The sequence below is a fragment of the Methylocaldum sp. GT1BB genome (assembly GCF_051027545.1).
Classification (GTDB): domain Bacteria; phylum Pseudomonadota; class Gammaproteobacteria; order Methylococcales; family Methylococcaceae; genus Methylocaldum.
This window is the reverse complement of record NZ_CP194902.1, coordinates 1,779,530-2,010,215: the sequence shown is the minus strand read 5'-3', so window position 1 is coordinate 2,010,215 and position 230,686 is coordinate 1,779,530. Positions and strand designations below refer to the sequence as shown.

The 230,686-nt window shown below is 59.4% G+C and carries 169 protein-coding genes, 4 tRNA genes, 10 pseudogenes, 1 riboswitch and 1 other annotated feature (2 of these 185 cut by a window edge); of the genes and pseudogenes, 106 read left to right on the top strand and 77 right to left on the bottom strand.

Annotated elements, in window-relative coordinates; translation table 11 throughout:
* The 28 genes and pseudogenes from ACR2TX_RS10290 to ACR2TX_RS10155 all read left to right on the top strand — a co-directional run.
* A protein-coding gene (locus ACR2TX_RS10290) for a hypothetical protein (RefSeq protein WP_434132075.1) crosses the window boundary here: on the top strand, positions 1-809 show its 3' portion. The gene continues 223 nt to the left of window position 1, outside the view; the window shows 809 of its 1,032 coding nt (coding positions 224-1,032); its start codon lies beyond the left edge, outside the window; its stop codon occupies positions 807-809.
* 304 nt (positions 810-1,113) lie between these two features.
* Positions 1,114-1,506: a DUF3147 family protein gene (locus ACR2TX_RS10285; RefSeq protein ID WP_434132074.1), complete on the top strand. Its 393-nt coding sequence runs from the start codon at positions 1,114-1,116 to the stop codon at positions 1,504-1,506.
* Between the two features lie 74 nt (positions 1,507-1,580).
* Entirely contained in the window at positions 1,581-2,516 is a 936-nt protein-coding gene (locus ACR2TX_RS10280; protein WP_434132072.1) for a chromate resistance protein ChrB domain-containing protein, read from the top strand.
* Positions 2,513-3,905, top strand: a pseudogene (chrA, locus tag ACR2TX_RS10275) (chromate efflux transporter). Before ACR2TX_RS10280 ends, chrA begins: the two are co-directional and overlap by 4 nt.
* Positions 3,902-4,093, top strand: a complete 192-nt coding sequence (locus ACR2TX_RS10270) for a hypothetical protein (protein WP_077732426.1) — start codon at positions 3,902-3,904, stop codon at positions 4,091-4,093. The pseudogene chrA and the gene ACR2TX_RS10270 overlap by 4 nt, the downstream one beginning before the upstream one ends.
* Before the next feature lie 12 nt (positions 4,094-4,105).
* Positions 4,106-5,683, top strand: coding sequence for an ABC transporter permease (locus tag ACR2TX_RS10265; protein ID WP_077732425.1), 1,578 nt, complete (start codon positions 4,106-4,108; stop codon positions 5,681-5,683).
* A complete protein-coding gene (locus tag ACR2TX_RS10260) occupies positions 5,602-6,441 on the top strand; it encodes an ABC transporter ATP-binding protein (protein ID WP_240502648.1) in 840 nt (279 codons plus the stop codon). Before ACR2TX_RS10265 ends, ACR2TX_RS10260 begins: the two co-directional genes overlap by 82 nt.
* A 219-nt stretch (positions 6,442-6,660) precedes the next feature.
* The gene (locus ACR2TX_RS10255) at positions 6,661-7,098 is read left to right on the top strand and encodes a chromate resistance protein ChrB domain-containing protein (RefSeq protein ID WP_077732423.1); all 438 of its coding nucleotides are present in this window, start codon (positions 6,661-6,663) and stop codon (positions 7,096-7,098) included.
* A 20-nt stretch (positions 7,099-7,118) separates the two neighbouring features.
* Complete coding sequence (locus ACR2TX_RS10250) at positions 7,119-8,042, top strand: DUF1259 domain-containing protein (RefSeq protein WP_077732422.1); 924 nt, start codon at positions 7,119-7,121, stop codon at positions 8,040-8,042.
* 2 nt (positions 8,043-8,044) lie between these two features.
* Positions 8,045-8,731, top strand: a complete 687-nt coding sequence (locus tag ACR2TX_RS10245) for a family 16 glycoside hydrolase (RefSeq protein ID WP_205780883.1) — start codon at positions 8,045-8,047, stop codon at positions 8,729-8,731.
* A gap of 3 nt (positions 8,732-8,734) precedes the next feature.
* Entirely contained in the window at positions 8,735-9,493 is a 759-nt protein-coding gene (locus ACR2TX_RS10240; protein WP_434111497.1) for a transporter, read from the top strand.
* A gap of 10 nt (positions 9,494-9,503) precedes the next feature.
* A complete protein-coding gene (locus tag ACR2TX_RS10235; RefSeq protein ID WP_434111495.1) occupies positions 9,504-10,505 on the top strand; it encodes an extracellular solute-binding protein in 1,002 nt (333 codons plus the stop codon).
* Between the two features lie 713 nt (positions 10,506-11,218).
* Entirely contained in the window at positions 11,219-12,313 is a 1,095-nt protein-coding gene (locus ACR2TX_RS10230) for a type IV toxin-antitoxin system AbiEi family antitoxin (RefSeq protein ID WP_434111493.1), read from the top strand.
* Positions 12,291-12,980 (top strand): nucleotidyl transferase AbiEii/AbiGii toxin family protein, encoded by a 690-nt coding sequence (locus ACR2TX_RS10225; RefSeq protein WP_347259092.1) that lies wholly within the window; start codon positions 12,291-12,293, stop codon positions 12,978-12,980. The genes ACR2TX_RS10230 and ACR2TX_RS10225 overlap by 23 nt, the downstream gene beginning before the upstream one ends.
* A 208-nt stretch (positions 12,981-13,188) precedes the next feature.
* Positions 13,189-13,545, top strand: a pseudogene (locus ACR2TX_RS10220) (transposase); the annotation flags it as partial.
* Between the two features lie 681 nt (positions 13,546-14,226).
* Positions 14,227-15,453, top strand: coding sequence for a methyl-accepting chemotaxis protein (locus tag ACR2TX_RS10215; RefSeq protein ID WP_434132070.1), 1,227 nt, complete (start codon positions 14,227-14,229; stop codon positions 15,451-15,453).
* Positions 15,454-15,471: 18 nt separating this feature from the next.
* Positions 15,472-15,840: a response regulator gene (locus ACR2TX_RS10210; RefSeq protein WP_086134199.1), complete on the top strand. Its 369-nt coding sequence runs from the start codon at positions 15,472-15,474 to the stop codon at positions 15,838-15,840.
* Positions 15,841-15,853: 13 nt separating this feature from the next.
* On the top strand, positions 15,854-16,189 hold the full coding sequence (locus tag ACR2TX_RS10205) for an STAS domain-containing protein (RefSeq protein ID WP_086134198.1): 336 nt from the start codon (positions 15,854-15,856) through the stop codon (positions 16,187-16,189).
* Positions 16,186-18,348 carry a chemotaxis protein CheA gene (locus tag ACR2TX_RS10200; protein WP_434132066.1) on the top strand — a complete coding sequence of 721 codons (2,163 nt, stop codon included), beginning with the start codon at positions 16,186-16,188 and terminating at the stop codon, positions 18,346-18,348. Before ACR2TX_RS10205 ends, ACR2TX_RS10200 begins: the two co-directional genes overlap by 4 nt.
* A gap of 107 nt (positions 18,349-18,455) precedes the next feature.
* Positions 18,456-19,004: pseudogene (locus ACR2TX_RS10195) on the top strand (MCP four helix bundle domain-containing protein); the annotation flags it as partial.
* A 291-nt stretch (positions 19,005-19,295) separates the two neighbouring features.
* Positions 19,296-19,962 (top strand): annotated as a pseudogene (locus ACR2TX_RS10190) (methyl-accepting chemotaxis protein); the annotation flags it as partial.
* Between the two features lie 154 nt (positions 19,963-20,116).
* The gene (locus tag ACR2TX_RS10185; RefSeq protein ID WP_077732410.1) at positions 20,117-20,659 is read left to right on the top strand and encodes a chemotaxis protein CheW; all 543 of its coding nucleotides are present in this window, start codon (positions 20,117-20,119) and stop codon (positions 20,657-20,659) included.
* Positions 20,660-20,765: 106 nt separating this feature from the next.
* The gene (locus ACR2TX_RS10180) at positions 20,766-21,572 is read left to right on the top strand and encodes a CheR family methyltransferase (RefSeq protein ID WP_086134195.1); all 807 of its coding nucleotides are present in this window, start codon (positions 20,766-20,768) and stop codon (positions 21,570-21,572) included.
* Positions 21,569-22,105, top strand: a complete 537-nt coding sequence (locus ACR2TX_RS10175) for a chemotaxis protein CheD (protein WP_434132063.1) — start codon at positions 21,569-21,571, stop codon at positions 22,103-22,105. Before ACR2TX_RS10180 ends, ACR2TX_RS10175 begins: the two co-directional genes overlap by 4 nt.
* Positions 22,102-23,175 carry a protein-glutamate methylesterase/protein-glutamine glutaminase gene (locus ACR2TX_RS10170; protein ID WP_210023986.1) on the top strand — a complete coding sequence of 358 codons (1,074 nt, stop codon included), beginning with the start codon at positions 22,102-22,104 and terminating at the stop codon, positions 23,173-23,175. The genes ACR2TX_RS10175 and ACR2TX_RS10170 overlap by 4 nt, the downstream gene beginning before the upstream one ends.
* 105 nt (positions 23,176-23,280) lie before the next feature.
* Complete coding sequence (locus tag ACR2TX_RS10165) at positions 23,281-26,244, top strand: bifunctional diguanylate cyclase/phosphodiesterase (protein WP_434132060.1); 2,964 nt, start codon at positions 23,281-23,283, stop codon at positions 26,242-26,244.
* 187 nt (positions 26,245-26,431) lie between these two features.
* Positions 26,432-27,907: a PAS domain-containing sensor histidine kinase gene (locus ACR2TX_RS10160; protein WP_434132058.1), complete on the top strand. Its 1,476-nt coding sequence runs from the start codon at positions 26,432-26,434 to the stop codon at positions 27,905-27,907.
* A 15-nt stretch (positions 27,908-27,922) separates the two neighbouring features.
* Entirely contained in the window at positions 27,923-28,546 is a 624-nt protein-coding gene (locus ACR2TX_RS10155; RefSeq protein WP_077732404.1) for a response regulator, read from the top strand.
* Between the two features lie 393 nt (positions 28,547-28,939).
* Here the strand turns inward: ACR2TX_RS10155 and ACR2TX_RS10150 are convergent, their stop codons facing one another.
* Both ACR2TX_RS10150 and ACR2TX_RS10145 read right to left on the bottom strand, forming a co-directional pair.
* Positions 28,940-29,890 carry a cation transporter gene (locus tag ACR2TX_RS10150; protein ID WP_077732403.1) on the bottom strand — a complete coding sequence of 317 codons (951 nt, stop codon included), beginning with the start codon at positions 29,888-29,890 and terminating at the stop codon, positions 28,940-28,942.
* Complete coding sequence (locus tag ACR2TX_RS10145) at positions 29,887-30,399, bottom strand: transporter substrate-binding domain-containing protein (protein ID WP_077732402.1); 513 nt, start codon at positions 30,397-30,399, stop codon at positions 29,887-29,889. Before ACR2TX_RS10145 ends, ACR2TX_RS10150 begins: the two co-directional genes overlap by 4 nt.
* 184 nt (positions 30,400-30,583) lie before the next feature.
* On the opposite strand from ACR2TX_RS10145, the gene ACR2TX_RS10140 reads away from it, so the two are divergent.
* A complete protein-coding gene (locus ACR2TX_RS10140) occupies positions 30,584-30,751 on the top strand; it encodes a hypothetical protein (protein ID WP_168175534.1) in 168 nt (55 codons plus the stop codon).
* A 95-nt stretch (positions 30,752-30,846) separates the two neighbouring features.
* On the opposite strand, the gene mobH is transcribed toward ACR2TX_RS10140, so the two are convergent.
* From mobH to ACR2TX_RS10105, 7 genes are all read right to left on the bottom strand, one after another.
* The gene (gene mobH, locus ACR2TX_RS10135) at positions 30,847-32,592 is read right to left on the bottom strand and encodes a MobH family relaxase (protein ID WP_168175533.1); all 1,746 of its coding nucleotides are present in this window, start codon (positions 32,590-32,592) and stop codon (positions 30,847-30,849) included.
* Between the two features lie 272 nt (positions 32,593-32,864).
* Positions 32,865-33,674, bottom strand: coding sequence for an HNH endonuclease (locus tag ACR2TX_RS10130; RefSeq protein WP_434132054.1), 810 nt, complete (start codon positions 33,672-33,674; stop codon positions 32,865-32,867).
* Positions 33,675-33,694: 20 nt separating this feature from the next.
* Positions 33,695-34,177 carry a preprotein translocase subunit SecB gene (locus tag ACR2TX_RS10125; RefSeq protein ID WP_434132052.1) on the bottom strand — a complete coding sequence of 161 codons (483 nt, stop codon included), beginning with the start codon at positions 34,175-34,177 and terminating at the stop codon, positions 33,695-33,697.
* Positions 34,174-34,746, bottom strand: coding sequence for a type II toxin-antitoxin system MqsA family antitoxin (locus ACR2TX_RS10120; protein WP_077732399.1), 573 nt, complete (start codon positions 34,744-34,746; stop codon positions 34,174-34,176). Before ACR2TX_RS10120 ends, ACR2TX_RS10125 begins: the two co-directional genes overlap by 4 nt.
* 5 nt (positions 34,747-34,751) lie before the next feature.
* The gene (locus ACR2TX_RS10115; protein WP_434132050.1) at positions 34,752-35,216 is read right to left on the bottom strand and encodes a hypothetical protein; all 465 of its coding nucleotides are present in this window, start codon (positions 35,214-35,216) and stop codon (positions 34,752-34,754) included.
* Positions 35,217-35,243: 27 nt separating this feature from the next.
* The gene (locus ACR2TX_RS10110) at positions 35,244-37,751 is read right to left on the bottom strand and encodes an Eco57I restriction-modification methylase domain-containing protein (RefSeq protein WP_434132048.1); all 2,508 of its coding nucleotides are present in this window, start codon (positions 37,749-37,751) and stop codon (positions 35,244-35,246) included.
* Positions 37,752-37,867: 116 nt separating this feature from the next.
* A complete protein-coding gene (locus ACR2TX_RS10105; protein WP_077732442.1) occupies positions 37,868-38,248 on the bottom strand; it encodes a four helix bundle protein in 381 nt (126 codons plus the stop codon).
* 205 nt (positions 38,249-38,453) lie between these two features.
* On the opposite strand from ACR2TX_RS10105, the gene ACR2TX_RS10100 reads away from it, so the two are divergent.
* The 4 genes from ACR2TX_RS10100 (at position 38,454) to ACR2TX_RS10085 (ending at position 40,121) form a co-directional block, all read left to right on the top strand.
* A complete protein-coding gene (locus ACR2TX_RS10100) occupies positions 38,454-38,756 on the top strand; it encodes a hypothetical protein (RefSeq protein ID WP_434132045.1) in 303 nt (100 codons plus the stop codon).
* A 66-nt stretch (positions 38,757-38,822) separates the two neighbouring features.
* A complete protein-coding gene (locus ACR2TX_RS10095) occupies positions 38,823-39,083 on the top strand; it encodes a hypothetical protein (RefSeq protein ID WP_434132043.1) in 261 nt (86 codons plus the stop codon).
* A 177-nt stretch (positions 39,084-39,260) separates the two neighbouring features.
* A complete protein-coding gene (locus tag ACR2TX_RS10090) occupies positions 39,261-39,539 on the top strand; it encodes a hypothetical protein (protein ID WP_434132041.1) in 279 nt (92 codons plus the stop codon).
* Positions 39,540-39,596: 57 nt separating this feature from the next.
* A complete protein-coding gene (locus ACR2TX_RS10085) occupies positions 39,597-40,121 on the top strand; it encodes a hypothetical protein (protein WP_168175532.1) in 525 nt (174 codons plus the stop codon).
* Here ACR2TX_RS10085 and ACR2TX_RS10080 read toward each other — a convergent pair.
* From ACR2TX_RS10080 to ACR2TX_RS10055, 6 genes are all read right to left on the bottom strand, one after another.
* On the bottom strand, positions 40,099-40,515 hold the full coding sequence (locus ACR2TX_RS10080; RefSeq protein WP_077732397.1) for a type II toxin-antitoxin system VapC family toxin: 417 nt from the start codon (positions 40,513-40,515) through the stop codon (positions 40,099-40,101). The genes ACR2TX_RS10085 and ACR2TX_RS10080 overlap by 23 nt on opposite strands.
* Positions 40,512-40,760, bottom strand: coding sequence for a type II toxin-antitoxin system Phd/YefM family antitoxin (locus ACR2TX_RS10075; protein ID WP_077732396.1), 249 nt, complete (start codon positions 40,758-40,760; stop codon positions 40,512-40,514). Before ACR2TX_RS10075 ends, ACR2TX_RS10080 begins: the two co-directional genes overlap by 4 nt.
* Positions 40,761-40,823: 63 nt before the next feature.
* Positions 40,824-43,610, bottom strand: coding sequence for a helicase-related protein (locus ACR2TX_RS10070; protein ID WP_434132038.1), 2,787 nt, complete (start codon positions 43,608-43,610; stop codon positions 40,824-40,826).
* Positions 43,607-48,907: a DEAD/DEAH box helicase gene (locus ACR2TX_RS10065; RefSeq protein ID WP_434132036.1), complete on the bottom strand. Its 5,301-nt coding sequence runs from the start codon at positions 48,905-48,907 to the stop codon at positions 43,607-43,609. The genes ACR2TX_RS10070 and ACR2TX_RS10065 overlap by 4 nt, the downstream gene beginning before the upstream one ends.
* 120 nt (positions 48,908-49,027) lie before the next feature.
* A complete protein-coding gene (locus ACR2TX_RS10060) occupies positions 49,028-49,441 on the bottom strand; it encodes a type II toxin-antitoxin system VapC family toxin (protein ID WP_077731483.1) in 414 nt (137 codons plus the stop codon).
* On the bottom strand, positions 49,438-49,677 hold the full coding sequence (locus ACR2TX_RS10055) for a FitA-like ribbon-helix-helix domain-containing protein (RefSeq protein WP_139841067.1): 240 nt from the start codon (positions 49,675-49,677) through the stop codon (positions 49,438-49,440). The genes ACR2TX_RS10060 and ACR2TX_RS10055 overlap by 4 nt, the downstream gene beginning before the upstream one ends.
* Before the next feature lie 714 nt (positions 49,678-50,391).
* On the opposite strand from ACR2TX_RS10055, the gene ACR2TX_RS10050 reads away from it, so the two are divergent.
* Positions 50,392-51,609 (top strand): MFS transporter, encoded by a 1,218-nt coding sequence (locus ACR2TX_RS10050; RefSeq protein WP_077731481.1) that lies wholly within the window; start codon positions 50,392-50,394, stop codon positions 51,607-51,609.
* Between the two features lie 164 nt (positions 51,610-51,773).
* Here ACR2TX_RS10050 and ACR2TX_RS10045 read toward each other — a convergent pair whose 3' ends face one another.
* The 3 genes from ACR2TX_RS10045 to ACR2TX_RS10035 all read right to left on the bottom strand — a co-directional run bounded on the left by ACR2TX_RS10045 (position 51,774) and on the right by ACR2TX_RS10035 (position 60,332).
* A complete protein-coding gene (locus ACR2TX_RS10045; protein ID WP_434132032.1) occupies positions 51,774-53,783 on the bottom strand; it encodes a TonB-dependent receptor plug domain-containing protein in 2,010 nt (669 codons plus the stop codon).
* Between the two features lie 817 nt (positions 53,784-54,600).
* Positions 54,601-57,144 (bottom strand): bifunctional YncE family protein/alkaline phosphatase family protein, encoded by a 2,544-nt coding sequence (locus tag ACR2TX_RS10040; RefSeq protein WP_434132029.1) that lies wholly within the window; start codon positions 57,142-57,144, stop codon positions 54,601-54,603.
* 233 nt (positions 57,145-57,377) lie between these two features.
* A complete protein-coding gene (locus tag ACR2TX_RS10035) occupies positions 57,378-60,332 on the bottom strand; it encodes a bifunctional YncE family protein/alkaline phosphatase family protein (protein WP_434132027.1) in 2,955 nt (984 codons plus the stop codon).
* A 370-nt stretch (positions 60,333-60,702) separates the two neighbouring features.
* Between ACR2TX_RS10035 and ACR2TX_RS10030 the strand changes: the two are divergent.
* Positions 60,703-61,318: pseudogene (locus ACR2TX_RS10030) on the top strand (IS3 family transposase).
* Positions 60,830-60,944, top strand: a sequence feature (AL1L pseudoknot). (Overlaps the previous pseudogene by 115 nt.)
* A 157-nt stretch (positions 61,319-61,475) precedes the next feature.
* Here the strand turns inward: ACR2TX_RS10030 and ACR2TX_RS10025 are convergent.
* The 3 genes from ACR2TX_RS10025 to ACR2TX_RS10015 form a co-directional block, all read right to left on the bottom strand.
* The gene (locus ACR2TX_RS10025) at positions 61,476-62,174 is read right to left on the bottom strand and encodes a site-specific integrase (protein ID WP_434132452.1); all 699 of its coding nucleotides are present in this window, start codon (positions 62,172-62,174) and stop codon (positions 61,476-61,478) included.
* Between the two features lie 253 nt (positions 62,175-62,427).
* The gene (locus ACR2TX_RS10020) at positions 62,428-64,056 is read right to left on the bottom strand and encodes an FAD-binding oxidoreductase (RefSeq protein ID WP_434132025.1); all 1,629 of its coding nucleotides are present in this window, start codon (positions 64,054-64,056) and stop codon (positions 62,428-62,430) included.
* A gap of 8 nt (positions 64,057-64,064) precedes the next feature.
* Complete coding sequence (locus tag ACR2TX_RS10015) at positions 64,065-65,681, bottom strand: cytochrome P450 (protein WP_347257253.1); 1,617 nt, start codon at positions 65,679-65,681, stop codon at positions 64,065-64,067.
* A gap of 141 nt (positions 65,682-65,822) precedes the next feature.
* Between ACR2TX_RS10015 and ACR2TX_RS10010 the strand changes: the two genes are divergently transcribed.
* The 4 genes from ACR2TX_RS10010 (at position 65,823) to ACR2TX_RS09995 (ending at position 71,297) form a co-directional block, all read left to right on the top strand.
* Entirely contained in the window at positions 65,823-66,425 is a 603-nt protein-coding gene (locus ACR2TX_RS10010) for a nuclear transport factor 2 family protein (protein ID WP_156879729.1), read from the top strand.
* Positions 66,426-66,592: 167 nt separating this feature from the next.
* The gene (locus ACR2TX_RS10005) at positions 66,593-68,620 is read left to right on the top strand and encodes a 2,3-oxidosqualene cyclase (RefSeq protein ID WP_434132022.1); all 2,028 of its coding nucleotides are present in this window, start codon (positions 66,593-66,595) and stop codon (positions 68,618-68,620) included.
* Between the two features lie 218 nt (positions 68,621-68,838).
* On the top strand, positions 68,839-70,191 hold the full coding sequence (locus ACR2TX_RS10000) for an FAD-dependent oxidoreductase (RefSeq protein WP_077731474.1): 1,353 nt from the start codon (positions 68,839-68,841) through the stop codon (positions 70,189-70,191).
* A 212-nt stretch (positions 70,192-70,403) separates the two neighbouring features.
* Positions 70,404-71,297 (top strand): DUF72 domain-containing protein, encoded by an 894-nt coding sequence (locus ACR2TX_RS09995; protein ID WP_077731473.1) that lies wholly within the window; start codon positions 70,404-70,406, stop codon positions 71,295-71,297.
* Between the two features lie 62 nt (positions 71,298-71,359).
* Here the strand turns inward: ACR2TX_RS09995 and ACR2TX_RS09990 are convergent, their stop codons facing one another.
* On the bottom strand, positions 71,360-73,525 hold the full coding sequence (locus tag ACR2TX_RS09990) for an amylo-alpha-1,6-glucosidase (protein WP_077731472.1): 2,166 nt from the start codon (positions 73,523-73,525) through the stop codon (positions 71,360-71,362).
* A gap of 27 nt (positions 73,526-73,552) precedes the next feature.
* Positions 73,553-74,674, bottom strand: a complete 1,122-nt coding sequence (locus ACR2TX_RS09985) for a glycosyltransferase family 4 protein (RefSeq protein ID WP_077731471.1) — start codon at positions 74,672-74,674, stop codon at positions 73,553-73,555.
* Between the two features lie 331 nt (positions 74,675-75,005).
* On the opposite strand from ACR2TX_RS09985, the gene ACR2TX_RS09980 reads away from it, so the two are divergent.
* Positions 75,006-76,004 carry a TraB/GumN family protein gene (locus ACR2TX_RS09980; RefSeq protein ID WP_168175477.1) on the top strand — a complete coding sequence of 333 codons (999 nt, stop codon included), beginning with the start codon at positions 75,006-75,008 and terminating at the stop codon, positions 76,002-76,004.
* A gap of 16 nt (positions 76,005-76,020) precedes the next feature.
* On the opposite strand, the gene ACR2TX_RS09975 is transcribed toward ACR2TX_RS09980, so the two are convergent.
* From ACR2TX_RS09975 to ACR2TX_RS09935, 9 genes are all read right to left on the bottom strand, one after another.
* Entirely contained in the window at positions 76,021-77,901 is a 1,881-nt protein-coding gene (locus tag ACR2TX_RS09975) for a SurA N-terminal domain-containing protein (RefSeq protein ID WP_434132018.1), read from the bottom strand.
* Positions 77,902-78,009: 108 nt separating this feature from the next.
* Positions 78,010-78,086: transfer RNA gene (locus ACR2TX_RS09970), tRNA-Asp, on the bottom strand.
* A gap of 6 nt (positions 78,087-78,092) precedes the next feature.
* Positions 78,093-78,168 (bottom strand) — tRNA-Val (locus ACR2TX_RS09965).
* Positions 78,169-78,179: 11 nt separating this feature from the next.
* Positions 78,180-78,452, bottom strand: a complete 273-nt coding sequence (locus ACR2TX_RS09960; RefSeq protein WP_077731468.1) for an HU family DNA-binding protein — start codon at positions 78,450-78,452, stop codon at positions 78,180-78,182.
* A 219-nt stretch (positions 78,453-78,671) separates the two neighbouring features.
* Positions 78,672-81,098, bottom strand: a complete 2,427-nt coding sequence (gene lon, locus ACR2TX_RS09955; protein ID WP_077731467.1) for an endopeptidase La — start codon at positions 81,096-81,098, stop codon at positions 78,672-78,674.
* A gap of 512 nt (positions 81,099-81,610) precedes the next feature.
* Entirely contained in the window at positions 81,611-82,891 is a 1,281-nt protein-coding gene (gene clpX / locus ACR2TX_RS09950; protein WP_077731466.1) for an ATP-dependent Clp protease ATP-binding subunit ClpX, read from the bottom strand.
* A gap of 101 nt (positions 82,892-82,992) precedes the next feature.
* On the bottom strand, positions 82,993-83,637 hold the full coding sequence (gene clpP, locus ACR2TX_RS09945; RefSeq protein ID WP_077731465.1) for an ATP-dependent Clp endopeptidase proteolytic subunit ClpP: 645 nt from the start codon (positions 83,635-83,637) through the stop codon (positions 82,993-82,995).
* A gap of 19 nt (positions 83,638-83,656) precedes the next feature.
* Positions 83,657-84,979 carry a trigger factor gene (tig, locus tag ACR2TX_RS09940; protein WP_077731464.1) on the bottom strand — a complete coding sequence of 441 codons (1,323 nt, stop codon included), beginning with the start codon at positions 84,977-84,979 and terminating at the stop codon, positions 83,657-83,659.
* A gap of 151 nt (positions 84,980-85,130) precedes the next feature.
* A tRNA-Leu gene (locus ACR2TX_RS09935) sits at positions 85,131-85,215 on the bottom strand.
* Between the two features lie 239 nt (positions 85,216-85,454).
* Between ACR2TX_RS09935 and ACR2TX_RS09930 the strand changes: the two genes are divergently transcribed.
* Positions 85,455-86,075 (top strand): class II aldolase/adducin family protein, encoded by a 621-nt coding sequence (locus ACR2TX_RS09930; RefSeq protein ID WP_347257256.1) that lies wholly within the window; start codon positions 85,455-85,457, stop codon positions 86,073-86,075.
* Here ACR2TX_RS09930 and ACR2TX_RS09925 read toward each other — a convergent pair.
* Together ACR2TX_RS09925 and ACR2TX_RS09920 are read right to left on the bottom strand one after the other, a co-directional pair.
* Positions 86,067-89,912 carry a GH36-type glycosyl hydrolase domain-containing protein gene (locus ACR2TX_RS09925; protein WP_434132015.1) on the bottom strand — a complete coding sequence of 1,282 codons (3,846 nt, stop codon included), beginning with the start codon at positions 89,910-89,912 and terminating at the stop codon, positions 86,067-86,069. The genes ACR2TX_RS09930 and ACR2TX_RS09925 overlap by 9 nt on opposite strands.
* A 27-nt stretch (positions 89,913-89,939) precedes the next feature.
* The gene (locus ACR2TX_RS09920; protein ID WP_347257258.1) at positions 89,940-93,152 is read right to left on the bottom strand and encodes a discoidin domain-containing protein; all 3,213 of its coding nucleotides are present in this window, start codon (positions 93,150-93,152) and stop codon (positions 89,940-89,942) included.
* Between the two features lie 203 nt (positions 93,153-93,355).
* On the opposite strand from ACR2TX_RS09920, the gene ACR2TX_RS09915 reads away from it, so the two are divergent.
* The 3 genes from ACR2TX_RS09915 to ACR2TX_RS09905 all read left to right on the top strand — a co-directional run bounded on the left by ACR2TX_RS09915 (position 93,356) and on the right by ACR2TX_RS09905 (position 95,450).
* Positions 93,356-94,147, top strand: a complete 792-nt coding sequence (locus ACR2TX_RS09915; protein WP_086135094.1) for a polysaccharide deacetylase family protein — start codon at positions 93,356-93,358, stop codon at positions 94,145-94,147.
* A gap of 193 nt (positions 94,148-94,340) precedes the next feature.
* On the top strand, positions 94,341-94,736 hold the full coding sequence (locus ACR2TX_RS09910) for a hypothetical protein (RefSeq protein WP_077731460.1): 396 nt from the start codon (positions 94,341-94,343) through the stop codon (positions 94,734-94,736).
* Positions 94,737-94,745: 9 nt separating this feature from the next.
* On the top strand, positions 94,746-95,450 hold the full coding sequence (locus ACR2TX_RS09905; protein ID WP_077731459.1) for a methyltransferase domain-containing protein: 705 nt from the start codon (positions 94,746-94,748) through the stop codon (positions 95,448-95,450).
* Here ACR2TX_RS09905 and queF read toward each other — a convergent pair.
* Positions 95,437-95,826, bottom strand: coding sequence for a preQ(1) synthase (queF, locus tag ACR2TX_RS09900; protein ID WP_077731487.1), 390 nt, complete (start codon positions 95,824-95,826; stop codon positions 95,437-95,439). The two genes, ACR2TX_RS09905 and queF, sit on opposite strands and share 14 nt — an antisense overlap.
* A 213-nt stretch (positions 95,827-96,039) precedes the next feature.
* Here queF and smc point away from each other — a divergent pair, with 213 nt between their 5' ends.
* The 3 genes from smc (at position 96,040) to ligA (ending at position 102,400) form a co-directional block, all read left to right on the top strand.
* The gene (smc, locus tag ACR2TX_RS09895; protein ID WP_077731458.1) at positions 96,040-99,546 is read left to right on the top strand and encodes a chromosome segregation protein SMC; all 3,507 of its coding nucleotides are present in this window, start codon (positions 96,040-96,042) and stop codon (positions 99,544-99,546) included.
* Between the two features lie 101 nt (positions 99,547-99,647).
* Positions 99,648-100,385, top strand: a complete 738-nt coding sequence (locus ACR2TX_RS09890) for a cell division protein ZipA C-terminal FtsZ-binding domain-containing protein (RefSeq protein ID WP_434132012.1) — start codon at positions 99,648-99,650, stop codon at positions 100,383-100,385.
* A 2-nt stretch (positions 100,386-100,387) separates the two neighbouring features.
* Positions 100,388-102,400, top strand: a complete 2,013-nt coding sequence (gene ligA / locus ACR2TX_RS09885; protein WP_077731456.1) for an NAD-dependent DNA ligase LigA — start codon at positions 100,388-100,390, stop codon at positions 102,398-102,400.
* A 72-nt stretch (positions 102,401-102,472) separates the two neighbouring features.
* Here ligA and ACR2TX_RS09880 read toward each other — a convergent pair whose 3' ends face one another.
* On the bottom strand, positions 102,473-102,907 hold the full coding sequence (locus tag ACR2TX_RS09880; RefSeq protein ID WP_077731455.1) for a hypothetical protein: 435 nt from the start codon (positions 102,905-102,907) through the stop codon (positions 102,473-102,475).
* Positions 102,908-103,261: 354 nt separating this feature from the next.
* On the opposite strand from ACR2TX_RS09880, the gene ACR2TX_RS09875 reads away from it, so the two are divergent.
* A complete protein-coding gene (locus ACR2TX_RS09875) occupies positions 103,262-103,501 on the top strand; it encodes an MBL fold metallo-hydrolase (RefSeq protein WP_205780825.1) in 240 nt (79 codons plus the stop codon).
* 49 nt (positions 103,502-103,550) lie between these two features.
* Here the strand turns inward: ACR2TX_RS09875 and ACR2TX_RS09870 are convergent, their stop codons facing one another.
* The 4 genes from ACR2TX_RS09870 to ACR2TX_RS09855 form a co-directional block, all read right to left on the bottom strand.
* Positions 103,551-104,033 (bottom strand): type II toxin-antitoxin system RatA family toxin, encoded by a 483-nt coding sequence (locus ACR2TX_RS09870; RefSeq protein WP_077731454.1) that lies wholly within the window; start codon positions 104,031-104,033, stop codon positions 103,551-103,553.
* 151 nt (positions 104,034-104,184) lie between these two features.
* On the bottom strand, positions 104,185-104,646 hold the full coding sequence (locus ACR2TX_RS09865) for a PAS domain-containing protein (RefSeq protein ID WP_077731453.1): 462 nt from the start codon (positions 104,644-104,646) through the stop codon (positions 104,185-104,187).
* Positions 104,647-104,728: 82 nt separating this feature from the next.
* A complete protein-coding gene (locus ACR2TX_RS09860) occupies positions 104,729-105,199 on the bottom strand; it encodes an SRPBCC family protein (RefSeq protein ID WP_205780824.1) in 471 nt (156 codons plus the stop codon).
* Between the two features lie 126 nt (positions 105,200-105,325).
* Positions 105,326-106,480: an NAD(P)/FAD-dependent oxidoreductase gene (locus tag ACR2TX_RS09855; protein WP_434132009.1), complete on the bottom strand. Its 1,155-nt coding sequence runs from the start codon at positions 106,478-106,480 to the stop codon at positions 105,326-105,328.
* Positions 106,481-106,754: 274 nt separating this feature from the next.
* Here ACR2TX_RS09855 and ACR2TX_RS09850 point away from each other — a divergent pair, with 274 nt between their 5' ends.
* The 3 genes from ACR2TX_RS09850 to ACR2TX_RS09840 all read left to right on the top strand — a co-directional run bounded on the left by ACR2TX_RS09850 (position 106,755) and on the right by ACR2TX_RS09840 (position 109,559).
* On the top strand, positions 106,755-107,126 hold the full coding sequence (locus tag ACR2TX_RS09850) for a response regulator (protein WP_077731451.1): 372 nt from the start codon (positions 106,755-106,757) through the stop codon (positions 107,124-107,126).
* Positions 107,127-107,961: 835 nt separating this feature from the next.
* Positions 107,962-109,035, top strand: a complete 1,074-nt coding sequence (locus ACR2TX_RS09845; protein ID WP_156879736.1) for a sialidase family protein — start codon at positions 107,962-107,964, stop codon at positions 109,033-109,035.
* 41 nt (positions 109,036-109,076) lie between these two features.
* Entirely contained in the window at positions 109,077-109,559 is a 483-nt protein-coding gene (locus ACR2TX_RS09840) for a redoxin domain-containing protein (RefSeq protein ID WP_168175475.1), read from the top strand.
* A gap of 474 nt (positions 109,560-110,033) precedes the next feature.
* Here the strand turns inward: ACR2TX_RS09840 and ACR2TX_RS09835 are convergent, their stop codons facing one another.
* Entirely contained in the window at positions 110,034-110,852 is an 819-nt protein-coding gene (locus ACR2TX_RS09835; RefSeq protein WP_077731448.1) for a class I SAM-dependent methyltransferase, read from the bottom strand.
* 440 nt (positions 110,853-111,292) lie between these two features.
* Here ACR2TX_RS09835 and ACR2TX_RS09830 point away from each other — a divergent pair, with 440 nt between their 5' ends.
* The 5 genes from ACR2TX_RS09830 (at position 111,293) to ACR2TX_RS09810 (ending at position 116,450) form a co-directional block, all read left to right on the top strand.
* Complete coding sequence (locus tag ACR2TX_RS09830) at positions 111,293-111,703, top strand: gamma-glutamylcyclotransferase family protein (RefSeq protein ID WP_077731447.1); 411 nt, start codon at positions 111,293-111,295, stop codon at positions 111,701-111,703.
* Between the two features lie 265 nt (positions 111,704-111,968).
* Entirely contained in the window at positions 111,969-112,304 is a 336-nt protein-coding gene (locus ACR2TX_RS09825; RefSeq protein ID WP_077731446.1) for an STAS domain-containing protein, read from the top strand.
* A gap of 13 nt (positions 112,305-112,317) precedes the next feature.
* Positions 112,318-112,749, top strand: a complete 432-nt coding sequence (locus ACR2TX_RS09820; protein ID WP_077731445.1) for an ATP-binding protein — start codon at positions 112,318-112,320, stop codon at positions 112,747-112,749.
* A 94-nt stretch (positions 112,750-112,843) separates the two neighbouring features.
* Positions 112,844-116,203, top strand: a complete 3,360-nt coding sequence (locus ACR2TX_RS09815) for an NAD-glutamate dehydrogenase domain-containing protein (RefSeq protein WP_434132005.1) — start codon at positions 112,844-112,846, stop codon at positions 116,201-116,203.
* Positions 116,204-116,373: 170 nt separating this feature from the next.
* Positions 116,374-116,450: transfer RNA gene (locus ACR2TX_RS09810), tRNA-Arg, on the top strand.
* A gap of 102 nt (positions 116,451-116,552) precedes the next feature.
* Here ACR2TX_RS09810 and ACR2TX_RS09805 read toward each other — a convergent pair.
* Positions 116,553-116,701, bottom strand: a pseudogene (locus ACR2TX_RS09805) (transposase); the annotation flags it as partial.
* 101 nt (positions 116,702-116,802) lie between these two features.
* On the opposite strand from ACR2TX_RS09805, the gene ACR2TX_RS09800 reads away from it, so the two are divergent.
* The 6 genes from ACR2TX_RS09800 to ACR2TX_RS09775 all read left to right on the top strand — a co-directional run bounded on the left by ACR2TX_RS09800 (position 116,803) and on the right by ACR2TX_RS09775 (position 127,159).
* Positions 116,803-117,180, top strand: coding sequence for a hypothetical protein (locus ACR2TX_RS09800; protein ID WP_077731971.1), 378 nt, complete (start codon positions 116,803-116,805; stop codon positions 117,178-117,180).
* A 102-nt stretch (positions 117,181-117,282) separates the two neighbouring features.
* Positions 117,283-118,548: a TolC family protein gene (locus tag ACR2TX_RS09795; RefSeq protein WP_077731970.1), complete on the top strand. Its 1,266-nt coding sequence runs from the start codon at positions 117,283-117,285 to the stop codon at positions 118,546-118,548.
* Positions 118,545-119,657, top strand: a complete 1,113-nt coding sequence (locus tag ACR2TX_RS09790; protein ID WP_077731969.1) for an efflux RND transporter periplasmic adaptor subunit — start codon at positions 118,545-118,547, stop codon at positions 119,655-119,657. Before ACR2TX_RS09795 ends, ACR2TX_RS09790 begins: the two co-directional genes overlap by 4 nt.
* Positions 119,658-119,660: 3 nt before the next feature.
* Entirely contained in the window at positions 119,661-122,762 is a 3,102-nt protein-coding gene (locus ACR2TX_RS09785; protein WP_434132002.1) for an efflux RND transporter permease subunit, read from the top strand.
* Positions 122,763-122,775: 13 nt separating this feature from the next.
* Positions 122,776-123,102 (top strand): P-II family nitrogen regulator, encoded by a 327-nt coding sequence (locus ACR2TX_RS09780; RefSeq protein ID WP_077731967.1) that lies wholly within the window; start codon positions 122,776-122,778, stop codon positions 123,100-123,102.
* A 115-nt stretch (positions 123,103-123,217) separates the two neighbouring features.
* Positions 123,218-127,159 carry an HAD-IC family P-type ATPase gene (locus tag ACR2TX_RS09775; protein WP_434132000.1) on the top strand — a complete coding sequence of 1,314 codons (3,942 nt, stop codon included), beginning with the start codon at positions 123,218-123,220 and terminating at the stop codon, positions 127,157-127,159.
* Positions 127,160-127,206: 47 nt separating this feature from the next.
* Here ACR2TX_RS09775 and ACR2TX_RS09770 read toward each other — a convergent pair whose 3' ends face one another.
* The 4 genes from ACR2TX_RS09770 to ACR2TX_RS09755 form a co-directional block, all read right to left on the bottom strand.
* Positions 127,207-127,617, bottom strand: a complete 411-nt coding sequence (locus ACR2TX_RS09770; protein ID WP_434111423.1) for a hypothetical protein — start codon at positions 127,615-127,617, stop codon at positions 127,207-127,209.
* 347 nt (positions 127,618-127,964) lie between these two features.
* A complete protein-coding gene (locus tag ACR2TX_RS09765) occupies positions 127,965-129,266 on the bottom strand; it encodes a TolC family protein (protein WP_434111421.1) in 1,302 nt (433 codons plus the stop codon).
* Positions 129,263-132,355 carry an efflux RND transporter permease subunit gene (locus ACR2TX_RS09760; protein WP_077731963.1) on the bottom strand — a complete coding sequence of 1,031 codons (3,093 nt, stop codon included), beginning with the start codon at positions 132,353-132,355 and terminating at the stop codon, positions 129,263-129,265. The genes ACR2TX_RS09765 and ACR2TX_RS09760 overlap by 4 nt, the downstream gene beginning before the upstream one ends.
* A 10-nt stretch (positions 132,356-132,365) precedes the next feature.
* Complete coding sequence (locus ACR2TX_RS09755) at positions 132,366-133,514, bottom strand: efflux RND transporter periplasmic adaptor subunit (RefSeq protein WP_434131998.1); 1,149 nt, start codon at positions 133,512-133,514, stop codon at positions 132,366-132,368.
* A gap of 199 nt (positions 133,515-133,713) precedes the next feature.
* Here ACR2TX_RS09755 and ACR2TX_RS09750 point away from each other — a divergent pair, with 199 nt between their 5' ends.
* Entirely contained in the window at positions 133,714-135,207 is a 1,494-nt protein-coding gene (locus ACR2TX_RS09750) for a sensor histidine kinase (protein ID WP_434111417.1), read from the top strand.
* A complete protein-coding gene (locus ACR2TX_RS09745) occupies positions 135,204-136,556 on the top strand; it encodes a sigma-54-dependent transcriptional regulator (RefSeq protein WP_434131995.1) in 1,353 nt (450 codons plus the stop codon). The genes ACR2TX_RS09750 and ACR2TX_RS09745 overlap by 4 nt, the downstream gene beginning before the upstream one ends.
* A gap of 83 nt (positions 136,557-136,639) precedes the next feature.
* Here ACR2TX_RS09745 and ACR2TX_RS09740 read toward each other — a convergent pair whose 3' ends face one another.
* Both ACR2TX_RS09740 and ACR2TX_RS09735 read right to left on the bottom strand, forming a co-directional pair.
* Positions 136,640-136,978 carry a DUF3147 family protein gene (locus ACR2TX_RS09740; protein WP_156882028.1) on the bottom strand — a complete coding sequence of 113 codons (339 nt, stop codon included), beginning with the start codon at positions 136,976-136,978 and terminating at the stop codon, positions 136,640-136,642.
* Between the two features lie 84 nt (positions 136,979-137,062).
* The gene (locus ACR2TX_RS09735) at positions 137,063-138,382 is read right to left on the bottom strand and encodes a hemolysin family protein (protein WP_434131993.1); all 1,320 of its coding nucleotides are present in this window, start codon (positions 138,380-138,382) and stop codon (positions 137,063-137,065) included.
* A 642-nt stretch (positions 138,383-139,024) separates the two neighbouring features.
* On the opposite strand from ACR2TX_RS09735, the gene ACR2TX_RS09730 reads away from it, so the two are divergent.
* Positions 139,025-140,569 (top strand): PhoX family protein, encoded by a 1,545-nt coding sequence (locus tag ACR2TX_RS09730; protein ID WP_434131990.1) that lies wholly within the window; start codon positions 139,025-139,027, stop codon positions 140,567-140,569.
* A gap of 48 nt (positions 140,570-140,617) precedes the next feature.
* Here the strand turns inward: ACR2TX_RS09730 and ACR2TX_RS09725 are convergent, their stop codons facing one another.
* Positions 140,618-143,020, bottom strand: coding sequence for a tetratricopeptide repeat protein (locus tag ACR2TX_RS09725; RefSeq protein ID WP_434131989.1), 2,403 nt, complete (start codon positions 143,018-143,020; stop codon positions 140,618-140,620).
* Positions 143,021-143,516: 496 nt separating this feature from the next.
* Here ACR2TX_RS09725 and ACR2TX_RS09720 point away from each other — a divergent pair, with 496 nt between their 5' ends.
* From ACR2TX_RS09720 to ACR2TX_RS09705, 4 genes are all read left to right on the top strand, one after another.
* The gene (locus ACR2TX_RS09720; RefSeq protein WP_434131988.1) at positions 143,517-144,092 is read left to right on the top strand and encodes a polysaccharide biosynthesis/export family protein; all 576 of its coding nucleotides are present in this window, start codon (positions 143,517-143,519) and stop codon (positions 144,090-144,092) included.
* A 61-nt stretch (positions 144,093-144,153) separates the two neighbouring features.
* On the top strand, positions 144,154-145,413 hold the full coding sequence (locus ACR2TX_RS09715; RefSeq protein ID WP_086135646.1) for a hypothetical protein: 1,260 nt from the start codon (positions 144,154-144,156) through the stop codon (positions 145,411-145,413).
* A gap of 17 nt (positions 145,414-145,430) precedes the next feature.
* Positions 145,431-147,182, top strand: a complete 1,752-nt coding sequence (locus tag ACR2TX_RS09710) for a GumC family protein (protein ID WP_434130549.1) — start codon at positions 145,431-145,433, stop codon at positions 147,180-147,182.
* A gap of 32 nt (positions 147,183-147,214) precedes the next feature.
* On the top strand, positions 147,215-147,988 hold the full coding sequence (locus tag ACR2TX_RS09705; RefSeq protein ID WP_240502682.1) for a CpsD/CapB family tyrosine-protein kinase: 774 nt from the start codon (positions 147,215-147,217) through the stop codon (positions 147,986-147,988).
* Between the two features lie 745 nt (positions 147,989-148,733).
* On the opposite strand, the gene ACR2TX_RS09700 is transcribed toward ACR2TX_RS09705, so the two are convergent.
* The 9 genes from ACR2TX_RS09700 to ACR2TX_RS09660 form a co-directional block, all read right to left on the bottom strand.
* Positions 148,734-149,480 (bottom strand): hypothetical protein, encoded by a 747-nt coding sequence (locus tag ACR2TX_RS09700; protein ID WP_077730074.1) that lies wholly within the window; start codon positions 149,478-149,480, stop codon positions 148,734-148,736.
* A 223-nt stretch (positions 149,481-149,703) separates the two neighbouring features.
* On the bottom strand, positions 149,704-151,434 hold the full coding sequence (locus ACR2TX_RS09695) for a putative porin (protein WP_434131986.1): 1,731 nt from the start codon (positions 151,432-151,434) through the stop codon (positions 149,704-149,706).
* 35 nt (positions 151,435-151,469) lie between these two features.
* A complete protein-coding gene (locus tag ACR2TX_RS09690; RefSeq protein ID WP_156881686.1) occupies positions 151,470-152,132 on the bottom strand; it encodes a TonB family protein in 663 nt (220 codons plus the stop codon).
* A gap of 21 nt (positions 152,133-152,153) precedes the next feature.
* Positions 152,154-152,558: an ExbD/TolR family protein gene (locus ACR2TX_RS09685; protein ID WP_077730071.1), complete on the bottom strand. Its 405-nt coding sequence runs from the start codon at positions 152,556-152,558 to the stop codon at positions 152,154-152,156.
* A gap of 3 nt (positions 152,559-152,561) precedes the next feature.
* Positions 152,562-154,376, bottom strand: a complete 1,815-nt coding sequence (locus tag ACR2TX_RS09680) for a DUF2341 domain-containing protein (RefSeq protein WP_434131983.1) — start codon at positions 154,374-154,376, stop codon at positions 152,562-152,564.
* A gap of 143 nt (positions 154,377-154,519) precedes the next feature.
* On the bottom strand, positions 154,520-164,713 hold the full coding sequence (locus ACR2TX_RS09675; protein WP_434131981.1) for a filamentous haemagglutinin family protein: 10,194 nt from the start codon (positions 164,711-164,713) through the stop codon (positions 154,520-154,522).
* A 42-nt stretch (positions 164,714-164,755) separates the two neighbouring features.
* The gene (locus tag ACR2TX_RS09670) at positions 164,756-166,378 is read right to left on the bottom strand and encodes a ShlB/FhaC/HecB family hemolysin secretion/activation protein (protein WP_434131979.1); all 1,623 of its coding nucleotides are present in this window, start codon (positions 166,376-166,378) and stop codon (positions 164,756-164,758) included.
* A gap of 234 nt (positions 166,379-166,612) precedes the next feature.
* Positions 166,613-168,181, bottom strand: a complete 1,569-nt coding sequence (locus tag ACR2TX_RS09665; protein ID WP_434131977.1) for a hypothetical protein — start codon at positions 168,179-168,181, stop codon at positions 166,613-166,615.
* Between the two features lie 31 nt (positions 168,182-168,212).
* On the bottom strand, positions 168,213-168,983 hold the full coding sequence (locus ACR2TX_RS09660) for a VPLPA-CTERM sorting domain-containing protein (protein ID WP_434111400.1): 771 nt from the start codon (positions 168,981-168,983) through the stop codon (positions 168,213-168,215).
* Between the two features lie 160 nt (positions 168,984-169,143).
* Positions 169,144-169,221, bottom strand: a riboswitch (cyclic di-GMP riboswitch).
* Between the two features lie 1,103 nt (positions 169,222-170,324).
* On the opposite strand from ACR2TX_RS09660, the gene ACR2TX_RS09655 reads away from it, so the two are divergent.
* Both ACR2TX_RS09655 and ACR2TX_RS09650 read left to right on the top strand, forming a co-directional pair.
* A complete protein-coding gene (locus ACR2TX_RS09655) occupies positions 170,325-170,993 on the top strand; it encodes a transglutaminase-like cysteine peptidase (protein ID WP_434131974.1) in 669 nt (222 codons plus the stop codon).
* Complete coding sequence (locus ACR2TX_RS09650) at positions 170,990-172,897, top strand: bifunctional diguanylate cyclase/phosphodiesterase (RefSeq protein WP_434131972.1); 1,908 nt, start codon at positions 170,990-170,992, stop codon at positions 172,895-172,897. Before ACR2TX_RS09655 ends, ACR2TX_RS09650 begins: the two co-directional genes overlap by 4 nt.
* Before the next feature lie 377 nt (positions 172,898-173,274).
* Here the strand turns inward: ACR2TX_RS09650 and ACR2TX_RS09645 are convergent.
* Positions 173,275-174,587: pseudogene (locus tag ACR2TX_RS09645) on the bottom strand (IS1380 family transposase).
* Positions 174,588-175,986: 1,399 nt separating this feature from the next.
* On the opposite strand from ACR2TX_RS09645, the gene ACR2TX_RS09640 reads away from it, so the two are divergent.
* Complete coding sequence (locus ACR2TX_RS09640) at positions 175,987-176,670, top strand: VPLPA-CTERM sorting domain-containing protein (RefSeq protein ID WP_434131968.1); 684 nt, start codon at positions 175,987-175,989, stop codon at positions 176,668-176,670.
* Positions 176,671-176,918: 248 nt separating this feature from the next.
* On the opposite strand, the gene ACR2TX_RS09635 is transcribed toward ACR2TX_RS09640, so the two are convergent.
* A complete protein-coding gene (locus ACR2TX_RS09635) occupies positions 176,919-178,118 on the bottom strand; it encodes a PAS domain-containing sensor histidine kinase (protein ID WP_347258800.1) in 1,200 nt (399 codons plus the stop codon).
* A gap of 328 nt (positions 178,119-178,446) precedes the next feature.
* On the opposite strand from ACR2TX_RS09635, the gene pssA reads away from it, so the two are divergent.
* Complete coding sequence (pssA, locus tag ACR2TX_RS09630; RefSeq protein WP_077730081.1) at positions 178,447-178,959, top strand: CDP-diacylglycerol--serine O-phosphatidyltransferase; 513 nt, start codon at positions 178,447-178,449, stop codon at positions 178,957-178,959.
* A 561-nt stretch (positions 178,960-179,520) separates the two neighbouring features.
* Here the strand turns inward: pssA and ACR2TX_RS09625 are convergent.
* Positions 179,521-180,570 carry a DUF2278 family protein gene (locus ACR2TX_RS09625; protein ID WP_077730061.1) on the bottom strand — a complete coding sequence of 350 codons (1,050 nt, stop codon included), beginning with the start codon at positions 180,568-180,570 and terminating at the stop codon, positions 179,521-179,523.
* Positions 180,571-180,600: 30 nt separating this feature from the next.
* Entirely contained in the window at positions 180,601-182,364 is a 1,764-nt protein-coding gene (locus tag ACR2TX_RS09620) for a phospholipase D-like domain-containing protein (RefSeq protein ID WP_434131966.1), read from the bottom strand.
* 831 nt (positions 182,365-183,195) lie between these two features.
* Here ACR2TX_RS09620 and ACR2TX_RS09615 point away from each other — a divergent pair.
* Entirely contained in the window at positions 183,196-184,995 is a 1,800-nt protein-coding gene (locus ACR2TX_RS09615; protein WP_434131964.1) for a bifunctional metallophosphatase/5'-nucleotidase, read from the top strand.
* Positions 184,996-185,325: 330 nt separating this feature from the next.
* Here ACR2TX_RS09615 and ACR2TX_RS09610 read toward each other — a convergent pair whose 3' ends face one another.
* Complete coding sequence (locus ACR2TX_RS09610) at positions 185,326-186,936, bottom strand: choice-of-anchor I family protein (RefSeq protein WP_434131962.1); 1,611 nt, start codon at positions 186,934-186,936, stop codon at positions 185,326-185,328.
* 275 nt (positions 186,937-187,211) lie between these two features.
* Here ACR2TX_RS09610 and ACR2TX_RS09605 point away from each other — a divergent pair, with 275 nt between their 5' ends.
* The 4 genes and pseudogenes from ACR2TX_RS09605 to ACR2TX_RS09590 all read left to right on the top strand — a co-directional run bounded on the left by ACR2TX_RS09605 (position 187,212) and on the right by ACR2TX_RS09590 (position 190,241).
* Positions 187,212-187,928, top strand: coding sequence for a hypothetical protein (locus tag ACR2TX_RS09605; protein ID WP_434131959.1), 717 nt, complete (start codon positions 187,212-187,214; stop codon positions 187,926-187,928).
* Between the two features lie 493 nt (positions 187,929-188,421).
* On the top strand, positions 188,422-188,622 hold the full coding sequence (locus ACR2TX_RS09600) for a hypothetical protein (protein WP_077730057.1): 201 nt from the start codon (positions 188,422-188,424) through the stop codon (positions 188,620-188,622).
* Positions 188,623-188,758: 136 nt separating this feature from the next.
* Positions 188,759-189,019 (top strand): annotated as a pseudogene (locus ACR2TX_RS09595) (phosphate ABC transporter ATP-binding protein); the annotation flags it as partial.
* Between the two features lie 685 nt (positions 189,020-189,704).
* Positions 189,705-190,241 (top strand): methyltransferase, encoded by a 537-nt coding sequence (locus ACR2TX_RS09590; RefSeq protein ID WP_210024315.1) that lies wholly within the window; start codon positions 189,705-189,707, stop codon positions 190,239-190,241.
* 384 nt (positions 190,242-190,625) lie between these two features.
* On the opposite strand, the gene asd is transcribed toward ACR2TX_RS09590, so the two are convergent.
* Positions 190,626-191,504, bottom strand: coding sequence for an archaetidylserine decarboxylase (asd, locus tag ACR2TX_RS09585; protein WP_077730055.1), 879 nt, complete (start codon positions 191,502-191,504; stop codon positions 190,626-190,628).
* 442 nt (positions 191,505-191,946) lie between these two features.
* On the opposite strand from asd, the gene ACR2TX_RS09580 reads away from it, so the two are divergent.
* Positions 191,947-192,570 (top strand): hypothetical protein, encoded by a 624-nt coding sequence (locus tag ACR2TX_RS09580; protein WP_077730054.1) that lies wholly within the window; start codon positions 191,947-191,949, stop codon positions 192,568-192,570.
* Between the two features lie 170 nt (positions 192,571-192,740).
* Here the strand turns inward: ACR2TX_RS09580 and ACR2TX_RS09575 are convergent, their stop codons facing one another.
* Positions 192,741-194,429: an aminotransferase class III-fold pyridoxal phosphate-dependent enzyme gene (locus ACR2TX_RS09575; RefSeq protein WP_434131956.1), complete on the bottom strand. Its 1,689-nt coding sequence runs from the start codon at positions 194,427-194,429 to the stop codon at positions 192,741-192,743.
* A 577-nt stretch (positions 194,430-195,006) separates the two neighbouring features.
* Between ACR2TX_RS09575 and ACR2TX_RS09570 the strand changes: the two genes are divergently transcribed.
* Positions 195,007-195,771, top strand: coding sequence for a SapC family protein (locus ACR2TX_RS09570; RefSeq protein WP_434131953.1), 765 nt, complete (start codon positions 195,007-195,009; stop codon positions 195,769-195,771).
* A gap of 300 nt (positions 195,772-196,071) precedes the next feature.
* Here ACR2TX_RS09570 and ACR2TX_RS09565 read toward each other — a convergent pair whose 3' ends face one another.
* From ACR2TX_RS09565 to ACR2TX_RS09540, 6 genes are all read right to left on the bottom strand, one after another.
* Entirely contained in the window at positions 196,072-198,408 is a 2,337-nt protein-coding gene (locus ACR2TX_RS09565) for a PhoX family protein (protein WP_156881673.1), read from the bottom strand.
* A 550-nt stretch (positions 198,409-198,958) separates the two neighbouring features.
* Positions 198,959-199,726, bottom strand: coding sequence for a twin-arginine translocase subunit TatC (tatC, locus tag ACR2TX_RS09560; RefSeq protein ID WP_156881672.1), 768 nt, complete (start codon positions 199,724-199,726; stop codon positions 198,959-198,961).
* Between the two features lies 1 nt (position 199,727).
* The gene (gene tatB, locus ACR2TX_RS09555; RefSeq protein WP_156881671.1) at positions 199,728-200,051 is read right to left on the bottom strand and encodes a Sec-independent protein translocase protein TatB; all 324 of its coding nucleotides are present in this window, start codon (positions 200,049-200,051) and stop codon (positions 199,728-199,730) included.
* Positions 200,052-200,074: 23 nt separating this feature from the next.
* Positions 200,075-200,290, bottom strand: a complete 216-nt coding sequence (gene tatA, locus ACR2TX_RS09550) for a twin-arginine translocase TatA/TatE family subunit (RefSeq protein ID WP_077730047.1) — start codon at positions 200,288-200,290, stop codon at positions 200,075-200,077.
* 467 nt (positions 200,291-200,757) lie between these two features.
* Positions 200,758-202,263: an alkaline phosphatase PhoX gene (locus ACR2TX_RS09545; RefSeq protein ID WP_434132450.1), complete on the bottom strand. Its 1,506-nt coding sequence runs from the start codon at positions 202,261-202,263 to the stop codon at positions 200,758-200,760.
* A 553-nt stretch (positions 202,264-202,816) separates the two neighbouring features.
* The gene (locus ACR2TX_RS09540) at positions 202,817-203,833 is read right to left on the bottom strand and encodes a metallophosphoesterase (RefSeq protein WP_434132448.1); all 1,017 of its coding nucleotides are present in this window, start codon (positions 203,831-203,833) and stop codon (positions 202,817-202,819) included.
* A 680-nt stretch (positions 203,834-204,513) separates the two neighbouring features.
* Between ACR2TX_RS09540 and ACR2TX_RS09535 the strand changes: the two genes are divergently transcribed.
* A complete protein-coding gene (locus tag ACR2TX_RS09535) occupies positions 204,514-204,921 on the top strand; it encodes a hypothetical protein (protein ID WP_077730045.1) in 408 nt (135 codons plus the stop codon).
* Positions 204,922-205,013: 92 nt separating this feature from the next.
* The gene (locus ACR2TX_RS09530) at positions 205,014-205,616 is read left to right on the top strand and encodes an HdeD family acid-resistance protein (RefSeq protein ID WP_434131949.1); all 603 of its coding nucleotides are present in this window, start codon (positions 205,014-205,016) and stop codon (positions 205,614-205,616) included.
* Positions 205,617-205,976: 360 nt separating this feature from the next.
* Here ACR2TX_RS09530 and ACR2TX_RS09525 read toward each other — a convergent pair whose 3' ends face one another.
* Positions 205,977-206,195, bottom strand: coding sequence for a hypothetical protein (locus ACR2TX_RS09525; RefSeq protein ID WP_434131947.1), 219 nt, complete (start codon positions 206,193-206,195; stop codon positions 205,977-205,979).
* Positions 206,196-206,321: 126 nt separating this feature from the next.
* On the opposite strand from ACR2TX_RS09525, the gene ACR2TX_RS09520 reads away from it, so the two are divergent.
* The 5 genes from ACR2TX_RS09520 to ACR2TX_RS09500 all read left to right on the top strand — a co-directional run bounded on the left by ACR2TX_RS09520 (position 206,322) and on the right by ACR2TX_RS09500 (position 213,622).
* Positions 206,322-206,693 (top strand): cupin domain-containing protein, encoded by a 372-nt coding sequence (locus ACR2TX_RS09520; protein WP_077730042.1) that lies wholly within the window; start codon positions 206,322-206,324, stop codon positions 206,691-206,693.
* Between the two features lie 21 nt (positions 206,694-206,714).
* Positions 206,715-209,636: a glycosyl hydrolase family 65 protein gene (locus ACR2TX_RS09515; RefSeq protein ID WP_434131945.1), complete on the top strand. Its 2,922-nt coding sequence runs from the start codon at positions 206,715-206,717 to the stop codon at positions 209,634-209,636.
* A gap of 200 nt (positions 209,637-209,836) precedes the next feature.
* On the top strand, positions 209,837-211,864 hold the full coding sequence (ftsH, locus tag ACR2TX_RS09510) for an ATP-dependent zinc metalloprotease FtsH (RefSeq protein ID WP_434131942.1): 2,028 nt from the start codon (positions 209,837-209,839) through the stop codon (positions 211,862-211,864).
* Between the two features lie 29 nt (positions 211,865-211,893).
* Complete coding sequence (locus ACR2TX_RS09505; RefSeq protein WP_139841185.1) at positions 211,894-212,079, top strand: hypothetical protein; 186 nt, start codon at positions 211,894-211,896, stop codon at positions 212,077-212,079.
* Between the two features lie 64 nt (positions 212,080-212,143).
* A complete protein-coding gene (locus ACR2TX_RS09500; RefSeq protein WP_434131940.1) occupies positions 212,144-213,622 on the top strand; it encodes a phospholipase D family protein in 1,479 nt (492 codons plus the stop codon).
* A 20-nt stretch (positions 213,623-213,642) separates the two neighbouring features.
* Here ACR2TX_RS09500 and ACR2TX_RS09495 read toward each other — a convergent pair.
* Both ACR2TX_RS09495 and ACR2TX_RS09490 read right to left on the bottom strand, forming a co-directional pair.
* Positions 213,643-214,320: pseudogene (locus ACR2TX_RS09495) on the bottom strand (integron integrase); the annotation flags it as partial.
* A 235-nt stretch (positions 214,321-214,555) separates the two neighbouring features.
* Positions 214,556-214,867 (bottom strand): annotated as a pseudogene (locus ACR2TX_RS09490) (phage integrase N-terminal SAM-like domain-containing protein); the annotation flags it as partial.
* 128 nt (positions 214,868-214,995) lie between these two features.
* On the opposite strand from ACR2TX_RS09490, the gene ACR2TX_RS09485 reads away from it, so the two are divergent.
* The 4 genes from ACR2TX_RS09485 (at position 214,996) to ACR2TX_RS09470 (ending at position 217,558) form a co-directional block, all read left to right on the top strand.
* Positions 214,996-215,286 (top strand): hypothetical protein, encoded by a 291-nt coding sequence (locus ACR2TX_RS09485; protein WP_434131937.1) that lies wholly within the window; start codon positions 214,996-214,998, stop codon positions 215,284-215,286.
* A gap of 150 nt (positions 215,287-215,436) precedes the next feature.
* The gene (locus ACR2TX_RS09480; RefSeq protein WP_434131936.1) at positions 215,437-215,910 is read left to right on the top strand and encodes a hypothetical protein; all 474 of its coding nucleotides are present in this window, start codon (positions 215,437-215,439) and stop codon (positions 215,908-215,910) included.
* 480 nt (positions 215,911-216,390) lie between these two features.
* Positions 216,391-216,555 carry a helix-turn-helix domain-containing protein gene (locus ACR2TX_RS09475; protein ID WP_434131934.1) on the top strand — a complete coding sequence of 55 codons (165 nt, stop codon included), beginning with the start codon at positions 216,391-216,393 and terminating at the stop codon, positions 216,553-216,555.
* Positions 216,556-216,811: 256 nt separating this feature from the next.
* Entirely contained in the window at positions 216,812-217,558 is a 747-nt protein-coding gene (locus ACR2TX_RS09470; protein ID WP_434131931.1) for an SAM-dependent methyltransferase, read from the top strand.
* A 209-nt stretch (positions 217,559-217,767) separates the two neighbouring features.
* Here ACR2TX_RS09470 and ltrA read toward each other — a convergent pair whose 3' ends face one another.
* Positions 217,768-219,102, bottom strand: a complete 1,335-nt coding sequence (gene ltrA, locus ACR2TX_RS09465) for a group II intron reverse transcriptase/maturase (protein ID WP_434131930.1) — start codon at positions 219,100-219,102, stop codon at positions 217,768-217,770.
* Between the two features lie 1,506 nt (positions 219,103-220,608).
* Here ltrA and ACR2TX_RS09460 point away from each other — a divergent pair.
* The 9 genes from ACR2TX_RS09460 (at position 220,609) to ACR2TX_RS09420 (ending at position 226,071) form a co-directional block, all read left to right on the top strand.
* Positions 220,609-220,926, top strand: a complete 318-nt coding sequence (locus tag ACR2TX_RS09460) for a hypothetical protein (protein ID WP_166642655.1) — start codon at positions 220,609-220,611, stop codon at positions 220,924-220,926.
* Between the two features lie 143 nt (positions 220,927-221,069).
* Positions 221,070-221,717, top strand: a complete 648-nt coding sequence (locus ACR2TX_RS09455; RefSeq protein WP_077730030.1) for a LysE family translocator — start codon at positions 221,070-221,072, stop codon at positions 221,715-221,717.
* 92 nt (positions 221,718-221,809) lie between these two features.
* Positions 221,810-222,466 carry a DJ-1/PfpI family protein gene (locus ACR2TX_RS09450; RefSeq protein ID WP_434131928.1) on the top strand — a complete coding sequence of 219 codons (657 nt, stop codon included), beginning with the start codon at positions 221,810-221,812 and terminating at the stop codon, positions 222,464-222,466.
* Positions 222,467-222,480: 14 nt separating this feature from the next.
* Positions 222,481-222,906 (top strand): hypothetical protein, encoded by a 426-nt coding sequence (locus tag ACR2TX_RS09445; protein ID WP_133718433.1) that lies wholly within the window; start codon positions 222,481-222,483, stop codon positions 222,904-222,906.
* A gap of 16 nt (positions 222,907-222,922) precedes the next feature.
* Positions 222,923-223,567: a hypothetical protein gene (locus ACR2TX_RS09440; protein WP_133718434.1), complete on the top strand. Its 645-nt coding sequence runs from the start codon at positions 222,923-222,925 to the stop codon at positions 223,565-223,567.
* A 37-nt stretch (positions 223,568-223,604) separates the two neighbouring features.
* Positions 223,605-224,090 (top strand): VOC family protein, encoded by a 486-nt coding sequence (locus ACR2TX_RS09435; RefSeq protein ID WP_086135666.1) that lies wholly within the window; start codon positions 223,605-223,607, stop codon positions 224,088-224,090.
* A 173-nt stretch (positions 224,091-224,263) separates the two neighbouring features.
* On the top strand, positions 224,264-224,932 hold the full coding sequence (locus ACR2TX_RS09430) for a Type 1 glutamine amidotransferase-like domain-containing protein (RefSeq protein WP_133718436.1): 669 nt from the start codon (positions 224,264-224,266) through the stop codon (positions 224,930-224,932).
* 122 nt (positions 224,933-225,054) lie between these two features.
* The gene (locus tag ACR2TX_RS09425; protein WP_346425841.1) at positions 225,055-225,510 is read left to right on the top strand and encodes a DUF4260 domain-containing protein; all 456 of its coding nucleotides are present in this window, start codon (positions 225,055-225,057) and stop codon (positions 225,508-225,510) included.
* Between the two features lie 30 nt (positions 225,511-225,540).
* Complete coding sequence (locus ACR2TX_RS09420) at positions 225,541-226,071, top strand: hypothetical protein (protein ID WP_077730021.1); 531 nt, start codon at positions 225,541-225,543, stop codon at positions 226,069-226,071.
* Between the two features lie 85 nt (positions 226,072-226,156).
* Here the strand turns inward: ACR2TX_RS09420 and ACR2TX_RS09415 are convergent, their stop codons facing one another.
* On the bottom strand, positions 226,157-226,756 hold the full coding sequence (locus tag ACR2TX_RS09415; RefSeq protein ID WP_156882042.1) for a TetR/AcrR family transcriptional regulator: 600 nt from the start codon (positions 226,754-226,756) through the stop codon (positions 226,157-226,159).
* A gap of 141 nt (positions 226,757-226,897) precedes the next feature.
* On the opposite strand from ACR2TX_RS09415, the gene ACR2TX_RS09410 reads away from it, so the two are divergent.
* Both ACR2TX_RS09410 and ACR2TX_RS09405 read left to right on the top strand, forming a co-directional pair.
* Positions 226,898-227,449 (top strand): carboxymuconolactone decarboxylase family protein, encoded by a 552-nt coding sequence (locus tag ACR2TX_RS09410; protein ID WP_434131927.1) that lies wholly within the window; start codon positions 226,898-226,900, stop codon positions 227,447-227,449.
* Positions 227,450-227,913: 464 nt separating this feature from the next.
* Complete coding sequence (locus ACR2TX_RS09405; protein WP_434131925.1) at positions 227,914-228,657, top strand: DUF695 domain-containing protein; 744 nt, start codon at positions 227,914-227,916, stop codon at positions 228,655-228,657.
* A 96-nt stretch (positions 228,658-228,753) separates the two neighbouring features.
* Here ACR2TX_RS09405 and ACR2TX_RS09400 read toward each other — a convergent pair whose 3' ends face one another.
* Positions 228,754-229,146 carry a winged helix-turn-helix transcriptional regulator gene (locus ACR2TX_RS09400; protein WP_434131923.1) on the bottom strand — a complete coding sequence of 131 codons (393 nt, stop codon included), beginning with the start codon at positions 229,144-229,146 and terminating at the stop codon, positions 228,754-228,756.
* Positions 229,147-229,245: 99 nt separating this feature from the next.
* Between ACR2TX_RS09400 and ACR2TX_RS09395 the strand changes: the two genes are divergently transcribed.
* The 4 genes from ACR2TX_RS09395 to ACR2TX_RS09380 form a co-directional block, all read left to right on the top strand.
* Positions 229,246-229,689, top strand: coding sequence for a GFA family protein (locus ACR2TX_RS09395; protein ID WP_077730016.1), 444 nt, complete (start codon positions 229,246-229,248; stop codon positions 229,687-229,689).
* Between the two features lie 6 nt (positions 229,690-229,695).
* Positions 229,696-230,139 carry a TfoX/Sxy family protein gene (locus ACR2TX_RS09390; protein ID WP_434131922.1) on the top strand — a complete coding sequence of 148 codons (444 nt, stop codon included), beginning with the start codon at positions 229,696-229,698 and terminating at the stop codon, positions 230,137-230,139.
* Positions 230,094-230,363, top strand: coding sequence for a hypothetical protein (locus ACR2TX_RS09385; protein ID WP_434131921.1), 270 nt, complete (start codon positions 230,094-230,096; stop codon positions 230,361-230,363). Before ACR2TX_RS09390 ends, ACR2TX_RS09385 begins: the two co-directional genes overlap by 46 nt.
* A 123-nt stretch (positions 230,364-230,486) precedes the next feature.
* Positions 230,487-230,686, top strand: partial view of a VOC family protein gene (locus ACR2TX_RS09380; protein ID WP_086135731.1) — the beginning only. 226 nt of this gene lie beyond the right edge of the window; only the first 200 of its 426 coding nucleotides appear in the window; it begins with the start codon at positions 230,487-230,489; the stop codon falls past the right edge of the window.

The window sequence follows — 230,686 nt, the reverse complement described above, 5'->3', positions numbered from 1 at the left end:
ACGGACGTTGGCTCGCCAGCGGCGGACAGGACGGCAAGGCGCGGGTGTGGGATGCCGGTACCGGTGCAGAGGCCATGGTACTGGATGGCGGCAGCGGCTGGGTGGAACACGTGGCCTGGTCGCCGCGCGGCGATCTCCTCGCCTCGGCGGCCGGCAAGTTCGTGAAGCTGTGGAAGAATGACGGCGAATTGTGTCGAGTCTACGGCGATCATGCCAGCACGGTGACGGGCTTGGCCTGGCTGCGCGACGGACGCCGATTGGCCACCGCGTGTTACGGCGGGGTCAAGCTGTGGCGGATAGACGCCGTGCAAGCGAAAAAGCATTTCCAGTGGAAAGGCTCGTTTCTCTCCCTGAGCCTTTCGCCGAACGACGAACACCTCGCTGCCGGCTGCCAGGATGACAGCCTGTTGGTTTGGAATGTAAAGACCGCCAAGAACGTCGGCATGTCGGGCTATCCCGGCAAGATCAGCCTATTGAACTGGGATGCCTCATCCCGATATCTGGCCAGCGGCGCGGACCGTGAGGCGGTGCTGTGGAATTTCTCGGGACCGGGTCCGGCCAATCGGGAGCCCTTTGTGCTCAGCCGCCACATCGACCGCATCGCCGACCTCAGGTTTCATCCGAAGCGGGATGTTCTCGCCACGGTCGGGCAGGATGGAATGTTGATCCTGTGGAATATCCCCGAAGGCATAATGAAGGATCTTTGTATCCTGAAAAATCCGCTGACCCGGCTGGCCTGGAGTCCTCAGGGCAACATGCTGGGCGTCGGTTCGGCAGAGGGCGAGGTCTGCCTGTTAAGCGTACGGTAGATGGACTGAACTCCGAGCGGTCGATTACCACGGATAGCATGAGCAGACTCGCCCTGAAAGTCCGCTCAGTGTAAGCCCTCGTATGTTCGGAGAGAGCAGAGCCTATTCTCATGACATGCGTCCCCTTTCATATTCCCATGGTGATTGGGCCAACGACTTCGAATGCGCTACGGTCTATTGATAGGCATGAATAAAGCACGCCCGCTCCGAGACGTCTGATTTATTCTGAAAGATTCAGAAGGACTTGAATGCAGACGAGTCGGTATGAACACCTACGAGCGTAAGCGCAAACCATAACGAGAAAATGGGTACGATCTTGGCGTACCAACCTCCGCTGCAAGCCGGCAAGCAAATAACACAAACGGCCATGTACCTCAAAGTGTTGATATCCGCGCTGTTGATCGCAGTAATTTCCGAAACGGCGAAACGTAGCAGCCTGGTTGCCGCCCTCATCGCATCACTGCCGATCACATCGATTCTGGCCTTCATCTGGCTCTATGTCGACACCGGGGACACCGAACTGATAACTGAGCTTGCGCGGCAAATCGTCTGGCTGGTGATACCTTCACTGGCCTTCTTTTGGATCTTGCCCCTGCTGCTGGAACGGTCGCTGAATTTCTGGCTGGCACTCGGCCTCGCGGCGATAGCTACCAGCGTGTGCTATGGCTTGGTCTTATTGCTGAGAAACCTGTTTTAAAAGGCGTTTACGCAACTTGAAGCCCTTCAGCTTAATGAGTAGCATAATCTACATTACTGTAGAGAATGCTACACATGTCTTGGCTTTTGCTCATACTGACTCTGCCGACGGAGAACGCCACGGCCCGAATGCGGGCCTGGCGAGCGCTCAAAGCCTCGGGCGCCGCGGTGCTCCGGGATGGCGTCTATTTGCTGCCCGAACAGGACGGCTGTCGAGAGATTCTGGCCGAGGTCGCCGACGATCTCCGTGAGAACGGCGGCACGGCCTATTTGCTGACGGCTGAAGGAAAAGGTGAAGACGGTTTTTCGGGTCTGTTTGACCGTTCATCCGAATTCGGCGAATTGCTGGCGGAGATTGCCCAATGCCGCTCTCAGCTGACGAGCGAAACCGCGCCGGCGACACTGAAACAAGCCAGAAAGCTCCGCAAGACATTTGGACAACTGGCCGCCATCGACTTTTTCCCGGGGGAAGCCCAGAAACAAGCCGATGCCGCCTTGCAGGAGCTGGAAAGTTCGGTCAGCCGCAGCCTGTCCCCCGACGAACCGCATGCGGCGGCCGGTGCGATCCCACGCTTGGATATTGCCGACTATCGCGGCCGCGTGTGGGCGACTCGTGCCCGCCCCTGGGTGGATCGACTCGCGAGCGCCTGGCTGATTCGCCGCTTCATCGACCCGGACGCCCGCATTCTCTGGTTGGCTTCACCCGCCGACTGCCCGGAGGACGCGTTGGGGTTCGACTTCGACGGTGCCGCCTTTTCCCATGTGGGCGGCAAGGTGACCTTCGAGACCCTCCTGGCCGGATTCGGCCTGGAGTCGCCACCGCTCGCGCGACTCGCCGGCATCGTGCACTTCCTCGACGTCGGCGGCATCCAACCTCCGGAGGCCCAAGGCATTGAGCGCGTATTGGCGGGCCTGCGTGAAACCAGCGCCAATGACGATCAACTGTTCACGGCCGCCAGTGTTCTGTTTGACGGGCTACTGGCCGCATTTGAAAAGGATTCCGCGCCATGAGCGAAACTTCCCACGTCACCGCACCCACTAAGAACAATGTTCGCCCGGTCGCCGTAGGTTTTTGGGCCGCCTTCCTGTTCTGGCTCAAGCTCGGCTTCATCAGTTTCGGCGGCCCCGCCGGCCAGATCGCCATCATGCATTCGGAAATTGGTCGAACGGCGCCGCTGGATCAGCGAGAAACGCTTCCTGCACGCACTCAACTACTGCATGCTCCTGCCGGGGCCGGAGGCGCAGCAACTGGCGACCTATATCGGCTGGCTGATGCACCGCACCTGGGGCGGGATCATCGCGGGAGGGCTGTTCGTGTTGCCTTCGCTCTTGATCTTGATCGGACTGGGCTTGATTTACCTGGCGTTCGGCAAGGTGCCCGCCGTGGCCGGCGTGCTGTACGGCATCAAGCCGGCGGTGACCGCCATCGTTTTGTTCGCAGCCTGGCGCGTCGGCTCGGGGGCGCTGAAAAATTGGGTGCTGTGGGCCATGGCAGCCTCGGCGTTCGTGGCCATTTTTGCTTTCAAAGCGCCGTTTCCCTTGATCGTGCTGGTAGCGGCGATCCTGGGCGGCATCGGCGGCAAGTTTGCACCCGGCAAATTTGTGGTCGGAGGCCATGGTGCGGCCAAGCAAAGCTACGGTCCGGCGCTGATCGACGACGATACGCCGGTTCCCGCCCATGCCCGCTTCACCTGGGCCAGCTTGCTCAAGATCATTCTAGCGGGCCTGATCCTATGGAGTGGCGCGATCGGCTTCCTATACGCGCAGTATGGTTGGCACGGCGCGCTCACGCAGATGGGCTGGTTCTTCACCAAGGCGGCCCTGCTCACCTTCGGCGGTGCCTACGCGGTGCTGCCCTACGTCTATCAGGGCGCGGTCGAGCATTTCCACTGGCTCGCTCCGCATCAAATGATCGACGGCCTGGCCTTGGGCGAAACGACGCCGGGGCCGCTCATCATGGTGGTGACCTTCGTCGGTTTCGTCGCCGGCTGGGCCAAGCAACTGTTCGGACCGGATCAGCTTTTTCTGGCAGGCACCGCAGCCGCGGCCGTGGTGACCTGGTTCACCTTCCTGCCCAGTTTCCTGTTCATCCTGGCGGGCGGCCCCCTGGTCGAAACCACCCACGGCAATCTCAAGTTCACCGCGCCCCTGACCGGCATTACCGCCGCCGTGGTGGGTGTCATCCTCAACCTCGCTGTGTTTTTCGCCTACCACGTATTTTGGCCGCAGGGCTTCTCTGGGCGCTTCGATGGCGTTTCGGCTCTGGTAGGCCTGGGTGCGCTGCTGATCCTGTTCCGTTGCCGGGTCGGCGTCATCCCGGTCATCGGCGTCTGCGGCCTGGTCGGTTTCTTGTTCACCTTCCTCAAACCCTGGTTGGCCCAGGCGGGAGTGCTGTTATGAACCGCATCGTCTTTCCGAGGATTACGCTAGGAACTTTCCTTTTCCTGATGTGCGCCATGTTGCCGGCCCGCGCGGAAGCACCGCCGCCTTTCGACCCGGTTCAGGGGGTGATCGACGCCAAGCGGGACGAGGCGGTGAAGACCATTCCCTTCTCCAAAATGCCTGAAGGTATTGCCGTCAGGCATTAAACCACCGGTTCCATGGGTTCGAGACGCCTCACCCTGACCCTTGCGGCAACCTTGTTTCTGGGGCTGGGATTGGCGCCGCTCGTGGTCATGTTCGCATCGAGTCTCACCGTGGACGGAATGTTCGGCCTGGATCGCTATCGGGACCTGTGGGCATCGCCCCGCCTGCCTCGGCTCTTCGGTCGGAGCGTGCTGCTCGCGGGACTGGCCACCCTGGGCGCGCTGGGACTCGGCGTGCCGCTCGGCCTGCTGCTCGGCAAGACCGATCTGCCGGGGCGGCGCCTGTTCGCCGCGGGGTTCATCCTGCCCCTGCTGCTCCCGCCCTATTTCCTCGCGCTCGGCTGGTTCGCCCTGCTGGGGCGGGAGGGTTGGCTCGCCCGCCTGCTGCCCGCTTCAGTGGCCGGAACTCTCTCAGAATGGCTGTTCGGACTGCCGGGCTGTGCCGTAACGCTGGCCACGGTGTTTCTGCCCCTGATCGTGCTACTCACGGCGACCCTCCTCCATAGCGTCAATCCCCGCCTGGAGGAGGCTGCGAGGCTGTACGCCGCCTGGCCGAAAGTGCTTGGCCGCATCACCCTGCCGGCCGTTGGGCCGGGCGTTCTATTCGGCGCTGTCCTGGTGTTTCTGCTGGTCCTGGGCGAACTCACCGTGCCCATGTTCCTGCGCTATGACGTGTACCCGGTGGAAATCCTGACCCAGTTCGCGGCCTTCTACGATTTCGACGCGGCCATCGCGGCAGCGGCTCCGCTGGCGCTGGTCGTGGGCTTGCCGCTGGCGGCGGAATGGCGCTCGCGGCGCTTCGCGGCACCCGATCTTCGGCCGGCGGGAACCTCGCTTTCCATCCGCCTGGGCGCTTGCAAATGGCTATGGACGGTCGGCGTATCCAGTCTGCTTTTGATGCTCGTGGTGTTGCCGCTCGGCGCACTACTGCTTCAAGCCGCCCCGGCGGACTTCGGCGACGCGTGGCGTCGGGCGGGCGATGCCCTCGGGCGCAGCCTGTTGTACGCTGCGCTCGGGGCGAGCCTTTTGACGGCCTTCGGATTTTTTCTGGGGCTTTTGTGGCGCGAGCGGACGCGCGGCGCAGGCCTCACCGAATTCGCCGCCCTGCTGCTCCTGATCCTGCCCAGCTCAGTTGTAGGCATCGGCCTGATCGGACTGTGGAACCAACCTGCGACTGCCGGCTTCTACGCCTCGCCGGGTCTCCTGCTGTTGGGGTATCTCATCCAGTATGGAGCATTGTCCGGGGGCATCGCCCACAGCGCTCTGGCGCGCCTCCCGCCGTCCCTGGAGCAGGCGGCGGCCGTGGCCGGGGCTGGCTGGTGGCGGCGGATCCTGTTCATCGCGCTGCCCCTGAGCCGGCGAGGACTCCTGACCGCCTGGCTGGTCGCTTACCTCTTTTGCCTGCGCGATACCGGACTCGCCCTGCTGGTGTACCCGCCCGGCGGGGACACCCTGCCGGTGCGCATCTTCACCGTGATGGCCAACAGCCCGTTCGGGTTGGTGGCGGCGCTGTGCGCCTTGTTGGTGGCCGCGGCACTGCCGCCGCTCATCCTGACTGGACTTGGCCTTCGCAGAGAGGCGCACTCGCCATGAGCGCCGTCGAGTTCCGGCAGGTTTGGGCGTCCTATCGGGGCAAGCCGGCGGTGCGGGATTTTTCCCTGGACGTGGAAGCCGGCGAGCGGGTCGTGCTGCTCGGCCCTTCCGGCTGCGGCAAGACCACGGTGCTGCGCCTCGCCGCCGGTTTCCGCGTGCCCGAGCGGGGCGCCGTACTGCTGGACGGGGCGGTCGCGGCGGAAGCCGGCCGCCTTGACCTGGAACCCGAACAGCGGGGTCTCGGCATGGTGTTTCAGGACCTGGCCCTGTGGCCGCATCTCACGGTGCGCGGGAATCTGGAATTCGGCCTGAAGGCGCAGGGCGTTGCCAGGGCGGAGCGGGAACGGCGCATCCGGGAAACCCTGCGGTTGGTGCGCCTGGAATCGCGGCCGGACGCGCGCCCCGGCGAACTTTCGGGCGGCGAGCAGCAGCGTGTCGCCCTGGCCCGTGCCCTCGTCACCCAACCCCGCCTGCTGCTCATGGACGAACCCCTGTCCAGCCTGGACTTTGAACTGGCCCTCGAACTGCGCCGCGAGATTCTGGCGCTCCAGGAAGCACTCGGATTCACCCTGCTCTACGTCACCCACAATCTGGACGAGGCGTTCGCCATCGCCCAGCGGATCGTGGTGATGCGCGCGGGCGCCATCGTCCGCCAGGGGTCGGTGGAGGAAATCCGCGCCCACTTCGACCAGGTTCGCCGGGGACTCCTCGCCTCGGGTACTGACGGGACGGCGGAATCGGCCGGTGTAAAGGGATAAGACGGAATGGCATCGGTCAACGGGATAGCGCGCGTGGCGAAGTGGTTAGAACTCAAGAGGTGGACGAACCCGTCCGCAAGGTCCTCATCGTGGATCTCTTGGATGCCATGGGCGCGTGCTACCTGTTTACGCGGCCTTCGCCGCGGCAGGCGTGCTCACGCATACCGAGAAAGGCGCCGATAAAAAACTGCTTCCATAACTCACTGGAGGTCAAACATCATGAAGTGGATCACGCGCGAGAACGTTAAGGTGGACCGGGTGGCCTGCCCCTGGCTCATCAAAAAGTTCATTGACCCTGAGGCCGAGTTCTTGTTCGTTCCGGCCGACCAGGTCCTGGCGGTGGCCGAGCGACACGGCGCTATTCCTTTCGATGTCCCCGGCGTGGAACTCGGGCACCACGAGGGCCGGTGCAGTTTCGAGGCGGTCGTGGCCAAGTACCGGATCGACGATCCCGCCGTGGCCCTGCTCGCGAGAATCGTGCACGGCGCGGACGTGAAACAGGACCTCTACGGGCGGCCGGAAGCCGCGGGGCTCAAGGCCATCGCCGAGGGATTTCAGCACCTGGGACTGAAGGATGATGGGGAGATTCTGGAAAAGGAATTCATCGTCTACGAGGCCCTTTATGCCTATTGCCGGCAAACGGTGAACACACTGTGAGACCGATCGAGGTATTCTCCATGAACAGAGATACGATTTACCGCTTGACCGCCATCTTCATGATAACGCTCTTGAACCTCTTGCCCGGCCCGGCTGCGGCGGAGGCCCCCAGCGGCGGGCAAGGGCTCGATACGGCAAGAATCGAGCGGCTGACCGGCGTCAAAGGGAAACTGGACGAAAAGGAGGGCGTATTCAAAGTCAGCCAGCCACGCGCCGATCTCCGGGTGACCGCGGCGGGCGTCAAAATGACGCCGCCCCTGGGGCTGACCTCGTGGGCCGCGTTCATGAAGGCGGGGGGCCGAACCCTGGTCATGGGCGACATGGTCCTGCTCGAAGATCAGGTGAATCCGGTCATGAGCGTGGCCCTCGACAACGGCCTCGAAATCACCGCCCTGCACAACCATTTCTTCTGGGATTCCCCCAAGGTGATGTTCATGCACATCGGCGGCACGGGGGATGAAGAAAAGCTGGCGGCCGCCGTGGGCGAGGTATTCGCCAAAGTCGAGGAGACCCGCGGCGGCCGAGGCGAGGTACCCTTCGCTGCCATCGACCCCGCCCAAACCTCGCTCGATCCCAAGAAAATCGAGGCGGTCATCGGCGCCAAAGGCGAGTTGGCCGGAGGCGTCTTCAAGATCACCCTCGGGCGAACCACGACCATGGAAGGTAACACCCTCGGCAGCACGATGGGCGTCAACACCTGGGCCGCGTTCGCAGGCAGCGACGAGCAAGCGGTCGTCGACGGTGACTTCGTCATGTGCGAGGACGAACTGCAGCCGGTGCTCAAAGCGCTGCGCCGCGCCGGCATCCAGATCGTAGCGATCCACAGCCACATGACCATGGAATCGCCACGAACGGTCTTCCTGCACTACTGGGGCGTCGGCCCCACGGTCGATTTGGCGCGGGCGCTCCAATCCGCCTTGGAAACCCAGAGGAGAAACCCTTGATCATGGCGACAAAACAACTCATCCATTTGGCTGTGTGCCTCGGGCTGTGCACATTCACCGGTCTGGTCTCGGCCGAGGAGAAAGCGGCTACGAGTCCCGCGGTATCCCGGCTGAGCTTCGATGAACTGACGCCGGGCGGCATTCCGCCCGGCTGGACCATCGCGGCCACGAATCCCGGCGGTCCCCCGGCGGAGTGGCAAGTCAAGGCCGATCCCAAGGCGCCGAGCGCGCCCCATGTTCTGGCGATCACGAAGATTCACGACGATTCCGGGGATGTTTTTAACTTGTGCTGGACGAACGCGGTGAAATTCCGGGACGGCGCCATCGAAGTCAGCCTCCGCGCCGACGGCGGCAAGGAAGATCAGGGGGGTGGTCTCATCTGGCGGGTGCAGGACGCCAATAACTATTACGTCGCCCGCTATAACCCCCTGGAAGACAACATCCGCCTGTACTTCGTGAAGGACGGGCGGCGCAAGCAACTGGACAGCGCGAACATCTCCGGCGTGAAATCCGGCGAATGGTTCCGGTTGAAGATCGTTCAGCAGGGAGACAAGATCGAAGCCTATTTGAACGACCGGAAATATCTGGAGACTACCGATAGAACCTTTATGAAGGCGGGCGGGATCGGCTTTTGGAGCAAGGCGGATGCGGCCAGTTCGTTCGACGATCTGGTGGTGACCGCCCGATAATCGATGGGCCGTGGCACGCCGGCGTCCACTCGGTGGGTCTTCTCTTTGGTTTTGGCCGGATCGGCCTCCGCCTTCGGCGGCCCGCCCTTCTTCACCAACGATCCCGACCCGCCGGAACCGGGCCAGTGGGAGATCAACCTGCCCTGGTTCATGGAACGCAGCCGGGATGGTTCGGCGATCGGCGAATTCGTGCGCGTGGACGTCAATTACGGCTACGACCCTTACACCCAGCTCAGCATCGAGCTGCCCGCGCCCTACAGGCTCCCCGCCGAAGGCGGATTGCGCTCCGGCGTGGGCGATGTGCTGTTCGAGTACAAGCGGCGCTTCGGCCTCGACGCCGAAGCGGGGTATTTCGGCATCAACCCCCAGCTCACCCTGCCCACGGGAGACGAGGAAAGAGGCCTCGGCGCGGGACGGGCGAACCTGCAATTGCCGCTGCTCTATCAGAAGCAGTGGGGCGACACCGTGATCTACGGCGATGCGCGTTACAAGCTGTGGGCCGGGGGCGAGGGCAAGAGTTACTGGTTTTTCGGTTTGGCCTTGGAGCACGCCGTGGGCAAGCGGCTCAAGCTCGGCGGCGAGGTGTTCGCCATTACGTCCCCTTCCCCCGGCGGCGAGCCCAACGCCGGCTTCAACCTGGGCGGAAAGTGGGTCATGGCCCCCGGCCGGGTGTTGATGGTGTCCGCCGGCCGCTCGTTCCGGGACGAGCCGGAACTGACTTTGTTCATCGGCCTGAAACTGCTGTTTTCGCCAAACCCTTAAGGAGGCAACGATGACAATGCAACCCTACAGATGGCTATCGCTGCTGCTGAGCCTGGCGCTCGCCCGGACTGCCGTGGGCGCGGAAGCCACGGTCGTGGTCTATGCCAGCGAGGATCAGGTGTTCTCGGAACCGATCCTCAAGGATTTCGAGCGGGATACCGGCATCCGCGTCAAAGCGGTGTACGACACCGAGGAAACCAAGGGTACCGGCGTCATGAACCGGCTGCTCGCCGAGAAGAACAACCCGCAGGCGGACGTCTATTGGGCGAACGAACCGATCCGGGCGGAAGTCCTGAAGCAGCGGGGTGTTTCGGCGCCTTACCGGTCCCCCAATGGCGAAGGCATCCCTAAGGTCTTCAAGGACCCCGAAGGGTACTGGACCGGCTTTTCCGCAAGGGCGCGGGTGTTCATCATCCACCACAAGGCCCGCGTCAAGCCGCAAAGCCTCGCCGCCTATACCGATCCCAAGTGGGCGGGCAAAGGCGTTATTGCCAACCCCCTGTTCGGCACGACCGCCACCCATGTGGCGGCCCTGTTCACGCTGTGGGGCGATGAGCGCGCCAAAGGGTTTATGGACGCCCTCAAAAGGAACGGCACCAAGATTTCCACCAGCAATGGCGAAAGCGCGGACCTGGTGGCCGCCGGGGAATTCGAGTTCAGTCTGGTTGACAGCGATGACGCGGTCAACCGCATGCGCCAGGGTAAACCCGTGGAGATGATCTGCCCGGACCAGGGCGAGGGCGAACCGGGTTGCCTGATCCTGCCCAACGCCGTCGTGCCGATCCGGGGCGCGCAGCACCCGGAGGCCGCCCGCGAGCTCGTCGATTACCTCCTGTCTCCGGACACCGAGCGCAAGCTGGCTTTCGCCGACTGCGCCCAAATTCCACTGCACCCTGGCGTGGAAACCCCGCCCGACGTGCCGAAGCTCGACCAGCTCAGAACCATGCCCGTCGATTACGGGGTGGTGGCCCGAAAGCTACAAGCCATCCAGCCCTGGTTAAAGCGGTGGTGAAGACGCCTCCACAATCACTGGGTCACTATGCCTAGTGCCGCATTGCCAGAGTGAGGCGCACAACTGGCTGCCCGGACTGTAGGCGCCGTCCAATCTTCTCGCTAGATCCAGTAAGCCGCCCCCGCCACGCCCTATTTGTCCACCATAGAAAGGGAAAGCCTGCTGGGCGTGAGCAATGTAAGGTTGAGGCGCGTCGGTCGAGCGGAGGCCGGCCCGTGAAAAAGACTGAACGGCGAAAGTGACACCCCCTCGTGCAGCGCGTCATCATTGCGCTAGCTTTGGACGGTTTCCTGTCACAACCAAACATCCGCTTTGTCTCGGTTTGCTACTGTTCGGAGTCCCTGGCCGAGTGGCTCATTCGGGCACGTGCTGCTCGCTCGACGTTGAGGAAAGCAGTCGTTCGTGACCGACAGGTATTGGACAGACTGAATGGCCGCAAATGGCCGAATTTCAGACAATGAGAGCAGCCTCTATTTCTGGCCATATAGGGCTCTTCCGTGGCTATCGGAAATCTATCTGAACTCATGCTTGGCTCTATCGAGGCGGGCGCCGACGCGATTTTCAGTTCATAGATACTCCGTCTTCTGATTGCCCGCGACGTTCACGTAATGATCATGTTCATGCATCGTGAACATGATCATTACGTGAACATTTCGCTTGATCTTGTGTTCGCTGTCTTATAATGTTCACGTTACGTGAACAAATGATGAAATATGAACATGCCGCTTCGCTATCGAGAAGAATCCCTGCATCACCAAGAGCAAGCCCTCCTGGAGCGTGCCTTAGCCGCACTGCAGGAAACCACTGGCTTGACCGGGAAAATTATCGCCGCGGAGCCCTTATTGGAACAGGGAGTCAGAGTCGATGCAGCCGTGGAAATCGACGTAGCCGGTCAGCCCCATCGTTATAGGGCTGAAATCAAACGAATCGATCGCTTTACCGCGATCGGCCAAGTCAGGAACCGATTCGATTCATTTCAGCAGCCCGGCTTACTCGTGGCCCCGCGGATCACCGCTGAAATGGCCGACAAATGCCGTGAACTGGACGTGCAGTTCATCGATGCCAACGGCAACGCCTATCTTCATGACCTAGGCCTGTTTATCTTCGTGAAAGGACTGCGCCCTCGAGCCAAGGAGGGGATGGATATCACGACTGCGGAACCACCTCGTGCAGGTACTGCAACTGCCCTTAGAGTGATATTCGTCCTGCTATGCCGTCCCGAGTTGGTCAATGCACCTTATCGCGAGATCAATCGAGCGGCCGGCGTTGCGCTGGGGGCGGTGGGAGAGGTTTTTTTAGATCTGAATAACAGGGGTTACGCCATAATTGGCAAGGGAATGGGCGAGCGACGCATTCTGGAGCGCAAGCGATTGATTGACGAATGGGTGACCAACTACCCCATCAAGCTCCGTCCGAAGTTAAACCCAAGACGGTTTCAGGCTTCGACTCCGGACTGGTGGCGGCAAGTCGATGTCACCCGGTACAAAGCCCAATGGGGCGGCGAAGTCGCGGCCGACAAGCTGACCGGCTATTTGAGGCCCAACACCTTCACTCTATATTTCCGACCCGAAAACGTTCGTCAAAATCTCACGAAGCTAGTGGTCGAAAACAAGCTGCGTGCCGATCCCAAAGGTGAAATCGAGGTATTGGATGCCTTCTGGAATTTTCCAGCCGATGGCGCCCTGTCCGAAACCGTGCCACCGATCCTCGTCTATGCGGACCTTCTCGCCACCCTCGATCCGCGGAATCTTGAAACGGCGCGCATGATTTATGAGCAGAGCATCAATGGTTCTGGCACCCAGGGCTGAGCGCCCGATCGACCCCATTACCCTCGCGGTCCTGAGAGAAATTCAGAATGCATCAGTTGCTCTGGGTCTGGAAGCCTTCCTGGTAGGAGCAACCGCCAGAATCATCTTGCTTGAGCACGTATTCGGGCTGCAGGCTGAACGTGCTACCCGCGATATCGATTTTGCTTTTGCGGTTGAAAACTGGGACCAGTTTAAGGCAATCAAGAGGTATCTTGTCACCGGCTCCGGTTTTCAAGAAATGGAACGGGTAATGCAGCGGCTGCTTTACCAACCAGAAGGCTGTAGGCGTAAATTCGTCGTGGATTTAATCCCGTTTGGTGGGCTCGAAGTCGAAAAAAATACCATCGCTTGGCCGCCGGACATGAGTATCCTAATGAATGTCGCCGGCTACCGAGATGCCTTGGTATCCGCGGTGCCAGTTGAAGTTGAACCTAGACTTATCGTATCGGTAGCTTCCGTCGCTGGGATTGCCATCCTCAAACTCTTTGCTTGGGTTGACCGTGGCCGAGAAGATCCCAAGGACGCCATCGATCTGCTCACACTACTCCGTCGGTATCACGAGGCGGGTAACCAGGACCGAATCTACGAAGACGCATCGACCGTGCTGGAATCAGCCTACCCCAGTTATTCTCACGTCCATTCGCCCAGACTTCGCACAACCATTTGACATAAAAAAGTGAGGAAGGCAAGAGCCTCGGAATGCATCCGTTTATCCACAGTTCGGGTGGAAAAGTCCGTGGATAAGATTGTGAAAGAAACGTTACAGCCCGCGGCTTTCCTGATTTGCGTGCTTATTGTCGAATAATGTGTCAGTTTCCTGTCTGACACTCCAGAGCGTGTTATGAACTTTTTGCTGTGGGCAAGGTACTGCAGGGATGCTTACTCGAAAACCTTACCCCAGCGATGTTTCAGACGACGAATGGACGTTCGCGGTCCCTTATTTAACCTTGATGAAGGCGGCCGCGCCCCAACGCCAGCACGATCTGCGCGAAATCGTCAATTGCTTGCGTTGGTTGGTGCGGACTGGTGAGCCCTGGCGGATGTTGCCGCATGACTTGCCGCCGTGGGGAGCCGTCTATCGGCAGACCCGGCGTTGGCTCGCGGCGGGCTGCTTCGACGCGATCGTGCACGATCTCCGCGAAGGTTTGCGCCTGGCTCAGGGGCGAAAACCGCAGCCGAAGGCTGCGATTTTGGATGGACGCACGCTGCAATCCAGTTGTGAGAGTGAACCGGAGTTCACCCCCGGAATTTACACCACCTTGACGGACTCACCCCCTCTCTCCCTCCCTTAGCCTGCACGCTTTGGCGAACCATACCTTCGAGACGGCAAGCATCCGACACCCCTACATCTAATTCCGTTTTTCCTACAAAAAAATCAGAATTTTCTTACTTTCATTCTGTGATATCCGTACCAGACTTACATTCGCTGGAAAAATGCTCGGGAAAGTTTCAATTGCTAATGGCTACGACCGCCTGGTCTGATTAGTTTGAATATAGCCCCGGAATCGTCACGGAAATCAAGGCTGCGGCCGCAAGTCGATGTACCGGGAAAATTTTCGAACAGCAGCCCCAGCACGGGCCATCTTGGACTCTTCCCGCCGACACAAACGGCTGTGCTCAGCGTCATAGACAATCGTGTCATATGCACGCATGGCCACATATCCGACTCGATAAGGAGTGCCGATAGTGTCGACCTTTAGGGATACATAGTGGCAGTTTGCCGCGAATCCTCTTATCCCCAGCACTGAAATAACAACCTTACCCAAATAACGCCCTCTTTAACCGCTATGCAGTTACCGAGGGTGCGAGCTTTATTTTGACTAATGAAAACGGTTCTAGGACGTGACAAGAGCCGGCATGTAACACGGACACGGTAATTCGGAAATCGAAAACCACCAGGAGTGAAAACACAGATGCACAGTGAAAAGGAGTTATACGCCACCCGCGAATTCTCCACCTCCGACCATTTACCGAACAAAGCCTTATGGTGTTATGCGGGTTGCCTTGGGATGGGCGGTTTTCTCATAACGACGCTGATAGGAAATTGGAGCGCCGGCAGCCTGATCGGAGGCGGCATCTTGCTACTCATGGCGCTGCTGCCGGTTCGTCTGCTCGCCGCGCGGTCCGAGCGAGGGTTAGCGGCGGCGATAAGCGAAAGCAATGCCATTCTGTTGGCCGAACGGAAAGAGCAGCGCGAACACATCCACAGTCTGGACAAATTATGTACGGCCGTATTGCCCGTGTGGTCCGGCCAGATCGAGATGGGGCGGTCGCAGATGGAAGAGGCCATAGTCATACTCAGCGACCGCTTTGCCGATATTGCGCACGACCTACAAACCACGGTGATCGCTTCGCAAGAAGCGGCCTTGGATATCGGTGGACAAGCGGGCGACAGCGGCATGGTTTCGCTTCTAACGCAGAGCCAAAACGAATTGAACTCAGTTCTCGCCTCTTTAAAGACCGCTCTCGACATGAGGCGGATGGCGATGCACGAAATCCTGCAACTGTCCCACTTCACGGAAGAGTTGAAACAGATGGCATCGGAAGTCGCCAATGTCGCCGGGCAGACCAACTTGCTGGCCCTTAACGCGGCCATCGAAGCCGCACGCGCGGGGGAGGCCGGAAGAGGATTTGCGGTCGTCGCGGATGAAGTACGGAAATTGTCGACGTTTTCCGGAGAAACCGGAAAACGGATCAGCGAACGGGTGAATGTCATCAACGAGGCCATCACCTCGGCATTGGAGCTTTCCGAAAAAACTGCCAATCAAGACGTGAAATTGCTGACCGATTCCGAGACCGCGATCAACCGTGTTCTCGACCAATTCAGCAAGGCGGGCGGCGCTTTGTGCCAATCCGCCGAGATCCTTCAAGGAAAAAGCGTAGAGATCAAGAACGAGCTATCGGACATTCTGGTTTCGCTGCAATTCCAAGACCGGGTTAGCCAAATTCTGGGGCACGTGCGCGACGATTTGGAAAAGCTCCATGCATGTATTTCCGAAGCATCCGGAAAAGAAACGATCGATGCCAAGCTTTGGCTCAAGGAATTGGCGCAAACCTATACCACCGAAGAGCAACGCCGGCACCACCCCGGCGTACAGCCTGTCAGTTCCGATCGATCCGCAAACATTACCTTCTTTTAATCCATAAGGAGTAGCTCCGTGGCCAAAACCATTCTCATCGTCGACGATTCGGCTTCGCTTCGCCAGGTCGTGAGCATCGCCCTGAAAGGAGCGGGCTATGACGTCATCGAAGCCCGCGACGGCCAAGACGCCCTGACCAAGCTGAACGGGCAACGAATCCACCTGATCATCAGCGATGTCAACATGCCCAATATGGACGGAATAAGCTTCGTCAGAGAAGCGAAACAGCTTCCCGCTTACAAGTTCACTCCGGTGATCATGCTCACCACCGAGTCTCAAGAAAGCAAGATGGCCGAAGGCAAGGCGGCCGGCGCCAAGGCTTGGGTCGTCAAGCCATTCCAGCCTGCCCAAATGCTGGATGCCGTATCGAAATTGATCGCCCCCTAAGAGAGCGTTAGCCATGGCCATCGAATTCACAGAAGACGGCGGGGCATTGCGTCTCTCTGGCGAACTGACCATCTATCATGCCGCGGAGATCAAACAGCCACTCCTGACGATGCTGCAAGCCGGAAACGAACTGGAAATCGACTTATCCGGCATCAGCGAAATCGACACAGCGGGATTTCAACTCCTCATGCTGGCCAAGAGGGAAACCGATCGTACCGGCGGCAATCTTCGCCTGACCTCGCACAGCCCGGCTGTTCTGGAATTGATCGAGCTGTATAACCTGGCGGGGTTCTTCGGCGATCCGCTGGTCATCACCGCCGCGCACGGTACGGGAGGACGGTCGTCATGAACCTGGATCAAGCACTACCGGTCTTCATCGAAGAAGGTCGCGCCCTACTCCAAGAAATGGAAGAAGGGCTTCTGGGGCTGGAACAGACGCCGGACGATCCGGACATCCTGAACGCGATTTTTCGCGCTGCCCATACCATCAAAGGTTCGGCAGGCTTGTTCGGTCTTGACGGCATCGTCTCCTTCACCCATGTCGTGGAAAACGTGCTGGATCGGATGCGCGCCGGCGAAATCCTGACTCAGCCGGATTTGACCAACCTCTTACTTCAATCGTGCGACGAAATCTCGGTGCTCATCGATGCTGCAGCGGCGGGCTCCGAATCAGACGTCGACCCAACGTCCAACGGCGTCGGGCTGCTCCATCGATTACGCGCCTATCTTGAGACATCCGATGCTAGTAGCGATGCCGGTCGCCTCCCGGCCAAAGCGCCCGCACCGGTAGAGGTTTGCGGCGAAGCTGCCGTGTCCGGCGACTGCTGGCGCATCGTCGTGGATTTCGGCGAAAACGTCCTGCGCAACGGCTTCGACCCGGCATCGTTTATACGCTACCTCTGCAATCTCGGGGAAATCGTTCATCTCGCAACCAAAACGGAACGGCTTCCGCCCGCCGAGCTCATGGATCCAGAGAGCTGTTACCTCGGTTTCGAAATCGACTTCAGAAGCGCTGCGGACAAACAAACCATCGAAAACGTCTTCGAGTTCGTACGGGAGGATTGCCATATCCGCATTACCCCGCCACCCGCTTTCGCCGAAGTCGCCATTGAACGCATCGAAGCTCTCAAAGCAGAAGCGGACAAGGTGGGCGAGATCCTGATCGAAGCCGATGCCGTCACCCCTCGGGAAATCGAAGAAGCGCTGGCCCTGCAAAACGAGATTGACGCCAGAACCCGAAGACATCCGCCCATGGGCGAAATACTGGTGCAGGAAGGCATGCTGCAACAACCGGTCGTCGAAGCGGCTCTTGAAAAACAAAAGAAAATCCGCGACGCAAAAATCGGCGAATCCCGATTCATCCGTGTCGATTCCGGAAAGCTGGACCAACTCATCAATCAGGTGGGCGAATTGGTCATTGCCGGCGCGACGGCATCCCTGCTGGCGCAGAGAACGAACGACAGCGAACTGCAAGAAGCGCTTTCCACCATTCTGCGCCTGGTCGAGGAAGTCCGCGGCGGCACCCTTCAGTTGCGCATGGTGCAGATTGGCGAAACCTTCAACCGCTTCAATCGCATTGTCCGGGATGTTTCCAAAGAACTCGGCAAAGACATCGAACTCCAGATTAGCGGCGCTGAAACCGAACTGGACAAAACCGTGGTGGAAAAGATCGGCGATCCCCTCACTCATCTGGTGCGCAACGCGATCGACCACGGAATCGAGTCTACCGATAGGCGTGTCGCTGCCGGCAAGCCGGCAAAGGGTACGGTTCGGCTCAACGCCTATCACGAGTCCAGCAGCATCGTCATCGAAGTGACCGATGACGGCGGAGGATTGAATCGCGACAAAATATTGAGCAAGGCAATAGAGCGGGGACTGGTGAACGCCGGCCAAAACCTGAGCGAGCAAGAGATTTACAACTTGATCTTCGAGCCCGGTTTTTCCACCGCCGACACGATCAGCAACCTGTCCGGACGCGGCGTCGGCATGGACGTCGTGCGGCGCAATATCGAAGCGCTCCGCGGCATGGTGGAAATCAACAGTCGTCAGGGCCAAGGCTCGACCGTACGCATTCGCCTGCCTTTGACCCTGGCGATTATCGACGGCTTCCTGGTGAGCGTCGCCGGCTGCTCCTATGTGATTCCCCTGGAAGTGGTATCGGAATGCGTAGAGCTTGATGAACGGGAACAGCGCCACGGCTGCTATGTGAATCTTAGGGGTGAGGTATTGCCCATCCTCAACCTGCGCGAACACTTCAAGATACACGGCCAAACCTCCCGCCGTCAGAACATCGTCGTGACGCACTTCGGCGGGCAAAAGGCGGGGCTTTTGGTAGACGAACTAATGGGCGAGTTCCAGACCGTGATCAAGCCGCTCGGCAAGCTATTCGGCAAGGTGCGCGGCGTCAGCGGCTTCACCATCCTGGGCTCCGGCGAAGTGGCGCTGATTCTGGATGTGCTTTCGCTGATCCAGTATGCCGCCGGTCTGGAAGCTCAAAAAGCAGCCTGAAAGCGAACCCTTCTCTAGCCAACGGCAAACGACAGCTCGGAAGCACGAGAAGGCAATACGCAAACACACAACGATCACTTCCCACACGACAAAAAGGAAGAACAAAAATGACTGCATTCCATCGATTCACCGTCAGAACCCGGTTACTCGGACTGGTTTTCCTGCTCTGCGCCTTTCAGATCATGATCGGCTGGAACGGTTTGTCCGGCATGAAGCAAAGCAACGCCGGGCTCCATACCGTCTATAACGACCGCGTCGTGCCTCTCAGAAAGCTGAAGAGGATTTCCGACGCTTATGCCGTCCACATCATAGATGCGGTCAACAAGGCCAATGCCGGATTGATTACCGCAGAAGACGCCCGGCAGCGGATACGCAGTGCCAACGAACGCATCCGGACGGAATGGAACGCCTACGCCGCTACCCGCATGACCGAAGAGGAGAGCAGACTGGTCAGCGCGGTCAAGTCGATGTTTAGCGAGTCCGACCGAAAGATCGATCGTCTGCTCGAGGTACTGGATGCCAAGACCGGAAATATCGTGGGACAACTCGGCGAATTCGATGGCCCGCTCTACGCTGTGATCGATCCGGTCACCGATAAGATCGCCGATCTGTCCAATCTGCAATTGACCGTCGCCGAACAGGAGTTCGACAAAGCGCAAGAAAGCTATCGCGTCGTCTTCAGTTTTGCCATCGGTACGATCGTCGCGAGCATTCTCATCGGCTCCCTGGTCGGCTTGTGGCTCGTCAACAACCTCGCCAAGCAACTTGGCGGCGAGCCCGGCTATGTCGCGGAGGTGGCGCGCCGGGTGGCGGGTGGTGATCTTACCGCCACCGTCGAGACCCGGCACGGCGATACCACCAGCGTGGTTGCCGCCATGAAGTTCATGGTGGATAAGCTCTCGGCCATCATCACCGATGTGCGCGGCGCGGCGGGCCAGTTGTCGAGCGCCTCGGAAGAAGTCTCGGCAACCGCCCAGAGCCTGTCCCAAGCCTCCAGCGAACAAGCGGCCAGCGTCGAGGAAACCAGCGCCGCCGTCGAAGAGATGTCCGCCTCCATCAACCAGAACGCCGAGAACGCTCGGGTCACCGACGGCATGGCCGGCAAAGCCTCCACCGAGGCCAAGGAAGGCGGCGAGGCGGTTCAGTCCACGGTCGAAGCGATGCGCCAGATCGCCCAGAGGATCGGCATCATCGACGACATCGCCTATCAAACCAATCTCCTAGCCCTGAACGCCGCTATCGAAGCCGCCCGCGCCGGCGATCACGGCAAGGGCTTCGCCGTGGTGGCGGCGGAAGTGCGGAAATTGGCCGAACGCTCCCAAGTCGCCGCCCAGGAGATCGGGGAATTGGCCGACAGCAGCGTGAAACTGGCAGAGAAAGCCGGCAAGCTCTTGGATGATATCGTGCCCTCCATCGCCAAGACCTCCGATCTGGTGCAGGAGATCACCGCGGCTTCCAACGAACAATCCGCCGGCGTGAACCAGATCGCCACGGCGATGATGCAGCTCAACCAGATCACGCAGCAGAACGCCTCGTCCTCGGAAGAGCTTGCCGCCACCGCCGAGGAAATGAGCAGCCAAGCCGAGCAATTGCAACAGCTCATGGAATTCTTCAGGCTGGCACAAGGCGAGAACCGGGACGCGCCGGCCAAGCCCTCCGTTCGTCAACCCAAACCCGCCCAAGCGCCACGTCTCTTGGAAACCTACGCCATGAGCCAGCACGAATTCGAAAAATTTTAAGACAAGCATCCGAATAACGAGGAGCCGCTATGGCGAATATCATTGCGCACCAAAAGTCGTCGCCGCAGATCGACCACGAATCGGACAGCGCACAGCAATACCTGACTTTTCAACTGGGCGGAGAACTGTTCGCCCTAGATATTCTTCACGTCAAGGAAATCCTCGAGTACGGCCATGTCACGCCGGTACCCATGACGCCGACCTTTATCCGCGGCGTCATCAATCTGCGCGGCGCGGTGGTGCCGGTCATCGATCTCCATGCGCGCTTCGGCCGCGGCCTGGCCGAGGTGACCCGGCGAAGCTGTATCGTCATCGTGGAGGTGCAACACGAGGAAGAACGCCACGACATCGGGGTGACCGTCGATGCCGTGAACGAGGTCGTTGAGCTTCCGCCGGCCGAAATCGAGCCGGCACCGGCCTTCGGCGCCAAGATCCGCACCGATTTCATCGCCGGTATGGGCAAACTCGACGGCCGCTTCGTCATCTTGCTGGATCTCGCCAAGGTGCTGTCCGTGGACGAGATGGCTCTGCTCGCCGAGATGGGGCAAGGAGACCATGGAAACGGGGAATAGGCGGCAAGACGGCCCGGTCGGTCCGGATCGGCCATCGAACTTCCCGGCGGCAGGAGCGAGCCGCAAAACCAAAATCGTCTATCCGAAAAACGACCGTTCTTGAACCATGGACGCTTTGACCCTCAGCGATCATGAATTCCGCCAATACCAAAAGCTCCTCTACGACATCGCCGGCATCCATCTGTCGCCGGCGAAAAAAGCCCTAGTATGCGGACGATTGGCCCGGCGTCTCGCCCAGCACGGATTGACCAGTTACGGGGACTATTTTCGCCTCTTGACCGACCGACGGGAGGCGGAGGAGCTCCAGCACGCGCTCGACCTACTGACCACCAATGAGACCTATTTCTTTCGCGAACCGGGGCATTTCGATTTTTTGCAGAACCACATCCTCGGCTCCCACCGCCGGGCTCAAACCTTCCGGGTCTGGAGTGCGGCCTGTTCCAGCGGCGAAGAGCCTTACAGCATCGCCATGGTGCTGGCCGATCGATTGGGTAGCGGTTCCTGGGAAGTATTGGGCTCCGACATCAGTCGGCGCGTCCTCGAAAAAGCCCGGCTCGGCCATTATCCCATGGAGCGGGCCAGACACATCCCCAAGGATCATTTGACCCGCTATTGCCTCAAGGGAGTCGGCTCTCAGAAAGGCACTTTTCTCATCGACACCCCGCTGAAGAGCCGCATGCGATTCATTCAGATCAATCTGAACGGACCGCTCCCCAAGATCGGCGAGTTTGACGCCATCTTTCTGCGCAATGTCATGATCTATTTCGACCTGGCGGCAAAACGACGGATAGTGGCCCGTCTGATCCAGACGTTGAAACCCGGCGGCCATTTTATCGTCGGCCATGCGGAAACCCTGAACGGTGTCGATGAAACTCTGAAACCCGTCGCCCCCACCATTTACCGCAAACCATGAGATGCATCGCCGTTTCGCCCCCCGGATTTCAGGAAATCCATTTGCGTCCGGGCGACTTCTACTTCGGGCAAGGAGCAGTGCGCCTGGTTACCCTGCTCGGTTCCTGCGTGGCCGTGATTCTATGGCATCCGCGCCTCTGCCTCGGCGGCATGTGCCATTACATGTTGCCGGCCCGCGGCCACGGGCGGGCGTCGGAACCGGACGGACGCTATGCCGACGAGGCTATGGAACTCTTTCGCCGGGAAATCTTGCGCGCCGGAGCGCCGTCGTCCGAATACCGCGCTCGATTGTTCGGCGGCGGAAACATGTTTGCGAACCGTTCCGTACCCGCCGTCCTGAACGTGAGCGCACGCAACGTGGAAGCCGCAAGAAACCTGGCAAATCGCCTCGGCTCCCGGATCGACGAGGCACACTTGGGTGGCGTTGGGTATAGGAAGCTGGCATTCGAACTTTGGAGCGGCGAGACCCGCCTCGAACATCGCCAGGAGCTCATCGAATTTTCCACGGCGAGAAGAAAGAACGAATCTAAATGAAAAAAATAGGCGTCATGCTCGTGGACGACTCGGCCGTAGTGCGCCAGGTCATCAGTGATATCTTGAGCCAGGATCCCGCCCTGGAAGTCATCGGCGCGGCTTCCGATCCCCTCTTCGCCATGGAGCGAATGAAACGGCGGTGGCCGGACGTCATCGTCCTGGATGTGGAAATGCCCCGCATGGACGGAATCACCTTTTTGAAGAAGCTCATGATGGAACACCCGACCCCGGTCGTGATTTGTTCCTCGCTCACGGAGAAAGGCGCAGAAACCTCCTTGCAAGCCTTGTCCGCTGGCGCGGTGGGTGTCGTCGCCAAAGCCAAGCTGGGAATCAAGCAACATCTGCAGAGCGTCGCCGCAGAACTGATCCACGCCGTCAAGTCCGCGGCCCTGGCCGATCTCAAGCGGCTGACGCTCGCGGGCCTGCCGCACAAGGCCGAACCCAAGCATACAGCCGATGCCGTGCTGTCCTATTCTCATCGCCCTCTCACGCAGACAACCGACAAAGTGGTCGCCCTGGGCGCCTCCACCGGCGGCACGCAGGCTCTGGAAGCGGTGCTCACGGCTCTGCCTCGGGTCTGTCCCGGCATCGTCGTCGTTCAGCACATGCCGGAAAAATTCACCACCGCTTTTGCCAACCGCCTGGACAAGCTCAGCGCGGTCGAAGTCAAAGAAGCCGCCAACGGCGACCGGGTCTTGCCCGGCCGGGTACTGATAGCACCCGGCGGCCGCCATATGCTGCTCAAACGTAGTGGCGCTCTTTATTACGTGGACGTGATTGACGGCCCGCTGGTCAATCGGCACCGCCCGTCGGTGGACGTGTTGTTCCGCTCCGTGGCCAATACCGCCGGAAAAAATGCTTTCGGGGTGATCATGACCGGCATGGGCGACGACGGCGCCCGCGGCCTGAAGGAGATGCGCGAGGCCGGGAGCCGAACCTTGGCTCAGGACGAAGAAACCTGTGTCGTGTACGGCATGCCGAAAGAGGCCGTGAGACTCGGAGCGGTGGAACGCAGCATCGCGCTTTCGGATATCCCGTCAGCGATCCTGGATTATGGTGCGAGCCGGTAAGTTACTCGCTCCATACACGAACATCGCCATCACCGCGGTGTTTTCTGAACGATTGGTCTTTAGAACCCTACATCGTGATTAGCATCATTCTCGGAAACGGAAGTTATGACAGACATAGACTTTGATCGGTCCGGGCACTCGGTATTCGTATTCGGTACCGATACGGAGAAGACGGTAAGGCAGATTACGTTGCTGCTCCTTCCTCTCGGCCTGTTTTCCTTCGGACTCTGGCTGTGCGTACAGGAACACGGCGTCCATTTCGCCGATTATTCCGCTCTTCACACGCTTGTGGAGATTCCCGCCATCGTGATCGCCGCAATGGTATTCGGCATCGGCTGGAACGCCTACGAGGAGAATCGTCCATTGACTTTGCCGTTTCTCGCCTGCGGCTTTCTGACCATCGGTTCGCTCGACCTGATGCACATACTGTCGTTTCCGGGAATGCCGGATTTCATTACGCCGAGCAACCCGGAAAAAGCTATCAATTTCTGGCTGGCCGCACGCTACTTGGCTGCCGTTACGTTCCTGGCCGCCGGCTTGCTGCCTTGGCGCCCGATGAAACGGCTTTCATTTCGATGCGCCATATTGGCAGGATGCTTGGCGTTCGCTTCGCTCATCGTCTGGCTTGGCCTTTTCCGGGAAGATTTTTGGCCGCGGACGTTTCTGTCAGGACAAGGCTTAACGCCTTTCAAAGTGAAGGCGGAATATGCGCTGACGTTCATCTATCTCACTGTCACTCTCTTGCTGCTCTATCGCTTGCGCCGACCGCAGCCCCGGGTTCTGGCGTATTTGATGGGCGCATCGGTGGTTACGGCCTTGAGCGAGCTCTGTTTCTCGCAATATCGGGCCGTCGACGATCTGTGCAATTTTGTCGGGCATGTTTACAAAGCGATCGCCTATTTTCTCGTTTACCGGGGAATCTTCGTCGAAGGCGTGCGCGAACCTTATCTGCGGCTCCAAGCCTCCCGTGAGGCGCTTCGGAAAAGCGAGGCGCGTTTTCAGGATCTGCTGGAATTCGAGCCGGACGGGGTTTTGCTGACCGACAGCGCATGTCGCATCGTCATGGCCAACGCCAAAGCGGAGTCCATTTTCGCCTGTCCGCGAGCGGAACTCATCGGCCGGTCGATAGAAACATTGATTCCTGAGATTTGCCGGGTTAAGCACTCTGCTCGATCGCACGCTGATCGCGAGGAACAGCAAACCTTATCAGCAGGACGGGAAGTATGCGGACGCCGCAACGACGGATCCGATTTTCCCGCCGAAGTAACGCTCGGTCCATTGCATACCGAACAAGGATTGATGACCATCGTCGCCGTACGCGACATCACCGAACGAAAACAACGCGAGGAGGAGCGAGACCGACTCGTGGCGATTCTGGAAGGGACCTCCGATCTTATCGGTATCGTCAACGCCGAACTCAAACCGATCTACATCAATCAGGCCGGACGCGCGATGCTGGGGCTCGGCCGGACCGAAGACATCTCCGCCCTGCATATTGAACAGTTTCATCCGCCTCAGTTATTCAACACCCTGCTGAGGGAAGGGCTTGCCGAGGCGGAAAATAGCGGCGTCTGGCGGGGCGAGACGGAACTGGTCAACCGGTTCGGCAACAAAGTCCCGCTCTCCCAGGTCATCATAGCCCACAAGGGGAACGACGGCCGGGTCGCTTACTGGTCGACGGTGGCGCGCGACATCGCCGACCAGAAGCAGTACGAGACAATGCTGAAATTTCAGGCAACCCACGATCCTCTAACCGCATTGCCCAATCGTTTCCTGTTTCGCGAGCGGCTGGAGCAGGCGATGCTGAGAGCACGCCGCAGTGGCAGCCTGGTCGCAGTGCTTTTGGTCGATCTTGACAATTTCAAGGACGTGAACGATACCTTGGGACACGATTTCGGCGACGAGTTGGTAAAGCTGATCGGAGGCCGTCTTAGAGAAACTCTGCGCGAGGAAGATACCGTCGCGCGGCTGGGTGGCGACGAATTCGCGGTACTCCTGCCCTACATCACCGATTCCTCGTGCGCGGCGCAAAAGGCGCAATTACTGCTGGACGCCATTGCGCAGCCCTGCAGGATCGAGCACCACCATATTCTTATCAGCGCCAGCATCGGTATTACCGTTTATCCCGGCGACGGCGACGATGTTCACGGACTGTTGCGCAATGCCGACATGTCCATGTATAAGGCTAAGGACGAAGGACGGAGCAAGTTCCGGTTCTACACTGCCGAAATGGGCGCTTGTCTTCGGGAAAGACTGGACATCGTCAACGACCTGCGCACGGCTTTGGACCAAAGCGAATTCACCTTGCATTATCAGCCCAGAGTCAGTCTTGTCACCGGTCGAATCTGCGGTGTCGAAGCGCTGATACGTTGGCAGCATCCCCAAAAAGGCTTCATTGCACCGGCCAAATTCATCCCGATCGCGGAGGAAACCGGTCTGATCGCTCAGATCGGCGAATGGGTTTTCCGCACTGCCTGCGCGCAAGCAAAAGTATGGCGCGATAAAGGGCTAGCCTTCAACCGAATGGCCGTCAATCTATCGGCACGCCAATTCGCACAGCCGGATCTGGTCGAGGTCGTTACCGCCGTCGTCGAACAAACGGATCTTCCGCCGCAGACCCTAGAACTGGAAATCACTGAAAGCATGCTGATGCGCGACCGGTCCATAGCGGCCGATGTGCTGGGCCGGTTGAAGCAACTCGGTATCTCGTTGGCGGTCGACGACTTCGGAACGGGCTACTCCTCCTTGAGCTATCTGAAACAGTTTCCGCTGGACTATCTCAAGATAGACCGGTCTTTCGTACGCGATCTAGCCAAGGATCCCGATGATGCACGCATCGTCGAAGCCATCATCGTTCTGGCCCATAGCCTCAATCTCGGGGTGATCGGAGAAGGTGTCGAAACGCCGGAACAAGCCGAGTTTCTGAAGACCCGCCATTGCGACGAAATACAGGGGTATTACTTCAGTAAACCGACGCCCGCCGATGAAGTCGAAGCGATGCTGCGGACCGGCAAAACGCTCGAGTTTACGGTTCCGAAATCGCTGTCGCCGCTGACCGCGTCGGCCTGACGGCCGATATTCGACCGTATGGCAATCCATCAACGTCCACAGGCGTTTCTCCATCGCCTATCGCAAGCAAGCAAACGCGAGCTATAACTCCGAACATGCCTGAAACTCGCTTTCTCCAGTCAATCCTCAAGTGAATCTCACTCTCGTCATAGCCACTTTAGGGCTCTTCGCTCTATTCGGACATCGGATGCGGCTACTGTCGAAACGCTTGCTGCGAGCCGAGCTCTATTTACACGAAATTCTGGACCGCGTGCCATCAGGAGTGATCATCACCGACCGGTACGGACGAATCGAGATCCTCAATCCGGCTGCAACCCGGATGTTCGGTTACGGATTGAACGAAGTGCTGCCGCTCAGCACCGATCAACTGATGTCGGAAACACAGGCCGAAAAACACTACGCTCCTATCCAAAATCATCGGAATTCCGAGATGCGCAAAGTTCACGGCTCCGGATTCCGCTCTTGGCAAGGCAAGCGTAAGGACGGCACCTTCTTTCCGGTTGAAATGGCCATCGACGAACTCGAATCGAAGGACGAGCGGCATTTCCTGATCATTGCACGGGACATTACCGAGAGAGCGTACCTAAAAAGCGAATTGGATAGGCGCGAGCGAGAATTCCGGGCACTCGTGGAAAATTCGCCGGATATCATCGCTCGCTTCGATCGAGCTCTGCGCTTTATTTATGTCAACCCGGCCATAGAACGCGTTCTGGGCCGACCGGCGTCGAGCTTTCCGGGCAAGACGTATCAAGACCTCGAATTACCTGACGATCTGGTGAGATGCCTACAGTCGCCGCTAAAAAGCGTTTTCGCCAGCGGTAAGGAACAAATCGCCGAGTTCGTCCTGCCATCCCCTGACGGCGAACAGCACTTTCAGTCCCGCCATGTACCTGAGCTCTCGCCAGATGGCACAGTGCACAGCGTGCTGTTGAACTGCCGAGACATCACGGTCCTCAAGAAAACAGAATTCAGGCTGCGGGAACGGGAGCAAGAAATCCGCGACTCCCGGCGACTTTTGCAACGCCTGGCCGCTCACAGGGAAAATTTGAGGGAAGAAGAGAAAAAACGGATCGCTCGGGAAATCCATGACGAACTGGGCCAGATCCTGACGGCCATGAAGATGGATATTTCCTTCATACGAATGAACTTTCTTCAAAACCACTCCGAATTGGCAAAAAAGATCCAGGCCTTGGGCGTCCTGGTAAATAGAGCGGTTCAGGTCGTACGCAACATATCGACCGATTTGCGCCCCAGCGCACTCGACTTCGGCATTGCAGCCGCATTGGAATGGCTGGTCAAAGAGTTTGAGACCCGCACCGGTATCCCATGTGTCTTAACCACAATGAGCGATATCGTCCTTGATGAACAACTGGCTATCGCGATATTCCGTATCGCCCAGGAATCGCTGAACAATGTGGCAAAGCATGCCAATGCCCGCCACGCTTCCGTACTCCTGGTTTCCCGGAATGATCATATTCGCGTCGAAATACAGGATGACGGCTGCGGCTTCGATGTGACGGCCGAGCACAAACCCAAGTCCTTTGGCCTTTTGGGAATACGGGAACGGGTGTCGGCATTGGGCGGCAAGTTCGACATCCATAGTACACCCGGGAAAGGCACCCGGCTTGCGATTCGGCTTCCTCCTAGAAGTTCTCCTTTTTGAAAATCGGAATGATTGATGATCAAGATCCTGGTAGCCGACGACCACCCTATCATTCGCCATGGAATAACTCATATTTTGTCTTCAACCGTCAATTTCTCGGTCGTGGATGAAGCCGCGGATGCGTCCGAAGTCTTGGACAAGTGCCGCTGTACCGATATCGACGTTCTGGTTTTGGACTTGTCCATGCCGGGCACTCAAGGCGTCGACTTGATTAGACGCGTCCAGCAGATCAGACCATCGCTTCCCATACTGATCCTGACCATGCATACCTCGGAACAGATCGCCGCAGAAGCGATCAAAGCCGGCGCCGCGGGTTACATCACCAAGGACTGCGAACCGGGCATCTTGGTTGCCGGCATAAGAAGAGTAGCGAGCGGTCAACGCTTCATAGAGTCTTCGCTGGCGGAAAAAATCGTTTTCACTATGGTGCCGGACCAATTTCCTCACGCGGCACTTTCGCAGCGAGAGCGGCAGATTCTCCGTCTTTTCGCTTCGGGCAAGCGAGTTCAGGACATCGCCGACGCGTTATCCCTCAGCGAAAAAACCGTCAGCACCCACAAAACGCGCCTGATGCGGAAACTCAGCGTCAAAAATAACGCCGACCTGATCCGGTATGCCGTCGAGCATGACTTGATTTGATCTGATCATCTCGGAAAAACAACAGCAGACAGACAAAAGCTGGCTGGCCGCACCTAAGTACATTCCGCAAATACTTGCGGAATCTCGACTGTTTGGCTTGATTGGCGGGGTTGTCCTGCAGGTTGCCTATGCCGCAAGACTTCCCTGAATGTACTTAGAGCGTTTTCCATCCCGGTGTACGGATTCGTGCCAGGAGGGGAGAACGTAGGTCGGCAATCCCTTGCCGACGTATCGGCTCGGCGAAGGGCTTTGTCGGCAAGGGATTGCCGACCTACGTATCTGGCTGGCCGCATCCTAGATTTCTAGGATGGGCGAAAATTGCGCGAGGGCGCCGAAATTCCGAAAGTGGCGCTGCCCTCGACATGCAATCTCCTCCTCCGGCAAGCGTCAGGCTCACTCAGGCGGCCGGTCCAGCACCGTGATTGTCACGTCGTGGAGCCGCCAGTTGATCGACTTCGCATCCGCCACAGCGTGACGAATCTTCGCGGGCAAGTCCTCGGGCGAACCGCGCGGCGTCACGAACACTTCGCCGAAGAATACGTGCCCGACTTCGCGCAGCCTGACCGTGGCGCCGGCGACCCAGTCGAGCCTTTCGATGCATGCGCGCAACTCATCGGGGAGCGGTTCGGGACCCGAGCGATCGGTTTTCATCGGGCGGCGCTCCATGAGGTCGTGTACGGCCACGTACACGTTGACCACGCCGTCCTTGAGAATATCGGCGGAAACCAGCGCGGCTGCCACCGGATCGAGCCACCACAGACCGAGGCCGACACCGAGCACGCCGACGGCCGTCGCCGTCTCCGCCATCCAGTCGGCCTTCATCATCTTCGCGTCGGCGTAAAGGATTTTGTCATGGATTTGGGGTGCGAGCTTGAGTTTCGCGCGACCGAAAAAGACGCTCGGTATCGCCGTGTAAGCGATTGCCGCGAGCATAGGCCAGCCGGCCCAGAGCGTATGGCCGAAAAGCGTCATCCCGCCGATCGTCGTGCGTTCGACAGCTATCAGCTTGGTCACGGCTTCAACCAGCAAAAACCCGCCCAGACCGACGAGCGAGAGCGAGGCGGTGAGATAGCCGATCGAGACGACGCCATGGTAACCGTAAGGGAAATCCTCGTTCGCTCTGCGGCGCGCGATGCGCGTGCAGACGAGAAAGGCGATCGCCGGCACCGATGAAAACGCGTCTTCAAAGAAGCTCGTCCGCATGGCTTGCGAGGTGCCCATGGTGAGACCGAGAAAGGTCGTGGACGAGGCGATATAGATCAATGTCCACGTTTCCAACCGCCGCGCCTTTTTTAGGTCGCGTTCCTTTTCGGGCGGCAGGTCAAAAGCATCGAGGGGCCTCATGGCTGCGCGTTCTCCTGCTGCGCCTGCTGAGCACGGCGTCGCAACATGGCTTTGTCCTGGGCGGCAAGGAATCGGTCCAGCGAAAAAAGCAGCGCGCTCTCGCCCGGCGTCACGGCGAGCACGTGTTTCTTCTCGGTTCCGTATCGATCCTCGATCTCAATGTAAGGCTGCGTAAGACCGAGCTTGGATTTGTAAGGCGTCTCGCTGTCGAGCCCCGCCGCCAGTACATCGATCTCTCGGCGATGCAGCGCTTCAATGAGTTCCGCTTCTGCGCCGCTCCGCCAGGTCACGGGGGCACCGAGGCCTTTCGCCCAAGCCTCGATCAGCTCGGGTTCGAGTCCCGTGACGCGGCCGCCCTCGAAGCGTACCCAGGGTGGGTTGTCCGCCACGCCGACACGCAATTCGCCACCGCGCACGCGGTTTAGCGCCCCGGCACTGTCGCGCGGAAGGGAATCGCAGCCGGCCAAGAAGAACACGGTGAGCGCCACCAGAACCAGAGTAGGCATCATCGTTGCGTTCGAGATAGGCCGAATTCGGTCGGTACAATATTAGACCGGCTTGAAGCGGTACGATTTCGTTTGCGGACCTACTAGCAACACCGGCCCTATCATCCGGCCCAATGAGTTGCGATATATCAAATTCCGGAGGGGCTTATGACAGGGGTGCAAGTCGACCGTACTCGACGAGGGCAACGTGTACTTCCTGCTCCGCCCCCGCGTGCAGGAGGAAGAGCCGGAGAAGATCGGTGATATGACGTTCCTCCAGGCGGAAAAACTCGGCGAGGATGTCCGGCGAACTGATCAGCGCAAATCGACCGCACAACATTCAATCCAAACAGTAGATTCGTTAAGGAAGCTCTGAATAAGTGGATTCCGCTCATGCCCTTCGACAGGCCTGTCCTGAGCCCAGTCGAAGGGCTCAGGACAGGCCTGTCGAAGGACTTAATCAGACCTTCATTAAGACGCTCGCCGTAAATGCGGGTTCGGCTGGGGATTGGTGGTCCTGAAGATTCGTCCCACGTCCCTCACCAGAATCCCGTTGATCGCCGTCGAACGGTTCTGTCCGGTCACGATATAGCGGTGGACGTTCATGCCGTTCGCGGTCCGTTCGTGCAAGCCCAGCTTCAGGAAACGCTTCTGCACTTTGTCCCAGGAGCCATCGGATGCATCGGGCTCTTTGGCGAAATCCTGAAATAAACCCGGGCTGACCAGTAACACGCCTTCCGGTATGACATGAATCCGGGTGCCCGGATTGTTGTAATCCAGTTTTTTGCTGGCAATTCCCGCAACCAGCCAGGCTAGGAAGGCTTCACCGAGATCATCGGGAGAAGCGAAAGACAGAGGCGACTTTAGCTCGTAGTGCTGATGCTCGGCTGAATGGCCGGGTGGGTTGGGGCTGGCATTCACCGGGGCAGTCACGGATTCCGGGATCTCTGGGATTGGAGTGGGTCGAGGCTCGCCGGAAACCGTGCCTTCCGGAGTTTTATCCACCTGCACCGGCGGCTGGCATTGAGGCGGGGAATCCGGCGTGACGGTACCCTGGAATTCGTCGGGCCAGCGATCCCGATTCGGCCAAAGCCGGGGGACCGGAATTCGAATCAGCGTCAACTCATGCCCCCAACCTTCGCCATTGACCATCGCACGCCAGATCGCGCGATCGTTGCAGGCCACCAGAACGCCGTGTTCCTGCAAGACATCGAAGATGCGGTCGTTCTGGGTCGGAATGCCGGTGTGTCCTGATTGCACGAGATGCAAACGTATGGCATCGACGGTGCGCTTGCTGACCATCCAGAGATCGTCACCGACTCGCCATCCGGCTGCGCCGTTTCGGTTGAGCGGCAGTTCCTTTTCGTCGATCAGAAACCGCAAGGCGGCGATCAGCTTTTCATGCAACGGAACGACGGCGCTGGATGCTGCGCGCTGCCCCGGCTCCGCTCCCAGATTCCGCGCCACCGATTCGGAATCGGCCTTATTGACGATCTCGCCCATTACTCCGGCCTCCGCCGTATCTCCACCAAGGCAGGAAAGCCAGGCCGAAAACGCCTCGCGGTCGCCGGCGAGCCAAGTCAAGCCTTCGGCGGGGATGATTCGATTCACCAATAGCAGCGAAGCTTTTTCATGCAATCGATACTGCCGCTTCGGCACGAATGCCGTGCGATACCACCGAGCATGGGGATCGTCCGTCAGACTGCCTATCCAGGGGTCCCACTGCCCGGAGTCTTTGCCGCGTTCGTCGAACACTGTAACAACCTGGTCGACGGCCGGTTTCGCCAGGTCGTGCAGCAAGGCCGCCGTAAAAACGGCATAGGTCCAAAGATCGCGCTTATGGTTTATGTCCTCCGGCACAGCGCCGGGCGGCAACAGGTAGGCGTGTCGCAGTTTCAGCGCGATCGTAGCGACCTCCAATCCATGATCGAGCAGGCCGCCGGCATAGGCATGATGGTGAGCTTCCGAGGCGGGGAGCTGCTGCACGAATTCGGCAAATCGGTTGATGGCCGCGACGTAATAGACTTGAAAATGATGCCGAGTTGCTCCCGCCAACTCCTCGATAAGGTTGACATGCTGTCGGCGACTGAGCAGCAGTTCCTGGGGAGACAAAACCGGCAAAGCGCCGGCTGGCCGGCAATCAGTTGGTTCAGGCGACAGCGCAGCCGGGGCTGCTGGCGACCGGTGCATGAACCATCCAAAGATCGGAAGCTTCATGGTGAAAACTCCAAGGGCTACCATGCCGTTAGCAGGCATAGAGCCTCTCGCAAAAATACTCTTCAGATCAGATTTGTGCGACCTAAAACCATTTAACTATCCGATCTCTATCCGTGACTCATGAATTCAACGCTTCTGAATTCTTCGAACCCTCAAATTTCTCCGAACAAGCCCGGAAACATGATCTTGACCACGTTGCTCGGAGCGGTGGCCAAGGACTTTTTGCCGCCCCGTCAACTTTCGAGCATAACTCACCTCAACCCCGCCCTGCATTATTGCGTCGCAGAAGCGAGCGCTTGGCAATCAGCTGTTTGGTTGACAGAAAGCAAGAATCGGGCGCGGTGAAAGCTTAGATAGCTTTGATGCTCGGGAGCCACCCAGCGCAGTTCCAAGCCCGGCACGATTCCGAGTCGCTTTAAATCGGTCTCCGCAAGAGAAGGCGATGGCACTAACCGACCTCCTTCATCGAAACTGATCAGGAATCGGTCAAACAAGGCATCGAGGTTGGCGGTCAGCAGAAAGCCGTTGAACACATCCAGACGCTCGGCATCGGACTCGCATTCCGCCCAAGGTTTGGCGTGGCTGGCGCGCAGAACTTCAGGGACAGCCACTCCTGTTACCGCGCAGGCCCCTCCCCAATATTCCAGCATTGCTTCGCGGAACTTCTGTTGCCCCACACGCTGGCGAACCATGCGTTCGATTTCCGTCCCGGCCAATCCCGGGGGCAAAGCCGACAACTCCTCATCCAGCGCCTTCTGATAGCTGGTTGCGGCCTGAGTGGGCAATGCGCGTGACAAACTTGCCGCTCGGCGCAACAGCGCGGCGAGCGCAGCCTCATTGCCCACTACGAAGTCGCCCCGATCCCGGACAGCTTGGGGGAAGCCACGCGATAACTCCGGTAACAACGCGGCGGCACCGGACGTGAAACGGACTCCGAAGCCGGCGTCCAGCACAGAGATGGTGGAACGGGTGGGATGCCGCGCTGATGCAAGTGTGACGTCATGCTCGTCGGCTACCTGGGTGTGTTCGAAGCCGTTGTCAACGCCGACTTTTTCGATTAGGGCGCGTTGCAGCGGATTCACGGCCAATACATCAAGGCGGCTTACTCTGCCGCGGGATCATCATGGCGGTGATGGGGCAGTTGAACCGCGGGCATAATCAATCTTGGCAGGCGCATGCGCTCGCATTGCGAGGCGAGGTATTCGCGCCAATAGGGCCAGACATGATAGCTGGCATTTTTCAGCGCAAACTCATCGATGCAGTTCTGGGCGAGTTCGGTTTGCAGGCGATACTCGGCTACGAACTCGGCTTCGATGACCGCGAGAACCTTGGGGTCCTCGGCCTCTCGTAATGGCTCGACCCAACGCGTGCCTAGCACCATAAACACGCGCAGCAACCGCCCTTCTCCCTCCACCTCGACGAGGGTGGACTGCTTGACCGCATGCATCTGCTGTACCGTCAATGCCGCAAGGTCGGGAGCGTATTTCGGGTCGAAATCGTCGCTGCAATGGGCAAAAGCACCGCGCAGATAGACGTCCTCAATCTTCAGGCCATCGATAGCTTTTTGCAGGTCGGCGCTGATCATGCGGCGTTTTCGTAGTGTGCGGCGGGTTCGGGTTTCGAGCTGTGAACCACGCGCAGGCGGGGCGTTTTTCGCGGCGTCGCCAGGCTGGACTGATCCGGCTGCCAATCCACGGCTTGCCAGTCGGCCGAACGCGCGGCGACCGCAGGTATCTCCACGCCCGCATCACGCGCCAGCTTGGCGAATGCCTCGGGCACCTCAGACGCCAGCCGCAGCAACTTGTCCATGGCTTCGGATTGCATCACATCGTCGCCTTCGTATTTGGAAAACGCCACCGGCCCGCCGCCGAAAATCTGCGAGGCCTGCGCCTGGGTAATACCCAAGCGCTCCCGGATCGCACGCACCTCTGCACCAGGCAGCAGACCGTCCACCTGCTTTTTGAAGGCAATCATGGCGCGTTTGTTACGGCGGATGTGCTCGGCGCTACCCTGCTCCGATCCGCAAGCATCACACTCGGCAAAGTACAGAGGCAACGATGCGTGTTGTCCTTTGTATTCAACCTCGCTGAAGTCCATGCGCTCATGCAGTTGTCCTTCTTCGCATAGCGGGCAAAGTTGGGTTTGAGGGTTCATACTGGCTACCTCTCCTCGGGCGGGTGGCAAGAGATGATCAACATCATGTTGCCGGAGCGCCCAATCGCAAATTTCACATAATATTCAACATCCATGTGCTTGTTGGCGGTTTCTATCCATTGCCGAAAGAACAGTTGGTAACTGTCGCAAGCCGCCCAGGCGCCGCCCGGTTTATTGGTACACCACTGGCTCCCTTTGAACTTTCCACCATTCAAAGCGATTTTCACCAGATCGACGACATCGGCGGGCTCCATATCGTATTTTTGGACATCACGCATGCACTTTTGCGTCCAAAGCTTAATTGCCGCCTCGCCTGTAGCCAGTATGGCCAGCACTTCCTCCCCTGTGTACAGCGGGCCGTCGGGGATGCGGCGGTCGGCCTGATCGTCCGACGGCGGCGTACCGGCATAAGCGCTCAGGTTTTTCCTAGTATTTACCATGATGGTAAGTATGTCTATAGGTTTCGCCACGGCTATCCGAAGGAGGTGACAAAGCCTTCATGACAATTCGCCCTTCTCCAATCGATCCCACGCCGCCAGCACCAGGCGCCGGGTGCGGTATTCGCCGAATTGGCGCATCTCGTTGTTCTTGAGCACGCGGAAGGTTTCGGAGGGGTAATCCTCGCCCATCACGTCGGCGGGGTCGAGGATGTAGCGCAGTTCGTCGCGGGTCAGGCCGTAGAGGCGGGCGTACCAGGCGTCCAGTTCGGCGCGGAGGTGAGCGCGGCGTTCGGGGTCGAAGGGGAACGGCTCGCCGTCGTAACCGAGATCGGCCGCCCAGGCTTGGAGATCGTGGGCGGTGTAGGTCAGTTCGAGGACACGAGGGACGATGAAGGCGAGGTCGGTTTCGGTGTAGCGGTCGGGGGACAGATTGGGCAGTTGTTTTTTTACGTGATATTTCAAGTGTGTGCCTCCAACCTTTTGGCGCGCAACGTAATCGTGAACCAGCGAGCATTGATCGGCCAGCAAGCACGCGACCTTCGGGCCGAATTTCGGGTCGGGAAACATAAGCAGGAGCGTATCCCCTGTGGCTACCCTCGGCACCACCGACGCAATCACCGTGCGTTCGTCCGTCGCCCGGCAAATATCCCGCCAGCCCATCAGCCAGCCGCGTGACCAGTTCTTATCGCTCAGACGTTGTTCGACTTCCGCCTCGCTGACCCAGTAACGCGGGGTGACGGTGAAACTCGGATCATTTTTGTCGTCGAGCGTGACATCGCCGCTGTTTCCGTCGGAACCGTAGCTCGCCCAGCGGTGGTCGAACTGGTGGATCATCTTGGCCTCGTACAGCGGCAGCAGGCCGGGGCTGGGGGCATCGGCAAACAGGTGGCTGTCGTTGGACATGTGCATCATCGCCATGAAGGAAATACCCCACGGATTGCCATTCGGCTTGCCCTCCTCGATCAGCACCGGTGTGGCGCGGTAGAGCTTCTTGGTGAGTTCGGCATCGCGTTCGCTGCGGAACACCGGGCAGGTGAGCGTATTGGGGTTGATGAGGCGGAATTCGTCCGGAGTGAGACGGAAGCGGCGGCGAGAATCCTTCAACTGATCGACTTGCGTGGCAAAGCAGACGAACTCCGCCTGCTCGGCAGCCCCTAGCGTAAGGAGGCAAAATTTGTAACTGCGATGCACGTCTTCGAACACTGCTTCACGATTTTCAATGTCGTACAGGCTCACCAAGCGTCCAGCTTGGGTGATATTGGCAAAATAAGCTTTGGTGCTGTCGTCTGTGGCGATGCCTGTTGGCACGATAAAACCTGCACGGCCCCGAGGCGCCGTTATCTGATTGATGGTTTCGGCAAACAAGGCATAGGTGTTCACATCCCCCACTCCGGTCAACGGATAGCGACCACCGTCTTCCCCCTTCACATGGGCGAACAGGCTGGCGGCTTCGGCGGTGCGGCGGGCGCCAATGAATTCGGCGTACAGGCGCTGTTCCGCCTCGCACTCGTGGGGCGGATGATCCATTTGCGGATAGAGATGGCGGGCCAGCATGCCCTCCGAGAGCCATTGGATGCGCTGGGCGCGCTCGGCCTTGTTTTTCGCCTCGGCCACGTGGCGGTGGCGGGTGGCGAAGAATTCCTCCTCTTGCAGCTTGATCCGTTCCCAGGGCGGATTGCCCAACACACAGTCAAAGCCCCCCGTCGCGAACACCTGCGGAAAGGCCAGCGGCCAGTGCAGCACGCGGGCTTCGCGGCAAACGGCCTGCGCCGCGGCCAATTGCCGCCGGTGGCCGGCGTCGAGGGTATCGGTCAACAGGGCCAGATACAGCGTGGCGCTGGTAGGGACGGGCGAGTGGTGAATGGTGAATGGCGAGTGGTGAATGCCATTCGCTTCTTCCCCACCATTCGCCATTCGCCACTCACTGTTCGCCTCATCTTCGCCATTCGCCGTTTTCGGCAGCAGGTAGGCGCCCAGCAGGAGGTCGGCGGCGTGGGCGAGACGGCTCTCCTTCGCCTGCTGCAAGAAATCGCGGTAGGCAGTTTCCTTGGCGGCGATGTCCTGCGTGCTGTTCTCCGGCAGGGCTTCGAGGATTTGCAAGGCGGCCAGGCTATCCGCGTCGTCGAAGCGCAGCCGGGTTTGCTTGCCTTTGAGGTCGCGTTCCAGTTGCTTGAGGCCGACGGCGTTGGCCTTGGCCAGCCGCTTGCACACGTCCTTGTCATCGCCCGAAAGCGGCTTGTAGGCGTCCTTGGCGATGCCCTGTTCCAGCGCCTTCAGATCGGTCAGGCCCAGCAGCGCATCGCCGCATTGCAAATGGTGGTCGAGGAAGGACAGCGGCCGGCCTTCCTCGTAGCCTTCCAGCCACAGGGCGGTGCGGGCCAGTTCCAGCGCCATCGGGTTGCGGTCCACCCCGAAGATGCAGCGTGCCACGACTTCGCGCAAGGCATGACGGTAGTCCTGAGGTGTAACTGCACCCTCCGGGCTTTGTAACTGGGCAAGCTTTTCCGCCAAGCGGCGGGCGGCGGCGAGCAAAAAGTGACCGCTGCCGCAGGCAGGGTCGATCACGCGGAGACTCAGTAGTGCGTGAGTGGCGAATAGCGAATGGCGAATGGAGGAAGGCGTTTCTTCCCATAATCGCGAATAGCGAGTGGTGAGTGGCGAATGGTCACTGTTCTCTCCATTTACCGTTCGCCATTCTCCATTCGCCCCTTCAAGCGGCGTTCCAGTGACAGTAGCTGTTTGCCGAGAATCGTGGTTTGTTCCAACAGCGGCGTTAGGTCGGTCTCCGTGCTGAACCCCAGATCGGTCGATAAAATCAGTTGTGTCTCCAATTCGACCCTGCTCCCGTTGGCGGTTCTGAGGAACTGAGTGAACTCCGCCGGATAATGCCGCCCCCATCCTTCCGCAATGTTGCTCGGAATCGACACCGCCGCCCGCCTCATCTGGGCGATCAGCCCAAACCGCTCGCTCGTCGGGAAGGCTTCGGTCAACCGATAAATTTCCGTGACCAGTTTGCGCGCGCGCTGCCAAACCTCCAGATTCCGGTAACTTTGGATTTGCATAGTGGATAAACACCTCACGGTATTGGGGAGAAACCATTGACCATTCGCTGTTCGCCATTCGCCCCGCCTCACTGAGGCGCTGTTCGATCACGGGATCAAGCGCGGATTGGATCAGCTCTTGCACCAGGCTGTCGGGGGTGTAGTAGCTGCCGGTTAGTTTGCGGGCGTTGCCCTTCGTGGCTGAATGGCGAGTGGCGAGTGGCGAATGGTCTTCCTCCTTACCATTTACCACTCGCCATTCGCTATTCGCCACTCCTCGCCACTCGCTATTCGCCACCCCGACGAACCCGAAGGTTCGGGCCGGCAGATCGATGTCCGGGACCAATTCCAGCAGGCTTTCGTAGACGCTGCCCAGTTCCTCCGGCCCCATGTTGCGGTAGTCCACCGGCGCCAGCGCGCCGTTGTGATTCGCCCAGCGCAGGTGTTGCACGGCAGCCAGCAGGTGGGCGTTATCGAGGCTCGCGGCGTCGAGATGGGGACATTGGCTCACGGCGAACAGCCCGCCTAGGGCCGGCAGCGCTAAGCGCCGTTCGCCATCCGCCAGGCCGCGAAAGACGATGCGTACGGCCTGCCAGTGGTCGTCGAAGCGATTGCGGGCGCGTCGCTTGAGGCAGAGATCGCGCAACCGGGCCAGCGCATAGCCTTCGGCATAGGCGCGGCGGGCGGCAAGCGCCTCCTGGCTGTCGTCGTTGCCATGCAGCAGGCCCCGTTCTTCCACGCTGAACAAAAAGATCAGCCGATAGACGAGACGCAAGAGTTGCTGGAAATAGGCGTCCTTGCTGAGTTCGCCGGTGTGGAGAGCGGCGCGCAGCGCCTCATTGCCGGGGTGCTGTAAAAAGCCTTCGCCCAAGGCGAGCAAAGCCTGGGTGACGCCCAGGCGCAGACCGGAGCGGACACGGGCGCCTTCTTCCTGGCCGGCGACACGCCATTGTTCCCAGATGCAGGAGAGCGGTAAATGGCGAGTAGCGAGTGGCGAATGGGAAGTCGGCGAGTGGCGAGTGGCGAGTGGCGAATGATCCTCCTTCTTACCATTTACCACTCGCCATTCGCTATTCGCCGCTTGGGGTGCCCGGCTGACATGCAGCAGACGCCAGACGTTGGCGAATTCGGCGAAGCGCTGGCCGCCGAGCAGGTCTTGCAGGTCCACTTCCAGAAAGCTGGGGCGGGTGAGCGTGGCGGCGTCGCGCAACAGGCGCAGTTGCTTGCCGTTGCAGACCATGCCCCAGCAGTGTTCGGCGCTGGCGTTGAGCAACTCCTGCAGGGCCTGGAAGGCGGATTTCTTTCTCGGTGAATGGCGAGTAGCGAGTGGCGAATGGGAAGTCGGCGAGTGGCGAATGGCGAGTGGCGAATGGTCTTCCTTCTTACCATTCGCTACTCGCCATTCACCATTCGCCATCACGGCGAAGCGCGGGTCGGCCTCATCCAGCCCCAACGGGTGCGGGGCGACGACGATGGGCACCTGGCCCGCGAGCAGCGACACCGGGTAGCGGCGATCTGCCACGGCGATATCGGATACAGGCTGGATTTGGGTGTAGCCGAAGGCATCGCGCAGCAGTTCGCGCACAAAGTTCTGGGTGATAGCGGCCGTGTCCAGATCGGCTCGCTCCATCTGGACGGCGAAGTGCTTCCACTCGGCACAGGCGATCTGAAAGGCGCGGCCGTATTCATCCTTGAGCTTGAGCCCTTTCGGGATGGCGTAATCGGCCTCGGTCTGGTGCTGGGCGACGCCGAGCGCGGCTTTTTCCAACTGGTCGGGGAGGAACAGGCCGCCTTCGAGGGTGAGCGTCGGCAGGCTGAGGGCGCCGGCGGTCTTGCGGGTGCGCTTCATGTTGGAGGGCGGTGGGTAAAGATCAGGGACTATCCCAGGGATTGAACAGTTCGACGGGGATCTGTTCAAAATCGCGGATGTTACGTGTGACCAGCGTCAGGTCATGTTCAAGGGCCGTCGCGGCGATCAGGCTGTCGATGGCCGGCAAGGGCCGGCCTGCCCGGGCGAGCACGCGCCCCCAGCGATCGGCAATCGCCGCGTCGATGGGTAAAACGCGGCCGAAGAAAAATGCAGGAAGCTCGGTTTCCAGCCAGTCGAGCAGAATTTGACGACGGAAGGCATCGGGACATGCCTCGATGCCCTTGCGTATTTCGCCCAGTGTCAACACGCTGAGGTATAACTGGCTGGCGGGTTTGGCGGCCAGCCAGTCGACCAGTCGCGGGTTGGGATTCTTGCGCCGCAGTTCGGAGAGCACATTGGTATCGATCAAATAGCTCAAAACGAGACCTCTCGCGTGAGACTGCGGTCCCGCTCCAGAGCAAGATCTTCATCGCCCCAAAGGGGGGATTGACGCATGAACTCGACGAGGGATTTTTGTCGTTGGGCCAGTTGGTCGAATTGCTCGCGCGAGAGCACGACAGCAACGGATTTGCCGTGCGAGGTGATTTCCTGCGGGCTGTGCTGGGCTTCCCGGAGCAGCGCCGACATTTTGGCTTTGGCTTCATTGAGCGGCCAGGTATGCATGATAGCCTCCCGTGCATGACTAGAATGGTCACATTTATAGCGCATTCGACCACCACTCGCCATTCACAGCGCGTCCGGTAACAATACATAAACGCCCATCACATCCACCGGCAGGCAGGACTGGACGCTGTATTGGCCGATATCGCGGGCGGCTTCGCGCACGCGCTGGTGATCTTCCAGCAGGGCCTTGGCGCGCTGCTCGGCCAGCGCTTGGAGTTGCCGCGGGTGGCCGGCGAGAAAATCCAGCGCGGTACGGATTTCGCGCCGCAGGGTTTCCGCCGGCAGGTTGCCGCTGGGGGTGCATTCGAGCAGCCGGGCCACGCTGTCGTCGCTGAGCCATTGCGGCTGGCTACGGCCTCGCACGGCCAGCGCCACGGTTTCCTCGGCCATCATCTGGAAGGGTTCGCGGCGGCGCACGTAGCCGAGTTGGTGGCGCAGGCGCAGCAGGTACACCGTGGTGACCACGTCCACGGCCTCGGTCAGGGTGGCGGCACAGCGGGCGGCGACCGGGCGTTCGCCGGTCAGGCTGTCTTCCAGCAAATGTTCGGCCAGTATTGAGACCAGCAGATGGCTGCGGTGCAGTTCGTGAAAATCGATGAGCAGCGGCTTGGTAATGCCTTCGTCGGCCAGGCGCTGCTTCAGCGCTTCAGGCAGATGCTGGGGCAATAGCCGGAATTGCTGCCTGGGCGCCGGCTCCAGCGGGGCATTCAAGCGGGCGCAGGCGCTCTGCACAAAGCGCCGAACATCCGCTTGGGTGCCGAGGGCTTCTTGTTGCTTTTGCCATTCCGGCAACACTTCGTCAGGGCGAATGCGGCGCTGGGCAAACACCGTGCGATTGGCCTTGGCTTTTTCCAGCGCGTCCTTCCACTGGGCTTCCAGCGGCGCGAGGATCCGCTCGGGCTCGCCGAAGTCGAAACTCATCTGCTGCGGCCCCTGGCGTTGAGTTTCACTACGTTTCATCAGCGCGGCCTTGACTAAGGCCTGGTTGATGCGCACTTCGTCTTCGGGCAGCGGCACCAACACGCCAAGCTCTCGCTGGATAGCCTCGCCCTTGCGCAGAATCACGTTGAGCACGAAGCCATCCACCGGATTGTCCTGGCCCCAGAACAGCGTGCAGCGTACTTCGCCGGCGCGCTGGCCGAAACGGTCGACACGGCCTTCGCGTTGTTCATGGCGGGTGGGATTCCAGGCGAGATCGTAATGGATGACGGCGGTGAACAGGTGTTGGAGATTGATCCCTTCGGAGAGGCAGTCGGTGGCGACCAGGATGCGCGATTCGTTTTCCTCCATCGCCTCGACCCGCTCGCGGCGTTCCTCCGGGGTATATTCGCCGGTCACGGCTTCCACGCCGGTTTTCGGGAAGGCTTTGCGCAAGTGCTCGGCCACATAGTGGGCGGTAGCGACGTAGCGGCAGAACACCACCGGCTGGTAGCCGTCTTCCAGCAGGGCTTCGAGATGCCGGATCAGCGCGGCGAGCTTGGGATCGCCCGCTTTGCCGGAGAGGCGCTGCGCCTCGGCAATCAGGGCTTGCAGGCGGCTGGCGTCCTGCAATTGGGCCGGGGGTTCGAGGTCGCTGCTACCGAGATCGTCCGCTTGGCCATCGTGCAGGCGCTCATCGGTGAGCAGTTCGTCGGTTTCCACACCGCCTTCCAGGCGGGTGGTCAGGGCTTTGACCGCAGCCGCCGGCGAGGAAGCGACACAGCGCAACAGGGCGAGCGTGGCATACCAGATCAGGCGGGCGCTGCCGCCGCCGGACTGCTCGATGCTTTCGGCCAGCTCGCGGCAGTAGCTCTGTACATTATCGAAGAATGCCCCCCAGTCACCGCTGAGCGGGTAGGTGACCTCGGTTTTCATGCGGCGTGGGAAGCCTCGGCCGTCGCCGGTTTCCGCTTGCCATTCGGCGATGTCCTTGCGGCGACGCTGCACGAAATGACGGGCCAGTTCCTGGCGCAGTGGATCGCCGGAGGATAGGCGGCCTTGCAGCGCGGCAAAGCGCGCATCGAGCAGCGATAACAGGTTGTAGAACGCGCTTTCGTCGCCGGAGTGCGGGGTGGCCGTCAGTAGCAGCAGGTGGCGGTGCGGATCTTGCGCCAGCCGTTGCAGTAATTCAAACCGCAATTGTTTGCCCTGCCCACTGGCGGCGCAGGTGTGGGCCTCGTCGACGATGATGCATTCCGGCGCAATGGCGAGGAAATGTTCCCGGTGACGCTCGCTCTTGATGTAGTCCAGACTGACCACTACCACGGGGTAATGATCGAAGAGGCTGATGCCATGAGGCAGGTTGCGCTCGATGCGCGAAGCCGAACTGGCCGTCAACGCTACCGCATGCAGATTGAAGCGGGTTTCCAGCTCGCTTTGCCATTGCTCGACCAGATGCGGCGGGCAGAGCACGGCCAGACGGGCGATTTCGCCACGATCGATCAATTCGCGGGCGATCAGGCCGGCTTCTATGGTTTTGCCGATGCCCACGTCGTCGGCAATCAACAGACGCACAGTTGTCAGGCGCAAGGCCATCAACAACGGCACCAATTGGTAGCCGCGCGGCTCGACGGCGATATTGCCGAATGAGCGGAACGGCCCGCCGCCGGCGCGCAGTTTGAGGCGCAGGGCATCGCGGAGCAGCAAGGCGGCGGCGTGATTGCCGGCTTGATCGGGCTCCGGCCAGGGAAATGTGGCGGGCTCGACCGGTTGCAATTCCAGTTCGGGAATCAGGGCAACGATGTCGTCGTCGGCACCGCCCAAGGGACGCAGGCGCAGCCAGTCGCGACGCGATTCGCTTTGCACCACCCATTCGCGGCCCCGGGCGCGAACGAGATTACCGGGCATGAAGTCGTGTTCGAGAGTGGTCATTGTTGTTTTTCGTGCGGGCCGAACACGTCGGCATGGGTGGAAAATTGAGCGGGCCATTGGCCCGGATCGGAAAAGTCGAGCACTTGCCAGCCTTTATCGGTCAGCAGGCTCTGTAGCTCGGGCGATATTGGTTCAAGAAAAACCAGTGCTCGGGTAGCTTTGTACTGGCCGGCGGCAGTGGCGGCGCCCTGATTGACGGTAACCTGGGTCGCGTCCGGCGGGTTCAAGCCGCCATCCGCAAGTGCCTGCAGCCACTGGTCGAGTCGGCCATTGTCTCCAATTCGGGCCGTGACGGCCGGTTCGGCGCTTTGCGCCGGCTTGGGCGGTTGCACCTCGGCATTGGCAAGCGCCACCAACAGCTTGAGCGCATCGGTATCGCGGCGGTTGATGTGCTCGTGGTCCGGCTGGTTGAAATAAGAGAGCAGACACTGATAGCACCCGGCCTCGCAGATGCGGTTGCCCAGGGTGTCGGTCTGCTCCAAGCTCGATAACTCGTCCAGCTGCCACAGCCCTTGCGGCGCTCTGTGGTGCATGAGCTGCAAGGCATTGCTAGCGACTTGCGCCAGGCTGGCGGGCTCGCTGGCCAGCCGGGTGAGAACACCTGCGCCACCCTCCGCCGCTTCATAGAACAAAAGTGCCTGACGCTGGTCGGCCTTGGGCAACGGTTCCGCCACCAGTTCTGATTCCTCGATCTGAAACGTCATCTCGATGCCGCGCTTGAGCGCCGCCTGCAAGGTGGCCATGGTCTCAATTGGTAATGGATGCAGCGGCGCCAGGATCAGCAGGTTACGGTGATCCTCGACGAATGGAACGATGCGCTGATTAGGCACTTTGTCGAGCAGGGCTTCATCGTTACCGCCCTCGTCACTGTCGTCGGGAGCATCCTGCTTGCTCCAAGTGCCGGTGATCGGATTGATGTAAAAACCGAGTTGTTCCTTGTCCTTGCGGCGGCGCCAGCCGCGATTGATCCGCCACAGGCGTGCAGCCGGCGCATAAGTCAGCTCGGCTAATATCTCGTCACCGCTTGTGACGATTGCCTTGCGCTTTTGGACGACCCCATCCGGCCCCGGTAGGAAACGATAGGTGGTCTGGAGCTCGAAGCCTTGGCGCTGCCGCTCTTCGTCGTTGATGGAAATACGTTCGACGGGCACGGTTTCGACGGTCTCGATGCGGTAAAGCTCGCGTACCCAGTCGTGCTCGGTCAGCAGAGCATCACAGTTTTCACAGGTGTTGACCACGGGGTGAGCGCCGCCAGGTTCGCCCAGATGGCCGTAGCCACATTGGCTGCAAATCAATGATGAGATGGTGGCCAACTGGCTGTTGCCGGAGATGTGGTCGGCCGACCCCACGTTGAGCTTGGCTCGTACCACGCGGTACGTCCGACCCTGGTGGTAGATGAGGCTGCGCGGGCCAAACTCGGAAAGCGCCAAAAAACGCGGGCGACTGACCATGCTGCCTTCGTCATCCTGGCCCGTACCACCCTTGCTGCCAGTGGCGGGAATCCAGGCCATCAGCGGCAGGCGGGGGAAATTGTACCCAGGCAGGAATCCTTGGCTGGCCAGGTAGCGATAGGTGTAAAAATCAGAATTCTGGGTATTACCGCTCTTGAGCAACACGGCGTATTGACGTGCTGCGTCACTATAACGACGTTGGGCGTTTTGCCTCTCGCTGTGAGAAGCCGTGTGACTCTTGACGATCTGATCGGCCATGCTCATTTGCGTGCGGGTGGCATCGAATAACACACGCCAACGTTCCAGGGCTTTGGAGAAACGTTGCGGTGCTTGTTCGATCACCTGCCGAACATAGGCCGGCGAGAACCAGTCGCTGCCATCGAGTTCATTTCGAAGCTGATCGATAACGCGGGCCGCAGCTTCTTGCGCCCGCTCCTGCACCGCTGGGTCATTGAGGCAGTCGTAGTAATGCTTGATCAGCGGCTTGTCCGGCTGATCGAGGTCGAGCATGGGCGCGATGCTGGAATCCAGTTCGACTTGCGCGCATGCCAGCCAGACCGCGTGAAGATGACTTTCAACCAGATCGCGGTTGACCAAATCCAGTGTAGGCGCCCGTACTACACCATGCACCATCTCGTCGGCATGGTGGAAGAACCATTGATCGTGCGGACTCAACGAGGCACAGTAGGTAATGACCAGGGCTTGCTGGCCGGAACGCCCGGCCCGGCCGCTGCGTTGTGCATAATTGGCCGGTGTGGGCGGCACATTGCGAAGATAGACCGTGTTGAGCGCGGAAATGTCGACGCCCAGTTCCATGGTGGGCGAGCAGAACATGACGGGAAGCCGTTCCAGCGGGGCTTCGTGCGCCGGATTACTGGCCCAGTCCTGGCGATCCTTTTCGGTGTAGCGGAAACGCTGCTCCAGCCATTGGCGGCGGGACGCATCGACCTGCGCGGTGTGCTCCTGCGCTTCGAAATCAAACAGAGGGTGGCCGGGCCGGCGCAGCAAATCAGCGACATTCAGGTAGAGTTCGCGAAAGAATAAATTGACGCGGCTGTCTTCGACCGGCATCTCATCGGCGGTCAGGCGCCAGTCCAGCGCCGCCGCATTCAGACGCCAACCGACCAATTGTTGCTCGATCGGGTGTTTTTGCACATAGCCATATAGGTTGGCAGCCTGAAGCAAGGCTTCAACCAGTTCAGTCCACTCCGGATCTTTCCATAGCGGAATCTGGCCGGCGAAGGCGGTTTGTTTCCAAAAGCCGGCCGATTTTATTCGGCGCAACAGGCGCGAGCGTGGCCCTCCGGTAACGAGGTCGGTCCGTGGCTTACCCCTGTACTCCGGGCGTTTACCGAGAATCAGATACTTCGCGGTTTCCAGTTGTTCGTCCGGCGCAAAAGCCCAACGGTCGTTCAGGTAGGAATAGGCGCTGGTGCGGGCCTTATCCTGCTCGACGGCATCCAGATAGCGGCTTTCCAGACAGAGACTGCCGCGCATGGCATCGAAGATGAGTTGACACAAAGCCGCACGATGGCCAGCACTCAGCTTGGCGAGCGTGGCGCTCTTGGTGAATGCCGAATCGTCGGCGCAAAACTCGTCCAGGCTACGGTAGCGAATGGCGAGCAGGCCGAGTTGATCGAGATTCGGGTTGTTGAATCGCCAACCGCGGCGGAGATCGCGCAGCAGCCGATAGCCGATGATGAAGCGCAGCGTCCGTTGTGCTTCCTGCCGCGCTAGACCCATGAGCTTTGGCGTGCGCAGGTACTCGACGAGGGTCGCTTCATCGAGTTGGTCAAAGCCCAGCGCCTTGAAGACCGCATCCGCCAGTTGCTCCTCATTCAACTCGCCGTTGCTGACCTGTAAAGCGCCGATCAGTCCGGAGCGCAAAGTCAGCAGGAAAACGAAGTCATTGAAGTGCCCGGCTTGCAGGGCAGCATCCTGGCGGTTGTCGGTAAAGCCGAGCAACTTGCGTGGATCGGGTTGTCCCGGGAGTGCGGACTCGGTCTCGGTAAAGAGCTGACGTAGTGCGCTGAGTGTGAGGATGGTGGTTGCAGACGAGCGGCCTTCACCCGAGAGGCTGGATAGGCGGTTGATGTCTTTGCCGTGGGCTTCGTGAACTTGACCGCAGCTCAGGCAGAAGCGGAATTTGCCGGGGATGTACCAGTACTGTTCGCCGCCGCCTTCGCTGCCTTGCGTATCGACCGTTACCCGATATGGCACGGCTTTCTTGTAATTCTGTTTGACTTTGGGTTCGGCTCGACTGAGATCCAGCCAGGTTTCCGGCAAGTCCTCCAATTGCCCCCGGTACTGTTGGCTTGCCCGAACGGGACATAGGAATCCATACGCCATGTCGTCCCGGTCCTCCGAGGCGATGTCGTCGATCTCTCGCGGCCGATAGCGGGCAGGGTCTTGCCTTGACCTCCAGACAGGGTGGTATTCCTGACCGCAGTCACGGCAGAAATGCACAGGGTACAGCTGAACGCCTTCGTCTTGGCGGCCCGGCGCAAAGCGTTGGGCATCCAGCGTAATGTGGCGCTTGCCTTGCGCTTCGAGCGTGGCGAGCACTTTACCGGGGCCGCTGATGAACTGATGGAGCTTGAAGGCAAAAGGTGGCCGGCCTTGCGGGGTCTGGACCTCGTGTGCGGCAATCAGAAAACGCTGTAAACCATTACGCGCTTCTTCAACGGTGCTTCCGCAGTCCTGGGCCAGTTTCTGGCTGGCTGCTTGCAGCGTCATGGGCTTGGCGCGGCGCGGTGGCTCATCGTCCGGGAGTTCAATGCCCAGATTGAGTTCTACCCAAATTGCCAGGGGATCGGATCGAAACGCGTCAAAATCACCCCACTCAAAAACCTGCCGAGTCACTGCCGAATAGAGTTGCGCCTGTATGGAAGACACGTCCTTGAGAGGGTCCGTTACCCGCTCTAATGTCTCTCCGATGATATCCTGCTCGGTAATGCTGACACCGAAGAGCTTGCTGGCCACCTCTGCTACGGTTTTGTTGCGGTCGGCGTGACTACCTGCGTTCGACATGGTTGCCGAGGTGCCGATACAGACCAAGGCATCGGCTTGCAAACGCTCTCGCAGGCGACGAACCAACAATGCGACATCCGCCCCCTGCCGACCGCGGTATGTATGCAACTCATCGAGGATCAGGAACTCCAGGCCATGACAATGTTCGACCACGCGTCGGTCATCCTCGTCGAAACGCGTCAGGATGAGCTCCAGCATCATGAAATTGGTCAGAAGAATGTCCGGCGGGTTATCGGCAATGGCGGTGCGTTCGGTCTGTGTCTCCTGTCCAGTGTAACGGGCTACCGAGAACGGCCGCTGTCCATCCGGGTAATCATGCAAAAACTTATCGAGTTCTTCGAGCTGACTATTTGCCAGCGCGTTCATCGGATAGATGACGATGGCACGGGTGCGCGGTGTCTTGTCCTGCTCCTTAGCCTTAAGTATCCGATCAATCACCGGGATGAAAAACGAAAGCGACTTGCCCGAACCGGTGCCGGTTGTGACGACATAGCTTTGCCGATTTTGGCCCTTGGCAATTGCTTGCATCTGGTGGGCGTAAAGCTGTAACGGCAGGACTTGTCCTTCAGTCTTCCCGATTTGAAATATCTCTGCACAGACCTTATGGAGAAGTCCTTCTGCAGCGAGTTGCTGGACAGTCCCTTTGCGCTGATAGTTCGGGTTGATCTGGATGAGTGGCTCCGGCCAATAACGGCCTTCTGCATATTGCCGCTCGACTTCATCGCGGATATCGGTGACTTCGATTCGAACAAAACTGCGAGAGAAGGTGCGATACCCTTCGATCAAGGTATCGCGAAAGTTAAATACGTTTAACATTCTGATTTTTCATCACACTGGAGACGTTGTCCGGGTGTCCTCACCGCTGGTTTCTGCGTTCGACCTAATGCACCGAACACTTCTGTTGGGGTGGCATCCACCGTTGTCCATTTCAATACTTCACGGGGTCGTTGTACCCAGGAATTGTTCGATTGCTACCGCCCGTCCCGGAAACGCATGCAGCACTTTCTTGTCTGCCGTTACCAACGAGATTCGCAGATAGCGGGCGAGCCACACAAACTCGCAATCGTATGCGCTGCAGCCACTTTCTATTGCAAGATCGAACACTGCAGGTCCGTCGATGGCTGCTTCGGGTACCGTAATGACTTCTTGCGCTCGAGCCAAAAAACTATCGGCATCACTCCGGGCGATATTATCGCGACGAACTGCGCCGAGGAGAACATTGCGGAATTCGGAATGGATAAGTTGGGGTGCGAACCAATCGGGATCCTTGATCAGAACTGCCTCGGCCTTAGCCGTATGAGGGGTTGGCAACAGCAAGTAAGCAAGCAGATTGGTATCGACCAAAATCATGGCCGGCCGGCCTCCTTCCAGCTATCCACATCGGTTTCACTAATATTCGGGGGGTAACGGTCACGTACCGCCCGAATGCGCTGCAGCAGTTCGGTTTTGTCGTGGGACGGCTGTTGAACATGCCGTTCGAGAGCGAAAAGAATTTCTTTCGTAAGACTTCGATGATGCTGTCGAGCGATATCCACTAACCGCTGATATAACGTGTCGGGGATGTTCTTGAGAGTGATGCCAGGCATGGCTGCCTCCTGGTGGTGATATGCCACCATTATACCACCACTCCCGACTTAATAAGACGACGTGGATTTCAGGTTTACTGTCAGCAGAGAGGTAGCTGCCAGGAATCGCCCAAACCTTCGAAGATGACTGTAAGTCGGCCCAGTGGGAACGACGCTGCGATATGACGACACTTAATCTGTCGCTAATGTGTGGCTTCCAAGGATCTCTGCTGGGGTTGTAAGCCGGAATCCTCGATTCTTCCGGGGCATCAAACTTTCCAGTTTACGACGCGTTAGATGGCCGGATTGCTGCCTAGTCAGCCCTGATTCGGCCGGAATTGGCGGCAAAGACTTTTCACTTTTGGCATCAATTACGGAAAGTTCTGCTGAATAAATAAGCGGAAATGATCGTGCGAAGCGCTATCGGGAAGAGTTTGATCAGGAATCGATCTTGCAGGTGAATTCATCAGCCTGTATATCCTTTCCTAAGTCCGCAATGGGCCGCCATGAGTAACGACATCACTGCCGAAGACTCGCTCTGGCTCCGATGGGAGAAGGAGGCCCGGTACTACGAAGTCCACCTCCAGAAGGACCCGTGGGACGAGTGGGTGCTGACCCGGATCCGGGGCCGTCGCGGACCGACGACTGGCCAGGTGAATATCCTTGAATAGCCGCATGAACGTCCCGTTATCGCTCGTATTCCGTGGCGTGATCCCTTTTTGAACACATCAGCGAATGAATCGACTCGATCAATCCGCAATAGCATCGCCGTCGGGCGCCCGCATCCCGGCGGCCATCTGGGCTCTCGGTTTCGTCAGCCTGCTCATGGACATCTCGTCCGAGCTCATCCATAGCCTGCTGCCGGTCTTTCTCATTACCTCCCTGGGCGCAAGCGCGTTTGTGGTAGGGCTGATCGAGGGGGCGGCGGAAGCCACCGCGCTGATCGTCAAGGTCTTCTCCGGCGCCCTGTCGGACTACTGGGGCAAACGCAAGCCCCTGGCCGTCCTCGGCTACGGTCTGGGCGCGGTATCCAAGCCCCTGTTCGCGCTGGCGACGAGTTCCGGTCTAGTGCTCGCCGCGCGGCTGATGGACCGGGTCGGCAAAGGCATCCGCGGGGCGCCCCGCGATGCGCTGGTGGCGGACATCGCGCCGCCCGAGGTGCGCGGCGCGGCCTTCGGCCTGCGCCAGTCGCTCGACACGGTGGGCGCCTTCCTCGGCCCGCTCCTCGCCATGGGGCTGATGCTTGTCTGGGCGAACGACTTCCGCGCCGTGTTCTGGGTGGCCATCATTCCTGGGTTTCTCGCCGTCGCGCTGCTGTTCTTCGGCGTACAGGAGCCGAAAAGGGACAAGTCGGAACACCGTGCCATCAATCCGATCCGACGGGAAAACCTGCGCCGGCTGTCTGCAGCGTACTGGTGGGTGGTCGGGATCGGGGCGGTGTTTACCCTGGCGCGATTCTCCGAAGCCTTCCTCATCCTGCGTGCCCAACAGGGCGGGCTGCCGATTGCCTTCGCCCCACTGGTGCTGATCGGGATGAATGTCGTCTATGCGCTGTCGGCCTATCCCTTCGGCAAGCTCTCGGACGGCATGAGCCACGCTAAATTGCTTGCGCTGGGTTTGGTCGTCCTGGTCGGTGCCGACGTCGCGCTGGCTTACAGCGACCACTGGACCTGGGTCTGGCTCGGCATCTCCCTGTGGGGCTTGCACATGGGCATCACCCAAGGGCTGCTGGCGACGATGGTGGCCGATACCGCGCCAGCGGACTTGAGAGGCACGGCCTATGGCTTCTTCAACCTCATGAGCGGACTCGCCATGCTCCTGGCCAGCGCGTTAGCCGGACTGCTGTGGGACCAGTTCGGCGCCGCATTCACCTTCGTTGCCGGGGCGATATTCAGCGCGGCTGCGCTGGTTGTCATCCTGCTCCGAAGCGGTGTTCGGGCACGCCGAGCGTGATCGTCCAAGTGTTCATGGCTTGCGATCGAATTTTCCGGACACATCGAGACCTAGACACCGAATCCCGTACCGCGGTTTTGAACGTCGCATGCACCAGGATCGGTTGAGCGGCCGATGGCGGGAGGAGCATCAATACCCACAACGCGATGATGAACAAACGCGGGCTAGAACCTAAATCGGTAGGTCGCCAAAACGTTGAGTCCGGGAGCGAAAATGCCGGATCCGTGCGACTTGTATTTCTTGTCGGTCAGGTTTTCCAGTTCCAGCAACAGCTCGTGTTGGGGATGCGGCGTATAACCCGCCTTGAGGTTGAACACAGTGTATCCCGGCGTTCCTCCGGCACCGATGCGCGGGTCTTCGATGTCTCCCTTAGCGAGTTGGTCCTGATTGTCGGCCCACCAGACCGAACCCTCGATCCACAGGCGATCCATGGGGTAGTAGACCAGACGGGCCGCACCGTTGAGCGGGGGAATCCGTCGCAGCGGGGCCTTCGTTTTCGCGTCACGTCCCTCGGTCCAGGTCAGGGTTGCGCCGACCAGCCATTGAGCATTCAAGGGATATTCGGCACTGGCCTCCACGCCCTGGATTTCGGCGTCATTGATGTTTTGGCGCTGCTGGATCGGCGCGCCGTCGGCCCGCCGGCCTACGGTAACCCGATCGATAAATCCTTCATAGTCACTATGGAAGTAAAATATCTCGGCACTTAGGACCTCATCGCGATATTTGAGGCCGATTTCTTTGGAGAAGGATTCTTCCGGTTTCAGCGAGGTATTGGGTATCTCGCTGAAGAAGTCCACCCGGCCGAAAAAGTCCTCCATGTTGGGTGCGCGAAAGCCGAACGCCAGCCCGCCCACCAGGTTGAGAGCGGGCGTGAGCCGGTAACCCAGGTTGATATTGCCGGCTACGGCATCCGTCTCGAAGCGGAGGCTCTGATCGGTCACCTCGCCGCGGGCTTCGTATCGGTTGTAGCGCACGCCGAATACGCCTTCAAGCGAATCCAGGAGGTGCGCCTCGTCCTGAAGATATAAAGCCCAGTGTTCGTAAGTCGCGCCATCCGGCGTGCCGGGCGTCAGTTTGCGTTCGGACTCCGTCACCCGGTTTCGCTCGACTTTCCGGGTCTGATAATCATCATGGTAGTAGTCGGCCCCGTAGGTCAGGTCATGGTCGCCGAAGATCCGATTCTTCAGCTGCAGGGAGAGTCCGACAGTGTCGACATCCGTGAGTTCCAGCGTTTCGATGGCAGGGTTGCGCCTCGTGATCACTTGTTCCCCTTCGCGCTGGTTGTTGTAGGAGGCATTGATACGTACGCCGTCGAAGACCCCAAGCTGACGCGCCCGGTATTCCAGGTACCCGAAGCGGCGTTCCTGCGGCTCGTAATCGAATTTCAGCTTGTCGCCCAGGGTCACTTCGCTGGTCTTGGGGACGTTGAACTGGCGGGTATACTGGCCGGCGAAGATCAGCTCCTGATTTTCGTCCAGTCGGTAGTTCAGTTTCAGGTCCGCGTCGCTTTCGTCGTACCCGCTGGGAACTTGTCGGCCAAGATTTCCGCCTCCGTCGAGGTCGTCATACAGCTTGCCGGTTGCCCCGGCGATCAAGCCGAGCTGGTTCCAGTTGCCCTCCACCTCGCCACGGAACACGCCGGCGTCGGCGGCACTTTCGTAATGGGCGGAGAGCAGGCCGTTATAGCCGAGCGGTTTGGAAAAGTCGGGGCGTTTGCGCGTGATGATGTTGATGGCTCCACCCAGCGCGTCGGTGCCGTAGAGTACCGAGGACGGCCCCCGCACGGTCTCGATGCGTTCGATGATGTTCGGATCGATCGTATTGAGATACTGGTGCGGACCGAACCGATAGAACGAGTTGTTCAGCCGGACGCCGTCGACCAGGATCAGCACCTGTTTGCCGGTCAGGCCACGGATGAACGGCGAACCGCCGCCCTGATTGGTCTTCTGGATGTATACCCCCGGCGTGAATCGGAACAGATCGGGGGTCATGGATTGCAGCGAATGGTCGATGAATTCCGGAGTTATGCTCGCTATGGCCTGTGGGACCAGGAAGGAATCCCGTTCGCTTTGAGTCGCGGTGACTACGATGGCAGGCATCGTCGGCGGTTGATCTGCGAGTGCGTAACCGCACACGAGGATGGCCAGCGCCAAACCAGAACGCACAAAGTTCATCGCATTTTTCTACTTGTTGGTTCCCGGAACAGTGATACCGTAAGGTATCTGTCTGTTCGTCTCGTCTTGGCTTCAGTACACGCACGTCCTGCCAATGCACTCACCGGAACGCAGACTGTCCGTCCTTCCAGCGGCGCGCACGACATCAGCCGCCTAGAGCGTTTTCCGAATCGGTGAAGGGATTCGGATATGTAGGTCGGCAATCCCTTGCCGACGTATCGGCTCGGCGAAGGGCTTTGTCGGCAAGGGATTGCCGACCTACGTTCTCCCCTCCTGGCACGAATCCGTACACCGGGATGGAAAACGCTCTAAGTACATTCAGGGAAGTCTTGCGGCATAGGCAACCTGCAGGACAACCCCGCCAATCAAGCCAATCAGTCGAGATTCCGCAAATATTTGCGGAATGTACTTAGAGGTGAACGGATCTCCCCAGCATCGATCCGGTCGAAAATGCCAACGCGGCGTTTGTCCAGCGCATCCATGCCGCTACTCGTGCGGGCAAAATGTCCTTAGATTCGGCACCTGTGGAACTTACCGGCTTAGCGTGTCAACGTGCTTACAACTCGGTTACAAATTCGTGTTAATTGCATTCTCAGGATGAGGGAACATGCGCGCAGAATGAAAAGGAGCGCCGCGGCTTCATTTCCGGGATAGGGATAGGAATCGGTTCCGACGAAGCAGAACAGGGATTCACAAGGCGGATACGGGAGGTCGATTGCGCCCGTTGCGGGCGTCAGAACAGGAACTTCGGTTGGGATCTGGTTCACGGGCAAGAATGCCGACCCTGCGCGAGGGTCGGCTTGTGTGGCTGACGTTGTTAGTCGGTCCGTGAGACCAGCAATACTTCCCGAATGCCGGGTTCACGCGGCTGGCGGCTCAGAGGCCGAATAGGCTGGCTGCCCTTGATCGCCTTCCAAAGAATCTCGTTGTATTCGCGCATGTCTGCGGCGTCCACTTCGGCCAGATCGAGTTTCATCGAACGCTCCGCGAGCTGGCGCTTTTCCCCTTGCAGGGAAGCCAAGGCGGGGTTCATTTCATAGAGATCCTGGGCCGGTACGACATGCTCGTAAGGCGTGAAATCGGGCTTGGTCGTGAAACTGCGATCCATGGTGTTGGCGGCCGCGTCGAACTGGCTCATGGGCTTGAGACCCAGCAATACCTCGGCGGTATGGATCATGGATACGGTGCTGTAGTGAGTGCTGTCGACGGCTTGGCGCTTGACGTAGGGGCTGATGAGCAAGGCCGGCGTGCGGTGGGTATCGACATGGTCGAAACCGTCCTGGGTATCGTCCTCGATGACCATGATCAACGTGTTGGGCCAGAATCGGGAATGGGAGATGGCGTCGACGATGCGTCCCAGGGCCAGATCGTTGTCCGCCATCATGGCCTGGGGCGTGGGATAACCCGGGCTGGTGCCGGCGAGATGATCGTTGGGCAGGCTGATGATGGACAGGTTGGGGAAGCCGCCGTTCTTCTTATGGGTCTCGAACTCCTCGAGCCACACCTCGGCCCGCTTGATGTCCATGTGCTTCAGGTCGTAGGTGCGGTACATCGGCGAAAAGTGGTCCACCAGGGCGGGCATGCGGGTGGTGGCGGGCTCGTAACTGCCGTCGGGGTATGTCTTGCCGTTGATCACGTACTCGCCGTAGGAGCGGTAGCTGATGCCGGCCGCCCGGGCGGCGTCCCACAGGTAGCCGCCGGGCACATTGGTGATGGCGATCAGTGCCCGGTTGATCAGGGTGCCGCGGCTGGAGTAGTCGCTCGGCCAGACCTTCATCGTATAGTCCGTAGCGTTTCCTCCCATGGAGCGTTCGTGGCCGTCCTTGCTGATCTCCGCATCGCAGTAGGTGTTGTCCAGAAGCACGAATTCGCGGGCCAGACGGCGATGGTTGGGGGCACTCCGATCATCGAACATGAGCAGGCTCGGGTCGCCATTGCCCTTCGGAAGATCGCCGAAGATCTGGTCATAGGCGCGGTTTTCCTTGAGGATATAAACCACGTGTTGGATGGGTAGCTGCTTGAGGATACCGGAGTGGGCATGGGCTTCCCCGAGTTTGCCGCCCGCCGTTACGGCCTTGCCGCGGGCCACCATGTTGTTCTCGTTGACCTGGCGGGTGTAGCGTTCCAGCGTGCCCTGGTCAGGGACGTCGATCACCGATAGCGAGCCGATCATCTGGTCGCCGATATAGGTCTGAGGATAGGCGTTCTGGCCCAAGCCCACGTCCTTGGAGTTGGCGACGTAGAGCTTGTCGCCGGCCGGGCTGATGCTGAGCGCCGTCGGGTACCAGCCGGTGGGGATGCGGCCCCTTACCCGATAGCGTTTTTCCGGATCCTTTTTCTGATCTTCCAGATCGACCACCACCACGGCGTTCTCGCCGGCATTCAACACGTAGAGGGTCTCGCCGCCGGGGGAGACGGCCAGGGCATTGGGTGTGCTGCCCGACGGGGCGTTCTTGTAGGGCTGCACGTCGATGTCGAACAGCCAGGCATCCGTGGCGGTGTCGATCACGGAAACGTTGTCGCTGTTGGCGTTGGCCACGTACAGCCGGTCGCCGGCGGGGCTAAAGACCATGGCGTTAGGGTGCTGGCCCACCGCGATGCGTTTGGTCACGGCAGCGGAATCCGGCTTATTCACATCCACAACGGCGACGTTGCCTTCCTTCCAGTTGGACACATAGAGCTTCTTGCCGTCGGCCCCGAGCAGTACACCGTAGGGAAACATGCTGGCGTTGTAGGGGTCGGCGCTTTTACCCATCGGGATGCGGTGGGTGACAGTGCCGGCGATGGGGTCTAAAACCGCCACGTCCCCGCCTTGGTGGTTGGCCGCGAACAGCCGGCTCTCGTCGGCCGACAGGGCAATGCCGGTGATGAAGCCGCCCTTGCGGCGGGGATCCACCTGGATTTGCCCGGTTTCGGCGATGCCGCTCTCCGTCACATCATAGACGCGCACCAGGTTGGTATGGCCGCCCGAGGCATAGATACGCCTGCCGTCCTTGCTGTAGGCCAGTCCGATGAACAGGCCTTCCGGCGCGTCGTAGGGAAGGTTATCGCGAATGGCGAGATTTGCCCGGTCGATGCGCATGAGGGAGTGCTGGCCGTAACCGTTGTTGCTGATCAGCAGGTCGTTGCCGTCCGGACTGAGGATCATGCCCAGGGGCACGTGGCCGACCCGGATCTTCTCCCCGGCGGGGGTAACCTGCCAGTTATTGGGGGTGATGCCCGTCAGACCGTCGGGGCTGGGGCCGGCGGGGCGGGTCAACAGGTCGGGGGATGCCGCGTGAGGGGCATTGCCGAAACCGAGAAGGCCGACGGACAGGATGCCGCTCACTAGGCCGGCGATGATCTTTATTCTGGGTTGCATGTGAATTTCCAATAACGTTGTGGTGGGTACGGGGGAAGTTATTAATCACGCGGCTTGTCGCCGCGCCGGGGCATCCCTGCCCCGGATTAACCCGGCCTATATTTATAGGCCGGGTTAATATCTCCCCCCGACGAACATTGCCTCTTGGGCGCGGGTCACCGTCCGGAGAAAAACCGGAACGATGACAGGGGCCTGCCCCTGTCATCGCTGCGTACCGGATGCGCGGCCAACGGCTAATGATTTGAAGCGACTGGAAGGGCCTCACAGTGCCGGGTCGCTGCCGCGAAATGCTCCTTTAGCAGCGCCGCGCGATTTTCGCGCAAATCCGCGCCGTCGCGGTCTGCCGGGTAAGGCGCGTTTTCGCCTTTCAAACCCTTCCAGAGCGCGCGGTTGAAGGCGTCGACGTCGAGACGGTCCTCCACCGAGAAGTCCTGCTGACTCATGGCAGCCATCCAATAGGTCGCATCCCGTTTGGGCATGCCCGAGCAGTTGGGCGCCGAGGCGATCAGGGCGGCATCGCGTGGCGGCAATTCGAGCTGGGTGCTGTAAAGAATTTCCGGGACCACGGCCTGGTAGCTCCAGGATTCCTGTTTTTTGTCGAAAAGATCCCCCATCGGCGCGGTCAGACCGTCGTTGATGCCCAGCGGCGGAAGGCCCAGAACTTCTTCGATCGTTCGGATCATGCTGACCGTCGTGTAGCGGGTGGATACCAGCGCACCCTGCTTGACGTAAGGACCCACGACATAGGCGATGCTGCGGTGCGCATCCACGTGGTCGCCACCGTTCTGCGCATCGTCCTCGATGACGAAAACCAGCGTATCGTCCTTGAAGCGGCTCTTCGCGACTTTCTCCACCAGCCGGCCCACCGCGTAATCGTTGTCCGCCATCTGGGTTTCCACCGTATTCACGCCGAACCGGGCGGTAGCGAAATTGCCGAAGTGGTCGTGGGGCAACCGGACTAAAGAGAGATTGGGAAGCTGGCCACTCTCGACGTAATGGTCGAACTCCCGCTCCCATTCCTTAAACAGGTAAAAGTCCGAGTTGTTCTGATCGTAACCTCTGAAATATTCGTCGGTGTACGGTTTCAATGCCTGCTTCAGAGCCACCGCCTGTTTGACGCCTTGCCCGAAGGGTTTGTCGACCACCGGGGCACCGGGGAGGTTGGTCACGTAGAACCCGTAGTTCCGTATCGTCAAGCCGGCGCGCAGGGCGGCATCCCACAAATAACCGGTGCCCGCTTCGCCATCCCGTGAGTCCGGGGCCGCCACGTCGGCGCTGCCGGCGAGCATATCGGGATCGGTCAATCCGGATGCCTGTCGTTCCTCCGGCGTGAACGACACCGGAAAGTTGCGGTTGGCCCCTTCCCAGTCGTAGCTCAGGCCGCGCCCGGCGTAGTTGGGCGGCTGGGTCTTCTCGGTGAAGTCCGTAGTCCGCGCCGCCGTGGTCCAGTTCCAGCCGACGCCCGAGGTTTCGCCGCTGTCGTAGAAATTGTCGAGCGTCACGAACTCGCGGGCCAGCCGGTTGTGGTTGGGACTGTAGGGTGACAGGATTGCAAGGCCAGGGTCGCCGTTGCCTTTTTCCAGATCGCCATGGATCTGGTCATAGGTGCGGTTCTCCTTGACCACATAAATGACGTGTTTGATCCGGCTGCGCAGGAAGGCCATGGTGTCTTCCCATCTGGCGTGCTCGTGAACGGTGGGGAAGTCGTTGTTGTACGCGACCTGCCAGGTGAGCCGTGCCAGATCCTTGCCCTCCGGAACGGGCAGCGTTAGAAAGCCCGCTTTCTCCAGTTGCCAGACGTACTGGTTGGCGGCGTTGCAGGCGCCAAGAGAACCCGGCGCGGTGGAGAGCGTGTTGCGGCATGCCTGGGTGTTCGGTCCTGCGACTCCTTTGCCGTTCACCACGTAGAGCGTGCTGCCGTCCGGTTTCACGCCGACCGCATTCGGATACCAGCCGGTGGGGATGAGACCGATTAGCCGGCTCTTCTTATCCCCAGCATCGTCGCTGTCCTCCGCCTTAGTTGTTTTCTCTGCTCCGCCGCCTTCGAGCTGGATAACGGCCACCGAGTTGGTGCCGCCGTTCGTGACGAACAAGGTTTTTTCATCCGGCGAAAGCGCAACGTTGTTGGGATTTGCGCCCTTGAATCTTTTCGCTTTGGGGAAAACCTGCTCGGGTGCGGTGGTCAGGATCTCCTCGATGATCCGATCTTCGACGGTATCGATGATCAGCACCGTATCGCTGTTGTCGCTGGCGACGTAGAGCCGGTCCTGGGCTTTGTTCAAAGTCATCTTGCTGGGCTGCCCCTGGGTCTTGATGCGTCCGCGCACGGCCATTGTGCTGTCGTCCACGTCGAGAACGACCAGTTCGCGATCGCGCTGGGACGAAACATAGGCCTTCTCATTTCCCTTGAAAGACACCGCCAGGGGATAAGTTCCGCCCGGGGTGCCGGCTCGGGAAGGATCAGTCTTGCCGGGGCGAAGATCCAGCTCGCCGATCTTGGTGCGCGTGCTCAGGTCGACCAGACTCACGGAATCGTTTTCATAATTGGCCACCAGCAACCGGTCGCCCTTGGCGTTGACGGATAAGCCCGCAGCCATCGGCCGAATATTCAGACCAGCACCCTGGTTGGCGTGTCCCAGCGGAATTTCCGCGGCCTCGGACCACTGCCCCGCATTCCGCGTGTACACGCGAACCGTATCGTCCACACCACCGGACACATAAAACTCGTGTCCGCCGGGATTCCAGGCCAAACCGTTGAAGGTGTTCGGCACCAGGATCGCCTGTTTCTGAACCGGTGCGAGCCCGGTTATGTCGAAGACGAACACATATTCCATGGATTCTTTTGCCACTCGGGATCCGGTGGAGCTGTTATTGCGGTTATAGCCGCTGGTCAGGATCAGCAGAGTGCTGCCGTCGGGGCTGACGGTCGTATCGACGGCGTGATCGGCCAGGAAATCGGGACGTGTGGGTAGGCCGGGATTGAGCGGCTGAAAGAGGGCATGAGGGGCGGCATCCGGTGTGATGCGCTTGCCGGTCGGCAGGAACTCTCCCTCGGTAAGGACAATACCGGCACGAGTGGAAGTACTCGCGTCGTCATTGCGGCCCCATGCAAGGGTCGATGTCCCGAGTGACAGTATCAATTCAATAGAAATAATCGCGGCAGTTCTTCTTTGCCATAGGCCATTCATATCTAGTCTCCGTCGGGTTGATCACAAGAAACGTGTGGCGCACGGTGAAGGTCGCGCTGGATCATAGGCGTACCACGTTTCAATCTGCTTACCGATGCGTGACAAAATGGAGGCCGTTCTGTGACATAACAGCATGGGCAACGAGAGAACGGCCGGAAATTGCGGGCCACTGAACCGCCCCGGGATTTCCGGAGACTCCGTTTCTCGAGAGGATGGAGTCATGAAAAAGTCATCGAAATTTTCACCAGAGACCTAAGAGCGGGCGGTCCGCCTAGTCCTTGAACATCAAGGGGAGTATGAATCGCAGTGGGCGGCCATCTGCTCGATCGCGGGCAAGAGGAGCGGCGCCGCGGAAACGTTGCGCAAGTGGGTGCGTCGGACGGAACGCGACTCCGGGCAAGAGGGCGCGTGTGCGGTTCGGAGCACGATCGGCTCAAGGCATTGGAGCGGGAAAACCGCGAGCTTAAACGGGCCAACGAGATTCTGCGTAAGGCGGCGGCTTTTTTCGCTTAAGGAGCTCGACCGCCGACTGAAATGAGGGTGGCGTTCATCGACAAACACCGGGTCGCCTATGGGGTCGAGCCGATCCGCGCCCTGTTGCCGATCGCCCCATCGACCTACCACGAGCACAAGACGCGACAGGTGGACCCAGCCCGGTTGCCGCCACGGGCGCAGCGTGACATCAAGCTCTCGAGGGAAATCCGCCGGGTATACGAGGAGAACTTCCAGGTCTACGGCGCCCGTAAAGTCTGGCGACAACCCGAGCGCGAAGGCATTCGGGTGGCCCGCTGCACGGTCGAGCGCCTGATGCGCGCCCCGGGCTATACAAAACCGAGGGCCTCCATCGCCGGGGGCCTTGGCGACACCTCGATGCGGTCGAGTACGCTACCCTGGAATGGGTGGATTGGTTCAATCACCGTCGGTTGCTGGAGCCGATCGGCCATGGGCCTCCGGCGGAGTTGGAACAGGCGTATTATCGCCAATAGGCCGAGTCGGTCATCGCGGCCTGACTCAACATTAACTGTCTCCGGGAAAACCGGGGCGGTTCATTCCGGAACGGCGCACCAGAATGAAACCCGTCAGTCCCGAGGATGTGCAAGCAGCCCGCGATGAGTTGCGGGACACGTCGGAGCCGGTACAGTCTTATTCGACCACCTGGTGAGAGGCACTACCTCGAGTGGTTAACTCTTCGAGCTGGCGGCACCAAACTTCAAGGGCAGCCCGCTTTTCTGCAACGTAGTCGTATCGATCATAGTGCTTCGCCGAAATATCATTCAATGCATGATTCTGAATTCGGTCCCGCACCAGTTTATCGATCCCCAATTCGCCCATCCGCGTCTTTACGGTACGTCGCAGATCCTTTGGGGTCCAGGGCACCATCCCTGTTTCCGTACAAAAGTCCTGCACGGCATGCGGTAAAGTGGACTCGTTCCAAGGCTTCACAGATAACGGATTGTGGCGACCGGGAAACAACCATTTGCTTTCAGGGTAGATGCTGCGCAAGTCATTCAGAATATCTAGGGCGAGTCGGGTGAGCGGAATGAGATGATCACGTTTATTTTTCACACGAGCAGCAGGAAGCAGCCATAGACCGGCATCAAGGTCGAATTCCGACCAGGCAGCGCGGGTTACTTCGCCTGACCGTTGTCCACCGGTGGCCAACAATAGACGAATCGCCAAGCGATAAGGCAAATGGAAGCCGTCCGTGTTCCAAATCGTCCGGATCTCTTCCCAGGATAGAGCGTCGTACAGGGTAAGTGCCCAAGCGAAGAAAACGTCTGCGCCCGTGAAGTGTGTATTGATAAAAGAACGTTTTGACGCCGGCGGCGGTAACTTGGACACCGAAACTGGGATCACTGCCTCCCTCGTAGCGCCGATAATTAACACCTGTGACTGCCAGGCCCTTGATATTTTTATCCGAAAACGCAGCCATTTGACCTCATCCGTAGCGCATGGCGTTAGTCGCCTTGTAATTCTCCTGAAGCGATCGACGTTTACACATCGGGACTCATCCAGTTCTCTGCACGACCGAATGCAACAGGCGTTCTCTGGTAAAGAGCCTGGTCTTCAAGTAAACGGCGTTTTGAAAGCCGAATTACCGTGGATGCCGTGGCCTCACCTTATTCATACGCCTCAGCTCGACCGGCGAGGTCCGGCCTTTTGACGATACCTTGTCGTAAATCTCATCGAAGGCCAGCTTGCAATACGGCAGCTGCTCCCGCAATCTGTCGTAGTCTTTGTGATCGAACATGGTTCTAAAATTCTCTCGGCTCAGGGTCGTTCTGGCGTACAGCGCCTGATAACCCCGATGGTCCAGGACAAACTTTTCGAGCGAGGGCAAGGCGGAGGCGTTGTTGAAATTGTCCTTTTTCGGTGTGCCATACGCGCCGATGTCGACATAAAGCTCACCCAGAATGTCACCCTCGCCTCGGAAGGAATGTATGAACCCGAGCTTCCGCTCGTTCTCGTAGACCGCCATGGGCGAAAGCCACAATGGATAGAGTTCGAAATGATCGTCGAAATATTGAATGGATTTGGCCAAGTATCGGATCGGCATCAACATATCCTGAACGACGTGATGCTTTTCCCGAAGCCTTCGGGTCGTTTCCGTTTCCGTATACTTCAATAGCTCGATCCGCGGCGGCAGCGCCCATCCCAATAGCCATCTGAAAAGCGGATGATTGCCGAAGGGAATGATTTCTTCCATCGCCCAAAAGTAGCTTCGAGTATGTCGATGAAAATAATCCCTGAGCGGTACGTACTCGAACCCTTCTTTTCGTTCCGTGAGGTAGGTTTGTGCGTGCTTGTAGAACCATGGCTTATACCATCGTCCGATGGCGTTCAACGGTCCGTCGGCCCCCTTCTCGTCGGTCATCATGCCGCACAGGATGACTGCGGTGTCGCGACTGTAGACCAACCCTTCCACGAAGTCATTTTTCTCCTTATTCCTGCTCTCCGCTTCGAAAACGTCGACCATATCGTCGAGTGAGTAAACGGGACGATAGTGAAGCCGGACGTATTTTTTGGCAGGGATTATTCTGAGTTGAACGGCGACCAGAAAACCCAGTGTGCCGTGACTCCAAGGGATCAGATAGAAAAGGTCCGCATTCTCCGATGGGCTGCACCGGAGCAGCTTGCCTTCGGCCGTCACGATGTCGAAGGATTCGCAGATGTGCTGAATCAATCCGTATTTGTGACTGCTGCTTTCCACCCCGAACCCCATGATCAAACCGCCCACCGTCAAGTCGTCCAATTCCGGGACGACGGGCAAGGTCCATCCGCGCGGCACCAGGCATCGTGAAATCTGGCCCATCGTCGCCAGCGGCTCAACCCTGAGCAACCTCCGTTCTTCGTCGATCTCGAGGATGTCGTAAAGACTGATGTCGATCTTTCGATGGGAAAGCTTGTACTTGGGCACGAGTTCGCTCATGGACTTCCAGCCGGAACGGGCCGTGCACAATTTTTCCCGGCATCCGTCCCGCTTCCACGCCTCGATTTGCCCGATCACCCGCCGCACTTTTTGATCATGCTTCGCCGGAGCGCTCTTGAGACTCAAGACGATTCGGTCGCGGACCGAGACGTACGCGCCATACAGCGCCGAAACGGGCAAAAGGACGAGGGTCGCGAACAGCCCCCGATAATGGGTGAGAATGTGTTCGACAACACGGGATGTAGGGTCGCCTGTCGCTTTCACCGGAACTTCGCTGGGTACGAGCTTGGTCATGCCTCGAATCAGGATTCCGAGTCGTTCAGTATTCTTATCGCCTGATTCGGGCAGTATTTTTCCGCAGCCCTCGCTTTCTCGATCAGCGCCACCGATGGCCGCTCCTCGAGCACCTCAAGACGGCCTTTTTCGTCGACCAGAAAGATTTCTGGCGCTTCCGCCACGCAATGGGCATGACCCTTACATAGATCGCGGTCGACAACGATCCTAAAACGCTCGGCGATTGCGTCGTTTCGAGCACGCATAGTCTCTTTTCGGGCGCCGATCAGGGCCGAATTTTGCCGTTTCCGATAGCGGACAAGGCAAGGAGAGCCTGGCTCGACCACCATTTTTCGGTAATCGTCCCGGTAACTTTCAGGTGAGTTCACCAGTTCGAACTCATAACGCCTCAGCAGCACGCAGAAGATGGCTTTGATTTGAAACAGGGCAAAGGCGTTGCCCGAGCATTTGTGACGCCCGCCGCCGAAAGCCTGCCAGCCGAACAGGTCCCTGTCCTCGGCTCGTTCCGGCGAGTACCGGTCCGGATCGAACCGGTCGGGTTGGGGGAATAATTCCGGAATTCTGTGCGTAACGGAGGGCGCCGCGCAGACGAACTTGCCGGCCTTGATGACGTAGTCCTTGACATAAAAATCCTGCATCACCTTGCGCATGAGAATGATCAGCGGCGGATGCAGGCGCAGAACTTCCTTGATGACGTTTTCCAGTTTGGGAAGCTGCCTCAGCGACTCGAAATCGACCGCGCCGTCAATACCGAATCGTTCCTCGATTTCAGCAATGACGGCCTTCATGTGCTCGGGGTGGCGGAGCAACTCGATCAACACCCAGGCGGTGGTTCCGGAACTGGTGTGATGGCCCGCGAAAACGGCGGCGATCAGCATGCCGGTAATCTCGTGTGCGGTCAGTTTGCTCCCGTCTTCGTAGCTCGCGTCGATCAGCATCTGGAAGACATTGGTTCGGTTCTCCGACTGCTGCGCGCGCTTTTCCATGATCTGAGACACCAATTCTTGAAGCCGCGCCCGAGCCTTGTCGCGGCGGCGGAAGACCGGCAGCGGCAGATCGGGAAAGACGTAGGCGATGGGCTGAATGCCTTGCTCCAAGTCGCGATAGATTTCGACGAACTCTCGGTTCAGCTCGTATCTAAATTCGGCTCCTAGCAAGCAATGGCTGGACGTGTAAATCGTCAGTTCCTTGGTGAACTCGAGCAGATCGATTTCGCCGGAATCGCCCCAGCGATCGAGCAGAGTCGCGACCTCGCCGACGATGATATCGGAATAGGTCCGCATGGGCTTGTCCCGGAGTGCCGGCATCAGCATTAGTAGCTGCTGGTTTTTTCTTGCGATGGGCGCGTCGAAAACCACGCCCTTGCCGAAAATCGGAGTCATGATCTTGTAGGCGGGCCCCTGGTCAAGCACCTCGTCGGGAGCGCGATAGAAAGCCTCGCTGGCTTCCGTGCCGGTCAGCAGCACCATACTTTGGTGGAAGAGCTTGAATTCGGCCACGTCTCCCAGTTGCCGGCGCAGCCGCATCATGAAAGCATGCGGATTCTTGCCGAAACTGAAAATATGCCCCGCGAGCGGGAACGCGCCCGAGAGTTTCGGGGGCTCTTTGAGTTGCCCTTTGGCCATTGCCGAGTCCTAGTCGATGGCGTTATCGTCCGCCGGTTGAAAAGATTAGTATCATGCTTCGCGATCAAGGTGTTCATGAAATCATTTTTTTCATATACATCAAACCTTATTCGTGCAAGGACTACCCCGAAAGGAGCCGAAATGCCTGCCTATCCTCGTGAAGAGCTGGAAGAAATGGTCGAACGCTGGCTTGCCGCCAATCGTCAAGCCGAGCGGGAGGGCAACTGGATCAAGCACCTCGGCGTGATGTACACCGAGGATGCGGAATACGGCTGGAACATGGGACCAAACCGAGAATTCATCGCCAGAGGCAGAAAGCAGATCGAGGACTGGGCGCTCGGGGCGCACATGGAGGGATTCGAGAAATGGCGCTACCCCTACGAGAAAATCCTGATCGATGAAAAACAGGGCGAGGTGATCGGCATCTGGCGCCAAGTCGCGCCGGTGAAAAGGGAAGACGGCAGCGATTACGAAGTCGCCGGCATCGGCGGTTCCTGGTTCCGCTACGGCGGAGGATATCAGTGGTGCTGGCAGCGCGACTTTTTCGATCTCGGCAATGTCAAGGCGATGTTCATGGAACTGGCGGCCGACGGCAAACTGGATCTTTCCGTAAAGCAGAGGCTGAGCAAACTGGCGAAAGGTCAGCCGCTCCCCGGGGTCGCTCCCATTCATACAAGCCGAGGCATCGGCAAAAAATTGAAAGGCATTGTCGCCATGGCGCGCACGGTACTATTCGGGGTTTAGTGGAACCGTATCGAGTGACTTCGTCCGAAGCAACTAGACGCAGGAGCGATATTCCCGCACAATCAACGCGATGTAACGTATTTTTCCATGCGCCATCGATAAGCGCCCGAAGGAGACAACGTGGTCCTCGTGCTTTGCCGGTCAATGATTTGTCTTGGACAACGTTCGTGAAGCTTCAATGGAATGAAACCGCCGGCGGGCACACCGGGATGGAAACGCCCGTTCCGCCTCTCAGATGCGCGTGGGAAGCCAGCCGCCGCGCACAGCGGCGTTTGCTGGATCTGCAGCGGCCCTGCGGCGACTGGGAAGGGGAAATGGTCTGGTGCACCATGATTCTCGCCCAGGCCGTCATCGTGCGTACCATAGCGGCCCGCCCCTACAGCGACGCGGAAAAGGCACGCATCGTCATTCATTTCGAAGGTAACCAGATGAATGACGGCTCCTGGGGCATGCACCCCGAATCGCCTGGCTACGTCTTCTTTACCACTCTGGCTTATGTTGCCCTGAGGCTGCTCGGCGTTCCCGCCGATTCGCCGACGCTCGTCAAGGCGCGCCGCTGGCTGCATACCCAGCCCGATGGCGTAAAGGGTATTCCCACTTGGGGCAAGTTCTGGCTGGCCATGTTGGATCTCTATGCCTACGAGGGACTCAATGCCGTCCCGCCGGAACTTTTCTTGATGCCGGAATGGTTGCCGATACACCCGCGACATTATTACTGCCACACCCGTCAGATTTACCTCGGGATGGCCTTTCTTTGCGGCATGCGATTTCGCGCGAACCTGCCGGACACGCTACGCAGCGAATTGCGCCGGGAGCTCTACCCGGAGCCTTACGAAACCATAGATTTCGCCGCTCTGCGAGACACCCTGGCCGCGAGCGATGTCCATGTCCCCATCAGCCCGGTATTGCGCCTGATTTACAAGCTGCTAGCCGCTTACCAGCGTCGCCATAGCCGGGCGCTGCGGCGGAAAGGCCTCGACCTGTGCTTCGACCGGATACTTTACGAGCAGCGGGTTACGCGCTATCAGGGGATATCTCCCGTCAGCGGACTCCTCAACTGTCTGGCCATCTTCGCTCGCGATCCGAACCATCCGGATCTTTTGCCCAGCCTCGAAGGCGTCGAGGACTGGCGCTGGGAGGACGAGGCGGAAGGCATCCGTTATGCGGGAGCTCGCTCCAACACCTGGGATACCGCATTCGCCGTCCAGGCTCTGGTCGAGGGGCCGTCGGCTGTCGAAGGGACGGCAAAAGCGCTCGAGCGGGCTCACGATTTTCTCTGGGGTGCCCAGATAACCGAGGAGCTTCCGGATTACGACGGCGCCTGGCGGGACCCGGCGCTCGGCGGCTGGTGCTTTTCCGACGGGCAACACCGTTGGCCGGTGAGCGACTGCGCAGCGGAAGCCTTGAGCGCCCTGCTCGCGCTCTACGCACATCCCGAGTACACGGTGGCGTCGCCGCTCGAGCCCGAGCGCCTCCGCCAGGGGGTGATCTTCATTCTGTCGCGGCAGAATGCGGACGGCGGTTTCGGAACCTACGAACGCCGGCGCGGCGGCAAGCTGCTCGAAATGGTCAATCCGTCCGAAATGTTCGGCCAGTGCATGACCGAACTCTCCTATATCGAGTGCACGGGGTCGGCGCTGGCCGCCCTCGCGCATTATCGCAAGCGTTATTCCGATTTCCCAGGCGGAGAGATCGAGCGAGCGATACGCAAGGCCGTAGCCTTCCTGCGCCGGCGTCAGCTTGCCGACGGATCCTATCCGGGATTCTGGGGCATCAATCACACCTATGCCATATATCACGCGACCAAGGGGCTGCGGGCGGCCGGCGTGTCCGCCTCGGACCCGGCACTTCAGTCGGCCGCCCTCTGGCTGGTCCGGAAGCAGCGGCCCGATGGCGGCTGGGGCGAGCACTATTCGAGCTGTCTCCAAGGCCGCTACGTCGAGCACGAGCAAAGTCAGGTGGTCATGACGAGTTGGGCCTTGCTCGCACTGCTCGACATCCTGCCGTACGATAATGAATCGATCAAACGTGGATTCGAATGGCTGATGAGCCGGCAACTGGAGGACGGCGGTTGGCCGCGGCAGGCGGTTAACGGCGTTTTCTTCGGCTCGGCGATGTTGGATTATCGCCTCTATCACACCTACTTCCCGACTTGGGCGATGGCCCGTTATGCGCGCCTGACGAGCCCGCCATAGCCGGAGTCTTCAAGGCATTTTTTCGACTTGGCGTCGGAAGATGTAATCTTCCGGCTCAGCTCCGAAATTCGGACCGAAAGTCCGATAAAAGGCCCTCGCAAATATCAGCGGGACCTTGAAATCGCACTGCAAGGGATTGTCGTCGGTGGATTCTGTGAAGTTCAACATTCGAGGCGCAGCCCGCCCGGGCTGCTCTCACCAATTATCGGAAAAGCATTATGCAAGGACGAGTCATTTATCAGGAACATATCGATGTGCTGATCGCCGGAGGCGGCGTAGGCGGCGCAGCGGCCGCTGCGGCACTCTCGCAATTGGGATTGCGCATCTTGATCATCGAACCCGGCCCGGCCCAAGGCAGGCGCCTCGCCGGAGAGCTCATCCATCCGCCCGGCATCGATGGCCTGTGTCGTCTCGGCTTGCTGAGCGACCGATCGATGCCCGGTTCGCCGGTAAAAGGCTTCGCGATCTTCCCTGCCGATAAAGACGACCCCGCAAGCTCGGTGACCTTACGCTACGGCGAAAAGCCGGGAACTCGCCATTTGGGACGGGCGATCGAGCACCGGATCCTGAAGGATCATCTGCTGGAAACCGTACAGCGGTTTCCCGGCGTTACGGCCTGGATAGGCGCACGGGTCACACGGATAGAGGAAAATCCCGACGGGTCGTTCACGGCGATGGTACGAAGTAACGACGGCGAGGAAATACGAATTCGCCCTCAGTTATTCCTCGGCGCCGATGGACCGATGTCCAGAGTGCGCAAATTGATCGGAATTTCTCACGAGACTCGGCGCTATTCCGGCATGATGGGCATCGAAGTGGAAGACACCCATCTGCCCAATAACGGCTACGGCAATATCTTTCTGAATTCCGCCGGCGTCGCCTATGCCTATGCGATCGGGGGAGGACGGGCAAGGGTCATGTTCGAGGTGCTGAAAGGCGCCGATTCGAAGGAATCGATCAAGACGCACCTCGGTCTCTTCCCTCCCTTGTTCAGGCTCGATATCGAACGCGTCCTGGCCACGAGCAAACCTTTGGCGGCAGCCAATTTCTGCATCGTCCCGAATGCCAGCGTACGAGGTAATGCCGCACTGGTCGGGGACGCGAGAGGCTGCTGCCATCCGCTGACCGCTTCGGGGATTACTGCGGCGGTAAAGGATGCGCTGATCTTGCGGGATGCGCTTAGCGAGTCGAATCTCGATATCGCAACGGCCCTGCGACGTTATTCTCGCCGCTGCGGCCGTCTTGAATTGACCCGGCGCACCCTGGCGGAAGAACTGCGCGAAGCGTTTCTGGCCCAGACGCCCGAGGCGTTACTGCTCAGAGAATGCATCTTTTCCTACTGGCGCACCAGCGATAAGGCATGCGTTCGGTCCATGGCGCTACTTTCCACGGTGGACACTAGTATTTTTTCTCTGGCCACCCAGTATGGGACGGTTGCGCTGCAGGCCTTCCGCCTGTTGCCGCGTTGGTTTTTCGAAAAAACCGTCGTCGATTGGCACAGGGGAGTGCTCAGGCTGGTACACAAGAGCCTTGCCTTTCAATATGCCGCGATCCGCCAATGGTTATATTGATAGTCAGGATCATGGCATCCGGAATAATGGCAGCGCGGCATTGAGCAAAATCGCGCCGCCTCGGCGCCGAAGGGATGACTTTCCACCGGAATACTTGTCGAAATATCGAGATACCTGCTTCAGCCGACATTACCGCATTTCGGTAAAAGCGGATATTTGCTGTCGTATGCCGTAATTGGCGCGACTCATGCTATTCAAAGTCGAGGGAAGCGATGATTCTGGTAGGCACCGCCTCTTGGGCCGACAAAAATCTGATCGACTCCGGCTTGTTCTATCCGGCCCACATCAAGACGCCTGCGGATCGGCTGGGTTATTACGCCAGTCAGTTTCCTCTGGTCGAGGTCGACAGCAGCTATTATGCCCTGCCCTCGGAGCGGAATGCGGCCCTATGGGTCGAACGGACTCCGCCGGGCTTTGTATTCGATGTCAAAAGCTTTCGGCTGTTCACGCAACATCAAACGCCGCCGAAAGTGCTTCCAGTGGATATTCGTGCAGCCCTGGGGCCGGTCGAAAAAAAGAACATTTATTATGGCGACCTGCCAGAGGAACTCCGCGGCGAACTCTGGTCACGGTTTCGCTCAGCCCTTAAACCTTTAAAACATGCAGGCAAGCTTGGCGTCGTACTGTTTCAGTTTCCGCCGTGGTTCGTCTATCGGCAAAGCAATCTCGAGCATATCGCCGCTTGCGCCCGAGTAATGGAAGGATTTCGCATTGCCGTGGAATTCCGTCATCGATCCTGGTTTGACGATAGGCATCGCGAGGACGTGCTCGAATTCGAACGGAGCCGGGGATTGACGCACGTCGTCGTGGATGAGCCGCAGGGATTTGCCAGCAGCATTCCTTCGGTTTGGGAAACCACCTCCCCGGAAATAGCGGTGGTCCGCATGCACGGCCGAAACCGCGAGACCTGGAGTCAGAAAGGGCTCGAGTCGTCCGCCGATCGCTTCAACTATCTCTATTCGGCCGACGAATTGCAGGAATTGGCGGGGTCCATCGAGAAGCTCGCCGCAAAGGCGCGAGAAACACACGTCATTTTCAATAACAATTTCGGAAACTTCGCACAACATAATGCCGGAGAGCTGAAGCAGCTTCTGGCTAGGCCCTAAATTCGGTGTATTAGCCGCCCACTGTTGTGGTTAAACTTCCGTCGGGATGCGAGGCATCCGCATCAGACCACGACGGTCACTTCGATATCGCCTTCCTTGCGTTCTACATTGATGCCCACATCGTGGGCATGGCGAGTCAAGGCTAAGTCAATGACGCCATCGTCAAAACGCAAGTTGCTGATCCTGAGCCAGTTGAGATAATTCGGAAGCCGTGGATGATAAAACCTGATCTGCGGTTTTTCGGGTGAAAAGCTCAAGCCGAGACAGCCTTGCAAGAGCTGAAATACCGCTCCGCTGGCCCAGGCCTGCGGAGAACAGGCTACCGGATAGAGAGTTGGGCCTTGCCCCGGAAGCCTGGAGAACCCACAGAAAAGCTCAGGCAAGCGATGCAAATCGAGAAACACGGCGGCCTCGAACAAACCGGTCAAAATCTTCAAGGATTTGTCTTTGAAACCGTAACGCGCCAGGCCCATGGCCGCGATGGCAGTATCGTGGGGCCAAACCGAACCGTTGTGATACGCCATCGGATTGTAGCGGCTCTGCCCCTCTGCGACCGTGCGAATTCCCCATCCATTGAAAGATTCCACCGCCAACAGCGTCTCGGCGGTGCGACGAGCATAATCGGGAGCCGCAATCCCGCTGAATAAGGCATGGCCTGCGTTAGAGGTTCGCACCGCACAACAGCGTTTGTCGCCGTCCAGTGCGAGCGCAAATGTATCGAGTTCGTCGAGCCAAAATGCTTCATTAAAGCGTTTTTTCAGCGCTGCAGCCTCCTGCCGCAGCCGCTGCGCCCATTTTCCCCGGCCGAGCAATTCGGCCAGTTCGGCCGCCAGCAGTTTAGCTTCATAGACGTATCCCTGCACCTCGCAAAGCGCGACCGGTGCCGGCGCCAGGTTTCCGTCGGCGTGAAATACCGAGTCGTTGGAGTCCTTCCAGCCCTGCTGTATCAACCCGTTTGCGCTATGTCGGGCGTATTCCACAAAGCCGTCGCCGTCCCAATCGCCATGATGATCGATCCAGTCCAGGGCTCTTTCGATGTGAGGCCAAATCGTTTCCATGAAAGCCCGGTCGCCGGTACGCCGATAATAGTGGCCGGCAAGAACGATAAAGAGCGGCGTGGCGTCCACCGTACCGTAGTAACGCTTAAACGGAATTTCTCCTAAAGCGGCCATTTCTCCGGATCTCGCTTCATGAAGAATCTTGCCGGGTTCGGCATCGCGTTCGGGTTCCAAGGATTCAGCCTGGGTCGCGGCAAGATAGGTGATTACGCCCTTCGCGAGTTGCGGCCGAACCCACAGCGTCTGCAACGCGGTGATGATGCCGTCGCGACCGAAAGGCGTGCTGAACCACGGGACTCCGGCGTAAGGATAAGGTCCATGAGACGTTTCCGTGACCAGCATATCGAGATCGGCGGCAGACCGGCCGAGCCAATCGTTGAACTGTTCATTCGAAGTCACGATGTGGGCGACGCTCGACCGGGAGGCTGCAGTGTCCGCCCCTATCCTATCGATCGCTTGGTAATAATCACCTTGCGATACGCTCGCATCGTCGCAAGCGCAGCTTACCGAGACGTGCAGATGAATCTCGTCGCGTATTCCCAACCGAAGCGCTGTGCTACAACTCGAGGCATTGAGCTGATCGGGTCGCCAATGGAATTGGATGTGAGTTCGGCGCATTTCGCCGTCCAATCCGCGATAACCGAGTATCGCGGCATCGTCCTTAATGTCCGGCGTCAGCATTGTTCCTCGGGCCGGTCGATGGACACCGCGCACTTCGAATATATCGCGATAATCGGCAGCGAACCGAAACTCGACGTTCAAATTTACCGTTCGATCGCCGTAGTTGACCAAACGCAAATGCTCATGCCTAGCCTGGCTTAACAACACCACCGATCGGAACACGTGCACGCTGCCTCTCGGGATGACTAGGACTTCGCTCTCATAGAGATCGGGCATGGTCATGTCGACCGCCAGCAAACTGTTGTCTTTCTTGATGGTGGAATTGAGCAAGAAGGGGCGTTGTCCGTTGATTCGCAGCTCCAGGTGAGAAAGATAGCGTGTCCCGCCTTGGTAAAGTCCCTGCTCGCTCGAACTCACCTGATAAATATCGCCGTGACGATCGAAGATACCGAACATATCTTCCGCTTTTAAGACTCGAGAGGGTTCATCGCCCCGTGGTGCGGTGGCAGCGACATACCACTGGTTTTCGGTGGAAGCCGGATCGTCCATGGATCACCCGTTCGAGGAATCGAAAAACTAGATCGTTTGCTTGCCCAGCATAGAAAGGCGACCGAGGTCCTTCTCGATGACGTCCATACCGAGAACCTTTAGCGCTGGAGAGACTTTCTGCTTACACTTTTCACCGAGCTGTCGGTAGATCTGAATATAGTCGCTCGCCATGCGGCGGGCGGAAAAGCGATTTTCGAACGCCTGTCGACACATTGCCCGATTGATCTCGCCTACCCGTTCGACTGCCGATACCGCTTGGTGAAGATTCTCGACAACGAAACCTGTCGTTCCGTGCCGCATAACTTCCGGCACCGAACCGTTCCTGAAGGCGATCACAGGCGTACCGCAAGCCATCGCCTCGATCATCACGAGCCCGAAAGGTTCCGGCCAATCGATGGGAAAAAGCAAGGCGTAAGCATTGCCGAGCAGCTCATTCTTTTCTCGCTCGTTGACTTCGCCGATGAACTCCACCAAAGGATGATTGAGAAGGGTCTTGATCTCCTGGTCGAAATATTCGCGGTCGGCCTTATCGACTTTCGCTGCAATCTTGAGCGGCATGCCGGCACGAATTGCAATTTCGATCGCTCGGTCGACGCGCTTTTCCGGGGAAATACGCCCCAAGAATGCCAGATAGGTGCCCGGCTCGGCACGGAACGTATAAAGCTCCTCCGGCAATCCGTGATAAACCGTAGCTACCCAATTCCCCCAACCGACCGGCGTGCGTTGGTAATCCGAAATGGAGATCAACGGCATGTCCCGAAAGGCTTCGAGGAGGGCATCTAACTCTCTGATGTCCAAGCGTCCGTGTAAGGTGGTAACGTGCGGGGTCGAGCATTCGCGAAATACCGGAAAATGAAGGCAACCGGTATGAAAGTGAATGACATCGAATTCACTGGCCGCTCTGCGCACCCGATCCAACATCAAGAGATGGGGTAGTAACGGATCTAGTACATCTTGGTCGAGACGCAGTGCCTTGGAAACAATCGGCTCGAGCTTGGCGCTCGTCTCCGAATCAGCACTGGCGAAGAGCGTAACATCATGTCCGGCGCCTACTAGCTCTTCGGTAAGATAATGCACGATGCGCTCGGTGCCGCCATAAAGTTTTGGCGGTATGCTCTCATACAAAGGCGCTACCTGCGCGATTTTCATACTCCTCCTTATACGCTGTTCACGTCCGGGCTGGCAGCAAGAGCGCCACCAGAGTTCGTCGTTTGCGCTATTAATTTTTGATCGAAACCGGGACTCAAGAGTTCACCATAGTGGCTCATCATCGAGACTCAAGACACGCGACGGCTACATCCCGCCCTCAACGGAGCGACGGTTCACGTGACCAGGTCGGTCTTTCCGTCACAACATACCTTCGCCCCGTCTTCGTCTCCCATACTTTGGTCAAAAATTGTCAAGCTGGGCACTTGAGCTACATTTGGGGTGTCATCGAATCGCTTCGCCGACCTTTTGATCACTGGGAAGAATGACGCCTATGTTCCATCTCGTAACCCGCTCCAACCTATTGGTCTTCGCGCTCGCGTTGCTGCCGACCTCGATATTCGCCGATGTTTATAAGTGTCTGGATCAGAAAGATAAGGTCTTTTATCAAGACCGACCATGTCAGGAGTTGACGTCGGCTCAACTGCCGCCCGGCTTGTCTCAACTAGCAGCCAGCGATAACAAGCCGCACTTTCTTTGGAAGGCGACAATTGCGGAAGGCACGGTCTACCTCATGGGCGCCCTTCCTTATGGCGCGAGCGATATGTATCCCCTCCCGGAAGCGATAACGGACGCCCTCTCGGGGTCGGATGTGCTGATCGTCGGAGCCGATGTCGCTGCGCTGCCTCAGGCCGAACTACTTCCCATCGCCGCAAACCGAGGCGCGTACACGGACAATTCCGATTTAAGAGACCACATCAAAGCCGCCACCTGGGAAAGAGTGCTCAAGCTCTCTAAGGCTTTGGGCATGGCAGAGGAAACGATTCTCACCCAGAAGCCATGGATGGCGTCACTGAGTTTGATGAGCCTAGCCGCTAAACAGGCGGGCTATACGCAAGAGCTCAGCATCGAAAAAGGCTTTGTCAAGGATGCGCAGATGCGAAAGCCGGTACTTCAATTAGACTCGGTAGATGAACAAGCGAAACTGTTGGATGGCTTGTCCGAGATTGAACAGGAGCAAATACTCCTGCAATCGCTAAATGAGATTGAACGTGGGGACGACTATTTCAAATCGATGATCGAAGCCTGGACGAGCGGAGATTCCTCGACCGTTGAGCTGATCGTGCGTCGCCGCTTCGATAGTCTTCCGGCTTCGGACAAGCTCTTCAAGCTCTTGTTCACCGATCGAAGCGCAGCGATGGCGGAGAAAATCGGGGAATTGGCGGCCGATGGTAGGACTTATTTCGTTGTCTTGGAAGCCGGCCACCTGGTCGGTGAACACGGCCTCCTAAACCTGTTGCAATCGAAAGGCTTCAAAATTTCGCAGCTATAGCTCGAATCGATCCGGATCAGTTTTCAGCCTCGGGCTTGACGTAAACATCGGCGAGTTCACGTAATTGTGCCACAAAGGACGAAAATTCGCGCTGCGCGGCGTTTTTGGCGAGGAACTGGCGAGCAGCGTCCGCTTCCTTGGGATCTCCTTGCGAAGCGCCATCCTTGACGGCGATCAGCTTAAAGACGACTTGATCGCCGTTTTCAAGTTCCACCGTTGAGATAACGGGCTGCTCGGCTGACGGTCGAGCAGCCTTGAATACGGCATTCGTCAGCACTGGCGATACATTTTTCTCATCGCGGCGCAGATTCGACTCCTTGGAAACCTGCATACCGTGCTCTTTGGCCAAACCCGTAAGCGGAGCACCCTGCTGCGCTTGGCGCAAAAGTTCTTCCGCTTGCTTGCGGGTCTCCTGTCTTGCGTCCTCGGCACGTAATTTGCCAACGATATCTTCCTTCACTTCTGCGAGGGGCTTATCGGACGCCGGTTGATGGTCTTTTATCCGCAAAACGACTGCTTTCTCGCTCCCCAATTCGACCGGATCGCTGTTCCGTCCGTTCAGAACGTCCTCACTGAACACGGCTGCTCTTACCGTGGACTCGGCGGCGATACCGTCTCCTGCCTCACGCGTAAAGTATCCGGTGCTCTCGATTTTCAGATTGAGGGCTTTCGCGGCCGGCTCCAGACTGTCGGGATGTTCATAGCTGAGCTCCGTCAGCGTTTGTCCCTGTTCGTAAAACTTGTTTTCTGCCGCATTGCGCTGGAACGTTTTCAGCAGTTCGTCTTTTACTTCCTCGAATGGCTTGACCTTAGCCGGAGACAACTCGGTTACTTTGATCAAGTGATAGCCGAAAGATGTTTTGACAGGCTTGGATAACTCACCCTGCTTCAAAGCAAATGCCGCATCGGCAAAATTTTGCTCCATGGCTCCCTTGGTAATGAAACCCAAGTCGCCGCCGTTCTGAGCGGATATCGGGTCATCCGACGTTTCCTTTGCGACCTTAGCGAAATCTTCGCCCTTAGCCAAACGGTCTTGAATCTGATTGATCTTGGCCAAAGCCGCCTGCTCGGCGGCTTCACCGCCTTCCGAATCGACCGCGACTAGGATATGGCTGACCTTGCGCCTTTCTTCGGACGCGAAACCAGACTTCTGCTCTTCATACAGATTGCGCAGGTCGTCTTCGGTGACTTGGGTCTCCTTCGCGATATCGTCAAGACGAACGGCGATGTACTCGATCGATACACGCTCGGGATTTTGGTAAGCCTGAAGATGTTTCCGATAGTAATCTTCGATTTCCGCATCGGAAATAGTGCGAGCCGATTTCTTCAAAGGTATTTTGAGATATTCGACCTCACGCTCCTCATTTCTGAGCCGAAAGAGCGAAGCGATTTGATTCGGGGTTACAAATGCGCTGTCAAGCAATCCGCGCTGGTATTGCTCCATCAACAAAGCTCTTCTGACCTGCGCAACGAATTGGGCAGAACTCAAGCCCTGAGATGACAGCATGATGTTGTATTTTTCCTTATCAAACTTGCCTTCGGTTTGAAAATAAGGGAGCGTCTGGATGAAGTCGCGCACGGCGCTGTCGCTGACGGCAAGGTCCTTAACCTCCGCATTTTGCGCAATGATTTCTTCTCGAATCAGCCGCTCTAAAGCTTCGTGTTTGAGCTGCCTATCGTCGACCTCCGCCAAACCCACCAGATTCGCAAGACTCTGCTGATAGGCCTGGTTTACCTCGCGCTCAAAAATATCCCTGTCACCGACGACAGCCAGTGGCTGCTCCTTGCCGGAATCCAGATAATTCTGAATTCCCCATAGAGCGAACGGCACACCGACAAGAATCAACATTACCCATGCGAAGATACCTTGGGCACGATCACGAATCGCTTGAAGCATATGCAGAACCTGATACGGCTTTAAGAGCAATCATTAAACGAAAAGACAGGCAGCCCCCTGCCCTCAAAAAAAAACCCGCTGCCTCAGGGGCGCGGGTTTTTTGAAATTTGGCGGAGCGGACGGGGCTCGAACCCGCGACCCCCGGCGTGACAGGCCGGTATTCTGACCAACTGAACTACCGCTCCAATTTATGGTGGGTGCTGTAGGGATCGAACCTACGACCCTCGCCTTGTAAGGGCGATGCTCTCCCAGCTGAGCTAAGCACCCTAAAGAGTCGACTAGCTTACAGCATCTTTAAGTGCTTTACCAGCCTTGAATGAGGGAATTTTTGCAGCTTTGATGGTAATCGTGTTTCCCGTCTGCGGATTACGGCCTTGACGCTCGGCACGCTCTTTAACCCCAAAGGAACCAAAACCCACGAGTGAAACGGTTTCGCCGTTTTTTAAAGCTATCGTGATAGCGTCAATCATACCGTCGAGTGCGCGCCCGGCATCGGCCTTCGTCAGGTCCGCCGACTTAGCGATCGCATCAATTAGTTCCGCTTTATTCATTCTTTCCCCCTTTGATCGATGATGTTGAATCTAAGTTCTTCACATGGCCGCAAGACTTCGTCCATTCCTATATGCTGTTGGCTACGCGTGAACTCGCCGGCCGAAATGTAGCAGTAGACAAAAAGCACTGTCAAGCCGCATAGCGTCTGGGATTCAGCGAATTTTAGCGATCCGTCGCATTTCTCTGAACACGCAAAAAGCAACTCCCTCCAATTAGGACTAATGAGCAACGATCATGCCTGCCGTACCCGTCGATTTAGTCACACCCTCGGATTCGGGAGTAACCGGCGGTTTCAACGGTTCCGGCATGTGTTTTAGTGCGGTCTCGAGGACTTGATCGATAGAGCGAACCGCGACGATTTTGAGATCCTGCTTAATGTTCTTTGGAATCTCAGCCAAGTCCTTCTCGTTTTCCTGCGGAATCAAGACGGTCGAAATACCGCCCCGATGCGCCGCCAACAGTTTCTCCTTTAGCCCTCCGATGGGCAAAACCTCCCCGCGAAGCGTGATCTCGCCCGTCATGGCAACGTCCGATCTCACAGGGATTTGAGTCAATGCGGAAACCAAAGCCGTGCACATACCGATACCGGCGCTGGGACCGTCTTTGGGCGTGGCCCCTTCCGGCACGTGTATATGCACATCGTGCTTCTGATAAAACGCCGGATCGATACCCAGCGTTTCTGCTCGGCTCCGGGCTACCGTGACAGCGGTTTGTATCGACTCCTGCATGACCTCGCCGAGTTTTCCGGTATAGGTTTGCTTGCCGGTTCCGGGCATAACGACCGATTCGATGGTAAGAAGCTCGCCTCCCACCTCGGTCCAGGCCAGGCCGGTAACCTGCCCGACCTGGTCCTTCTCCTCGGCTCGTCCGTAGCGATAACGCCTGACGCCCAAAAAGTCATCCACGTTACGATGAGTCACGTTCAGTTTCTTGGTGCTCGGTTTGAGGACCAAGCTCTTGACGACCTTGCGGCAAATCTTGGCTATTTCGCGCTCAAGGCTACGAACACCGGCTTCTCGAGTATAGAAGCGGATAATATCTCGAACCGCCGATTCGGTGATATGAATTTCGCTGTCCTTAAGCCCGTTGTTCTTGACCTGCTTTGGAATCAGATAGCGCATGGCGATATTGACTTTCTCATCCTCGGTGTAGCCAGCGATGCGGATCACTTCCATGCGGTCCAGAAGCGGCGCCGGGATATTCAAAGTGTTCGCCGTTGCAATGAACATTACTTCGGACAAATCGAAATCGACCTCCAAGTAATGATCGTTGAAAGTATGGTTCTGCTCCGGGTCCAAAACTTCCAACAATGCGGCAGCAGGATCACCGCGGAAATCCATCGCCATCTTGTCGATCTCGTCGAGCATGAACATCGGATTGCGGGTCTTTACCTTGGAAAGGTTCTGCAGGATTTTACCCGGCATCGAGCCAATGTAAGTTCTGCGATGGCCGCGAATTTCGGCCTCGTCACGAACCCCGCCCAAGGCCATGCGAACGTACTTCCGGTTGGTCGCTCGAGCAATCGACTGACCGAGCGAAGTCTTGCCCACACCGGGCGGTCCAACCAAGCACAATATTGGGCCTTTTAGTTTCTTGACGCGCTGCTGAACGGCCAGATACTCGAGGATACGCTCTTTGACTTTCTCCAAACCGTAGTGCTCGGTTTCTAAAATTTCTTCGGCACGCTGCAAGTCGTGACTGATCTTGGTGCGCTTCTTCCACGGCATGTTGACCATCCAGTCGACGTAATTCCTGACTACCGTAGCCTCGGCAGACATCGGCGACATCAACTTGAGCTTGTTCAACTCCGTCTCGGCTTTGGTACGAGCCGCCTCAGGCATGCCGGCCTTTTCGATTTTGCGCGATAGCTCCTCGAATTCGTTCGGCACATCGTCCATTTCCCCCAACTCCTTCTGGATGGCCTTCATTTGCTCGTTCAAGTAATACTCGCGCTGATTTTTTTCCATCTGCTGCTTGACCCGCCCGCGGATACGCTTCTCCATCTCCAGCATATCCACCTCGCCTTCCATGAGCGTCATCAAACGCTCCAACCTGGCCGTCACATCGCTCATCTCCAGAATCGACTGCTTGTCTTCGATTTTGATGGTCATATGTGCGGCGATGGTATCCGCCAACCGGCTCGGGTCGTCGATGCCGGCAAGCGAATTCAACACTTCGGGCGGTATCCGCTTATTGAGCTTGACGTAATGATCGAAGGTGTTGATGGCGGTGCGCATCAACACATCGATTTCTTGATCGGTGATGTTGATCTCGTCCAGCTGCGGCGAAACTACGGCTACGTAGTGCTTGTCGGCGACACGGTACTTATCGACCTTGCAGCGCTCGCTACCCTCGACGAGCACTTTCACAGTGCCGTCCGGAAGCTTCAGCAATTGCAGGATGTTAGATAAAGTGCCGATCTGGTACAGGTCATCGAAGCTGGGATCATCCAGTTCGGCTTCTTTCTGCGCTACGAGCAAGATTTGTTTGTTGTCCCGCATGGCAGAGTCTAGGGCCAGAATCGACTTCTCTCTGCCGACGAAGAGCGGTATGACCATGTGGGGATAGACTACGACGTCCCGTAAGGGAAGCACCGGTACCATCTTTTCCGGCTTTGCACGATTTTCAAGCGAGGTATTTTCCATTAGCCACCCATGGATATTAGTGAGTACGCGTTGTTACTGAGTATATAGGTAAGCTTCGGGCAAAAAACAAGACTAAGCCCGATAAAATCGGGGACTATTTGATTTGGCCAAAAACTTCAGATGAAGAGATCAGCAAAAATTCTGCGATCCCGTCCGGGTAAGTACGAAAAACTACTTAGATGCGAATGTATCGTCGAGATTCCCGAATCCGAACGATTTTCTATACAAAATGCGTAGATCAATGCGCGGTGATGCTTACGCGCTGAAATAAGCGACCGCTACCATTAGGATCAGTGAATGCAAACAGGTGTTTGTGCCGACAGGCGAGCAAGAACGCAAATTCAACTTGAAGGCTGCCCTAACGAGCTTTAAGACTGAGAAGCTATCAGCCATTAGTCAGACAGTGAAGTTCGGCCATCGATCAAGATCTGAAAATTGGCCGCATAACAAAACCCTGAATCGGCTACCGACGCCCGCTCGCCGCAAGGCATCGATAGCACTCGAAAGATATTTCACTCTACCGAAGCGCAGTGCTTTTCTTCGGTTTGATAAATCAGATACGGGTCCGATTCGCCGCGAATAACCTTTTCATCGATCACAACTTTGGAAACATGTTCGGCGGAAGGCAATTCGTACATCGTATCCAGCAACACGTGTTCGAGAATCGTTCGCAGACCGCGTGCGCCGGTTTTCCGTTCCATTGCCCTTCGCGCGATCACCCGCAAGGCGTCCTCGCGAATCTCCAGATCGCAACCCTCCATCTCGAACAACTTCTTGTATTGTTTGACCAGAGCATTTTTCGGTTCGGTCAGAATTTGAACCAATGCCTGCTCATCCAATTCTTCCAGAGTCGCCACCACCGGCAAACGACCGACAAACTCCGGAATCAGGCCGTATTTGATCAGGTCCTCCGCCTCCACGTCCGCCAAAACTTCGCCGACATTGCGGCGTTCGTCCTTGGTCTTGACCTCCGCGGAAAAACCGATGCCGCCCTTTTCGGAGCGTGAACGAATGATTTTTTCCAGTCCGGCGAACGCTCCGCCGCAGATGAAGAGGATATTCGCCGTATTGACCTGCAAAAATTCTTGCTGAGGGTGTTTGCGTCCGCCTTGTGGCGGTACCGAGGCCACAGTGCCCTCGATCAACTTCAGCAGAGCCTGCTGCACACCTTCACCGGACACGTCGCGGGTGATCGAGGGATTATCCGACTTACGGGAAATCTTATCGATCTCGTCGATATAGACGATACCGGACTCGGCCTTCTCCACGTCGTAATCGCATTTCTGCAAGATCTTTTGGATGATGTTTTCGACATCTTCCCCGACGTAACCCGCCTCGGTCAGCGTCGTCGCGTCGGCGATCGTGAACGGCACGTCCAACAGCCGGGCGAGCGTCTCGGCAAGCAAGGTCTTTCCCGATCCGGTTGGGCCGATCAAGAGGATATTGCTCTTGGCCAGTTCGACATCGTTCTTCTTCAGGTGGTTATGCACCCGGAGCCGCTTATAGTGGTTGTAGACCGCAACCGACAAGATCCTCTTGGCTTTCTCCTGGCCAATGACATACTCGTCGAGTACGGCCTTGATCTCTTTCGGTTTGGGCAACTTATCTACGCTAGCGGCAACATTTTCCTGAAGCTCCTCGCGAATAATATCGTTGCACAACTCGACACATTCGTCACAGACGAACACAGCCGGACCGGCAATGAGCTTTCTGACCTCATGCTGGCTTTTTCCGCAAAACGAGCAGTAAAGAAGTTTCCCGCCCCCGTCTTTGCCGTGCTTATCATCACTCATCGCAAACCTCTTATTCGTCAGATGACTGTTGTAGCAACCTACGCGAACCAACCGCTACCGGCATACGTCCACTAGTCCTTCGAACTCGAATTCCAATGCGTTTAACCGCTAGAACCCGGTTCTCGGCTAGCGAGCACCTTGTCGATTAGACCATATTGCGCTGCGTCTTCTCCACTCATGAAATTATCACGATCGGTATCGACTTGAATTCGTTCCAACGGCTGACCTGTATGTTTCGCCAATATTCGATTCAGTCTGTCGCGGGTCGCGAGAATTTCGCGGGCATGAATGTCAATGTCGCTGGCCTGTCCCTGGAAGCCGCCCAAAGGCTGATGGATCATGACTCGCGAATGGGGCAGACAATATCTCTTGCCGGGCGCGCCGCCCGCCAGAAGCAACGCTCCCATGCTAGCCGCCTGACCGATGCACAGGGTGCTGACGTCGGGTTTGATGAACTGCATGGTATCGTAAATCGCCAGTCCCGAGGTGACTATGCCGCCGGGAGAATTGATATAAAGATGGATGTCCTTGTCCGGATTTTCCGATTCCAGAAAGAGCAGTTGAGCGATGATCAGGTTGGCCATGTAGTCTTCGACCTGCCCAACCAGAAAAACCACCCGCTCCTTGAGCAAGCGGGAATAGATATCGAACGCCCGTTCGCCACGCGCCGACTGCTCGATTACGACGGGCACCAACCCCGTCGCCCGAGTATTGACGGTTTTATCAAAATCGCCGGTAAACATCATGAGATCTCTCGGGTTAAAGTTACGCCGCTTGTGAGGAACTGCCGGTAACCTGCTGCATCAACTCTTGAAACGCGATCTTTTCCTCGGTCACCTTTGCCTTGTCCAATACCAAATCCACCACCTGATCCTCCATGACCACGTTTTCCACTTCGCGAAGCCGCTCCGGCTCGGCGTAGTACCAGCGCACCACGTCTTCCGGGCTCTCATAACTCGCGGCCAGTTCGTCGACGGTCGAACGCACCCGCTTTTGATCCACGACAAGATTATTAGTTTCAATGATCTTCCCGAGGATCAGCGCCAAGGCGACTCTTCGTCTCGCCACTGGCTCTAGCTGCTCCTTCAGCTTGGCTTCATCGAGATCCTGCCGCCTTTTCTGGGCCGCTTGCCGGTAGGGCGCCAACAAATGCTCAAGCTCATCTTGGATTAAGGCGTTGGGCAGAGCAATCGCATTCTTGGCGAACAGAGCATCCATCACCGAGGATTTCGTTCTCGTCTGCAGCGCCCGCTTCATCTCGCGCTCCATGTTAGCGCGGATATCGCTGCGGAAAGCTTCCACGCCACCTTCCTCGATGCCGTAGGATTTTGCGAATTCCGCGTCCACCTCGGGCAATAAGCTTTCTTCGACTTTCAGCGGCTCGATGGCAAATTGCGCCGTGTTGCCGGCCAGCTTTTGGTTGGGGTAGTCGGCCGGAAACGGCAATTCGAATTCGAGCGTCGACCCGGCCACTGCGCCGACCAACTTATCTTCGAATCCTGGAATCATTTGGTTCGTGCCCAGGACAACGGGCAGATTCTCAACTTTTCCGTCGGTAAACGACTCATCGCCGATCTTGCCTTCAAAGGCGATCGTAACACGATCCCCCGTTGCCGCCGCGCGCTCGACCTCTTGCCAGCTCTTCCGCTGCTCTCTGAGACGTTCGATCATGGCATCGATATCCGGCTCGGTCACTTCCGAAACGAACCGCTTGACCTCCAATGTCTCCAACGGCATCAGCACGAACTCCGGCATCACTTCGAAGCTCGCTTCATATTCCAGCCCACTGCCCTCGTCGACTCGGCGAGCGGTGATCTGCGGCACTCCCGCTGGTTTGAGCCTCTCCTCCCGGACGGCTTCATAAAAGCTCGATTGGATCAGATCCGAAAGGACCTCCTCCCGGACCTGCTGTCCATAGCGCTTTTTTACCAGACTTTGAGGCACTTTGCCGGGACGGAAACCGTCGATCTTGACCTTGTTCGCCAAAGTTTTGAGGCGTGAGGCTATTTTTTCCTGGATCTCTTCTTCCGGCACCTGTACGGTCATTTTCCGGCTCAATTCAGATGTCGTTTCGACAGAAACTTGCATGTCGCTGTTACCTCAAGAATGGAAAAAAGTATCGGAGGGACTGGCTCGAAAAGCACAATCGCCTAAATTGCTGGCTGATGCGCCGAACTCTGATATCCGTAATCGGATATTTATGCTAGGAAGCTTGGCTTCTTGGTGCTTACTGAACATTTGGTGCGAATGGAGAGACTCGAACTCTCAAGGGTTGCCCCACTGGAACCTAAATCCAGCGCGTCTACCAATTTCGCCACATTCGCACATAAAATCTGCCCGGATTATACTCCGTTTGCCGAGGAATTTCCGGCTCGGTCCCGCTTCCCTTCAAGATTCGATCCAAAAACTCGCCCCGCCGATCGGATGCAAGCTTTCTATTATAAAACGCGCGAATATTTTTTCATCTGTTCGTTCTTTGGACGCATAGCGGATTTTGCCGTTTTTCGCTTTTTCGTCCGGCCTGTAGTAATAAATATGTTCGGCCAAGGCTATGGATTTAAAGATGGATCAGAAACAGGACAGAGAAGGCGTCGTCAAGTATCGCCTCGATTACACGACGGCTCCGCCGGTAGATTCGGAAATCGTCGCCGAACTGAATGCCTGGCGGACCATCCTCTATCGTCTCGGACTCACCGGGCAGGACTCTCGTCGGTATGACGGCCTGGCCTACGGCAACGTCAGCCTTCGCCGCGGTGAAACCGCCTTCCTTATCAGCGGAACGCAGACCGGCGGCAAGCCCAAGCTCACTAGCGAACATTACTGTCTCGTCACCGGATTCGATCTGGAACAAAACCTCATCATCGCCGAAGGACCGATAGCGCCCTCTTCCGAAGCCCTGACCCATGCTGCGGTTTACCAAAGCGGAAGCGGGATCGATTGCGTACTGCATGTCCACTCGCCCGAATTATGGGAAAAGGCCGAAGCCTTGGCCATTCCCGTGACTGACCGGCAAGTCGGTTACGGCACGCCGGAGATGGCCCATGAGGTCGGGTTTCTGGTTCGAACTTCGAAAAGCCCGGTCATCGCCATGGGTGGCCATGAAGACGGCGTCATCGCGTTCGGCCGCACCGTCGAGGAAACCGCCATATGCCTGATTCGCAGCCTGGCGCAGGCATTAGCCTAAGATCACGACAACGTCGTGAGACCGCCCGTCCGATAGCAAAGGAATTCGTGCCGTTTCCCGTTCGACCGGCACCGGCCGTCCGTCCAGATCCGCACTGAGAACACGCCGAGGCGTTTTATTCGGATTCGTTACCCTGATCGTATAGCGCGTCGGATTGCCCGGATGCCGATAGCGGATCACAAACTCCGGCCACTCGGCCGGTATACAGGGTTTGAGCTCGATGAAAGCGCCCTCCTTCACCCGAAATCCCAAAATCGATTCCAAGGCGACACGGTACATCCAGCCCGCGGACCCCGTGTACCACGTCCAACCGCCGCGGCCCACATGCGGCGGTTCGCCGTAAACGTCGGCGGCGACTACGTAGGGCTCGACCCGGTAAACATCGGTTTGTTCCTGCGTCCGCGCGTGGCTCACCGGGCTGAGCATTTCCAATAGCCGCGCGGCCCGGTCGTTCCGGCCGAGTTCTGCCACGGCGCGCACCACCCAGCACGCGGCATGGGTGTATTGCCCGCCGTTTTCGCGCACGCCGGCCACATAGCCCTTGATGTAGCCCGGGTCATGCGGTGTGTTGACGAAGGGCGGCGTCAATAAACGAATGAGACCATTATGATCGGAGATCAGGTGCTCCTCGACCGCATCCAAAGCTCGATTCGCCCGCTCCGCCGGCGCCGCGCCTGAAATCACCGCCCACGCCTGGGCCAAGGCGTCGATTCGACACTCATCGCCGTGTTTGGTGCCTAAAGGGGTACCGTCGTCATAATAGGCGCGTCGATACCAGTCGCCGTCCCATCCCGCGTCATTGAGCGCCTGGTAAAGATGCTCTCGATAAGCCCGGTAAGCTTCGATCCGCGCCTGGTCGCCGCGCTTCTCGCAGATTGGCAGGAATTCTTCGAGAACGTGGTAAAGAAAGAATCCCATCCACACGCTCTCGCCGCGTCCTTCGCGGCCCACCCGGTTCATGCCGTCGTTCCAGTCGCCCGTGCCCATCAAGGGCAAACCGTGCGCGCCCCGGGTCAGGGAGCGGTCCAGCACTCGACAGCAATGTTCGTAGATGTCCGCAACCTGACCGGCATCGTCGGGTTTCAGATAAGCCTCGTCCTCCCCCTCCGCCAGTAAACGGGCAGTCACAAACGGCGCGGATTCGTCCAGTACGCTCCAATCGCCGGTGTGACGGATATAAAACGCCGTGACATATGGCAGCCAGACCAGATCATCGGAAAATCGGGTGCGCAATCCCCGCTCCAGGGGTTCGGGATGCCACCAGTGAAGCACGTCTCCCTCGACAAACTGATGCGCGGCGTGAAGCAGAATCTGGGCTCGAGTGAGCTCGGGGCGCAGATAGATCAGCGCCGAGGCGTCCTGAAGCTGATCGCGGTAACCGAAGGCGCCTCCGGACTGATAAAACGCGGAGCGCCCCCAGACCCGGCAGCTCAGGTTCTGATATGCCAGCCAGCCGTTGACCATCAGATCGATCTCGGGAGACGGCGTCTCGATTTGGATTCCGGAGACAAAATCGCGCCAAAAACCTTGGGCTTCGGCCAAGGCGTTCTCGATGGCGCCTCCTTGCCGGTATCGCTCGATGATCGAACGGGATTCGTCCTCGGAGAGGGTTTCGCCCAGCAGGAACGCACATTCGAAGGTTTGCCCCGGTTCCAAGTCGATTTGAAGCTGAAGCGCCGCGCACGGATCGAGATTAGCGCCATTCCGTCCATCGAGCGATGCGCGTGCGAGCAAAGCCGCGGGGGCTTCCGGGCTGCCGTTCCGCCCGATGAAGCTCTCCCGATCGGCGGTGAAATACATGGCACCCGGCTGCCCTACCGCCGCCGCGAAGGCGACGCCGTCGGAAAACTCTCCGGCTTGGCGATTGATAGCGAACAGCGTCGACGTCTCCGGATCATGGCGGGTGATCACGAACCGGCTGCTGTCGGACGGCGTTCCGCCCAGAATTAAGCGCTGGTATGAAAACAGCGACAAGCGGCGGCGGCTAGCGCCCCCATTCGTCAGACGCCATCGGAAAATTTTGACCGGATCGTGGCGGGCCGCAAACAGTACGACGTCCTGATCCAAACCATCGTAGGTGCTGGTAAACCGGCTGTACCCGAACCCGTGGCGCGCCTCGTAAGCGGCGGGTGCCGAACAAGGCCCCGGCAAGGGAGACCAGAACGCGCCGGTTTCCTCGTCCCGGAGATATAACGCTTCGCCGAACGAATCGCTGACGGGATCGTTGAACCAAGGCGTCAACCGATGCTCGCGGCTGTTCCGATACCAGGTATATCCCGCTCCCCGCTCGCTGACCAGAAAGCCGAAGTGTTCATTGGCGACTACGTTGATCCATGGAAGAGGCGGCCCTTGCAACTCGCCGTCGGTCAAATCCAAACGAACCACGTACTCGGTGCCGTCCGCGGCAAAACCGCCATATCCGTTGAAAAATCGAAGCGCTTCGAGCCCGGCCTTGAGTTTCGGCGTCTCCGGCGGCAAAAGGGCGCGCCGCGCTCTCGCGCTTGGAACCGGAAGCTCCGATCGAAGCGACGGTGCGTTTTCATCGACCACCAGGCGCGCAACGGCGAGCAGCAAATCGAGATCGGCCGGCGCAATGTCTTTTTCCGCGCGAATAAAGATGTCCTGATCAAGCCCGCCCAACCCACCGAAGTCGGCCCCCTTGTCCGGACTCAAGATCATCAGCGCGAAACGTAAGCCTTTCGCCAGCCAATAGCGCTGCGCCTTGATGAGTTCGGCAACCCGTGAATCCTCGCGACTGTCACTGGCCCGTACCAGAACGATCGGCCGGTAGAACGGCAAGCCGTAGCGGTCGAGCCGCACAAGAGGACCGCAGGCGCTCCGCAGCACCGACTCCGGAGCCCGAAGCTTCGGATCGCCGTAAAGCAACGCACCGGCGAGGGATTGAAAAAACTCCGCCTCCGTTCCGGTCATGTCGAGCCGCCGGACGAGTTCCCGCTCGCCTTCGGCGGCGCGGGCGTAGATAGTATTTATCGCTTTTTCCGCCGAGCAACGCTCGATGAGCTTCAGCGCCTGCGTCCTGTCTTCGGCCGCGCCGAACAGAAACACCACATCTCCCTGCGTGTTGGGAGCAAGTTCCAAGCAGCGCCGCAGAGCGAAAACCGGGTCGAGCACGTTGCCGATCCCGCCGGACAGCGGCTGTGTTTCACGAAGCGCCTGCGGCTCCGCCGGCGTCCGGTTCCGGCCGAGGAAGCGCATCCGGTCGGTCTCGTACTCCAATTCACCCGGCCCGAACGCCGCGCCGACCAACCACGGATAAACCTCATGAGCGCTGCGCGGCCTGCGACGAGCGAGCAGCGCTTCTCGTTCCGCCACGAACTCGGTTTGCACGAACAACTTGGAGAAAGCCGGGTGCGCCGCATCGGCCGCAGGATGATTCAGGACCACTTCGAGATAGCTCGTGATTTCGATCCGTCTGGGCCGATTCGAACGATTTCGCAGCGTGACTCGGCGCAGCTCCAGATCGTCGTCCGGGCTGACGCACACATCCAAAACGGCCTCGATACCGCTGTTCTCGCACTGAAGCCTAAACCGGCCCGGCTCGTAACGAGCGGTCCGTGCATCGGCTTCCATCCCCGTCGGCTGCAAACCGAGCGACCACCAGTCTTCGCTATCCAAATCCCGGAGGTAAATGAACCATCCCTCGCCGTCTTCGACGCGGTCTCCGCTCCAGCGGGACAGCGCGTGGCCGCCAAGCATCGAAAACCCGGTGCCGGCCGATGTCAGCAATACCGTGTAGCGTCCGTTGGACAGAAGGCGCGACGCCGGGACCGAATCGTTCGGTCGATCGAGACCGGCCTGGTTAGGATCGAAGCTCATGCGGACTCCTTAGGTCAAAAATCGAAATCAATTGGCTTGCTGCGTAATTGCCGCCCCGTAGTTCACCGTCGCTTCCGCCGGAAACTCGCCGATCACCGCTTGATCGGCGGTAAACGTATCGACCGGTTTTCCGTTGACGGTAAGCGACCGGATGGGCTGGTCGGCGGGTGCCTTGAGAACGATCTTGCCTGGAGGCAGGGCGAGATCGCCGGAGAGCACGAGCCGCAATTTATCGGGTTCTTCCTGGCGCAAGGTATAGTTCAAGGTTCCATACCACGTGGGCAAACGCTTCACGCCCACATCGCCGCCACCCTCCAGCCACGCTTTCGGAATTCCTGCCGCCAGAACCAATGCTTGATCGCTTTCACGTTCATACGCGTACAGAGCGCGCATCGCCCGCACGAATTCCGCCCCGATCCAGGCATGGGGCATATCGCCTATGAACTTGGGATGCTTGGGATCGCGCCAGACGACCTCCGCCCAGTGATTCCAGTCGGCGGGACGTTGATCCTTGAGCAGAAAATTCAACAGCTCCAGCGCCTGCTCGCGCCGCCCCATACGGACCAGCGCTTCTACGGTACGCACTTCGTACGGCGTGTAAGCGATCCATTCCAGCTTGTCGTCGCGCCGCTTGTTGAAATAGTCGTAGAAATTGTCGAAGGTCTTGTTCAGCGCCTCTATCGGAAGATTGGTCTGCTCGCCGCCGACCGCGACCGCCATGGCCGTGGCGGTGGCGTCGAAATCGCCCAGCTCCGCCGAACCCGGCATGAAGGCGATCTTGTGCTTGGCCATGGTGCGCTTGATGGATTGGTACAGGTCGCTGCGAAAATCGTCCCGCAAAGCGTCAAAATGCGCGGCATTGTTTTCGTCCATGACCAGCACGGCCAAGTCGGCGGCATCCTTGAGCCCGCGCAAGGTCCAAAAGCCGTCCCAGTAGGAGTGTACCGGATGGGCGCTGTAACCTTCGTGACTGATGGATTCGGGCATCATGCCGAAAAACATCGATTTATCGGAGGACTTGTACTCTTCGCTCTTCCGTTGATTGCGCAACTGCTCGATATAGTGCACCGATTTCACGATCGTCGGCCACATCTCGTATACAAAACCGATATCGCGCGTGTAACGGTAGTATTCGGCGACAACGTAAATGAACTCGCCGTGGCTGTCGTTCTCGGGGACGCTATCGGGCCCCCTGTGATCGACGCAGCAGGGAATCTTCCCGTTGGGAAACTGGAACCCGGCATACCATTCGATGAAGTGCCGTACTTCTTCGGTATACCCCATGCCGAGCAAGGCGGCGGACATCAAGGCCGCGTCGCGAATCCAGGAGCGGGCGTAGGAGCGAGAACCGGGATAAAGCGCGGCGCCGTCCCGGTTGATGAAGATATAGGCCAGATTGCTCCTCACCGTATCCCGAAGCTTTTGCGCCTCGGGCGGAACGATCAGATCGGCGCGGACGATCTTGGCCTCCCAGAAGTTGACGGCATCCCGAAACCGGGCCCGACCGAAGGCACTGCCGTTCCCCTCCACTATATTCGCCGCCTCCAGAATGGCCTCCGGATTCTGATACGGAATCGCCAGATAAATCTCCCGCGACGCGCCGGGAGGCAAATCCAGCTCGTATTCCAAGGCGGCGGACGCATAGCCGAAGGGGTCGTGAGCTTCGGTCTGCTGCGGCACTTTGCCTTCCATCAAGAAATCGGTAATCGAACCTTGGTCGAAGGTCGTCGCACCAAAGTGATGAGGCGGGGTCAAGGGGATTACCGAGCGATTCTCGTCGACCCGGATGATTCGCCCGTCCAGCGCGATATCGTGGATTTGCGCAACGCCCCCCACCATATTCAAGGCCTGCCAGGGCGGATTGACTTGAAACGGACGGATCGCGAGCAAGAGCTTCAACTGCTCACGCTCGCTGCCGTTGTTCTCCACCCGATAGCGCGCATAAAGCGCCTGCCCGGGCTTGCTGGCGGCGAAAGCCGTCGTCTTCATTTCGACCGAATCGGACCGCCAGGTCACCGAGGGCACGGGCAAATAACCGCGCTCGAGCTCCTGTACCGGAAACACGTCGTTCCAGGTAACGAGCTTGCCTTTGGTGTATAAGAAGGGTTCGATGGAAAATGCGTTCTTATCCACTTCCAGCGCCCCTTCCTCGTTCAGCAAACCCTCCTTGTCGCTGCCGTTGGCGCCGATGACGGTGAAATAACTTTGCTCGCCGTAAAAATATTTCGGGTAGATACCGCGGGGCGCTTCACGGGCAATGGTTTCGAAAAATGCGTTCGGCGAGGCGGAAAAGTCGAACGGTTTTATGGTCAGCGAGCTGATGCCGTATCCCCGGCCGCGGCTGCTTTTCTGCAACTCCAGCCGCAAATAGCGGGATTCGGCGTCGGGCATATAAATGTAATCGCGGCGCCCGTTGCCCAGACTGACCGTGTACACCGGCTGCCATAGCTTGCCGTCTTGGGAAATCCGAACCTGATAAGCGGTGGCGTAATCGTCGCGGTCCCACTCGATGATCAAGCCGCCATATTCGCGGCGCTTCAGAAAATCGACCTGCAGCCACTGGCTTTCCGCGAGCGCGCCGCTTTGCCATGAGGTTTCGGGCTTCGCGTCCAGCACCGACTCCGGGTCGTGATCCTTGGCGGTGGTCGAGGCCGTGACTTTGGGCGTGAGATTGTAGGCGGTAATCGGCTCGCGCTTCTCGAAGCGGAAATCGTCGAGCCAAATCGATCCCTTGCCGCCGGTGCTCGACGTGATCGAGAACTCGACGAATCCAACCTGCTTGAGTGGCGTATTGGACGGTCCCCACGCGAAGTCGAACATACGTTTTTTCACGCGGTACTGTTGCCAGTCCACCGGCAACTTGAAATCGAAGCGCCGTCGCCACCAGACGTTATCCCCGGAGGGGTCGATGATCTTAAACTCGACATTGTTGGCCGGCGCTTCCGCCCGCGTATAAAACGTGAATGCGTAATTTTCGGGCAGCGGGATGGAGAACTTCTTGCGCACGGTAACAAAGCCCGTACCGCCCCTGAAATCGAAATCGAGGCGTAGACCCATGCCGGTCCGGCCGGTATCCTGAGCCAATTCCACATGAGTGCCTTCCGCGGCCACGGCGGTCCAGCCGCTCAGCGTTTCGAAATCGTCCAAAATCACTGCTGCGGAATTCGCCGCCCGCGCCAAACCGAACCCCACCAGACATGCCAAGCCCAACAAGAGCTTGATCAGTTTTCGTCTATTCATTTCTATCAATCGGAAAAGCAGGTCTTCTCTATATAGACAAGCTTCGAGACCTTCTTGACGAGAGCGTAAGCCTGATCCGCTCGGCCAGGCAAGCATGGAGGTCCCCGGAATATCGTTGATCAAGCGGCGGGCATCTCCCCACGGATAAGAAAATCGGTTTTAATCCTCAAGCTTTGCTCTCCGACTCGATACACATAACGCCGATGCACTCCGTCCGCCACTGGCTTCCCTCGCCTTTTCTGCGCTATTCCGCGGCTTTTCAAGTCATCGGCGGGTCCGCCGCGCTTCTTGCGCCCGATGGATCGACGCTGCTCGTCGAGGCCCTCGCAGCCAATCACGCGATCGTATTCGGCGCGAGCTTTTGGCCTACCAGCCCGCTGCTCGGCCCGAACCTCACCCGGCTCCCCGCCGAACGAGCGGAACGCAAGGAAATCGCACTGACCTTCGACGACGGACCCGACATCGAGACCACGCCGAAAGTGCTCGATCTGTTGGATCGTTACCAAGCCAAAGCCAGCTTTTTTTGCATCGCCGCCAGAGCCGAAAAGTATCCGGAACTGGTTCGCGACATCGTATCGCGAGGCCATCGCATCGAAAATCACACATACCGCCATGCGCATACCTTCGCCTTGAGCGCCGTCGGCGGTTTCAAGGCGGAAATCGGGCGAGCGCAAGCGGCGTTAACAGCTCTCACGGGCGCCTCACCGCGCTACTTCCGGGCCCCCGTCGGCATGCGCAACCCGTGGCTGCAACCCGTGCTGAGCAGCTTGGATCTGACCTTGGTTTCATGGACACGCCGTGGCTACGATGCCGTGTTCGGCGACCCTCAAAAGATCGTGCGGCGTTTGTCCAAAAACCTCCGCGGCGGAGATATTTTGCTGCTGCACGATGGCTCTTCGGCCCGCGACCGGAACGGCCGCCCCGTCGTACTGGAAGCCTTGCCGAGATTGCTGGACGAAGTCGCTCGGCTGAACCTGATTCCCGTTCCGCTATGACGACTCCAAGCTTTAAAAAGCTGTTACCCACATAGAAGTTTCGGGATCGACGCTAACTTAATGTGAACGATTGTTGCCCTGAACGCGGATCCTTTGCACAATCGATCTGGGGGGATAAAGGATCGTCGGAACAGCGATTCGTGCTTAGCGTCCTCTTGGGATTTTCCGTCAACCAACAAAAAGAGAAAAAACAATGAGACTCAAACCCGTACTCGTCGCCTTATTCGTCGCCGCTTTCGTTCTCCTGGCCGGTTGCCGGACTTCTCCGGTATACAACGTCTACGACGCGCCGGTCATGGTGACGGGCAACAAGCCTTATACCGCCGAGGACGTCGAGAAAGCCATCATTCGGGCAGGTGCCGGACTCGGCTGGCAGGTCAGAAAAGTAAAGCCGGGACAGCTCATCGGAACGCTGTTCATCCGCTCCCATATGGCGGAAGTGGACATCACCTACAGCAAGGACAAATACAATATCCGCTACAAGAACAGCAACAACCTGAACTACGACGGCACCAAGATTCACAGCAATTACAACGGCTGGATTCAGAATTTCGATAATGCCATCAAGCGCGAGCTGTTGAGCATTTAAAAACGCGCAGTGATCGTCGATTTCGGCCATTTGGCCGAACAAACCGCCCGCCGCTATCGGGCGGCGGGCCGCTTCACCGAAGGATTCGTGCGCGGCAAGCTGCGGCACGATCCCGTGTACGCCTATCTCCTTTCCAATCCCGATTGGCTTCCCCGAAGCGGCGCGATTCTCGATCTCGGCTGCGGGAGAGGCATTCTCATGAGCCTATTGTCGGAAGCTCGGAGACTCGATCTGATTCCGCTGAGCAACGCGCAATTTTTCGGCATCGATCTGCGTCCGAACGACGTAGCCGCCGCCAGGCTGGCCTTGGGCGACGAGGCGGAAATCGCCGTCGCCGACGTGCGCTCGGCAGCCTTGCCCGCCTGCCGAGCGGCTGTCCTGCTGGACCTTCTGCTTTATCTCGCGGCGGACGAACAGGAGGCGCTGCTCGAGCGAATAGCGGACGTACTGCCCGATGGCGGTGCGCTGGTCATGCGGGAGGCGGATGCCGGTTCAGGCCTAAGTTTTCAAGCCACCCGAACCGCAGAGCGGCTGTGCGCGCTGGCGCGGGGCCATGTTCGGCAACGCTATCATTACCGCAGCGAGACGGAATGGAAAGGCTTGCTCGAAGCCTTGGGATTTTTCGTGGAGACCGTTCCGATGAGCGAAGGCACGCCGTTTGCCAACGTGCTTTTCATCGCCCGGCGCCGCAATCCGTCGCTTACGGCAGATTGACCAGCCGCGGCGGCTCCCACGCCGGATCGCGGTGCTCGGCGACAACCGTGGTGTAGATACCTCCACGTACATTGAAGCGGGCGGTCACGCGCATGAAGTTCGGAGCGCAGGCACTGACGAGATCATCGAGAATTCGATTGGTCACCGCTTCGTGGAACGCGCCCTCCTCGCGGAAAGACCAGATATAAAGCTTGAGCGATTTGAGCTCCACGCACGATCGGTTCGGCACGTACTCGATCAGAATGGTGGCGAAGTCCGGCTGGCCGGTTTTGGGGCACAAGCAGGTAAACTCCGGAATCTCGATGCGGATAGTGTAATTGCGGCCGGGTTGCGGATTATCGAAGGTTTCGAGGTCTTTGCTAGGTATTGATGGCATAGGAGAACGGTAAAGGATCTTCAGAAATGCGCGATGCGCAGTAGTGGCGGAACACAGACAGGACATAAACAAGTACGGAATGACGCCGTGACTTAGTCCGCTATAATAGCGCCCGGTTCCATTACAAACCAGACTAACGGACTTGCCCGCCATCGCGCCCACCATCATTTTCCTGCTGTCGTCTCGTACTGCAAAACTCATTTACACCCTCTGATGCGGCTGGACAAGATCAAACTCGCGGGCTTCAAGTCCTTCGTCGACCCCACGCCGATTCCGCTTCCCGGCAATCTGGTGGGCATCGTCGGACCGAACGGCTGCGGCAAATCGAACATCATCGACGCGGTGCGCTGGGTGATGGGCGAGAGCTCGGCCAAGCATCTCCGCGGCGACACCATGGCCGACGTGATCTTCAACGGGTCCAGCACCCGCAAGCCGGTGGGCATGGCCTCGGTGGAACTGATCTTCGACAACAGCGAAGGCAAGGCGCCGGGCGAATTCGCCAGATACCCGGAAATTTCCATCAAGCGCCAGGTCACGCGGGACGGGCAATCGACCTACCTCTTGAACGGCACCCGCTGCCGCCGCAAGGACATCACCGACCTGTTCCTCGGCACCGGGCTCGGCTCCCGCAGCTACGCCATCATCGAGCAAGGCACCATCTCCCGGCTGATCGAAGCCAAGCCCGACGAACTGCGGGAGATCATCGAGGAAGCGGCGGGCATTTCGAAGTACAAGGAAAGGCGTCACGAAACCGAACTCCGCATGGGTCACACCCAGGAAAACCTAGACCGGCTGCAGGATCTGCGCGACGAGGTGGCGAAACAACTGGACAATCTCCGGCGGCAGGCGAGAAAGGCCGAAAAGTACACGGGCCTCAAGCAGGAGGAGCGGCGCTACAGAGAGCAACTGCTCGCCATCCGCTGGCGCAAATACGACGAGCTCCTGCGCGATCATCAAAAGTCCCTGGCAACATCCGAACAGCTGTTCCGACAACTGGTCAGCGAAGGCAACGGCTTGAACGAAACGCTGGAGCAATATCGAGACCAGCACGAAGCGCTGCAACACCAACTCGGCGAGCATCAAGGCCGCTTTTACGAGCTGGGCTCCGAAGTCAGCCGGCTCGACCAGGCGATCAAGCACGCGCACAAGACGCGCGAAACCCTGCGTCAGGAACAAACCCGGCTCCAAGGGGAAAAAGAACAGGCGCTGCGCGACCTGGAAAACGATCGACACCAACTCGAAGCCGTGCGGGAAGAGCTCGCGTCAGTCGAGACCGACCTTGATCGGGGTTTGGCCGCCGAAATCGAAGCGGTCAAACACCGAGACGAATCGGACCGGGCGCTCAGAAACCTGCGCCAGGCCTTCGAATCGCTGAGCGGCGAAATCAACCGTTGCAAAGGCCAGGCTGAGCTTCAGAAATCGCGGCTCAAGCAACTGGAACAACAGGAGCGACAATTCCAGTCCCGGCGGGAGCGGCTGGAAACCGAGCGCGACGAGCTCGAAGACACGCTGCAAACCGAGGGCCTGGAAGCGCTGCAACAGGATCTGGCGGAACTCGAAGCCGAACGCGCGGCGCTGCACGAGCAGCTGCAAAGCCTGGTCGAACGAATTCAGCAGGAACGCCAGCGGGCCAAAGCCTGCCAGGACGAACTGAACGCCGGCCGTGCCGAAGTGCATGCCATACAGGGCCAGATCAGCTCGCTGGAAACGCTGCAACAGCACGCCATGGGCAAGGACCGCGCCGCAGTCAGGACATGGCTGGCCGAACGCGATCTCGATCGTGCCGGGCGCCTGGCCGAACACCTGGACGTGCGTTCCGGCTGGGAGACGGCGGTCGAAAGTGTCCTCGGCAGCCATCTCGAAGCCCTGTGCGTCGAGGGACCGGCCGTCTATTGGCCGCATCTGGACAAACTTCCCGGCGAGTCGCTGAGCTTCTTCGAAACCCACTCGCCGAATGGGGCTGCCACGCCGGCCGCAGAAAAACTCATCGGACAAGTGCAATCGCCCTGGGATCTCGGTCCGCTGCTCGGTGCCGTATATTGCGCGGAAAATCTTGCGGCAGCGAAAACCTTGAGCGAGCGGCTGGCGGACCACGAATCGGTGGTGACTCCGGACGGCATCCGCCTCGGCCGGGGCTGGCTGGCCGTCCACAAGCCGGAGGACGGAAAGGCCGGCATGATCAAGCGGGAGCGCGACCTGCGGGAACTCAAGACCCGGCGCGACAGCCTGCTCGAAAGAAGCCGGATACTGGAGCACGATCTCGCGCAAGCCGATCAAGCAGTGAAGGATGCGGAGCACGAGCGCGAGCGCCTGCAGTCTCAGGAGCGTACTTTGGGCGCCGATCAAACCCGTCTCAAGGCCGAGTTGAGCGCCGCCACGGCACGCTGCGAGCAGGCTGCGAAGCGTCTCCGGCAGCTCGAATACGAGCTGGACGATCTGGAAGAACACCAGTCTCAAATCGTCGAAGAAACCGCCGAGGCCAAGACTGCCTTGCTCGAGGCGGAAGAACGGCTTGCCGAGCTGGAACCGAAAACCGCGGATCATGCCGCCCGGCGGGAGGCGCTGGAAAATGTTCTCGGCAACGCCGATGCGTCCTTGAAAGCGGCGCGCGACCGGGTCCACGAACTCAAAACCCGTCTCGAAACCCTGAAGTCGGCTGAAGGTTTAACCCGAAAACACCTTGAGCGGGCCCAAAATCAGTACGACCAGTCCCTGGGACGGCTGGAAACCGTCAGCGCACAGATGAACGAAGCAGAAACACCGGTCGAGGACGAACAAGCCCGGTTGGAAGAACTGCTGGAGCAGCGCGTCGAGGTCGAGCGGACACTGTCGGATTTACGCAAGCGCGTCGGCGACCTGGAAGCCGAAATTCGCCGCGTCGACCAAGCTCGGGTCCGTAATCAGAGGGACTTGGACGGCCTCAAACAGCGCCTCGAACAGACCAAGCTGGAACTCCAGGCCAACGAAGTGCGCCGACAGACGGTGCAGGAGCAATTCGATGAACTGGGCGCGGAACCGGACGCGGTTTTAGCCGAATTGCCCGAGGACGCGGATGAAAAGATCTGGCAGAAGCGAGTCGCCGAACTGGGGGAAGAAATCATCAGGCTCGGCGCGGTCAATCTGACGGCGATGGAAGAATACCTGGCGCAAGAAGAACGCATGAAGTTTCTCGATCAGCAGCACCAGGATCTGATCGAATCGCTGACCACGTTGAGAGAAGCCATCGAGAAAATCGATCGGGAATGCCGAGCCCGCTTCAAAGAGACCTTCGACAAGGTGAATGCCGGCCTGCAACGCATGTTTCCCAAGCTGTTCGGCGGAGGCCAGGCATCCCTGGACCTCACCGAACGCGATTTGCTGGAATCCGGCGTCAGCATCATGGCGCGGCCGCCCGGCAAGCGGAACAGCTCGATCCACCTGCTATCGGGCGGCGAAAAAGCGCTCACGGCGGTAGCGCTGGTGTTCGCCATCTTCGAGCTCAACCCGGCGCCCTTCTGCCTGCTCGATGAAGTGGACGCTCCGCTGGACGACGCCAACGTCGGCCGTTTCAGCCAGTTGGTCAAAGAAATGTCCGAAAAGGTACAATTCCTGTTTATTTCGCATAACAAAGTGACGATGGAAATCGCCCAGCATCTGGCCGGCGTTACCATGAAAGAACCCGGCGTGTCCCGCATCGTCGCGGTCGATATCGACGCGGCGGTGGAAATGTCGGCGGTTTGAGTTCCTGTGCCGTGTGCGGGCCGGTTTTCCGCACGAGATAACTTGGCCGCCATTGGCGGCTTCCTTGTTTGCAGGCTGTCAAGTGCCTTTGAGGAAAGGAGATGGATAGAGATACCGTACGTTTGGTCCTGCTGGTGATCGGCGTCATCGTCATCGCCGGCATCTATGTCTGGGGACGCCACAAGCAAAAAGTCCTGGATTTTCTACAACGGCGCGGCGAGTTCGACGAACTGGATTTCGACCCTTCGATCGATAAGGAGTCGCCTGATTACGATGAGGAAGAATTCGAAAGCGTTCGCGTCCTGAATCGAAACGAGCGGCATTTTGCCGATAATGAATTCGATTTCGAAGACGAGGCGGAAGACGTGATCGAGGCGCCGCAGGAACCGCCGCGAACAACGCAGAGAGAAGCGGACAGAACCGCCGCTTTGGGCGCCCCGTTTCTGATACAACTCAGCGTGGTGGCGGGAGACGAGTTCGTTTTTGCGGGTGACGAACTCAAGAATGCTCTGTTGGACCTCGACCTGGTCCATGGCGAGATGGGCATCTTTCACCGTTATGACCGCGAATTCCGCAAACCTCTGTTCAGCGTGGCCAGCCTCGTGAAACCCGGCACCTTCCCCGTCGATGACATGGCGTCGTTCGAGTGCCCCGGCGTGGTCCTGTTCTTTCAACCCGCCACGGTCGACGATCCCTTGGGCGTGTTCGACGATTTGGTCAACACTTGCCATGAGCTGGCCGTTCGATTGGACGGGATCGAGTGGGACGACGCCCGCCGTCCGCTGACCGGGGAAAAAATCGCCCAGATGCGCAACCGCCTGGAAGAAGCTTACGAGTAGCCGTGAACGCGCCGGAAGAGATTAAACGTCGCGCGGACGAATTGCGCAAAGAAATCGAATTCCACAATCTGCGCTACTATCAGCTCGATTCGCCGCTGATTTCCGACGCCGAGTACGACCGCCTGATGCAGGAGCTCTTGGCGATCGAGCACCAGTATCCGGAACTTGCCACCCCCGATTCCCCGACACAGCGGGTCGGCGCTCCGCCGGTCGCAGCATTTGCCGCGGTACGCCACGAAATCCCCATGCTGTCGCTGGACAACGCCTTCAGCGACGAGGACGCCGAGGATTTCCATCGCCGCGTGAGTCAGCGGCTCGGACGCAACGACATCGGCTACTTGGTGGAACCCAAGCTCGACGGCCTCGCGGTCAGCCTCATCTACGACAAGGGCGTCCTGGTTTGCGGGGCCACGCGCGGCGACGGTCAGACCGGCGAGGACATCACTCACAACGTCCGCACGATCCGCGACATTCCGCTGCGGCTCAGGGACAGCGGCTGGCCGGAACGCTTCGAAGTGCGGGGCGAAGTGTTCATGCCGAAAAAGGGTTTTCTCGCCTTGAACGAGCGGGCGCGGCAAAACGGCGACAAGGTCTTCGTCAACCCGCGGAATGCCGCCGCCGGAAGCCTCCGCCAACTCGACCCAAAGATTACCGCCTCACGCCGCCTCTGCTTCTTTTCTTACGGCTATGGCATCTTTCCGAGCGACCAGCTGCCGGATACCCAGAAAGAGTTGATGGACCGGTTCAAGTCCTGGGGCATTCCCGTCAGTCCGGAACTACACGTGGTCCAAGGCATAGCCGGCTGTCTTGCTTACTATCGGGACCTCTTGGCCCGGCGGCACGATCTCCCCTACGAAATCGACGGCGTGGTTTACAAAGTGGACCGTCTGGCGGACCGGAGCGCATTAGGTTTCGTCGCTCGCGCGCCGCGTTGGGCCATCGCCCATAAATTCCCCGCGGAAGAAGCCACCACCAAAGTCATCGCCATTGAGGTTCAAGTGGGACGCACCGGCGCCCTGACCCCGGTGGCGCGGCTCGAACCCGTTTTCGTCGGCGGCGTCACCGTAACCAATGCGACGCTGCACAATGCGGATGAAGTGCACAGGCGGGATATTCGGGCCGGCGATACCGTCGTCGTCCGGCGCGCCGGCGACGTAATCCCGGAAGTGGTGAAAAGCCTGCCGGAACTCCGCCCGGCCGACGCCCCGGTCTTCCAAATGCCTAGCCACTGCCCCGTGTGCGGCGCGGAGGTGGAATTGGAGCCCGGCGAAGCCATCGCCCGTTGCAGCGGCGGCCTCTTTTGCCCCGCGCAGCACAAGGAATCCATCAAGCATTTCGCCTCGCGCCGCGCCATGGACATCGACGGCCTGGGCGACAAGCTGGTCGATCAGATTCTCGAAAACAAGCTGATCGAGACGGTCGCCGATCTCTACCGACTGACCGCGGAACAGCTGGCGGCACTGGAGCGCATGGGGCGAAAATCGGCGGAGAACCTGATCAATGCGCTGGAACGGAGCAAGCATACTACCCTGTCCCGCTTCCTTTTTGCGCTGGGCATTCGGGAAGTCGGCGAAGTCACGGCGCACACCTTGGCGGCTCACTTTCGCACCCTCGACAACATCGTGGCCGCGGACGAGGAAGAACTGCAGAATGTTCCCGACATAGGCCCTTCCGTGGCCCATCATATCCATACCTTCTTCCGGCAAGCGCACAATGTCGGGGTGGTCCGAGCTCTGCTCGATGCCGGGGTGCATTGGGAAGAAGTCGCGGAGGTAAAAACCGAGCAACCGCTCCAGGGCCGAACCTTCGTCATCACCGGCACGCTGTCCTCCATGAGTCGAGAGGAAGCAAAAGCCAGGCTTCAGGCTCTAGGCGGCAAGGTCACCGGTAGCGTGTCCAAGAACACCAGCTACGTGATAGCCGGAGCCGATCCCGGCTCGAAACTGGCTAAGGCCCAGGAACTCGGTGTCGAGGTATTGGACGAAGCGGCGTTTCTGGACTTGGTAGGAAATTAAGGACGTAGGCGGATCAGGTTTAACCGGTCCGCGAACGGTCGATTTTTGCTCGGTCCGCCGTGCGCCTTTCGATCAGAACTGAAAGTAGATCGCAAGAATGACGGCGATCAGCAGGCTGGCACAGATGGCCAGTCTTTGCCGGTTCGATATTCGGGTTTGATGTAGATTCAAGCGGTCCGACCTTAGCGCAATCCATTCGCGAAACAGGCTTACAGTCTTACGAAAAATGAACCAGCCGAGCAGCAGGAATAGGAAAAGCCCGGTCCAGGCCGTCAGGATCTGTGCTGTGCGTTGAGATACATGAAATGTCGCTTCGATCAGGTGCTCAAGGCCCAGTTCCAATACCTCGATCGCGTAATGCAATAACGATCCGATCCAACCCAGAACGACGTCGCCATAGAGCATTATGACGATAGAGCCGGCCATGAGCAGGACCATCCGTTCATCCATCTTGGCCTTTATCCAGAAAAGCAAATTATTCAGCTTCACTGAGAAGCGACCCATCATGCCTGATTGCCCTCCACGAATCAGCACCTTCGACCAGAGGATTTCGCGAATCGATTTGCAACCACAAAAAAAAGGTCGGCTGAGGAGGCTCGGGCCGACCCTATAAGTCTTCCTTCGCTAGTTCGTTGAGGTATTGAATCTAGCTACTGCCTTGAGGGGGACACGACGGCAGTGAAGTCATATTATAGTTTCGACTCGATATATTCAAGCATTTTTTAAAATAAGAAGAGCCCCGTTGAGGTCTTTTCATTATTAGCACTCATCGAGTTCCGTTCTCATGTCGACACCGCCAAGAATTCCATTCGCCATCCGGACATCGATCTGGGACTGTTTCATCTCGGCGGCACCCGGATTATGAGCATCCTGGTCACGATGGACGCTAAGGAGGGCATTGAAGCGATAAGAATCGTTAACCCTCGCGAGGCGATTCCTATCCACTACAACGATTACCGGGTTTTCAAATCACCGCTCGAAGACTTCAAGAAGGCCGTAACCGCCGCCGGTCTCGATGATCGGGTGAGATATCTGAGTCACGGCGAAACTTACCGCTTCGAGGTTCCGGATCGCCGACTTTCAGCCGGACCGCGCAGTTAAGGTTCAAGGACCGGGTTGCACCGCGCATGCGGCGAGGTGCCGTTGTCTCTTATGTGAGCTTTCCATGGCCATGAAGAGCCTCGGGCGGATGAGTCTCCCGCTCGCCATATTTCTTGGCCGCCTGACGGCAGAAAGCTTCGACAAAGGACTCGGTCACTTCCTTGAAAAAGCCGCCGAAGGCCATTCCCAGCAAGGCGTTGGCAAACTCGAAATCTAGGCGGAAAGTCGCCTCGCAACCGCCGGTCGCACTCGGCTCAAAACGCCAATGCCCGCGCAAGTGCTTGAACGGCCCTTCGACCAGATTCATCCGGATATGCCTGCTGTCCTCCATCGAATTTTCCGTCGTGAAGGAAAACTTGATCTTGCCTTTCGACAGCGTGATGGTAGCCCTGAGGGCATTCGGTGTTTTTGAATGCAGCTTTACATTGCTGCACAAAGGAAGGTAGCTGGGATAGGATTGAACGTCGTTCACCAAATCGTACATTTCTTTGGGCGTATAGTTGACGCAAACGCTCGTGCAAATAACCGCCATATCAAAACCTTAACTTGCTCATAATCTGCATTTACGGCGTCGGCCTAGCGACACGCACATTTGCGGCCGAACGCGAACAGCGCCGGGACACCTCTCGACGATACCGTCTTATCGCTCATGCGTCTTTCACACGGCAAAGACGCCGGCTTTTTTATTTCGTCAGCCTAGAGACATTCTCCAAGTTTTCGCTCAGGCGCTTGATCTCTTCCTCGGCCCGTACCTGGTTGGTCACATCGTACTGAATCCCGAGATAATAAATCACCTTCCCGTCTCGATCGAAGAGCGGCGTGAGTGCGAGATGATTATAAAAGAGCTCGCCGTTCTTTCGATAATTGCGGAGCGTCACTTCAACCGGCTGAGCGTTCGCCAGCGCTTCGCGGATCTGGGTACGAGCGTCCTGATCTCTATCGTTTCCCTGTAAAAACCGGCAGTTTTTCCCCACTATCTCTCCCTGGTCATATCCCGTTATCTCTTCGAAGGCTTTATTGACATAAACGACGGGCATATCGTCCAAATCCGGGTCGGCCAGCGTTACGCCATTGACGCACGAATCAAGAATCTTAGCCAGCACCTGCGGGATCAGTCCCGGATCTTTTTCCACAATGAAGGCCATAATCGGTTCCTCCTAATTCTTCACTTCAATCTCTCACTTCCGCTTATTGTTGATCGAAAAACCTCGCCAAATTCCTTTTGACTCACGAATGGCCCTCGATGAGGCCTTTTAGATTTTTCACCGTCTGCTCGGCACCATCCTGCACGGCGACTCGAATCAATTTCTCGAACGGACGCATGAACAGCTCGAGCTCCGATAACTCAAAGGTAAACGCGACCTGCGTGGATGGCGACTGCGTACTCTTTTGCTCGAAATCATAGACACAGCGGAAAGGGCTGGACACTCCGCTGAAGCAAAGCCGCTTGTTCGGTTGATAATCAGTCACCCTGAACGTGGATTCGGTCCGGTGCCCATGATCGACTCGAACCTGCCGCGCCAGAGTGCCAAGACGCATTGGCCCTTCCGACAAGGGTTTCAATTCGACGACTTCGGGTGACCACTTCGGGTAATTTTCGAAGAACTCGTCGCTTATAAAATGAAAAACTTCCTCTACGGGTTTGTTGATGACCGTGGTCGCCTTGGCTTTTACGGGCTGACTTGAGCCAAACATCATTTGCGCCTCCTGAATTTTCTGGCGTCATTATTGGACGCACCGATATCCCATATGAATCCAGTTCACCTGCTCACGCTTTGACAACAGCGCCGCAAATATACGCCTTGCCACCTTTCCTCCAGCCGGTCACAACACATAGGTATCGATGCCCGCAAGCAATAGATCGTATTGCGCTTCGACGATTTCTTTCACGACCGCTGCGGGAAATCCCCCGACCACATTGCGTTCCAACGCCACCCATCCCACGGAATCCTGAGGCCCCAGGCTGACCAGATAGCCCAGATCGCGATGCAGATACGGCTCCAGCAATTTGACGAGCCCCGAATGCCTGAGAATGTTTCGAGCGGCCAACTTGCCTTTGCGCACGGCGGACTGAGCCGTCATGGCGTTCGATCCCAATGAGCGATAGTACGAGCAGTCGCCGGCGGTGAAAACCCGGTCCAAAATGTCTCCGTCCACAACGACTTGGCCGAAAAAATTGGCGTGCAAACGGATGTTGGCGCTCTTGCCGACGAAAAGCAGGCTCAGCTGGGAATCGAGTTCGGACAGCTCGCCCGTCTCAACCTCCTCGAGCACGACACGATCCGCCTCCTGAGCGCGGAAAAAACGACCTGTCACATGCTCGATTCCGAGGTCCGCCATTCGAGCCTCCGCATACTGCCCCAATTTCGCATTGAACTGCGTCAGCACCCTGTGCTCGGAGTCCACCAGACGAAGCCGACAGGGAATGCGGCGCTCCCGCACGAAATTGGCGATCTCGAACAGATACTGGATGCCGGTCGCACCGCCTCCGACCGCGGTAATCCACGGAGCGGAAGAGTTCGCAGCCGCCAAGTTCTCTTGCAGGACCTCCGGCCCCGGCTTTTCGATGAAATCGTCGAGATCGATCACTCGGCTAGGTTTCTCGAGCTTCTTGAAACCCGCTCCGGTGGCGATCAGAAGATAGTCGAACCCGATCTCCTCCTGCCCGACCGGTATGACCCGGTCGCTTTGCCACTGTTTCAACGCCGTATCGTCGAATCTCAGATCCGCCATGACATGGCGAAAATTGAACCGCTTCTCCAAGGCCGCGAAAGACACTTTGAAGTCCGTCAGAGGACGGCGAAAACTTTCGTGCAGATGGGTAATCTTAAGGTGATAAGGCCGGCGATCGATCAAGACGATCTCGGCGTCGGGACGGTATTCACGGATCGTAATCAGCGCCGACAGCCCTGAATAGCCGCCGCCTACGATGACGAGCTTGAGCGCTTCCTTACTGGGGAAATAAAATGGCAAAAACATATCCGTTCTCTTCTTGTTGTTTCTTCTTGTATGAACTTCCCATGGTCGACGGACTGATTTCCAGAAGCACGGTATCTTGGCCGCCTTGCCGGGGAAATTCCCGCTCTTCATAAGACTTGCCGGCCCGATAAAGATTCCCCTTTGTTCGGCTCCGCATTGCTCCGGCTATTCACGTCTTATTTGTGTAGACGCGTCGCTCGACCTATGAAAGCCCCCGGTTAGATCGTATTGTGTTACCCGGCATTTCCGAACTGTGACAAAAAGGAACTGATGTATGACCGACCAAGACACCAAATCCAAGCGTATTCTCGTGGTCGATGACAACACGGATGCCGTCGAAAGTTTGGCTTTATTACTGGAACTCGAAGGCCATGACGTCCGAACCGCTCTCGATGGGCCGGCCGCTCTCGATTTGGCATCCGAATTTAGGCCCCAGGCCGTGCTGTTGGACATCGGCCTCCCGGGCATGGACGGCTACGAAGTAGCCCGCAGACTGCGTGAACGTCCGGAGACGCGCGAAGCGCTGATCATCGCCATCACCGGTTATGGCCAGCAAGAAGACCGAGCTCTCACCAAAGCCGCGGGGTTCGATCATCACCTGGTAAAGCCGGTCGATCCGGAAGAATTGGGCGCCCTGCTCGGATAGCCCTACCGAGATGTAGCCCACGCTCTCTCGTCAGAGACATCAAGAAAATATGTGTGCGTCATTTCACACACCTGACTGCGTGATTTGCCGCAGTTTTACGGATGGCTTCGGAACCGAGCGCCAAGCAACCTTGCGCCGCGCAACGGGTTCGGCATGCTTGGCTCGATTTCTGCGTGATGCTCCACCCATTTGACCGGCCTTTTACAAAAGCCTTGGCGACCCGCGAAAACACACACTTCAACATTTACCGAAGCAAAGAGTTTTTCTTTACTCGCGGAGCAAGAAGCAAGAAATGCATGCCGTAACTTTGACCATCGGCCTTTGCAGCCAAAGGACTTCGATAACGGCGGCCAAGTTCTTTAAGGAATCTCTGATTAAGTCCTTCGACAGGCTCAGGACGAACGGTAACGTATTGATTCCGTTCGTGATGAGCCTGCCGAAGGGCATGACCGGAATCCACTTGTTCAGAGCTTCCTTAATGTTTCACCGGCTGGTGTTGTTGCGGGCAGCGAAACCTTAAACATGGCTTTTCGTACGATGTCCCTCATCGCGACCGAGTCGAACGGTTACCCGGCGGAACCGGGTTACCGCATCGCCGGTCGAACCAGGGTTACGTGCAGATGGGGCGGCTAATTTGCGAACCGGGGGTTTGATTTCAAGCGTGTTGTCGATCGGACTCAAACGAAGAGCGATTCGGACGAGGTCTTTCTCCGGCGTCCGCAATCATCTGGCCTCGCTGTGTTTCTGGGCTTTGTCCGTGGCGGTCTTGTCCGGTTGCGCGTCCATAGGTTCGCGACCAAAGCCGATTTCGGACGGATTTGAACATTATCGCGGCATGGACATAAAGCTTCCGGTCTCGGCGGCTTTCGGCCCCGACCGACGGCTGTGGCGCGTCGTGCCCACCACCGACCGCGTCTACGTCGATTTTTCCAGCGATTACGGCAAAACCTTCAGTCCCCCGGTAGCAATCAACCCGGAGCGCGTGCCGATCAGGACGCAAAGCGAATACCGCCCGCAGATCGCCGTCGATCCCGCCGGCCGAATCTACGTCGCTTACCCGGCCTTCGGCTTGCAGCCTTGGACCACCTATTTGAGCATTTCCGAAGATCAGGGGCGGCATTTCACCGCGCCGGAGCCCTTGAGCGACATGGCTAGAACAGCCAACTCGTTTCAGGCCGTACTGGCGGTTGATCCCCGCGGCGATTTGCACGCGTTTTGGCACGACGAGCGCGAGGGCGTCGACGAAGCACGGGGCAACGACATCTTTCACACCGTCCTGGGCGCCAACGGAAAGCCCCTTCAATCCAATCAAAAAATCGTGGACGACGTTTGCAGTTGCTGCCGCCTCGCCGTCGATTTCGATACCGATGGGCGGCCGGTTTTGATCACCCGGTTCATTTATCCCGGCAACATCCGCGATCATGGCCTTCTAAAGCCCGAGGACGGCCGTGCCGAGTGGGCGGCGACACGAGCCACGAATGACAGCTGGAAAATCGAAGCGTGCCCGGTTCATGGACCGGCACTTTCCATAGGCCGGGACGGCCGCTACCACGTCGCATGGTTTACCCAGGGAACGAAACGCCAGGGCCTGTTTTACGCTTATTCCGACGATCGGGGCCGCAGCTTTTCAGAGCCCATGGCCTTGGGCGATCCCGACCGATTGCCGGGACATCCGGACGTCTTGGCCGCGGGCGATCGGGTGATTCTCGCCTGGAACGAGTTCGACGGCCGGAAGAATCGGGCGATGGTCAAACAGTCCAGGGATGGCGGAAAAACATGGTCCGAGGCAGTCGCAACGGTGGAATCGGACGCCGAAGTCGATTTTCCGTTCCTCTTGACCGACGGCCAAGCGATTTTTCTATCGTGGAATAGCCAAGACAAGGGTTACCGCCTGATCCGCATCGATTAATCGATCCGCTCTTATCCCTTCCGATTCTTATGAATACCCATATGAAAAAATTATTCGCTCTGCTTTGCCTGTTCCTGACGCTATTTTCAGCTCCGTCATTCGCCGAAAATCAAACGCAGCCATTCAGGGCCGGCAGTCTCAGCGATATCTTGAAAACCCGCCAGGGAAAACCTTTCATTCTCATGTTCTGGTCCCTGGACTGCGCCAGTTGCATGAAAGATTTGGACGCCCTGGCAGCCTCGATGAAAAAGCATCCGAAGCTGGATCTGGTGATGGTCTCCACCGACGAAGCCGAATTTGCCGGCGAAGTGAGTGATATGCTGGCGAAACACAAGCTGAAGCAGGTCGAATCGTGGATTTTCAGCGATTCCAATGCGCAGCGGCTGCGCTACGAGATCGACTCGTCCTGGTACGGCGAGCTGCCCCGCAGTTATTTCTACGATGCGGGCCATAACCGTCTGCCGGTCAGCGGCGCGATCACGACCGAACACATCGACGCCTGGGTCGCCGCGGTCAAGCCTTGAGGAATCTCTGAAAAAGCCTTCTCCCGCAAGGTGTCGCAAAAACCCCTCTCCCCTTGGGCAGAGCGAAGCGAGGGAGATGAGGCCGGTCGGGGTTAGCTCCCCGGTAATTGATCAGGGAAGCATTTGTGAAGGCCTATGTTTGCTCTCCCGGTTGCTATTAATCAGGCCCGTAAATACCCTCCTGGTATTTCGGGCCGCCGCCCAGGCCGGTACACGCCCGGCCTGGGCTCACGCCGTTTGTCGCCGCGCCGGGGCATCCCTGCCCCGGATTAACCCGGCCTATATTTATAGGCCGGGTTAATAGATTGGGCATCGATTCGCAACGGCCAATGGGAGTGAAACCTGATTTGCCGGGATTTGCTTCACTCTTCCAGCCCACATGGACTGCCCCTTTTCCCGTTGGAGACCAACGGCCGCCGAAGGCGGTCGGCTGGAACGACGAGTCGGGCATTGCAGCAAGCAGGGGGCGGGGCACTACTTTACGATTTGAGCGCTGAAAAGTATCCGGCCGGCCAGAAATGGCGCCATCGGCTTAAATAGAATGAGCAGAATGCGATCGATCTTTGCAAACAATTCAGATTGATCGGGGATAATTCTCGTAACCAGAAAGTTGAAGTGCTTCTCAAAACGCCGCGCCTGCAGAGGCTTGGTGATCTCGGCAAGGTCGCTTTCATTGAGTTTCCGTTCATCTTCCGTGATATAGGGCTTCTCGGGACCATAAATCAATCGTCGCATGCGCGGATACAAGAACGACTCAACAAGAGAGGAGCGGCGGACCTTCTCGGTTATAGAATGTGAATAAATCTCGTTCACAATGAACTGAGCCCCTGGCTTTGCCACGCGAACAATTTCGCTCATGGTTTCGGGGATGTTGACGTGGTGGAGGATATCTCTGCAAATCACATAGTCAAAACTGGCGTCCTTGTACCTCATTCGTTCAGCGGGCATTTCGTCGAAGGCGATCTCCAAGCCCTCGCGAGCGGCGAGGGTCCTCGCGATCTGGAGCACGTCCGGACTCAAGTCGAAAGCACTTACTTTTGCACCGAGTTTGGCGAGCCGTAGAGCGTCGTCTCCGAAGCCGCATCCTACAACCAGTACATCCTTGCCCTTGAGATCGCAACTCACAAGGTAGGCGTACATCTGCCAGTAGGCGTTCCACCATCGACGACCGGGGTTCAGAAGCACATCCCACGAAAACGGCTCGGCAAGAATCGCTCCGTGTTTCTTCGCATGTTCTCGATGATAGTCGAGCTCTCTCTGCTGCCGTTCCGTTAGCTCAGGTTTCATGTTCATGAGTTGTTCCTATAGTAATGCTCAACTGGAAATAACACCCTAAGCGGCACAAACCATTGCACCTTCGAGGTGGAAAATGTTAGTCATGTGCCTGTATTGATACAAGCGTAACCTTGATTGAGTGTTACAAGCCGATAAGTTGTCGGGTTTCATAAGAGTCTGAGAAGGGAGGAGTAAATAGGATGGAACGGCTACAGGAGGTCGTGAGGACGTGTAAGGGGCAGTGTAAAAATCTGGCTTTTGTCATCTGTTTCTGTTTAAGCGATTCCGGTCTCCACAGTGGGAATTGACCAAGCCTACTGAGCCGGAAGGACGAAGACAAAGACGAACAAGAAAATCCTGACTCCTTTTCCAACGACATTGGGCCAAGGGTGCAGTCCCTTGGATCAGGGCCGGCGGCCGGTTAAGCTTCCGTTCTTTGCTCAACGTATACTGCCGTCATGTTCAAGATTTTCGCCTATGGCACGCTCCAGGTTCCGGAGGTAATGCGAGCCGTCACCGGCAGTGTTTTCCCATCGCAACCGGCCCGGTTACATGGTTTTGCCCGCTATCGTATTCGCAACCGGGTCTATCCAGGACTTCGCAGAGAGACGGGCAGCTTTACCGACGGTGTACTCTACGAAGATGTCTCGGCACGCGCGCTTAAAGATCTGGACGCGTTCGAGGACGACTTTTATCGGCGCGAAACCCTGACCGTGGTCACCCGCACGGGGATTCAAGCCGATGCGGAAGTTTATATCGTTCCGCCCGCGCATTACCGGCTGCTCGTCCGGCGGAGCTGGAATCTGGAGGACTTCAAAGAAACGTGGCTCCGTGAATTTTTAACTCATTGCCGCCGTCTAAGTAATTAAACCAATCGTTTCACGCCGGTAGTTCCGGCCCGATAAGAACATGTGAACGGTAAGCTGCTGCAAGATCTGCTCTCGATACGACTCGCAATCGTCACAAGTCCCCGGATTACAAGGCGCTGAAACACGACCCGATTGCCGCGCCGGTATTCGGCGCGAAAACTTACCTACAAGAACTTTGCGCCTATGTCTTTGCCGATGAATTCCACGTTATTATTCTCCGTGCAACTTGTCCTATAGAAACAATTGCGGATGCTGGAGCCAAACGATGAATATCTCGACTGAAAATCGTAACGGCAGGACCATCCTCAGCCTAAAGGAAGAGCGCCTCGATGCGCACAACTCCGGCGAACTGAAGGATTACATCCTCAAGCTTTTGGAAGACGGTCACACGCGCTTGGTTATCGATTTGTCGGGCGTCCGTTTCATCGACAGCTCAGGCTTGGGCGCTTTGCTGTCCGGTTACAAGAACGCTTCCTTGCGTTCCGGCAGCTTCGTACTGGCGGGACTACAGCCGCGTGTACAATCCATGTTCGAGCTTACCCGCTTGCACCGGGTGTTCGATATCTATCCCAGCCTTGGGGAGGTACCGAGCAGCAACTAGCCAGGAGATTTCGATGGGCGGCGAAACCGACATTATCAACGTCGAAATTGTGGTCCCGAACCAAACTCGGTATTTGAGTTTAATCGGCAATATCGCCGAACAGGTGGCCAAGACTTTGGATGTCTACACCGGCGACCGCGATGCGCTTGCCTATCATCTCAACCTGGTTTTGACCGAGGCGATGGTCAACGCCATTCAGCATGCGGCACCGGGCGACGCGAACGAGACCGTTAGGGTGTGCATGCGCATAAGAGACAAGGATCTCCGGATTTATGTATACGACCATGGTCAGGGTTTCGATTTGAATGCCGTACCGCCTCCTAATCTCGATGCCTTGAACGAACGCGGCCGAGGCATTTTCTTTATGCGGACATTTATGGATTGGGTCAGCTACCGTAAGGCGGACAACGGCAACGTGTTGGAAATGTACAAGAGGCTGGCCTAGACCTCATCAATCGGCCGAACTCGGATGCGGCGAAACTCTAACCATCCCAGCCGCGAATACAACCGGCATTCCGATTCGGCAGGAGAAAAAGACTATGCCCTGGGAACGCAGCTTCAGAATTTTTCTCGACCAGGCCGCTCGGGAATTCCATCAAACCGCCCCCTCGTTTCCTTATGAGCAGGCTTTCTCCGCCGAATACCGCGCGCTCGTTCCTCCACAGTTGGCGACTCGTGACGCATTCAAGGTAGAACAAGTCATCCGAACCGGCCGGGAAGCCGTCGACCTGTGGGAACCCGACCGGCAACTCGGCGATCCGTTCCATCGCCTTCAGCTTTACGGGCTGCGCGAGCGGAGCCTGGACGAGATCATTCCGATCCTCCAGGACCTGAACTTACGGGTGGTCGATCAGGTTCAGTTCAGGGGCGAGATCGGATCGCAGCGCATCTATATCCGCAGCTTCTCGGTCAAGCCCGCCGCGGACGGTTTCGATTCCCTGATACCCGTCAAAGAGCCGTTGCTGGAGGCCTTCATGGCACTGCTGACGGCACGGGCGGACAACGATGCCCTCAACGGTTTGCTGCTGCTGACGGGGCTTTCGTGGAAGGAAATCGACGTCTTCCGCGCTTACCGAAACTACTATTTTCAGCTCGGCAGCCGTTTCGGCCGTTTCCGCTTTCATCAGGCGCTGCTCAACAATCCCAAAACGGCCCTGCTGCTTTTTCACTATTTCGAGAGCCGCTTCAAGCCCGACAGGCGCTGGATCGATCTCGCCCGGCGCGAGGACGAAGCCATGTTGCCGATCCGCATGGAACTGGGCTCGTCGCTGAATGAGGTGGAAGATTCGAACGAGGACCGCATCCTCCGCGATCTGTTCAACCTCATCGACGCCACGCTGCGGACCAACTTCTACCGGAGGATGGATCAGCCGGACCATTTCGTCGCCTTCAAAATCAGCAGCCTCGGGATCATCAACATGCCGGCGCCGAGGCCGTTGTTCGAAATCTACGTCCATTCGGCGCTGATGGAAGGCATACACCTGCGCGGGGCCAAAGTGGCTCGCGGCGGCATCCGATGGTCGGATCGGCCGGACGACTTCCGCAGCGAGATTCTCGATCTGATGCAAACTCAGATGATCAAGAATTCCTTGATCGTTCCGCACGGGGCCAAGGGCGGATTCATCGTCAAGCAGACGGCGCGGGATCCGGCCGATCGCGAGCGGCTGGTCCAGGAAGCGTATTCCACGCTGATTCGCGGGCTCTTGGACTTGACCGACAATCTACAAGGCACCGTCGTGACGGCCCCCTCCGAGGTCGTGCCCCACGACGATGCCGATCCCTATCTCGTGGTCGCCGCGGACAAGGGGACGGCGCGGCTGTCGGATCGCGCCAATATCATCGCATCGGAGTACGGATTCTGGCTCGGAGACGCCTTCGCCAGCGGCGGCTCGCATGGTTATCACCACAAGAAGCTCGGCATTACCGCCCGCGGCGCCTGGGAGTGCGTGAAACGGCACTTCCGCGAATTGGGCCAGGATATCGACACCCGACCGTTTACGGTGATCGGCATCGGCAGCATGGACGGCGACGTGTTCGGCAACGGCATGCTGCTGTCCGACAGGATTTGCCTGCGCGCCGCCTTTAGCGCCAACCATATCTTCCTCGATCCGAGTCCCGACCCGGCGCAGTCCTATCGAGAGCGAAAGCGCCTGTTCGATCTTCCCTACTCCAGCTGGGACGATTACGACCGCGGCTTGATCTCGCCCGGCGGCGGCGTGTTCCGGCGCGATGCGAAGGACATTCCACTTTCTCCGGACATCCGCGAGTGGCTCGGGGTGCACCACGTCACGGTCGACGGCGAAGAACTGATCCGGCTAATGCTGACTGCTCCGGTCGATCTGCTCTGGCTCGGCGGCATCGGAACCTACGTCAAAGCGAGCACCGAGACCAACGAGGACGTCGGCGACAAAGTCAACGACAGCACCCGCGTCGACGCCAACCAGGTCAAGGCGAAAGTCGTCGGCGAAGGGGCCAACCTCGGCTTCACCCAACTCGCCCGTGTCGAATACGCTCTGAGCGGAGGGCGCATCGATACCGACGCGGTCAATAACTCGGGCGGAGTAGATCTGTCCGATCACGAGGTCAATCTCAAGATCCTCATGAATCTTCTGCAACACAAAGGATTGATCGCCGACCGGGAGGAACGCGACCGATGGCTGGCGGAAGTCAAGGACGATGTTTGCCGTTCGGTCCTGGCCAACAATTATTGGCAAAGTCTCTGTCTCTCGCTGGACCACCAACGCTGCCTACAGGATGCGGAACCGTTCCTCGAAGCCGCCGCGCGCCTGATCAACGCTGGACTGCTCGACCCGGCGGTGGAGTCGTTTCCGTCCCGCAAGGACATCGCGGCACGCTCCCAACAAGCCTTGACCCGACCGGAACTCGCGGTATTGATGGCTTACGCCAAACTAGCCTTGAAGCGGGCTTTCTTCGATAACCCCGAGTTTCTGTCGGCATCCTGGGCCGGGGATTGCCTGGCCGGCTATTTTCCGGCCGCGGTACGGGAGCGTTTCGCCGAAGCGCTCGACGAACATTCGCTCGCCAAGGAAATCACCGCCACGGTGATCTGCAACACGCTCATCAACCAGGCCGGCGCGGGCTTTCTGGTTTGGGTCGACGAACTCGAGCCCTCTCTCCTCAATCAAGCCGTCAGGGCTTATCTCCTGTTCGACCGTGTACTCGACGGACGTACGTTGCGCTACAAGATCTGCGCTCTGGACGATCGAATCGCAGCCGCTCGGCAGCTCGAGCTTTTGCTGCGTTTGGAAAGCCTTCTGAACTCGTTCTGCCTGTGGGCGCTGCAAAAAGGCAAAGCGCTGCATCCGAGTCCCGAATCGGTAGCCCTGTGGCGCACGGACCTGGCACAGCATCTAGCTTATCTGGCGGAAAGTCTCGCAACGAGCGAGCTCCCGGATTACGAGCAGCGTATCTCGGATTCGGAAGCTTTGGGCTTCACTGTAGAAGAAGCCCGTCTCATGGCGCTCATGGAACGGCTGCACAACTTTCCGGCCTTGGTCGACTTGACCGCCCGCACGGGCGAGCCGCTTTCAAAGGTAGCCGAACTGAACGATGCGGTCGCCGACTATCTGGACTTAAGACGGCTGATTCCCCGGCTCGATGACGTAAAACCCCGCAACCGCTGGGAACGCCGGGTACAAACTGCATTACTGGAACGGCTGAAGTCCGGCTCGGTTCGCTTCAGCCTTGCCATGCTGCGCGCCGGATTACGCGATCCGGCCGCATTTTTCGCCGGACCGCGTCTCCAACAACGCCTGGCGAAACTGCGCCGATTCGGACGGGAACTCAACGAATCTACGGAAGTCTCCCTGATTCCGTTCACTGCCCTGGTTACGGCGTTGGACGCCTTGCGGGAAGCCTGCGACGATCCCAGCGATTGACCGGACGCTCCAAGAGATTTCCCCTCGCCTTTGCGGGAGGATACAGTCGAAATCACGCGGCAAAATATGAATTTACTGGCCTTCGGGCGGGTCTTAGAGGTACACTATAGCCGCTTTTTTCAAGCTATCCGCCTGATCTAAAAGCCTTTACGGCAAAATCAATCCGCTCCGCCCCGGTAGCTCAGTAGGATAGAGCGTCCCCCTCCTAAGGGGAAGGTCGTACGTTCGAATCGTATCCGGGGCGCCAATTAAATCAATCACTTAGCTAAACCTTGATGGTCTTTCACGACCGTCAACGTGATTATTTCGTGACTTATCCAAGAAACTCAACGCAGCCCTGGTATTTTCCCAGTTTTGAAAAGGCCTGCTCGATAGGATTGAGATCCGGACTATGGGGCGGCAGCGCCTTGAGAATGGCTCCACGGGCTTCGATGGCCGTGCGAACCTCGTTGCCGCGATGCGGGACAAGTTATCCCAAACGACGATAGAGCGTGATTTTCCAGGTCTCGAAATTACGGTTAGAGTACCCGCCGTTCGATAGCCCATCTTTTTGGTTTCAAGCCCGAAAACTCCCGTATGTCTTCGGCTTGAAACAATACATGAAACAAGTAAAACAACGCGTTCGGCCTACCCGCCCTGCGGGACACTACTTTTATCTGCTCCTGTTGACGCTGAATGTCGTCACCGGTCTGTGGCGGATTCAGGTGGTTATGGATCTGGACCTGTCTTTGCCCCAGGCCGACTACGCGTCCCCGCTCGAAACCGCCGAGCGTTCACCGGATTGGGATGACGACGGAGAGTCGGATGCCGAGTCGCAGGACGAGGCGGATTATTCCAACCTGGATGACGACAGCCTGGCCCAGGATTCCTTGAGCTATTCGCCATGGGGGATAAAACCGGTGCGTTATCGGTCGGCCCCCGTCCTGTCCCGTTCCCAAGACATCATTCCCGAGCCGCCTCCCCCTCGCCGCTGTTAGCCCCCGATCCCGTGGATGAAGCTGGCCCCAGGCCATCTTTATCCGCCAGGCGCGATGAATGCTTATTCATCGCCTCCCGATCGACGACATCAAGCGAGAGCCATGACGGGTTCATCCCTACAAAAGACCCCAGCGCTACTACTGTGCGGGTTCTTGATTCTTTCCATGTCCGCCTCGGATTCGGCCGGTTCCTCGTTGAGCCTGGCCGACCTTCTGGCTTTGGCGGAAAAACATAATCCCGAGCTAACGGCTGCCCGGACCCAAATCGAGGGTGCGGAAGGCGATCTGATTACTGCCAAAGCCTATCCCAACCCGGAGATTCAGGTCGGGGCGGGCGAATCGGTGGCCCGTGATACCGGCGTCACCCGCGGCATTTTAACCGGCGCCGATATCGCCCAGCCGATCGAACTCCCGTATGTCCGCCGTCCCCGGCGGGAAGCGGGCGAAGCCGGCGTGGACGCGGCGAAGGCCTTTTATCGAACTATTAGCCTCAACGTGCTGACCCGGGTCAAGCAGGCGTTCTATAACGTGCTGCGGCAGCAGGAGCTGCTGGCGATGGCGGAGGCCAACCGGAGCCTGCTCGAATCCATCCGCGACAAGATCCGCATCCGCGTTGAAGTCGGCGAAGCCTCGCGTTACGAACTGGTCAAGGCGGAAGCGGAACTCCTCGGGGCCACGAAGAACCGTGAGAGCGCAGCGCTGCGCGTGGAGCAGGCCAAGACGGCCCTCAGGGCCTTGGTCGCCGGACGGCTCCCGCCCGACTCGGACCTGGTCGGCGAGCTCCCCGCGGCCCGCCGGGAACCGCCGAACCTCGATGCGCTCCGCGATCAAGTGCAGCGGAACCATCCGGCCCTCATTCAGGCGCGGGCGGAAGTCGACCGAGCCACGTCTCAGCTCGAACTGGAACAGGCGCTGCGCTATCCCCAGCCCACCATCAAGGCCGGCGTCTATCGAGAGCCCAATCTGGAGCAGTGGCGGGTCGACCTCATCGTGCCGCTTCCTCTGTGGAATCAGCGGCAAGGCCCCATCGCCCGCGCCGCCGCCGACCGCGCACGGGCGGACGCCCTAGCGGATCGGCAACTGCTGAGCCTTCTGTACGAACTCGACACTGCGATTACCGCCTACCGCATCGCCAGTCAGCAAATCGAGACCTTCGAGTCGGGTCTTCTCCGAGAAGCGGAAGCTGCCCTCAAGGTAGCGGAGGCCGCTTACCGTCTCGGCGAAAGAGGCATTCTCGATTATCTCGACGCCCAACGCACCTTTCAGGCGGTACGCGTCGACTATATCAACGCCTTGTTCGATAAGAACGCCGCGCTGCTCGAAATCGAGCGGCTTCGGGCTCAGGACTACCAGGATCAGTCGCTATGAAAATACTCATTCCCTTAGTGTTGTGCCTCATCGGCCTGGCGCCGGCCTACGGGCAGGACGCTGCCGGCGCGGTGACGGTAACCGCACCGTCCTCTCTACTCCAGAGACTAACCATCGCCCCGGTCGCTCCTAAGGAGACTGCCGAATCCCTGCATCTTCCAGCCCGAGTAGCCCTGGACGAGCATCGCGTGGCCCGCATCGGTCCCAGCGTCAGCGGACGGGTCGCCGAGATCAACGCCTTCATCGGCCAAACCGTCAAAAAAGGCGAGATCCTAGCCCGCATCAACAGCACCGAACTCGGCAACGCCCAAGCCGCCTATCTGAAAGCGAAAACCCGGGTGAATCTGTACAAACTTGCGGTGGATCGCGCGCGACGCCTGCTGCAAGCCGACGTGATCAGCCGGGCGGAACTCAAGGAACGGGAAAGCGAATTGATGGAAGCCGAGGTGGAGCTTCGCGCCAGTGCCGATCAGCTGCGCGTGATGGGCATGAGCGAGGGCGCCATCCAGCGCCTCGCGGCCACCGGCCAGATCGATTCGGTGACCCCGGTGACCGCCACCGTGGCGGGGACCGTGATCGAGCGGCATGTTTCCCTAGGCCAGATCGCTCAGACCACGGACGACCTGTTTACGATTGCCGACCTGTCCCGCGTGTGGGTGGTGGCCGAAGCGCCGGAACAAAAGGCCTATCTGATCGAACCCGATGGCCAGACCGAAGTGCAGATTCCAGCGCTGCCGGGACAGAAAATCAGCGGCAAGCTGATCTACGTCTCCGACATCGTGAACCCCACCACGCGCACGGTCACCGTGCGCATGGAGGTGAACAATGCGGAGCGCAAGATCAAACCCGAAATGCTGGCCACCATGGTCATCCGGAAGCCGGCTTTGACCGGCCTCGGTGTCCCGGCCAAAGCCGTGGTGAGAAGCGGCGATCAGGACTATGTCTTCGTCCGGATCGCCGCCGATGGGTTCGCCCTGCGTCCGGTTTCGCTTGCTCCCGAGCAAGGCGGATATCGCCGAGTGATCGAAGGGCTCACGGAAGGGGAACCGACTGTTGTAGATGGCGCGTTCCATCTGAACAACGAACGTATCCGCAAAGAACTGGAGTAGGCCATGATCGAAAACTTGATCCGCGCCGCCCTTAAGCAGCGATTGGTAGTCGTGATCATCGCGTTGTGCCTGGTCGCGTTCGGCTTTAACGCCATGCAGAACCTATCCATCGACGCCTTTCCCGACGTGACCAACGTCCAGGTCCAAGTGGCGGCCGAAGTGCCTGGCCGCTCTCCCGAGGAGGTCGAGCGTTTCGTCACCGTCCCGCTGGAAATCGCCATGACGGGGCTTCCCGGCCTGGTCGAGATGCGCTCGGTGAACCGCAACGCGTTGTCCCAGATCAATCTGGTGTTTACCGATGAGACTAACGTCTATTTCGCCCGGCAACTGGCGCTCGAACGGCTGATCGAAGCGGCGGAACGCTTGCCGGAAGGCGTTATACCGATTCTCGGACCGGTTTCCACCGGCCTGGGCGAAGTCTACCAATACACCCTGGAGCGGCCTGACGACGGCGAACGCGCCCTGACCGAGGAAGAACTGACCGAGCGCAGGACGATTCAGGACTGGGTGGTGCGTCCGCTGCTCCGCGGCATTCCCGGCGTCGCCGAAATCAACTCGATCGGCGGCTTGGAGCGTCAGTATCAGGTCCTTCCCAATCCCGACCGCTTGCGCCATTACGGCCTGACGCTAAAAGACGTCTACACGGCGCTGGCGCTCAACAATGCCAACAGCGGCGGCGGCAAACTGCCGCAATACGCCGAACAATACCTCATCCGCGGGATCGGTCTGATCGAAGACCTCGACGACATCGGCAATATCGTTCTCAAGGAAAGCGCCGGCACTCCGGTCTTCATCCATGACGTTGCCGAGGTGCGCATCGGTCATGCCGTGCGTTCCGGCGCGGTGATCAAGAACGGCTACACCGAGGCAGTGGGCGGTATCGTGATGATGATCCGCGGCGGCAACGCCAAGGAGATCGTCGGCCGGGTCAAGGAGCGGGTCCTGGAGATCAACGAACACGGCATGCTGCCGGGGAGCTTACAGATTACGCCTTATTACGACCGCACCGGCCTAGTCGATGCGGCAATCCACACGGTGACCAAAGTGCTGATGGAAGGCGTCGTGCTGGTGATCGTGGTCTTGTTGCTGTATCTCGGGGATATCCGCTCCAGCCTGATCGTGGTGGCGACGCTGATCATCACGCCGCTGGTGACGTTCATGGCGATGAACCACTACGGCATCTCGGCCAACCTCATGTCCCTCGGCGGGCTCGCCATCGCCATCGGCATCATGGTGGACGGCTCGGTGGTCGTGGTGGAGAACGCCTTCCGCCACCTGGGCGAGGCTAAAGAAACCGGCGAAAGCCGGAGCTTGATCGTTTTGCGCGCCGCCGCCGAAGTGGGCACGCCGGTCCTGTTCGGGGTGGGCATCATCTGCCTGGTGTTCCTGCCGCTGATGACCCTGACCGGCATCGAAGGCAAGATGTTCGCGCCGCTGGCCTACACCATCGCGATCGCGCTCTTTATCTCGCTCATCGTGTCGCTCACCCTGTCGCCAGTATTGTGTTCGTATCTTTTGAAAGGCGGCGCGGAGCACGACACGCGGATCATTGCTTTTCTCAAGCGGCCCTATCTGAGCCTATTAGACTTCGCCTTAAATAATCCCCGCAAAGTGATCATTGCCGCGATTCTGGTGTTGATCGGCAGCGTCTCGCTCGCGCCTTTTCTGGGGACCTCCTTCATTCCGGAGATGAAAGAAGGCTCCATCGTGACGGGCATCAACCGGGTTCCGAGCATGTCGCTGGATGAGTCCATCCACCTGGAGACGGAAGCCATGCGTCTGGTGACGGACGTGCCGGGCATCGCCCTGGCGGTGTCCCAGTTGGGACGTTCCGAAAACCCCACGGACACGCAACCGGAGAACGAGTCTACTCCTATCCTGACCCTCAAACCGCGGGAGGAACTGCCGCCCGGTTGGGATCAGGACGATGTAATGGATGCCTTGCGGGAAAAACTGAGCGTCTTGCCCGGCGTGCAAATCGTGATGGCGCAGCCGATCTCGGACCGGGTGGACGAAATGGTGACCGGGGTGCGCTCCGATATCGCCATCAAGCTGTTCGGCGACGAACTGGAGGTCCTGAAGCAAAAGGCCGATGAAATCATCAGGGTGCTCAACTCGATCGAAGGCGCCGCCGACATCCGCGTCGAACGCGTGAGCGGCCAGCAGTATCTCACCATCGATATCGACCGCCAGGCCATCGCCCGCCACGGCATCAACGTGGCCGACATCAACGACATCATCGAGACCGCCATCGGCGGCCGCGTCAGTACCGAAATCTACGAGGGCGAGCGGCGGTTTTCGGCGGTAGTCCGGTTTCCTGAAAAATTCAGAAACAATCCGCAGGCCATCGGACAAATACTGCTGAAATCCCCCAATGGCGCCCTGGTGCCGCTGGAAGATTTGGCCATCATCGAGGTCGTGGACGGACCGGCGCAGATCAGCCGCGACAGTGCCCGGCGCCGCATCGTGATCGGCGCGAACGTCAGGGGCCGCGATTTGGGCGGCTTCGTCGCGGAACTGCAAAAGGCCGTCGCCGAGCGAGTGAAGCTTCCGGAAGGCTATTACGTCACCTGGGGCGGACAATTCGAAAATCTCGACCGGGCCATGCACCGCCTGATGGTGATTATCCCCATCACCATCGCGGCGATCTTCTTTCTGTTGTTTTTGCTGTTCAACTCGTTGCGCTTCGCCGCCCTCATCATTCTGGTGCTGCCGTTCGCCTCCATGGGCGGCATCTTCTCGCTGTTTCTCACCGGAGAATATCTATCGGTGCCTGCCTCGGTCGGCTTCATCACCTTATGGGGCATTGCGGTGCTGAACGGGGTGGTGCTGGTGTCTTACATCCGGGGACTTCGGGACGAGGGCTTGCGCCAGCGGGAGGCCATTGTCGAAGGCTGCAAGCAGCGCTTCCGGCCGGTGATGATGACGGCGACGGTCGCGATGCTCGGCCTGGTGCCCTTCCTGTTCGCCACGGGGCCGGGCTCCGAAGTCCAGCGCCCGCTGGCGATCGTGGTGATCGGCGGATTGATCACCTCAACCTTGCTCACCCTGGTGGTGCTGCCGGCCCTGTACCGATGGTTCGAAGAAAAACGTATCGAAGTTTGAAAGAGGAGAGTCCATGAAAGAGATCAAAGCCATCATCCAGCCCCAGCGGCTGAGCAAGCTCAGAAACGCATTCCGCCAGATGCGCGGCTTTCCGGGAATGACTGTGAGCCGGGCGGAAGGGTGTAGTCCGCATGACGAACCGGAAGTCGGGCATAACATCCGGGAAGAACTGACCGATTTTTCGCCCAAGGTTCGGGTGGAAATCGTCGCCCCGGACGATAAGGTGGAGGAAATTGTCCGCATCATCCACGCCCATGCCCATACCGGGCAGCAAGGGGACGGTCTCGTTTGGGTGACGGACGTGGTGAACGTCCAGTCCATCCGGCTGGAGCCGGTCTAAATTGGAAAGGGAGGCTCGAATCCGATGACTTCAGAAGCCTTCGGGGTGCGAATGCCTTTCAAATTTCGTCAACCCAACTAAACCGAGCATAGTGGTCAAAGGATACTTTAAACAGTTGCCGGGGATCATCGATGAAAGCATTCGTGCCGATTCCGGAAGCGTCGTTCAGCCGATGAACGATCTCGCCGCGTCTTGGCACTCGCTTCCGGTCGAGCAGGTCTTCGGGGAGCTGAACAGCTCGCCGGACGGGTTGTCGGCATCTGAGGCGGAGACGCGGTTACGCGAGCACGGCCCTAACCGGATCGAGCGGGGGCCGCGTCGGAGTTGGCTTAGGATCCTGTTGCATCAGCTCGCCGATCCGCTCGTGTACGTCTTGCTCGCGGCGGCGCTGCTCGCCGTGCTGATGGGCAAGGTAACCGATGGCGTCGTGGTCCTGGCGGTCGTCGTCCTGAACACGCTGGTAGGCTTCGTGCAGGAGATGCGTGCCGGCCAGGCGATCGAAGCGCTGAGCCGAATGGTCCCGCAGAACGCGACCGTTCTGCGCGACGGGGATCAGACCGCCGTGCCCGCGCACGAACTCGTGCCCGGCGACATCCTTATCCTTCAGCCGGGCGACCAAGTCTCTGCCGACGTACGCCTGTTCGAGGCCAATGGGCTCCTCGTGGAGGAAGCCGCGCTCACCGGCGAATCGGTGCCGGTTGCCAAACACGAGGCACCGGTCGAGCGCGATGCGGTGCTCGGTGATCGCCGTTCGATGGCGTTCGGCGGGACATTGGTCGTCTCCGGCACCGCGAAGGGCGTGGTCACCGCCACCGGGCCGCGGAGCGAGCTCGGCCGGATTTCCCGGCTGCTGAGTGAGACTGCGGAGTTGGAAACGCCCCTCACGCGCAGACTCGCCAGCCTCGCCCGCGCCATCATGCTGGGAATTCTGGTTGTCGCGGGACTGATCTTCCTCGTGGGTATGATGCGCGAATACCCGCTGCTCGACAGTGCGTTCGCGGCGATCACGCTCGCGGTGGCCTCGATTCCCGAGGGCCTCCCCGCCGTCATCACCATCGCCTCGGCGATCGGCGTGCGCCGCATGGCACGCCGCCACGCGATCATTCGGCATCTGCCCGCCGTGGAGACGCTCGGCAGTACGGCGGTCATCTGCACCGACAAGACCGGGACGCTGACCCGGAACGAGATGACGGTGGAAGCGCTGTGGACGCCGGCCGGCCCGATCGAGGTGACCGGGATCGGCTACGCGCCGGAAGGCGAACTTCGCGCCGGTGACGAATCCGTCGATCCGCTGCCCGATGCCGTCAGGCACTTGCTCATTTCCTCCGTGCTCTGCAACGACGCGACTCTGGAGCTGGACGACGGCCGCTGGACAATCGTGGGCGACCCGACCGAAGGCGCGCTCGTCGTCGCGGCGCGCAAGGCGAAGCTGGACGAGACGGCGCTCCGCACGACGTTCCCGCGCGAGGACGCGATCCCTTTCGATTCCGAGCGGCAGTTCATGGCAACCCTGCACGTCGGTTCCGACAACCGTGCCCTTGTCTGCCTGAAGGGCGCACCCGAAGTCGTGGCTAAGCTCTGCCCGGCCTTCGCGGGCGGCCAGCCGATGACGCTCGACCTCGTTCACGAGGCGGCGCACGCCTTGGCAGCACGAGGCTTGCGCGTTTTGGGCGTGGCTTCGGCGATGCTCGACGAGCCGATCGCCAGCCTCGAAGGCACCGCGTGGCAGCGCGACTTGCGTTTCCTCGGGCTCGTGGGCATGGTGGATCCGCCCCGCGCGGAGGCCGTCGAGGCCGTGCGGACATGCGGGCGCGCAGGCGTCGCCGTGAAGATCGTGACGGGCGACCATCCGGCCACCGCGCGTGCCATCGGGGAGATCTTCGGATTGCTCGACCCCGGCGGGTCCGGTCCCGGAGTCATCACGGGGCATCAGATCGAGACTGCATCGGACAGGGAACTCGCCGCACTCGCGCAGACAGCCAATGTCTTCGCGCGGGTCGCACCCGAACACAAGCTGCGGCTCGTCAAGGCGCTCCAGGCCGACGGCGAGATCGTTGCGATGACCGGCGACGGCGTCAACGATGCGCCCGCCCTGAAGCGAGCGGAGATCGGCGTCGCCATGGGCATCAGCGGCACGGCCGTGGCCAAGGAAGCCGCGGACATGGTGCTCGCCGACGACAACTTCGCGTCCATCGGCGCGGCAGTCGAGGAAGGGCGACGGGTCTACGACAACCTGACCAAGTCGCTCGCGTTCATCCTGCCGACGAGCCTCGGCCAGGCGATGATCATCCTCGTCGCGGTGCTGTTCTTCCCCGTCACCGAGGGGCGCCTGCTGATGCCGATCGAGCCGGTCCAGATCCTCTGGGTCAATCTGGTCGTAGCCATCGCGCTCGCGCTGCCGCTCGCGTTCGAGACCCACGAACCGGACGTGATGGAGCGGCCGCCGCGGCCGCCGAACGAGGCGCTGCTCAGTCCCTTCCTGATCTTTCGCACCTTCCTCGTCGGTGCGCTCATGACCGCGGGCGCCGTGAGCCTGTTCTTCCACGAGTACAACACGGACCTGCGGGAAGGCGTCGCTGCGGAACTCGCGCGTGCCGAGTCGCAGACGGTCGCCGTCACGACCATCATCCTGTTCCAGGCGATCTATCTCCTTAACTGCCGCTCGCTCACCGAGAGCGTTTTTCGCATTGGACTGCTCAGTAACCCGTACGTGTATTTCGGCATCGCGGCGACGATAATGCTGCAACTCGGCTTCATCTATCTGCCGCCGTTCAATCAACTGTTCCACAGCCATCCGCTGGATGCGACGGACTGGATCGCCCCGGTAGCGGTCGCACTTGCCGGCTTTCTCGCGATTTCGATGGAGAAATGGCTCTGGCGTCAGCGGTGGAATGCCGACTTGACTGGTAGGCACGACACCGATCTCTCACCCGACAGGGGAACTCTGCACATGACTCCATCGGAACCTGCCACGCTCCCCGTCCTTCCCTCGCCTGAAGCAGACCGCTTCTGGTCGCAAAGAGGACTCTCCGACCTTGCGCTGCTCGCGCTCACCGTTCTCGCCCTGTTTCTCTGCTACCTGATCGCGCGGCCTTTCGTTTCGTCGCTCGCCTGGGCAACGGCGCTGGCGGTCGTCGGCGGACCACTGCATCGTCAGGTAACGAAATGGATTCGCTCGCCAAGCCTGGCCGCCGGGTGCTCCGTCGTCGCGATCGCGGTGCTCCTGATCGTTCCTGCCGGGATGCTCGTTCCAGGCTTCATCAATGAAGCGGTCAAGGGATTCACGTTGATCAGGGCGCAGATCGAATCGAACGCGTGGGACGATGCGATCGAGCGGCACGAATGGATCGGGCCCGCATGGGAATGGGTGAAGGAGCGCGTGGATCTCAGTGACTTGGTCCAACAGGCGGGCGCCCTCTTGACCGCGGCGGGGTCGTTCGCGGTGAAGACTTCATTCCTCGGCGTGATCGAGCTCGCGCTCGTTTTCTTCTTTCTGTTCTACTTCCTCCGCGATCGCGATTCGCTCCTCGGGGGCATCCGCTCGCTGCTTCCCCTTGCATCTGCCGAAATGGATCGCATCATCGGTGTCGCGGCGGACACGATCTTCGCGACGGTCTACGGCAAGGTGCTGGTGAGCATCGTGCAGGGTCTGCTCGGCGGCTTGATGTTCTGGTGGCTCGATCTCCCGGCGGCGTGGTTCTGGGCAATCGTGATGGGCGTCTTCGCGATCATTCCGCTGCTCGGTGCGCCGGTCGTTTGGCTGCCGGCGGCCGGGTTGCTGCTGCTCGATGGCCAATGGAGCCAGGCCGCGATCCTGGCGCTCTGGGGCGCCGTGGTCGTGGGGTTGGCCGATAACCTGCTTTATCCGATCGTGGTCGGGAAATATCTCCATCTGCACACGGTGCCACTCGTGATTGCGTTGATCGGCGGCATCATCGTCTTCGGGGCGGCGGGATTCTTTGTCGGCCCGGTCGTGGTCGCGATCACCTTTGGGGCGCTCGATGTATGGCGTTTGCGCGCCGCAGCCTCAAAGACTTCACCGGGACGGCAGGCATGAAGACCTTGCGCCTCCGTCGCAGTGGAAGACGAAACAATCCTAAACCTTCAATACAGGATAATCCGTTTACACTGATTCTGGTCGGCGAGATACGAAAGGGGCAAGAAAGGGGTCCCTGCGATCAATCCAGCGAAAGTGCCGAAGAACCAGGAGGCATTGCTGAGCGCTGATGCTATCGGTGGGGGGTGTTCCGAAGGAGGTTTCGGGGTGATGAAATAATCGATGGGGCCGCCCACCAGATAAAGCGGAAGAACGGCAACGGCTGCCCCGATGCCGACAAGGTGACCTACGACGGTGGCCGGCATACACACGATGGCGTTTCGTCCATACGGACCCTGCTCGAAAAGCTTCTCGGAGAACCGGTAGGCGGGCAGGGCTTCCGGATGCTGTTTCGGACTGACCGCGCATCCGGTTAGAACGACCATAGCCAGAAAGACGAGCATTCGTTTGTATCGCACGTTCGCACATCTCCATGAATCGTCATCCGTATCGTGCCGAAAGGCGTGAATCGCAGCCAGACTTCCTAAAGGATGCGCTCGGGGTAAATTGCCGTCAAGCAATGAGCAACGTAAGAACGTTCCGGCAAGGGTACTGGGCCGAGTACGCTTCGCCGAGGCTGATCGTGCGATAACCTCCATATTGGCGTAAGCCATTTGAGTACGGAAGCGGCGAATATCTCAAAAACACGATCGATGAGTCCTGGGCGCCTCGAATCTGCCGACCTGGTGGTACATCAGCACGGAGATCGGCGGCTTTTTCACGCTCTGTTGGCAACATCCCCGCTTTCCCAGTTGTTCGAGGTACGTCAGCGGGATTCCGGACCGGCCTGCATGGCGGCCGACTCCAACAGCCCAGCCGCCGCCAGCGCATCGATTTCCGCCAGCACCAAGGACTCGGTGAGTTCCACCCTTCGTAAGGCGATCTCGGTACGCGAACGGGTGGCGTCCAAGAGTTCGAGGAGGCTCCCCTTGCCGAACCGGTAAGCATCCTCCGCCATCTCTTTCAACTGGGGTAGACGCCCCGCCACATCCCGTTCGAACCGGACGAGGTTCTCCCGATTTGTCAGCAACACCCCCGCTGCGCGCTCCAATTCCGCCAGGATCGCATACAACAGGGCCTGCCGCTCGAAGGTGGCCGTACGCTTCTCCGCCTTGGCCCTGGCGATGGGACCCTGGCCATAATCGAAAATGGGTACTTCCACGGAAAGGCCGGCAAAGGAGGCTAGCCCGTAAGGATTGTTGGTCCAGACATTGCCCACGCTGATCACCGGGGTGGGCCAACGCTCCCGCTTGGCCTTTTCGATGCCGGCCTCGGCGGCTTCCTCCTGCCGGCGGGCGGCGTTCACGGCGGGGTTCATGGCTTCGGCCTGCTGCTTCAGGGCGGCAAGGTCGACGCTCACCCCGAGCGGCTGCAGCATTCCCTCCGCCCTGGGTTTCCAGCCGGGCAGGCTCAGCGTGGTTCCGATCTGACCGGACAGGTCGAGCATCTCCGCCCGTACCTGCTCGGTTCGGGCGCGAAGATCCGCCGCTTCGACGTCCATACGCACCACTTCGTAGCGGCTGGCGGCGCCGGATTCCGCGCGGCCGGTCACGATAGCTTTGAGCCGATCCAGCTCGCCTTCGGTCTGCTCCAATGCGACGCGCTTTTCCTGAGCCGCCAGCAATTTCACGAACAGTTGCCAAGCGTCTTTCAAGAATCCCGCATAGGCATTGAGAACTTGCGCCTCCGCCGCCGTCACGCCCCGCTCCGCCGCCTCCCGTCGGGCGGGGCGCTGGCCGGCGATGAGTACCGGGATGTCCAGCTGGGCCTGTTGCTGCTGGCTGCCGTCGAACAAGGTGTTGACGCCCCCCAGGAGATCGTAGCGGCCGTAACTGACCACGGGATTGGGCAGAACGCCCGCCGCCACTACGTCGGACCGGGCGATGTCGATGCGGGTGCGCTCCGCCTGAAGGCGCGGGCTTTTTTCCCTAAGGATCTGCACCAACTGCTCCAGATTCACCGATTCAGGCAAGACGGACGTTTCCGCATGGGCGCCGGAGAAGCCGGCGAACATACATAATACCCATCCCGCCCACCATTGGCGGAGGATCATCCGTTTTCGCATCATAGTTCGTCTTGTTCCTCAGGCGTCAAAAGCCGCTTGGGCGTCAGATAGGTGTAGAAGACCGGCAGCACGAACAGCGCGACCAAGAGGGTCGTCACCATGCCTCCGACGATGACCATAGCGAAAGGTTTCTGGGTTTCGCTGCCGACGCCGGTGGACAGGGCCATGGGCAACAGGCCGAACAGGGCCAGCAATGAGGCCATGAGAATGGCGCGCAGGCGTTCCCGCGCACCCGCCAGAATGGCCGGCACCAGTTCCTCTCCGGCACGGCGGCGGCCTTCGATGGCGCTCAGGATGAGCAAGCCCATGAGTGAGACCTGTCCGAGCAGGGCGATGAACCCCACGGCCGCGCTGATGGACAAGGCGATATCGGTCAGCAGCAGCGCGAACACGCCCCCGGTCAGGGCGAATGGTACCGTCAGCATGATCACTGCGGCGCTGCGGCCGGAGCTGAGCGCCCCGTACAACAGCGCCATGACGATAACCACGGCGACGGGAACCACCAGTCGCAGGCGCGCCATCGCACGCTGCTGGTTCTCGAATTCGCCGGTCCACTCAAAGGAATGGCCTTCGGGCGGCTTGACCCGCTCGCTCACCACGCGCATGGCGTCGTTCACCACCGAGCCCAGGTCGCGGCCGTCCACGTTGAACTTAAGAGCAAGGAAGCGGCTGTTCTCCTCCCGGAATACAGAAGCCGGCCCCATGGCGACCTGGATATCCGCCAGATCGACGAGGGGAATGTGCGCGTCTGCCGGGGTTTCCACGGTGATTTGCTCGATTCTCTTAGGGTCGGCCTTTTCGGCGAAGGGAAGACTGACCCGGATGGGTACCGGGCGTTCCTTTTCCCACAGCTCGGTCACCACTTGGCCGGCCAGCGCGGCTTCGACGGTTTCTTGCGCCGTTTTTACGCTGATGCCGTTCCTGGCCAGGGCTGGCCGATCCAGCTTGATCTGGAGTTGGGGCACGACGGCGTCCCGGTAAAGGTCGAGATCGACGATACCCGGCACCTCCCGCAGCGCCGCCTTGACCCGCAGCAAGGTGGCGCGCATGGCCTCGAAATCGTCGCCGAACAGTTTGAGAACCACCTGGCCGCGCGCGCCGGCGAGGGATTCCTCGACGGTATCTCGGATGGGTTGGGAGAAATTGAAGATCACCCCCGGAATCTGATTCAGATTTTCCCGCATGGAATCGATGAGACGGTCCTTGTCCAAGCCATTCCGCCATTCGTCCCGAGGTTTGAGCAGGACCGTCACCTTGCCGAGATTGACGGTTTCATTGTCGGTCCCCGCCTCGGGACGACCCTGTTCGCTCAACGCTCCGCGCACCTCGGGGAAGGTGAGCAGCCGCTTACGGATTTCCTCGATGGTGGCCTGCCCCTGTTCCAGAGAGATGCTCGGAGGCATTTCCGCGAAGATGAACATATCCCCCTCGTCCAGTTCCGGCAGGAATTCGGTGCCGAGGCGGCTGCCCGCTAGGCTGCCGAGGGCCAGCAAAACGAGCGCCAAGCCGATCGCCGCCCGCCGCCGGGTCAGGAGCCACGCCAGCAGGTTGATGTAGGTATTGCGCAGTTTTTCCAGGAATGCCGGTTCCTCGCCCTTGACATGCTCGGTTTTGAGCAGCAGCGCGCAGAGCGCCGGGACCACGGTGAAGGCGAACACCAGAGCGCTGACCAGAGCGAAACTGTAGGTGAGAGCCAGCGGCTGAAAGATGCGCCCCTCGACCCGTTGCAGGGTGAACACCGGAATCAATGCGGCGATGATGATCATCATGGCGTAGAAGGTCGGCTGCCCCACATCCAGCGCGGCGCGGATGATCAGCGCCAAGCGTTCGCGCCGGGTCTTGGGTTTGTGTTCCTGAATCTGATGGATCACGTTTTCCACCAGAACCACGGCGCCGTCCACCAGAATGCCGAAATCGATGGCACCCATGGAAATCAGATTGGCGGACATACCCAGCGCATAGAGACCCGTGAAGGCCGCCAGCAGGGACAGGGGAATGATCGCAGCCACGATCAGCGAGCCGCGCAGGCTCCTAAGAAACAGCCAGACCAGCCCTACGATGAAGACGAAGCCGTGCAGGAGATTGTCCTGCACGGTCTCCAGCGTCTTCCCGATCAGGCTGCTGCGGTCGTAGAGAACTTCGATCCGCATGCCTTCGGGCAGGACGCTCCGGTTGATTTCCTCCGCCTTGTCGTGGAGAGCGTCCAGAACCAGGGTGGGGTTCTGGCCACGCCTGAGCAGCACGATGCCTTCCACATCCTCCCGGTTTTCATCGAGCGCGACGGAGCCGCGGCGAGGGGTATGTGACTGGAGCACACGGGCGACATCGCCCACGGTGACCGGGGTTCCTCTCTCGCTGCGCAGAACGATCTTCCTGATATCGTCCGCGCTCAGCAAATACCCGATGCCGCGGATCACCAATTCCTGGTCGCCCTGCGGGAGAAATCCGCCCCCCACGTTAAGGTTGGATTGCGCTAGGGCCTCGGCCACGTCCCGGATGGAGAGTCCGTAGGCATTCAGCCGCGCGGGGTCGGCTTCGACGTGCAGTTCCTTGTAAAAACCGCCGAAGGTGAAGACGTCGGCGACCCCGGGAATCCGCCGGAAGAGCTTCGCGACATTCCACTCCTGTTCCGAGCGCAGCTCATAGAGCGTATGGCGGTCGCTGGTGAGCCGGTAGATGAAAATCTTCCCTAGAGGCGTCGCATCGGGCGCCAGCACGGGCACGATGCCGTCCGGCAGATCGGCGGTGCCCAAACGTTCGGAGGTCAGCAGACGGGCCTTGAAACTGTCGAATTTGTCCTCGAAGGTCAGGATCAGCATCGACAGCCCGAAATAGGTCTCGCTGCGCAGACCGGTCATGCCGGGGGTGCCGTTCAGTGCGCGCTCCAGAGGAACCGTTACCTGCCGCTCCATTTCTTCCGGCGCAAGGCCGGGTCCCTGGGCGATGACGAAGACCTGGACGTCGGTCACGTCCGGATAGGCTTCGATGGGCGTATTCAAATAGGCGCGGACACCGAACAGGGCGAATGCCAGGGTGAGTGCCACCACCGCGACGCGGCGGTGCACGCAATGCTCGATCAGGGTTCGCAACATGCCGGATTTCTTACAACAGTTGCTCGGCTTCGCCGTCGAGCAGCAAGGCGCCGCGCACGACCACCCGTTCGCCCGGCCGGAGGCCGTCCAGCACCGGCACCCGGCCCTCCGAGGACACGCCTACGGTAACCGGGCGTTGCTCGTACACGCCCTCGGCGGTTTCCACATAGACCACCGTGCGTTGGCCGTTTTTGACTAATACGGCGGAACTGGGCAACAGCACCCGCTCGACTTGGCGAGGCCGAATCGCCACCCGCGCGTACATGCCGGGCCGGAGGCTCGGTGCCGATTCGCTCAGCGTGATGTACACCGGAGCCCGGCGCTGCTCGTCCGCGAACACGGCTCCCAAGGCCGTGACTTTGCCTCGGAGCGGACGGGTCGGCGACACCGAGATCTCCACATTGGTCTCGTCGCCTTCTCCTAACAAGGAGAGGTCCCGCTCGAATACCTCGGCCACGATCCACAGGGCGCCCGCATCACCCAGTTCCACCAGGGCTTCGCCGCCCGGTTCCACCGCCGCCCCCACTGTGGTTTTCAAATTCAGCACGGTTCCGGCGATAGGCGCCTTGACGGCGACCTGTGCGCCATCCCCCTTACCCAATAGTTGCGCAGCGCGGCTGGCCCGGTCGAACTCGGCCTTCGCTTCCGTGAGCTGCCGGTCCGCCTCCAGTTTTTCCAGTTCCAGACCGACCCCCCGCGCCAGCATCTGCACCTGGCGCCGCGCAGTCTCCTCGGCCAACTTCAGGCCCGCCCGCGCGGTCGAGAGCGCCGCGCGGGCGGCGGCGGCATCGGGGCTATGCAGCACCATCAGCACGTCGCCGGCACGCACCTTGTCACCGGCCTGCACCCGGATGGCGGCCACCCGTCCGGCGACCTGAGTGCCAACGCCGGATACCGCCTGTTGGCGAAACTCGACCCGGCCCGGCGCCCGCACCGGCTCGGTCGGTTGCAGGACAGAAACCGGCTCGACGGTCAGGAAAGGGCGAGACTCGGTCCGAATGCGGACGGTTTTGGTCTTCGAAGTCGGTTCATCGGGGATTGCCTGGCCGGGTTGAGCATCCGTCTCCGGCTGGGATTTTCGATCATCGGATGATGTACACCCGGCAACGGCCGACAAGATGAGCAATGGGACGAGATAGGCGCAACGAGAAATCGGCATGAGGATTCAAGGTCAGGGAAGTCATCCCTAGCCTTAAACAAAAGAAGTGCCAATTCCGCGCACCTCCGTGGAACGCCCGCCAGCGCAGGCGAACGGGATGGCTGGATACTTTGTATGGCGAAAGATACTGTTGCATTTTGCGGCATCCCTGTAGACTAACGCAGCAGTCAAGAATCTCTTTGGGGATCGAAGTCGAACCTTGCGTATCGTCACCAAACTCAGCCTGTCCCTGCTCGCTCTGAGCATGGCCGTATTCGGCGCCTACGGCGTCATTCACGTGCAGACCGAACGCAACGATCTGCACACCGCCCTGGAGCGGGAAACGCGCCTTCTGGCTTATGGTCTGCAAGTGGCCGTGGAAAATGCCCTGCGCGACCGGCAGCTCGAAGACGTGCGGGAACTGCTCCGTCAACTCGAGCGCATCGATCCTTCCGTGGATGTGCGCGTGTATATCCGTGACGGCCGCGTGGTCCGCTCCGACGCGGAATCCCTGCCTTGGGCCGCGCCGCTGGAAGCCGCCTTGCACGGTGCCGCCCTCGGGGGGGCGTCGCGATTGTTGTATTACCCGGATGCCGATCCCGAATTCATCGCGTTGTCACTCCCGTTTTCCGAAAAAGAAACTGCCGCCCACGGCAGCCTGGCGGTGGTGCGTTCATTGGAGGAACTCCGCCGCGATCTGCGCCGCACGGAGCGGGATATCCTGATTTCCCTCGCCTCGTTCGTCGCTTCGACCTCTCTGCTCTGTTTGGCACTGGGCCGGGTCTACATCTCCGGTCCGCTGCGAAGGCTCGGGGACGCCATGCGCCGGTTCCGGGGTGGGAACGATCCGCCCGATCCCCTGCCGATCGACCGTCGCGACGAATTGTCCGCCGTGGCCGAGGAATTCAACCGCATGGTGACGGAACTCTCGATGGCTCACCGCCGGCTGGATACCGAGACGGAAAAGCGGCGCCAACTGCAACGCGCCCTCCAGGAAGCCGACAAGCTGATCACCATCGGCCAGTTGTCGGCGGGGCTCGCCCATGAGATCGGCTCGCCGCTTCAAGTCGTCAACGGCCGGGCCAGAGCCCTGGCCGCGTGTGCCGACCGTCCCGAGGAAGTGCGACGCCTCGCGGACATTCTGGTCGCGCAGACCGACCGCATCACCCGCATCGTGCAACGGCTGCTGGAGTTCGCCCGCCGCCGACCACCAAACTTCGTGCGCATCGATGTAGCCTCCGTAATAGGCGACGTGCTCGACCTGCTGCGGCATGAAGCGGGCCGCCGCCGTATCGAGCTGAAGTTCGAGCACCCCGATCTCCTGCCGCCCGCCCGCGTCAATGCCGACGGCGTGCAGCAGATCATCTTGAATCTGGTCGGCAATGCATTGGCGGCGACCGAAGACGGGGGCGTGATAACCGTCGATTTGCGGGAAAGCGCCATGGTAACCAACGATACCGAAGTTCCGGCGCTACGGCTGATCGTGGCAGATACAGGCAGCGGCATTGCACCGGAGCACCTGCCGCGCCTGTTCGAGCCTTTTTTCACCACCCGCGGCGGCCGGGGCGGCACGGGTCTCGGGCTAGCGGTGGTAAAGACGATCGTCACGGAGCATGACGGCACGATCGCCGCCGAATCCAAAATGGATAAGGGCAGCCGCTTCACCGTCCATTTGCCCTTGAACGGGCCATCTCGTCTTAAGGAGGCAGTATGAAATCCGATCGGAATCGGCGTCTGCTGGTCGTGGACGACGATTCCGGCGTCGTGGACTTTCTGGTGGAGATGTTGAAGCAGGCCCGATACTCGGCGCTCGGCGTGACCGATGCCGGCCAGGCCTTGGACGCCCTCGCCGAAGAACCCTTCGACCTGGTGATCACCGACGTGGAAATGCCCGGCATGCGCGGCCTGGACCTCATGGCTGCGATTCATGAGAAGCGTCCCGATCAGTTGGTGCTGTTGATGACCGCTTTCGGCAGCATCGATCTGGCCATGCAGAGCGTTCGGGCCGGCGCCTGTGACTTCCTGGCCAAGCCGTTCCGCATCGAGGAGCTCTACGCCTCCGTGGAACGGGCCTTGCGCGACCGGCAGATGCGCCGGACGGCGGTGCGGGTGGGTGCGCCGGATACGGTTACGGAGACGGGCGAACTCGGCTTCACCGCCCGGAGCCCTCGGATGCAACAAGTATTGAAGCTGGCGAAACGGGCGGCGGCCGTGACCTCGACCGTGTTGTTGGCGGGCGAGAGCGGCACCGGCAAAAGCGCCATTGCCCGCTGGATTCACGAACTGAGCCCGCGCCGGACAGGCCCGTTCATGTCCGTCAATTGCGCTGCGCTGCCGCAGACCCTGGTGGAAAGCGAGTTGTTCGGCGCGCGCAAGGGCGCCTACACCGACGCCCGCCAGGATCGGCCCGGTCTGTTTGCCCAGGCCAACGGCGGCACCTTGTTCCTGGACGAGATCGCCGAACTGCCACTGGAGGTGCAGCCTAAACTGCTACAGGCGCTGGAAGCGGGAACGATCCGTCCTCTCGGCCACACACGGGAAACCGTGGTGGACGTGCGGCTGATTGCCGCCACCAATCAGCCGCTGGAACAGCGGGTCAATGAGCGGCTGTTCCGGGCCGATCTTTATCATCGCATCAATGTGATCCGGCTGGAGATACCGCCTTTGCGGGAACGGACGGAGGATATCGACGACCTGGTGGATGTCCTCATTCGGCGGATCGGCTTGCGCCTCCGGAAGCCCTCGCCGGCGGTGTCGGTAGATGCCCTGCGTTGGATCCGCGCCTACCGCTGGCCCGGCAACGTGCGGGAACTCGCCAACACCCTGGAGCGGGCCATCGCCCTGGCGGAACACGACACTCTGCTGCTCGAGGATCTGGCGCAGGCGTCGCGTCTGCCGGGAAACGATCATTTCCTGCACGACGCCCTGGCCCGCGGCTGGACCCTGGAGGACGTGCAACGGGCCTACATTCGGCACGTGCTGGATGCGACCGGCGGCAACAAGATCCAGGCCGCGCGCATTCTGGGCGTGGACCGGAGCACGCTGTATCGTAAGTTAGGATGAACCGTTCGGCGAAGGATTGAGCTCGATCGTCTCGCCAATATGGACAAAAATCGCGGCCTGGCCTTTCAGCTCATAAACCACGCCTATTGAAAAAGGCTCCGCAGCAATAACGCCAAGCCATAACACACGCTGGTCGTTATCGCCGCAAGACCCAGTGCGAGCCAGAAATTCAGCGCGCATTCCAGCAGCAGAGGCAAGATCCAGAAGAAGGCCAGCGAAGGCAGCACCAGCCAGACGATTTGCCGCGAAAGCTCGGTTATCAGCTCGGTATCCCCGGTGTCGACATAGAGCCAGATGAGGGCCAGGATCGACGTGACGGGCAGGGAAGCAATGAGGGCGGCAACTAGACTACTCCGTTTCGCCGTCTCGGAAATGGCCGCGATCAGGAGGGCGGATATCAAGACCTTGATGGTGAAGTGCATGGGCTGTTTTTGTCGGCGTTCTGGACGAGGGCCGAGTGAGTATGCCAAAGTCTGGCGGCCGCGCAGCACTTCACGAACACACGCTCAGGGTTGATGTGCGGATAGGGATCTGGGTTCATGCAGTTGCGAGACCAGTATCTTGTCCACCCGGTTGCCGTCCATGTCGACGACTTCGAGCCGCAAGTCCTCGAATTCGAAACAGTCGGTGGCCTTGGGCACCCGGCCAAGTCGCAGCATGACGAAACCGCCTACGGTGTTGAAGCGTCCGTCGCGTTCCTCCGGCAATTCGTCCAGATCGAACAGTTCCTTCAGACGGTCGATGTCCACCATGCCGTCGATCAGCCAGGAACCGTCGTCCCGGCGGACGATGTCCGGTCGGTCCGCCCGCCCCCCGGCGGGCAAATCGCCGACGATAGCCTCTAAAACATCGCCAAGGGCCACCAGTCCATCGATTTCGCCGTATTCATCCACCACCAGCGCCGTGTGGAGATGGGATTTCCTGAACTCTTCCAGCAATTCCATGAGTGTCAGGGAATCCGGCACGAACAGCTCGTTGACCGCGATGGCGCGCAAGTCCGGCCGATCCCCCTGAAGCACACGATCCAACAGGTCCTTGGTTTTCACGAAGCCGACGATGTTGTCCAGACCGTCGTTGCACAAGGGCAAAACCCAGTGGGTGTGTTCCAGGATGCGCCTGCGGTTTTCCTCGAAGGGCTTCTGGAGATCGAGACAGACGATGTCCTTGCGCGGGGTCATGATGGCACCCACCTTGCGGTCACCCAGGCGGAGGATGTTTTCCATGAATTGTTGCTCCGCTTCTTCGAAAACCCCTTCCTCGGTACCCTGCTCCAGCAAGATCTTGATTTCTTCCTCGGTGACCGTGGGCTCCTTTTTCGGTTTGATCCGCAGCAGCCACAACACCAGTTCCGTGGAGAGGCTGAGCAGTTTCACGGCCGGCAGCAACACCAGGGACAGCCCGTGCATGGGCCTGGCGATCCACGCGGCGATGTACTCGGGGAAATTGAGGGCGAGGCGTTTCGGCACCAGTTCTCCGACGATCAGGGAGAGATAGGTGATGACGACCACGGTGACCGCCAGCGCCAGTTCCTCCGCATAAGGCGCGAGCTGCGGAATTTGCTCAAGGTAGGGTAACAGCGGCTCGGCAATGGCGTCCTCGCCCAAGGCGCCGCTCAGAATGCCGATGGAGGTGATGCCGACCTGGATGGTCGACAGGAACCGGGTCGGTTGCTCGGCCAGTTCCAGGGCCTTGGCCGCCCCGCCGCTCCCGCCCTCCGCCAACTGCTGCAAGCGCACCCTGCGGGCGGACACAATGGCCATTTCCGACATCGCGAATATGCCATTCAAGAAAATCAACAATAAAATCAAACCGAATTCAAAAGCCATTCGTTAAATACTCAAACCAAAAAAAATCGTAGCTGTTGATCTGGAAGCTGTCTTCAAACTGCCGCGCGTCGCCATACCGGCTTTGCTCAAGGGCTCGAAATGCGGATGAAAAACATCCCTGTTTCTCACTCACCACATCTCTGTGGTTCGCCCCTATGGGCGGCCAAGCCGTGCACCAATTTGCCGGGAGCAAATCGGAACGTGCGAAGCACGACCCGGAGGACGAGCCTCAAGGAAGAGGCGAGTAAATCGACCTCGCCACGCTACGCTGTCCCGCTTCGCTCGCGAGTCCGGGGCAGCCCGTCCCTGGCCTGCCCGCTCGCCGCGTTGCGCCTCGCCCTGCCGATTTGTCACCTTGCCGGGTGCGCTATTGCGCGTCCCATTTCTCTCCATGGACTCTACCAATCCAACGGCTTGTCATCATTTAGTAATGACACCGTAAATTAATCGTCAACGATATGTAACAGTGCTCGCCTATCGTCACGCTCTCAAGCATCTGGTTGGGCTAAAGCTACGAGCAGTGTAATGATGAGCGACCGACAATCTCACATTCAGCGGGAAAGCGCCGGCGGTAAGCCATCAAATTACCGATCTGGTAATCCCACCTTCCGATCGATTTCGGCAAAGCGCCCGATTCAGAGCATGGTTTTAAGAGGTGGCACGGCGCGTGCCCTCTCATCCGGCCTTTTGGAGCAATCAGGCACATTCAACGCGCTCTTGGCAATCCCAGCGTCAAAACCCGGAGAACAGCCGTCCCTTCGCATCAATCCGTCGGTATTCAATGCGACACCGGTAATACGAACCGCTACCGCCACAACATCGGCCGAACACGCCGAAAAGCAGCTCATTCTCTGGAGTCCACCGCTAGCAGGCAGCCATTACGCAATCAACGCCAAACCCGCTCCCGGCGACGAACCGGAGCAGCAAATCGGCTCCGAGCATTACGGGATGTATCTTTTTCCGATGGCCCGCGCCACCTTGACCTCTCATGGCCTTCTTTGCGCTAACCGCCGATATCTTAGCCAGCGGCTGCTGCATCCCTGCACGATTATCGGCGGAAAGCGTCCGGTCGACCCGATATCGAAAAAAGTCGCCGCTTATGGCGTGACTATCATGGAAATCAAAAAAGACGGCGCAGGTGAATGGAGCGTAATACCCGGCAAATACAATCGACGGATCACCGACAGCACGCCGGTGGACATTGCGGGGCCGGCGCGAGGTTCCGGCTTGCTGAAAACCGAGTACAGCCCGGACGGAACCAAAACCCGCGGAGTCTTCGTCAATTGCGCCTATAGTTTCACGCCTTGGCGAACTTATCTGGTCTGCGAAAGAAACTGGGCCATATACTTTATCAACCGAACCGGTCGTCCGCGAGAACATGCGCGTTATGGCATCAATACCGGCGGCGTCCGCCGTGAGTGGAGCGAGGACGACAGCGGCACCGGCGAGCACGCCCGCTTCGATGCTTCGGCAAGAGGCGCCGACGCCACGGAAGATTATCGCAACGAACCAAACTGTCAGGGCTGGATTTTGGAGATCGACCCTTTCGATCCTGAAAGCACGCCCAAGAAACGTACCGCCATGGGACGGCTCGCCCATACCGGCGCCTGGCTGGCACCGGTGAAGGAGGGTCATCCGCTGGTCTGGTACATGAGCGATGACGACCCGGACGAGTACATCTACAAATTCGTCACCAAGGCTCGGTTCCACCGGCGAACCGCCAACGGCGACATGCTGGACGAGGGAACCTTGTACGCGGCACGGTTCAACGAGGATGGGACCGGCGACTGGCTGGCTCTGGACTTGGGCGATTCTTCCTTTCGAACCGCTGCCGCAGCTCGATCTGCGGTATTCAAGAACCAGGCCGATGTTCTAGTGAATACTCGTCTGGCGGCAGATGTAGTCGGAGCGACCGCGATGGACCGTCCGCAATGGCGTTCCGTCCATCCTCTATCCTGCGAGGTCTATCTCGCGATGACCGACGATCCCGACCGCACGGCACCAGGCACGCCGCGCGCCCCGAACAGCTGCGGCCACATCGTTCGCTGGAGCGAACAAGACAATCGCTCCTTTGCCACGAAATTCAAATGGGATCTCTTCGCAATTGCGCCCGAGAGCGACGCCCCCGCGCAGTCCGAGGCTCATGGTCCGGAGCGCTTGCCCAAGCGGACGGCTTCGCCGGCCTGAGCAACGTACGGATCGTTCCCTGAAAGTCTTCCCGTCCCGCGCATCCGCTTAGGTGGACGAATCGCCGGAAAACTGGCTCAACGCGCGTTGGGCGTCCTCGCGACCGATGTAGTCGCCTTCGGTCCTAACGGCCTTTTCCAGGCGCTCCTTGGCCAGGGCCTTATCACCCGCCTGGAGGTACACCATGCCGAGGTGATACTGGAAAATGGGTACCTCGGGCGCCTGCGCCACGGCCTTTTCCAACAGCCCCCGCGCCGTCGTCAACTCGCCCAACTGCCGGTAAATCCAACCGAGCGTGTCGAGGAACGCGGGCTCGGTCGCCGTCTCGAACCGCTGGGCCAACGCCAGCGCCCGCTGGAGTTTGTCGCGGTCGGCCGCATCCAGGCTGAGCAGGGCGGCCAGGTTGTTGCGCGCCAGCGCGTCATTCGGGTTGCGGGCCAGGATCGCCTCATATTCCGCCATGGCCCCCGCCCAGTCCTTGCTGCGCTCCAGGACCCTGGCCAGTCCCATCCGCGCCGCGCGGTCCTCGGGCGCCGCCGCCAGTGCCCGCCGGTAGGCCGTTGCCGCGCCCTTCAGGTCCTTTTTCTGCTCATGGACCGCGGCAAGGTTGTGGTACGGCAGCCGCCATTGGGGATGGATCTCGATCGCCCGCTCAAAGGCTTGGATGGCCTCCGTCTCCTGTTTCCGCGCCAGATGGTAGAGCCCCAGTAACTGGTGGGCGGTCGGGTGCTTCGGATCGTCCTTCAGGGCTTTCCGGATCCGCGCCAGCGCCTTCTCCGGCTGCTGCGCGGCGAGGTGGAGCCCGACGATGGCCTTCAAGGGCTCGTAGTCGTTTTGGGCGCGGGAAAGCGCCGTTTCGTATTCCGCCAGCGCCGCCTCGGGCTGTTTCCGGCTTTGGTAGAGTTGGCCCAGGCGGAACGGCCCGACGGCTTTATCGGGGAAGCGGTCCTTGATCTCCTTGAGGAGCGGCTCCAGGGCGTCCGTCTGCTGGCTCGCCACCAGCAGGTCCGCCTTGAGGTTGAGCCCGTCGAGGTGCTTCGGCTGTTGCTTGAGGAATTCGTTGAGCTTGTCGAGGGCCAGGCTGGGGTTTTTCTGCCCGACCAGGAATTCGACCAGCAGTTTCCTCAGCCGGTAGTCCGCAGGGTTCACGGCCACCGCCTTGTCCAGTTGTTCCTGGGCCAGGGCGGGCTTGCCGTCCAGGAGATAGGCCTGGGCCAGCCGGGTCAGCACCTCGGTCGACTCCGGCTGATCTTTCAACAAGGCCCGGAACGCGGCGATGGCGTCCTGGGCTTCCCGCCGCGCCAGCGCCAGCCGGCCTTCAAGCGATAGCGCCGGATGGTCTTTGGGGTTTTCCGCCAGCACCTGTTTCACCAGGTCCCGCGCCTCGTCGCTCCGCCCGCGCTTCGCCAAAAGCTCCGCCAGCTGCGTCATGGCCTTGAAGCCGTCCGGCTGGTTTTCGTGGTCGGCGATCAGGGCGCGGTAGACGCTTTCCGCCTGATCGGCCTCGCCGAGCTGTTGGTGCACCTGGGCGAGCCCGAAGCGCAGGGCGGTGAGCGTCGGGCGGGCCGCGATGACCGCGGTCAGTTCGCTGACCGCCCGCGCCCCGTCGCCGCGCTTCACGAAAAACTCGGCGAGCCACAGCGGTGCTCTCGGGTCCTCGGGGAAGTCCTTCTGGGCGGTGCGGAGCGTTGCTTCCGCGGCGTCGAAGCGACGCTGCTTGAGGTAAAGTTCGGTCAGCAGCCCCCGGTGTTCGAGGCGGTCGGGTTGGGCCGCGATCAGGGCCTTGAGGGTCTCTTCCGCCGCCTCCGCCTGGCCCTGTTGCTGGTGCAGCCTCGCCAGCGCCATCAGCAGCGCCGGCTGGTTCGGCTGGATCTTGAGCCCGGTTTCGAGCACCCCGATCGCTTCGGCCGGCTGTCCTTGCTGGGCCCAATGGAGGGCCAGCACCAGATAGGGGTCGGGCCGGGCCGGCTGCTCCGCCACGATCGCCTCCAGTTGCGCCCGCATCGACGCGCTGTCCCCCTGGAGGTTCGCGATCGCCGCCTTCAGCATCCGCACTTCGAGGTCCGAGGGCCGTTCCTCGGCCACCGGCCCCAGGAGTTCCTGGGCTTTCGCGGCGTCCTTCGCCAGCAGGTAGAACTTCGCCAGTTTGAGCTGGGCGTCGCGGTGGGTCGGGTCGAGTTCGACCGCCTTTTGATAGAGGGCGAACGCCTCGCGCCAGTGCTTCTGGTCTTCTTCGATCCGGCCCAGGTAGAAATAGGGGCTCGCGGCCTTGGGGTCGATCTGCAGGACGTTCTTGAACTCGACCTTGGCCTTGTCCAGATTCTGCGCCTCGACATACTGGAGGCCGCGCGCCAGGTGCGCGGCCTTGCGCTCCTCCGCCCCGCCGCACGCGGTCAACACCCAGGCCACCACCACCCAGGCCGGAACGGGCCGAACCAGACTCAATTTCATAAACGCTCCCTAGCTCGATAGAGACAGCATTGCAGAAAAATCAGGTAGGCTAGGTGGTACATAAGCAACACCGACAGCCCACCGTCTAAGCCGAATATGACAGCATGGCTTCATGTCAGCTTTGTGAAACGGTGTTCCGTCGTTGGAACGGAACTGTAACAATCGTCTGTTAGCGTAATGCTGGATAGGCGACAAGAAGCTGTCTTCAAACGTCACGAGCGACGTCAGGGCAAAGCGCGAAAGGGCGACCCGAAGCGGCGGGACCCGCGGAGGGAACAGCCGTTAGGCTGGCCCGCAGGGCGAGCCCCAGGGATGGGGCGAGTCAAAACCGGAGTGTACAGAGGAGTACATGCGGATTTTAAGCCCTTGAGCAACGAAAGCATGGCGGCGCGCAGTAGTTTGAAGACAGCTTCTAAGACGGACCCATCGTCTGAATCGTCGGGCGAGTATTGCCCGCTGTTCCTTCATTTTCGTATTTCTCTGCGTCACAGCTCCTATGTATCTCCAATTGCTCAAATTTGCAGCACTCTTGGCATTCGCTACCGGCGCACTCGGAAATGGCGAAAATTCGCCGCCCCTGATAGAAAGCCACAGGGACTACCGCATTGTCCCCGGAGACGTGCTGGAGATTTCGGTGTGGCGCGAGGAGGGCCTCACCAAACAGGTCCTGGTCCGCGCCGACGGCGGCCTCTCCTTCCCCCTGGTCGGCGACCTCGCGGCCGGCGGCCTCACCGTCGAGGACGTCCGCGCCACCGTCACCGATCGCTTGAGCGAGTACCTCGCCGACCCGGTCGTCTCGGTATCGGTGATCACCACCAGCCAGAAGATTTATGTGGTCGGCAAGGTCAATAAACCCGGCGAGTTCGTCACCCCCGGCCGGGTCACCGTGATGCACGCCCTGGCGCTCGCCGGCGGGCTCACCCCTTTCGCCGACCGCGACGACATCACCATCCTCCGCCAACGGGGCGATCAGACCACGCCCCTGCCGTTCGATTACGACGCCGTGGCCGCCGGCGAGGACCTGGAGCAGAACATTCTGCTGATGAACGGCGACGTCGTGGTTGTCCGTTGAGGCGCCGGGCCCGCGTGAGGCGCGATCCGGCCGGCCCCAGGCGCGCGCGAGGCGGCTGAGCATGCGGGGGACGATTCAGCGGCTGGCCTGGGCCGGCGTGGGGCTCGGTATGGCCGTCGCCCGCCCGAGCTTCGGCGTGGACTGGCACCTCGAGGCGGCGGCCAGCGTGAGCCAGCAGTATCATTCCAATATCCAGCTGTTGCCGGACCGGCTCGATCCTCAGGCGGTCTTCGGCACCGATCTCGGCTTCACCACCCAGCTCGTCGCGGCGGAACCTCACTGGCAGGTGAAGAGCCGGGCGCGCCTGCAAAATCTTTTTTATACGCCGATCGACGCCATCGACACCCAGAATCAGTATCTGGACCTCGATGCCCATTATGCGACCGAGCGGTCGCGCTGGGCGCTCACGGTGAACCATACCGATGACGCCCTGCTGTCGTCGCAGTCCGATGTCCTGGTCGGAATCGTGTTGACCCGCGTGCAGCGGGCTGAAACCACCGTCGCCCCGTCCTGGACCTATGCGCTGGACGAGCGCACCCGGCTGACCCTGGGCTATGCGTATCAGGCCTCGGATTACGAGGCCCGGGCTGGGTTCGCCTTTGTCAGTTCGACCGCGCATACGGCGTCGTCCGGACTCGAGCATCAGCTGACCGAACGCTTGTTGCTCTCGGGGACGCTGGCTTATACCGCCTATCGCGCCGACCGGCGCGCGATCGATTATCTCAACGCCCTGGCGGGCTTTCAGTACGCCCTGACCGAGACGCTCGAGGTCGGCGTCTCCGGCGGCGGTCAGTTCAGCGATTCGGAGACTCAATTGGAAACCTTGCGCCTCGACGGTTTTCAGATCGTCAGCCTGGACCCGCTGCTGCTGGTGCCGGTCACGGTCCGGGAGACGGTCACGCTCAAGGACCGCCAGTTCGGCCCCTTGGTCACCGCGAGCGCGCGGCAGCGCTTCGACACCGGGGACGTCGAGCTGAATTACGCCCATCAGATCAGCCCTTCGATCAACGGCACCCTGTTCGAGTCGGATCGGGTGACGGTCACGGCCCGCCGGCAGGTGTCGGAGCGCCTGAACGCCGCCCTGAATCTGTCCTACACCGATCAGTCGCTGCCCGATGCGAACGGCGATCGCCTGACCCAGGCGTATTACCGGATCGGCGGCGATCTGTCTTATGCCGTGACCGAGCGCTGGCGCCTCGGCGCGTCGTATCAGTACACCCTCCGCGATCTCGGGGAGCGCGGCGGTTTGTTTTCCGGCCGTCAGGAGGCCCATGCCGTCTTTGTGACGCTCAAGTACGACTTCGACCCATTCCAGTTTTGAGTTTGAGAGACCGATCAATGGAAGAAAAAGCACTCAGCGATTATCTCGCCACCTTTCGCCGCCATCGCGCCGCCTTCGGCGCGATTCTGGGCGGACTGTTCACGCTCGGCGTCCTGACCGCGCTGCTGTTGCCGCCGACCTACCGCTCGACCGCGACGATTCTGATCGAGGAGCAGGAGATCCCGTCCGACCTGGTCCGCTCCACCATCACGAGTTATGCCGCCGAGCGGCTGCAGATGATCAGCCAGCGGGTGATGACCCGCGCGCATCTCCTGACGATCGTCGAGAAGTTCGATCTCTATGCGAAAGAGCGCCAGAAGAAGACCACCGACGAGATCGTCGAGATGATGCGCGAGGATATCGCCTTCCAGCCGATCAGCGCGGAGGTCATCGATCCCAAATCCGGCCATCCGACCAAGGCGACGATCGCTTTCAGCCTGTCCTACGACGGCCGCCATCCCGATACCGTGCAGCGGGTGGCCAACGAGATCACGTCGCTCTATCTCGAGGAGAATCTGAAGACGCGCACTCAGAAGACCCAGGAAGCCTCCGATTTCCTCACCGAGGAGGTCGAGCAGATCGGGGCCTACGTCACCGAGCTGGAACAGACGCTGGCGCAGTTCAAGGAAGCCCATCTGTACGCCCTGCCGGAGCAGAAGGCGCTGAATTTGCAGTTCCTGCAGCAGACCGAGCAGGAGCTTCAGTCGCTCGATCTGCAGCTTAGGACGCTCCAGGAGCGCGCCCTCTATCTGGACGCGGAGCTCTCGCAAATCGCCCCGGAGACGCCGATCGTATCGGGCACCGGGGAGCGCATTCTGAGCAAGCAGGACCGGTTGAAGCACCTTCAGACCGAGCTGGTCGCCCTGACCAGCCGGTATGCCGATAAGCATCCGGATGTCGTGAAGGCGCGGCGCGAGATCGAGGCCTTGGAGCGCGAACTCGGGCCGGTCGATCACGCGCTCGACACGGTCAAGACGCTCGCGCATCTGAAGGGGGAGTTGGCGGTGCTCGAGGACACCCATGCGCCCGATCACCCCGATGTCGTCGCCGTCACGGCCAAGATCGCCGCCTACGAAAAGGCCCTGGCCGAGCCTTCGGCCGAGACGACGGCGCGGGCGATCGCCGCCCGCCAGCCGGACAATCCGGCCTATGTGAATCTGTCCGCCCAGAAAGCCAGCACCCGCCAGGAGATCGAGGCGCTCAAACAGCGCCGGCTCGAGCTCGAGGCGAAGCTGGCCGATTACCAGGACCGGCTGCAGCGCACGCCGGACACCGAGCGCCAGTATCTGGCCCTGATGCGGGATTACGAGAACGCCGCCAACCGCTATCGGGAATTGAGGGCGAAGCAGATGGAGGCCCAGATCGGGGAGCAGCTGGAGCGCAAAAGCAAGGGCGAGCGCTTTTCCATCATCGAGCCGCCTTTGTTGCCGGAAAAGCCGATCAAGCCGAACCGCCCGGCGATCGTCATCCTCGGTCTGCTGTTGGGCCTCGCCGCCGCGGTCGGCACGATCGCGCTGCGCACCACCTTCGATCAGACCGTCCGCACCGCCCGGGCCGTCGCCGCCCTGGTCGGCACCGCCCCGCTCGCGGTGGTCCCGTATCTCACGACCGATGAGCTCGCGATCGATCAGAGCCGCCAGCGCCTGATCCTGGCCGGCCTCGGGTTCGGCGCCCTGCTCCTGACCGTGTGCCTGATCCATTGGTTCTGGACCCCGCTGGATGTGCTCTGGTTCCGGGGTCTTCGGAAGCTCGACACCGCCCTCGGCTAACCCTGTCTCTCTTTTTACCCGGAGTGCCCGTGATGGAATCGATTGCCCCTTCGTTCGCAACCCCCACCCCCGGTCCGCGCGGCGGATCGCCCGCGGCCCCGGCGCCCGCCGAGCGGATCGAGTACACGACCACCCGCTCGATCGAGGTCCGCCGCGAGGTGCTGCGCCGCCAGCGGCTCATCGCCGGCTACCCGCCCGGCCCCTATGTGGATGCCTATAAGGTGCTTCGCACCAAGGTCTTGCAGATCCTCCGCGAGCGCGGCTGGAACGCGCTCGCCGTCACCAGCCCCACCCCCCAGGCGGGCAAGACCGTCGCCGCGATCAACCTGGCCCTGAGCCTCGCCCTCGACGTCAGCCAGACCGTCCTCCTGGTCGATGCCAATCTCCGCCATCCGAGCGTCCACACCGCGTTCGGCTTCACCCCCCAGTACGGGCTCAGCGATTATCTCCTCGACGATGTGCCGATCGAGCGCCTGCTGATCAACCCCAAGGGCATCGGCCGCTTCGTCGTCCTGCCGGGCCACCGGCCCTTGCCCGATGCCTCGGAACTCCTCGCCTCGCCGAAGATGGCGCGCCTGGTGGACGAATTGAAGCACCGCTATCCGAGCCGCATCGTGGTGTTCGACCTGCCCCACTTGACCACCGCCGACGCCCTCGCCTTCGCCCCCCATGTCGACGCCGCCCTGCTGGTGCTCGAGGCCGGCCGCACCACCCACGCCGAACTCGAAGAGGCCCTCGCCCACCTCAACACCACCCCCCTCCTCGGCACCCTCCTCAACAAGGCCGAACCCGGACCGGGCAGCTGACGGCCCCACCGGCGGGAAAGGATGCCCGGCCTCAGTGATGTCCGGTCATCCCGTACATCGCCCAGTGCCGTTAAGTTAAACCGTCATTCCAATCGCAAACGGTCGTTCTGGGAGCGCCAGAACGCCCCTTCCGGCAGGGATTGCTCACCCCATCCCTGGGGTTCGTCCTACGGACCGTGCTCCGCACGTCCAAATTTGCTCCTGGCAAATTTGTGCCGGACAAATCGGCAGGGCGAGGCGCAATGCGGCGAGCGGGCAGGCCAGGGAAGGACTGCCCAGGACTCGCGAGCGAAGCGGGACGGCGTAGCGTGGCGAGGCCGATTTGCACGCGAAGCGCCCGTAGGGTGCCGCACAGGGACTGTGCGGCATGAATCCAGTGCACAAGGACGTGATAGGCCTCTGCCATCCATAGCGTCTGGACCCCGGCATTCCAATCGCAAACGGTGTCTTCGGGAAGGGCGTGGCCGGCGCTCCCGGCCAGGCCGTTTGCGATTGGAAGGGTCGCGACTAAAGCGACCGTTTGCGATTGGGAAGGGATTGCCGACCTACGTTCTCCCCTCCTGGCACGAATCCGTACACCGGGATGGAAAACGCTCTAACGGCATTGGTACATCGCCTGGGTGGGCCGGAAGGTCGGCACCCATTTGATCGGGAAGGGATTTTCGAACTATATGGAGCCTCTATCCCGGTAGGCCCGCCAAACCCAGGCGTGCCGTCCGGCCGAGTCGTATGCGCCCGTTTCCGTTCACTCTTCGTCCTCCTCCTCATCGGGCGGCGGCGCATTCTCACTTGCGGCCGGGCTTGTTTCCGAAACGGCCACGCCGGCTTCCTGCCAAGGCGTGACCTGGAGGTCTTCGAGTTTGAATTGGAACTCCTGAGCTTCGTTTTCGGCCTTCACCGAACTGATTTGGGTAAAGGGTTCGCCTTCGGTGAGCGCATCCCAAAATCCCTTGCCTTGATACTTGTCCAGCAATTCGCGGTTTGCTTGGTACAAGCCTTGGTTTTTCTCCGTGCACGCCTCAATCCATCGGGATCGCTCGGCCACCGCGCCGACCAGAAGCGCATTGTCCTGCTGGTATTTCTTCAACTGGCCGACCGCAGCGCGCAAACGCTCGTTGAGGCCGCGAATGCGTTCGGAATCCTGATGGATGCGCCCCTGCAGCGATTCGTTACCGGCTCTCAAGTTATCGAGACTGGCCTTCTGCTGCTGGACCACACTCTCCAATCCTTCGAGTTGCTTGATCTTGTCTTCAAGCTTTCCGACCTGGTCCAGCAAGGCGCTCTTTTCCCCTTCCAAAGCCGTCTTCTCCTGGCTCAACTGGCGCAGCATGCCCTGCGCCTTGCGCAAGGCTTGAGCCGCAGCACTGTCTTGCTTGGGCGCCTGGGCGTGTACTGCCGAAGGGCCAACCACGGCGCACCACAGCAACAGAAAAAGGACGGCGTTTTTCGTCCGCCGAATCAAGAAAAGCGAACGCATGTCGAATGGGCTCATGACTCGATCTCGATGTTTTATTCCAAATCGCTTTCAATCAGGAATTGTTTTGTAGGGTGGGTTAGGCCGCGAGGCCGTAACCCGCCGAGCACCCGCGGACCTGTCCTGAGCCAAGTCGAAGGGTCGGTGGGTTACGCGGAGCCGAGGGGCTAACCCGCCATCGATGGATTTCGCTTCGCTCTACCCATCCTACGATGAATGTTCTATCGAATGCCGAATGGAATTAGAACCGCGCGTTCAAGTCCACCAGCAGCACGTCGACCCCGAACGGAGGACCGTCGATTTCGTCGGCCGAGAGCCAGCGGATATTGGCCCAAGTGTTTTTCGCCAAGCCATATACCATGCCGGCCATCCATCCTTTCGCATCGGTCCCGGCCAAGTGGAAATTGGAGTCCGTGAACGCATCCAGTACCGAATCTCGCTCGAGATACTTGTATGCGAAGAAAGTGCTCCAGTCGCCGAATTTACGGATTTCCGGCCGGCCCACGTCGAGACGGACCTGAAAGGCGGTAGTCTTGGGCTTGATGGTTTCGCCGGTACGTTTCAGGATTTCCTTTTCATCAAAGCCGATGTTCTCCGAGTAATTGGCAGTGAACATCACGTGGTTTTCGCCGAAGCCACCGTAATCCAGGGCAAACATTGCATCTACGATATTAAAGTCGGATGCAAGGCCAACCAGACAAACGATTTCATTGACCGCGCACCCGTCTGGATCATTACCGGGACTGCGTATCGCAGCCAAACTATTGCCCTTGGTGAAGAATTCCGGCGCCGTCCAATCATTCCTGCGGCTACCGAGCGCATTGGGCTGCGCCACGATATTCTTGTAGTCGTAATAGGCAACGCCCGCCTTCACCCGAGTGTTGGTACCGAAAAGCCAATCCAGGCCGCTTTGTGCCGCCCACAGCCACTTGTCCTGAGATTCCAATTCGATTTCCTGCAAGGGAAAGGCGCCCAAGGTCAGGAAGGCCGTGTTAGGCGTCGAAAATCCCATATTGATTTGACGGTACTGAGGCCCCGACCTGAAGAAGTCCTGGGCAAGCTCTGCCTTGGGTCCGATAGGCAGGCGGAACGTGCCGGCGAAACCTTCGAAACTGAGGTCCGGGTCGAACAGGTTGTCCGTGGAAAGCCATGGATTGGCGAAACGCCCGGCCCATACGGTAAACCAGTCCGTTCCCTTTCCGTCCACGTGGTCGTATTGAAGAAAGGCCCGATCCAGCGCCACCTCATACTGTTTCCCGTATTGTCCCAAGGTTTGGTTGATGGAAATCGGGCTGCGATCGTTGCTGGTGGCCAGGCGAATGCCAGCTTTGAAGTGATCGGCGATTTGCGCCTCCAGTCCAAGGCGCACGCGAATTCGGTAACGCTGCCGGTCGACCGTGGTATTCAGGAAGGCATCCTCTCCCGCAGCAGTGATGCCGCCATCTTCATTGATGACCGGCCAGTTAAGATAACTGCCTTCCTGATTGTCGTCCGCAAATAACTGATCCTCGAAACGCACGCGAAAATCGCCCGACAACTTGAACCGATTCACCCAATCCGGCAGAGCCGCCGGAACGCCCCATTTTTCCGTCTTGGCCTGGGACTTGACTTCCTTTACCACTTCGTCGCGCAGTTCCTTGCTCACCTCGGCGCGAATCTCGTCCTTCACGAAATCCGGAACGTAAGTCACCCGTACCGGCCCCGGCTTGCCCTTGCCCGGATTACCCTGTTTTGCAGCGACCTGCTCTTCCTTTGCGGCTTCCGCCTTGGCCTCCGCCGCGGCCTTGGTTTCCGCCTGCTTGATCATGTCCTCCGCTTTCGATTTGTCGATGATTCCCTGCTGCACCAGGATATCGATCAAATTGAGCGTGGTGTTCTTGAGCTTCAGCAGTTCTTCTTTTTCTCCCGCCGCCGCGGTGGACGCCAAAATCAAGGCCAAAGGCGCGGCGAGCAGCTTGCGGTCTGCTTTCATGGAATTCCCCAAGTCGTGTTATTTCTGAGTCTGTTTTAGGAGCGGATGCGGATCTTCACCGGCTGCGGCATGTTCTCCGGAGGAGCTTTGAGCCTGGAGCGGAGTGTCCCCAAAGCCGAACGCAAGGCTTCGTCCACATCGCCGTCCCCGCTGGAAGAGGCCAGTTCGGCACGGGAAACGCTTCCGTCGGCGCCGATCCAGATATTCGCAATCACCGAAATCTTCTTGTCCCGCGCCTTGCTCTGGCTCAGCTTCTCCCGCAGTTCGTCCGCGATCTGGCGCTGCAACTGCTGGCCGTACCAGATGATGGCGTTGCCGCCGCCTCCCCCGATGAGCCCCCGTCCGCCTTTCTTGCCGACCAGCCCGAAAGCGTCGGACCCGGCGGCACCCTCGGCGTCGACGCCCAGATCCTCGCCGGGAGGCGGTTCATCCGCTTGCTGCTCGGGTTCCGGCTCGGGCTCCGGTTCCGGTTCTTCGATCTTCTCCTCCTTGATCTCCGGCTCCGGCGGCTTTTCCTCGGGCGGTGGCGGCGGAGGTGGCGGGGGCGGTTGGATCACGGTGATCTGCTGGACCTGTTTCTTGGTCTGCACCGGCTTTTCGAAAAGGTCCTTCAGAAAAAAAACCGCCACCGCGATCAGGACGATCAGAACCCCGCCGATCCCGAGCGGCAGATAGCGAAGCCAGGTTTTCTTGCTCATGGCGGGCGACGGAGACGAGGCTTACTTCACCAGTTTCTGCGTCACCAGGCCGAGCTGGCTGATCTGCAGGCGCGTGACCACGTCCAGCACGTCGATGACCTTTTCATACTGGATGGCGGCATCGGCCTTGAGCACCACCGGAAGGTCCGGCGTGGCCGCCTTGTACTGCGACAGACGGGTTTCGAGCTCCTGGAGGCTGACCGGATAGGTGTCCAGGTAAATGGTGCCGTCCTGGGTAATCGAAATCGCCTTGGTCTTCGGCTTGGACAGAGCGGGCGTGGCGCTGGCCTTGGGCAGGTTGACGGTGATGCCTTGTACCGTGGCGGTGGTCATGATGATGAAGATCAGCAGCAGCACGTAGGCCACGTCCAGCATGGGCGTGATGTTGATGTCGTCGTAGACCTTCTCTTCGGATTCGACTTTCATGGCTTATCCCCCGCGGTGACGCTCGGCCAGGCGCTCCGACACCATGGCCAGAAACTCGTCGGTGAACACCCGCATCTCCGCGGTGAGGTCCTTGATTTGGGTGAGCAGGTAGTTGTAGCCGAACAGGGCCGGGATAGCGACGGCGAGACCCGCGACGGTGGCGAGCAGCGCGCCGGAGATACCGGGTGCAATGGAGTTGATGTTGACATCGCCTGTGGCGGCGATCACGGCGAAGGTGATCATCACCCCGAGCACGGTACCCAACAGGCCCAAGAACGGGCCGCCGGAGATGGCGATAGTGAGCAATACCATATTGCGGTTGAGCTTTTGCCCCTCGCGCACCACCGCCGCGTCGAGCCGCGCCCGCAGAACGTTGAGCGCCTCGTCGGTCAAGGGTTGGTTGGCCAAAGTGCCGAAGCGCTTTTTGAGCTCCTGAACCCCCGCGTGGTAGACGTGGTAGACGGGAGAACTCTGGAAGTGATCGTGCTTGCCCACCACCGCGGCAAGAAAATCCGATTCGCCGAGTTCCTTCTCCTCCTCGGTTTCTTCCTGATCCAGCGCTCCGGGATCGGCGGAAGCGTCCATGTTCCGGTATTGGTCGAGGAAGGCGCGGTTGTCCTTATTGGCCCTGGAGATAGCCAGCCCCTTGGTGACCATCACCAGGGCGCTGATCACGAACATGACGCCGCACAGGGCGATCACCACCCAGCCGTCGACGGTCAGACTTTGCAGGATGATGACGAAATAATTGGGACCGCCCGCCCCTTGCTTGGATTCGTCCTGGCCGAAACCGAGAACGTTGAAATCGGCGCTTTGGCTGCGCGCCAAGAGCTTGATCCAGTCGGCGCTGCGCGCCGTGTTGGCAATCTGAACTTCGTCCAGAAAGCCGATGAGGCTATCGCCTGCGGCGCCGGCGCCCAAGGTCACCATCGGATTCATCGGCCCCGCCGAAGCCGGCGACTCGCCCGCCTTGTTGCCGTCCAGGTACAGTTCCAGCTTGTCCGTCCGCAGAACCACGGCGATGTGCTGCCACTTGCCGAGTTGCAACGGCGCGGGAGGCGTCTCGACCCCTTGGCCGTTGTTCGCATATTTCGCGACCAGACCCGTGTCGCGAACCGACAGCTCCAGCGCGTTCTCGCCTTCCCCAGCGTGCAAGACGTAAGCATTCGACTGGGCCTGATCGATCTTCAGCCAGGCGGAAAAGGTCCAGCCTTTATCGGGCGAAAGTTGCAGAGCCGGATTGGCATTGATCGCAATGCCGCCCGCTCCGGTGAATTTGGCCGCTGCACCGATCCAGCCCGCCGGTTCCGGCGCGGCCTTGGAATCCGCCGCATGGTTGCCGTAGGCGGTGGCGTCCTTTGGCATCGGGTCCGTCTCGTCGAAATGCAACACCAGCGCCTGATGCACGTCGTACGTCCCGTTCGCGTCGCCGCCATCCGGCGCTTCGGCGTTGCCGTAATACATCCAGATCGAATCGGTGCTGATCCCGCCGCGGAACTGCGGCGCCTTGACCCAGACCAGGGCCATCTCGTTGATCGCGTCGAACTTCTCGACGTGATACTTCAAAGGCGTCTTGTCGTCCGCCATGAAGCGAATATCCTTGCCGTTTTCGGCCAGGTCCATGAAGTAGGCGAAGTTTCCGGTATGCAGGCGGACCAGCACCGGGAACTCGGCCAAGGTCTCCTGGATATCCGCGCCGGTAGCTCCGCCGTCCAGCGAAATCTGTTTGCGCGACGACCAGGCGTCGTTCCACCAGGCGTGAACGATGCTCGGAACGAGCACCAACCCCAAGGCCAGAGCGTAGACCCTCACTTTCATGTAAGTTCTTGTATTTACTGATTTTGAAAGCATGTATTGTGTTACATCAATGTTTCAGATACGTGACGATTTCGCCCCGATCGGGATGCCGAATTCAGGCACCTGGAGCGGAAAATCACCCGTCGATATCCCTGGATCGGAGATCAACTGCAGCCCGCCTTGCCATCCCTCACGTCGCCCACGCTGCAGTTGCCGAAGCCGATGACTTCCGTAGTAATCACGCTCAGCCCGGACTTGGCCTGGCCGGATTGAGCCTGCTGGCCATCGCCCGAACCGCCGACATTGGCCTGGTCCGTAGCCTGTTTGGCAGCGCCGGTTGCAGAATTGTCGACTCCTGCCGGTACAACCGGAGGGGGAGGGGCCGTGGGAACGCCAACCGTTCCCTGGGACGCCTGGATATTCGAGGCACCAATAACCGCGGTGGCCGCGATGACGACCTGGCCGCCGCGGATGCCCGCCTCGCCCGCATTCACCACGCCTTTCGGCGCTGCCAGAATGACCGATCCCTCGGGTTTGTCTGGCGTGCTGACGATCGCCTGGATGCCGCTGCCCGACACGATGGGAGGGAATATCGTTTTTTGGTTTCCTTCCTCGTCGAAGGTCGTAATAGGAGGCGGTGCTGAAATAGCGGCTTTCGCCCCCCGCCCGGCGTCGATGTCGCCTTCGGCCGACCAGATCACGATGTCGCCGCCGTCCATGGTAAAAACGCGCGACTCATTGACCTGGAAATCTCCTTTGACGAAAGCGTTCAGGTCCCCCTCGCGCTGCACGACGATGCCGAGTTCGCTTGCGTCCTTGGCACCGGTAAACGCCACCGCCAGACCGGCGTTCACCAGCCCGCCCGGAACGGTAATATCGATGTCGCCGCCATCTAGCGTCTTGATCTTGCTGAAGAACAGTTTCAGATCGCCTTGGTATTCCTTATCCGGGAATAGCGTTTGAATCGCGTCGAAACCTCTCTTGTACTGCCTTGCGCGTTTGGCTTCGTCGCTCTCGGCCGCCGCCGCGGAGGCGGATTGGCGAATTTCGTTGAAGAGAATTTTCAGCAGCTCGCGCCGTTGACGCTCGATGGGCAGGGTCTTGAAGTAGGCCAGCGAAGCTTCGGGATCTCGTCCGCCGATGTCCAGCTTGTAGCTCCCGGAATCCAGATAACGCACCATAAACGCTTCGACGTCCATTTTTCCGGCCAATCCGGTCTGCACGATGATGTTCGCGCCGCCGCTGCCCAAGGCCGGGTTGAACAATCCGCCGATGGTGGAAACGCCGTTCGACGACCCGAGATCGATGCTTCTCCCGGCGAGCAGTTGCAACTCGCCGGGACCCGCCAATTCAATCTGGTAGTCTACGTTCGCCAATCCGCCGACGGGATTGCGCGGGGACCTGAACCGAATATCCCGTCCGGCGTGAATGACGGTGATATCGTCGTCCCTCAGATTCTGCCCCTTGAAGGTGAAATCGCGTATATCCCCCCCGGCCTTGATGACCGCAGCTTTTGGCGTGTACAAGCGGAGCTCGTTGCCGCGTCGGAACGCAATATTCCCGTGCTCCGCGACGACCCGCACCGGAACCGTATCGGACGCATGGACCGGCACCGCTGCGTGAATGAGCTCGGCGCGTCCGCGCGGATCGAACCGGGCGTCCGCCGTGGTATCACTGCCGGACATCACGGATGCCGGAATTTGCGGATTCGGGAGAAGCGCTGGATCGGCGTCGGACATGTTGATGTCGACGAACCCCCCTCCCGCCCCGGTGCTTATGTTATTGGCGGCGAGGAGCTCAAGCTGTCCCCGCGCAGCGGGATACATCTTGAACGAACGCTCGATCGAAATATCGCCGGAAAAGGCGGTGGCCTTGAGCGTCCCCGGATAAATCGACGCGGCGAATTTGCTCTCCGACGTCAAGCTCCCCAGGGCCAGCCGGTCGGTATCGTTCTGCAGCGTCACCTTGCCGCCGACGGACGACAAATCGATCGCGCTGGCATCGCTGTAAGTGAAGAAATAGCTTTCGGTTCCGTTAACCGTATCCGGGACTCTGTCTTGTCCCAGAACCGTCGGATTGAAGGCCGCGCCCAAGGTGAGATTCTGCCGGGCGGAAAGCTCGAATTGGGAGGACCCCAGCGCCACTACCGGAGCGAGACCGTTCGCCCCGATCCCGAAATTGCCGCCGGCCTGCATGCGCCCCTCGCCAAGGCCGGTGAAATAGACGCCGCCCAGGAGATCCTTGCCGGCCGAAACATCGATGTTGCCGCCCCCCTGAACCACGAACTCGTTGGTCAGGAAGTTGACAGGGTCGTCCGGGCTTGCACGTTGCCCCACGGGCTTGCCGGTCGTGGGAACCATGACCGAAAGATTCTCCACGCTGCCCCCGGCGCTGACCCGAACGTTGCCCCCGCCCAGGGCGCCGACGTTCTGATTGAAAAACCGGCTATCCGGGTTGCCGAAGTCCCCGCTCAGATTGATGCCCCACATGGTAGGCCGTTCCTCGGTGTGGTCGTTCCGGCGGCTCCAGTCGCCGGTCCGCACCAGCCAGTCGGTCATCAATTGGCCGGTAGCGGCGCCCTTGATGTTGCCGCCGGCTTTGATCGCGATATCGCCGCCGTCGACCGGATATTCCGCATAGAATCCTTGCGCCACCAACTGATCGTCCATCGATCCGTAGCGCCGATCGGCCGCCGGAACGTCCGAATCCCCATCGGTCGGACGGCCGACGGTATAGACCGCCGCGGCGCGATCCGAGTCGGTGGCTCCTTCCTCGAACACGATATCGCCTCCCGCTTCCAGCGTGATGGTGCCGGTGCCCGTGCGAACCACCTGATTGGCCGCCAGATTGATGTTATTCGCGGCGGTCAGACGATAGCTCCAGGAATGTCCGGATTGCAGAAAATCCTGATAAACGGGATACCCGAAACCGAAGGGGTCCGGCAACGATCCGGGCGCGAAGGCGTCGGTCAGCGACGCCTCGACATCGATGTTTCCTTCGGTTGCGTTGAGAGTCAGGTAACCTGGAATGCCGTCCGGATGCCACGATGGATAGTCCGAGGCGAAATCCCAGGTCGACACGAGCTTCAGGTTCGCTCCGCGCACTTCCACCCCAGGAGTTAGCTTGATCGCTGCCCCGGATTCGTCTACCAACGCGGGCGGAGTGGCCATGAAGGTCTCGATATCGCTCCGGAAGGCTTCGATTCGGGCCGCGTTGATGTCGCTCTCACCCTCGAACACCCGTGTCGCTTCCAGATCCGCCTGCGACGCACCCGTGATTTTCGTGCGGATGTCCGTCACGGCGACGTTCCCTCCCGCATCGCGCCCGGTGCGAAGATGCAAGAATCCGCCGGCGCCGCCGCTGCCGCCCGAGACGTCGATCAAGCCGCCGGACGCGGACAAGTCGAGCAGGCCCGATCCCGCGTCGTCGGGATGCACCGTATCCAGCGTCACGCGGCCGCCGCGCTCGCCTTCGCCGTGTGCGGCGGCTCGTAGACGGGCGCCGCCACCGAGCACGATCCCGTTGCGGGCCGCGATCTCGATCTCCCCGCCTTCGGTTCCGGACGCGTCGATCTCGCCCGAGATATCGACCGCGCCGTCGTCCGCCCGCAGGCTGAACCGGCGGGCAAGGACAACATCGCCCCCGCCGATCGCGACGTCGCCGCTACGCTGACGCAGATCGATTTCATCGGCAAAACCCCCATCGCGCAGATGAGCATTGAGCGCCGAGAATCCGCCGGGCCCGAAGTCCATCTCATCCAGCATCAACGAGCCCTGCCGGTAACCGTCGGCCGCACCCGCGGTGACCTGCCCTTCCCAGCGGAAGGTTCCGTGCGGTGCCCGTATGTTCAGGAGGCCGGCATCGCCGCCGCCTACGGCCCCCGCCAGATTGACCGATGCTCCCGAAGCGAAATCGATATTCCCCGAGTTCGCGACCAGATTCAGCCGACCGGCCGGAGCGAACCGGACCTGATCATCGAATTTCACGCTTCGCCCGGAAAGGTCGATACTCGAGCCGGCTCCCACCAAGATATCGCCGGTCAAGGCGATGAGATCCAATGCGCCGCCCGGCAAATCGAAACGGCCTTGCTGCACGATCGCGTCGGCGGTAATTGACCAGGCCGCGCCCAGCGGCGCCGAAGTGGAATCGGGAACGTCGCCGGTCGTCCGGACTGCCACGGTGTGACCGCTCGCATCGATCGTCGTCGTCGATCCCGACGCCCCGGTGATCCGGCCGGCCGCGAGAACGAGGTCGCCGTCCGCCGAATATTTTCCCTCTCCCTGCCCGCCGAGGTTTTCCGCGGCGTTGAGAGCGACCTGCCGAAATCCGGACAGCGCGAAGTTTCCGCCGCCCAGCGTGATGTTTGCGGCATCCAGCGTCAGCGTCCCCTCCCCGTTTCCCGCTCCGGCAGTCGCCGGGGAGGAAGTATTGGCCAGAGTGATCGCCTCCGCCGAAATCCTTGCTTCGTCGGATACCTCGGCGAAGCCCCGCAATGCTGCGGCATCGATGGTAAGCCGCTTCAGACCGACGGAAACGCCGTCGTAAATATTGACGTCCGAGCGACTGGTCAGAATCAGGTTGTTCGCGCCCAGGGCGCCCACCTGCCCGGACGACAGGACCAAACCGCCCGTACCGGCAGGAGCCTCGCCCAAGCTGATCGCGCCGGCGCGGAACTCCAAGTCTCCTCCGGGAATTTCGACGGTTCCGTGGAACACGGTGTCCTTGGTGGAGTCCAGGAGAATCGAACCGGAAGACTTGAGGAGGGCTCCGGCTTCGACGGTCAAAGTCCCGCGGGCTCCGCTGACGGCCTTGTCCCTCGTGACCGTCGCAAGACCCGACGACGATACCCGGACCAAGGCGCCGTTGCTGTCCGCAGCTCCGGTCTTCGGATCGTTGCTCACCAGCAGGGTTTCGCCCGACGATTCCGTTTTGCCGACGCTCTCCACCGCCGCACCTTGTGCGATAGTCAGATTTTCCCGTGCGGCGAGAAGGAGTTCCTGTCCGCTCAGCCGCGCCCCGCTGCCAACGATCACCGAGCGCGAATTGACAGAGAGCCTTCTTCCCGTGTTTTCCCGGCTCCGGGAACCGCCCAACAAGATACTTCCGACGTTCAGGTCATTGAGTTCCTCGGCGACCAAACCGACATAGCCTTCTCCGATCGCCGCGAGGTCCTCGCGGCGCCCCACCACCGCCAGCCGGTCGGCGCCGATATCCAGACGCCCGCCGAGCCCTCCCGAGGACGAAGACGCCAGAACCGTCCCGCGTAAAGACAGGCTGGCCTCCGCGAACACGGCGACGGTACCCGCGGAAGCGGGCAAGTCCGGTACCGGCTTTTCTTCGGCTGCGGCTTTCTCCTCGAAGAACTCGTTAGCCAGATACTCCTGATATTCGGAGCGTGTTCTGGCGATGTCGCCGGTCTCCACGGCGAATCCGCTCCAGCGGGAGTCGCGGATGGCCGTTCCCGCCGCCTCCCATTGCCCGGCGACGATGGGTACGCCGTCGAGCCTGCGCGCGACCGAACCCGGCGTGACGTCCTGCGTTCCCGGCTCCGGCGAGATCAGGTAGGCGCCGGGCAGCAAGGCGTAATGGGCGGGCAGCAGTGTGTAGTGGCCTTCCGGCAGGCCCGATCCCCCGGCGAGGTAAACGCTGTCCCCGACCGTCAGGCCGGAGCCCGGAAATTCGATGGGATCATAAGGAGTCATGAGTCCGTTAAGACCGGGAATCACCGCAAACGACGGCCTATAGGCGAAACTGCCGTCCAGGAACCCCGGGTCGCCCGGATTCAGCCAGTCGACGGAACCCCCTTGTCCCTTGACGAATTCGAAGGCATAGAGATCGCCGCTGCCGGAAATGTCCACGGTGGCGCCTTCCTGGAGAGCGACCTGGCGGCCTCTCAGATTGATCCGCTTTTCCGGCAGCAGCTCGGTACCCTGTTGCAGGTCACGTTCCAAGCCGAACACGCGGTTGTTATTCTCGGCTAGGGGAAAAATCCAATCGAGACCGCCTTGCGTCCGGCCGAAAGGAACGATCAATCCTTCGCCGGAAACCGAGGCGAGGCTTCCGCTGGTCAGTTCGAGCAAATCGTCGGCGTCGAGCGTCAACGTGCCGAAGGGCGCTTTCAACACTCCCGAGCTGATGATGTTGGGCGCGTTGATAGTCAGGCTGCCTCCCGCCGAGAACACGGGGGAAGAAGCGCGCCCCGACGACTCGATTCGTATGGTGGCGCCCGGCGCATCCTCGACCCGGATCGCATAATCGGTGAGGGTCGCCGGATAGATCTGCGCGGCGCGCAGCTCCAGATCGCCGGCGATCCGGAACTCGCCCTTGTAGTCACGCTGGGCGTTGGCATTCGTAATGATGCCTCTAGCGCGTATATCACCCGAGCTGTTCAGGTTCGCGCCGGAAAAGCCCTGGAGACTCGCACCTCCGATCAAGTCGATGGCTTGCGCATTGATGGCGAGAGCGCCGGCGCCGGAAGTCGCCGCCGGAACCACGCGGCTATCGGTGGACCCCAGCGCCGCATAGGCGGCTTCAAGTACGACCCGTCCGGCATCCGTCGAATCCTCCCGCTGCCAGGAAATCTTGGGCGCATCGAGCACGATTTGCCGCTCGGCTGCCAGGGAAACGTCCCCGGAAAACCGTATTTCTCCGACATTGCCGTCACCGTTGGATCTCAGCCTGACGGAAGCGAATCCCCCGCCTTGTATCTGAGCGCTCTCGACCAAGGCCTGTGCGTAGAACCGATCCGGGATTTTGGCGCCCGGAGCGAGACCGTCGGGAATCAGGGTCCGATCCGATGCGGAGACCTCGATGACACGAGGGATGGGAAGCTCTTGGTCGGAATTCGGACCATCGTCCGGGAACGGCACCCCCCCGATGTCCCGCGCTTTGAGGCGTAGACGTTTATCCAGCTCGATATTGAGACTGCCGCCGCCGGCGTTTGCGCCGCCTGATGCCGCGCGGAAAGAGCCGTCCCAGAGAATGCCCTCGGCTGCGGTCAGGTTCACCGTGCCGCCGCGCGAAGCGACCAGCCGGGGAGTGATTTCAAGGCCCAGGCCGCCGCTCGTTCTTTCGAGAATATCCAGCGTGCGGGAAGAGCCCGAGGCATCGATCAGCGAATCCTCCTGCGCGAGAATATAGCCGCGGCCGGCGACGAGACTGATTTTGCCGCCGGGCAGCAGTTCGCCCTTGCGAAGCCCGAGAGGATCCAGCTCCGGCTTGAAAGCGCCGCGCGCCAGCAACCGGCTCCCGGTCTCCAGCCAGATCGCCTGGGAGTCGTTGAAGCCCCGATCTACGTTCGGTTTGGTGATTCGGAGCGAGATTTCACCCGAAGGGGCGTCTATCGTGCCGCCAAGGGCAATCCCCGTATCCGAAGCCAAGGCCACTTTTCCGCCCGCATCGGTGCGAATTTCGGCGCCGCGTTGAACGGTCAGCCATTCCTTGCTGTCGTAAGTATTCGCCTGATCGACCGCCAGGCTCAGGATAGCGGCGGGGCGGAGAAATTCCGGCAACTCCACGATGCGGCTGTACACGGCCAAATCCCCGCCGTCGGGCAGCGACTCGAATCCCTTCCCCAACTCCAGTGTGCGCACCAAGGGATGGACCAGCCCCGGGGTGACGATTATGCCGAACACGTTCGACGTCAGCCGGTAATCCGTAAACCCGCCTCGCTGGAAAAAATCGGACGGCAGCACCAGCGGCTTCAACACGGAACCGGCATGCGGAACCACCGGCCCGTCGCCGATGGCGATCTCGTTGGCGGTCAGGCTCAGGGTGCCGCTCCGGTCGATGCCGAATCCACGCAAATCCCCGTCCAAGACCAGACTCGCGCCGTTCAAACCGGTCGCGGCCAGACTGATATCGCCTCCCCGGCCGGCGGTAAGGCGGCCGTCCGCATCCAGCCAAGCCCCGCCGCTCACGTCGATTCGGCTGCCGGCCTCCAATACCAGATCCCCTTCCCTGGTCTTGATCGCCACCGTTCCGCCGTCTATGGCAATCGGAGAAAAGCGGTTGCTTCCCGGAAGATCGGGCGTATCGTTCACCCATGCTCCCCGTGCATCGATCGCCGCGCCGGAGGCCAGCGTGACCTCGCCGGACGTCGGTGTCCCCGCGCTCCCGAGAGATTCGAGACTGATCGATCCGGAGGGGATGCCAATCTCGCCGGCTACGTCGATTCGGTCCCCTGTAAGCTTGAGGCTGCCGCCGGCCGGAAGCGCCAGACGGGCGTCGTCCTGTATCGTGATTCCCCGACTGCTTTTCACGGCCACATGCCGCGACTCCGAATTCGCCAGGGCGCCGGTGTCCAGCACCAGGGGCGCGGGGATGTTTTCGCTGCCCGACCCGCTCTTCGGAAACTCATCTTTCTCGCCGATATCGCGAACGATGTGGTCACCGGCAAAGACGACCGCCTGCCGCCCCTGGCCGATGCCTACGTCGATCGTCAAGGAACTTCCCGGCACCCGCTTCCCGACGGTGCGCTGCAATCGGCCGTCGACCGTCTCTCCGCGCAGTACTCCGTCCAGCGCCACGCGGTAGCCGCTCAGTTCCAGAGCTCCGCCGGGCTTTCCCTCCACGTAGCCCGCCTCGAAGCGGCCGAGACCGAGCGGCCCCGGAATCGACCAGCGGCGGGTAATGCCCCACTTTTCGTAAACCTTGATCACTTCTCCGAACACGCCGTCGTAAATGCGGTTCGGATCCGCTTCGCCGATATCGTATAGCCGGCCCTGCGAAATCAGTTTGGTAGTGCTGATGTAGCCGTCGCGATACGAGACCGAGCCGCCCGAATAGTCCAGCACCGCGCCGGGTTTGACGATCACGTCGCCCTCCGAGCGGATTCGGATCGTTCCGCCGGCGGTGCTGCGCTCGTCGATATTCCGTTCGATGCGGGCCAAGGCTCCCGAAATATCGGCGATCTTGATCGGATCGCGGATATCCACACGCACGGTCTTGCCTTTCAGTATCCCGTTTTTCTGCAACGGCGAGTCCCGCAGCTCGAAAGAGCGCAACTCCACCTCCGCCACGTTTCGCTCCATCGGAAGGGAAACGTCTCTCAGGCCGGAAGCATCGATGCGGCTTCCCGACTCCATGTATATCCGGCTGTCGTTCTCGACCCCGGCTACCAGCGGCGTGGCCGGACTTTTCGTAGCGGTTAGCTCGATCTCTCCCGCCGGGGCGTAAACCGTCGAATCCTTGCGAAGCACGATCTTGCTGCCGCTGATCTCGATTTTCGAGCGTGCCTGGGGCTGGGCGTCCACGGCGGTTTTCGACTTATCCGAGTCCGGAATCACCTCCGTAACACTGTTCGGTCCCAGCTCTACCGTAGCTCGTGTCCCAAGTCCGTCCCCGAGATCCTGGACGCGGGCCGTGCTCATCGGACGCAACAGCTTCCTGCGTCCGCTTTCAACGGTTTGGTGGCCCTCCCGCGCCAGCAAGCGTACCGACCCGTTCAGACTGACCGAGGTGGTAGCCGATACCCGACCTTCTTGATTGACGGCAAAACCGATCAGGGTGGCATTGCCTCTTTCCGTGATGATCTTGCCGACGTTCTTGACGTCACCCCCGGTCTCAACCTCCACCAGAAGCCCTCGGATGCCGGAATCGGGATCGGCTTCCTGCAGATACACCTTGTCCGTCGCCGCCGCCAGAATCGTCTGGCCGTCCGGGGTCTCGATGGTCCCCTGGTTCACCACCGACGGCGCGGCAATAATGATCCGCCCGCCTGGAGCATTGGTTCTCAATTGAGCGCCCGGCTGGACGAAGATTTGGATTTTGACTTTTTCACCGTTCTGGTCGAAGACGAAACGGCCTTGCGCGTCCTTGAGATAAGTCTCGCCGCCCGCTTGCAGCGCGGCGGTTCCGTCCTGGTCGAACGCCTTGGTAATGCCGCGCTTGAATACGTCCTCGCTGATGTTGAGCGTGGTGGCAACCAGCGAATTGACGTTGACTTGGGCGTTCTTGCCGAATACGAAGCCGTTCTTGTTAACGAGATAAATCTGCCCGTTGGCCGTCAGGGCACCGAAAATGCGGCTGGGGTCGTTTTGATGGATGCGGTTCAGGGCCACCGAGGTAGCGGCCGGCTGATTGAAGTGAACGGCATTCTCCGCGCCGATGTTGAAACTCTTCCAGTCGAGAATGGCTTTGTCCGTCAACTGGTTGATCACCATCGTGCCGCCATTCACGCTGCGGGTGGCGTTTCCCAGGGCCGCCCATACGTCGGCGGCGACCGGCAGCTCGGCATGGACCGGCGGCGGGCTTGCGCTAAGCAAGATACCGCTCGCCATGCATGCCCGCACCGCGGCAGCGAGCGGCTTCAGGGCAATCGTCTTATTCTCGGGTTTATTCCGGTTCTTAACAGACATCCTCTTTACCTCGATACTTGCGCCCGTGGTACTGCCTAGGAATCAGAACTCGTAGGCCACGCGAAAATCCACCCGCTGTTCGCCCACGTCCACCGTGCCCTGCGAATACAGCGGATACCCCCAATCCAGCTCGCCCGTCACATGCTGAAACATCCGAAGCCTCAAACCCGCGCCGGCGGACGCAAGCCGATAAAAGCTCGGATTGGCCGGAAGCGGATCGACGATCCACAGATAGGCCCAGTCGAAAAACGCCAGCGCCCGCAGCTGATGCGTGAAACCCCATCCTTCCGCGATCAGCGCCGGGCTTTGCAGTTCGACCGACAGGTTCACGCCATGGTCGCCCAACTGCTGGGTTTGGTAGTAACCCCGGACGCTCTGCGGTCCGCCCACCGCGAACTGCTCGTTGCTGATGAGGGGCGAGTCGGTTACCTGCCCGGCCCCCTTGGCGAGGAACCGCAAGCCGAGCGGAAGCTCCCGCTCGTGTCTCAAATCGGCCGTGAAGTACAGATAATTCGCTCGGGCGCCGAAGCGCTTGTCCTCGAATTCCTTCTGCTCGTTTCCGAGTCCGCGGACGGAAAAATGGGAGGCAAGGCTCATGGCGGTCACGGCGGACTCGTCCCGCCACGTGCCGTCGTAGCTCAAGGTAAAGGGAGCGTAGGTGATGGGCGTGTTCTGCTGATCCTGCCCCACCAGGCTCAGGCCCTGATTGAATTCCTTGTAGTCGAATCCGAAAGTGAGGCTGTGAAAATAGCCGTCGAGCGGCTCTAGCGGTTTCACCACGCGCAAGCCGAAAATGTTGCCGGTACCCACTACCGACAAAGCTCCCGCGGTGGCGATCTGAGTGTTGGAACTGATGCCGACGCCATACAGTGCCAGCCGGGTATCGGCGATTCCGGTGGGCAACACGTAGGTTCCGGCCCACACTTCCACTTCGTCGTAGTTTTCGGGACTTACTTGGTATTGCAGGGACGCGCTATGGAAGCGCTGCCAGAGATTGTCGTAACGCAGCGAGGCGATCAGCCGGGAACGGCTCGTGCCCTCGCTGTTGCGGCCGTTCATCTCCACGCTGCCGTGCAGCGGTAATCGGTCCTTCACCTGCAACTCCACTTCCAGCTTGCCCGGCGTCGATCCCGCGCGGAGGATCGGCGTGATCTCCCGGTCCGGCGATTCGCCCCCTAGTTTTGCGAGCTGGCCCTGCACCGCCGGCATATTGGGAATCTCCCCTTTTGCGAGTGCCGGCACGCCCTCTCTGATCTTTCCGAGAGAGTAATATCGCGATCCGGTGATCTTGAGCCGCTCCACCTGTCCTTCCGTCACCTGGAGCCGAACGATGCCCTGATCGACGTCCTGTTCCGGAATATCCACCAAAACCGTCTGAAAGCCGGCTTTGTGGTATGCCGCTTCGAGCGCCTCCCGAGCCTTCTCCACGTCGTCGATGCTCTTGCCCGGCCCAAGAAAGGGGTAGACCGTCTTTTCGACGGTCTTCGATTCCAGCACGGTATTTCCCTCGACCAGGTATTCCATGACGTCGAAAATCGGCTGTTCCGCCGGAACTTCTGTCGCCGCATCGGGCGCGGCGGTGCCGGCGCCGGGCGGTTCCGCCCAGGCTTCGCCGAACCCCGACAAGAGAAGCACAAACAAGGACGTGCAACTTATCTTCGGCAAGCTCGAATTCGGAAAACGTATAAACAAGGTTTTTCTACTTCTTCTATCCGCCCCTGCGGGGCACCTTCGCAATCGCGGCTCGCCGGACCGAAAACATCCGTTAGGCCTCTCTTCGATCGCTCGCCGCACAAACGCAAGCGGGGGATGGGCGAAAAGCCCCATCCCCCTTCCCTGCCTTGGCCGCGAGCCGAATGGCCCGCGGCCCTTCAGGCATCCCAGCCGGTCCCTTGTCCTTTACAGATCCAACAGATTTTTGTTGGCAGTGGTGTTGACCGTCGGCGCGCGGCAGTTGTCCAGCGAAGAACCCTGTTTATGGGTCAGGTTGATCGTCGGATTGTTGGCCGCATCGAATGGGAAGGTCTGGGCGTTGGTGCCGTTGGTGCTGAGAGCCAGGAAGCCCGACTGGCCGAACGGATGGTTGAACTCCACGTTCAGGTCTTTCACGATCGACGGCTTGCTGGCGTCCTGAGCGATCTTCTGCAGGATCGTCAGCACGTCTCCCGTCGGGCCGCCCACCGAAGCCTTGCGCCACTGGAAGGTCTGCTCCACCCAGTCCGGGTAGCGGCCGGCAGCGACCTCGGCCAGCGTCGGCGCGGCGCCGTCGATCTTCACGAAGCGGTAGTTCTTGCGGGCAATGGGATTGCCGTTCTTATCCCTGCCGGAGTTCTTCTCCAGGCTCTGGATGCCGATCGCCCAGCGCTTGGACGTGTTACCAGATCCGCCGGTGTTGGTGCCGTCGTTGAAATCGGCCAGGCAGTTGTCCACGTCCCCGGAGCCCGACTGGCCGACGCCGTTCAGGGCGAGGTTGGTCGAGGGCACGATCGGTCCGCTCAAGTTATTGGTACCGCCCACCGGATTGACCGCGCCGCTCATGCACGGATTGTTCAGGAACACCGCGTTGGCTTGCGCCTGCGTGCCAGAACCGTCGACGCGGCGGCAGATGGCCACCTTGTTGTCGGTCAGATTCATGCCGCCGGAATAATTGTCGAAAAAGTTGACGGACGCCGCGCCGATCTGAACCTTGAACCGGTTCCAGTTCTGCACCTTGCCGGCCAGCAGCGAAGCCACTTGCTCGGAGCTGAGGCTGGGCATGCAATCGGGATTGCTGTCATCCCCCAGCGCGCAACCGGCGGGGATCCGGCCCTGGTCCATCTGCGCGTCCTGCAGGGCGGTATAAAGAGACAGCGTTACCGGAATGCCGAACACCAGGCCCGCGGCCGGGGTCACGTCCAGCAAGCTCGAAACCTGGGCGGTCGTGACATCCGGCTGCTTCACGCCGTCCTCCCTGGGCGCGTTGACCCCGCGGAACAGATCCGGGTTGACGTCGCTTACGCCGAGATCCGACTCGTGCAGAATGGTGTCGCCCGCGCTGCTGACTCGGCAGCGGTAGAAGCTGTCGGGCGCGGTCTTGGTGCAGTTGCCGTTGTTGATCTCCATGTGCGTGATCGCCTGATCGAGAATCAGCGGCGTTACGCCCTGCGCCGAGCCGCCCTGAGAACGCTTGTGGAACAACACGTTCGGATTTACGGTGCCGAGGCCGGTCACCTTGGTGGAGTCGAGCCGGCAGAAATAAGCCGAGTGCTGCGCTCCCGGCTTGGACGCGTTGGCGTTGTCGCGGTAGATATCCAGGGTTCCGGCCACGCAGAGTTCGGAAAAGAGCGCTTCCACGCCCTTGTCCTGTGCGGTGGCGCCGGATGCCCAGATTTCGATATCCACGGCCGCGCCGGGAGCGAGAGCGAAGGCTTCGCCGGCGCCGAGCAGCGCCGTTGCCGCCATGGCGACAGACAAACGATTGACTTTCATCGAATTTTCTCCGTTAAGGATATTTGGGAGATTACGCTTTCTGGCCGCGGCGGCTGACCAGGGTCAAGCCGGCCAGAGCGGAGCCAAGCAGATAGATCGCCGCGGGAACCGGTACCGGAGAGGAGCCGGCCGGGCCGAATTCCAGGGTGCCGTTGCTCGACAGCAGCCAGCGCCCGGCAATCTGATTGACGATGCCGTCGCTGTCGTCGCCGGTGTTATTGGTCACGTGGAAGAAAAGGGTTGCCAGGTCGACGCCGCCGGCGGTGGAGGCGAACACGCTGGGAGCGGCGCCCATCAGCGGACCCCAGTTGCCGTCGTCCCAGGACTGCGGCAGCCCGTTATCCACGACGCCCGACACGTTGTCGCCCAGCGCGGTGTTCAGTTTGCTGATATAGCCCTGAATGTTGGTAATCGTGGATAAAACATTACCGAAACCGCCGTTGAACGAAGACCCGGTAGCCAGAATACCCCATTGATCGATATTGGCACCGCCCTCGTCGAGGGTGTACACGGCGGCGATGTTGTACTGCAGGTCTGCCTTGCCGGCAAAGCCGGCATAATTGGCGTCAGCACCCAGATTGACGCTGAACGCCCAGTTCGAACCGGCGTTCAGCACGTCAGTGAGTGAAACGTCGAGATCGCGGAAGTAGGTGCGACCCAGGCCGCCGTTCGCGCTGGGATCGAAAATCGACACGAACAATTCGCCCACGTTCGGATACTGCCCATCGCTAATCGACGCTTCTGCGCCGGTGGCGCCCAAAGCCAATAGCACGCCGGCGGTAATCGCTTTCAGTTTGTTCATTTCCATGCCTTGTTTAAAATTGCGGTTGAAAATACCTTGCAGACGTCTTCTCAAGGTTTATCTGCAGGGCCGTTTTCGCCGGTCGCTTTTCGGCGACCGGCTTTTTTGTGCCGTTTTTCAGGCACCGAAAACAAAAAAGCCGGGCTGCCATCAACGTTGGTGTGGCAACCCGGCTATCTTGCAATCAAGACCCGTGGCTTTCCGGCCCCGCCTCGCGACGAGTGTGGCTTTGTCCTAGCAACCCTCCTGGACCGGGCTCCTGCTCCCCGGCCGCAACTGAACCGCACTGCGGTTTTCTTCCGTCCCTTTGAAGGCGAGACAGACTTTAATGTCGCTTTTTTACAACCAAGTTAAGTTTGTGTGACACCGATGAAATTTTTTGAAAAAACTCAACGCACGGCTCCCGCGCATCAACTAAGTCTTTGTTTTGGATTACATTTGCGTGCTGTGTTTTTTTTTCAAAACTTTAAGTCGCAGATGATTGCAAGCTGCCCCGGCTGTAGCTTTTTCGCTGAACGACTTTACGGATTCGCAACATGAAGGCGGGGGAATCGAGGAAGGGCACCGCCGGACCTGACTTCTTCCGAGCGCCTTGCCCGGCGCATCGGGTCGGTAGGTCGGCAATCCTTTGCCGACAAATCCCGTCGGGAAGGGTCGCGATTAAAGCGACCGTTTGCGATTGGAAGGGTGGCTCCGGCGCTCCTGGAAGGATCGGTTCGGTGCTCCCGAACCGATCGTTTGCGATTGGAGACACCGTTTGCGATTGGAAGGGATTCCCGACCTACTCCGCGGTTCGGTGCCAGCCGGCCCGCAACCGATTGATCCGGCATGCCTCCGTCGTTAGGCTGGTTCCCGAACTCCCGTTTGGGAACCGACGTTGAGAAGCTCCCGCTTCTCGATTCGAATGATGTTTCGAGAAGCTCGAGCTGCTCGGGTATAGCTCCCAGGCGGAAGCTTGGGAGCCAGCGAAAATCCATACCGGAATGGCGGTCCGCTGACCTGTATAGCAGCGACCGTTTGCCATCAAGCGCTGACGCTTAGCCGGGCCTGCATCCGAACGCCTTCGTCGGCAAGGGATTGCCGATCTACGGCCGCTCGTTTCGGCCTACATTTAGAGCCTTCCCAGTAGGTTTCAAAAACCCTTCGACTCTGCTCAGGACAGGCCCTTCGCCTCGGCTCAGGGCGAACGGCCTACTGAGATAGGTACTTAGAGGTACGGGCGGTTTCCCAAGCCGCATCGCTATACTTCGGTGAAAAACGATCGACTACCGGGATATGAGGTGGCGAAATTTCGCCGAGATGGGGCAAGATACGCTTCCTTCAAATCACCCCCGATAGCTCTTGAAACGCTTATTTTTATGGAGCGCCGCTTTTGCGGTCCTTGCCGTGGCGGGCGTCGAAATGGACCTGCTCCCCAATGCACGAACCTTGGAACTGGTCGGCCAGCGCTATGGCCTTGCGGCGGTGGAACGTCTGTCGGCGTGGCGCGACCTGGTTCTGCATCTGGGTGGTGCCGGCGAGCACGAGAAGCTGGCGCAGGTTAACGATTTCTTCAACCGGCTGCCGAACATCTCCGACTCTGACCAATGGGCGCGCCGCGACTACTGGGCGACTCCGGTGGAACTCCTGGCCGCCAACGGCGGCGACTGCGAGGATTTCGCCCTGGCCAAATATTTCACCCTTCGAGCGGCAGGAGTGGCTCCCGACCGATTGCGGGTCACTTATGTCCGGGTCTGGCGGCCACAGCTGAGCCGCATGGAGCCGCACATGGTCCTGGCCTACTATCCCGCCCCGGAATCCGAACCGCTGATTTTGGACAATCTGATCGGCGATATCCGGCCGGCCGCCGCGCGGACCGATCTAGCGCCGACCATGAGCTTCAATGCGGAGGGGTTGTGGTCGGCCAAGCAGCGCGGGCAGCATGGCAAGCTGGGTGAAGCGTCCGACATACGCCACTGGAACGATCTGTTGGCGCGCATGCACCACGAAAAGACGGGAGCGATTCGATGACGACGATGAGCCTGAAAACCCTGCTGGTCCTGCTGCTCGGTCTGCTGTTTCTGCTGCTGGGGCTGGCTCTTTTCGCCACCGGCCTGGTGAATACCCACGGCTTTCTGCAACGCCAGTTGCACGCTCATGCGCAAGAAACGGCAACCACTCTGGCGCTGGAACTATCGCCCGCGCTGGCGAGCAACGACACCGCGGCGGTGGCCAATGCGGTGGACGCTCTCTACGATAGCGGCTACTACCGGCGTATCGCCGTGATCCGCCCCAACGGCGAATCCGTCGTGGAGCGGGAACTCCCCTTGAAAGTGGACGGCGCTCCCGAGTGGTTCATCAGCCGCGTGCCGTTCGACGCTCCCGCGGGTCGGGCCGAATCGATGGCCGGCTGGAAACTTTCAGCCGTGGTCGACGTGGCCAGCCATCCCGGTTTCGGATATAGCCAACTTTGGCAGATGACCTGGTCCATCCTGGGCTGGACTCTGGGTTTCTGGCTGATCTCCGCGCTGCTGTCGGTATGGCTGCTGCAAAAGGCATTACGTCCGCTGGACCGGCTCGAAAATCTGGCGCTTCGCATCGGCGAAGGCAAGTTCGAGCCTTTGGCGGAGCTGCCCCGTATTCGCGAACTGCATCATATCGGCTCGGCGTTCAACCGTATGTCGGAAGCGGTGCGGCGCATGCTGAACGCGAAGATGGAAACCATCGAGAAACTACAGCGGGATCTCCACCACGACCGGCAAACCGGTCTTTTCAATCGCGCGTATTTTCTCGCATCGCTGGACGCGGCCCTGGCAATATCCGGAACGCAGCACGCCATTGCCATCCTTCAGCTCACCGGACTGGCGGAATGCAATCGCCGATTCGGACGCGATACGGGAGATCTTGTCGTCAAATTTCTCGCCGATGTTGTGGAAGCTGTCGCCGAAAAGACGCACGGCTCGGCGGCGCGAATAGACGGCGCGCAGTTTGCCGTGCTGTTGGAGCACGCCGATGCCGATTGCCTGAACGATCTGACCCATCACCTCGCCCAATCGACGGTGATGGCTTTGCTCGAGACCGGAATCGCTTCGTCCTGCACCGTCCATATCGGGGCGGCCCTCTCTTCCGGCGATAGCAGCACGGCACTTCTTGCCCGGGCGGACGCTGCGCTGCGCGACGCGCAGATGGGGTCCAGCGGGAGCTTTCGGATTGCGGAGGCAGATCCGACGCCGGGCGGGAGCGGCCGGCTCGCATTGCTGCGGCAGGCTTTGGACAACGGTCAAGTGGAACTGGAGCGGCAGCCGCTCATGTGCCGGAACGCTTCGGCACCCGAGCATTACGAGGTGTTCGCGCGCATCGTGACGGAAAATGGATTACGGCTTTCCGCGGGCGCCTTGGGGCACATTGCCGAGGAAACCGATCTGGCTCCGATGCTGGACAAACTTGTCGTCGCGCGCCTTCAGGAAGCGATGGCGGAAAAACCCGAAGCGGCGTGGTCCGTCAATTTGTCGGTGGCCACCATCATGCAGCCGGGATTCGCTCAATCTTTTAGACATAAAGTGCCCGCTCGATCAAATCTGGCCATAGAAGTCCCCTTGAATCGGCTGATTTTAGCCCCGCAAGCGGCCGAGTCCGTTAGCGAGCTCAGGAGAGACGGTTTTCGGTTCGTGCTGGATCGCTTCATGCCCTATCCCGGCGCACTGGCCTGGTTAAACGAATTGATGCCGGATTGGGTAAAGGTGGAAGGGGCTCTCTGCCGCCGGATATTCGATGACGCCGGCAATCAGGCCCTGCTCAAGGCGCTATGCCAATACGCACGAGAGTTGGGTATCCGCGTTGCCGCCACCGGCGTGGAACGGGAGGACGAGGCCGATCTGCTTTTTGGCCTCGGGTTCGACGCGGTGCAAGGCCGTGTGTTCGAGAAGGCGAGCTAGAACGTTTTCATACCTACTGTACGGGCACTGGCGAGTAGGTCGGGAATCCCTTCCCAATCGCAAACGGTCGCTTTAGTCGCGACCCTTCCAATCGCAAACGGCGTCTTCGGGAGCGCCGAAGCCCCCCTTCCCGACGCCGCCGTTGGGCCAACGGGTTCGTCGGCAAAGGATTGCCGACCTACGAAAGATTGAATCGATCTACCCTAGCCTGAATATTTCATCAGGACCTCAGTGAAGGTAGGAGGCCGGTCGCGTTCTGGGTTCGGGACCAGAAAAAGGCGTGTTGAGTGCTCGTTTGGGGTGAAAGTCTGAATTTCAGGCAAACGTCCCCCTTACCCCCAGAGAATCAACGTGCCGGGGAACCCACTCGGCCCGGCTCAGCCGGGGGCAAAGCGCTCGGCGATGTGCCAGAACAGCGCCTGCCAGGGGTAAGCATTCGGCAACAGGAAGCGAATGCGACGGGTATTTCGAAGGATCACGCCACCGATTTTGAGGAGCTTGCCCCTGAGAGTGGAACACTGCGCCCGAGCGAGTTCGGTACCGGCGAGGCCGAGGCGACGAAGGGCTTCCAACAAGAGGTAGCCGAGCGAGGCGAGCAGCAGCCGGAATTGGTTGGCCCACCAGACGTGACAACTGGTGCGGTCCGCGAACAAGCCGAGTTGCTGTTCCTTGATCCGGTTTTCCATGTCGCCCCGCGCACAATAGACGTCTTCGTACAGCGCTTGGGAGTCGCCCGCCAGGTTGGTGACCAGGAACCTTGGATTTTCGCCTTGGGGTCCATGCTCGGCTTTGAGGATCACCTGGCGGGGGTGTTTCCAGGTGCCGGCGGTATAGGCAAACTCACCGAAGACCCGCTGTTTTTCCGAGGTGGCGGCAAATTGGGTTTGCGCTGCCTGGCGCCAAGGCGCCGCAAGCTTCAAAAGGCGGTTGTTCTTGGCCAGGCCCACGAGATAACCGACGCCGTGGCGTTCGCACCAGGCCAGAATCCGCCGTCGGCAGAAGCCCGAATCGGCCCGGAAGATGATTTTCACCTCGGGCCAGACGGCACGCAGCCGTTGCACCAGAGCTTTCAGGATCGCCCCGGCGTGCTTGGCCGCGTCGATCTTCGAGGGCCTGAGATAGCTGACCAACAACTGATCGCCGCAAAAGACGTAAAGCGGCAGGAAGCAATAGTGGTCATAGTAGCCATGGAAGAACCGGCCTTCCTGATGCCCATGGACCGGATCATCGGTCGCGTCGAAATCCAGGATGAGCTGATCCGGCGGCGTCGGAAATGAAGCGATGAACTGCTCGACAAACACCTCATGGATCGCCAGGGCCGCCGCCCGATCCATCCGGTTTTCCAAGCGGCACAAGGTGGGGCTGGAGGCACCGGGCGACAGCCGTTCACAGGCCGTCTGCAACGCCAGGTCATGGCGCCAGGTGTCGTGATCGTTGAGGTCTTCATAGCCTTGGCACAGGCCATAAACCCGCTGTCGCAGCAGGTGGAGCACGGCGTGGGCACACCGGCTGGGATCACGCGGGTCCTTCAAGCGTTGGGCCACGCTGTCCAGCAAACCCAGCTTGCGATCGACCTGCCGCAACAGCAGCACTCCGGCATCGCTGGTCACAGCGCCCCGTCGAAGGCCACATCGATGCGGCGGCGTGCCACGGGCGCAAACAGCTCGATTTGTCCGGTACAATGTGTCACGGCGGAATCTCCTCACAAATTCGATGTCAGCAGTTGAATTTTAAGGGCTTTTCGATTCCGCCACCCCTCCTTTCATGAAATATCCAGGCTAGCCGAAGGCGCCAACGACGTCCGCCAAGCCTGTTTTGCCGTACGAGCGAGATGAAAACGCCCTAGAACGTTCTCCACCGTGGCTTAGCGGTGTGAATTGGGAAAGCCGCTCCGCACTCCAAAATGGCGGCCGGACTAAGTCAGTAGGTCGGGAATCCCTTCCCGACTTACTGGAGACGCTACACCAAACCGGAAAATTCGCCTGCCGGAGGGGATGTCTCTTCCCGGCGACGAACGGATCGCTTCAGACGCCTTGTAAATCCATTCGACATTCAAGCGAACATTATCGTAGGGTGGGTTAGCGAAGCGTAACCCACCGATCCGAGGCCGTTCGGTGGGTTACGGCCTCGCGGCCTAACCCGCCCTACAAAACAATTCCTGATTGAAAGCGATTTGGAAAAATACCTGAAACGGTGCGCCTGGGGTATTTTCCAGGCGTCAGCGAATTTTACGTCCACCGTAGATTTTCATCCTATCCCATTGATTCAGCGAAACACGAGTCCTTGGCTCAGAGTTTGCAGCTGAATCCTTAGAAATCCGAATCCGACGGGAGACTTTTCACCTAAACGCGGATCGACGTCGGACTGCTATTCAGCAAGCAGCTCACGCCGCCTGTTACGAAAACGCCGTATACGCCCTCTCGCATGTTCTGGTTCGCCATCGGTCCCGGAGCCGTCCGCCGGGGCCAAGAGCGACCACATTCCGAACCACCAATAGGCCGCCATCGAAATTTCTCAAAATGTCACAGACCCTTAACAAAATCTTCACAGAACTTCGATTTAATAAACAAAAACTGAAAGATTTTTTTGTCGTTGACCTTTTCGGCATGAAAGCGCCGGAAATCATCGAGCGACGCCCTGGAACCCAAAGGCATAGAAAGCGTGCTGTCGGTTGAGGGTGTACGACTGAAGCGACCTGCACTGGGTGTGTGCTGGTTCCCAAACTCCCGTTTGGGAACCGACGTTGAGAAGCGGGAGCTTCTCGGGCGGGGCGCCCAAGCCGAAGCTTGGGCGCCAGCGGAGAGGCCGTTTGGGATAGGAACGGTATATCGAGGCTTGTCAGAGCATTTTGGGGGGTATCAAAGGTCGTTCGGAAACAGCCTTATCTTGGTTATCTCGCCGAATCGATAAACCAGGCAGGGATAGGTGGAATTGGAGTGTGGAAATCCGGGCATCGTCGCCCGTCATACCTCTACGCGCCTTTCGCAGACGTATAGGGTCGCCGCTTTTGTAGGACGAGAGATACGAGGGAATGTTTGGAATTCGGGTTTTTCGTTGCGTTTTAAACTGACTGTAAGGAGTCACTGCTCATGAAGACATTTATCGGTGCAATCACAGGCATTTTTATCTTTTTCAGCGGGGCTGCCGCGCAGGCCGCCCTGCTGGAAGGCCAATCGGTTTATTTCCAGTTTGCGGACGAGGACCTGGATTACTTCGGGACACCGTCCATCGACGGCGATACCCTGAGCTTCGCCTTTTCCGATCGTTCTGCCGCCTCGGCTTCCCAGCGCCTAAGGGAAACCATGGAATTTCAGGTCATCGCCAAGGACGGATTTCTGATCGATCAGTTTCACTTGGCGGAGGGCGGCGACTACGCACTCGCCGGAAAGAACAGCAGCGTTTCGGCCAGCAGTCGGCTCCGGCTCGACGATTTTACCAACGACGAGCTGTTCCGCGACTCGGGTGAAAAATCCTTCCGCCTCGGCGGCAGCGGCGGCGAAAAGGCGGGCAGCTGGACCACGCTGTTCGAGCAGTCGATCGCCCGGAGCGAAGAACTGGACGTCCTCTTGACGACGATGCTGGGGGCCGTTCCGGTGGGCAGTCAGGGTGAGGCCTGGATCGATCTGAACGCGATCCGCGTGACCATCGGCGCGGTTCTGTCCGGCGGCGAACCGGCCCCGGTGCCTTTGCCCGCGGCCGTGTGGCTCTTGGCCTCCGGACTCGCCGGTTTGACCAGCGTGATGGCGGCCAAGAAAAATCAGGCACGCTGCTGAATCAAGGCGCAGATCTCGCCATTTTGGATCAGACTGCTCTCCGAGCCGCCGCTTTGCACGTCGATCGCGTTTGTCGGCAAAGGATTGCCGACCTGCGACGGCTGCCGAACTGGAATCGTAAGATGCCACTTAAGGAAGCTCTGATTAAGTCCTTCGACGGGCCTGTCCTGAGCCTGTCGAAGGGCCTGTCCTGAGCATCGTCGAAGGGCATGAACGGATTCCACTTGTTCAGAGCTTCCTTAAAAGCATCAATCCGCCACGGAATCGGTGCTTGCCTCTTGCGGCAAGGACGTAGGCGAATCGAGCGGCAACCGCACCACGAATTCACTGCCCTTTCCCTGCCCTTCGCTGCGGGCCTCGACCTGTCCGCCATGCAATTCGACGATTTTTTGCACGATGGTCAGCCCCAACCCCAATCCTCCCTGAGAGCGGTCCAGAGTGCGGTCGGCTTGAGTGAAGGCGTCGAACAGGCGGGGCAATAACGCGCTGGGAATTCCCTCTCCGGTATCGCGAACGCAAATAACCGCATTCCTATCTTCAACGAATGCGGTAAGCCAAATGAAGCCGCCTTCCGGGGTGTACTTGGCGGCATTCGATAAGAGGTTCGAGATTGCTTGTACCAGGCGCGCAGCGTCAATCTCGAGCCGAATCGGATCAGCAGGCAACGAAACCGTAAAACGGTGGTGGCGCTGGTCCATGAGCGGCTTACAGGTCTCAACCGCCTGATCGATCACCACCGTCAAATCCATAGGCACTCTGCGCAGAGTCAGCTTGCCTTGAACGATCCGCGAGACATCCAAAAGATCGTCCACGAGCCTCGCCAACTGAGTGACCTGCCGGTCGACCACGTCCCGTACCCATCGAAGCTGGGAGTCCGGCGCATCGAGTTTCCGCATGATCGCCATGGCGTTGCGTATGGGCGCCAGGGGATTCCGGAGTTCGTGCCCCAGCATGGCAAGAAACTCGTCCTTGCGACGCTCGGATTCGTGCAGGGCGCGATTGGCGGCCTCGAGCTGGAGAGCCCGCTCAGCCAGTTCGATTTGCGCCTTTCGTACGGCCGCTTCGGCCTTCTTCCGCTCGCTGACATCGATTATCGAGACCCAGTAATGAACATCCGTCCCGGAATCGTCTGGCGCGCCCATTCGACTGTCCAGCACGACCGGCAATCCTCGTCCCTCGACGGTTAGCAAGGTGAGCTCGGTCAGGCCGGTGCCGCATATCCGGCAGTCCCGGAGATGTTGCAGGAACTGATGGCGGTCTTGTTCGGCGATGAGGTAAAGAAAGAGAGAACCGAGGAAATGATCCCGTTGACCACCGAGCAGGCGCGCGCCGGTCGCGTTCAGGGCACGAATGATGCCGCACGCATCCAAACCTACGTAACCCACGGGCGCGAACTCATAGAAGTCCGCATAGCGGTTGCCGGAGAAGCCGTTCATTTGACAAGGCATCACTGATCTTGACTCCAGTTCCGTAGTAGGCGTGTACCACTGGCGAATCCTTTCGGCTGATACGACATTGATAGCGCCCTTTTGTTTCGGCCGATCGGATGGCGCGTGGCGAAAGGTCTGGAAAACTTGCGCTGTCATGGCTGCGTCATAACGTCTGGGCATGATCCGATGAGCTCGCCGGAAAAGAGACGTGAGCGACGAGGTCGAAGGACATCGTCTACGCCGCTACGACGAACTTCGATTCGCAAAAGTAATGTCGTCTTATTCCGAGAACCAACGGCCGGGAGACATTGAGCAAGCACGACCATCACGAGAAGGAATCTATCCCATGAAAATGCTGGAACTAATAAAAGTTGCCGATCTGTTTACCATCAGCAATCTGGCCTCCGGGCTGATGTCGATTTTCTTGGCCACCGAAGGCCATCCGGACTGGGCCTCCGGTTTCCTGGTGCTGGCCGTGCTCTTCGACAGCCTGGATGGCAAGATCGCGGCCCTACTTCACCAACAGAACCTGTTCGGCAAACAACTGGATTCGCTTGCCGACCTGGTGTCATTCGGCGTGGCTCCGGCGTTTCTCTATTTCTCGATCGACACCCATCACTGGATCAAGACACTGATCCTGATCATGTTCGTCACCTGCGGAATGCTGCGTTTGGCGCGCTACAACATTTCGCAGGGCAATGCCTTTGAAGGGGTTCCGATCACGGTCAACGGTGTCCTGTTCCCGACCCTGTTCCTGGTCGCCGCGTTCGTACCGGAAAGTGTCAATGCCTGGCCGATGATATTCCTGGTGCAAAGTTTCCTGATGGTTTCCAGCCTTAGAGTGCGGCGGCTTTTCTGAGTCCCTTTGTCTCCGCTGTAACGGGAGCACCGGCTCGCCCGATCAAGGCTAGGCACATCGAGACATGCAAGCTTGGCAGGCAACGGGTTCGCCAGCAAAGGATTGCCGGCCTACGAATGCTTGAATCCATTCACCCGAACTGAAGGCGCCAACGACTTCCGCCAAGCCTGTTTTGCCATACGAGCGCGATGAAAACGCTTTAGAGCGTTTTCCGAATCGGTGTAAGGGATTCGGATATGTAGGTCGGCAATCCCTTGCCAATCGCAAACGGTCGCTTTAGTCGCGACCCTTCCAATCGCAAACGGCATCTCTGGGAGCGCCAGAGCTGCCCTTCCAATCGCAAACGGGCCTTTAATCGGCCCCTTCCAATCGCAAACGGGCCTTTAATCGGCCCCTTCCAATCGCAAACGGGCCTTTAATCGGCCCCTTCCAATCGCAAACGGTCGCTTTAGTCGCGACCCTTCCGACAAAGCCCTTCGCCGAGCCGATACGTCGGCAAGGGATTGCCGACCTACGTTCTCCCCTCCTGGAACGAATCCGTACACCGGGATGGAAAACGCTCTAAAACACGAGCGTCCATCCCGGCTCGCGTGCCTGATCGCGCGTGTAGCTCACGCCGTGCACCTTCAGCCCTTCGGCATTGAGAAGCGAGATGATTCCGCCCTGGTTGGACAATTCGATGTCGGGCCGAACGTGGATGATCATCGGTTCGCCCGGATTCAGGGTGCCCGTCAGCGGCTTTCGGTGCTTGGCGCGGTCCAGCAGTGCCCAGCCGTCGAGATCGATAGGCCGTGGCGAGGTATTGAGCAGGATCACGGTTTCGTCTTCCGGCGATTCGATCGTATTGACCTTTGCCGCCACGATACGCACCAGGCCGTCCGGTACCGCATGGGTGGGAGGCCATACCGGCGTCGGCCGGGGCGGAAGGCCGTGTTCGGCGGGAGGACCGCCCGGCTCTTCGGGCAACATATGCCCGGTACGATCATCGGTATGAATCGCCTGCGACTGAAATTTCAGGAAGAGGGCCACCCATTCCTGCTGGTCCGCGTACCAGAACAGCAGCCCGCCGTCCTGCCAGACGCCGTCGTCCTTGACGAAATCGTCGGCATTGCCCTGATTCATGTGGATGTCGTGAACGCCGCGGCCGGGCGCGAAACCGAAGATCTTGTCGCGCTTGTTCTCCGGCCCCCAGGGCTCGCCGAACGCATACACCCAGGCGTTCTCGCTGGCCATGGCGCGCTGCACGTAGCGGTCGATCTTCTCGTTGAGGTCGTTGTCCGGGCCGGGCACGGAAAACGGGAGAGGCGTCATTTCGGCGAACGAGCCGAACAGATTGCCGCGGATGTAATCCAGCGCGACTCCGCCGGGCTTCGAGGGCAGCTTGTGCCAGCCCGGCTCCAGTTGTTCCAGCGACTCGGTTATGGGATGCCGGAAGTGCGGCACGATCAGGTAGGACAATTCCGACGGCCACAGCTTGGACTTGACGTTCACCGCCAGGCGGTACCGATCCTGATCGTCCACCGCCAGAATCTGATAATGGGGGTTGTCGCCGGTCCCGAGATGCCGATCGACCGGCGTCGCTCTCAAGACGCCATAATTTTTCAGGGGCATGGTGGCTTTCTCCGTGTTGAGTGATCGAGGTCATTCGTGCGCCATCGCCCGGCGCGATTTGTATTCCGGCGTACCCGGCGAGTAATGCTTGCGGGCCCAACCGGCATCGGACCGCAGCTTGAAGGTGCGGCGGCCGGAAGATGGCATTTCCCGGTCGCGGTAATACGCGGCGCGGGCCCGGTAGTGTTCGTACAGGCGGAAGAACTCCGCGAGATAGATCGCCGCGATGCGGCGGGAGCCCCGGATTTCCAGCAGGTTTTCGTCGTTCCGGTGCAGCGAGTTGTTGCTCATGTTGGCCGAACCGGAGTAGATCACCGGCTGAGCGGTTTCCCCGTCGATCACGATGAACTTGTGATGGATGATGACCGGCGGGAACGGCGGCGGCGCTTCCCCCGGAAACAGCATGAGTTCGGTATCGAAGCCCTCCGGGGTATCCGACCGGCGGAAACGCTCCGCGCCGATCACGTCGCGACCCTGGCGGGAGCGGTGGTAGAGTTCGAGCGCGGCGATCTGGTCCGCGCGGACGGCCTCGTCCGTTTTCGGCCTGGCGATCCGGTTGACCAGTCCGAACATCATCTTGCCGTTGTCCCCCGCCATGAAACAGGCGTCGCGAAGCTCGGCGTCGGTCGGCGTGAACAGGCAGAAAAGCACCGAACTCCTGGCCCGATGGATGGCTTCGACGATGGTGTCGATGGATTCGCGCTGGGAACTCGCTTCCGGCGAAAAGAAAACCCGCACCCCGGCATCGCCCACCGTAATCGGACTCGACCAGCGGGCATTCCGCGCCAGGGATGACAAAGGCGGATTGTCTTTGAGCCGCTTGAAGCGGTCGAAATATAGCCCGGCCAGGGCGGACGAATCGAAGGTGTGCATCAAATTCGCCTGGGTCGACAAAGCCCCCGTGGTGTAGTTGGCGGAACCGCACACGACCCGCGCTGCCGCGGGGCGACGGCCGGCCAACCCGCGGCCCGACACCAGGTATTTGTTGTGCATGATGGCGGCCTTGTCGCGGGGGAAAAACGCCACCCGGTCCTTCAGCCGGTCCACCGCCGGTTGATTGGGCGAAACCCTGTCACCGTCCGCCGATTCCGTTTTCTTTGCGTCGTAGACCAGGGCCAGGGAATGATTCCGGCTGAAAGTATCCAGCGCAGGAACGATGAACAGCTCGTCGGTCAGATGGTAGATCGCCCCGACCGCCTCTCTCGCCTGCCTGAGAAATGCCGGGACCACGCCGTCCAGACCGTTGGCCAGCCATCGGCGCAATTCGCGCGCCTGCTCCGCGCTGGGTTTGTCGTCGAGCTCCAGCCCCATGCCGCGCAGCTTCCGCATGAAACCCTGGGAGCTCAGCACCGCACGGTTGAACCAGGTGCCGATGTCGTGTTCGACTTCTGCCGGCAGCGTGACATCGAGCGTTCCCGCTGCTTCCGCAAGCGGCTGGAGATTCCCCGGCGTGCCGATCACCGGGAAAACCTCGTATCGAAAAACCGGATTGCGTCCGGCGCTCGCGGCCGCCCGGTCTTCATCGCCGATTCGTGCGTCCCACCAGAGAAACTTCTGGATCGGCGCTTCGTTGCTGGGAAAATCGGGCTGTTCCGGGTCGGCCGGACCGTTGAAGTCGATGCGGTTCAGAAGCCAGCTGGAAGGGGCGTACCGGCGCGTCGCGGGATCGCGAAATCCGGGTGTGCGCCTGGCGGCGAAACCCAGGAAATCCTTACGCCGGCTCCCCTCGTCCCAATCGAAGGCGAGCAAGATCATTCCCGGTGCCGGATATGCACGGATGGCGACCTTTTCCATATGCCCCCTATTATGTGCCCGGCCGTCAAGCGGCCGATACCGTTATCTCAAGGCTTTTGACGAACGACTCCGATAACCGGCGCCCGCGGCTCCTAGAGCATTTTCCAATTCGGTGTCAGAGAGCCCGATATGTAGGTCGGCAATCCCTTGCCGACGTACCGGCTCGGCAAAGGATTTTGTCGGCAAGGGATTGCCGACCTACGTTTTTCCCGCCCGACACGAAGCCGTACACCGGGATGAAAAACGCTCTAAGTACATTCCTCAAATATTTGCGGAATCTCGACAGATTGGCTTGGTTGGCGGGGTTGTCCTGCAGGTTGTCTATGCCGCAAGACTTCCCTGAATGTACTTAGCCCCTCATCCCACTCGAACACGAGATCGCAGCTTTTGCGGTTCATTGTCCAGGCATCCGCCGGCAACCCGCATGCGTCGTTCGGTTTACCGTATTAAACACCCGAAACCATTACAGCCCTGTGAAGTTTTCACCCGAGACCGACACACCGGGCGGCATCGCGCGGAGATATCCAAGCTCCGGTCTTCGCTGCTTACACTTTCGACGACCGAACTTATTATTAATCAGGCCCGTAAATACCCTCCTGGTATTTCGGGCCGCCGCCCAGGCCGGTACACGCCCGGCCTGGGCTCACGCGGCTTGTCGCCGCGCCGGGGCATCCCTGCCCCGGATTAACCCGGCCTATATTTATAGGCCGGGTTAATAACCTCCCGGTAATACAACTGTCAGGTCGCCTTAACACGGATGCTGTTTGATACACGGCGGTCCGCCGGGACTCGCCCGGCCTTTCTCAGGAACAAACCGAGGAATATGACACCATGAAACTCAACAAACTCGCCTGTGCCGTAACGCTGATCTTGGTCGGCGGCACCGCCTGCGCCGGCGCCGGGCCGGCCACGACGGTCAAGATCGTCGCTTTCAACGATTTCCACGGCCAGCTCGAATCGCCGGGCTCCTTCGGCGGCAAGCCGGCGGGCGGCGTGGACTGGATCGCCGGGTACGTGTCCAAGCTGAAAAGCGAGAACCGCTACACCACCGTGGTCTCCGCGGGCGATCTGATCGGCGCAACGCCCCTCGTTTCCGCCCTGTTCCACGACGAGCCCACCATCGAGACCATGAACATGGCCGGGCTGGAAATCAACGCCGTCGGGAACCACGAGTTCGACGAAGGCAAGGACGAGCTGAAGCGCATGCAGAAAGGCGGCTGCCATCCTACCGATCCGAACTCCTGCCAGGGCGCCTCGGTCGGCGCGCCTACCGCCGATGATGGTTCCTTTGCCGGCGCGGACTTCAAGTTCCTGGCCGCCAACGTGGTCGACACGGCTACCGGCAAGCCCGTTTTCCCGCCTTATGTCATCAAGAACTACGGCGGCGTCCGCGTGGCCTTCATCGGCATGACCCTCATGGAAACTCCCACCATCGTCACGCCGTCCGGCGTCTCCGGACTGGAATTCAAGGACGAGGCCGATACCGTCAACGCGTTGATCCCCAAATTGCGGCGGCAGCGGGTCGAAGCCATAGTCGTACTGATCCATCAGGGCGGCACCCAGCCCGTCGCCCAGAACGCCACGACCATGAACCAGTGCGCCGGCAACCTGGACGGAACCCCCATCAAACCCATCGTCAATCAACTGGACGATGCCGTGGACATGGTGATTTCCGGCCACACCCATCAGGCCTACAACTGCAGGATCGCGAACCGGGAGGGGCGTGAAATCCCGGTGACCAGCGCCAATTCCATCGGACGCATCCTGACCGACATTGACCTGACGATCGACCGGAAAACCCGTGACGTGACGGCAGTCAGCGCCACCAATATTCTGGTGGACCAGACCGACGCGACGGTCACCCCGGACGCCGGCATCAAGGCCGTCGTCGACGGCTACAAGGCACTGGCCCAGCCCATCGCCAACCGGGTAATCGGCGCCATCACCGCGGATATCACCCGCACAGCCAATGCGGCCGGCGAGTCCGCTCTGGGCGACGTCATCGCCGACGCGCAACTGAAAGCCACCGAAGCTCCGGGCTTCGGCGACGCGGTAGCCGCGTTCATGAATCCGGGCGGAATCCGTGCCGACCTAAGCTACGCGTCAAGCGCGACCGGCGAAGGCGACGGCAACGTAACCTACGGCGAAGCCTTTACCGTGCAGCCCTTCGGCAACAGCGTGGTGACCATGACCCTGACCGGAGCCCAGATCGAAATTCTGCTGGAACAGCAATTCACCGGCTGCGGCGCGGACAATGCGCCGGCCGCCTTTAACTATCCGGCCGGAGACTCCGGCCAGGCGTTCGACCGCATCCTGCAGGTCTCGAAGGGCTTCACCTATCAGTGGTCGGCCAGCGGTTCGCCTTGCGACAAGGTCGACCCGGCCAGCATCCGCCTAAACGGCGCGACCGTCGACCCGGCCGCGAACTATCGCGTCACCGTGAACAGCTTCCTCGCCGACGGCGGGGACAAGTTCTACGTCCTGAAGCTCGGCACCGATCGGCTCGGCGGCGCCCAGGACCTCGACGCCCTCGAAGCCTGGTTCAACCATCCGGAAGCCGATTCCGATCCGGCCGCGCCGGGCGTACAAATCGCGCCCGGTCCGCAAGACCGTATCGTGCGGATTCCCTGAAAAACCGGCGGCGGAGAGCTCCGGCCTCCGCCGCACCGTCTCTGAAACATAGAGCTCTACGCAAATTTTCGAATCCCGGAAACTCCGTTTTCAGGTTGTATTTATTCAACTCGGCATTGGAGTGAACATTCATCGTAGGATGGGTAGAGCGAAGCGAAACCCATCGATGGCGGGTTAGCCCCTCGGTTCCGCGTAACCCACCGATTGAAGGTCGTTCGGTGGGTTACGGCGCACGCGAAGCACAGTGATCGGCGATCGGTCAGTGCTGATGTGCGCCTACCCCCCCTACGAAACAATGCCTAATTGAACGCGATTTCGAATAACCTGCCGTCACTCGCCCTTCGGTCCCCATAAACTTACGGTGCCGGACACCTCGTTCGAAACGGCGATTAGAGGCTTGCCGGTCGGACTGTTATGGGCCGGCACGAAGTCGATCACTTCCGGGCCGCTGTCCGGCCCCACCGGCGTGGCTGCAAAATCGCGGTTTTGCAGGTATTGGACGATGGCCGGCGAGGCCGGATCGCCCAAATCGACCACGACCACCCCGCCCACGCGCTCGAGGCCGATGAACCCGTAGGTCCGGCCGTCCACCACACCGGTGGCGGCGGCTTCGGGCTCGGGGCCCTTGTTGTCGCTGCGGTCGTCGAAGGTGTTGGCCTCGTTGTTGGAATTGAAGTTGGCGGGCAGCTCCGCGGCGATGATCTGTTCGAGCTGATCTCCGCTGTCATAGACCAGGTCGCCGGTTTCGCCGTCCCACACCGAAAACGATCGGGCGCCGAAAGCGTAGACCGTCGATTCCGCATCCGACCCGGCGGCGGGCATCTTCGTGGTTACGGTGAGACGCCCCAGCGCAGCATTGTCGCGCAGTGCCGCCGTGAAGGAGTCATTGGTCGTAACGCTGCGCACACGGGCTTCTTCGGCGAGACCGGGATATTCGCGGGCGTCGCCCTCGTTGGCGGAGAGTACATAGTCCTTGCCGCCGATCCGGAAAGCGGCGAGCCCATCCGGCTGGTACATGCCGTAGACCCGCCCCTGAGGCCAGGTGCTGATGTTGACGGCATTGTCGCGGTCGCTGGCATCGAGGCCATTGCCGGCCTGCGAGTGGTCCTTGAAGCCGAGGTCGACGATTTTGTCCACCTCGAGGGCTTCGAGGTCGAGTATCGCGATGGCGTTGTTTTCCTGCAGCGACACCCAGGCCTTCCGGCCGTTTTCATCGACCGCGATGTATTCTGGCTCGAGATCGAGCGACGGCCGCGTGGACCCAAAGATGCGCACGCCCGGCGGCAGATCGCCGGCGCGCGGCTGATCCGGGTCGAAGGCTTGGAAACCGATCGTCTTCACCGAAAACTTGCGGCGGGGCAGTACGTCGATCACGCTTACCGAGCCCTCAGGATCGACATGGCCTTCTCCATATCCCGAAGGCTCGCCCTCGTTGGCGACCAAAACCCTCTTGCCGTCCGGCGTGAAAGTCACCATATCGGGGCCGGCGCCGACCTCGACCGCTCGCAGATTGGAACCGCCCGGCGAAAAGAAAACCACTTTGCCCGGTTCGGTGCCCGACTCCACTGCCGCCGCCACGAGCCCGTTCCCGACGGCGACGCTGGTGACTTCGGAACCGTACGCGGACAGGTCGAGCCGCTTGAGACGCACCGGTTGTTTCGGATCGGAGATGTCTACGATGTCGACCGAAGCGTTCGCGGCATTCGAAACGTACATCTTGTCGCCCTTGACGGCCACGATCTCGGCCGAGGTCTGGCCGGTCAGACCGGTGGCATAGCTGCCGACCGGCTCGAACGCGGGGCCTGCTGCGGCGACCGGGCCGGGCAGGATTCCCGCAAACAGGGCGGCGGCACCGACCGAGGTCGTCCGCGCCGCATCGAGCGCGCGAATGCCGCTCGCCAAGGCCCCCTCAAATTTCAAACGGAACAGTTTGGTTTTCATTCTTGTGACTCCGAGTTAGCGCAGGTGAAATGAACGCGGTTCAAAACAATCCTTCCAATGGCTGGACTATCCGAAAGTCGGGACGCTACTGGAGTCACGTTAAGGCGGTATGACAAGCCTGCTCCGGAGTATCGCCTAAGCCGGACCTACGCCTAACGCGGAAGGTCGCTTCAAGCGGAAAAAACGAACACCCGTAACACAAACTTAACCCATTTGAAAGAAAGCGAAGATACAGTGTCGCCAGCCTTACAAACGAGAAGTCGAGGAGACCGATCATGCTTGCTCATGTCAGAAAACCGCCAGTCGTTTTTGCATTGGCGCTCGGTCTTGGGTTGAGCCCGGCAGGGCATGCCGCCATCTGGAAAGCGACATTGAATCAATCCAATGCCGAATCCGTGTTTCCGGACAATGCGGATTACCTGACCGTGTTCATCCGGGACGGCAGCGATGCCGCCGGACTTTTGCTGAACGGCTATACGACGACGAGTGATGACGTCGTGTTCAGCGTCGACGCGCTTTCCGTGCTGGACTCGAAAGCGGGTACCAACTACGGTATCGATACTTTTGCATTCAACACCACATTAAACCCTGGCGGTTTCACCGCTAATAACTTCAAGTTGCCCAGCGGATGGAGCCTCGGGTCCGGCAATGCCGATGGCTTCGGCGATTTTGAACTCAAGACAGGCGGCGGCCAAGACCGCTACGATCCGGTCTGGTTCGCCATCACCGGGATCAACGGCGATAACGCAAACCACTATTTCGCTCTTTCCGGTAAAAACGCCGGCCAGGGCAATTATTACTTCGCCGCCCACGTCGGCGGTTTCAACGAAGCCCTGACCGGCGGAACGGGCGGCGCGTGGTTTGCAGGCTCGAACGGTCAACCGGGTACCGCGCCCGAACCTGTTCCCGTTCCCGCAGCTTTTTGGCTGTTCGGCTCCGCTGTCACCGGTTTCGCTTTCGCCTCCCGGCACTCCAAACCACGCCTCGTGTAAAAAGGGAGTCTTGAAGAAGAAAGACGCGAAGCCTATCGCTCATTGCCGGATGAAGAACGAGGTTGCGTGTAAATGATGGCCGATAGACGCGAACCGAAACACCGGGACCGTACGAGCGCCACTCACTCCGCGCCAATGGCTGGAGGTGCTCCTTGCCGCAGCCTGATCCTCGGCATTAGCGGTGCGCGGTAGAGCATCCGCCTCACTTGGGATGAAAGACCGATGCCACCGGGCCACTTGCGTGCTTGCAAAATAAGCAGCCGGTTTGACGGAGATCAAGTCTCGATCTGGATGCCGACTGCGGCGCTGGCTATCATGCCTTAGATGTTGACGCAGACCCGCCGGGTAGCCCGCAGACGGAGCGGATGATCCCCCGGGACGTCTCGCCTGCGCCAACCACGCACCTCCGACCTCACCCCGACCGTCCCGATCGCCGGGCGAAGCTTCGGGGGGGGCCGAGTTCAAGCTTTCCAACTAACGAGGAGTTGTCCTTATGAATAACCACCTTGGCGACGACCGATCGTGCCGCGCTTATTTCCACATCGTCGACATCGACCCCGCCACCGAGAGCGTCGTGATCCAATATGTCGAGAATGACTGGATACGAGGAATGGACCAGACTCGGCACCTGCCTTGGGTGGAGTTCTTGAACGGCTTGAGGGAGGGGCGCTATGAAATTCATCGCGCGAACTGACGACTGAGCCCCTTCGGCGGCAGCCGTCCGCTTCCTCCATGATCTTCCAAACGCATCCCACGCGGCGAATCGCGATCTCGGTCCGGCCTTCCGAACCCGCCGACAATCGACTCGGATTTCGAATCATCGCTGCCATCCCGAAATCATCCTGACGGATGAACCATGTTCGGCGTTCGATCCCATTGCGACGGCCAAAATCGAGCACCTGGCCGCGGAATTGAAGCGTCAATTCACCCTTGTAATCGTGACCCATTCGCTACAGCAGGCCGCGCGGGTTTCGGAGCGCATCGGATTTTTCCATCTGGGACGATTGATTGAAGTGGGGGAAACGGCCGAGGTCCTTACCCATCCGCGTCATCCCTTGACCAAAAGCTATATCACCGGCCGCATCGGCTGATTCCGAATTCCGATACCGGGCGCTTGACGCGACGACCGTATGCCCCTGACCTTTTTCGTAAAAGGGTTCTCGATGCCGCATTAGAGCGTTTTCATCTCGCTCGTACGGCAAAACAGGCTTGGCGGAAGTCGTGGCGCCTTCGGCTCGGGTGAATTGCTTCAATTCGTAGGTCGGCAATCCTTTGCCGACGAAGACGCGTGGCCGGGACGTGGCGTCGGGAAGGGATTCCCGACCTACAGGGTGCATGGTTGTAGGTCGGCAATCCCTTGCCGACGAACCCTTTGGCCCAACGGCGGCGTCGGGAAGGGTCGCGACTAAAGCGACCGTTTGCGATTGGGAAGGGATTCCCGACCTACTCGCGAATGCCCGTACAGTAGGTATAAAAATGCTCTAATCGAACTGCACGGCAGGATGGTCGATACTTTCAGCAGCCGAGAAGCGATCTCCACCCCCGGCCTACCGCCTCAAACGGTTCGCTGAACATGTGCCGTCGGCTGTCCGACGTTCACAATAAAATCACCGAGTATCCAGGTGAAGGATTCTCTTTTCCCGAATTCTTCGACGCGCCGAACGCATAGGTATTACCGTATTTTTATCGGCAGGTTTGATATTTTCCGTTTCGAGGTTGCGATCCGTTCTCTGATTCTGTTTAATTCGATTAACTGGATTTTCAAGGAATAAGATTATGCTGCTTTGGTTATTTCTGACCGCAGCTCTATTGTTAAGCATAGAACGGATAACCTACCTGTGGATTTGGCATCATCCTGATACCTTTAAGGCTGTCTGCAAATATCCCGCAATCGTTCGTTTTGGCGAGCCGATTTCCGCCCTGGAGAAGTTATTTTATATATTCAAGATATTGCAAATAGGGATATTCCTTGCCTGGTGCATGCTGCTAGGGAATACCCTGATTCCACTCCCCACCAGCAGTCTGGTTCCAATGTCATTGGGGATTGGGTTGATTGTTATCGGCCAAGTATTTAATTTCGGCGTCTTTTATCGCCTAGGGCGGTCCGGAGTGTTCTACGGCAACAAGTTCGGTTATGAAATCCAGTGGTGCAACGCCTTCCCATTTTCAGTGCTTAGCCACCCGCAATACGTCGGTACATTATTGTCGATTTGGGGCTTTTTTCTGGTCATGAGATTCCCTCATGACGACTGGATTCTGTTACCTCTTGTGGAGACTTTATATTACGGCGTCGGCGCGTACTATGAGCGTTGATCGATAAGGAAGCTCTGATTATTGCTTCGGCAGTTAAATCAGAATCATCTTTCGAATGCATCTCCGATCTTACCTTGTCCAATCAATGACTTGGGTTAATCGCAATTTGCCGAAAATCGCGCTTTAACTGCCGAAGCGATACTAAACGTAAACGAATGAATGTCACTTTGCTCGTCATTCCGGCATGGATTGCCGGAATCCAGAAACCAGGGATGGCAAGGCTGATACATCCATGTAACCTGGACCCCGGCATTCCCCGCCAGGGTGACGGTATAACTTTTCTTTCTTATCACTTAGTAAGTCCTTCGACAGGCTCAGGACGAACGGAAACGGATTGATTCCGTTCATGGTGAGCCTGTCGAACCATGAGCGGAATCGACTTATTCAGAGTTTCCATAACGGGAGCATCAGCAGTCGTCGCCCCATGCGGATGACGGCGCCCTGTTCCAGCTGAGGGCAGAGCTTGAACCCGTTGGGCGCCAAAACGATGATCGTCGAACCATGCTGAAACCACCCTAGTTCGTCACCTTTACGAAATGGCGCTTTGCATGGAATCACGTTAGGGCCGCGGTACCTGAGGTGCAGCAGAACATCCAGGAAATGAAGCCGTATGCTGGCCACGAGCACGGCGGCAACGGGCACCAAAGCGATTAGGTGGTTGCCGGGGCTCAACCGCGTCCGCAGTACGGCGCGCTCGTTCTTGCAAAAAAGACCCGGTATTCGCCTGAGGGCAACCGGATTGACATTCCAGGTGTCTCCCGAAATGTAGGTAACCTGATCGATCTCGCAGTCATACGGCGCGTGGAACCGGTGGTACATGCCGGAAGTGAGCCGTAAGGTCACGTAATAGCCATTACGGTAATGGCTTGCCAATTCCCCATCACAAACCAGTTCGTTCAGGGCGTACGGGATGCCTTTGGCCTGAAACAGCGTCGTGCCTTCGATATCGCCATGTGCCCCTATGATGGCGTCGCACGGACTGACCAGAACGCCGGGATCATCGTCGACGGGACGGGCGCCTTCCTTAAGTTCGCGGGTGAAGCATTCGTGCATGCTGCGGAACTTCGTTTTCTTGGCGTCGCTCAGGTCGACTTGGGCAAACAGCCGCCACAAGGCAATGGATAGACGACAGACCAGAGGATGCTCGATTTGGCTGAACCAACCCACGAACCGCGTGAGAAATTGGCGCGGAATGCGATTGGTCAGCAAAAAATTGACATCGTCCTGTTGGGTAATTTGCGCGATTAGGGAGCGTAAGGTCATTGTTTGTAGGGCTTTGTACTATCGGTGCTCATCTCCAAAAGCCACAGGACACGCATTATTGTTCCGGCAGTCGCGAGCGATGCCTGTCCTGAGCCCGGTCGAAGGGCGCTTCCCGATGGTCGGCACATCCTACGGACTGCATTTGTCGAAGATCGCTTCTTTGTGCCAAAGCAATAACTACGGAATCATGCGAGTCATCCGGCTGTCATCGTTCAGTCAGGAAATTGCATTAACTCTGTAACACTCGAATCTTATCCTTAATGGATGGATTGGCATCGAATGGTCAGCCGCCTTGAAGTGCTGTGGCAGCAGGGATGCTCGTTGATTCTTTGGGTTTCGGACTTTTTGCTTTGTCTCTTTCTCTCCTGTCCGCACGGCGCTGTTCGTACGCTTCACGCACGGACACACCGTGCTTTTTTTTGCGCTATTCATCGGAGGATCTATGCACGGTTTTCTTAAAGCTCTGGAAATACAACGTTGGGACGATCACCGTTACTATCATCACAGCCGGATAAACCAGTCGCTGCATTTCGTCAGCGCGCTGAGTTTCGTATTGGCTTACGCCTTGGTGTTCACCGATCCGGTCGCCGCGGCGCTGATCGGGTGGCTGTTCGCAATGCTCACCCGTCAAACCGGTCACTTCTTCTTCGAGCCGAAAGGATATGACGTCGTCAATCAGGCGACCCACGAGTACAAGGAACAGGTGAAGGTCGGCTATAACCTAAGGCGGAAGGTGGTCCTCATGGCTATCTGGGCACTCTCTCCGATCGCTCTTTACCTGGACCCAACGCTGTTCGGGCTTTTCGACTCCAACTCCACCGACAGTAGCTTCATGCACCACCTGGGCTTGTTATGGCTCGCGATCGGAATCGGCGGCCTGCTGTTCCGAACCGTGCAACTGTTCTTCCTGAGAGACGTCCAAACCGGGCTGGTTTGGTTGGCCAAAATCCTTACCGATCCGTTTCACGACATCAAGCTGTACTACAAATCCCCTATTTGCCTGCTCCGAGGACAGCTCATCGATCCCATGACATCTGAAAAAGAGGAATCGGAACAGCACGCTTGAGCTCCGCCAGGGTTCCAAATTCATTTTATGAAGGCCGCGACGGAAAGCGGCCAGCCCTTTCAAACCGATACAATCAACAAACTCTGAGCATACGTATCCGGACTCGTTCAGCATTTGTCACCCACAGATGCGTGTAGAACCAGCGAGGAAACGGAAGCTCGCGCTTAATCCTAGCCTTCTCGGTTTTGACGGTACTCGGAACCCACTAATCGGAAACGCTTGGCAAGCATCTCGCGAAGCACCTGTCGTCTTATGGCCTTGTTGGACAATCCCCCCTCGTACCACCACCATCCGTCCTGCCTCATCTTCTCGGCCGCGGTCACGAAGCGCTCCGCCACGGTTTTGAAATCGGATTCGGTGTAATTGAGGCTGAAGATGAGCCGGCCGGTTCCTACCCAGCTCAGGGTCAGATCCTGCGCACGCAGGTAATATTGAAACATCCAGTTGTAGCGGGAGGGCCGGGTATAGAAAACAGTCCAGATGGACGCCAGATTGGCCACCCGTACCGGCAGGTCCTGGTCGCGAAGCCTTTGATTCAACTGCTCGGCCCTGGCATTCCACACGGAATCCAGGTCCCGATAGAGATTCCGGATCTCGGGTTTGTCGAGACAATTCAGGAATTCATTCATCGCCGCCATCACGTAAGGATGGGAATTGAATGTGCCCCTGGCAAAGCAGATATCCGTAGGTCGGTCGTCGCGAAAGCGCTTCATCAAGTCCTTGCGGCCGCATACGACGCCGACGGGCAGGCCGCCGCCCAAAGTCTTGCCGTAGGTGACCATGTCGGCCTGAACGCCGAAATATTCCTGAGCGCCGCCCGGCGCCAGGCGGAAGCCGGTAAACACCTCGTCGAAGATCAGGACGATGCCCCTTTCACTGCACACCGTGCGTAGCCGCTTCAACCAGTCCGTGTAAGCCGCCCGATCGAAACCGGCGGATCGGCTGCTGTCGATCAGGGTTCCATCGCCCGGAGCGCTCGCATTCGGATGCAGCGCCTGCAAAGGATTCACCAGTACGCAGGCGATGTCCCGGCGCTTGCGAAGCACGCGCAGCGTATCCTCATCCATGTCTTTCAGCGTGTAGGTTTCGTGCGCCGGCACCGGATTGCCGACCCCGGGCTGCACGTCGCCCCACCAGCCGTGATAGGCACCGCAGAACCGCACCACATAAGGCCGCCCAGTGTGATACCGCGCCAGCCGCACGGCCTGCATCACCGCTTCGGTGCCGGACATGTGGAACGACGCTTCATCGAGTCCCGAGATGAGTTTCAGCCGCTCCACATTGCTGACGATCACCGGATGATAAAGGCCTAGTACAGGTCCCAGATCGTGCACGCGCTCGCCGGCCCGTTGCAGGCACTCCTTGTAAAAATCGTAACCGAACACGTTGACGCCGTAAGACCCCGCGAGATCGTAGGAGACGTTGCCGTCCGGGTCGGTGAGGGTGACTCCCGAAGACGATTGAACGAAGGCGCCGGTTTTGAGGTATTCGCGGACCAAGCGCCTGAACTGGAAGGGTACGCGATAGGCGGAGGTGAACTGCAAATCCGAGATGCCGTCCGCCGCCGACTCGTTGAGCTCGAGCGTACGCGGAGACCGCTTGCGCAAGAACTCCGCAAGCCGCATGAATCCGGCGCGCCGTTGTGCGGCGATTTCTTCCGGAGCGCCATCGCAGCGAAAAAAATGTTCCTCGTCGTATTCGTAGAACGGCACCAGTTTGGCGATGCGGCGGGATAGATTGGAATGCCCTGCCAGGGAGGGGTGCTTGGCCCTCGACAGATCCAGTCTCAGTTTCAATTTCGGCAGCGCCGCCGCAGCGACAGCCGCGCCCAGCCAGTAAAGGGCTACGCTTGTATCCATTTCATTCCTCGGCGATGGGACATTACGGCAAGGGCTCGCCAAACCGGTAGGACGCGAAGAGCAACTTCATGTCCACCGGTGGCATGAGAAATCCGAGTTTCATATCGGCCAGAATGATGATCCCCAAAGGTGCCGAGGTTTCTTCGTGAAGGACTCCTCGGGCGTCAACGTGCTCCAAACTGTAACAATCGAATGTTTCAGATTTGTTGCATGGCAACCCCAGATCGCATTCGTCCGTTCTGGAACAAGATCTCGGTGTCAGCTTTGGAGAGCGGGACTCGGCATGCCGCATCCGAACGCGCTTGTGTTTCGGAAACTGTCACATGATCTTCAAACGGTCGTCACAAAACACCGCTACCGTTTCTCCGACACGGGTCCATCAACGGACTCAAGGGCGCGGATGTCGGTGTCAACGAAAGATCGTCCGGCGCCGCTCTACGGCCGACCGCCTTGTGGTTTTTTAAGCTGCGGCCTGACACGGTTGACGGCAAGGGGCGCATTCAGGAAAAGCCTTGCGATCGGCGACGCCCGATAGACTTTTACATACTCGGCAACGATTGTTTTTTCAAAACCCGAAATGACTGCGGAAACAAGCAAATCACGCTCAGAACCGACCGGACTGCTCTTTTATCGAAACATCGTCGCTTTGAATGCCGAAAGGCATCAGTCGTTAAGAATCGGCGCCGCCAACGACCATCGTTTCGCGGCAAAGAGCCATTGGGTTCCGCTCCTCGCGGCGGAATTCGCCGAAGCCTGCAAGGACTACCCGATCGGTTTCGCCAAGGCGGGCAATGACGGTTGGGTTCCAGTGGCCGTGCTTGGATTCGAACGGGAGGAAAATCTTTTCATCGACGGACACGGACACTGGACGGCGGATTACGTGCCGGCCTTCGTTCGCCGATACCCTTTCATTCTGGCGGAAAGCGACGTCGATCCCGAACCGCAGCACGTGGTCTGCGTGGACGAAACCTGCGGGTGGTTGAGTGTTGAAGCGGAAGGGGAACCGCTATTCGTCGGCGGAAAGCCTTCTGCTTATCTGCGAGAAACCATGGATTTCCTCCAGGACTACCATCAACAGGCCAAGCGAACCGCGCGGTTCGGTCAAAAACTTGCCGACTGGAATCTGCTGATCGAGACGCAGGCGGCGGCCATCACGTCGGCCGGGCAGAGCTTCGGGCTGTCGGGCTTTTGGATCGTCGATGAAACGGCATTGAATCGGTTGACGATCGAGAAACTGCACGAGCTTCACACGGCGGGCGAACTCGGCTGGGTTTTCCTGCATCTGGCCTCGCTGACCAATTTCCGCAAACTGCTGGTGCGGAAGAATACTGCGGCTGCGTGACTCTCCGCGCATCTAACCCACGCTGCACCGGAAACATGAACGAAACCTTGTTTTCAGCCGTTACTAATTCCAAATCGCTTTCAATCAGGAATCAATTTTTGTAAGAGTGGGTTAGGCGGCGAGGCCGTAACCCACTGAGCGACCTCGGACCTGTCCTGAGCCAAGTCGAAGGGTCGGTGGGTTACGCTTCGCTAACCCACCCTACGATTCATGTTCATTCGAATGCCGAATGCAATAAGAATCCGGCATGACTATGTGTCGCGGCGGGGCATGCCCGCCCCGCCGCTGAACGCACGGATCCTACGAACCGATGATGCCGCCATCGTCCTTGGTGATGACCAGGACGGAGGAACGCGGACGGCTCAGGCCCGGAGTGTTAGGCAAGGGCTGGCCGGCGCTGTTGACGGTGAACTGGCTTTGCGGCCAGTTGCTGTACTGCGTCGGGTTAGACGCGGGCGAATCTTCGCCGGGATGCTGGACGCCGACGAATAGGGTCTTGCCGTCGGGCGTGCTGGTGACGCCGGTGACTTCGCACTTGTGGGGTCCGGTCAGGAAACGGCGCACTTCCTTGGTGTTGGGGTCCGCGCAGGCCATGATGTTGGCACCGATGTTGACCCAATCGCCGCTCGCATCGCCGGCCTGGTCGGTCTGTATCCACAGCCGTCCGAACTGGTCGAACCACAGGCCGTCCGGCGCTCCGAAATCGGCGGAGCCCGCCGGTGCGTCGACAATGTCGCCCTCATAGTACGGACCGGTGCCGGCGGCGCCGTTCACCAGATTGCCGGACTGATAATTCGCCCCCAGAGTCTTGGCGGTGATCGAATCGCCGCAGAGCATGAAGATGTCCCACTCGAAGCCGGTCGCGGTGACGACATTGCCGTCCTCGCGCCAGCGGATGATGTGACCGTAGTCGTTGTCCGGGCGCGGGTTGGCCATATCCACCGGCGGACGTGCGCTGGCGGCCGTCGTCGTGCCGTCGGCCTTGTTGGACGAGGTCGCCGGCGTACTGCCGCCACCGCCGCGGCGGTTGTTGTTGGTCAAGGTGCAATAGATTTCCAGCGGACGCTGGTCGTTGTAGACCGAGTAACCTTTGAACGAAAACTCGGGATCGTAATAAGTGCGCAGCGCGGTCCATTCCGGGCGGTCCATCATGGTGGCGCCGACCGCATCGGCGGCCTGACGGGTCTTGATCAGGATCAGGGCCTGCACTTCCGCGTCGTCCGCGCCGGCAAACTGCGGCAACTCGCGCAGCTTGTAGTATCCGCCCGCGCCATTGGGAATCACGGACGTCGTATCCGGCTCCAGCGCGATCCATTCGCCGCGATAGGTTTCCGCTCCGGCGCCAGGCATGTCGGTGAACCTGGCGACGTAGAGCGTGCCTTTGTCCAGCAGGTTGCGATTGTCGGCGCGTTTGTGGCGATTGAACCGTTTGGCGGCAACGAATTTGTAGATGTATTCGTTGCGTTCGTCGTCGCCCATGTAAAAGGCGACCCGGCTGTTGCCATCCACGGCTACCTGAGCGCTCTCGTGCTTGAATCGGCCCATGGCGGTGCGCTTGACCGGCTTGCTCTCGGGATCGAAAGGATCGATTTCCACCACCCAGCCGAACAAATAGGGCTCCAGCGGGTTGGTGGCTGCATTGAACCGCGGGTCGGCTTCATGCCAGCGATAGCCGAAACCCCCGGCCACGATGCCGTAACGGGCTTGATCGTTGAGAATTGCTGCGCGGTTCGGATCGGCCGCATCGACGCTTTCGCCGCTGTTCCACCCGAAGTAGCCGTTCCAGTTTTCTTCGCAGGTCAAATAGGTGCCCCAGGGGGTGTAACCGTTCGCGCAGTTGTTGAGCGTTCCGTGGCAATGGTAGCCGTCGTTGATGCCGACCTCGACCGAGCCCGTCGGCTGGATGTCGAACTTCTTCGACTGCATCAAGGCATGCCCGGCCGCCGGGCCGGATATTTTCATCCGGGTGTTGCCGGTGATGCGGCGGCCGAAGGGTGAGGTACCGATGACCTGCCATTTTCCGCGGTTCTTGCGCACTTCGACCACCGATATGCCATGGCCGGCCTGGGATTTGCGCACCTTCGCGATGGTGACGCCGGCGCCGCCGGCCAAACCTTCCGCGCCGTGCAGAATTTCTTCGTGAGTGTATTCGTGATTGACGCACAACAGGCCGCGCACCGGATTCCTTCCGTGACCGATGCCGTGCGAGGAAATTGGGAAGTAGTGCATGCCGTCGTTATGCATGCCGAACTGCTTTTCCTGAGCGGCGGCATCCTGGCTGGCGTCTTCGTCCCAAGCCGGCGCGCGCTTCATGATTGGATCTCCCCAGGACGCCAGTACTTCCACCGTATATCCTGCCGGGACCGTTACTTTATCGGCGACCGGCGCCAGGCTGGGCGGTACGCTCTCGAAACCGATCCCGGCGAAGCCGTTGCCGGCGGGCAGCGGCGCCGCTTCAACTGCACCAATGATGCTCTTCATGTTGACGCCGCCGATAGCAGCCAGAACAGACGCGCTGATCGTCGTTTGCATGAAATGCCGACGCCCCAAGTCGGTACGCTCGATCACGTCGCGAATGGATTCGTTGCCCGACGGATTCATGGTCACGTCGTTTTTCGGATGTCGCTCACCTTTCATCGAATACTCCAGAGTTCTTGTTGGAATTGGTCACCACGCAGGAATAAGCCGCGGATATTCCGATGCGGTTGCCGGCACATTCACTGCGGGTCGGGCGTAACTTAGCCGACCATCATGACCGGCTAATGAATGTTTGATGACATGTGGATGTCGGACGCGGGATTTCCGAGGTGCGGTCAGGGGGAAGGCCGAGCGAGTGACAGGATCGGCGATCGTTATGTTGGAATATGCACATGATCGTTCGGCCAAGGCGTCGTAGATCGGGAATCCCGTCGCGGCCCAGCGTCGGCAAAGGATTGCCGACCTACGACACCTTGAGTCGCAAAATGGCAAACTTCTGAGGAATCGCCGTGGAGCATTCGTAGGTCGGCAATCCTTTGCCGACGCACCCGTTGGCCCAACTGCACCGTCGGGAAGGGCGGCTTCGGCGCTCCTGGAAGGATCGGTTCGGTGCTCCCGAACCGATCGTTTGCGATTGGAGACACCGTTTGCGATTGGGAGGGATTCCCGACCTACGCGCGAGTGCCCGTACAGTAGATATGAAAATGCTCTAGCCGATATCCTGAGTAACCGGCGTTTCCGCGTCTTGCGAGGATTTCGCGGTGGAAAAGTACGCGAGGACCACGCCGACCTCGAATAACAGCCAAATCGGCACGGCCATGAGAGTTTGCGAGATGACGTCGGGCGGCGTCAGAACAGCGCCGACGATGAACGCCGCTACGATGGCGTACGGGCGTTTTTCTTTCAGGTCGCGGTAATCGACTGCACCGCTCTTGACCAGGAGCAAGGTCAATATCGGAACCTCGAACACGGCGCCGAAGGCAAGCAAGAGAGACAGCACGAAATCCAGATAATGGGAAATATCGGTCATGACGGCGACTCCCTGCGGGGCGGCAGCGGCCATGAAGCCGAATATCACCGGAAAGACCGCGAAATAGGCGAATGCGATACCGACGTAGAACAAGATCGTACTGGCCAGCAAGAGCGGGATGAACACGCGTCTTTCATGACGATAAAGGCCGGGCGCGACGAAGGCCCAGGCTTGGTAGAGGATGAACGGCACGGCGAGGAACACCGCCACCGCAAAGGTCAGCTTGAAAGGCGTCAGAAACGGCGAGGCCACCTCGATGGCGATCATCTGCGAGCCCGCCGGCAAATGCCGCATCAGCGGTTCGGCCAGACAGGAATAGATGGGGTTGGAAAAATAAACCAATCCAAGAAAAAGCAGCAGCACGGCGAGGACGGATCTGAGCAATCGATTCCTCAGCTCGACCAGATGGCTCATCCAGCCCATTTCGCCAAGACTCTCGGACTCCATGTCAGGCTTCCGGTTCCGCATTTCTACCACCGTTACCGATTGTGGAGGCGTCCGTTTCCGGCTCGGAGCCCGTCCGCTTCGCGCGGGATGACGGCGTCTCTTCCAAGAGAGAGATACGCCTGCCGGCTTTCACCTTCAATGACTGCCTGATCTCTTCGAGTTCCAGTTCGCGATCGATATCCGCCTTGACCGACCCTATGGCGGACTTTGCCTTCCGAACCCACAGTGCCGTCTTGCGGGCCACGCGTGGCAACCGCTCGGGCCCCAGGACCAGCAGGCTGACAGCGCCCACGAGCACCATTTCCCAAAAGCCGATCTCGAACATAACGACGGGCAGTAGAAGAGAGATTAGGCCTTCGGGCTTGCGACGTCGGACGGCGAAGTCCCGAATTCCGCATCACGTTCGCCAACGGGAGACTTGTCGTCCTCGGCTTCGTTCATGGATTTTCTGAAACTCCGAATCGCCCCGCCGAGATCGCCGCCTATGGTCCGCAGCTTCTTGGTGCCGAAAATCAGAAGGACGATCATAAAAACCAGCAACAATTCCCAAACGCCTATGCCCATGTGTACCTCAAAAATTGAATCTCGAACGAACTCCGCACACGTTAGCAGGCACGTGTTACGGAAGAATGACCAAACGCCGTTTACGGTTGAGTAACCCGTATCCGGAACACATTGATGTGATCGGTCCCTGTCATCCCCAAGACGTTCTTAGTGAACGCCCGGGGAACTGACGTGACTCCAACCGTTGAAGCCGGCGTATCCGCCTCTTTCTGATTTATTAATCAGGATCAGGCCCGAAAACACCCTCCTGATATTTCGGGCCGGCGCCCAGGCCGGTACATGCCCGGCCCGGGCTCACGCGGCTTGTCGCCGCGCTGTCTTATGCCTTTTAGCATTCGAATCCATATTAATGTAGGGCGGGTTAGCGGAGCGTAACCCGCCGATTCGAGGTCGCTCGGTGGGTTACGGCCTCACGGTCTAACCCACCGAGCTACAAGAATTTACGACTTATTGAAGGCGATTTGGAATTACAGCGCGCCGTTACCCCACGGCCCGGTGATGGCAAAGGTAATGCCCGGATTGGCCTGGATATTGACAAACAGCCACTCGTCCTGGAAGGTCGCGCCCGCGAACTCCGCACCGCGCTGGTTTCTGTCGTAGGTGACACCGTTACGCGAAATCGAGCCCATGCCCTCGGCTCTGAAATCCATGTTGTTTTCGCAGAACGGGAAGATCTTTCCGTCGATGGTCAGGCCGTGCATGCGCGAGACGGCGTTGCTGCCGTCTTCGCAGAGGATTAGGCTGCCGCGCGGACTCCAGGCAATGTTGTCCGGGTTGTCCAACACGTTGCGATCGGCCGATTCGTAAACCAGGCTGAAGGTTTCGTTGACCGGGTCGTAGGCGAAGATCTGGCCGCGGCCCGCGACACCGCCGCTGGTCGAGCAGACGTAGATGATGCCGTTGCCGTACCACACGCCTTCGCCGCGGCGCAGGCTCGCGGCGCCCTGCATGATGCCCTGGGAAACCACGCCGCCGTACGTGGTGCCGGTGATGAAGGGCTTGTTCGGCTCCTCGATATCCACCCACTCGACATCCCATGTTGCACCCGCAGGCTGGGCGACGCCGGTGTCATAGTAGGGGTAAGAAACGCCATTGATGGTGCGGGTGGCATTGGGAGCAACAACGAGTTTCATCATCTGCAGCTTGCCACCCATGGCCGGCTTGCCCGGCACGTTGGGAATGAAGCGGTAGAAACCGGACGGCGTGCTGTCCTCGGTCTCGTAGATGATGCCGGTGGCCGGATTGACCGCAACGGCTTCGTGGCTGAAGCAGCCCATGTCGACCAGCGCGATGGGTTTGGCTTCGCCCACGGCGGGAACGTCGAAGCAGTAACCGTGCTGCTTGGTGTAGGCGGGGTTGGTGTGCAAGCCGTTGGTGGTTTCCTCGCAGCTGATCCACGAATTCCAGGGCGTGGGGCCGCCGGCGCAGTTGCGGATGGTGCCGGAAATCGAGGCCCGGCTCGACGCCCATTTGTTACCACGCGAATTCGGGGCGAAGATGAGATTGGTCGTGCCGCCGTCGCAAGCAGGGTCGTAAGTCAGTTCGGGAGCCGCGAAGGAGCCGGTCACGCCGCCTTTCTCGTGGTTGCGTACCAGCACGTAGCGGCCATTGTTGACGGCGACTACGGCCATGCCGTCGTGATTGCTCGGGGTGGGAATGCCGTCATCCATGATGTCGCCGGTCCAGCCGTACGACCAATACTTGAAGCCTTCCGGCAGATTCAGCAGCGGCAAGCCGGTAGCTTCGTCAAATACCGGCGAGAGCGGGCCGTAATCGGGACTGAAGGGAATGTTTTCGGCGCGGGCCTGCCCCGAACCGAGAACGCTGTAAGGCATGGCGACAGCGGCGGCAGCGGCGATACCGCTTTTGATGAAACCGCGGCGGCTGAGCGTCCAGTTGGGGTCGAGTTCTTTCCTGGCATCGGCGGCCGCGAGGTGGCGGATCAAGTCGATATGGTCGTCACGAGTTGTCATGTGATCTCCGTTATTTTGCGTTGCCATTAGTCGAGAAGCGTGTTCCAAGCGTTCTCCCGCCACGACCGTCCATCCCCATCGGAATCGATGGTGCGGATTTCGTTGCGGGGCATCCGTGTGGCTAATTCTCGAATTCAAAAATGACGGGTGTGAGTAGATCTGGTTACAGTTTGGCGACCCCGGACGACTGTACGGGCACTCGCGCGTAGGTCGGGAATCCATTCCCGACGCAACGGGTTTGTCGGCAAAGGATTGCCGACCTACGAATGCTGGAAAGAGTTGAGCTCTTGGGATACTGCCGGAATGTCTGCAATTTCGCCCGTGCAAGCGAGCAAAAGAAAGGACCGCGAAAGCGGTCCTTTCACCGGCTAAAACGTACCCCGGAACTTCTCGCAGGGTGTTTCGTCGGCCGATTAGAACGTTTTTCATCCCGGTGTACGGCTTCGTGTCGGGCGGGAAGAACGTAGGTCGGCAATCCTTTGCCGACTTATCGGTTCGGCAAGGGATTGCCGACCTACATATCGGGCTCTCTGGCACCGAATCGGAAAATGCTCTAGGGCAACGGATGCTGTTCCAGGTTCTTTTCGACGATTTCCTGATGAACCGAGAAGACGTCCGCCGAATTCGGATCGACGACGACCCGCAGCCAGTGCACGTCGTCCGCGCCGAAAGTTTCCACGCGCGTCGCGTTCTCGATGCGCCGCTTGCTGATACTGCCCATCATGGGCTTGTCCACACGGTAATAATGCGAGTCGCCGTGCGCGAAAACGACCGGCTTCTTGAACTTGATCGCTTCCGCTTCCATGTCGGCGAGAATTTCCTCGAAACCGCGCCGCCCCGCGCTGCCCTTGGCTAGCTCGAAACCGGGATTGGCTTGAAATAGAAGCAGCACGCCGCGTGCGTCTTCCGCCTCGGCTTTCGCGAAGGTCTCGCTGATCCAGGCGCGGGCCGCCTCGATGCGGCGAGCGACTTCCTCGTCGTCGGCCGGGGTGCGGGCGGCGAACGGCGCCAGGCCGTTATTGCTGCCGACGATGTGCACTGTCGCGAACATGACGTGCTGTTCCATCCAGCGCGTGTTCTCGACGAATTCCGGATAGCTCGGATCGGCGGCCTGGGTTTCCACCGTCATGGTTTTCTCGCCCAGCGTCTGACCGGGCACCGGATAGAACATTTCTCGCAGCTTGGCCAGCCGTTCCAAAGGCTGATAGGAGCCATTGTTGGCGCGATGGCAATCCGTCCATTCATTGTCACCGGGGGTCAAAACGAAGGGAATCTCGAAACGCCGGAAGCGTTGCAGCCGATCCTCGAACACTTCGTCCGAGCACAGGGTGGAACCGTTCTTGATGTCGCCGGCATGCAGAACCCATTTCAATTTATGGTTCGCATTGATTTCCGCGATCACGTTATCGAGCTTCCAAAAATCGGCCGGGGCATACGGCACGTCGCCGATCAAGGCGAACTCGAACTTGCCGTAACCGTGGGCGTTATTGTGCTCCGGTGCGGCACTGGCGGTTTGGCCGAGTGCGACGGCGCAAGCGGCGGCAAAAAGCAGGGATTTGACTGGTGTCATGTTCACAATGAGCTCCGGGTTGGAAAGAAAATAAAAGGGCCGCAAGCGGCCCCTTTCCAATCGGCGAACTCGACGGTTACCAGGTGGTCGAGGCCCGACATTTGTTCAGAAGCGCGGCCATTTAATCGGCGGCGCGTTACAGGTCTATTAGGATTTCGTAACGATTCGGTGACGGACTGGCTATCGTCGGTGCTCCCTTTTCACATCCATGCCTTGGTTGTGGGCGTTTCGGGTACGCCTCGTGGGATATCGGAGAAACATGTCCCGCGATCGGGTAACGAAACGTTTCATCGAGGAGCGGAATCCGACGCGTGGTACGCAAGGTTCCGGATGAGATCCAGAAAGAACCGCGGACCTTGATATTCCGGATCGCTGTCAATGAGGAATTGATTTTGCAGGTGGGTTAGGCCGCGAAGCCCTAATTCCATTCGGCATTCGAGTGAACATTAATCGTAGGGTGGGTTAGCGAAGCGTAACCCACCGATTCGGGATCGCTCGGTGGGCTACGGCCTCGCGGGCTAACTCACCTACAAAAATTAATGCTTTATTGAAAGCGATTTGGAATAACCCACCCTGGCGGCGCCAACGGCGGGAACAAACGCGGCTTTAGTATTCGCAGTCAAATTGCCTAATCCAGCTGTCTAAAGGACTAACGATGTCACGTCAAAGGAGCATGAATCATGAGCAATCAAGAACCGCGCACGCCCCCTAAGACCACGGACTTCGGCATTTTTTATCCTGTCGGCTACCTGGTCGTCGCGTTCCCGAAACGGGAGGACGCACAGCGGGTACAGCAAGATCTCCTAACCGGCGGTTATGAGCAGGCGGATTGCCAGCTTTATACGTGCGAAGAAGTGGCTGCCGCCGCGCAGCGTAATCTTGCGGAAAACACGGGCTTTCTCGCGCGATTGGGCTGGAGCGACGATGCGGTGCAAGCCCATCTGGATGCGGCCCGGCAAGGCTCCGCATTTTTGCTGATCTATGCACCCGGCGACACCGACGCGGCACGCGCGATGAACGTCGTTCGCCGCGTACCGTTCGATTTCGCGCACCGTTACCACCGGCTGGCGATCGAAGAACTGAAGTAATCGCCCGATCCTGACATGCCTGCCGAGAAAGCGAACGAAGCGCCCGACGCTGCGGTCAAACCCTGTCTGCATCTGACAAAGAGGACTTCGTCATGTCATATATGGAACGATTGACCGGCGCGGGCGGCCCGGACGTTTTCTTCGGCGAACTCAGACAGAATTGGGGTTGGCTCCTGGCCCTGGGAATCGTATTGATCATTCTCGGTACGATCGGGCTGGGCATGACGTTTTTCTTGACCGTGGCCAGCATGGTTTATTTCGGAGTCCTGTTGCTCATTGGCGGAAGCTTCCAGATATTTCATGCCGTCAAGGCCACGGGATGGAAAAGCATCATTCTGTCCGTACTCATCGGCATCCTCTATTTGCTTGCGGGTATAACCATCATTAACAACCCTGTGGCCGCATCAACCCTTCTTACCTTGGTCCTTGGCGGAGCGCTGATCGGCATCGGTATCGCGCGGATGGTTATGGCCCTTCAACTCCGCGGGCTCAAAAGCTGGGTTTGGCCGCTTGCAAGCGCCATGCTCGAAATACTGCTGGGCGTCATGATCGTGGCGAAATGGCCGGTTTCAGGACTTTGGATCATCGGCCTTTTCGTCGCAATCGAACTGATCATGAACGGTTGGAGCTGTATCGCGATCGCACTGACCGCAAAGGAATCCGAAGCCTGGGAAGGATCGCCGAATAAGGCCTAGTCCTGCCACGAGTAAACGGCACGAAAACGCCATTTGGGCCGTGGGACGGGGCATGGGGGCGAGAGTCATCTTCGGATGGGTCAAAAAGATACCGGACCGCGTTTGTTTTCGTTTTCCCCCAAGCCTTTCCCTCGGCCCGTCCAACAAGAGGGATACGAAAGACCGAATAAGCGGAGTCCGGTTTACGCGGCTCGATAATCCTCCGGAATGCCCCGTCTGTTTTTTGTGGCCCCCTCCTGGGGACCGGTCGCCCGGCCTTCGCCTGCGAGCGGCGCACTTCTTATTGTCTCGCTGGTCTCAAGAATGGAATCATCCGCCAAGGAGGGCCGCCCCATACAGACTTGCCGCGTAGCCTGTATCTCAATATTCGTTCTGATGGTCTGTGCGGGCAGCGGCGGGGCGCAGACGTCCGGCGGGACAGGCGCCTGTCCGCCGTTCGAGACACGCGCGCCGAACGCGCCGGACCAGCGCCCGGCGTTTCCCGGTCAGACCCGCGCGTGCGCCGTCCAATCCAATGTCGCCTTCGACGTCGTCGTGCTCGCAACGGGGCTCGAGCAGCCGTGGATTGTACGTCGTCACCGACGAGACCAACGGTGAGCTTTGGAAAATCGTACCGGGACGATAGGCGCGAGAGGCGCTTCGAAGCCGGCGGACTGACCGCTCATTGAATTTTCGTCTTGCCGCAATCGTTTTTGGAGGTGACTTATGATCGGATACACAACGGACATCGAACGCGATACGCTGGCAAACCAGGACTATCGCCGCGTGCTCTATACCGGCCGGAATACCCAGCTGGTGCTGATGACGCTCCAGCCGCGCGAGGAAATCGGAGTCGAAACCCATGAGGAGCACGATCAGTTCATCCGCATCGAAGCCGGAACCGGCGTGGCCGTGCTAAACGGCGAAGAGCACCCGTTGAGCGATGGCGTGGCGGTGGTGATTCCGGCGGGCGTCGAACACAATGTGATCAACACTTCATCCGACCAGCCGCTCAGGCTGTACACGCTCTACAGCCCGCCCGAGCATCCCGACGGCACCGTGCACCGAACGAAGGCCGACGAGCCCGCAGAACACTGAGATCGGCATTCGAGTGCCGAGATGAGCACTGCCGGCCCCATCGTCGCTCTCTTGCCGCGCGACTACGATGCCGTCTTGTTCGACCTCGACGGCGGATATTTTGCGCGATATTCGGAGCAGCATGGGGCCATCGAAGTCGATCAAGCCGCGATCGATCTGGTGCGGTCGCTCCGGGCGCAGGCGATTCGAACGGCCGTGATAGCTACCGGCAACGAGTTTGCAGCGGTGCAGGAAGCCGCCGGTATCGCGCCGCTGTTCGATATTTATGTGGACGGGTCGGAGATCATCCGTCCGGAGCTCGAGGGCAAGCCGCCGCTCGATGCGCTTCTGGAGGCGGCGCGGCGGCTCGGAGTGGAACCGCTGCGAACGGTCGTCGTGGCGGATACGGTCGGCGAGGTCGAGGCGGGACACATGGGCCGGTTCGGCCTGGTTATCGGCATCGACCGCAGCGGTCGGTCGCAGGCCTTGCGGGAGGCCGGCGCCGATGCCGTCGTGACCGGCTTGGCGAACATCCGCGTGTCGCTCGAACCGCCCTCTGCCTGGGTGTTGGCGTACGAGGACTTCGACCCGGCACGCGAGGGCATCCGGGAATCCTTGTGCGCCCTCGGAAACGGCTATTTCGAGACGCGCGGAGCAGCGCCCTGGGCGCGGGCGGACGATATCCGTTATCCCGGCACCTACCTGGCAGGCGGCTACAACCGGCTGCGGACCGATATCGCCGGACGGGTGGTCGAAAACGAGGACCTCGTCAACTTCCCCAATTGGCTCGCGCTCGAGTTTCGCATCGCCGACGAGGATTGGTTCGATGAGCGAAAGGTCAGAATCCTGTCACATCGTCAAGAACTGGACCTCCGCAGCGGCCTGCTGTCGAGGGCCATACGCTTCGAGGACGGCAAAGGGCGGCGGAGCACGCTTACGGAGCGGCGCCTGGTGTCGATGGTCGACATGCATCTGGGTGCGATCGAGCTCACCCTGACCGCCGAGAACTGGTCTGCACGCATCACGGTCCGCACGGCCATCGACGGGCGTGTTGTCAACGCGGGCGCGAAGCTTTATCGGAAATTCAACAATCAGCACCTGGAGCCGCTGACGGGTGAAATCGTCGGCGAGGACGGGGTGTGTCTCGAAGTGCGTACATCTCAGTCGAAGCTGCATGTCGCGCAGGCGGCGCGAACGCAGGCGTTCAAAGGCGGCAAGCTTGTCAAGACGCCGCGTCGAACGGTTCGCGAACCCGGGTATATCGGGCAGGCGTTCGGCATGCGGCTCAAGCCGGGGGAGACGCTGGTGCTGGAGAAACTCGCCATGCTCCATACCTCGCGCGATCGCGCCATCTCCCAGTGCGCCCTGGCGGCGCGCAAGGCGATGGCGCGAGCCGGACGCTTCGAGGCCGTGCTGTCGGACCACGTCCTGGCCTGGATGCACCTGTGGCGAAGGTTCGACATCCACATGGAACCCGCCGGACGCGATTTCGGGCTGAACGCGCCGATGATGCTTCGGCTGAACATGTTTCATCTGCTGCAGGCCGTGTCCCCCAACTCCATCGATCTCGATATCGGCGTGCCGGCACGCGGCTGGACCGGCGAAGCGTATCAGGGCCACATTTTTTGGGACGAGCTGTTCATCTTCCCGTTCCTCAATTTTCGAATGCCCGAGATCACCCGCTCGCTGCTCATGTACCGCTATCGGCGCCTAGACGAAGCGCGAGCCGCGGCGAAGAGCGCCGGATTCCAGGGCGCCATGTTCCCATGGCAAAGCGGAAGCGATGGGCAGGAGGAAACCCAGGAACTCAACCTGAATCCGCGCTCGCAGCGATGGGTGCCCGACAACTCTTATCTGCAGCGCCACGTCGGCAGCGCCATTGCCTACAACGTCTGGCAGTACTTTCAGGTTACCCGTGACATCGAGTTTCTGCAGTTCGCCGGTGCCGAGCTGATGCTCGAGATCGCCCGCTTCTGGGCCAGCATCGCGAGCTTCAGTAAAGAAAAGGGCCGCTACGAGATCCGCGGGGTGATGGGCCCGGACGAGTTCCACGAGGGCTATCCCGATGCGCCGACGCCCGGTCTCGACAACAACGCCTATACCAACATCATGGCCGTGTGGGTGCTGCGCCGGGCACTGGACGTGCTCAGGCTGCTCCCCGATCTCCGGCGGTTGGAGCTCATGCGCGAGCTTCCCTTGTCCGCGGAAGAAACCGCGCGTTGGGAGGACATCAGCCGGCGAATGTTCGTGCCGTTTCACGGGAACGGGGTCATCAGCCAGTTCGAGGGCTACGAAAAGCTCATCGAGCTGGATTGGGAGGACTACCGGAGGCGGTACGGCAACATCCAGCGCCTGGATCTCATTCTCGAAGCGGAGAACGACACGGCGAACCGCTATAAGCTGTCGAAGCAGGCCGACGTGCTGATGCTGTTCTATCTGTTTTCGGCCGAGGAGCTGAGCGATCTGTTCACGCATCTCGGCTATCCGTTCGAATATGAAACCATTCCGCGCAACGTCACGTATTACGACCGCCGTTCGTCGCACGGCTCCACATTGTCGCGGGTCGTGCACGCGTGGGTCTTGGCGCGATCGAACCGGCCGCGCGCGATGACCTACTTCGCGGAGGCGTTGCAGAGCGACTTGAGCGACATTCAGCAAGGCACCACGGCCGAAGGCGTGCACCTCGGCGCCATGGCGGGGACGGTCGATCTGATGCAGCGCGTAACGACCGGCGTCGAGGTCACGAGCGATGTCCTCAGGCTCAATCCGCAATTGCCGGCGGAATTGGAGCGCCTCGACCTGCGCATTCGCTATCGCGGGCACACGCTCGATTTGCATCTCACCCGCGACGCCCTTACCGTACACGGGCGCGAACCCGGCATCGCGCCGATCCGCCTGGCATTCAAGGATGAAGTACACGACTTCCCCGGCGGCAGCACGCGGGTTTTCGATCTCGGCAAATAGGGGCCTATCCCGGCAGGCCGTTCGCCCTGAGCTCGTAGGATGTGGTGAACGAAGGGAACCGCATCATTCGCGGTGCATCGGTGCGGTTCGTTCTTCACCGCACCCTACGAGCTTAGCTCAGGACAGGCCCGTCGAAGGGATTCTTGAGCCTACTGGGATAGGCTCTAAGACAGAAGAATGAGCACATCCTCGGAGGCACCATGAATTGGCCGACACCAAAGGCGCCGCGCAACCGAGACTCGGCGCCCGACCCGCGCTTCCAGCCGGCCGAGCGCCGCCCGGAACAGCCGCAAGGCGCGCCTCGCAGAATTTGGCTGACGTTCCTGATCCTCCTCCTCATCAACTACCTGCTGATGCGGTCTCTCTTTCCGGAACCCGGCGAGTCGATCACCATCCCTTATACCGCCTTCAAGGAAGAGGTCGCGAAGAGAAACGTCGAGGCGATTTACAGCCAGGGGGCGAGCGTCGAGGGCCGGTTTGCGTCGCCCGTCACCTGGCCGCCGAAAGATAGAGAAGACGTGGCGCCCGACGAGCGGCGCCTGACCGAACCCGAGCCCAAAACGGCGGACACCTTCACCACCGAACTGCCCGCGTTCGTGGACCCCGGACTGGAGGCGTTCCTGATCGAGCACAAGGTCGAGATCAGCGCGGTGCCGATCCGGGAAGGCAGTCCCTGGATCACGCTTCTGTTCGGCTTCGGCCCCGCGATCCTCATCATTCTTTTCTATGTCTGGATTTACCGGCGAGCCGTGCAGCAGGGCGGCGGCATGGGCGGACTCATGAACATCGGCCGGAGCAAGGCCCGCCGCTACGACCAGGAGGCGAGCGCCAGGGTCACCTTCGACGATGTGGCCGGCATCGACGAGGCGGAGAACGAACTGGTCGAGATCGTGGATTTCCTGAAGTCTCCCGAGAAATACACCCGCCTGGGCGGAACCGCGCCGAAGGGCGTGCTGCTGGTCGGCGCGCCGGGTACCGGAAAGACCTTGCTGGCGAAGGCGGTCGCCGGGGAGGCTGAGGTTCCGTTCTTCTCGATGAGCGCGGCCGAGTTCGTGGAGATGATCGTCGGCGTGGGGGCTGCGCGCGTGCGGGATCTGTTCAAGCAGGCGCGCGAGCACGCTCCGGCCATCATCTTCATCGACGAGATCGACGCGATAGGCCGCGCGCGCGGCCAGGTGGCGATCGGGGCCGCCAGCGAACACGAGCAGACGCTGCAGCAGATCCTCACCGAGATGGACGGTTTCACGGGCCGCGAAGGCGTCATCGTGCTGGCCGCGACCAACCAGCCCGACGTGCTCGACCGGGCGCTGCTCCGGCCCGGACGCTTCGACCGGCGCGTGGTGGTGAACCTCCCGGACAAGGTCGGCCGCGAAGCGATCCTCAAGGTTCACACCCGCGAGGTTCCGCTCGCGGACGACGTCCGCCTGGACGAGCTGGCCGCCACGACGCCCGGACTCTCGGGAGCGGACCTCAAAAACCTCGTCAACGAGGCGGCGCTGCTGGCGGCCCGGCGCGAAGAGAGCGCGGTCCGCCAGAAGGACTTTCTGGACGCGCTGGAGAAAATCGTGCTCGGCCCCGAGCGTCCGCTCCTCCTGACCCGCGAGGACCGGGAGCGCATCGCCTATCACGAGAGCGGACACGCCATCCTCGGCCTGGTGATGCCCGGCGCCGACCCGGTGCACCGGGTCACCATCGTGCCGCGCGGACAAGCGCTCGGGGTGACGTATCAGCGGCCCCAGACCGACCGCTACAACTATCCGGAAGCGTATCTCCGCGCCAAGATCGTCGGCATGCTGGGCGGCCGCGCGGCCGAGGAGATCGTGTACGGCACCCGGACCACCGGCGCCGAGAACGACATCGAGCAGGCCACCCAGCTCGCCCGCAACATGGTCACCCGCTGGGGCATGAGCGACAAGCTCGGGATGGTGCAGCTCGCGCCCCGCGAGAATCCCTACCTGAGCGGCGCCGGCGGAGGCTATGTCGGCGCCAAGCCCTTCGGCGAGGAGACCGCCCGCATCATCGACGCCGAGGTGCAAAGAATCATCAACGAGAGCCACGAACAAGCGAAGAGTCTCCTGAAGGCGCATCGCAAGGAGCTCGATGCCCTGGTCGACGCCTTGCTCGCGCGCGAGACGCTGGGCGAGGAGGAAATCCTCGAGGTCACCGGACTGCCGCCCGCGCCTCCGCTGGAGACCCGTCCCCTGGCGATGGCCGGGCGAGAAAAATGAGCGCCGCGCCGGTTCGGATACCCGAGACTGTGCCCTATCGGCTTCTGCAGCAGGCGTTTTCGACCGTGGCCTTGAGAGCGGGCGACCGGCTGCGCTGCATCGCGGTGGCGAGCTCGGTGCTGTGGCTTCGCGAGTCGAGCAAGCTGATTGCGCACGCGACACATCGAATGGGCGATGCGGCATGGATAGCAACTGGGCAAAACGTGCGTGAGTAGGCGCATCGGTTTTTTCATTCTGGCGTTTGGCCTGGTCATAGGCCTTTTTGAGGGATACAGCACTTTGCCGTTACTGGAAAACCGCAGCGTTTCGACCGCCCTGGTCGACACCGACACCACCCGGCTCGGGCGGGCGATCTCCTCGGCGGTCGCCGCGCATCCGGGACAATCCGGCCTCTATCCGCTGCCGGATTCGCGCGACGCGTTCGCCGCGCGGATGCTGCTCGCGCGGGCCGCGGAGCGCTCGCTCGACGTCCAGTACTACATCTGGCGCAAGGACCGGTCGGGCACCTTGCTGTTCGAGGCGCTGCACGCCGCGGCCGAGCGCGGCGTCCGCGTGCGCCTCTTGCTCGACGACAACAACACCGCCGGGCTCGATCCTACGCTCGCCGCGCTGGACGCTCATCCGAACATCGAAGTCCGGCTGTTCAACCCGTTCGTGATCCGGAAACCGCGCCTGATCGGGTATCTGACCGACTTCTCCCGGCTGAACCGGCGCATGCACAACAAGTCGTTCACGGCGGACAATCAAGCCACGATCATCGGCGGCCGCAATGTCGGGGACGAGTACTTCGACGCCGCCGAGGGTACGGTGTTCGTGGATCTCGATGTGATGGCGGTGGGGCCTATCGTCGAGGACGTGTCGAACGATTTCGACCGTTACTGGGCGAGCGGTTCGTCCTACCCCGTCGGCCTGTTGCTGCCGCCGGCCGACCCCGCGCGGCTGGAGCAGCTCGCATCTCAGGCGTCGTTGGTCGAGCGCGACCCCGCCGCGGCGGCTTACATGGCTGCGATACGCCAATTGCCGTTCGTGCGCGAACTGACGGAAGGCCGCCTGGCACTGGAGTGGGCTCCCGCCCGCATGGTCAGCGACGACCCCGCCAAGGCGCTCGGCCGGGCCGAGTCGGACGAGCTTTTGCCCCATCAGATGAATGAGATCATCGGCGAACCGGCCACAGATGTCGAACTCGTATCGGCTTATTTCGTGCCCACCGCCGCGGGTGTCGAATCATTCGTCGGCATGGCGGAACGCGGCGTGAACGTCACGATACTGACCAATTCGCTGGAAGCCACCGACGTGGCAGCGGTGCATGCCGGGTATGCGAAGCGGCGCAAACCGCTGCTCGAAGCGGGCATTACGCTCTATGAATTGCGGCGCTTGTCGCCGCGAACGAACCGACGCGCGGGACTGCCGGGCAGTTCCGGCAGCTCCGCGTCGAGCCTGCACGCGAAAACCTTCTCGGTGGACGGTTCGCGCGTTTTCATCGGCTCGTTCAATTTCGATCCGCGCTCGGCCAAGCTGAACACCGAAATGGGCTTCGTCATCGACAGTCCGGCCCTGGCGAGGAATATCTCCACGGCGTTCGACAGCCGCATTCCCGCCAACTCATACCAGGTGCGCCTGTCAAACAATGGGCAGTTGTACTGGACCGAGCACCGGTCCGGGGAGTGGGTGCGGCACGACACGGAACCCGGCACGAGCTTCTGGCTGCGCGCCGGCATCCGGTTCCTGTCGGCCTTGCCCATCGAGTGGCTGTTGTGAGCCGCAGTCGATCATGGCGATCACATCCGATCGAGCGGACTGACCACGCCTTGTCCGCCGCGATTCAGCACATGGGTATAAATCATGGTGGTGCTCACGTCCTTATGTCCGAGCAGTTCCTGAACGGTTCTGATATCGTAGCCCCCTTCGATCAGGTGCGTGGCAAAACTATGCCGCAACGTGTGCGGCGTCGCCGGCTTGGCTATTCTGGCAGCCTGGACGGCTTTTTTCATGGCCCGCTGCAATAGCTTTTCATCCACATGATGCCGCCGCTCGCGGCCGCTGCGCGGATCGCTCGAACAGCTCCCGGAGGGAAACACATACTGCCAGCCCCACTCTTTCGGCCTTTGAGGATACTTGCGCGCCAGGGCATCGGGAAGATACACCTCGGATTTCCCCTCGGCCGAATCCTGCTCATACAGCTTGCGGCGCTCCGCAAAGTGAGCCTGCAACGCCACTCTTAAACTCTCCGGCAACACGGTCACCCGATCCTTGGCTCCCTTGCCATCGCGGATGAGAATTTCACGCCGTTCGAAGTCCACATCCTTCACCCGCAAGCGCACGCATTCCATCAATCGCATACCCGTTCCATAGAGCAAGCGCGCCATCAGCCCGTAAACGCCATCCATCCGGGCGAGCACCGCTTGAACCTCGGAACGGGTCAGCACCGTCGGCAACCGCGCCGGCCGCTTAGCGCGTTTTCATCGCGCTCGTACGGTAGAACCGGCTTGGTGGACGTCGTTGGCGCCTTCGGCTCGGGTGAATGGATTCAAGCATTCGTAGGTCGGCAATCCTTTGCCGACGAAGACACTCGGCCGGGACGTGGTGTCGGGAAGGGGGGCTTCGGCGCTCCAATCGCCGTTTGCGATTGGGAAGGGATTCCCGGCCTACTCGCGAGTGCCCGTACAGTAGATATGAAAATGCTCTAGCCCGAACTACGTCCTTCAGTCCCGGCAAGTCGAGGCGCAATACCTCTCGATAGAGAAATAAGAGCGCCGCCAAAGCTTGATTTTGCGTCGAGGCAGACACCTTGCTTTCCACCGCGAGATGCGTCAGAAACGCTTCCACCTCGACGATACCCATGTCACGGGGATGGCGTTTGCCGTTAAAGAGAATAAAGCGCCCGATCCACTGGACATATTGTGTTTCCGTACGAATGCTGTAGTGTTTGGCCCTGACGCGGGCACGCACCTGATCCAGCAGTTTCGGGCTACCTGCGGCAGGCGGTGTATTTGCTTCAGTCATGAGTCCTGTCTACATGAAACTAGTTTATAAAATACAAAAGTTTAGGACAGAACATCCCGAGTTATACACCTCACTGCCGGTGTTATACACCTGGGGTAGGTGTCTAATACAAAGTTAGGCGCTAGAACATGAAAGAGGAGTGCCAAAAATGTGCAGAACTCTCCGTGCGCCACGAGATTCTCTCGCCTGCTCAGCTGACGAAAACAATCCGGGTGTTGCGGGCCAATGTGGCAGATGGAACGTTGGTCGATATCACGCAACCGGCGCACAGCCCATCCGGCGAGTTCAGTGAGCTTAGCGATGTCGCGCCCTGGCCAGACTATGTCGAACACTACTTCCGATGTACTGCCTGCGGGCAGCGCTTTCGACTGTCGGCTGACACCTATCACGGCGCCGGTGGAGAATGGGAGCTGTTTTAGAGTGAAGCCTAGCGCGTCAACGTCAGTGGAGTCGCCTAACAACACGCTCAACACCGACCGCCCAAAGGCTAACGCCTTTGGGTTCGCACCGCGCGTGCGCGGTGCCGGCGGGTTAGCGTGAGCGTTGGGCATGAAGCGATGGGTAAGCCAATGAGCTTGGAGCAGCACGTTCGCGAGATGGGGGAATGGCACGCCATTGTCGGAAAAGCGATTGTTGGTTTTGGTGAGCTCGAGCTCATCACCTACAAGTGCCTGGCGCATCTGCCGAACGAGAAGATCGCAGATACATCATCAAGGCTAGGCTTCGCCCTTCGCGTCGATCTGATCGTTGAAATGTTGGAAGGTCGCGAGAAGCAATCAGCGCGCATTGCGGAGTTCATCCGCATGCTGAAGCGTGCTCGAGTCCTTGCGCAAACACGCAACGACATCGCGCACAACCCCGTGATGCTAAACGTGTTCGCCCACGAAGCATCCGGGGACTTTGCTCTCGAGCGTTGCATAGCAACTGCTCGTGGCGGTCGAATCATAGATCTAGCTGCTGCGAAGGAGTTTGCGGATGAGGTGGAATCGCTTGCGGCGGAGATGTGGCTGGAGATTGGTAAGCTCGCGGAAGGGGAATCTTGAGCCAAGTACGACAAATGCCCAACAACGCGCTGCAGGCGACGTGCGGGACGCACGCGCCTGAGCGCAGACGTTATGTTTCATACCGCCGATGAAGTGCTGGGTCTGTGGTGACGAAGCTCGCACAGGCGAGCACACAATTAAAAAGTCGGACTTAAGCGCGATCTTTGGTCACGTCTCTCAAAATCGCCCGTTGTATCGGCATGCCGCGTCTCAAAGAAACGTTCCAGTCAAAGGGCTAAACGTAAACCTATTGAAATCCGGTGCTCGACTGTGCTCTCTGTGTAACAACCAGCGCACCCAACCTTTTGACCGTTCGTGGGAGCGTCTCTCCGCTGCTCTGCGGGCCAAGACTGCGCTTCGCCCTGCACCGCCACCGGGGTCAGGTCTTGCACGCCCACACCCCGCTCTGTCATCTCCCCCCACATCACGTCCCGTGGCGATAGGCGCGAGGACATTCAACGGCGGCCGTTGGCGAAGCCCTTGGCGCATTATCGAACGGAATATGCCGGCGATCCGCGCACCGGCATGGCGCTGGCCTATCTCACCGGCGATTATGCGATGAAAGCCATCGCCCGGGAATTTGGCGTGCACTACGCCACCGTGAGTCGGGCGGTGAAAGCCTACGAATCCATGCATGGGGAATGATGTGACTTTGCAAGACCTGACCCTGATTCTACGCCTTTGTTGCGTTAAGTGATAACACCACGACGACGGTGACTTACCGTCCCAATGGGTATGCGGATGTGGACTTCGAGCGCTTTCGGCCATAGATCGCCCAACAAGGCGCTTGAAGCGACGCCGGTAAGCATTGCGCCCATTTCAGGCCGCGGCAGCGGCGCGCTCCAGCTTCATCGTTAGGCCATGACCGAATCTATTCACACTCGTAAGGAAATTTTCCACAATGGATATTCCACGCATCTTCAACATCACCGAAAGTGCTCACCGCATCCATAACCCGTTCACACCCGAAAAGCTTGCCACTCTCGGCGCGGCGCTGCGTCTGGAAAGGGGGACCCGAGTGCTCGACCTCGGCAGCGGTTCGGGGGAGATGCTGTGCACCTGGGCACGCGATCACGGCGTCATCGGCACCGGCATCGACATGAGCCAGTTGTTCACAGAGCAAGCGAAATTCCGTGCCGTAGAACTCGGCGTCGCCGATCAAGTCAAGTTCATCCATGGCGATGCTGCGGGCTACGTCTCCAACGAGAAGGTCGGTGTGGCAGCCTGTGTCGGTGCCACTTGGATCGCCGGGGGAGTCGTCGGCACTATCGAGCTTCTGGCGCGGAGCTTGCGCACCGGAGGGATCATCCTCATCGGCGAACCCTACTGGCGGCAGTTACCGCCGACGGAAGATGTTGCCAAGGGGTGTCTTGCCAACTCAATCTCCGACTTTCTCATGCTTCCTGAACTTCTCGCGTCTTTCGGCCATCTTGGCTACGACGTCGTTGAAATGGTTCTGGCTGACCAAGACGGCTGGGATAGATACGAGGCGGCCAAATGGCTCACCATGCGCCGATGGCTTGAAGCCAACCCCGACGACGAGTTCGCGAAAGATGTTCGAGCCAAACTGACATCGGAACCCGAGCGCTACGCCGCTTACACGCGTGAATACCTGGGCTGGGGTGTGTTCGCGCTGATGCCGCGGTGATGCGTTGGCGTCTTGGTCGCCGTATCCAACTTTCGCGCAGCACAGAAAGGCAAAACAAATGCTTGATCGCCGTCTCGCCAGCGCCGGCTTTTGCGCTTTGGGCTATCGGCCTAATCGGGTAACCAGGGGTTTCTAACCCCCAGTCCCCACACCACCACGGCATGCGGGTCCGCACCGGGCGGTTCACGAAAAGGGAGCACACGACGATGTCAGGTGTAGCCATGGGCCTTCATCCAAAGATCACGGATAGTGATCAGCCCCTGGGTCTTCAGCCATTGGTTGGTCATCCCGGTCTGCGTCGCCAGCGTCCGCGACAGATGCCAGTAGCTCTTGCTGCTGATCGCCGTCAGGATTGCCTGGCGCTTGCTCGTCCCCAAACCCAACAGGTTCTTGACCTTGGTACGCACGTAGCGCCACTGTTTCCAGTAGCACATGCGTACCCGGCGTCGAAGCCAGTGGTCGAGTTCGGGGATCGGGCGGTAGTAGTCCGAAATGCCGAAGTAGCCCATCCAACCGCGGATATACTGGGCGAGCTTGTAAAACCGGTGAGCCATCGAGACACCCCAGCTACGCCCGGTCAGTGTCCGGATGTTGTGTTTGAAGTCCTCGAATGCCCGGTCGCCCCAACGCAGCTTGGTTCCCCGGAAATTGAATCCGAGAAACTTGGCCTGGTCGGTTTTGACCACCCGGCTCTTCTGCTCGTTGACCACCAGTTTGAGCGTGCCGGTCAGGAAGCGCGTGACGCTATCCTTCACCCGCTCGCCGGCCCGCTGACTTTTGACCAAGATCAGCAGGTCGTCCGCATAGCGGACGAACCGGTGGCCACGCCCTTCCAGTTCCTTGTCCAAGTCATCCAACAGGATGTTGGCGAGCAACGGCGACAGCGGTCCGCCTTGCGGCGTCCCCAACGCCGTTACCTGGATGGACTCGCCGACCAGAACACCCGCCCGCAAATACCGGCCAACCAGCGCCAACAGCCGCTTGTCGCCAACCTTGCGGGCCACACGAGCCATCAAGACATCGTGCCGGACGTTGTCGAAAAATTTCGCCAAGTCCAGGTCACAGGCGATGCGGTAGCCGGCCTGAAGATGACCTTGTACCTGCCTCAACGCTCCATGGGCGGAGCGTCCCGGTCGGAAACCAAAACTCGACTCCGAAAAGCCGGGGTCGAAGATCGGCGTCAATACTTGCGCGATGGCCTGCTGGATCACCCGGTCCATGACGGTCGGGATACCCAGCAGTCGTTCGCCCCCTCCCGGCTTCGGGATCGACACCCGTCGTACCGCTTGGGGTTGATAACTGCCATCGGCCAGTTGCTGGCGAATCTCGGCCCAATGCGAGCGCGCAAACTCGGCGAAGTCCTCGATGCGCATCCCGTCCATGCCGGGCGCACCCCGATTGGCCTTCACCCGCTTCCAGGCCCGTCGCAGGTTCGCACGGTCCAACACCCGCTCCATCAGATCGTCGTGCAAGGCTGGCTGCGTGACGCCACGCCGGACATCGGCTCCCCCGGTCGGGTTCACGGCCGATGCCGAGTCGCTCACGGCTCCTCCTTGTCTTCTTGTGTTCGGCCCTTCATCGTCCGGTCTTCCAGGCCGATGCGGCTAGTATGGCCTCTGCTGACTTCTGCCCGGTCACACCCTGCGTTGCCGCAAAACGCGCTGCCAAAGACAGGTCGTAGGGTCCGGTGGCTATTCCAAGGCTTTCGCCCTGGACCTCAGTCCGACTCCCATAACCTATCCCAGCCGCTCGCCGGACAGATCTCCCCGAATAAGAACATGAGCTTTCAGCGCACAACCGCCGCATTTACCCTATCTCCCGTACCCGGCGGGTTTCGTCATCATGTGCTGACTCACACGGAGACTGAGCCTTCTATGCGGTTTCTGTTCGTCGGCTCGCACCTTTGCGCTCGGGCTTCCTTCAGACCACTCCTCGCGGAGTTGCCCTTGCCGTCGGCTAGTAGTTACATTGGCCCAAAGAATGGGCATTACAGGTACTCCTACAGGGGACTCTCACCCCATCAGTTCATGCCCATGTCGGGCGTACACCCATCATTCCACCGGACCTGCGCAAAGAGCCGCGCAGGCCGGTGAATTCAGACGTTATGCGTAACTCTCGATTGCGCTACTTAGTGGGTGCTGGGCTACTACTGGTCGCTGGCGCGACTGCCGCGGATGAACTGAGAAAAGGAATAGAGCGTCAAGCGGCCGAGATCTGCGGTTGCAGTCGTTCCGAACCTTGTCTGATCGAAATCTCGGAACGGGACCAAGGTTACAGTGTTGGAGTTCTGAAAATTGTCGCCATTGATGAGGGCGGAATCGCGAGAGTTCTTCCTTCAAAGACATACATCATGTTCGACTCCAAGGGGAGATTCGTGAAGAAGGTCGGTACTCCATGAAATTGTGCGACGCAGGCTATTCCATTGCGAGCTATGGAGATAATGCGCGCGAAATCTCGCATAGCAACCGCATGCAGCCGACGCGGCTAATGCGGAGCGTTATGCACTGAGAAGAACATGAGACTCAACGGGTGGCAAAGAGCGTGGGTCGTCCTATCGGTCGCCTGGATCGCCGTTATCTCGTCCGTGGCAATCACTTCGCAGCGTTCTGAGGAACAGAGATATCACGACTTGTTCAATGAGCTAATCCAGTATCTAATCGCACAGTCCACGGATCTACGTGGCCACACCACAGTATCGGTGCGGGCCGCTTACTCCGATATGTCGGATAGGCAGCTCGTAGAGGCCACGCATGACAAATATTTGAACAAACATCCCGCATACAGATACGGCTTCTCGGAAATTGACGCGAAGCACAGCCCAGGAACTGCGAGCACCCTCAAGCCAAACTTGCAGCGGGGCTTGGCGGCGTTGGGCGTGCCTTTAGCTCTATACTTGCTGGGTGTAGCAGTGGCGTGGGTGCGCGCGGGGTTCAGGCGTGCATAACAACGCCACCAACTCGGACGGCAAAAAGCGTCGCTTCTTCGTCGCGCCACTTTTTGCCGCCGGTTATGGCGAACGTTAGGCAACAAAAACTTAGGATTACGTCATCATGGACTTCAAGTGGTCTGATTCGGAGAAAAAAGTCGCAAGGCGAGCCTTTGATAAAGCGCTCGAGAAGGAATGCGCTTCAATCATGGCCAAGTTCAAAGATATGGCCGCGAAGGTGGAAAAACCCGAAGACCTTTGGGCGGTTCACGACTACCTCACCAAGCAACGAAGAGCGATTGATGAAAAATACGATTACCGCTATTCGCAACTGATCTTTGTATTTGCCAGGTTACTGGGCGAGAAGTGGATCGATGAAAAAGACCTACACGGTCTGAGTGCAGAGAAGCTTCAAGCCATTCAGTACATCTTGTCCAGGTAAGCGGCTATGAAAATACAGACAGTTTTGGCCGCCAGCCCTAACTATCCAGTCAACCGGACCGCCGGCAACCGTCGTCGCTCTAGCCTGCCGCCTCGCGCGGCGTCCGGTTACTTTCGCCGTTGGGCCTGTCAAGGAAAGTGACCATGACTACTTTGTTTTCATCCTGGTCACTGTTTTCCGCATTCTTGCTTGCGAGCGTTGTGCTCGCAGTTACGCCAGGCCCGGGCGTGTTCTACATCGTTACTCGGAGCCTCGTCCAAGGCCGCCGTTCGGGGCTGGTTTCAGTGGCTGCTGTCGCTTTTGGTAACCTCGGCAATGTATTTGCTGCATCTGTTGGTCTTGCAGCTTTGTTTGCTGTTTCCTCAGCCGCCTTCACAGTCGTCAAGTACGCAGGGGCCTTCTACCTTGTTTATCTTGGTGTGCAAATGTTGCGTGAGTCACAAGCCGAGGTTTCAACCTCCGTGCCTCAAGCAGCACCAGTTGGCCACATCTTCCGCGATGGCTTCGTTGTAGCACTGTTTAACCCAAAGACCACGGTTTTCTTCGCTGCGTTCCTGCCCCAGTTCTTGAGCCCGGAGGCATCGCCGATGTTTCAAACTATGGCGCTCGGTTCGATCTTCGTTGCAATTGCCGCAGTCACGGACAGCACCTATGCCTTAGCGGCCGGTGCAGTCGCACCCGCATTGACGCGCGCTCGTGGCGCCCGTCGTATCGGTTGTTGGCTTGGGGGTGGGGCGTTTATTGGCCTCGGCGTTTTCACCGCGCTGGCGGGGTCTCGCAGTGCCAAATAGGCCCAACATGGCGTTCGAGAGGGACGCGCCAAACGCGGCGCGCCACTCAACTTTACGTTAGGCGTCATGCCCGAAATCCGAGGTAATTAAAAATGCACATCGCCATACTCACCTTCCAAGGCTTCAACGAGCTCGACTCTCTCGTGGCGCTTGGCGTGCTCAATCGAATCAAGAAACCAGATTGGCGCGTCACGCTCTGCTGTCCGGAGAGCGCTGTCACTTCAATGAACGGCGTGACCGTGCATGGGCAGTCAACCCTTGCGGAAGCAACTTCCGCTGACGCAGTCATTGTCGGCAGCGGCATCAAAACGAGAGAGATCGTAAATGACTCAGCCATCATGTCGGCTCTGCGCTTGGATCCCGCACACCAGCTTATCGGAGCGCAATGCTCCGGCACGCTCATCCTTGCCAAGCTTGGCATACTCGCCAACGTTCCTGCATGCACAGATCTCACAACCAAACCTTGGGTACAAGAAGCTGGGGTTGAAGTGCTGAACCAACCCTTCTACGCATCGGGCAACATCGCCACCGCCGGAGGTTGTTTCGCGTCGCAATATCTAGCCGCATGGATTATTGCCCGCGCCGAGGGCGAAGAAGCCGCCAAGGAAGCATTGCATTACGTTGCCCCGGTTGGCGAGAAGGATGAGTACGTTTCAAGAGCAATAAAAAACATCGAGCCATATATCAGTACGATGACGCCTAACAAGGCGCTGCACCGGACTCCGCTTCGCTCCGCCGGTGAGCTTTAACGTTGGAGGCCAGAGTGAAGACTACGGCTGCAGCGCTCCTAGCCCTCGCTTCGGCTGGCGGAGTTAACGTCGTCTCCTACTTCACGCTAAGGCACAATCTCTCCCTCGGCGTCTACCCCATAGATGCAGATTCGATAGGCCTGCCGCTCGCTGACGGAGTGGTCGTTTCCATCGTTATTCTGGTCTGCCTTCTTACGGCAGTCAGGGTCCCAAAGCGCGGGGTGTGGACCGTGTCATTGGGAATGATGCTTGCCATCTTGGGTGGTCTCATTGCGTCGCTGATGGCTTTCTCATGGGCCGATTCAAGACATTACCCGATCGCGATCGCCTACCTTCCGTTGGCGGCGCTGTGCGCCACCATTGTCGTCGATCGAATTCGCATCCTGGCCTCCAACAAATTGCTGCAGGCGACGCGGGAAACCCGCGCGCCTGAGCAATAGCGTTAGCCATCGTTTCATGAAACTTGAAGACCAAGCTGAGATTGTTTCCCTGATGCGAGCTGCGCGCGATAAAGCGCGCGGCTACGCTGATTTCTTCGGATGGGCGATAGATAGAGATCTAGAGGAGTGGGGCGTAGTCGTCGCCCTTGCGGAGTCAATGCATGCCGACGGCACGCTCTTCTTTTCAAAGATAAAGAGTCGCCGGCGGCCCAATGATCCTCCGGATTGTGAGGCTCTTGGGGAGAGCGGTCAGCGGCTCGCCATCGAGGTCACTGAGCTTGTTGATGGCCCTATGATCCACGAGTACAAGCGGGCACGGAAGGAGAGGAAGCTCAGCGAATGGGCTGAGTGGAACCAACAGAAGTTTATCGACGCGCTCACGTGCTGTATCACGAAGAAGGATCGGCGTTTTCCAGCGCTGAAAGACCCGCCGTACTCTGATGGTTACATGGTTGTGATACATACGGATGAACCCGGTTTGCCTCGCAACGTAGTAGAAAAGTTTCTTGATGGGCACGTCTTTCAGAAGCCCGAATACATTGATCGAGCACTGCTCCTTCTATCATATGACCCGAGCATTGAACGGTGTCCGTACTTCGAATTAAAGTGGATGGCTAACGAGGCGCTCCAGCCGACCGCGCCGATGCGGCGCAGCGGCTGAGCTTCGTCGTTAGCCCCTGTGCGCATGGAGAAGTGACATGATGAAGCAAGCAAAGAACACGATTTGCCTTTGGTACGACGGCGACGCCGAAGAGGCGGCGCGTTTTTACGCGAAGACCTTCCCCGATTCATCTGTTGGTGCGGTACATCGCGCACCGGGGGACTTTCCATCCGGGAAGCAAGGGGATGTTTTGACGGTCGAGTTTACTGTCATGGGAATTCCCTGCCTCGGGCTTAATGGCGGACCCAACTTTAAGCACAGCGAAGCGTTCTCCTTTCAGGTCGCAACCTCTGACCAGGCAGAAACCGATCGTTACTGGAACGCGATCGTGGGCAACGGTGGCGAAGAGAGTTCGTGCGGCTGGTGCAAAGACAAATGGGGCCTCTCCTGGCAGATTACCCCACAGGCTTTGACAGAAGCGATAACCGACCCCGATCGCGCTGCTGCCAAGCGTGCATTCGATGCAATGATGCAGATGAGAAAGATCGACATCGCGGCAATCGAAGCGGCGCGCCGTGGTTGAAGCGGGAAGTGGACGATGGTACCTCCTGCCACATTTACGCTCTGATCGTCAGGTGGCGGCTAACAATTCGTCCAAGCGGACGCGCTGACGCGCGCCACTTAACTCAAACGTTAGCCCGCAGCCATCGCGTTCCTGCTCAAAGGACGCTCTCGGTAACTGCAAGGAGAGTTTCAGTGAAGTATCTTCTTACCTCGGCCGGTATCAAGAACACGAGCATCCACAATGCGCTGCTCGACCTGCTGGGCAAACCGATTGCCGAGTCCAGCGCCCTCTGCATTCCCACCGCGGCGTATGCCTTGCCCGGCGGTGCTGACATCGCATGGCGGCTGATCAGCGGACGAGATCCCGTCTGCCCCATGTGCGAATTGGGTTGGAAGTCCTTGGGAGTGCTGGAGCTGACCGCGCTGCCCAGCATCGATAAAGAGCATTGGGTCCCCATGGTCCAGGCAACTGACGTCCTGCTGGTGGGAGGCGGCGATCCCTTGTACCTGTGTTATTGGATGCGGCAATCAGGACTGGCAAGCCTCTTGCCGTCACTGCGCGAGACGGTTTACGTGGGACTGAGCGCCGGGAGCATGGTGATGGCCCCCAGCATCGGGGAGGACTTCGTCCGCTGGAAGCCGCCCACCGGTAGCGATGAAACATTAGGACTGGTGGATTTTTCGATGTTTCCACACCTCGATCACGAGATGCTGCCGGAGAATTCCATGGCTCACGCGGAAAAATGGGCCGCCGGCATGCGTGTGCCGGCGTACGCCATGGACGATCAGACCGCCATCAAAGTGATCGATGGCATGGTCGAGGTTGTCTCCGAAGGCCATTGGAAACGATTTACGCCCTAATGGGCGGGGTGAGAGTTGGCTGGAGGGTGATGAGGTGGCAGGCAATGCAGCCTACTCATGGTTCGCTCTTGCAGCGGGCTTCACCCGCTGCGGCACTCGGGTGAGCTCAAACTTTGGGCGCTATGCAAGGAGATCAAATGTCCGGTGAAACTACAGGTGCTGTACGTTTAATGCTTCGACTTGAGGGGCTGTGTGTTCTCCTCGCAGCGGTGCTTGCTTACTCGAAATTGGGCTTTAGCTGGGGTACGTTTGCATTGTTCTTTCTCACCCCGGACGTTTCGTTTCTAGGTTATCTCGCTGGGGCACGGGTTGGTGCCATAACCTATAATGCCGCACACTCGTATATCGGTGCGATTGCCTGTCTTCTCGTAGGGTTCCTCCTCCCTGCCCCCGTGCTTTCATGTGCGGGCGTCATATGGTGCGCCCACATTGGCTTTGACCGTGCTCTAGGTTACGGGCTCAAGTATTCCGTGGGGTTTGGTTTTACCCATCTCGGCATTATCGGTCGGTTTGCCAGGCCCGCTCCTAACCCTGCATTCGAGAGGGACGCGCCAAAAACGGCGCGCCCCTCAATTTGAACGTTAGGGGCTCACGCAGAAGGAAGCCTTATGTCCAGCCGAACTGAAAAGCTCCACACAATTACTAAGCGGCTTATTCTCATGACAGCCTGCGCTCTCGTGATAGTGGTTTCGATATTCGGGCTGTCATTCCTCTTTCACCAGCGACTCATGGTGTCGTGGTTATGCTTTGGTTGCGGACTACTTGGTGGTTTTGTAAGCATCCAGCAACGCCTGAAGAAACTTGCCGATGAAGAACTTGAACTATTGTCCCGGTCATGGTTTCAGATTCTGCTAATTCCAATCTACGGTGGGATATTCTCTCTCGTTCTATACGTGGGCTTTTTGAGTGAAATCTTGAACGGACCACTCTTTCCTCATTTTGCATTTCCCCCATTTTCTGAGCCTCTACCAACAGCAGACGACCTGATCAGATTCATCAACTCTACCTATCCAGCATCAGGGCAGGATGTAGCAAAGCTTCTCTTCTGGGCATTTATTGCTGGTTTCTCAGAACGCCTCGTCCCACAGATTCTTCAGAAGAGCGAACAAGGGCTTTCCGACGAAAAGCCACACCCCTAACCATTCGGTCGAGAGGGAACCTGCAAGCTGCGCTTGCAGGTTCCCTCCGCGGCTACGCCGCTCCGGCGGCCCCTCACCTCAAACGTTAGGCGGCTGCAACAACTGTCACCGCCGATATCACGCGGCGAAATATCTGCGGGTCGTTTGCGACCTTTGCCAATAGGAGCGCCCCCTCCAGCAAGGCGAATATGTTTTTCGCTCGTTGCCGGTTATCACCCGCCGGAATTTCACCTGCCTGTTCCGCGCGGACAAGCGCGGCTTCGATGAACTGGCAGTGAGAATCGAAAATCTTCTGCAACGCCTCTCGTATTTTCTCGTCCTGGCGCGCCATCTCCTGTCCCAAGTTGCCGAAGGGGCACCCTAGAACTCCTCCCTTTTCAGCGGAGACTTGGACCTGCAATTCATGAATTCTTTCAATCAGCTCACGAAGCTGAGTCAGGCCACTCTCCGAGCCTGAAAAGACTGGCTCAAAAATCCCAGCTCTTGCGTGTTCCCAAAAGCTTTCCATGGCCGCAACCGCAAGATCGGACTTTGAGGGAAAGAAGTGATAGAAGCTGCCTTTCTTTGCGTTCGCACGCTGGCACAACTCATCAACCCCGGTAGCTTGGAAGCTGCGTTCCCACATCAGGGCGGCGGCTGTTTGGAGCAGACGGTCACGCGTATCGAGTGATTCTGCGGGTTTCATTTTGGGTTATCCCTAATTCTTGCTGAGTCATGGTGCAACGTTACCAACAGTTGACCGGTCTGTCTACTCTGAGCTAGTCTGTACCGACCGGTCTAGTCGGAGGGCTTGCCGGCATACTCAACTACATTTTCCGGAGAAATCATGAGCATCTTCACTCAACACTCAGACATGACCGCGCCGGCAGGTGCCGCAGAAGTTCTGGCGAAAGTCAAGGACCTATACGGCTTCATTCCGAATCTGGGGGCCTATGTGTCCGAATCGCCTCTGGTACTCGATGCCGTACTTAACCTCGACAGGGCTTTCGACAAGGTTTCGCTGACGCCGCAGGAAAGACAGGTCGTTTTGCTTACCGTCAGCACGCTAAACGGGTGCAGCTATTGCAAGACGGTACACACCGCGTTGGGACGTAGGGCCGAAGTTGATGGCGCTGTCTTGAAGGCGGTTATTGCCCTTGAGCCACTGCCCGACCGGAAGCTCAATGCGCTGCGCGACTTCACTCGCAAGGTCATGGAAGAAAAGGGATGGGTCAAAGAAGATGACGTGCAGAAATTCCTCATGTCCGGCTTTACCAAGGCTCAAGTATTTGAGGTGGTGATGGGGGTGGCCCTGAAAACGCTCACCAACTATAGCAATCACTTGGCCGGTGCCGTACCTAATCCCGAGTTCATTGCAATGGCGGAAGGCACGGCCTAATCCCCGAAGTATTTGCTGGCGCAATCGGAATACCGCTTGCGCCAGCTATTCCCTAACCGAACTCAGGAGCGCCGACGATGGCTGACAAAGAATGCGCACATGCTGGTCTTCCTCCGACCGGGGTACCATGTCCAAGCTGTAAACAAGGTACTTTGGAAGTCGCTCGGGGCCGTTTCGGTCCTATTTACAAGTGCACGTCCAAGGGGTGCGATTACTGGCTACCCGAGCGTCCAACGGGAAAAAGATGCTCGTTCATGCGCGACGGAAAGAAATGTGGTGCACTAATGGTCATGGGAACAAAAACCATCCCGGAGAGATGCAGTGACAAAACATGCCCAAATAGAAATCCGCACAAGCTGCGGGCATCCGCCTAACCGGACCGCCCGCAAGCTGCGCTTGCGGGTTCCCTCCGCCCTTCGGGCTCCGGCGGCCGGTTACCTCAAACTTAGCGAATAAGAAAGATCATGAGCGACGATTGGGACTTCTATTTCTGCAGTGTAGACAACAAGCCGGCATCCATCTTCGTGGACCTTGGTATAGCCAAAGAAGCACCCATGGCCGAGTATTCGGTGATGGCCTATGTCCGCACTCATATGCAGGCGCCGCGAGATGATGGTCTGTCGAGTCAAGTCGAGTTCGAAACCCTCAAGTCTCTAGAAGACGCCCTGGAATCATTGCGGGGAGATGGAACGGCGCTTTATGTTGGCCGAAGCACCTCTAACGGGTATCGCGACCTTTACTTCTATGCTCGCACCGCCGAGGGTTGGGCGGAACGAGTCGCAGATGTCATGAAAGCTTTTCCTTCCTATGAGTTCGAGTATGGCACGCGAAGCGACCCTGATTGGAACGCCTACTTCAGGTTTCTGTATCCGTCAGATGAAGACCGAGAGCGCATTCAGAATCGTCGAACCTGCGAGGCCCTCGAAAGAAACGGCGACCGTCTCGAAAAGGAGAGACCCATCGAGCACTGGGTATATTTTCCTGATTCAGACTCGCGTCAGAAGTTCTCGAGTCACGCAGCAACGCTCGGCTACACAACAGTAGCATTGATCGAACCGGAATCCGATCAAAACAGTTACGGTATCAGGCTGTCCTGCATCGGCGTCCCATCAATCGCTAACATAGACGATCTTACCATCCCGTTGTTCCGGGCAGCTCGAGATTATGGCGGAGAGTACGATGGCTGGGAGACCGAGGTTGTCCGCTAACAAACGCTTCGAGTCCGACGCCTTACCCTTCCGCTGCGCTCCAGGGCAAGGCGCGGCTCAAGTGGAACGTTAGCCATAAATTAGCGAATCACAACGCTATTTTTCGGGCGGAAGGTCGCCTGGCTTTGCGTTCAAGAACCAGTCGGGTGGAGACCAACTTCCTGGAATGTGCTTGTGTCCCCAAAGCGCCAGCTGTTGTAGTACTGGTAGCAAATCCGCCCCCTTGCGGGTCAAAGCGTATTCGTACCTTACGGGCTTCTCTTGATAAGGACGTTTTTCGATGATTCCGTCTCCTTCAAGTTTACGCAGGCGGTTTGCGAGAATATTTGTCGGAATGCCCTCTGGAGAATCCTGAAAATCCTTGTATTTTCTTTTGCCGATCGTCAAGTCCCGAACGATAACTAGGCTCCACTTGTCACCCAGCAAATCGAGTGACGCAGCGACGGGACATTGAGAACGGAATGCGGGTACGTCAACTTCTTTGCTCATATCGTTACGCTACATGAGTCACTTGCAATATGCAAGTCTACATGTCATGATTCTGTCGCTTGCACTTTGCAAGCACCCATCTAATACGGAGATAAGAACATGAACACAGAGATAAATGCCTCAGTCGACATAAAAGGCGGCTGCCTGTGTGGCGCCGTACGATATGAAGTCACCGCAGCCCCGGCCATGACGGGGTTTTGTTACTGCGAAAGTTGCCGCAAGCTCAGCGGTTCAGGACATGCCTTTCACGCGCTGGTACCGGAAGCCGCAATGAGGATCAGTGGTAACGTCCGCGGATTTGAATGGAAGGCGGATAGCGGGAACAGCGTTATCACGAGTTTCTGCCCAACCTGTGGCAGTCCCTTGTTCGGAAAGAGTTCCGGCATGCCAGGCATGGTGACATTCAGGGTGGCGAGCCTGGACTCCCCTGCAGCCATATCGCCGCAAATGGCGATTTACACGAAGCGGTTGCAGGCATGGGATCACCTTGACCCGGCACTGCCTGCCTTCCAGGAAATGCCCCCCATGCCTCAAGAGGGGTAATCCGTGATGAATACGCACCAACATTCCGGCACCGCAAGTCTTGAAGACAGAATCCGGAACTCGCTCATCGGCTTGCCGGTTTCAGAGAAGCGCATGTTTGGCGGCGTAACCTTTCTGCTAAACGGCAACATGCTGTGCTGCGCTTCAAAGAAAGGCCTGATGGTTCGCGTCGGCAAAGATGCCGAACCGCAGGCACTTGCCAATGCCATGGCAAAGCGTTGCGACGGTGGCGGTCATCCCATGCCTGGTTTCATATCGATTGAACCTGCTGGAATAAGCCAGGACAATGCTCTCGAAAGCTGGCTGCAAATGGCACTGACTTACGTTGGCACTCTACCCCCAAAGACAGAAAAATCCAAAATCAAGCCTCAACACTTTACGAGGAGAAACCAAAGAAAAAGTTTATGTTCCTGCATTATGGATTTGAAAAACCCACCCCGGAAATCATGAAGGCTTGGCAGGCTTGGTTCGAGTCCATTTCAGACAAGCAAGTCGAGCAGGGTGGGTTCGCCGGTGGTCGAGAAATCTCAAAGAATGGCACCAGGGATCTACCCTGGAATATGGAGTCCATTACGGGTTACAACATCATCGAAGCAGAAAGCCTTGATGCCGCCGAAAAACTAGCCCAAAGCAATCCGTTTATTTCAAGTATTCGAATCTATGAGTTGAGGTAAGCATCACTGGCTAACAACGCCATCAACACGGACGGTGGAAAGCGGCGCTCCTTCGTCGCACTGCTTTCCACCGCCGATTATGGTGAACATTAGGCGCTTTACCCACCACAGTCGGAGATCTTAGTGAAGCAATCGCTCGGCCTCGTTTCCCTCGTTGTTCATGACTACGATGAAGCTATCGACTTCTTCGTCGGTACTCTCGGTTTCAGACTCGTTGAAGATACGTTCGTACCTGAGCAATCCAAGCGATGGGTTGTCGTCTCGCCACCTGGCGCAACAGAATGCCAACTCCTGCTCGCGCGCGCCTCAAGCCCAGACCAGGA

What these genes read in the sequence shown, in the direction of transcription:
- ACR2TX_RS10185 (WP_077732410.1), top strand. Translation starts at nt 20,117, where the DNA reads ATGGCGAATATCATTGCGCACCAAAAGTCGTCGCCGCAGATCGACCAC.
- ACR2TX_RS09665 (WP_434131977.1), bottom strand. Translation starts at nt 168,181, where the DNA reads ATGAAAGTCAATCGTTTGTCTGTCGCCATGGCGGCAACGGCGCTGCTC.
- ACR2TX_RS09410 (WP_434131927.1), top strand. Translation starts at nt 226,898, where the DNA reads ATGAGCATCTTCACTCAACACTCAGACATGACCGCGCCGGCAGGTGCC.
- ACR2TX_RS09700 (WP_077730074.1), bottom strand. Translation starts at nt 149,480, where the DNA reads ATGAGCCCATTCGACATGCGTTCGCTTTTCTTGATTCGGCGGACGAAA.
- ACR2TX_RS09995 (WP_077731473.1), top strand. Translation starts at nt 70,404, where the DNA reads ATGATTCTGGTAGGCACCGCCTCTTGGGCCGACAAAAATCTGATCGAC.
- ACR2TX_RS10060 (WP_077731483.1), bottom strand. Translation starts at nt 49,441, where the DNA reads ATGATTTTGGTCGATACCAATCTGCTTGCTTACTTGCTGTTGCCAACC.
- ACR2TX_RS09850 (WP_077731451.1), top strand. Translation starts at nt 106,755, where the DNA reads ATGACCGACCAAGACACCAAATCCAAGCGTATTCTCGTGGTCGATGAC.
- ACR2TX_RS10225 (WP_347259092.1), top strand. Translation starts at nt 12,291, where the DNA reads ATGGTTCTGGCACCCAGGGCTGAGCGCCCGATCGACCCCATTACCCTC.
- ACR2TX_RS10245 (WP_205780883.1), top strand. Translation starts at nt 8,045, where the DNA reads ATGGCGACAAAACAACTCATCCATTTGGCTGTGTGCCTCGGGCTGTGC.
- ACR2TX_RS09440 (WP_133718434.1), top strand. Translation starts at nt 222,923, where the DNA reads ATGAAACTTGAAGACCAAGCTGAGATTGTTTCCCTGATGCGAGCTGCG.
- ACR2TX_RS10015 (WP_347257253.1), bottom strand. Translation starts at nt 65,681, where the DNA reads ATGGCCAAAGGGCAACTCAAAGAGCCCCCGAAACTCTCGGGCGCGTTC.
- ACR2TX_RS09720 (WP_434131988.1), top strand. Translation starts at nt 143,517, where the DNA reads ATGTATCTCCAATTGCTCAAATTTGCAGCACTCTTGGCATTCGCTACC.
- ACR2TX_RS09680 (WP_434131983.1), bottom strand. Translation starts at nt 154,376, where the DNA reads ATGAAAGTGAGGGTCTACGCTCTGGCCTTGGGGTTGGTGCTCGTTCCG.
- ACR2TX_RS09800 (WP_077731971.1), top strand. Translation starts at nt 116,803, where the DNA reads ATGAAACAAGTAAAACAACGCGTTCGGCCTACCCGCCCTGCGGGACAC.
- ACR2TX_RS10105 (WP_077732442.1), bottom strand. Translation starts at nt 38,248, where the DNA reads ATGCAAATCCAAAGTTACCGGAATCTGGAGGTTTGGCAGCGCGCGCGC.
- ACR2TX_RS10230 (WP_434111493.1), top strand. Translation starts at nt 11,219, where the DNA reads ATGAACATGCCGCTTCGCTATCGAGAAGAATCCCTGCATCACCAAGAG.
- ACR2TX_RS09825 (WP_077731446.1), top strand. Translation starts at nt 111,969, where the DNA reads ATGAATATCTCGACTGAAAATCGTAACGGCAGGACCATCCTCAGCCTA.
- ACR2TX_RS09395 (WP_077730016.1), top strand. Translation starts at nt 229,246, where the DNA reads ATGAACACAGAGATAAATGCCTCAGTCGACATAAAAGGCGGCTGCCTG.
- queF (WP_077731487.1), bottom strand. Translation starts at nt 95,826, where the DNA reads ATGCCATCAATACCTAGCAAAGACCTCGAAACCTTCGATAATCCGCAA.
- ACR2TX_RS10000 (WP_077731474.1), top strand. Translation starts at nt 68,839, where the DNA reads ATGCAAGGACGAGTCATTTATCAGGAACATATCGATGTGCTGATCGCC.
- ACR2TX_RS09470 (WP_434131931.1), top strand. Translation starts at nt 216,812, where the DNA reads ATGGATATTCCACGCATCTTCAACATCACCGAAAGTGCTCACCGCATC.
- ACR2TX_RS09570 (WP_434131953.1), top strand. Translation starts at nt 195,007, where the DNA reads ATGACTGCGGAAACAAGCAAATCACGCTCAGAACCGACCGGACTGCTC.
- ACR2TX_RS09685 (WP_077730071.1), bottom strand. Translation starts at nt 152,558, where the DNA reads ATGAAAGTCGAATCCGAAGAGAAGGTCTACGACGACATCAACATCACG.
- ACR2TX_RS10160 (WP_434132058.1), top strand. Translation starts at nt 26,432, where the DNA reads ATGCGGCTACTGTCGAAACGCTTGCTGCGAGCCGAGCTCTATTTACAC.
- ACR2TX_RS09515 (WP_434131945.1), top strand. Translation starts at nt 206,715, where the DNA reads ATGAGCACTGCCGGCCCCATCGTCGCTCTCTTGCCGCGCGACTACGAT.
- ACR2TX_RS10215 (WP_434132070.1), top strand. Translation starts at nt 14,227, where the DNA reads ATGCACAGTGAAAAGGAGTTATACGCCACCCGCGAATTCTCCACCTCC.
- ACR2TX_RS09840 (WP_168175475.1), top strand. Translation starts at nt 109,077, where the DNA reads ATGAAAAAATTATTCGCTCTGCTTTGCCTGTTCCTGACGCTATTTTCA.
- ACR2TX_RS09415 (WP_156882042.1), bottom strand. Translation starts at nt 226,756, where the DNA reads ATGAAACCCGCAGAATCACTCGATACGCGTGACCGTCTGCTCCAAACA.
- ACR2TX_RS09460 (WP_166642655.1), top strand. Translation starts at nt 220,609, where the DNA reads ATGGACTTCAAGTGGTCTGATTCGGAGAAAAAAGTCGCAAGGCGAGCC.
- ACR2TX_RS09420 (WP_077730021.1), top strand. Translation starts at nt 225,541, where the DNA reads ATGTCCAGCCGAACTGAAAAGCTCCACACAATTACTAAGCGGCTTATT.
- ACR2TX_RS10175 (WP_434132063.1), top strand. Translation starts at nt 21,569, where the DNA reads ATGAGATGCATCGCCGTTTCGCCCCCCGGATTTCAGGAAATCCATTTG.
- ACR2TX_RS09735 (WP_434131993.1), bottom strand. Translation starts at nt 138,382, where the DNA reads ATGGCTTTTGAATTCGGTTTGATTTTATTGTTGATTTTCTTGAATGGC.
- ACR2TX_RS10090 (WP_434132041.1), top strand. Translation starts at nt 39,261, where the DNA reads ATGATCCTCCTTCTTACCATTTACCACTCGCCATTCGCTATTCGCCGC.
- ACR2TX_RS10020 (WP_434132025.1), bottom strand. Translation starts at nt 64,056, where the DNA reads ATGACCAAGCTCGTACCCAGCGAAGTTCCGGTGAAAGCGACAGGCGAC.
- ACR2TX_RS09450 (WP_434131928.1), top strand. Translation starts at nt 221,810, where the DNA reads ATGCACATCGCCATACTCACCTTCCAAGGCTTCAACGAGCTCGACTCT.
- ACR2TX_RS10145 (WP_077732402.1), bottom strand. Translation starts at nt 30,399, where the DNA reads ATGATGCCTACTCTGGTTCTGGTGGCGCTCACCGTGTTCTTCTTGGCC.
- ACR2TX_RS10120 (WP_077732399.1), bottom strand. Translation starts at nt 34,746, where the DNA reads ATGAACCCTCAAACCCAACTTTGCCCGCTATGCGAAGAAGGACAACTG.
- ACR2TX_RS10265 (WP_077732425.1), top strand. Translation starts at nt 4,106, where the DNA reads ATGGGTTCGAGACGCCTCACCCTGACCCTTGCGGCAACCTTGTTTCTG.
- ftsH (WP_434131942.1), top strand. Translation starts at nt 209,837, where the DNA reads ATGAATTGGCCGACACCAAAGGCGCCGCGCAACCGAGACTCGGCGCCC.
- ACR2TX_RS09930 (WP_347257256.1), top strand. Translation starts at nt 85,455, where the DNA reads ATGGATCAGAAACAGGACAGAGAAGGCGTCGTCAAGTATCGCCTCGAT.
- ACR2TX_RS10235 (WP_434111495.1), top strand. Translation starts at nt 9,504, where the DNA reads ATGACAATGCAACCCTACAGATGGCTATCGCTGCTGCTGAGCCTGGCG.
- ACR2TX_RS09520 (WP_077730042.1), top strand. Translation starts at nt 206,322, where the DNA reads ATGATCGGATACACAACGGACATCGAACGCGATACGCTGGCAAACCAG.
- ACR2TX_RS09960 (WP_077731468.1), bottom strand. Translation starts at nt 78,452, where the DNA reads ATGAATAAAGCGGAACTAATTGATGCGATCGCTAAGTCGGCGGACCTG.
- ACR2TX_RS09780 (WP_077731967.1), top strand. Translation starts at nt 122,776, where the DNA reads ATGAAAGAGATCAAAGCCATCATCCAGCCCCAGCGGCTGAGCAAGCTC.
- ACR2TX_RS09790 (WP_077731969.1), top strand. Translation starts at nt 118,545, where the DNA reads ATGAAAATACTCATTCCCTTAGTGTTGTGCCTCATCGGCCTGGCGCCG.
- ACR2TX_RS10165 (WP_434132060.1), top strand. Translation starts at nt 23,281, where the DNA reads ATGACAGACATAGACTTTGATCGGTCCGGGCACTCGGTATTCGTATTC.
- ACR2TX_RS09765 (WP_434111421.1), bottom strand. Translation starts at nt 129,266, where the DNA reads ATGATGCGAAAACGGATGATCCTCCGCCAATGGTGGGCGGGATGGGTA.
- lon (WP_077731467.1), bottom strand. Translation starts at nt 81,098, where the DNA reads ATGGAAAATACCTCGCTTGAAAATCGTGCAAAGCCGGAAAAGATGGTA.
- ACR2TX_RS09845 (WP_156879736.1), top strand. Translation starts at nt 107,962, where the DNA reads ATGGACATAAAGCTTCCGGTCTCGGCGGCTTTCGGCCCCGACCGACGG.
- ACR2TX_RS09730 (WP_434131990.1), top strand. Translation starts at nt 139,025, where the DNA reads ATGGTTTTAAGAGGTGGCACGGCGCGTGCCCTCTCATCCGGCCTTTTG.
- ACR2TX_RS09610 (WP_434131962.1), bottom strand. Translation starts at nt 186,936, where the DNA reads ATGAAAACCAAACTGTTCCGTTTGAAATTTGAGGGGGCCTTGGCGAGC.
- mobH (WP_168175533.1), bottom strand. Translation starts at nt 32,592, where the DNA reads ATGAAGCTTCCGATCTTTGGATGGTTCATGCACCGGTCGCCAGCAGCC.
- ACR2TX_RS10285 (WP_434132074.1), top strand. Translation starts at nt 1,114, where the DNA reads ATGGGTACGATCTTGGCGTACCAACCTCCGCTGCAAGCCGGCAAGCAA.
- ACR2TX_RS10075 (WP_077732396.1), bottom strand. Translation starts at nt 40,760, where the DNA reads ATGCATACCTGGCCGCTCAATGAAGCCAAAGCCAAAATGTCGGCGCTG.
- ACR2TX_RS10255 (WP_077732423.1), top strand. Translation starts at nt 6,661, where the DNA reads ATGAAGTGGATCACGCGCGAGAACGTTAAGGTGGACCGGGTGGCCTGC.
- ACR2TX_RS10100 (WP_434132045.1), top strand. Translation starts at nt 38,454, where the DNA reads ATGGTCTTCCTCCTTACCATTTACCACTCGCCATTCGCTATTCGCCAC.
- ACR2TX_RS09830 (WP_077731447.1), top strand. Translation starts at nt 111,293, where the DNA reads ATGTTCAAGATTTTCGCCTATGGCACGCTCCAGGTTCCGGAGGTAATG.
- ACR2TX_RS09620 (WP_434131966.1), bottom strand. Translation starts at nt 182,364, where the DNA reads ATGGAAAAGGTCGCCATCCGTGCATATCCGGCACCGGGAATGATCTTG.
- tatB (WP_156881671.1), bottom strand. Translation starts at nt 200,051, where the DNA reads ATGTTCGAGATCGGCTTTTGGGAAATGGTGCTCGTGGGCGCTGTCAGC.
- ACR2TX_RS09875 (WP_205780825.1), top strand. Translation starts at nt 103,262, where the DNA reads ATGAGCATCCTGGTCACGATGGACGCTAAGGAGGGCATTGAAGCGATA.
- ACR2TX_RS09615 (WP_434131964.1), top strand. Translation starts at nt 183,196, where the DNA reads ATGAAACTCAACAAACTCGCCTGTGCCGTAACGCTGATCTTGGTCGGC.
- ACR2TX_RS09565 (WP_156881673.1), bottom strand. Translation starts at nt 198,408, where the DNA reads ATGAAAGGTGAGCGACATCCGAAAAACGACGTGACCATGAATCCGTCG.
- ACR2TX_RS10280 (WP_434132072.1), top strand. Translation starts at nt 1,581, where the DNA reads ATGTCTTGGCTTTTGCTCATACTGACTCTGCCGACGGAGAACGCCACG.
- ACR2TX_RS10035 (WP_434132027.1), bottom strand. Translation starts at nt 60,332, where the DNA reads ATGAATGGCCTATGGCAAAGAAGAACTGCCGCGATTATTTCTATTGAA.
- ACR2TX_RS09990 (WP_077731472.1), bottom strand. Translation starts at nt 73,525, where the DNA reads ATGGACGATCCGGCTTCCACCGAAAACCAGTGGTATGTCGCTGCCACC.
- ACR2TX_RS09480 (WP_434131936.1), top strand. Translation starts at nt 215,437, where the DNA reads ATGAGCTTGGAGCAGCACGTTCGCGAGATGGGGGAATGGCACGCCATT.
- ACR2TX_RS09880 (WP_077731455.1), bottom strand. Translation starts at nt 102,907, where the DNA reads ATGATGGGTCGCTTCTCAGTGAAGCTGAATAATTTGCTTTTCTGGATA.
- ACR2TX_RS09485 (WP_434131937.1), top strand. Translation starts at nt 214,996, where the DNA reads ATGAAAGAGGAGTGCCAAAAATGTGCAGAACTCTCCGTGCGCCACGAG.
- ACR2TX_RS10270 (WP_077732426.1), top strand. Translation starts at nt 3,902, where the DNA reads ATGAACCGCATCGTCTTTCCGAGGATTACGCTAGGAACTTTCCTTTTC.
- ACR2TX_RS09435 (WP_086135666.1), top strand. Translation starts at nt 223,605, where the DNA reads ATGATGAAGCAAGCAAAGAACACGATTTGCCTTTGGTACGACGGCGAC.
- ACR2TX_RS09820 (WP_077731445.1), top strand. Translation starts at nt 112,318, where the DNA reads ATGGGCGGCGAAACCGACATTATCAACGTCGAAATTGTGGTCCCGAAC.
- ACR2TX_RS10065 (WP_434132036.1), bottom strand. Translation starts at nt 48,907, where the DNA reads ATGTTAAACGTATTTAACTTTCGCGATACCTTGATCGAAGGGTATCGC.
- ACR2TX_RS09625 (WP_077730061.1), bottom strand. Translation starts at nt 180,570, where the DNA reads ATGCCCCTGAAAAATTATGGCGTCTTGAGAGCGACGCCGGTCGATCGG.
- ACR2TX_RS09925 (WP_434132015.1), bottom strand. Translation starts at nt 89,912, where the DNA reads ATGAGCTTCGATCCTAACCAGGCCGGTCTCGATCGACCGAACGATTCG.
- ACR2TX_RS09705 (WP_240502682.1), top strand. Translation starts at nt 147,215, where the DNA reads ATGGAATCGATTGCCCCTTCGTTCGCAACCCCCACCCCCGGTCCGCGC.
- tatC (WP_156881672.1), bottom strand. Translation starts at nt 199,726, where the DNA reads ATGGAGTCCGAGAGTCTTGGCGAAATGGGCTGGATGAGCCATCTGGTC.
- ACR2TX_RS09815 (WP_434132005.1), top strand. Translation starts at nt 112,844, where the DNA reads ATGCCCTGGGAACGCAGCTTCAGAATTTTTCTCGACCAGGCCGCTCGG.
- pssA (WP_077730081.1), top strand. Translation starts at nt 178,447, where the DNA reads ATGAAAATGCTGGAACTAATAAAAGTTGCCGATCTGTTTACCATCAGC.
- ACR2TX_RS09980 (WP_168175477.1), top strand. Translation starts at nt 75,006, where the DNA reads ATGTTCCATCTCGTAACCCGCTCCAACCTATTGGTCTTCGCGCTCGCG.
- ACR2TX_RS09915 (WP_086135094.1), top strand. Translation starts at nt 93,356, where the DNA reads ATGCACTCCGTCCGCCACTGGCTTCCCTCGCCTTTTCTGCGCTATTCC.
- ACR2TX_RS10150 (WP_077732403.1), bottom strand. Translation starts at nt 29,890, where the DNA reads ATGAGGCCCCTCGATGCTTTTGACCTGCCGCCCGAAAAGGAACGCGAC.
- ACR2TX_RS09710 (WP_434130549.1), top strand. Translation starts at nt 145,431, where the DNA reads ATGGAAGAAAAAGCACTCAGCGATTATCTCGCCACCTTTCGCCGCCAT.
- ACR2TX_RS09890 (WP_434132012.1), top strand. Translation starts at nt 99,648, where the DNA reads ATGGATAGAGATACCGTACGTTTGGTCCTGCTGGTGATCGGCGTCATC.
- ACR2TX_RS10180 (WP_086134195.1), top strand. Translation starts at nt 20,766, where the DNA reads ATGGACGCTTTGACCCTCAGCGATCATGAATTCCGCCAATACCAAAAG.
- ACR2TX_RS10155 (WP_077732404.1), top strand. Translation starts at nt 27,923, where the DNA reads ATGATCAAGATCCTGGTAGCCGACGACCACCCTATCATTCGCCATGGA.
- clpP (WP_077731465.1), bottom strand. Translation starts at nt 83,637, where the DNA reads ATGATGTTTACCGGCGATTTTGATAAAACCGTCAATACTCGGGCGACG.
- ACR2TX_RS09545 (WP_434132450.1), bottom strand. Translation starts at nt 202,263, where the DNA reads ATGACAACTCGTGACGACCATATCGACTTGATCCGCCACCTCGCGGCC.
- ACR2TX_RS09975 (WP_434132018.1), bottom strand. Translation starts at nt 77,901, where the DNA reads ATGCTTCAAGCGATTCGTGATCGTGCCCAAGGTATCTTCGCATGGGTA.
- ACR2TX_RS10085 (WP_168175532.1), top strand. Translation starts at nt 39,597, where the DNA reads ATGGTCTTCCTTCTTACCATTCGCTACTCGCCATTCACCATTCGCCAT.
- tig (WP_077731464.1), bottom strand. Translation starts at nt 84,979, where the DNA reads ATGCAAGTTTCTGTCGAAACGACATCTGAATTGAGCCGGAAAATGACC.
- ACR2TX_RS10205 (WP_086134198.1), top strand. Translation starts at nt 15,854, where the DNA reads ATGGCCATCGAATTCACAGAAGACGGCGGGGCATTGCGTCTCTCTGGC.
- ACR2TX_RS09755 (WP_434131998.1), bottom strand. Translation starts at nt 133,514, where the DNA reads ATGCCGATTTCTCGTTGCGCCTATCTCGTCCCATTGCTCATCTTGTCG.
- ACR2TX_RS09785 (WP_434132002.1), top strand. Translation starts at nt 119,661, where the DNA reads ATGATCGAAAACTTGATCCGCGCCGCCCTTAAGCAGCGATTGGTAGTC.
- ACR2TX_RS09865 (WP_077731453.1), bottom strand. Translation starts at nt 104,646, where the DNA reads ATGGCCTTCATTGTGGAAAAAGATCCGGGACTGATCCCGCAGGTGCTG.
- ACR2TX_RS09760 (WP_077731963.1), bottom strand. Translation starts at nt 132,355, where the DNA reads ATGTTGCGAACCCTGATCGAGCATTGCGTGCACCGCCGCGTCGCGGTG.
- ACR2TX_RS10050 (WP_077731481.1), top strand. Translation starts at nt 50,392, where the DNA reads ATGAATCGACTCGATCAATCCGCAATAGCATCGCCGTCGGGCGCCCGC.
- ACR2TX_RS09580 (WP_077730054.1), top strand. Translation starts at nt 191,947, where the DNA reads ATGCACGGTTTTCTTAAAGCTCTGGAAATACAACGTTGGGACGATCAC.
- ACR2TX_RS10170 (WP_210023986.1), top strand. Translation starts at nt 22,102, where the DNA reads ATGAAAAAAATAGGCGTCATGCTCGTGGACGACTCGGCCGTAGTGCGC.
- ACR2TX_RS09535 (WP_077730045.1), top strand. Translation starts at nt 204,514, where the DNA reads ATGAGCAATCAAGAACCGCGCACGCCCCCTAAGACCACGGACTTCGGC.
- ACR2TX_RS09860 (WP_205780824.1), bottom strand. Translation starts at nt 105,199, where the DNA reads ATGATGTTTGGCTCAAGTCAGCCCGTAAAAGCCAAGGCGACCACGGTC.
- ACR2TX_RS10070 (WP_434132038.1), bottom strand. Translation starts at nt 43,610, where the DNA reads ATGACCACTCTCGAACACGACTTCATGCCCGGTAATCTCGTTCGCGCC.
- ACR2TX_RS09425 (WP_346425841.1), top strand. Translation starts at nt 225,055, where the DNA reads ATGCAAGGAGATCAAATGTCCGGTGAAACTACAGGTGCTGTACGTTTA.
- ACR2TX_RS09855 (WP_434132009.1), bottom strand. Translation starts at nt 106,480, where the DNA reads ATGTTTTTGCCATTTTATTTCCCCAGTAAGGAAGCGCTCAAGCTCGTC.
- ACR2TX_RS10125 (WP_434132052.1), bottom strand. Translation starts at nt 34,177, where the DNA reads ATGATCAGCGCCGACCTGCAAAAAGCTATCGATGGCCTGAAGATTGAG.
- asd (WP_077730055.1), bottom strand. Translation starts at nt 191,504, where the DNA reads ATGACCTTACGCTCCCTAATCGCGCAAATTACCCAACAGGACGATGTC.
- ACR2TX_RS09740 (WP_156882028.1), bottom strand. Translation starts at nt 136,978, where the DNA reads ATGCACTTCACCATCAAGGTCTTGATATCCGCCCTCCTGATCGCGGCC.
- ACR2TX_RS10040 (WP_434132029.1), bottom strand. Translation starts at nt 57,144, where the DNA reads ATGCAACCCAGAATAAAGATCATCGCCGGCCTAGTGAGCGGCATCCTG.
- ACR2TX_RS09660 (WP_434111400.1), bottom strand. Translation starts at nt 168,983, where the DNA reads ATGAACAAACTGAAAGCGATTACCGCCGGCGTGCTATTGGCTTTGGGC.
- ACR2TX_RS09920 (WP_347257258.1), bottom strand. Translation starts at nt 93,152, where the DNA reads ATGAATAGACGAAAACTGATCAAGCTCTTGTTGGGCTTGGCATGTCTG.
- ACR2TX_RS09455 (WP_077730030.1), top strand. Translation starts at nt 221,070, where the DNA reads ATGACTACTTTGTTTTCATCCTGGTCACTGTTTTCCGCATTCTTGCTT.
- ACR2TX_RS09870 (WP_077731454.1), bottom strand. Translation starts at nt 104,033, where the DNA reads ATGGCGGTTATTTGCACGAGCGTTTGCGTCAACTATACGCCCAAAGAA.
- ACR2TX_RS09640 (WP_434131968.1), top strand. Translation starts at nt 175,987, where the DNA reads ATGAAGACATTTATCGGTGCAATCACAGGCATTTTTATCTTTTTCAGC.
- ACR2TX_RS10055 (WP_139841067.1), bottom strand. Translation starts at nt 49,677, where the DNA reads ATGCCTGGCATCACTCTCAAGAACATCCCCGACACGTTATATCAGCGG.
- ACR2TX_RS09690 (WP_156881686.1), bottom strand. Translation starts at nt 152,132, where the DNA reads ATGAGCAAGAAAACCTGGCTTCGCTATCTGCCGCTCGGGATCGGCGGG.
- ACR2TX_RS09675 (WP_434131981.1), bottom strand. Translation starts at nt 164,713, where the DNA reads ATGTCTGTTAAGAACCGGAATAAACCCGAGAATAAGACGATTGCCCTG.
- ACR2TX_RS10200 (WP_434132066.1), top strand. Translation starts at nt 16,186, where the DNA reads ATGAACCTGGATCAAGCACTACCGGTCTTCATCGAAGAAGGTCGCGCC.
- ACR2TX_RS09600 (WP_077730057.1), top strand. Translation starts at nt 188,422, where the DNA reads ATGAATAACCACCTTGGCGACGACCGATCGTGCCGCGCTTATTTCCAC.
- ACR2TX_RS09385 (WP_434131921.1), top strand. Translation starts at nt 230,094, where the DNA reads ATGTTCCTGCATTATGGATTTGAAAAACCCACCCCGGAAATCATGAAG.
- ACR2TX_RS09590 (WP_210024315.1), top strand. Translation starts at nt 189,705, where the DNA reads ATGCTGCTTTGGTTATTTCTGACCGCAGCTCTATTGTTAAGCATAGAA.
- ACR2TX_RS10045 (WP_434132032.1), bottom strand. Translation starts at nt 53,783, where the DNA reads ATGAACTTTGTGCGTTCTGGTTTGGCGCTGGCCATCCTCGTGTGCGGT.
- ACR2TX_RS10250 (WP_077732422.1), top strand. Translation starts at nt 7,119, where the DNA reads ATGAACAGAGATACGATTTACCGCTTGACCGCCATCTTCATGATAACG.
- ACR2TX_RS09910 (WP_077731460.1), top strand. Translation starts at nt 94,341, where the DNA reads ATGAGACTCAAACCCGTACTCGTCGCCTTATTCGTCGCCGCTTTCGTT.
- ACR2TX_RS09390 (WP_434131922.1), top strand. Translation starts at nt 229,696, where the DNA reads ATGAATACGCACCAACATTCCGGCACCGCAAGTCTTGAAGACAGAATC.
- clpX (WP_077731466.1), bottom strand. Translation starts at nt 82,891, where the DNA reads ATGAGTGATGATAAGCACGGCAAAGACGGGGGCGGGAAACTTCTTTAC.
- ACR2TX_RS09795 (WP_077731970.1), top strand. Translation starts at nt 117,283, where the DNA reads ATGACGGGTTCATCCCTACAAAAGACCCCAGCGCTACTACTGTGCGGG.
- ACR2TX_RS10010 (WP_156879729.1), top strand. Translation starts at nt 65,823, where the DNA reads ATGCCTGCCTATCCTCGTGAAGAGCTGGAAGAAATGGTCGAACGCTGG.
- ACR2TX_RS09530 (WP_434131949.1), top strand. Translation starts at nt 205,014, where the DNA reads ATGTCATATATGGAACGATTGACCGGCGCGGGCGGCCCGGACGTTTTC.
- ACR2TX_RS09695 (WP_434131986.1), bottom strand. Translation starts at nt 151,434, where the DNA reads ATGAAAGCAGACCGCAAGCTGCTCGCCGCGCCTTTGGCCTTGATTTTG.
- ACR2TX_RS09745 (WP_434131995.1), top strand. Translation starts at nt 135,204, where the DNA reads ATGAAATCCGATCGGAATCGGCGTCTGCTGGTCGTGGACGACGATTCC.
- ACR2TX_RS10240 (WP_434111497.1), top strand. Translation starts at nt 8,735, where the DNA reads ATGGGCCGTGGCACGCCGGCGTCCACTCGGTGGGTCTTCTCTTTGGTT.
- ACR2TX_RS09650 (WP_434131972.1), top strand. Translation starts at nt 170,990, where the DNA reads ATGACGACGATGAGCCTGAAAACCCTGCTGGTCCTGCTGCTCGGTCTG.
- ACR2TX_RS09715 (WP_086135646.1), top strand. Translation starts at nt 144,154, where the DNA reads ATGCGGGGGACGATTCAGCGGCTGGCCTGGGCCGGCGTGGGGCTCGGT.
- ACR2TX_RS09405 (WP_434131925.1), top strand. Translation starts at nt 227,914, where the DNA reads ATGAGCGACGATTGGGACTTCTATTTCTGCAGTGTAGACAACAAGCCG.
- ACR2TX_RS09400 (WP_434131923.1), bottom strand. Translation starts at nt 229,146, where the DNA reads ATGAGCAAAGAAGTTGACGTACCCGCATTCCGTTCTCAATGTCCCGTC.
- ACR2TX_RS09725 (WP_434131989.1), bottom strand. Translation starts at nt 143,020, where the DNA reads ATGAAATTGAGTCTGGTTCGGCCCGTTCCGGCCTGGGTGGTGGTGGCC.
- tatA (WP_077730047.1), bottom strand. Translation starts at nt 200,290, where the DNA reads ATGGGCATAGGCGTTTGGGAATTGTTGCTGGTTTTTATGATCGTCCTT.
- ACR2TX_RS09635 (WP_347258800.1), bottom strand. Translation starts at nt 178,118, where the DNA reads ATGCCTTGTCAAATGAACGGCTTCTCCGGCAACCGCTATGCGGACTTC.
- smc (WP_077731458.1), top strand. Translation starts at nt 96,040, where the DNA reads ATGCGGCTGGACAAGATCAAACTCGCGGGCTTCAAGTCCTTCGTCGAC.
- ACR2TX_RS09605 (WP_434131959.1), top strand. Translation starts at nt 187,212, where the DNA reads ATGCTTGCTCATGTCAGAAAACCGCCAGTCGTTTTTGCATTGGCGCTC.
- ACR2TX_RS09540 (WP_434132448.1), bottom strand. Translation starts at nt 203,833, where the DNA reads ATGACACCAGTCAAATCCCTGCTTTTTGCCGCCGCTTGCGCCGTCGCA.
- ACR2TX_RS09575 (WP_434131956.1), bottom strand. Translation starts at nt 194,429, where the DNA reads ATGGATACAAGCGTAGCCCTTTACTGGCTGGGCGCGGCTGTCGCTGCG.
- ACR2TX_RS09985 (WP_077731471.1), bottom strand. Translation starts at nt 74,674, where the DNA reads ATGAAAATCGCGCAGGTAGCGCCTTTGTATGAGAGCATACCGCCAAAA.
- ACR2TX_RS09835 (WP_077731448.1), bottom strand. Translation starts at nt 110,852, where the DNA reads ATGAACATGAAACCTGAGCTAACGGAACGGCAGCAGAGAGAGCTCGAC.